The sequence below is a fragment of the Gilvibacter sediminis genome, from assembly GCF_028561565.1.
GTDB classification, from domain to species: Bacteria; Bacteroidota; Bacteroidia; order Flavobacteriales; family Flavobacteriaceae; genus Gilvibacter; species Gilvibacter sediminis.
The window spans coordinates 1-230,686 of the sequence record NZ_JAQQTE010000023.1 but is presented as its reverse complement, the minus strand read 5'-3'; the positions used below and the strand labels follow the sequence as shown (position 1 = coordinate 230,686).

The 230,686-nt window shown below is 43.4% G+C and carries 235 protein-coding genes, 4 tRNA genes and 1 rRNA gene (1 of these 240 cut by a window edge); 143 read left to right on the top strand and 97 right to left on the bottom strand.

What is annotated here, in order from left to right:
- The 3 genes from proS to rpsT all read left to right on the top strand — a co-directional run.
- Positions 1–408, top strand: partial view of a proline--tRNA ligase gene (gene proS / locus POW22_RS15390; protein WP_272833657.1) — the final stretch only. Its footprint begins 1,068 nt before the window's first position; the window shows 408 of its 1,476 coding nt (coding positions 1,069–1,476); its start codon lies beyond the left edge, outside the window; the stop codon is at positions 406–408.
- Between the two features lie 96 nt (positions 409–504).
- Positions 505–576, top strand: a tRNA-Glu gene (locus tag POW22_RS15385).
- A 17-nt stretch (positions 577–593) separates the two neighbouring features.
- Positions 594–845: a 30S ribosomal protein S20 gene (gene rpsT, locus POW22_RS15380; RefSeq protein ID WP_272833656.1), complete on the top strand. Its 252-nt coding sequence runs from the start codon at positions 594–596 to the stop codon at positions 843–845.
- Positions 846–864: 19 nt separating this feature from the next.
- Here the strand turns inward: rpsT and POW22_RS15375 are convergent, their stop codons facing one another.
- From POW22_RS15375 to rho, 4 genes are all read right to left on the bottom strand, one after another.
- Complete coding sequence (locus POW22_RS15375) at positions 865–1,062, bottom strand: hypothetical protein (RefSeq protein WP_272833655.1); 198 nt, start codon at positions 1,060–1,062, stop codon at positions 865–867.
- Between the two features lie 199 nt (positions 1,063–1,261).
- Positions 1,262–2,719, bottom strand: a complete 1,458-nt coding sequence (locus POW22_RS15370; RefSeq protein WP_272833654.1) for a MopE-related protein — start codon at positions 2,717–2,719, stop codon at positions 1,262–1,264.
- Positions 2,720–2,801: 82 nt separating this feature from the next.
- Positions 2,802–3,515, bottom strand: a complete 714-nt coding sequence (locus POW22_RS15365; RefSeq protein ID WP_272833653.1) for a T9SS type A sorting domain-containing protein — start codon at positions 3,513–3,515, stop codon at positions 2,802–2,804.
- 452 nt (positions 3,516–3,967) lie between these two features.
- Complete coding sequence (rho, locus tag POW22_RS15360) at positions 3,968–5,608, bottom strand: transcription termination factor Rho (protein ID WP_272833652.1); 1,641 nt, start codon at positions 5,606–5,608, stop codon at positions 3,968–3,970.
- A 198-nt stretch (positions 5,609–5,806) separates the two neighbouring features.
- On the opposite strand from rho, the gene POW22_RS15355 reads away from it, so the two are divergent.
- Positions 5,807–6,217: a DUF4293 domain-containing protein gene (locus POW22_RS15355; protein ID WP_272833651.1), complete on the top strand. Its 411-nt coding sequence runs from the start codon at positions 5,807–5,809 to the stop codon at positions 6,215–6,217.
- 404 nt (positions 6,218–6,621) lie between these two features.
- Here POW22_RS15355 and POW22_RS15350 read toward each other — a convergent pair whose 3' ends face one another.
- Both POW22_RS15350 and POW22_RS15345 read right to left on the bottom strand, forming a co-directional pair.
- Entirely contained in the window at positions 6,622–7,308 is a 687-nt protein-coding gene (locus tag POW22_RS15350) for a hypothetical protein (protein WP_272833650.1), read from the bottom strand.
- 383 nt (positions 7,309–7,691) lie between these two features.
- Complete coding sequence (locus tag POW22_RS15345) at positions 7,692–8,183, bottom strand: metallophosphoesterase family protein (protein WP_272833649.1); 492 nt, start codon at positions 8,181–8,183, stop codon at positions 7,692–7,694.
- Between the two features lie 38 nt (positions 8,184–8,221).
- Here POW22_RS15345 and truA point away from each other — a divergent pair, with 38 nt between their 5' ends.
- Both truA and POW22_RS15335 read left to right on the top strand, forming a co-directional pair.
- A complete protein-coding gene (truA, locus tag POW22_RS15340) occupies positions 8,222–8,968 on the top strand; it encodes a tRNA pseudouridine(38-40) synthase TruA (RefSeq protein ID WP_272833648.1) in 747 nt (248 codons plus the stop codon).
- Positions 8,965–10,731 (top strand): ABC transporter ATP-binding protein, encoded by a 1,767-nt coding sequence (locus tag POW22_RS15335; RefSeq protein WP_272833647.1) that lies wholly within the window; start codon positions 8,965–8,967, stop codon positions 10,729–10,731. Before truA ends, POW22_RS15335 begins: the two co-directional genes overlap by 4 nt.
- On the opposite strand, the gene POW22_RS15330 is transcribed toward POW22_RS15335, so the two are convergent.
- From POW22_RS15330 to folP, 3 genes are read right to left on the bottom strand one after another with little or no spacing between them, the layout of a single operon-like run.
- Positions 10,728–11,534 (bottom strand): DUF3667 domain-containing protein, encoded by an 807-nt coding sequence (locus POW22_RS15330; RefSeq protein WP_272833646.1) that lies wholly within the window; start codon positions 11,532–11,534, stop codon positions 10,728–10,730. The two genes, POW22_RS15335 and POW22_RS15330, sit on opposite strands and share 4 nt — an antisense overlap.
- Before the next feature lie 4 nt (positions 11,535–11,538).
- A complete protein-coding gene (locus tag POW22_RS15325) occupies positions 11,539–12,312 on the bottom strand; it encodes a diadenylate cyclase (protein ID WP_272833645.1) in 774 nt (257 codons plus the stop codon).
- Between the two features lie 56 nt (positions 12,313–12,368).
- Positions 12,369–13,217 carry a dihydropteroate synthase gene (folP, locus tag POW22_RS15320; protein WP_272833644.1) on the bottom strand — a complete coding sequence of 283 codons (849 nt, stop codon included), beginning with the start codon at positions 13,215–13,217 and terminating at the stop codon, positions 12,369–12,371.
- 132 nt (positions 13,218–13,349) lie between these two features.
- Here folP and POW22_RS15315 point away from each other — a divergent pair, with 132 nt between their 5' ends.
- The 7 genes from POW22_RS15315 (at position 13,350) to POW22_RS15285 (ending at position 19,563) form a co-directional block, all read left to right on the top strand.
- Positions 13,350–13,907, top strand: coding sequence for a DUF1599 domain-containing protein (locus tag POW22_RS15315; protein WP_272833643.1), 558 nt, complete (start codon positions 13,350–13,352; stop codon positions 13,905–13,907).
- A gap of 18 nt (positions 13,908–13,925) precedes the next feature.
- Entirely contained in the window at positions 13,926–15,647 is a 1,722-nt protein-coding gene (locus tag POW22_RS15310; protein WP_272833642.1) for a BT_3928 family protein, read from the top strand.
- Positions 15,648–15,661: 14 nt separating this feature from the next.
- Entirely contained in the window at positions 15,662–16,720 is a 1,059-nt protein-coding gene (locus POW22_RS15305; RefSeq protein ID WP_419181008.1) for an ABC transporter permease, read from the top strand.
- Entirely contained in the window at positions 16,717–17,472 is a 756-nt protein-coding gene (gene tpiA / locus POW22_RS15300; RefSeq protein ID WP_272833640.1) for a triose-phosphate isomerase, read from the top strand. Before POW22_RS15305 ends, tpiA begins: the two co-directional genes overlap by 4 nt.
- A complete protein-coding gene (prmA, locus tag POW22_RS15295; protein WP_272833639.1) occupies positions 17,472–18,302 on the top strand; it encodes a 50S ribosomal protein L11 methyltransferase in 831 nt (276 codons plus the stop codon). Before tpiA ends, prmA begins: the two co-directional genes overlap by 1 nt.
- Positions 18,303–18,311: 9 nt before the next feature.
- The gene (locus POW22_RS15290; RefSeq protein ID WP_272833638.1) at positions 18,312–18,587 is read left to right on the top strand and encodes an ATP-dependent Clp protease adaptor ClpS; all 276 of its coding nucleotides are present in this window, start codon (positions 18,312–18,314) and stop codon (positions 18,585–18,587) included.
- A gap of 121 nt (positions 18,588–18,708) precedes the next feature.
- Positions 18,709–19,563, top strand: a complete 855-nt coding sequence (locus POW22_RS15285) for a M57 family metalloprotease (protein ID WP_272833637.1) — start codon at positions 18,709–18,711, stop codon at positions 19,561–19,563.
- Positions 19,564–19,646: 83 nt separating this feature from the next.
- On the opposite strand, the gene POW22_RS15280 is transcribed toward POW22_RS15285, so the two are convergent.
- The 11 genes from POW22_RS15280 to POW22_RS15230 form a co-directional block, all read right to left on the bottom strand.
- A complete protein-coding gene (locus POW22_RS15280) occupies positions 19,647–20,072 on the bottom strand; it encodes a (4Fe-4S)-binding protein (protein WP_272833636.1) in 426 nt (141 codons plus the stop codon).
- Positions 20,073–20,186: 114 nt separating this feature from the next.
- Entirely contained in the window at positions 20,187–21,026 is an 840-nt protein-coding gene (locus POW22_RS15275) for an NmrA family NAD(P)-binding protein (protein ID WP_272833635.1), read from the bottom strand.
- A 33-nt stretch (positions 21,027–21,059) separates the two neighbouring features.
- Positions 21,060–21,557, bottom strand: coding sequence for an anthrone oxygenase family protein (locus POW22_RS15270; RefSeq protein ID WP_272833634.1), 498 nt, complete (start codon positions 21,555–21,557; stop codon positions 21,060–21,062).
- Between the two features lie 4 nt (positions 21,558–21,561).
- Positions 21,562–21,963, bottom strand: a complete 402-nt coding sequence (locus tag POW22_RS15265) for a DUF5367 family protein (protein WP_272833633.1) — start codon at positions 21,961–21,963, stop codon at positions 21,562–21,564.
- Between the two features lie 89 nt (positions 21,964–22,052).
- Positions 22,053–22,907: a helix-turn-helix domain-containing protein gene (locus POW22_RS15260; protein ID WP_272833632.1), complete on the bottom strand. Its 855-nt coding sequence runs from the start codon at positions 22,905–22,907 to the stop codon at positions 22,053–22,055.
- 103 nt (positions 22,908–23,010) lie between these two features.
- The gene (locus tag POW22_RS15255) at positions 23,011–23,478 is read right to left on the bottom strand and encodes a hypothetical protein (protein ID WP_272833631.1); all 468 of its coding nucleotides are present in this window, start codon (positions 23,476–23,478) and stop codon (positions 23,011–23,013) included.
- Positions 23,479–23,568: 90 nt separating this feature from the next.
- Complete coding sequence (locus POW22_RS15250; protein WP_272833630.1) at positions 23,569–24,468, bottom strand: mechanosensitive ion channel family protein; 900 nt, start codon at positions 24,466–24,468, stop codon at positions 23,569–23,571.
- A 4-nt stretch (positions 24,469–24,472) separates the two neighbouring features.
- Complete coding sequence (locus POW22_RS15245; protein ID WP_272833629.1) at positions 24,473–24,979, bottom strand: Dps family protein; 507 nt, start codon at positions 24,977–24,979, stop codon at positions 24,473–24,475.
- 242 nt (positions 24,980–25,221) lie between these two features.
- Positions 25,222–26,280 carry a magnesium/cobalt transporter CorA gene (gene corA / locus POW22_RS15240; protein WP_272833628.1) on the bottom strand — a complete coding sequence of 353 codons (1,059 nt, stop codon included), beginning with the start codon at positions 26,278–26,280 and terminating at the stop codon, positions 25,222–25,224.
- Between the two features lie 45 nt (positions 26,281–26,325).
- Entirely contained in the window at positions 26,326–26,583 is a 258-nt protein-coding gene (locus POW22_RS15235; protein ID WP_272833627.1) for a glutaredoxin family protein, read from the bottom strand.
- A 38-nt stretch (positions 26,584–26,621) separates the two neighbouring features.
- Positions 26,622–26,903, bottom strand: a complete 282-nt coding sequence (locus POW22_RS15230) for a GNAT family N-acetyltransferase (protein WP_272833626.1) — start codon at positions 26,901–26,903, stop codon at positions 26,622–26,624.
- Positions 26,904–27,046: 143 nt separating this feature from the next.
- Here POW22_RS15230 and POW22_RS15225 point away from each other — a divergent pair, with 143 nt between their 5' ends.
- From POW22_RS15225 to POW22_RS15160, 14 genes are all read left to right on the top strand, one after another.
- Entirely contained in the window at positions 27,047–27,619 is a 573-nt protein-coding gene (locus tag POW22_RS15225) for a hypothetical protein (RefSeq protein ID WP_272833625.1), read from the top strand.
- Between the two features lie 114 nt (positions 27,620–27,733).
- Positions 27,734–28,843, top strand: a complete 1,110-nt coding sequence (locus tag POW22_RS15220; RefSeq protein ID WP_272833624.1) for an AI-2E family transporter — start codon at positions 27,734–27,736, stop codon at positions 28,841–28,843.
- Between the two features lie 56 nt (positions 28,844–28,899).
- Positions 28,900–29,454: a helix-turn-helix domain-containing protein gene (locus POW22_RS15215; protein WP_272833623.1), complete on the top strand. Its 555-nt coding sequence runs from the start codon at positions 28,900–28,902 to the stop codon at positions 29,452–29,454.
- 9 nt (positions 29,455–29,463) lie between these two features.
- Positions 29,464–29,910 carry a response regulator gene (locus POW22_RS15210; RefSeq protein WP_272833622.1) on the top strand — a complete coding sequence of 149 codons (447 nt, stop codon included), beginning with the start codon at positions 29,464–29,466 and terminating at the stop codon, positions 29,908–29,910.
- 2 nt (positions 29,911–29,912) lie between these two features.
- Entirely contained in the window at positions 29,913–31,694 is a 1,782-nt protein-coding gene (locus POW22_RS15205) for a sensor histidine kinase (protein ID WP_272833621.1), read from the top strand.
- A 156-nt stretch (positions 31,695–31,850) separates the two neighbouring features.
- Positions 31,851–32,381, top strand: coding sequence for a hypothetical protein (locus POW22_RS15200; RefSeq protein ID WP_272833620.1), 531 nt, complete (start codon positions 31,851–31,853; stop codon positions 32,379–32,381).
- Between the two features lie 26 nt (positions 32,382–32,407).
- A complete protein-coding gene (locus POW22_RS15195) occupies positions 32,408–32,560 on the top strand; it encodes a lmo0937 family membrane protein (protein WP_272833619.1) in 153 nt (50 codons plus the stop codon).
- Between the two features lie 48 nt (positions 32,561–32,608).
- Complete coding sequence (locus POW22_RS15190; protein ID WP_272833618.1) at positions 32,609–32,872, top strand: YtxH domain-containing protein; 264 nt, start codon at positions 32,609–32,611, stop codon at positions 32,870–32,872.
- 16 nt (positions 32,873–32,888) lie between these two features.
- A complete protein-coding gene (locus tag POW22_RS15185; protein ID WP_272833617.1) occupies positions 32,889–33,287 on the top strand; it encodes a hypothetical protein in 399 nt (132 codons plus the stop codon).
- Positions 33,274–33,612 (top strand): hypothetical protein, encoded by a 339-nt coding sequence (locus POW22_RS15180; protein ID WP_272833616.1) that lies wholly within the window; start codon positions 33,274–33,276, stop codon positions 33,610–33,612. The genes POW22_RS15185 and POW22_RS15180 overlap by 14 nt, the downstream gene beginning before the upstream one ends.
- Before the next feature lie 38 nt (positions 33,613–33,650).
- Positions 33,651–33,890, top strand: coding sequence for a hypothetical protein (locus POW22_RS15175; RefSeq protein WP_272833615.1), 240 nt, complete (start codon positions 33,651–33,653; stop codon positions 33,888–33,890).
- 189 nt (positions 33,891–34,079) lie between these two features.
- Positions 34,080–34,229 carry a hypothetical protein gene (locus POW22_RS15170; RefSeq protein WP_272833614.1) on the top strand — a complete coding sequence of 50 codons (150 nt, stop codon included), beginning with the start codon at positions 34,080–34,082 and terminating at the stop codon, positions 34,227–34,229.
- A 43-nt stretch (positions 34,230–34,272) separates the two neighbouring features.
- Positions 34,273–34,743, top strand: coding sequence for a hypothetical protein (locus tag POW22_RS15165; RefSeq protein ID WP_272833613.1), 471 nt, complete (start codon positions 34,273–34,275; stop codon positions 34,741–34,743).
- 26 nt (positions 34,744–34,769) lie between these two features.
- Positions 34,770–35,243: a hypothetical protein gene (locus POW22_RS15160; RefSeq protein ID WP_272833612.1), complete on the top strand. Its 474-nt coding sequence runs from the start codon at positions 34,770–34,772 to the stop codon at positions 35,241–35,243.
- A gap of 174 nt (positions 35,244–35,417) precedes the next feature.
- Here the strand turns inward: POW22_RS15160 and POW22_RS15155 are convergent, their stop codons facing one another.
- On the bottom strand, positions 35,418–36,182 hold the full coding sequence (locus POW22_RS15155) for a DUF6090 family protein (protein ID WP_272833611.1): 765 nt from the start codon (positions 36,180–36,182) through the stop codon (positions 35,418–35,420).
- Between the two features lie 99 nt (positions 36,183–36,281).
- Here POW22_RS15155 and POW22_RS15150 point away from each other — a divergent pair, with 99 nt between their 5' ends.
- Both POW22_RS15150 and POW22_RS15145 read left to right on the top strand, forming a co-directional pair.
- Complete coding sequence (locus POW22_RS15150) at positions 36,282–37,244, top strand: sugar phosphate isomerase family (protein WP_272833610.1); 963 nt, start codon at positions 36,282–36,284, stop codon at positions 37,242–37,244.
- Positions 37,245–37,359: 115 nt separating this feature from the next.
- Entirely contained in the window at positions 37,360–38,559 is a 1,200-nt protein-coding gene (locus tag POW22_RS15145) for a sensor histidine kinase (protein WP_272833609.1), read from the top strand.
- A gap of 830 nt (positions 38,560–39,389) precedes the next feature.
- On the opposite strand, the gene POW22_RS15140 is transcribed toward POW22_RS15145, so the two are convergent.
- Positions 39,390–39,463 (bottom strand) — tRNA-Arg (locus POW22_RS15140).
- A gap of 63 nt (positions 39,464–39,526) precedes the next feature.
- On the opposite strand from POW22_RS15140, the gene POW22_RS15135 reads away from it, so the two are divergent.
- The gene (locus tag POW22_RS15135) at positions 39,527–40,039 is read left to right on the top strand and encodes an adenine phosphoribosyltransferase (protein ID WP_272833608.1); all 513 of its coding nucleotides are present in this window, start codon (positions 39,527–39,529) and stop codon (positions 40,037–40,039) included.
- On the opposite strand, the gene POW22_RS15130 is transcribed toward POW22_RS15135, so the two are convergent.
- The 3 genes from POW22_RS15130 to POW22_RS15120 are packed head-to-tail and all read right to left on the bottom strand — an operon-like array spanning position 40,036 to position 43,046.
- A complete protein-coding gene (locus tag POW22_RS15130) occupies positions 40,036–40,185 on the bottom strand; it encodes an SsrA-binding protein (protein ID WP_272833607.1) in 150 nt (49 codons plus the stop codon). The genes POW22_RS15135 and POW22_RS15130 overlap by 4 nt on opposite strands.
- A gap of 60 nt (positions 40,186–40,245) precedes the next feature.
- Positions 40,246–42,684 (bottom strand): M56 family metallopeptidase, encoded by a 2,439-nt coding sequence (locus POW22_RS15125; RefSeq protein WP_272833606.1) that lies wholly within the window; start codon positions 42,682–42,684, stop codon positions 40,246–40,248.
- Positions 42,684–43,046, bottom strand: a complete 363-nt coding sequence (locus POW22_RS15120; RefSeq protein ID WP_272833605.1) for a BlaI/MecI/CopY family transcriptional regulator — start codon at positions 43,044–43,046, stop codon at positions 42,684–42,686. Before POW22_RS15120 ends, POW22_RS15125 begins: the two co-directional genes overlap by 1 nt.
- A gap of 159 nt (positions 43,047–43,205) precedes the next feature.
- Here POW22_RS15120 and POW22_RS15115 point away from each other — a divergent pair, with 159 nt between their 5' ends.
- A complete protein-coding gene (locus tag POW22_RS15115) occupies positions 43,206–44,153 on the top strand; it encodes a calcium/sodium antiporter (protein ID WP_272833604.1) in 948 nt (315 codons plus the stop codon).
- A 54-nt stretch (positions 44,154–44,207) separates the two neighbouring features.
- On the opposite strand, the gene POW22_RS15110 is transcribed toward POW22_RS15115, so the two are convergent.
- A complete protein-coding gene (locus POW22_RS15110) occupies positions 44,208–45,218 on the bottom strand; it encodes a glutamine synthetase beta-grasp domain-containing protein (protein WP_272833603.1) in 1,011 nt (336 codons plus the stop codon).
- A gap of 189 nt (positions 45,219–45,407) precedes the next feature.
- On the opposite strand from POW22_RS15110, the gene POW22_RS15105 reads away from it, so the two are divergent.
- The 12 genes from POW22_RS15105 (at position 45,408) to POW22_RS15050 (ending at position 59,266) form a co-directional block, all read left to right on the top strand.
- Positions 45,408–47,591, top strand: coding sequence for a glutamine synthetase III family protein (locus POW22_RS15105; protein ID WP_272833602.1), 2,184 nt, complete (start codon positions 45,408–45,410; stop codon positions 47,589–47,591).
- Positions 47,592–48,091: 500 nt separating this feature from the next.
- On the top strand, positions 48,092–49,216 hold the full coding sequence (locus POW22_RS15100; RefSeq protein ID WP_272833601.1) for a hypothetical protein: 1,125 nt from the start codon (positions 48,092–48,094) through the stop codon (positions 49,214–49,216).
- A 115-nt stretch (positions 49,217–49,331) separates the two neighbouring features.
- Entirely contained in the window at positions 49,332–50,588 is a 1,257-nt protein-coding gene (locus tag POW22_RS15095) for a hypothetical protein (RefSeq protein WP_272833600.1), read from the top strand.
- A gap of 112 nt (positions 50,589–50,700) precedes the next feature.
- On the top strand, positions 50,701–51,195 hold the full coding sequence (locus POW22_RS15090) for a hypothetical protein (protein WP_272833599.1): 495 nt from the start codon (positions 50,701–50,703) through the stop codon (positions 51,193–51,195).
- Positions 51,196–51,198: 3 nt separating this feature from the next.
- Positions 51,199–51,978 (top strand): CsgE family curli-type amyloid fiber assembly protein, encoded by a 780-nt coding sequence (locus POW22_RS15085; protein ID WP_272833598.1) that lies wholly within the window; start codon positions 51,199–51,201, stop codon positions 51,976–51,978.
- A gap of 9 nt (positions 51,979–51,987) precedes the next feature.
- Positions 51,988–52,380 carry a curli production assembly/transport component CsgF gene (locus tag POW22_RS15080; protein ID WP_272833597.1) on the top strand — a complete coding sequence of 131 codons (393 nt, stop codon included), beginning with the start codon at positions 51,988–51,990 and terminating at the stop codon, positions 52,378–52,380.
- Positions 52,381–52,391: 11 nt separating this feature from the next.
- Complete coding sequence (locus POW22_RS15075) at positions 52,392–53,810, top strand: CsgG/HfaB family protein (protein WP_272833596.1); 1,419 nt, start codon at positions 52,392–52,394, stop codon at positions 53,808–53,810.
- Positions 53,811–53,819: 9 nt separating this feature from the next.
- On the top strand, positions 53,820–55,328 hold the full coding sequence (locus tag POW22_RS15070; RefSeq protein WP_272833595.1) for a carboxypeptidase regulatory-like domain-containing protein: 1,509 nt from the start codon (positions 53,820–53,822) through the stop codon (positions 55,326–55,328).
- Between the two features lie 65 nt (positions 55,329–55,393).
- The gene (locus POW22_RS15065; protein ID WP_272833594.1) at positions 55,394–56,575 is read left to right on the top strand and encodes an AIR synthase related protein; all 1,182 of its coding nucleotides are present in this window, start codon (positions 55,394–55,396) and stop codon (positions 56,573–56,575) included.
- Between the two features lie 32 nt (positions 56,576–56,607).
- Positions 56,608–57,684, top strand: a complete 1,077-nt coding sequence (prfA, locus tag POW22_RS15060; protein ID WP_272833593.1) for a peptide chain release factor 1 — start codon at positions 56,608–56,610, stop codon at positions 57,682–57,684.
- Positions 57,685–58,503 (top strand): orotidine-5'-phosphate decarboxylase, encoded by an 819-nt coding sequence (gene pyrF, locus POW22_RS15055; RefSeq protein ID WP_272833592.1) that lies wholly within the window; start codon positions 57,685–57,687, stop codon positions 58,501–58,503. It begins immediately after the preceding gene.
- On the top strand, positions 58,493–59,266 hold the full coding sequence (locus POW22_RS15050) for an ABC transporter substrate-binding protein (RefSeq protein WP_272833591.1): 774 nt from the start codon (positions 58,493–58,495) through the stop codon (positions 59,264–59,266). Before pyrF ends, POW22_RS15050 begins: the two co-directional genes overlap by 11 nt.
- A gap of 299 nt (positions 59,267–59,565) precedes the next feature.
- On the opposite strand, the gene POW22_RS15045 is transcribed toward POW22_RS15050, so the two are convergent.
- Positions 59,566–60,270, bottom strand: a complete 705-nt coding sequence (locus POW22_RS15045; RefSeq protein WP_272833590.1) for a DUF4197 domain-containing protein — start codon at positions 60,268–60,270, stop codon at positions 59,566–59,568.
- Positions 60,271–60,397: 127 nt separating this feature from the next.
- Here POW22_RS15045 and POW22_RS15040 point away from each other — a divergent pair, with 127 nt between their 5' ends.
- On the top strand, positions 60,398–63,847 hold the full coding sequence (locus tag POW22_RS15040; protein ID WP_272833589.1) for a methylmalonyl-CoA mutase family protein: 3,450 nt from the start codon (positions 60,398–60,400) through the stop codon (positions 63,845–63,847).
- Positions 63,848–63,854: 7 nt separating this feature from the next.
- On the opposite strand, the gene POW22_RS15035 is transcribed toward POW22_RS15040, so the two are convergent.
- A complete protein-coding gene (locus tag POW22_RS15035) occupies positions 63,855–64,238 on the bottom strand; it encodes a hypothetical protein (protein WP_272833588.1) in 384 nt (127 codons plus the stop codon).
- 130 nt (positions 64,239–64,368) lie between these two features.
- Between POW22_RS15035 and POW22_RS15030 the strand changes: the two genes are divergently transcribed.
- Positions 64,369–64,812, top strand: coding sequence for an Lrp/AsnC family transcriptional regulator (locus tag POW22_RS15030; RefSeq protein WP_272833587.1), 444 nt, complete (start codon positions 64,369–64,371; stop codon positions 64,810–64,812).
- Here POW22_RS15030 and POW22_RS15025 read toward each other — a convergent pair.
- The 4 genes from POW22_RS15025 to POW22_RS15010 form a co-directional block, all read right to left on the bottom strand.
- Positions 64,809–65,555: a DJ-1/PfpI family protein gene (locus POW22_RS15025; RefSeq protein ID WP_272833586.1), complete on the bottom strand. Its 747-nt coding sequence runs from the start codon at positions 65,553–65,555 to the stop codon at positions 64,809–64,811. The genes POW22_RS15030 and POW22_RS15025 overlap by 4 nt on opposite strands.
- Positions 65,552–66,787, bottom strand: a complete 1,236-nt coding sequence (locus POW22_RS15020; protein ID WP_272833585.1) for an MDR family MFS transporter — start codon at positions 66,785–66,787, stop codon at positions 65,552–65,554. Before POW22_RS15020 ends, POW22_RS15025 begins: the two co-directional genes overlap by 4 nt.
- Before the next feature lie 191 nt (positions 66,788–66,978).
- Positions 66,979–67,359 (bottom strand): fluoride efflux transporter CrcB, encoded by a 381-nt coding sequence (crcB, locus tag POW22_RS15015; protein ID WP_272833584.1) that lies wholly within the window; start codon positions 67,357–67,359, stop codon positions 66,979–66,981.
- Complete coding sequence (locus POW22_RS15010) at positions 67,359–68,420, bottom strand: SRPBCC family protein (RefSeq protein WP_272833583.1); 1,062 nt, start codon at positions 68,418–68,420, stop codon at positions 67,359–67,361. The genes crcB and POW22_RS15010 overlap by 1 nt, the downstream gene beginning before the upstream one ends.
- A gap of 86 nt (positions 68,421–68,506) precedes the next feature.
- Between POW22_RS15010 and POW22_RS15005 the strand changes: the two genes are divergently transcribed.
- The gene (locus POW22_RS15005; RefSeq protein ID WP_272833582.1) at positions 68,507–70,534 is read left to right on the top strand and encodes a dipeptidyl-peptidase 3 family protein; all 2,028 of its coding nucleotides are present in this window, start codon (positions 68,507–68,509) and stop codon (positions 70,532–70,534) included.
- Positions 70,535–70,595: 61 nt separating this feature from the next.
- Here the strand turns inward: POW22_RS15005 and POW22_RS15000 are convergent, their stop codons facing one another.
- From POW22_RS15000 to POW22_RS14960, 9 genes are all read right to left on the bottom strand, one after another.
- On the bottom strand, positions 70,596–71,678 hold the full coding sequence (locus POW22_RS15000; RefSeq protein ID WP_272833581.1) for a vWA domain-containing protein: 1,083 nt from the start codon (positions 71,676–71,678) through the stop codon (positions 70,596–70,598).
- A gap of 92 nt (positions 71,679–71,770) precedes the next feature.
- A complete protein-coding gene (locus tag POW22_RS14995; protein WP_272833580.1) occupies positions 71,771–72,193 on the bottom strand; it encodes a hypothetical protein in 423 nt (140 codons plus the stop codon).
- A gap of 92 nt (positions 72,194–72,285) precedes the next feature.
- Positions 72,286–72,918 (bottom strand): response regulator transcription factor, encoded by a 633-nt coding sequence (locus tag POW22_RS14990; protein ID WP_272833579.1) that lies wholly within the window; start codon positions 72,916–72,918, stop codon positions 72,286–72,288.
- Positions 72,915–74,285: a sensor histidine kinase gene (locus POW22_RS14985; RefSeq protein WP_272833578.1), complete on the bottom strand. Its 1,371-nt coding sequence runs from the start codon at positions 74,283–74,285 to the stop codon at positions 72,915–72,917. The genes POW22_RS14990 and POW22_RS14985 overlap by 4 nt, the downstream gene beginning before the upstream one ends.
- The gene (locus POW22_RS14980) at positions 74,285–76,051 is read right to left on the bottom strand and encodes a tetratricopeptide repeat-containing sensor histidine kinase (RefSeq protein WP_272833577.1); all 1,767 of its coding nucleotides are present in this window, start codon (positions 76,049–76,051) and stop codon (positions 74,285–74,287) included. The genes POW22_RS14985 and POW22_RS14980 overlap by 1 nt, the downstream gene beginning before the upstream one ends.
- Before the next feature lie 5 nt (positions 76,052–76,056).
- Positions 76,057–76,497, bottom strand: a complete 441-nt coding sequence (locus POW22_RS14975; protein ID WP_272833576.1) for a hypothetical protein — start codon at positions 76,495–76,497, stop codon at positions 76,057–76,059.
- 10 nt (positions 76,498–76,507) lie between these two features.
- On the bottom strand, positions 76,508–77,641 hold the full coding sequence (locus tag POW22_RS14970) for a trypsin-like peptidase domain-containing protein (protein WP_272833575.1): 1,134 nt from the start codon (positions 77,639–77,641) through the stop codon (positions 76,508–76,510).
- 8 nt (positions 77,642–77,649) lie between these two features.
- Positions 77,650–78,048: a hypothetical protein gene (locus tag POW22_RS14965; RefSeq protein ID WP_272833574.1), complete on the bottom strand. Its 399-nt coding sequence runs from the start codon at positions 78,046–78,048 to the stop codon at positions 77,650–77,652.
- 131 nt (positions 78,049–78,179) lie between these two features.
- Entirely contained in the window at positions 78,180–78,368 is a 189-nt protein-coding gene (locus POW22_RS14960) for a hypothetical protein (RefSeq protein ID WP_272833573.1), read from the bottom strand.
- A gap of 46 nt (positions 78,369–78,414) precedes the next feature.
- On the opposite strand from POW22_RS14960, the gene POW22_RS14955 reads away from it, so the two are divergent.
- Complete coding sequence (locus POW22_RS14955; protein WP_272833572.1) at positions 78,415–78,801, top strand: nucleoside triphosphate pyrophosphohydrolase family protein; 387 nt, start codon at positions 78,415–78,417, stop codon at positions 78,799–78,801.
- Here the strand turns inward: POW22_RS14955 and POW22_RS14950 are convergent.
- The gene (locus POW22_RS14950) at positions 78,798–79,868 is read right to left on the bottom strand and encodes a branched-chain amino acid aminotransferase (RefSeq protein WP_272833571.1); all 1,071 of its coding nucleotides are present in this window, start codon (positions 79,866–79,868) and stop codon (positions 78,798–78,800) included. The genes POW22_RS14955 and POW22_RS14950 overlap by 4 nt on opposite strands.
- A 107-nt stretch (positions 79,869–79,975) precedes the next feature.
- On the opposite strand from POW22_RS14950, the gene POW22_RS14945 reads away from it, so the two are divergent.
- The 12 genes from POW22_RS14945 to POW22_RS14890 all read left to right on the top strand — a co-directional run bounded on the left by POW22_RS14945 (position 79,976) and on the right by POW22_RS14890 (position 91,642).
- Complete coding sequence (locus POW22_RS14945) at positions 79,976–80,515, top strand: DUF4920 domain-containing protein (RefSeq protein ID WP_272833570.1); 540 nt, start codon at positions 79,976–79,978, stop codon at positions 80,513–80,515.
- Positions 80,516–80,518: 3 nt separating this feature from the next.
- Positions 80,519–81,187 carry a tRNA (5-methylaminomethyl-2-thiouridine)(34)-methyltransferase MnmC2 gene (gene mnmC2 / locus POW22_RS14940; RefSeq protein ID WP_272833569.1) on the top strand — a complete coding sequence of 223 codons (669 nt, stop codon included), beginning with the start codon at positions 80,519–80,521 and terminating at the stop codon, positions 81,185–81,187.
- Between the two features lie 55 nt (positions 81,188–81,242).
- Positions 81,243–82,145, top strand: a complete 903-nt coding sequence (locus POW22_RS14935) for a TIGR01777 family oxidoreductase (protein WP_272833568.1) — start codon at positions 81,243–81,245, stop codon at positions 82,143–82,145.
- Positions 82,146–82,238: 93 nt separating this feature from the next.
- Positions 82,239–82,793, top strand: coding sequence for a nucleotide exchange factor GrpE (locus POW22_RS14930; RefSeq protein WP_272833567.1), 555 nt, complete (start codon positions 82,239–82,241; stop codon positions 82,791–82,793).
- 9 nt (positions 82,794–82,802) lie between these two features.
- Entirely contained in the window at positions 82,803–83,921 is a 1,119-nt protein-coding gene (dnaJ, locus tag POW22_RS14925) for a molecular chaperone DnaJ (RefSeq protein WP_272833566.1), read from the top strand.
- 234 nt (positions 83,922–84,155) lie between these two features.
- The gene (locus POW22_RS14920) at positions 84,156–85,082 is read left to right on the top strand and encodes an ABC transporter ATP-binding protein (RefSeq protein ID WP_272833565.1); all 927 of its coding nucleotides are present in this window, start codon (positions 84,156–84,158) and stop codon (positions 85,080–85,082) included.
- Position 85,083: 1 nt separating this feature from the next.
- Entirely contained in the window at positions 85,084–86,397 is a 1,314-nt protein-coding gene (locus tag POW22_RS14915) for an ABC transporter permease (RefSeq protein WP_272833564.1), read from the top strand.
- Positions 86,382–87,320, top strand: coding sequence for a mechanosensitive ion channel family protein (locus POW22_RS14910; protein ID WP_272833563.1), 939 nt, complete (start codon positions 86,382–86,384; stop codon positions 87,318–87,320). Before POW22_RS14915 ends, POW22_RS14910 begins: the two co-directional genes overlap by 16 nt.
- Positions 87,313–88,200: a DUF6268 family outer membrane beta-barrel protein gene (locus tag POW22_RS14905; protein ID WP_272833562.1), complete on the top strand. Its 888-nt coding sequence runs from the start codon at positions 87,313–87,315 to the stop codon at positions 88,198–88,200. Before POW22_RS14910 ends, POW22_RS14905 begins: the two co-directional genes overlap by 8 nt.
- A gap of 1 nt (position 88,201) precedes the next feature.
- Positions 88,202–89,365: a sigma-54-dependent transcriptional regulator gene (locus POW22_RS14900; protein ID WP_272833561.1), complete on the top strand. Its 1,164-nt coding sequence runs from the start codon at positions 88,202–88,204 to the stop codon at positions 89,363–89,365.
- 10 nt (positions 89,366–89,375) lie between these two features.
- On the top strand, positions 89,376–90,251 hold the full coding sequence (locus POW22_RS14895; RefSeq protein ID WP_272833560.1) for a PPK2 family polyphosphate kinase: 876 nt from the start codon (positions 89,376–89,378) through the stop codon (positions 90,249–90,251).
- 5 nt (positions 90,252–90,256) lie between these two features.
- Positions 90,257–91,642, top strand: coding sequence for a M20/M25/M40 family metallo-hydrolase (locus tag POW22_RS14890; RefSeq protein ID WP_272833559.1), 1,386 nt, complete (start codon positions 90,257–90,259; stop codon positions 91,640–91,642).
- Positions 91,643–91,644: 2 nt separating this feature from the next.
- Here POW22_RS14890 and POW22_RS14885 read toward each other — a convergent pair whose 3' ends face one another.
- Both POW22_RS14885 and POW22_RS14880 read right to left on the bottom strand, forming a co-directional pair.
- The gene (locus POW22_RS14885; protein WP_272833558.1) at positions 91,645–92,256 is read right to left on the bottom strand and encodes a hypothetical protein; all 612 of its coding nucleotides are present in this window, start codon (positions 92,254–92,256) and stop codon (positions 91,645–91,647) included.
- A gap of 76 nt (positions 92,257–92,332) precedes the next feature.
- A complete protein-coding gene (locus POW22_RS14880) occupies positions 92,333–92,785 on the bottom strand; it encodes a DUF1801 domain-containing protein (RefSeq protein ID WP_272833557.1) in 453 nt (150 codons plus the stop codon).
- 83 nt (positions 92,786–92,868) lie between these two features.
- Between POW22_RS14880 and POW22_RS14875 the strand changes: the two genes are divergently transcribed.
- The 3 genes from POW22_RS14875 to POW22_RS14865 are packed head-to-tail and all read left to right on the top strand — an operon-like array spanning position 92,869 to position 95,096.
- Positions 92,869–94,272, top strand: a complete 1,404-nt coding sequence (locus tag POW22_RS14875; protein ID WP_272833556.1) for an MATE family efflux transporter — start codon at positions 92,869–92,871, stop codon at positions 94,270–94,272.
- 25 nt (positions 94,273–94,297) lie between these two features.
- Positions 94,298–94,531: a hypothetical protein gene (locus POW22_RS14870; RefSeq protein WP_272833555.1), complete on the top strand. Its 234-nt coding sequence runs from the start codon at positions 94,298–94,300 to the stop codon at positions 94,529–94,531.
- Positions 94,524–95,096 carry a phosphatase PAP2 family protein gene (locus POW22_RS14865; RefSeq protein ID WP_272833554.1) on the top strand — a complete coding sequence of 191 codons (573 nt, stop codon included), beginning with the start codon at positions 94,524–94,526 and terminating at the stop codon, positions 95,094–95,096. Before POW22_RS14870 ends, POW22_RS14865 begins: the two co-directional genes overlap by 8 nt.
- Here POW22_RS14865 and POW22_RS14860 read toward each other — a convergent pair.
- From POW22_RS14860 to POW22_RS14850, 3 genes are read right to left on the bottom strand one after another with little or no spacing between them, the layout of a single operon-like run.
- Positions 95,083–96,714 carry an ArnT family glycosyltransferase gene (locus POW22_RS14860; protein ID WP_272833553.1) on the bottom strand — a complete coding sequence of 544 codons (1,632 nt, stop codon included), beginning with the start codon at positions 96,712–96,714 and terminating at the stop codon, positions 95,083–95,085. The two genes, POW22_RS14865 and POW22_RS14860, sit on opposite strands and share 14 nt — an antisense overlap.
- On the bottom strand, positions 96,701–97,330 hold the full coding sequence (locus POW22_RS14855; protein WP_272833552.1) for a lipid-A-disaccharide synthase N-terminal domain-containing protein: 630 nt from the start codon (positions 97,328–97,330) through the stop codon (positions 96,701–96,703). The genes POW22_RS14860 and POW22_RS14855 overlap by 14 nt, the downstream gene beginning before the upstream one ends.
- Positions 97,327–98,040 carry a glycosyltransferase gene (locus tag POW22_RS14850; protein ID WP_272833551.1) on the bottom strand — a complete coding sequence of 238 codons (714 nt, stop codon included), beginning with the start codon at positions 98,038–98,040 and terminating at the stop codon, positions 97,327–97,329. The genes POW22_RS14855 and POW22_RS14850 overlap by 4 nt, the downstream gene beginning before the upstream one ends.
- Before the next feature lie 89 nt (positions 98,041–98,129).
- Here POW22_RS14850 and POW22_RS14845 point away from each other — a divergent pair, with 89 nt between their 5' ends.
- A complete protein-coding gene (locus POW22_RS14845; RefSeq protein WP_272833550.1) occupies positions 98,130–99,074 on the top strand; it encodes an NAD-dependent epimerase/dehydratase family protein in 945 nt (314 codons plus the stop codon).
- On the opposite strand, the gene meaB is transcribed toward POW22_RS14845, so the two are convergent.
- A complete protein-coding gene (gene meaB, locus POW22_RS14840; protein WP_272833549.1) occupies positions 99,071–100,153 on the bottom strand; it encodes a methylmalonyl Co-A mutase-associated GTPase MeaB in 1,083 nt (360 codons plus the stop codon). The genes POW22_RS14845 and meaB overlap by 4 nt on opposite strands.
- Before the next feature lie 5 nt (positions 100,154–100,158).
- Positions 100,159–100,731: a DUF2911 domain-containing protein gene (locus POW22_RS14835; protein ID WP_272833548.1), complete on the bottom strand. Its 573-nt coding sequence runs from the start codon at positions 100,729–100,731 to the stop codon at positions 100,159–100,161.
- Positions 100,732–100,882: 151 nt separating this feature from the next.
- Here POW22_RS14835 and POW22_RS14830 point away from each other — a divergent pair, with 151 nt between their 5' ends.
- From POW22_RS14830 to POW22_RS14820, 3 genes are read left to right on the top strand one after another with little or no spacing between them, the layout of a single operon-like run.
- On the top strand, positions 100,883–101,425 hold the full coding sequence (locus POW22_RS14830) for an RNA polymerase sigma factor (RefSeq protein ID WP_272833547.1): 543 nt from the start codon (positions 100,883–100,885) through the stop codon (positions 101,423–101,425).
- Positions 101,409–101,999: a hypothetical protein gene (locus POW22_RS14825; protein WP_272833546.1), complete on the top strand. Its 591-nt coding sequence runs from the start codon at positions 101,409–101,411 to the stop codon at positions 101,997–101,999. Before POW22_RS14830 ends, POW22_RS14825 begins: the two co-directional genes overlap by 17 nt.
- Positions 101,977–103,482 (top strand): TipAS antibiotic-recognition domain-containing protein, encoded by a 1,506-nt coding sequence (locus POW22_RS14820; RefSeq protein ID WP_272833545.1) that lies wholly within the window; start codon positions 101,977–101,979, stop codon positions 103,480–103,482. The genes POW22_RS14825 and POW22_RS14820 overlap by 23 nt, the downstream gene beginning before the upstream one ends.
- A gap of 31 nt (positions 103,483–103,513) precedes the next feature.
- Here the strand turns inward: POW22_RS14820 and POW22_RS14815 are convergent, their stop codons facing one another.
- On the bottom strand, positions 103,514–104,062 hold the full coding sequence (locus tag POW22_RS14815) for a hypothetical protein (RefSeq protein ID WP_272833544.1): 549 nt from the start codon (positions 104,060–104,062) through the stop codon (positions 103,514–103,516).
- 166 nt (positions 104,063–104,228) lie between these two features.
- Positions 104,229–104,579 carry a DUF6249 domain-containing protein gene (locus POW22_RS14810; protein ID WP_272833543.1) on the bottom strand — a complete coding sequence of 117 codons (351 nt, stop codon included), beginning with the start codon at positions 104,577–104,579 and terminating at the stop codon, positions 104,229–104,231.
- A gap of 161 nt (positions 104,580–104,740) precedes the next feature.
- Between POW22_RS14810 and POW22_RS14805 the strand changes: the two genes are divergently transcribed.
- Entirely contained in the window at positions 104,741–105,325 is a 585-nt protein-coding gene (locus POW22_RS14805) for an RNA polymerase sigma factor (protein ID WP_272833542.1), read from the top strand.
- Complete coding sequence (locus POW22_RS14800; protein WP_272833541.1) at positions 105,312–105,701, top strand: hypothetical protein; 390 nt, start codon at positions 105,312–105,314, stop codon at positions 105,699–105,701. Before POW22_RS14805 ends, POW22_RS14800 begins: the two co-directional genes overlap by 14 nt.
- On the opposite strand, the gene POW22_RS14795 is transcribed toward POW22_RS14800, so the two are convergent.
- The 7 genes from POW22_RS14795 to POW22_RS14765 all read right to left on the bottom strand — a co-directional run bounded on the left by POW22_RS14795 (position 105,698) and on the right by POW22_RS14765 (position 114,435).
- Positions 105,698–106,261: a DUF4377 domain-containing protein gene (locus POW22_RS14795; protein ID WP_272833540.1), complete on the bottom strand. Its 564-nt coding sequence runs from the start codon at positions 106,259–106,261 to the stop codon at positions 105,698–105,700. The two genes, POW22_RS14800 and POW22_RS14795, sit on opposite strands and share 4 nt — an antisense overlap.
- Positions 106,262–106,388: 127 nt before the next feature.
- Positions 106,389–109,745, bottom strand: a complete 3,357-nt coding sequence (gene secA / locus POW22_RS14790; protein WP_272833539.1) for a preprotein translocase subunit SecA — start codon at positions 109,743–109,745, stop codon at positions 106,389–106,391.
- A gap of 170 nt (positions 109,746–109,915) precedes the next feature.
- A complete protein-coding gene (locus POW22_RS14785) occupies positions 109,916–110,137 on the bottom strand; it encodes a DUF2795 domain-containing protein (RefSeq protein ID WP_008272287.1) in 222 nt (73 codons plus the stop codon).
- Positions 110,138–110,316: 179 nt separating this feature from the next.
- The gene (locus POW22_RS14780; protein ID WP_272833538.1) at positions 110,317–110,889 is read right to left on the bottom strand and encodes a cob(I)yrinic acid a,c-diamide adenosyltransferase; all 573 of its coding nucleotides are present in this window, start codon (positions 110,887–110,889) and stop codon (positions 110,317–110,319) included.
- Between the two features lie 158 nt (positions 110,890–111,047).
- The gene (locus POW22_RS14775) at positions 111,048–111,734 is read right to left on the bottom strand and encodes an ABC transporter ATP-binding protein (protein ID WP_272833537.1); all 687 of its coding nucleotides are present in this window, start codon (positions 111,732–111,734) and stop codon (positions 111,048–111,050) included.
- A gap of 72 nt (positions 111,735–111,806) precedes the next feature.
- Positions 111,807–112,574 (bottom strand): O-methyltransferase, encoded by a 768-nt coding sequence (locus POW22_RS14770; protein ID WP_272833536.1) that lies wholly within the window; start codon positions 112,572–112,574, stop codon positions 111,807–111,809.
- A gap of 1 nt (position 112,575) precedes the next feature.
- A complete protein-coding gene (locus tag POW22_RS14765) occupies positions 112,576–114,435 on the bottom strand; it encodes an ABC-F family ATP-binding cassette domain-containing protein (RefSeq protein WP_272833535.1) in 1,860 nt (619 codons plus the stop codon).
- A gap of 166 nt (positions 114,436–114,601) precedes the next feature.
- Between POW22_RS14765 and POW22_RS14760 the strand changes: the two genes are divergently transcribed.
- The 19 genes from POW22_RS14760 to POW22_RS14670 all read left to right on the top strand — a co-directional run bounded on the left by POW22_RS14760 (position 114,602) and on the right by POW22_RS14670 (position 134,132).
- On the top strand, positions 114,602–115,399 hold the full coding sequence (locus POW22_RS14760; protein WP_272833534.1) for a polysaccharide biosynthesis/export family protein: 798 nt from the start codon (positions 114,602–114,604) through the stop codon (positions 115,397–115,399).
- Between the two features lies 1 nt (position 115,400).
- Positions 115,401–117,863 carry an exopolysaccharide transport family protein gene (locus POW22_RS14755; protein WP_272833533.1) on the top strand — a complete coding sequence of 821 codons (2,463 nt, stop codon included), beginning with the start codon at positions 115,401–115,403 and terminating at the stop codon, positions 117,861–117,863.
- A gap of 20 nt (positions 117,864–117,883) precedes the next feature.
- The gene (locus tag POW22_RS14750) at positions 117,884–119,170 is read left to right on the top strand and encodes a nucleotide sugar dehydrogenase (protein WP_272833532.1); all 1,287 of its coding nucleotides are present in this window, start codon (positions 117,884–117,886) and stop codon (positions 119,168–119,170) included.
- A gap of 9 nt (positions 119,171–119,179) precedes the next feature.
- Entirely contained in the window at positions 119,180–120,154 is a 975-nt protein-coding gene (locus POW22_RS14745; RefSeq protein WP_272833531.1) for an SDR family oxidoreductase, read from the top strand.
- 60 nt (positions 120,155–120,214) lie between these two features.
- Positions 120,215–120,982, top strand: coding sequence for a sulfotransferase family 2 domain-containing protein (locus POW22_RS14740; RefSeq protein WP_272833530.1), 768 nt, complete (start codon positions 120,215–120,217; stop codon positions 120,980–120,982).
- Entirely contained in the window at positions 120,982–121,872 is an 891-nt protein-coding gene (locus POW22_RS14735) for a beta-1,6-N-acetylglucosaminyltransferase (RefSeq protein WP_272833529.1), read from the top strand. The genes POW22_RS14740 and POW22_RS14735 overlap by 1 nt, the downstream gene beginning before the upstream one ends.
- Before the next feature lie 71 nt (positions 121,873–121,943).
- Complete coding sequence (locus POW22_RS14730) at positions 121,944–122,792, top strand: ABC transporter permease (protein ID WP_272833528.1); 849 nt, start codon at positions 121,944–121,946, stop codon at positions 122,790–122,792.
- Between the two features lie 2 nt (positions 122,793–122,794).
- Complete coding sequence (locus POW22_RS14725) at positions 122,795–123,997, top strand: ABC transporter ATP-binding protein (protein ID WP_272833527.1); 1,203 nt, start codon at positions 122,795–122,797, stop codon at positions 123,995–123,997.
- Positions 123,984–124,916 carry a hypothetical protein gene (locus POW22_RS14720; RefSeq protein WP_272833526.1) on the top strand — a complete coding sequence of 311 codons (933 nt, stop codon included), beginning with the start codon at positions 123,984–123,986 and terminating at the stop codon, positions 124,914–124,916. The genes POW22_RS14725 and POW22_RS14720 overlap by 14 nt, the downstream gene beginning before the upstream one ends.
- A complete protein-coding gene (locus tag POW22_RS14715) occupies positions 124,909–125,976 on the top strand; it encodes a DegT/DnrJ/EryC1/StrS family aminotransferase (protein WP_272833525.1) in 1,068 nt (355 codons plus the stop codon). The genes POW22_RS14720 and POW22_RS14715 overlap by 8 nt, the downstream gene beginning before the upstream one ends.
- Positions 125,973–126,686 carry a WbqC family protein gene (locus tag POW22_RS14710; RefSeq protein ID WP_272833524.1) on the top strand — a complete coding sequence of 238 codons (714 nt, stop codon included), beginning with the start codon at positions 125,973–125,975 and terminating at the stop codon, positions 126,684–126,686. The genes POW22_RS14715 and POW22_RS14710 overlap by 4 nt, the downstream gene beginning before the upstream one ends.
- A 28-nt stretch (positions 126,687–126,714) precedes the next feature.
- Entirely contained in the window at positions 126,715–127,407 is a 693-nt protein-coding gene (locus tag POW22_RS14705) for a WbqC family protein (protein ID WP_272833523.1), read from the top strand.
- Positions 127,404–128,216, top strand: a complete 813-nt coding sequence (locus POW22_RS14700; RefSeq protein ID WP_272833663.1) for a sulfotransferase domain-containing protein — start codon at positions 127,404–127,406, stop codon at positions 128,214–128,216. Before POW22_RS14705 ends, POW22_RS14700 begins: the two co-directional genes overlap by 4 nt.
- Positions 128,209–129,144, top strand: coding sequence for a glycosyltransferase (locus tag POW22_RS14695; RefSeq protein WP_272833522.1), 936 nt, complete (start codon positions 128,209–128,211; stop codon positions 129,142–129,144). Before POW22_RS14700 ends, POW22_RS14695 begins: the two co-directional genes overlap by 8 nt.
- Positions 129,145–129,182: 38 nt before the next feature.
- Positions 129,183–130,088 (top strand): hypothetical protein, encoded by a 906-nt coding sequence (locus POW22_RS14690; RefSeq protein WP_272833521.1) that lies wholly within the window; start codon positions 129,183–129,185, stop codon positions 130,086–130,088.
- 2 nt (positions 130,089–130,090) lie between these two features.
- Positions 130,091–130,792 (top strand): class I SAM-dependent methyltransferase, encoded by a 702-nt coding sequence (locus POW22_RS14685; RefSeq protein ID WP_272833520.1) that lies wholly within the window; start codon positions 130,091–130,093, stop codon positions 130,790–130,792.
- A 13-nt stretch (positions 130,793–130,805) separates the two neighbouring features.
- Positions 130,806–131,909 carry a glycosyltransferase family 4 protein gene (locus POW22_RS14680; protein WP_272833519.1) on the top strand — a complete coding sequence of 368 codons (1,104 nt, stop codon included), beginning with the start codon at positions 130,806–130,808 and terminating at the stop codon, positions 131,907–131,909.
- Between the two features lie 4 nt (positions 131,910–131,913).
- Positions 131,914–132,933, top strand: a complete 1,020-nt coding sequence (locus POW22_RS14675) for a glycosyltransferase family 2 protein (protein WP_272833518.1) — start codon at positions 131,914–131,916, stop codon at positions 132,931–132,933.
- Complete coding sequence (locus POW22_RS14670; RefSeq protein WP_272833517.1) at positions 132,930–134,132, top strand: glycosyltransferase family 4 protein; 1,203 nt, start codon at positions 132,930–132,932, stop codon at positions 134,130–134,132. The genes POW22_RS14675 and POW22_RS14670 overlap by 4 nt, the downstream gene beginning before the upstream one ends.
- On the opposite strand, the gene POW22_RS14665 is transcribed toward POW22_RS14670, so the two are convergent.
- On the bottom strand, positions 134,120–134,977 hold the full coding sequence (locus POW22_RS14665; protein ID WP_272833516.1) for a sulfotransferase family protein: 858 nt from the start codon (positions 134,975–134,977) through the stop codon (positions 134,120–134,122). The two genes, POW22_RS14670 and POW22_RS14665, sit on opposite strands and share 13 nt — an antisense overlap.
- A 97-nt stretch (positions 134,978–135,074) precedes the next feature.
- Here POW22_RS14665 and POW22_RS14660 point away from each other — a divergent pair, with 97 nt between their 5' ends.
- From POW22_RS14660 to POW22_RS14575, 18 genes are all read left to right on the top strand, one after another.
- Positions 135,075–136,049 (top strand): glycosyltransferase family 2 protein, encoded by a 975-nt coding sequence (locus POW22_RS14660; RefSeq protein ID WP_272833515.1) that lies wholly within the window; start codon positions 135,075–135,077, stop codon positions 136,047–136,049.
- On the top strand, positions 136,046–136,798 hold the full coding sequence (locus tag POW22_RS14655) for a glycosyltransferase family 32 protein (RefSeq protein ID WP_272833514.1): 753 nt from the start codon (positions 136,046–136,048) through the stop codon (positions 136,796–136,798). Before POW22_RS14660 ends, POW22_RS14655 begins: the two co-directional genes overlap by 4 nt.
- A gap of 62 nt (positions 136,799–136,860) precedes the next feature.
- Positions 136,861–138,045 carry a glycosyltransferase gene (locus tag POW22_RS14650; RefSeq protein WP_272833513.1) on the top strand — a complete coding sequence of 395 codons (1,185 nt, stop codon included), beginning with the start codon at positions 136,861–136,863 and terminating at the stop codon, positions 138,043–138,045.
- The gene (locus POW22_RS14645; protein ID WP_272833512.1) at positions 138,042–139,016 is read left to right on the top strand and encodes an NAD-dependent epimerase/dehydratase family protein; all 975 of its coding nucleotides are present in this window, start codon (positions 138,042–138,044) and stop codon (positions 139,014–139,016) included. The genes POW22_RS14650 and POW22_RS14645 overlap by 4 nt, the downstream gene beginning before the upstream one ends.
- Before the next feature lie 7 nt (positions 139,017–139,023).
- Positions 139,024–139,797 carry a glycosyltransferase family 2 protein gene (locus tag POW22_RS14640; RefSeq protein WP_272833511.1) on the top strand — a complete coding sequence of 258 codons (774 nt, stop codon included), beginning with the start codon at positions 139,024–139,026 and terminating at the stop codon, positions 139,795–139,797.
- Positions 139,798–140,670, top strand: a complete 873-nt coding sequence (locus POW22_RS14635) for a glycosyltransferase family 2 protein (protein WP_272833510.1) — start codon at positions 139,798–139,800, stop codon at positions 140,668–140,670.
- Positions 140,670–141,683: a glycosyltransferase gene (locus POW22_RS14630; protein ID WP_272833509.1), complete on the top strand. Its 1,014-nt coding sequence runs from the start codon at positions 140,670–140,672 to the stop codon at positions 141,681–141,683. Before POW22_RS14635 ends, POW22_RS14630 begins: the two co-directional genes overlap by 1 nt.
- A complete protein-coding gene (locus POW22_RS14625; RefSeq protein WP_272833508.1) occupies positions 141,684–142,358 on the top strand; it encodes an acylneuraminate cytidylyltransferase family protein in 675 nt (224 codons plus the stop codon).
- Positions 142,351–143,397, top strand: a complete 1,047-nt coding sequence (locus POW22_RS14620) for an N-acetylneuraminate synthase family protein (protein ID WP_272833507.1) — start codon at positions 142,351–142,353, stop codon at positions 143,395–143,397. The genes POW22_RS14625 and POW22_RS14620 overlap by 8 nt, the downstream gene beginning before the upstream one ends.
- Positions 143,397–144,527, top strand: a complete 1,131-nt coding sequence (neuC, locus tag POW22_RS14615) for a UDP-N-acetylglucosamine 2-epimerase (protein WP_272833506.1) — start codon at positions 143,397–143,399, stop codon at positions 144,525–144,527. Before POW22_RS14620 ends, neuC begins: the two co-directional genes overlap by 1 nt.
- The gene (locus POW22_RS14610) at positions 144,520–145,890 is read left to right on the top strand and encodes a glycosyltransferase family protein (RefSeq protein WP_272833505.1); all 1,371 of its coding nucleotides are present in this window, start codon (positions 144,520–144,522) and stop codon (positions 145,888–145,890) included. The genes neuC and POW22_RS14610 overlap by 8 nt, the downstream gene beginning before the upstream one ends.
- Positions 145,883–147,022 (top strand): glycosyltransferase family 4 protein, encoded by a 1,140-nt coding sequence (locus POW22_RS14605; RefSeq protein ID WP_272833504.1) that lies wholly within the window; start codon positions 145,883–145,885, stop codon positions 147,020–147,022. The genes POW22_RS14610 and POW22_RS14605 overlap by 8 nt, the downstream gene beginning before the upstream one ends.
- A 5-nt stretch (positions 147,023–147,027) precedes the next feature.
- Positions 147,028–147,579, top strand: a complete 552-nt coding sequence (locus POW22_RS14600) for a serine O-acetyltransferase (protein ID WP_272833503.1) — start codon at positions 147,028–147,030, stop codon at positions 147,577–147,579.
- A complete protein-coding gene (locus tag POW22_RS14595; protein ID WP_272833502.1) occupies positions 147,576–148,685 on the top strand; it encodes a glycosyltransferase in 1,110 nt (369 codons plus the stop codon). Before POW22_RS14600 ends, POW22_RS14595 begins: the two co-directional genes overlap by 4 nt.
- Entirely contained in the window at positions 148,682–149,755 is a 1,074-nt protein-coding gene (locus POW22_RS14590; RefSeq protein WP_272833501.1) for a glycosyltransferase, read from the top strand. Before POW22_RS14595 ends, POW22_RS14590 begins: the two co-directional genes overlap by 4 nt.
- Positions 149,739–151,115, top strand: coding sequence for an O-antigen ligase family protein (locus POW22_RS14585; protein WP_272833500.1), 1,377 nt, complete (start codon positions 149,739–149,741; stop codon positions 151,113–151,115). The genes POW22_RS14590 and POW22_RS14585 overlap by 17 nt, the downstream gene beginning before the upstream one ends.
- Positions 151,063–152,079, top strand: coding sequence for a glycosyltransferase family 4 protein (locus tag POW22_RS14580; RefSeq protein WP_272833499.1), 1,017 nt, complete (start codon positions 151,063–151,065; stop codon positions 152,077–152,079). Before POW22_RS14585 ends, POW22_RS14580 begins: the two co-directional genes overlap by 53 nt.
- A 32-nt stretch (positions 152,080–152,111) precedes the next feature.
- Positions 152,112–153,506: a sugar transferase gene (locus tag POW22_RS14575; protein WP_272833498.1), complete on the top strand. Its 1,395-nt coding sequence runs from the start codon at positions 152,112–152,114 to the stop codon at positions 153,504–153,506.
- Here POW22_RS14575 and POW22_RS14570 read toward each other — a convergent pair.
- Together POW22_RS14570 and POW22_RS14565 are read right to left on the bottom strand one after the other, a co-directional pair.
- A complete protein-coding gene (locus tag POW22_RS14570; protein ID WP_272833497.1) occupies positions 153,474–154,676 on the bottom strand; it encodes an Lnb N-terminal periplasmic domain-containing protein in 1,203 nt (400 codons plus the stop codon). The two genes, POW22_RS14575 and POW22_RS14570, sit on opposite strands and share 33 nt — an antisense overlap.
- Before the next feature lie 3 nt (positions 154,677–154,679).
- On the bottom strand, positions 154,680–155,750 hold the full coding sequence (locus tag POW22_RS14565; RefSeq protein ID WP_272833496.1) for a putative type IX sorting system protein PorV2: 1,071 nt from the start codon (positions 155,748–155,750) through the stop codon (positions 154,680–154,682).
- A 129-nt stretch (positions 155,751–155,879) separates the two neighbouring features.
- Between POW22_RS14565 and POW22_RS14560 the strand changes: the two genes are divergently transcribed.
- A complete protein-coding gene (locus POW22_RS14560; protein ID WP_272833495.1) occupies positions 155,880–156,641 on the top strand; it encodes a CDP-alcohol phosphatidyltransferase family protein in 762 nt (253 codons plus the stop codon).
- Between the two features lie 5 nt (positions 156,642–156,646).
- Positions 156,647–157,438, top strand: coding sequence for a TerC family protein (locus POW22_RS14555; protein WP_272833494.1), 792 nt, complete (start codon positions 156,647–156,649; stop codon positions 157,436–157,438).
- On the opposite strand, the gene lptB is transcribed toward POW22_RS14555, so the two are convergent.
- Genes lptB through POW22_RS14535 form a run of 4 tightly spaced genes read right to left on the bottom strand, consistent with a single transcriptional unit; the run spans position 157,435 to position 160,354 of the window.
- Positions 157,435–158,175 (bottom strand): LPS export ABC transporter ATP-binding protein, encoded by a 741-nt coding sequence (lptB, locus tag POW22_RS14550; protein WP_272833493.1) that lies wholly within the window; start codon positions 158,173–158,175, stop codon positions 157,435–157,437. The two genes, POW22_RS14555 and lptB, sit on opposite strands and share 4 nt — an antisense overlap.
- Before the next feature lie 40 nt (positions 158,176–158,215).
- Complete coding sequence (locus tag POW22_RS14545) at positions 158,216–158,566, bottom strand: carboxymuconolactone decarboxylase family protein (protein WP_272833492.1); 351 nt, start codon at positions 158,564–158,566, stop codon at positions 158,216–158,218.
- Positions 158,559–159,392 (bottom strand): twin-arginine translocase subunit TatC, encoded by an 834-nt coding sequence (gene tatC / locus POW22_RS14540; RefSeq protein ID WP_272833491.1) that lies wholly within the window; start codon positions 159,390–159,392, stop codon positions 158,559–158,561. Before tatC ends, POW22_RS14545 begins: the two co-directional genes overlap by 8 nt.
- Positions 159,392–160,354, bottom strand: coding sequence for a KpsF/GutQ family sugar-phosphate isomerase (locus tag POW22_RS14535; protein WP_272833662.1), 963 nt, complete (start codon positions 160,352–160,354; stop codon positions 159,392–159,394). Before POW22_RS14535 ends, tatC begins: the two co-directional genes overlap by 1 nt.
- A 197-nt stretch (positions 160,355–160,551) precedes the next feature.
- On the opposite strand from POW22_RS14535, the gene recQ reads away from it, so the two are divergent.
- Positions 160,552–162,747: a DNA helicase RecQ gene (gene recQ, locus POW22_RS14530; protein WP_272833490.1), complete on the top strand. Its 2,196-nt coding sequence runs from the start codon at positions 160,552–160,554 to the stop codon at positions 162,745–162,747.
- Positions 162,748–162,814: 67 nt separating this feature from the next.
- Positions 162,815–163,747, top strand: coding sequence for a peptidylprolyl isomerase (locus tag POW22_RS14525; RefSeq protein ID WP_272833489.1), 933 nt, complete (start codon positions 162,815–162,817; stop codon positions 163,745–163,747).
- Positions 163,748–163,777: 30 nt separating this feature from the next.
- Here POW22_RS14525 and POW22_RS14520 read toward each other — a convergent pair whose 3' ends face one another.
- Positions 163,778–165,394: a SulP family inorganic anion transporter gene (locus POW22_RS14520; RefSeq protein WP_272833488.1), complete on the bottom strand. Its 1,617-nt coding sequence runs from the start codon at positions 165,392–165,394 to the stop codon at positions 163,778–163,780.
- Positions 165,395–165,449: 55 nt separating this feature from the next.
- A complete protein-coding gene (locus POW22_RS14515) occupies positions 165,450–166,031 on the bottom strand; it encodes a thioredoxin family protein (RefSeq protein ID WP_272833487.1) in 582 nt (193 codons plus the stop codon).
- Positions 166,032–166,138: 107 nt separating this feature from the next.
- Here POW22_RS14515 and POW22_RS14510 point away from each other — a divergent pair, with 107 nt between their 5' ends.
- The gene (locus POW22_RS14510; RefSeq protein WP_272833486.1) at positions 166,139–166,468 is read left to right on the top strand and encodes a tRNA-binding protein; all 330 of its coding nucleotides are present in this window, start codon (positions 166,139–166,141) and stop codon (positions 166,466–166,468) included.
- Here the strand turns inward: POW22_RS14510 and POW22_RS14505 are convergent.
- The 4 genes from POW22_RS14505 to POW22_RS14490 form a co-directional block, all read right to left on the bottom strand.
- Positions 166,465–167,610 (bottom strand): hypothetical protein, encoded by a 1,146-nt coding sequence (locus tag POW22_RS14505; RefSeq protein ID WP_272833485.1) that lies wholly within the window; start codon positions 167,608–167,610, stop codon positions 166,465–166,467. The genes POW22_RS14510 and POW22_RS14505 overlap by 4 nt on opposite strands.
- Entirely contained in the window at positions 167,600–170,113 is a 2,514-nt protein-coding gene (locus tag POW22_RS14500) for a M14 family metallopeptidase (RefSeq protein WP_272833484.1), read from the bottom strand. The genes POW22_RS14505 and POW22_RS14500 overlap by 11 nt, the downstream gene beginning before the upstream one ends.
- Positions 170,114–170,225: 112 nt before the next feature.
- Positions 170,226–170,612 carry a PUR family DNA/RNA-binding protein gene (locus tag POW22_RS14495; RefSeq protein ID WP_272833483.1) on the bottom strand — a complete coding sequence of 129 codons (387 nt, stop codon included), beginning with the start codon at positions 170,610–170,612 and terminating at the stop codon, positions 170,226–170,228.
- 63 nt (positions 170,613–170,675) lie between these two features.
- Entirely contained in the window at positions 170,676–172,430 is a 1,755-nt protein-coding gene (locus tag POW22_RS14490; RefSeq protein WP_272833482.1) for an ABC transporter ATP-binding protein, read from the bottom strand.
- A gap of 117 nt (positions 172,431–172,547) precedes the next feature.
- Between POW22_RS14490 and POW22_RS14485 the strand changes: the two genes are divergently transcribed.
- The 4 genes from POW22_RS14485 to yajC all read left to right on the top strand — a co-directional run bounded on the left by POW22_RS14485 (position 172,548) and on the right by yajC (position 175,513).
- A complete protein-coding gene (locus POW22_RS14485; RefSeq protein ID WP_272833481.1) occupies positions 172,548–173,645 on the top strand; it encodes a Glu/Leu/Phe/Val family dehydrogenase in 1,098 nt (365 codons plus the stop codon).
- A 76-nt stretch (positions 173,646–173,721) separates the two neighbouring features.
- Positions 173,722–174,666, top strand: coding sequence for a transcription antitermination protein NusB (locus POW22_RS14480; RefSeq protein WP_272833480.1), 945 nt, complete (start codon positions 173,722–173,724; stop codon positions 174,664–174,666).
- Between the two features lie 52 nt (positions 174,667–174,718).
- Positions 174,719–175,225: a DUF1573 domain-containing protein gene (locus tag POW22_RS14475; protein ID WP_272833479.1), complete on the top strand. Its 507-nt coding sequence runs from the start codon at positions 174,719–174,721 to the stop codon at positions 175,223–175,225.
- A gap of 3 nt (positions 175,226–175,228) precedes the next feature.
- Positions 175,229–175,513 carry a preprotein translocase subunit YajC gene (yajC, locus tag POW22_RS14470; protein WP_272833478.1) on the top strand — a complete coding sequence of 95 codons (285 nt, stop codon included), beginning with the start codon at positions 175,229–175,231 and terminating at the stop codon, positions 175,511–175,513.
- 80 nt (positions 175,514–175,593) lie between these two features.
- On the opposite strand, the gene POW22_RS14465 is transcribed toward yajC, so the two are convergent.
- Both POW22_RS14465 and pepT read right to left on the bottom strand, forming a co-directional pair.
- Entirely contained in the window at positions 175,594–176,172 is a 579-nt protein-coding gene (locus POW22_RS14465; protein ID WP_272833477.1) for a hypothetical protein, read from the bottom strand.
- Positions 176,173–176,193: 21 nt separating this feature from the next.
- Positions 176,194–177,429, bottom strand: coding sequence for a peptidase T (gene pepT, locus POW22_RS14460; protein ID WP_272833476.1), 1,236 nt, complete (start codon positions 177,427–177,429; stop codon positions 176,194–176,196).
- A gap of 120 nt (positions 177,430–177,549) precedes the next feature.
- Between pepT and POW22_RS14455 the strand changes: the two genes are divergently transcribed.
- Positions 177,550–178,578, top strand: a complete 1,029-nt coding sequence (locus tag POW22_RS14455; RefSeq protein WP_272833475.1) for a quinone-dependent dihydroorotate dehydrogenase — start codon at positions 177,550–177,552, stop codon at positions 178,576–178,578.
- Here the strand turns inward: POW22_RS14455 and POW22_RS14450 are convergent.
- On the bottom strand, positions 178,568–179,479 hold the full coding sequence (locus tag POW22_RS14450) for a T9SS type A sorting domain-containing protein (protein ID WP_272833474.1): 912 nt from the start codon (positions 179,477–179,479) through the stop codon (positions 178,568–178,570). The genes POW22_RS14455 and POW22_RS14450 overlap by 11 nt on opposite strands.
- A gap of 70 nt (positions 179,480–179,549) precedes the next feature.
- On the opposite strand from POW22_RS14450, the gene POW22_RS14445 reads away from it, so the two are divergent.
- From POW22_RS14445 to guaB, 8 genes are all read left to right on the top strand, one after another.
- Positions 179,550–180,167 carry a LysE family translocator gene (locus POW22_RS14445; protein WP_272833473.1) on the top strand — a complete coding sequence of 206 codons (618 nt, stop codon included), beginning with the start codon at positions 179,550–179,552 and terminating at the stop codon, positions 180,165–180,167.
- A gap of 24 nt (positions 180,168–180,191) precedes the next feature.
- Entirely contained in the window at positions 180,192–181,055 is an 864-nt protein-coding gene (locus POW22_RS14440; RefSeq protein WP_272833472.1) for a hydroxymethylglutaryl-CoA lyase, read from the top strand.
- Position 181,056: 1 nt separating this feature from the next.
- The gene (locus POW22_RS14435) at positions 181,057–182,577 is read left to right on the top strand and encodes a bifunctional metallophosphatase/5'-nucleotidase (RefSeq protein WP_272833471.1); all 1,521 of its coding nucleotides are present in this window, start codon (positions 181,057–181,059) and stop codon (positions 182,575–182,577) included.
- 139 nt (positions 182,578–182,716) lie between these two features.
- Positions 182,717–183,949 (top strand): DUF4856 domain-containing protein, encoded by a 1,233-nt coding sequence (locus POW22_RS14430; RefSeq protein WP_272833470.1) that lies wholly within the window; start codon positions 182,717–182,719, stop codon positions 183,947–183,949.
- Positions 183,950–184,029: 80 nt separating this feature from the next.
- Entirely contained in the window at positions 184,030–185,178 is a 1,149-nt protein-coding gene (locus POW22_RS14425) for an imelysin family protein (RefSeq protein WP_272833469.1), read from the top strand.
- The gene (locus POW22_RS14420; RefSeq protein WP_272833468.1) at positions 185,179–186,543 is read left to right on the top strand and encodes an HTTM domain-containing protein; all 1,365 of its coding nucleotides are present in this window, start codon (positions 185,179–185,181) and stop codon (positions 186,541–186,543) included.
- Complete coding sequence (locus POW22_RS14415; RefSeq protein WP_272833467.1) at positions 186,533–188,980, top strand: TonB-dependent receptor domain-containing protein; 2,448 nt, start codon at positions 186,533–186,535, stop codon at positions 188,978–188,980. Before POW22_RS14420 ends, POW22_RS14415 begins: the two co-directional genes overlap by 11 nt.
- A gap of 113 nt (positions 188,981–189,093) precedes the next feature.
- Positions 189,094–190,566 carry an IMP dehydrogenase gene (gene guaB / locus POW22_RS14410; RefSeq protein WP_272833466.1) on the top strand — a complete coding sequence of 491 codons (1,473 nt, stop codon included), beginning with the start codon at positions 189,094–189,096 and terminating at the stop codon, positions 190,564–190,566.
- A 71-nt stretch (positions 190,567–190,637) separates the two neighbouring features.
- On the opposite strand, the gene POW22_RS14405 is transcribed toward guaB, so the two are convergent.
- Genes POW22_RS14405 through POW22_RS14395 form a run of 3 tightly spaced genes read right to left on the bottom strand, consistent with a single transcriptional unit; the run spans position 190,638 to position 191,911 of the window.
- Positions 190,638–191,147, bottom strand: a complete 510-nt coding sequence (locus POW22_RS14405; protein ID WP_272833465.1) for an OmpH/Skp family outer membrane protein — start codon at positions 191,145–191,147, stop codon at positions 190,638–190,640.
- A 57-nt stretch (positions 191,148–191,204) separates the two neighbouring features.
- Entirely contained in the window at positions 191,205–191,450 is a 246-nt protein-coding gene (locus POW22_RS14400) for a hypothetical protein (protein WP_272833464.1), read from the bottom strand.
- Between the two features lie 2 nt (positions 191,451–191,452).
- Positions 191,453–191,911, bottom strand: coding sequence for an SRPBCC family protein (locus POW22_RS14395; protein ID WP_272833463.1), 459 nt, complete (start codon positions 191,909–191,911; stop codon positions 191,453–191,455).
- A gap of 162 nt (positions 191,912–192,073) precedes the next feature.
- On the opposite strand from POW22_RS14395, the gene POW22_RS14390 reads away from it, so the two are divergent.
- Genes POW22_RS14390 through POW22_RS14375 form a run of 4 tightly spaced genes read left to right on the top strand, consistent with a single transcriptional unit; the run spans position 192,074 to position 197,261 of the window.
- Positions 192,074–194,038 carry a peptidylprolyl isomerase gene (locus tag POW22_RS14390; RefSeq protein ID WP_272833462.1) on the top strand — a complete coding sequence of 655 codons (1,965 nt, stop codon included), beginning with the start codon at positions 192,074–192,076 and terminating at the stop codon, positions 194,036–194,038.
- The gene (locus POW22_RS14385) at positions 194,038–194,898 is read left to right on the top strand and encodes a peptidylprolyl isomerase (protein WP_272833461.1); all 861 of its coding nucleotides are present in this window, start codon (positions 194,038–194,040) and stop codon (positions 194,896–194,898) included. Before POW22_RS14390 ends, POW22_RS14385 begins: the two co-directional genes overlap by 1 nt.
- The gene (locus POW22_RS14380) at positions 194,876–196,306 is read left to right on the top strand and encodes a peptidylprolyl isomerase (RefSeq protein WP_272833460.1); all 1,431 of its coding nucleotides are present in this window, start codon (positions 194,876–194,878) and stop codon (positions 196,304–196,306) included. Before POW22_RS14385 ends, POW22_RS14380 begins: the two co-directional genes overlap by 23 nt.
- A 1-nt stretch (position 196,307) precedes the next feature.
- The gene (locus POW22_RS14375; RefSeq protein WP_272833459.1) at positions 196,308–197,261 is read left to right on the top strand and encodes an AAA family ATPase; all 954 of its coding nucleotides are present in this window, start codon (positions 196,308–196,310) and stop codon (positions 197,259–197,261) included.
- Here the strand turns inward: POW22_RS14375 and POW22_RS14370 are convergent.
- Entirely contained in the window at positions 197,258–198,403 is a 1,146-nt protein-coding gene (locus tag POW22_RS14370; RefSeq protein WP_272833458.1) for a hypothetical protein, read from the bottom strand. The two genes, POW22_RS14375 and POW22_RS14370, sit on opposite strands and share 4 nt — an antisense overlap.
- Positions 198,404–198,427: 24 nt before the next feature.
- Between POW22_RS14370 and POW22_RS14365 the strand changes: the two genes are divergently transcribed.
- Both POW22_RS14365 and POW22_RS14360 read left to right on the top strand, forming a co-directional pair.
- Complete coding sequence (locus POW22_RS14365; RefSeq protein ID WP_272833457.1) at positions 198,428–199,564, top strand: acyltransferase family protein; 1,137 nt, start codon at positions 198,428–198,430, stop codon at positions 199,562–199,564.
- A 172-nt stretch (positions 199,565–199,736) separates the two neighbouring features.
- Positions 199,737–202,001 carry an aconitate hydratase gene (locus POW22_RS14360; protein ID WP_272833456.1) on the top strand — a complete coding sequence of 755 codons (2,265 nt, stop codon included), beginning with the start codon at positions 199,737–199,739 and terminating at the stop codon, positions 201,999–202,001.
- Between the two features lie 53 nt (positions 202,002–202,054).
- Here POW22_RS14360 and POW22_RS14355 read toward each other — a convergent pair whose 3' ends face one another.
- From POW22_RS14355 to POW22_RS14345, 3 genes are read right to left on the bottom strand one after another with little or no spacing between them, the layout of a single operon-like run.
- A complete protein-coding gene (locus tag POW22_RS14355) occupies positions 202,055–202,900 on the bottom strand; it encodes a sugar phosphate nucleotidyltransferase (RefSeq protein WP_272833455.1) in 846 nt (281 codons plus the stop codon).
- Positions 202,897–203,967: a mevalonate kinase family protein gene (locus tag POW22_RS14350; protein ID WP_272833454.1), complete on the bottom strand. Its 1,071-nt coding sequence runs from the start codon at positions 203,965–203,967 to the stop codon at positions 202,897–202,899. The genes POW22_RS14355 and POW22_RS14350 overlap by 4 nt, the downstream gene beginning before the upstream one ends.
- A gap of 3 nt (positions 203,968–203,970) precedes the next feature.
- Complete coding sequence (locus tag POW22_RS14345) at positions 203,971–205,329, bottom strand: Gfo/Idh/MocA family protein (protein WP_272833453.1); 1,359 nt, start codon at positions 205,327–205,329, stop codon at positions 203,971–203,973.
- A 134-nt stretch (positions 205,330–205,463) separates the two neighbouring features.
- Between POW22_RS14345 and POW22_RS14340 the strand changes: the two genes are divergently transcribed.
- From POW22_RS14340 to POW22_RS14330, 3 genes are all read left to right on the top strand, one after another.
- On the top strand, positions 205,464–206,129 hold the full coding sequence (locus POW22_RS14340; protein WP_272833452.1) for a Crp/Fnr family transcriptional regulator: 666 nt from the start codon (positions 205,464–205,466) through the stop codon (positions 206,127–206,129).
- Positions 206,130–206,198: 69 nt separating this feature from the next.
- Entirely contained in the window at positions 206,199–207,266 is a 1,068-nt protein-coding gene (locus POW22_RS14335; RefSeq protein WP_272833451.1) for a hypothetical protein, read from the top strand.
- Positions 207,267–207,353: 87 nt separating this feature from the next.
- Positions 207,354–207,926, top strand: coding sequence for a TlpA family protein disulfide reductase (locus tag POW22_RS14330; RefSeq protein ID WP_272833450.1), 573 nt, complete (start codon positions 207,354–207,356; stop codon positions 207,924–207,926).
- On the opposite strand, the gene POW22_RS14325 is transcribed toward POW22_RS14330, so the two are convergent.
- From POW22_RS14325 to POW22_RS14305, 5 genes are read right to left on the bottom strand one after another with little or no spacing between them, the layout of a single operon-like run.
- On the bottom strand, positions 207,893–208,609 hold the full coding sequence (locus tag POW22_RS14325; protein ID WP_272833449.1) for a lycopene cyclase domain-containing protein: 717 nt from the start codon (positions 208,607–208,609) through the stop codon (positions 207,893–207,895). The genes POW22_RS14330 and POW22_RS14325 overlap by 34 nt on opposite strands.
- 2 nt (positions 208,610–208,611) lie before the next feature.
- Complete coding sequence (locus POW22_RS14320) at positions 208,612–209,061, bottom strand: sterol desaturase family protein (protein WP_272833448.1); 450 nt, start codon at positions 209,059–209,061, stop codon at positions 208,612–208,614.
- 2 nt (positions 209,062–209,063) lie between these two features.
- Entirely contained in the window at positions 209,064–209,906 is an 843-nt protein-coding gene (locus tag POW22_RS14315) for a phytoene/squalene synthase family protein (protein ID WP_272833447.1), read from the bottom strand.
- A 14-nt stretch (positions 209,907–209,920) separates the two neighbouring features.
- Complete coding sequence (locus POW22_RS14310) at positions 209,921–211,381, bottom strand: phytoene desaturase family protein (RefSeq protein ID WP_272833446.1); 1,461 nt, start codon at positions 211,379–211,381, stop codon at positions 209,921–209,923.
- A 53-nt stretch (positions 211,382–211,434) separates the two neighbouring features.
- Positions 211,435–212,349, bottom strand: a complete 915-nt coding sequence (locus POW22_RS14305; RefSeq protein ID WP_272833445.1) for a MerR family transcriptional regulator — start codon at positions 212,347–212,349, stop codon at positions 211,435–211,437.
- Between the two features lie 328 nt (positions 212,350–212,677).
- Here POW22_RS14305 and POW22_RS14300 point away from each other — a divergent pair, with 328 nt between their 5' ends.
- Positions 212,678–213,115 (top strand): hypothetical protein, encoded by a 438-nt coding sequence (locus POW22_RS14300; protein ID WP_272833444.1) that lies wholly within the window; start codon positions 212,678–212,680, stop codon positions 213,113–213,115.
- 555 nt (positions 213,116–213,670) lie between these two features.
- Here the strand turns inward: POW22_RS14300 and POW22_RS14295 are convergent.
- Both POW22_RS14295 and POW22_RS14290 read right to left on the bottom strand, forming a co-directional pair.
- Positions 213,671–213,754 (bottom strand) — tRNA-Leu (locus POW22_RS14295).
- A gap of 34 nt (positions 213,755–213,788) precedes the next feature.
- Positions 213,789–213,864: transfer RNA gene (locus POW22_RS14290), tRNA-Lys, on the bottom strand.
- A gap of 127 nt (positions 213,865–213,991) precedes the next feature.
- Here POW22_RS14290 and POW22_RS14285 point away from each other — a divergent pair.
- Positions 213,992–214,510 (top strand): shikimate kinase, encoded by a 519-nt coding sequence (locus POW22_RS14285; RefSeq protein ID WP_272833443.1) that lies wholly within the window; start codon positions 213,992–213,994, stop codon positions 214,508–214,510.
- On the opposite strand, the gene POW22_RS14280 is transcribed toward POW22_RS14285, so the two are convergent.
- Together POW22_RS14280 and POW22_RS14275 are read right to left on the bottom strand one after the other, a co-directional pair.
- Positions 214,502–214,993 (bottom strand): phosphoribosyltransferase family protein, encoded by a 492-nt coding sequence (locus POW22_RS14280; RefSeq protein WP_272833442.1) that lies wholly within the window; start codon positions 214,991–214,993, stop codon positions 214,502–214,504. The two genes, POW22_RS14285 and POW22_RS14280, sit on opposite strands and share 9 nt — an antisense overlap.
- Positions 214,994–215,034: 41 nt before the next feature.
- On the bottom strand, positions 215,035–215,406 hold the full coding sequence (locus tag POW22_RS14275) for an RNA-binding S4 domain-containing protein (RefSeq protein ID WP_272833441.1): 372 nt from the start codon (positions 215,404–215,406) through the stop codon (positions 215,035–215,037).
- Between the two features lie 131 nt (positions 215,407–215,537).
- On the opposite strand from POW22_RS14275, the gene POW22_RS14270 reads away from it, so the two are divergent.
- Entirely contained in the window at positions 215,538–216,437 is a 900-nt protein-coding gene (locus POW22_RS14270; protein WP_272833440.1) for an FKBP-type peptidyl-prolyl cis-trans isomerase, read from the top strand.
- Positions 216,438–216,510: 73 nt separating this feature from the next.
- On the opposite strand, the gene POW22_RS14265 is transcribed toward POW22_RS14270, so the two are convergent.
- On the bottom strand, positions 216,511–217,464 hold the full coding sequence (locus tag POW22_RS14265; protein WP_272833439.1) for a transketolase family protein: 954 nt from the start codon (positions 217,462–217,464) through the stop codon (positions 216,511–216,513).
- A gap of 10 nt (positions 217,465–217,474) precedes the next feature.
- Entirely contained in the window at positions 217,475–218,320 is an 846-nt protein-coding gene (locus tag POW22_RS14260; protein ID WP_272833438.1) for a transketolase, read from the bottom strand.
- A gap of 170 nt (positions 218,321–218,490) precedes the next feature.
- Here POW22_RS14260 and tgt point away from each other — a divergent pair, with 170 nt between their 5' ends.
- From tgt to POW22_RS14225, 7 genes are all read left to right on the top strand, one after another.
- Positions 218,491–219,621, top strand: a complete 1,131-nt coding sequence (gene tgt / locus POW22_RS14255) for a tRNA guanosine(34) transglycosylase Tgt (RefSeq protein ID WP_272833437.1) — start codon at positions 218,491–218,493, stop codon at positions 219,619–219,621.
- A gap of 3 nt (positions 219,622–219,624) precedes the next feature.
- Positions 219,625–220,704: an LptF/LptG family permease gene (locus POW22_RS14250; RefSeq protein WP_272833436.1), complete on the top strand. Its 1,080-nt coding sequence runs from the start codon at positions 219,625–219,627 to the stop codon at positions 220,702–220,704.
- Entirely contained in the window at positions 220,691–221,593 is a 903-nt protein-coding gene (locus POW22_RS14245; RefSeq protein ID WP_272833435.1) for a DMT family transporter, read from the top strand. Before POW22_RS14250 ends, POW22_RS14245 begins: the two co-directional genes overlap by 14 nt.
- A 57-nt stretch (positions 221,594–221,650) precedes the next feature.
- Complete coding sequence (locus tag POW22_RS14240; RefSeq protein ID WP_272833434.1) at positions 221,651–222,604, top strand: acetyl-CoA carboxylase carboxyltransferase subunit alpha; 954 nt, start codon at positions 221,651–221,653, stop codon at positions 222,602–222,604.
- 166 nt (positions 222,605–222,770) lie between these two features.
- Positions 222,771–224,309, top strand: a complete 1,539-nt coding sequence (dnaB, locus tag POW22_RS14235) for a replicative DNA helicase (protein ID WP_272833433.1) — start codon at positions 222,771–222,773, stop codon at positions 224,307–224,309.
- Between the two features lie 143 nt (positions 224,310–224,452).
- The gene (locus tag POW22_RS14230) at positions 224,453–225,637 is read left to right on the top strand and encodes an asparagine synthetase B (protein WP_419181006.1); all 1,185 of its coding nucleotides are present in this window, start codon (positions 224,453–224,455) and stop codon (positions 225,635–225,637) included.
- A 27-nt stretch (positions 225,638–225,664) separates the two neighbouring features.
- Positions 225,665–225,841, top strand: coding sequence for a hypothetical protein (locus POW22_RS14225; RefSeq protein ID WP_272833431.1), 177 nt, complete (start codon positions 225,665–225,667; stop codon positions 225,839–225,841).
- On the opposite strand, the gene POW22_RS14220 is transcribed toward POW22_RS14225, so the two are convergent.
- The 5 genes from POW22_RS14220 to thrS form a co-directional block, all read right to left on the bottom strand.
- Positions 225,842–226,153, bottom strand: coding sequence for a peptidyl-tRNA hydrolase (locus POW22_RS14220; RefSeq protein ID WP_272833430.1), 312 nt, complete (start codon positions 226,151–226,153; stop codon positions 225,842–225,844).
- Between the two features lie 477 nt (positions 226,154–226,630).
- On the bottom strand, positions 226,631–226,975 hold the full coding sequence (gene rplT / locus POW22_RS14215; protein WP_272833429.1) for a 50S ribosomal protein L20: 345 nt from the start codon (positions 226,973–226,975) through the stop codon (positions 226,631–226,633).
- Positions 226,976–227,069: 94 nt separating this feature from the next.
- Positions 227,070–227,267 (bottom strand): 50S ribosomal protein L35, encoded by a 198-nt coding sequence (gene rpmI / locus POW22_RS14210; protein WP_087524876.1) that lies wholly within the window; start codon positions 227,265–227,267, stop codon positions 227,070–227,072.
- Positions 227,268–227,301: 34 nt separating this feature from the next.
- A complete protein-coding gene (infC, locus tag POW22_RS14205) occupies positions 227,302–227,814 on the bottom strand; it encodes a translation initiation factor IF-3 (RefSeq protein ID WP_272833661.1) in 513 nt (170 codons plus the stop codon).
- Positions 227,815–227,889: 75 nt separating this feature from the next.
- Positions 227,890–229,836: a threonine--tRNA ligase gene (thrS, locus tag POW22_RS14200; protein ID WP_272833428.1), complete on the bottom strand. Its 1,947-nt coding sequence runs from the start codon at positions 229,834–229,836 to the stop codon at positions 227,890–227,892.
- Between the two features lie 566 nt (positions 229,837–230,402).
- Between thrS and POW22_RS14195 the strand changes: the two genes are divergently transcribed.
- A 16S ribosomal RNA gene (locus tag POW22_RS14195) occupies positions 230,403–230,686 on the top strand; the annotation flags it as partial.

The window sequence follows — 230,686 nt, the reverse complement described above, 5'->3', positions numbered from 1 at the left end:
GTGCCAGTGCGTATTGCCATTGGTCCAAAAGATATGGAGAACGGTACGGTAGAGATTGCCCGGAGAGATATCTTTAAAAAGGAGATCATTGCGAACGATCAAGTAGTGAGTAAGGTGACAGGGCTGTTGGAGGAGATCCAAAATGGCTTGTACGATCGTGCAGTTGCTTATCGATCGGAGCACACTACAGCAGTAAACAGCTACGAGGAGTTCAAAGAAGTCCTTAACGGTAAAGGTGGATTCATTTCGGCCCACTGGGACGGAACCGCGGAGACTGAAGAGCGTATAAAACAAGAAACCAAGGCAACCATTCGTTGTATTCCGTTGGATGCCAAAGAAGAAGCAGGCAGCTGTATCTACAGCGGAAAACCGTCTGCGAGAAGGGTTTTATTTGCGAAGGCTTACTAGGGAGGAAAAAATTTTCAGTTCCTTCGAAAAAAGTTTTGCATAATATTGCGACAATAAAAAATAGTTGTATTTTTGCATCCGCATTTGAAACCAAATGGCCCGTTCGTCTAGGGGTTAGGACGCCAGGTTTTCATCCTGGTAACAGGGGTTCGAATCCCCTACGGGCTACTAATTAAAAGTAGAAAATGGCAAATCATAAGTCAGCTTTAAAGCGCATCAGAAACAGCGAGACCAAACGTCTACGCAACCGTTACCAGCACAAAACGACTCGTAACGCAATGAAGCGTTTGTTTGAAACTACCACTAAGAAAGACGCAGAGAAAATGTTCCCTGCTGTTGCCTCTATGGTAGACAAATTGGCGAAGCGTAACATTATTCACAAGAATAAAGCCGCTAACCTTAAATCAAACATGGCGAAGCACGTAGCTTCTCTATAAGGTAAACTACTTTTCGGTATTAGAAACCCCCAAGCGAAAGCTTGGGGGTTTTATTTTTTGTTTTTCTTTTTTCTTCTTCACTTTTATTGTCCTTTTTACCATTGCCGTAAAAAGGACCAAAAAGGTCTAGCGACGCTCCCTCACCTTTGAAAACTACGCTGCCCTCAGCCACAGCTGCTTGGAGCACGTTCTCAGCTACGCTTCGATACTCTTCCAAGCATCTATCCGCCAACTGCTGCCAGCTTGTTTTCTAGCAGACTCGTGAGGAGTCGCGGAGAGCCGTGAAAATTGTTAAGTAATTTTTATTGTCGCACCGAACAAACCTCGGTTGCCATGTAAGCGACGGTATTAGGTTCTTAGCCGTCCCTTCTGTGCAGCGTCTTGATTTGGAGCAAAGATATGTTGGATGTCGCCCTCTAGAGTGCCGTGTAATAAAAGTAAATAGCTTTGTTAGGGTCTCCATCAATAATAACTCTTCGCGGATAACCACTTGGGTAGTAGTCATAATCTAACGTTCTGAGCACAGTTCCATTCTTGGAATAAGAAGTGGGGTTATTGGTGTTCTCATGTCTAAACATCAAAGAAGACCGATTCAACTCAAAGAGAAGTTCATTCGGTATCACAAGGAAGCCCATTCTATTATAAGCGGTAGTTAAAGGAGAAATAAATTGGTGATCTAATGTATTTGGAATTGATTGATGATAGTTTGGATTACTATCATAAGTAATGGTGTAGACATCTCCGGAGACTAGGTCAGTCACTTGGGTTAAATTGTTTCCGGTATATTCAAAATTTTGTAGCCAATCATCACCGGCGGGAAAATAAGCCTCAATTGAACTTAATCGGTTGCTTGAATCTCTTATCATTTCTCCTTCATATGTCGGAAAAGGGGGTTCGCTGCTTCCTGAATATTCGTAGATAAAAAACGAATTTGGAGTTACAGTTTCAGCATCATGCCCCATATAAGCTGAAAAATTTTCACTGGAGAAAACGAACTGAGCTCCGAAATCTACAGCTCTCTCCAAGTTTGTAGTTGATGACCAACTGTATTTTAAATAGCGTCTATCAATCAAATCATCACCAAACTCTGCTCTATCAAAATAGGTCAATAAATTTATTTCAAGCGGTCTATCAGAACTATCATAGGAGTAATTTATCTCAAAATTTCCGTTGTTGGTTGGATCTATGAATACCTGTCTGGTCAATTTTCCGCTATCATCATATTCATAATTGAGTAAGTGAAAGATCTCACTTTCAGGGAAATCAATAACGACGTTCGCTAGTTTGACAGGCCCAGAACTTGCAGTAGGAGTAATAATTGTTTCTGGGGAAACTTCAAAATCAAAGAATTCTGTGTAAGCACTGACTTTGATGTCATAACTCATTCCTTCATCAAGATCGGTTATAAGATAATACGGTCTGGATAAATTACTCGCAACTTCAGTTTCGTTCAAATAAACTCGATAAAATAGATCCGCTTCTATTTCCGTAGTCGATTCTGTCCAAGTGATCAAGGCAGAATTGAACCCCACTGATTCTACTGTCATCTCAAAAGCAGAAGGAATGGCATCTGCGGACTCTCCATCACAATTATTGTCAATGCCGTCATTAATGATCTCTTCTTGATTTGGGTTGACCGCGGCATTGTTGTCATCACAATCTGTATTGTTTAAAATAAATCCAACGGGTTGTTCACAGGAGGAGACAGAATTATCTGGGTCACCAAAACCGTCTTGGTCATTATCCTTGTACCAGGTGAATGGAGAGCAGTCCTCGCTGGTCTCTTCGGGTTCCGGGGTGTCGTCCTTGTCACAGGCAAATACAATGAATACAAAGCCCAAAAGGAGCCCCAACATGATGTAGTTTGATTTCATAGCGTTAGTTGATTTGTGGGGAGTTCCTGTGAATTTACTAAAAATATCTGCTTGTGCAGCTTAAAGAATTATTATTACAAGCTCACCGTTTAACCACTTTAGCTCTAAAAATTTCTTTGCTTATTGTGATCTCTAAAAAATAGACGCCACTGGCAAGGTCTGAGATATCAAATTGCCCAGAAGGGTTGTAAGTCAATTTACGCTGCAATCCGCTAACGCTGTAGATCATTATTTCACTGTCCGCTGTTAGGGCTTTGTTGAGCTTGAAATTATCTGAAGTGGGGTTGGGGTATACTTGCAGGGTTGATAAACGCTGTTCAGCTACGTTTAAGGTAGTCGGAGTGAAATACAAGTAAAAGCCGCTACCAAAGCCTAGGGTTAAAAGAGGTTCTCCGTCTGAGCCAGTTGTTATGGAATATTCGTATTCAAGAAGGGGAACTGGAAGGTTGAGTTGCCAGAAATAAGCATCCTCATAATTGTTTTGACTCTCTGAGTCACAGGTGTTGTCTGTAGCTGAAAACTCAGGAATGAAAATACTTTCTAAACCAGTTCCAACACCTACAGAAAAACTGCCTGTAAATGAATTGCAAGCTCCAACACCTTCAAAGCTAAGGTCTGAATTTACTTTTAAGTAAGGTGTTATCGCCGGACTTACATCCGCAGTATAGGCTGTAGGTAGCAGATCTCTATCAATAGCAATTAACCCCCAGGTATTCACCAGCTCAGGGTCGTAATCTTGTGCAGCGGCATTTCCCCAGAGACCAATGACAATTACAATTAGTAAAAGTTTTTTCATAGCGTATTAATTGTGGGGAGTCCCTTAAAACCACAAAAATTAAGGCCAAACCAAAAACGCGACTCCGAGCGAGCAAGTAGTAAAACCAGCCAGCAGCGGTGGGCTTGAGATGCATTGTGCCGATCTGGGCCTTTAGGGCCAGGAGCTTTCAATGCATCTGTGGCTGCGGGTGGCTAGGTTTTCAAATGGGAGCGAGTGTCGCTAGCGCTTTTGGATACTTTTGCCGCAATGGGAAAAGTATCAAAGGGTCAAGGCCCACGCCTTGATAATTAAAGACCGAATTAAAAACAAAAAGATAAAAACCCCGCGCAAGCGATCGCAGCGGCATCCTTTTTAAGAATTAAAAAGATATAGCGTAGAGCGCGCTGCCGCCTGCGGCGGCATGCGCAAAAAAAAAGAGCCTTGCAAAAAACAAGACTCCTTCTTTGAACTATAATTAAGATTTTTACAGCCTACCCATTCATAGAAATGAGGAACTCTTCATTAGAGCGGGTTTGCTTCACGCGGTCTAGAATGAATTCCATGGCTTCTACCGGGTTCATATCTGCCAAGTACTTGCGCATTACCCACATACGTTGGATCACATTGTCGTCTAACAAGATGTCATCACGACGCGTTGAGGAGCTCATCAAGTCAATGGCTGGGAAGATTCTGCGGTTAGAAATACGTCTGTCTAACTGCAGTTCCATATTACCAGTTCCTTTAAATTCTTCAAAGATCACCTCGTCCATTTTAGAACCTGTTTCTGTAAGGGCTGTAGCAATGATACTCAAACTACCGCCGTTCTCAATATTACGGGCTGCACCAAAGAAACGTTTTGGTTTGTGTAGGGCATTGGCATCCACACCACCGGAAAGGATCTTACCAGAAGCAGGCTGTACCGTGTTGTAGGCACGCGCTAAACGCGTGATGGAATCCAAAAGGATCACAACATCGTGTCCGCACTCTACCAAACGCTTGGCCTTTTCAATGACGATGTTTGCTACACGTACGTGTTCTGAAGCTTCCTTGTCAAAGGTAGAGGCAACAACCTCTCCGCTAACGTTACGCTGCATATCGGTAACCTCTTCCGGGCGCTCGTCAATAAGCAGTACAATTTGGTATACCTCTGGGTGGTTCGCTGCAATAGCGTTGGCAATGTCCTTAAGGAGCATTGTTTTACCCGTTTTAGGTTGCGATACGATCATCCCACGCTGGCCTTTCCCAATAGGAGAGAACAGGTCCATAATACGCGTTGAGATAGTCGCTTGCTTGTCTGCGATATTGAATTTCTCTTCTGGGAAGAGTGGTGTCAAGTGTTCAAAAGATACACGGTCACGCACCACATTTGGGCTCAGACCGTTGATCTTACTCACTTTGATCAGCGGGAAGTATTTTTCACCTTCTTTTGGTGGACGTACTTCTCCGAGTACCGTATCTCCAGTTTTTAATCCGAACAAACGGATCTGCGACTGTGACACGTAAATATCATCTGGAGACGACAAATAGTTGTAATCACTGGAACGCAAGAAGCCGTAGCCGTCTTGCATGATATCTAACACCCCTTCGCTTTCAATGATGCCTTCAAATTCAAAGTCAGGCTCGCGGTAGCGGTTGCGATTGTCCTTATTGCCGTTGTTTTGATTCTTTTGGTTCTTCTGGTTACGCCCGTTATTGTTGTTACGGTTGTTGTCCTTCTGACCTTTGTTCTTATGGTCTTGACTCTTGTTCTTGTTGTCTTGACCTTTAGAATTGTTATTGTCCTTCGCGTTTTGGTCCTTGCCTTTGTTGTCGTCGTCTTTCTGCTGATTCTTCTGCTGATTGCGACGGTTGTCTTGGCGCTGGTTCTGCTTTCCGCGATTGTCTTGTTTCTTGTCTTGAGCGTTGTTCTGCTCTTTCTTAGGAGCTGGTTTTTGCTCGCTTTTTGGGGCTTCTTCTGCAGGCGCTTCAGTCTTAATGGCTTTAACGGCCTGAGGATTTGCTGCCTGGTAATCTAAGATTTGGTATACCAGGTCTAATTTCTTTAAGCTTCGGTACTTGGGGACACTAAGCGTTTTTGCTAACTCTTGAAGTTCGGGTAGCTTTTTTGTTTTTAATTCAGAAATATCAAACATCTGAGGATAGAATTAATAGAATGTAATGAATGATGAATTTTCGTCGAAGAGAAAATCGTAAAATGTCTTGGAGAATAAGGAGTCGTGTGGTCTCAACTCCGAATTGATACTGCAATAATACAAATATATTTTGTTTAATTACGCACCCTCCATAAAAAAAGAAACATTATTTTTGCCCTCCAAACACGTATAAAAAGGATGTTACAACGCATACAAACCGTTTATATGTTGTTAGCGAGTTTAGCGCTAATAGGACTCTATGTTTGGTTTCCTGTAGTTGCAGACAACGCTGGCCAAGTATTGGTTTCCAAAGACGAACTTTTGGTAGCAATACCCATGGCGCTCGCAATACTCGTTATTGCGATTTCGATCTTTCAATTCAAAAAGAGACAGTTGCAGTTTGTGCTCAACAGACTGGCAATTCTGTTAAACTTTTTTTTACTAGGAGTTTTCGTGTATCGTGCCCTAAGTGTATCCGGAGAGGCAATTGCTTCAGAGAAGGGTATTGGACTGCTCGTACCTGTCGTTTCTATCGTTTTTCTGGCTTTGGCCAACAAAGCCATCAGACGGGATGAGGAGCTCGTAAAATCTGCGGACCGATTACGTTAAACCTATCATCTTAGTATATTAGTGGAAAGCCTTTGAGTATGCCAACTCAGAGGCTTTTTTTTGTGCATGCCGCAAAGGCGGCACCGGGCTTTTCGCGCTACACGGTAGCTAGCTTCAATCCCTTGCGCGGGGTAATTGTCTTTTCGTTATGAATATTGCTTTAATATTCGCGGAGAAGTCCACGTGTCTTTTATGTTACTTTTTTCATTGCCAAAAAAGTAACCAAAAAGTCTAGCGACGCTCATTCGCCTCTAAAATCTACGCCAACCGCCTCCACAGATGCTCGGAGTTCGCCTTCGGACTATTCCTCGCATCTCATGTCCAACGACTGCTGGCTTGATTTTTACGAGGCTCAATCGGAGTCGCAATATTGGTTTAGCTAAATAAAATGTATATAGGTGTGGTCAATAGAGTTTCATTTTTCTAATTTCTTGTTCTTTGAGAACTTTCCAATTGGAACAGAGAAAGTGGCCGGAAACCACGGTGTCATTATCAAAGTAACCGAAATCTTCGTTTAATCTTATCTCGTAGCGTCCGAATATATCTGAGGCTATTGAATAGTCCATCTTAGAAATTGCAATTTGATATTTGTTTGTCTCGCTCTTTTTGAAGTATTGGCCGTTGTATTCCGGCTCAGTTGACTTAGAAAATAACTCAATGCTTTCTATTAGTTCATCTTTAATTTGAATTGTTAGAAACTTGAATTGACCACTGATTTTCTTCTTTAGGTCGCGTGTCATAAAAGCCGCAATTTTGCCACCTGAATGATCTAAGATTCCAATCGAATCTAATTCACTTTGATTCGGAATTCCCGAGATTATTTGAATCGTTATAGAATTGTCCTTTGTATTTTTCTCACAGAAGCATTGAGCTCCAATTGATCTTTCAACCTCAAAATTTGATACCAATTGAGAAAGTGTTTGTTTGTAAGTTATTTTACTAGTATTGATAATGAAATCACTCTGGAATTCGATTTCAGTATTATCAACTTTTAATTCCTGAGGATCTAATTCATGTTCTCCGTTAGTCTTTATTTTATTCTCACAACTGATGAGAAAGGCGAAGGCAATAATGGAATAGATGGTTTTCATTATCTAAAAAGAGCAATTATTGTGCCTTTATTTGATAACCGCCCCTTCCGGCTGGAGCGTCTGAAGCTTTACAAAGATCGGTTCGAGTCCGTGCAATGGCGGCAGGGCCGCGCACGGCTCAGATTTTGTAAACGGTGTGTCGCGAATGCGTAACATTTATACACGCATGAGCGTCACAACAGAATCGGAAGGGGCTAGCGCTTTTGGATACTTTTGTCGCGATGGGAAAAGTATCGAAAGAAAAAGGAAAAAGACCTTTTGGTGGTGCGTCAAGACAGATGTTCACAGGACATCTGTCTGTCACCAATGCGGCAATGGTAAAAAGGACATATAGAAAAAATTAAATATTGGACTAGTCTTGATTTAGAAGACCGAATTGAAAGCTAGCGCTTCATTTCTATAACCTCAAGATTCGAGATCTTCTCCCCATCAATCTCAAAGCGAAGCATAGTCCTTACTTTATGAAAGCCATGCTTTCCGGCGGCTCCGGGGTTCATGTGCAATAAGCCTAATTTCTTATCGGGCATGACCTTTAGAATGTGCGAATGTCCACAAATGAAAAGTTTGGGCGGGTTGCGGTAGATCTCCTCCCGAACCCGACGGTCATAACGACCTGGATAGCCACCAATATGGGTGATCCAAACGTCTACGCCTTCACACATAAAACGCAGGTTTTCCGGATATTCTTGACGCGCTTTTGCGTCGTCTATATTACCGTAGACCGCGCGCACAGGTTTTGCGGTAGCCAAGGTATCTGTCACGCCTAGTGAACCAATATCGCCTGCATGCCAAACCTCGTCGGCCTGAGAGGCGTATTCTAAGATTCGATCATCGATATAGGAGTGGGTGTCTGAAAGCAGTAGGATTTTGGTCATGGGAAGCCTTATCTTTGCAACTGTAAAAGTACGAGAACTTGCGGTATTTTTTAGAAATAGCATTTGACGGAACCGATTTTCACGGCTGGCAACGCCAACCCAACGCAATCAGTGTGCAAGAAGCTTTAGAAGAAGCCTTGCGCTTGGTGTGCAAGATCGATTCGGGTATCGTTGGGGCAGGTCGTACAGACACGGGAGTACACGCTGTGCAGATCATGGCGCATGTGGATGCAGACTTTGCATTAGATCAGGATCCTTGGTTGGACAAACTCAACAGTTTTTTACCGCCCTCAATCGTCATAAAATCCATCCGCCAAGTTCAAGATGATGCTCATGCGCGTTTTCAAGCCACAGGAAGAACCTATAAATATTATATAAGCCTCGGGAAGAATCCTTTTGCAGTTCAGTTCAGCCACAGCTTGCATCGAACCCCAGATGTAGCGGCCATGAATGAGGGGGCAAAGCTGCTTTTAGGAACTCAAGATTTTCAGTGCTTTTCCCGTTCCAATACTGACGTAAAGACCTATGTCTGTGACCTTAAAGAAGCTTATTGGGTTCAAGAAGGGCAGCAGCTCGTTTTTACCATCAGTGCCGATCGTTTTTTGCGCAATATGGTCCGAGCAGTCGTAGGGACATTACTAGAAGTGGGCTATGGCAAGCGCGCTATTGATTCCATCCCACAACTCATCGCCTCAAAAAATAGAAGTGAGGCAGGCGCCTCAGCTCCCGCAAAAGGTTTATTTTTACATAAGGTTAGCTATCCTGAAGCCCTTTATAAATCATGAGCGAAAAATCCGGAAAGGCATTTGATTTCAAACTCTTTAAAAGACTGCTAGGTTTTACTAAAGCCTACCGCTGGATCTTTTATTTTGTGGCCATATCTGTGATTTTGATGTCGGCTTTGGCTGTGGCACGCCCTTATGTGCTAAAGATCGCCATTGACGAATCCATCATTGGAAAAGATTCAGAAGCCTTATTGACCTATGTGTTGATCATGGGTGGGATCCTGTTCTTGGAGGTTCTCTTTCAATTTGCTTTTATCTTTTACGCGAATTGGTTAGGGCAAAGTGTGATTCGCGACATACGCGTAAAGCTGTTTCAGCATATGTTGCGTTTTAAAATGGCCTATTTTGACAAAAGCGCCGTTGGGCGTTTAACGACTCGCGCGGTAAATGATATTGAGACCATTTCCAGTATTTTTTCTCAAGGCCTGTTTATGATTATTTCAGATCTGCTCAAAATGGGCGTGATCATGGGCGTGATGCTAGTCATGAGTTGGAAATTGGCACTGATCGTGTTTGCCATTCTGCCTGTTCTGGTTTATGCCACTCGAGTGTTCCAACGCGCAATGAAATCAGCTTTTGAAGAGGTGCGTACTCAAATTGCAGATCTCAACAGTTTTGTGCAGGAACGCATTACCGGAATGAAGATCGTGCAGCTCTTTGCGCGTGAAGAAACAGAATACAAGGCCTTTCACGCCATCAACGAAAAACACAAGAAAGCTTGGATCAAGACGGTTTGGTACAATTCCATCTTTTTTCCAATTGCAGAGATCGCTTCTTCAATTGCCATTGGTTTAGTGGCTTGGTATGGGGCTCGTGATATTTTTGAAGGCGGAGCCATTACTGTGGGGATCATCACGGCATTCATTCAGTTCTCGCAAATGCTGTTCCGTCCGTTAAGACAGATTGCCGATAAGTTCAATACCCTTCAAATGGGAATGGTTGCTGCTAATCGTGTGTTTGCGGTCTTGGATACGGAGGCACAAATTGCCAATGAAGGTACGCAGATGTGGCAAGAGGCTAAGGGCGAGATCGCTTTCCAGGATGTGCGCTTTAGTTATGTTAAAGACGAGGAGGTCCTCAAGGGAATTTCCTTTACCGTGCAACCGGGAGAAACGGTTGCCATTGTTGGAGCCACCGGAGCCGGCAAGTCCACAATTATCAATTTGTTGTCGCGTCTCTATGAGCGTGATTCCGGGGTTATTTCAATAGACGGTTTACCTATTGAACAGTACCAATTAGAATCCTTGAGAAAAGGTATTGCCATTGTGCTGCAAGATGTTTTCCTTTTTGCGGATTCCATCCATAACAACATCACCTTAAACGATCCTTCTATTTCTGAAGAAGATGTGATTCAGGCTGCAAAGGCCATTGGCGTCCATGACTTTATTGAAACCCTACCTGGAGGATACAATTACAATGTGAAAGAGCGCGGTAGTATGCTTTCTTCCGGGCAACGACAACTCTTAGCGTTCTTAAGAGCTTATGTGAGTCAGCCGGATATTTTGATCCTGGATGAGGCGACATCATCTATTGACACCTATTCAGAAGAACTCATTCAAAAGGCCACAGAAAAGCTTACAGAAGGCCGTACGTCACTCATTATTGCTCACCGCTTGGCCACAGTCAAAAAGGCCGATACCATTATTGTTATGGATCAAGGGAAGATCGTAGAAAAAGGGTCTCACCAAGAACTCTTGGCCATTGAGGACGGGTACTACAAAAATCTCTACGAGGTGCAGTTTATGGCAGAAGAAGCGGTCTAACCTTGCGCAGCAAAGCCAGCTCCAAAGACCATCATAAAGATCACCACACCGATCACAAGTAGCAAGTAAACTCCGATCCCGATCAGAATAAACAATAGGGAGCGCCAAACGATTCCTAAGAAACTCAGATTAAACATCCGCTTATAGACGTAGGCGCTAAAGAGGAACTGAATTAAAATAACCCAATAACTCATTTTCATGTAATTGGCGCCAAAAGGCAGCAAGATGAGTACGGGCAGGGTCATGGCTAAACTCAACCAAGATTGGGTATAGCCTACAATGACAATATGTTTTAGGTAGGAGTATGCCTTTTGTTTAATGAAGGTAATCTTCGCTAAAAGCGCATAAATTGGGATCATTAAAATGTATAAGATGGCTTGATACTCCATCCACCACATGGTCTCGGTAGGATCTTCTTGTTCCAAATTTTGAAAAAATGGATTGTCTTTTTGAGATTCTCCCATGGCCTCAACCATCCATGTCATGTCTAAGGATTCTGGATACAGATTGCGGATCACAAAAATCATCAATCCACTCGCAGTAATCGCAACGGCGAGCCAATTTGCTAAGTTCATATGGCGTTTGCGAACTCCGTCTATATACCCGTCAATAACTGCCTTTGGTCTGAGCAGCATATCACGGAAGGTCCTAACCAGCAGGTTCCGATCCAAATTCAAGAAGCGTTCCTCAAAATCTTGAGTCACATATTTGAACGTAAAAGGCTCTACAATAACACGCGCACCGCAATGGTTACAGAATTGTGCACCGTGTTCTAGGGTTTCGTCGCAGTTCTTACAATTCATGAGCTTAGCTTAAATCGGTTCTGATGAGTTCACCCAAGGCTTCAAAATTCTCATAGGTGACAAAGGCTCCATCTTTTATGTAACTGATCTGTCCGTTCTCTTCAGAAACAACCAGACAAAGCGCATCGGTCTTCTCTGTGATCCCAATGGCCGCACGGTGCCTTAAACCAAAGCGCAGCGGAATATTTCTGTCATTAGAAACCGGAAGAATCACGCGTGTTGCGGTAATGGTATTGCCTTCAATGACCATAGCGCCGTCGTGCAGCGGACTGTTTTTAAAGAAGATGCTTTCAATGATCGGCTGATTCACTTCCGCATTCATGCGGTCTCCCGTATTCTTTACAAAGTCGAGATTGGTGTTTCGTTCCATTACAATCAAAGCTCCGGCGTATTGGGCTCCCATCTTTTTACAAGCCGCTAAAATGTCTTGAACGTTGGTGCTGACAGCATCCCCGCTGTTGTTGAGTTTAAACTGTTTGAAGAATTTTTTTCGGGCTTTAAAGTTGGTGGATCCAACCATGAGCAGGAACTTTCTGATTTCCTGCTGAAAGACCACGATCAAAGCAAAAACCCCAGCGCCTAAGAATCCTCCGAGGATCTTACTGAACAGCTCCATTTCTAAGAGCTCGGTGAATTTCCAAACGGTATAGAGAATGACAATCCCAATAAAGATGTTGATCGCAACGGTTCCTTTGACCAAACGGTAGAGGTAAAAAAGCAGCGCCGCCACTAAGACGATGTCTACAATATCAATTACACGGATGTCGAGGAGATTCAACGTTTTTGGCCTTTGCTTGTAAATTTAACAAATTAATGTGAAGTCAAAAGCCGGAATCATTCGCGGGATTTAATTAAGGCTTGATGCAGTGTTACACACTCCATGGCGGGGGCAACATCATGTACTCTGAGGATGGCCGCTCCGCGATCTAAAGCCCAGGCATTTAAGGCCGTGGTTCCGTTTAAGGCTTCTAGCGCTGAACTTTCTAAGGTTTTGTAGATCATGGATTTCCTTGAAACTCCGGCCAATATAGGGCAATCTAAGTCGTGTAATAGCTCCAATTTATCGAGTAGCTCATAATTCTGCTCCACGGTTTTGGCGAATCCAAAACCTGGATCAATGATCACGTCATTGATCCCTAGCGCTTTTGCGCTGTGGAGCTGGGTGGCAAAGTAGGATTTGATATCTCGGATCAAATGATCGTAATCGGTTAGTGATTTCATGGTTTGCGGCGTTCCCCGCATATGCATCATGATGTAGGGCACTTGCAGCTCTGCCACTTTTGAGAGCATCTTTGGGTCTAAGTGTCCGCCGCTAATGTCATTGACAAATGCTGCTCCAGCCTCAATGGCTTGTCGAGCAACCTCACTTCTAAACGTATCTATGCTGATCAGTGCCTCTGAAAACTCCTTTAAGATGGCTTCAATAACTGGGATTACGCGCCCAGCTTCCTCTTCAATAGAAATATCGTCAGCTCCTGGGCGGGAAGAGTAGCCGCCAATGTCCAGAAAAGTGGCTCCCTCTTGCAGCATTTGCGCTGCACTGTCTACAGCCTTCTGAACTTCGAAGTTCGCTCCTCCGTCGTAAAAGGAATCTGGAGTGACGTTGATGATTCCCATAACCTTGGGTATCTCAAAATCAATCAATCGGCCTTTACAGTTTATGGATTTCCAGTTTTTTGACATCGGTAAAGCGGCTGTGTTTGTTCAAAATTAGGGCTATTCCAGCAATTTTTTCATCGAATTCTAAAAGATTCAAAAAAGGCGTGAACTTTTCAATAATTTAAGCGAAATTTACGCAACCAATCCGATGTTTTTATGGCCCAAACAGCAATGCAATACGACGCGGTTATCGCCCAGTGCAGAAGCTTGTTCATCAAGAAAATGAAAGACTACGGCAGTGCTTGGCGCATTTTGCGTTTGCCGTCATTGACCGATCAGATCTTTATCAAAGCCCAAAGGATCCGCAGCTTGCAACAAAACGAGCAGCGCAAGGTTGACGAAGGTGAGGCTCCGGAATTCATTGGAATCATCAATTATTGCATCATGGCTTTGGTGCAGTTGGAACTGGGTGTGGTAGAACAACCAGACCTGGATTTGGATCAGGCCATTGCCCAATACGATGATAAGATTGCGGTTACTAAGCAACTCATGTTAGACAAGAATCACGATTACGGAGAAGCTTGGCGCGACATGCGCGTGAGCTCCCTGACCGATCTGATTCTGCAGAAATTATTGCGTGTAAAACAAATTGAAGACAATCAGGGCAGGACCTTGGTGTCTGAAGGTATAGACGCTAATTATCAGGACATGATCAATTATGCAGTTTTTGCGCTCATCCATATGGGCCATGCAGAAACAGCCTCTCAAGTTTAATTCAATTCCCTTTTTAGTTTGAAGTATTTAGTAGGATTTTCGAGAATATTTGTCGGTATACTGTTTTTGATAAGTGGCTTTATCAAGCTCAACGACCCCGTAGGTTTCTCCTTTAAACTCAAGGAGTATTTCGCTGCTGAGGTGCTCAACCTAGAGTTTTTGATTCCCTTCGCGCTGTTGATAGCGGTAGTGGTGGTAATCTATGAAGTATTACTCGGGGTGATGATCATCTTTGGTTATGCCCGAAAATTCACGGTTTGGAGTCTGCTGCTGATGATCGTATTCTTCACCTTTTTGACCTTCTATTCTGCAGTCACTGGAAAGGTAACCGATTGCGGCTGTTTTGGAGACGCCATGAAATTGACCCCTTGGGAGAGTTTCTACAAGGATTTGGTATTGTTAGTGCTTATTTTGATCCTATTCATCGGACAAAAACACATTCAGCCTTTCTTAACCAAAACGCTCAGACGCGCAATAGTACTGATCTCGTTTATAGCATCAATGATCTTTTGCTATTATGTTCTGATGCACTTGCCGGCCATAGATTTTAGACCTTATAAGATTGGAGCCAATATACAAGAGGGCATGAGTGTTCCTGCGGATGCACCTAAGGCGATATATGAATATACTTGGAAGTTTGATATTGACGGCCAAGAAAAAGAGATCAAGACCTTTGGAGACTATCCAGACACAGAAGGGGAGCTAATCGGTTATGAGACTGAATTGGTTCAGGAAGGCTATGAGCCGCCAATTCACGATTTCACCATAGAACGCGATGGGGAAGATCAATCAGCAAGCTTGCTGGAAGAGCCTAACTTGATCGTTGTGGTGGCCTATTCTTTAAGTAATACCGAACTGGAAGGTTATGATAACATCCGAGCGATCACCAATGAGGCCATTAAGAACGGATATAAGGTAATTGGAATGTCTGCGTCCAGTCAAGAGGAAACGGAAGCACTTAAGGAAAAGTATGAACTCAACTTTGATTTCTATTTCTGTGACGAGACTACCCTTAAAACCATAGTGAGATCCAATCCAGGTATCCTTGAATTGCAAAAAGGTACCATCATGCAAAAGCTACACTGGAACGATGCCTTGGAGCTTCAGCTAAACGAATTGGAAGGTGCTATGCCGAATCTGGACTTTACTCTAAAGCGCCGTTTGGACAGTATTGCCATTTTGGACCAACGTTACCGCAAGCTCATCATGGCCAGTTCTGATGAAGAGCGCAAGGCTATTGGAGAAGCCATGGGCCTCTCCCCAGAGGAGTACAACGGTGACCTATGGGGGCGTCAAATGGCCATTGACAAAAGCAACCTGCTCTTTGTAGAGCGCGTGCTTAATTCACAAGGTTATCCCGGCAAAAGTGTGGTTGGGGAATCCACAAGCACAGCGGCTTGGTACGTGATCCAACACAATCCGGAGAAAATTCCAGAGTATCTCAACACCATGAAAATTGCAGCTAAGAATGGCGAACTGCCTTTCCGTTTGGTAGCTATGATGGAAGATCGTTATTTAATGAACACCAATGAAATGCAGATCTACGGAACCCAAGGCATGTCTTATAGCGACGTTCGTGGCGATTTCATTTGGCCTATAGAAGATCCTGAAAATGTAAATCAACGCCGTAAGGAGGCGGGCTTCACTCAAACCATAGAAGAGTACGCCAAGGATCTTTTTGGGGAAGACTTTGAATACAAGGTACTCACCTTAGATGATGTGAAACAAGAAGAGCAGTAGTGGTACGATACGTAATGGCAAAATTGGGTTATGGATTGTTGACGCTTTTTGGCGTAGTGACCGTGATCTTTATGCTCTTTACATTATTGCCAGACCCAGCTCAAATGATGTTGGGACAGAATGAAAGCGCTGAACAACTCGCCATTGTCAAAAAGAAATACGGCTTTGACAAGCCAATTGGGACGCAATACTTGTATTACCTCAATGATTTATCGCCTTTGTCCTTTCACTCCACCTCAGAGGAAAATTACACTTTTTTAAGTCCTGGAAAGTATTCAGCGACAGAATTATTTACCCTTGGAGAAACTCAGGTAGTTGTCAAAGCTCCGTATTTGCGAGAGAGTTTTCAAAAGACTGGGAAGCCGGTCACACAAGTTATAGGCGAGACCTTACCCAATACTATGGTTTTAGCGATCTCTGCCATAAGCCTGGCGATGCTGTTGGGCGGTCTATTAGGAGTTATTTCTGCCTGGTATAAAGACCGCTGGATCGATCGTTTGATTCAGATCATCAGTACTTTTGGAATGAGTCTACCTTCTTTCTTTAGCGCCATTATCTTTGCGTGGTTGTTTGGCTTTGTTTGGCATGAGGTCACCGGTTTAAACATGACTGGAAGCCTTTATGAGGTCGATGATTTTGGAGAAGGGGTGTCCATTCAATGGAAGAATCTGATCTTACCCGCAGTGGTTTTAGGAATCCGTCCTTTGGCGGTAGTTACCCAATTGATGCGAAATAGCCTGTTGGAAGTGCTGCAACAAGAATACATCAGAACAGCCAAAGCAAAGGGATTGAGTACTTTTAGGCTCCTTTGGCGTCACGCACTGAAAAATGCTTTAAACCCTGTCATTACTGCAATTTCAGGTTGGTTTGCTTCTATGCTTGCCGGAGCTGTTTTTGTGGAATTCATTTTTGGATGGAATGGCTTGGGAAAAGAGATCGTAGATGCGCTGAATACCTTAGATTTGCCAATTATCATGGGAGCTGTGTTGGTCATAGCCCTATTATTTATAATCATTAATATCATGGTCGATGTGATCTACGGATGGCTCGACCCCAAAATAAGACTGGAATGAGAAGACCTTTAGTTGCCGGAAACTGGAAAATGAATTGTGACAAGCAAGAGTCTGCAGATCTAATTGCTGCACTAAAAAGTGAAACCCTTAAAGAAGGGGTGGAGGTAATGATTGCTCCAACCTTTGTAAATCTCGCTGCTACAGTAGATCATACGCAAGACGCTGCCATTGGAGTAGCCGCGCAAAACATGCATCAGAGTGCAAGTGGTGCTTATACAGGAGAGATCTCTGGAGCTATGCTCAAGAGTATTGGAGTAGAGACCGTGATTTTGGGACACAGCGAACGCCGTGCCTACTTTGGAGAAGACGAAGCCCTTTTGGCGGATAAAGTAAAAGCTGCCTTAGCTTTTGGGATGCAAGTAATCTTTTGTTTTGGTGAGGTCATTGAGGACCGCCGTGCAGGGAAGCATTTTGATGTAGTGGCCGCACAGCTTAAAGGCGCTTTGTATGACCTGGATGAAGCTGCATATAAGCAGATCGTTTTGGCTTATGAGCCTGTTTGGGCCATTGGTACCGGAGAGACAGCCTCGCCAGAGCAAGCACAAGAAATGCACGCTTTCATCCGTTCCAATATGGCAGAACGCTACAGTGAGCAATTAGCGCAAGACGTAACCATTTTATACGGAGGAAGTGTAAAGCCAAACAACGCTGGTGAGATCTTTGGACAACCTGATGTAGATGGCGGTCTAATTGGAGGTGCTTCCTTAAAAGCAGACAGCTTCGCTGCTATTGTAAACGCGTTCCCGGTCTAATGATCTACATTGAATATATCTTCACTGTAGCTCCGCTGCAGCCTTTTACCGAGATCTTAATTGCGGAATTAGGAGGAGTTGGTTTTGAGAGTTTTGTAGAAACTTCTGATGGTGTAAAAGCCTATATCCAGAAGGAAGAATGGAATCCGCAGCTATTAGAGGATATATTTATTTTAAAGTCTGAAGAGGTGCAGATCAGTTTTAAACAAGCTGAGATCGAGCAGCAGAACTGGAATGCCAAATGGGAGGAGAACTTCAATCCCATAGTGGTAGACGGACGTTGCACGGTAAAGGCACCTTTCCACACCGATACTCCAGATACGGAGTACACCATCATTATTGAACCTAAAATGTCTTTCGGGACTGGACATCACGCCACCACCCATATGATTCTTAGTTTTCTTTTAGAGGATGAGGTAAAGGATCAGTCTGTGCTGGATATGGGCTGCGGTACTTCCGTGCTCGCCATCATGGCAGCCAAGCGCGGAGCTAGTTTTGTGGAGGCTATTGATATTGATCCGTGGTGCTATGAAAACTCCATGGAGAATGTAGAGCGCAATGGCCATGCGGATATAGTGGTAAAGCAAGGCGATGCCTCAATTTTAGGGGACACTAAATACGATACCATCATAGCCAATATCAACCGAAATATTTTACTCAATGACCTTCCGGCTTATCAGGCCGTATTAAATTCTGGTGGGACTATTTACTTGAGCGGTTATTTGGAAGCGGATCGTGAAATATTAGAAGATGCTTGTACCAAACTCGGGGGTAGGCCCGTTAAATATAAAAGCCGTGAGGGTTGGATTGCGGCCAAATTTGTATTTTAGCCCCTGATAATGAGTGGACAAGAAAAATATCAAGAAGATTTAGATGTCGCTGTTTTGGAGCAGCGAGAGAACGAGATTGTACTTTATAACGATGATGTAAATACCTTTGATCACGTTATTTCTTGCTTGATCTCCACTTGTGATCATACCCCAGAACAGGCAGAGCAGTGTTCCTTAATTGTTCATTACAAAGGGAAATGCACCGTGAAAACCGGTCCTTATGAAGACCTTAAACCACGCTGCTCAAAACTACTTCAAGCAGGCCTCAGTGCCGAAATTGTGTAAGCCAATTATGGCTGAACCACAAACTTTTAGCTCCACTCAAAATTACTAACATTAGTTAGCCTCTCTTTTTGTAACTTCAAGGAAATCATTCAATTTTCACTAACCATTAATTGCGATTTCTATGAAAAACGTACTTAAAAAAAGTGCTCTATTACTTATGGGAGCACTGGTATTTTCTGCATGTTCAGAAGATCCCGACACCGAAGCTCAAATCGAAGAAGCAAACCTGACTAAGCCAGTACCACAGAAAGTGGTGGAGCAGGTGCAAGATTTGGGTATGAACCCTAATTTCATTCGTTATGATGAATTCTTCTTCCCAGATGGAACCAGCGAGGAGCGTCTGTTCATTGAAGAAGATGTTGTAATGACTGAAAAGCAACTTGCCGAAATGGCCGCTGAACTTGATTCAGATCCATTGGCTAAGCAGTACCGTACTTCTAACCTGGTACAACAGGGTAGAAACATTACCATCATCGGGTATACCGGTGGCGGTGGTTATGGTCTTTCCAGTAAGGCGCGAACTGCTTTACAATGGGCTGTAAACAACTACAACCGTTTGAGTGGAGTTTCTATTAGCTTTACACTGACCTTTGGAACCAACTTTGGTGACAAAGATATGGTCGTTTACAACAACCCAACCCAATCAGGTTCTGGAGGAAGCGCTGGTTTCCCAAGTTCTGGACTTCCGTACAAGTGGGTACAGATCTATGGTTTGGATGGATTCTCTACCAATGTGAACGAGCACGTGATCACTCACGAGATCGGTCACTCTGTTGGATTCCGGCACACAGACTACTTCAGCCGTCAAAGCTGCGGGCAGAATGTAAACGAAGGTTCAGCAGGAGTTGGAGCCATCTACGTTCCAGGAACAGCTACTGGATATGATGCAACATCGATCATGTTGGCATGTTTCAGTGCTTCTACTAACGGAGAGTTCAACGGGAACGACATTACCGCTTTACGCAGTATGTACTAAGGAAATAACTAACCATCAATTTTCCTTAAACAAAGAAAACCACCCTTTTCAGGGTGGTTTTTGATTTTATAGACTTATTGATCTTATCCGCGGAAATCAGCTTCTACATGTGCTCCGTCACAATACGGCTTGTTCTGTGATTGACCACAACGACAAAAGGCCGTAGTTCTGTTTTTGGTTTCGGTGTTGCCTGCGGCGTCGGTTACATTAAGCGTTCCATAGACCAGCAAAGGCCCATTTTCTAAAACTTCTACTTTGGTCTCCAGACTTTGGGCCTCTGGAGCTGCCTCTCCTTCCATTTTATAACTCAAAGCACCAGAAGGACAAGCGTCAATTTGCTTTTTTAAGGCTTCCGCAGAGGTATTCTCTGGCTGGATCCACGGGCGCTTCTCAGGGTCGTAGACCTCAGGCAGTCTATTGACACACTCTTTGGCGTGTATACACAGTTTGGGTTTCCAGATCACGGTGATCTCTCCGTTGGAATATTCTTTGCGGACGTCGTTACTCATGGTTCTAATTTTCCTTTAAGTTACAAACTTCTTTGATTTTAGAGATCCGCGCCTAGGTAAAACCCAAATGCTAAAACGAATCATCAATTCGACGATCCGTTTTAGCTTGAGCATTTATACCGCAGTTGTGGGCACATCCCAACCCCCTGTGGCAGCCAACTCATCCGCGTACTGCTTAAAGTCTTTAGCAGGCCTTCCAATGATATTCTCAATATCCTTGGTGATTATTGAGTTGTCTGGATTCCCGATCACTTCGGTAAACAAATAGGTAATGAGCCAAACATAGGTCTCAGGGAGCCCCATTTCTTGCATGACCCCTTTGTAGGCCTCCATGCTTACTGGGGTAAATCCAATATCGCGGCCAGTAGCAGTAGCAATTGTAGCCACGGCTTCTTTAAAAGTGTAACCCTTCGGACCGGTGAGCTCATAGGTATGACCGTTGTGTTTCGGATTCAAGAAAACGGCTACAGCAACATCGGCGATATCCTCAGCATCTACAAAAGGAATTTTACTGTCAGACATGGGTAGGGCAACATGACCTTCCAAAACGGGTTCCATTAAGAAACTTTCGCTCCAGTTCTGACTGAACCAATTACACTGAATGATGGTATAGTCAATTCCAGATTTTTTTACGATTCCTTCACAGCGTTGCGCCTCAGTTTCTCCCTTTCCAGACAGTAGCACGATCTTTTTCACACCGGCCTTCTTTGCCTGAGCTACCAGTTCACTCACGGCCTGATAGGCGCCCGGAACGGCCAAGTCTGGTTGATAAGTGATGTAGAGGTGGGTAATGTCTTTTACTACCTCTGCCCAATTGCTGGAGTCTTCCCAACTGAAAGAAGGAGTGGCTCTTCTGGAGCCCAAACGTACGGTCTCTCCGCGTTCTTGTAATCTTTTAGCAATACGGCTTCCGGTTTTTCCGGTACCTCCGAGAATTAAAAATTGATTTTTCATAAGGATTTGTTTTTGTGTATTTGTGATTTGTTTTTAAGCGTTATTTTTTAAAAGCATGCCCAATGCGAGGAGCAAAAAGCTCAAGGTACTTGTGAGGGTTCTGATGTTATGCCAAGTATTCCACGGCTTTTCAAATTGGCGTCTGAGCCAACCGAGTTCTTCTTGTGACGCGCTGGCAATGTCTACCGAATCTAGGAGTTCGTTTAAGGGAACATTCTTGGTGATGGTTACCACTACCAATCCAATTAGATATAGCGCAGCTGCGACTACGAACAGCCAAAAGCTTTTATCTGGAGTGAATCTGTGCAGATAAACATTCACTAAATGCCCTAAGAGCGGTCCAAAGAAGACTAAAAGGAAACTCGGGTTGATGATGGACCGATTCATCTGTTGGAAGGCCATCAAGAAATTTTGATCATCCAGCTTTCCGATGCCCGGCGTTATGGCATTAGTCCAAGTAAAACAGAGTCCAGCGGTCAGGCCTGTTAGCAATAAGGTCAGCAGTAAATTGAAATTGGTTAAAGAGTACATGGGTTTATGATTTTGTGGGTTGTGCGGCGTTTTTAACTCGCAGGTGATAATAAGCGCCACTTAGGGCGACGAAAATCAATCCGATCCCCCAAAAGAGAGGATCGCCATAAAAATCAGCATAGCTACCACCTTCCGGCAAAAAGAGCAGGGGAACAGTTACTAGGGCGTCCATAGTACCGCTGATCAAAAAGAAAAGTGTTCCCAGGATCCAGCCGTTGATGGCGGAGCTCTTTTTGTAGTAAATGCGATTGGCGTTCCAAACTAAAGGGAAGAGAATAGCGATCAATCCCAAATTGGCCTGTAGCTCCTTGTTTTCCATAAAAGGAAGCATATAAGCGAGCACAAAGCTGAGCACACCAAACAGCCAAGTGGCTAATCCGACAATAAGTATTCTAGTTAATCTCATGACGTATGTTTTTAATGACACGTCAAAACTAGGGCGGTCTAGGTGGCTAGATTTATTCTAAAAGAAGTATGATTTGTTCCAAAAGTGCACTACTTGACCTGGCTGGGTCTGTAGCCGAATTTTTTGGTAAAGGCGTTGGAGAAGGAACTCAAACTGTCGTAACCCACTTGCCAGGCTGCTTCCTGAACGGTGGCCTGTTGTTTTTGGATCATTTCATGAGCGGTGGTCAGACGCTGGTTTTGGAGGTATTTAAAAACGGGCACCCCAAAGACGGCTTTAAAGTCTTTTTTGAGTTTGGTGGTGTTTAGCCCGATGCTTTTGGCCAGTTCCGTAAGTGAAGGCGGGTTGTCTAAATTGGCGGCGAGGATCTCTTTGGCCAGTTCTAATTTATCGGTTTCTTGCGGTCTGTTTTGCTGCTGATAGGACAGGGCCAATTGTCCAAAGAAGTGGGAGAGTAGTACCGTGATCTGAGAGCGAAAGAACATCATTTTGGTCTTGCCCGTAAAACTGTTCGCAAAGATGGAGTCCACAATTTGTTGCATTTGCGGACTCATAAAGAACTGAGGACCTTCTACATAATTGTCGCTGGGATTTACCAGTTCGTTGAGCATTTCTGAAAAGATCTCACCTTCTTGATTGGGAAGTTCATTAAGCTTGCGCAGCGCTGTGGCTACCACGATACATTCCAAAGGTTTGTCCGGCGCTACTCGGTGCACACAATTTACAGTCGCATCGGCATAAAAAGAAAGCGCCAATCCTTTGGTGCCCTTGTATTGCTTTTTCTGCTTACCCCATTCCATGCTCAGTTCCACATTGCCAGATCCGTAAAAGGCGACAGCCACCACAGGCTCATCAAAGCTGCAAGCGTCTGTTACCAATTCTTGCGCCTTGTTGATCTCAACCAGAACGGTAAAATCGTTGATGTCTATAGTATCTCTATTCATAGCACTCTATAAATGTAATCATTACCAGGTGCTTAATCAATGGCTTAGGGGTAAAAAAAAAGCCAGCACTAAGGCTGGCTTTTCAACTCTTGTGAAGTCCAAATTATTTGGCTTCACTCAGCATGATATCAAACAAATCGACATACTTCTTTTCAATTTCATAGTCTTTCTTCAATAGATTGTATTCGATCTCTTCTCCAATCAATGTGATTAAGAATCCTTCATTACTCGGCACAATGGAAAAACTATCCTCGGCCTCGCTTTTGTAACTCATGGTGATCATTCTATCGTATTGGCCGTCATTGTCGGCATCAATGCTGATGCGTTTGGTGACTTTGTCCATATTGTCTACACGATCTTGATTCAACTCATAGCGTTCCGATTTTTCCAAGCTTACCACTTCATTGCGCATGCTTTCAATGCGTAAGGTGTAAAAGGAGTCTTGTCCGTTACGTTCAATTTGATATTTCTTGATTGTCGTTTCGTCTACAGTTTGCTCGTTACTCTGCGCGGACACAGATACGGTTAAAGCAATTGCAGCGAGTGTTATAATAGATTTTATATAGTTCATTTTTATAGTTTTTGTAATTATTAGAAAATATTTAGCCTGCGGTCTCTGGGACCGTAATGTTAGATTATAAGTTGTCTTTGTCTAGGACAACTAGTTCTCTGAAAAGGCTTTTTCTGGTTTTTGACTCAGCGGTAAGGCGTTGTCGAATTGCAAGGTTCTGATAGGGAATGGAATATTGATTCCTTCTTTATCGAATGCTTTTTTAAGCTCGATTATGGCCTTGCTTTTGGCTCTAAGTTTGTCTAAGCCGCTTTCTCCTTTGATCCAGAATCGACTGATGAAGTTTATGGAGCTATCTCCAAATTCGGTATAGTAAAACTCCAATTCGCGTTCTAGCTTTTCTTGATCAAAGTGTTGCGCAATAGTTTTTTTGGTCAATCCCTGTACGCGTTCTAAGTCGGATTCATAGCCAACTCCGCAGGAAAGTGTAATGCGCATCTCTGTGGTTTTGGAGAAGTTCTTAAAAGGATTCTCCATGATCTTTCGGTTGGGAAGCACCACAATGTTGTTGTCTGCTTCTCGCATCACAAAATAGTTGAGGTTAATGTCGGTCACCTCTCCTGCATAGCCGTTGGATTCTATCCAATCTCCAATGCTGATGTTTTTTCTAAAGGAAAGAACAATACCTGAGATCAGGTTGGACAGTGTCCCTTGTAGGGCCAAACCAATTACCAGTCCAGATACACCGGCAGCCGATAACATGGTTGTTAAAGCCTTTCCTAAATTCAAGGACACCAAAGCGAGGATCAATCCTCCTAGCACCACGACCGTAGAGGCCACACGTGCTATTAATTGGGTTACACTGGTTTGCTTGACGCGCTTATAAATTAACTTTAAGGTAGCGCGGTATACCAGTTTTGAAACCAAGAAAGAAACTAACAAGACTGCCAATGCGACTCCCAGATTTGGTAGGTTAGCCACAAAAGTGTCCCACCAGCCGGTCAATTTTTCGCTTACTTGATTTGCAGATTCTAAGTCTTGTACGGTCATTTTTCTATGCTTCTTCGATTAAACTTGTGGCTAAGGTCTCTTCATTTCTTTTAGACCAAGCGTTGAGCATCCAACTGTCTTTTTCCATCTCACGGATGTAGGCTCCTAGTAGGTCTGCTGTACCTTCGTCTTTCGCATTGTCTGCGTGTAACATTACGGTACGCATTTGTGCTAGTAGCATTCTATGGTCGTTTAAGATCTCCATCACCATTTCACGGTCGTCCTTAATACTTTCTGATTCTTCCAATTTGGAAATACGCAGATAGTCACTGTATTTACTTACCGGGTGATAACGCAAGGTTAAGATGCGCTCGGCAATCTCGTCAATTCTTACGCGGGCTGTTGTGTAGAGGTCTTCAAACTTGGCGTGCAAGTCAAAGAAATTCTTTCCGAGTACGTTCCAATGATAGTTTCTTAATTTTTGATAGTAGATGTGATATTCTGCCAAGAGTGTATTGAGTTCAATCACTACGGGCAACAATTTCTCATCATTCATGTTTAAATAATTCATGCTGAAATTTTAGAGTTAATAAATAGATTTGCAGTGTGGGTGAGGGGTGCAGAAGGCACCTAAGAAAGCTCACCAGTAAAGAAATTCAAGTACCTGAGCGACACTGCTTTTGTAATGGTACACTCTTAATATAACGGCAGAGGGAAGTTTGTCAAGTCCTTTAACGGCCTTTAACTATTTTTCTAGTTATAAAGTCTTAAAAGTGTTAAATCAGCCCTTGAGCTGTTAAAAGATTTTAACATTTACATCCAATGTTTGCGTCTAAAGAAGATGATAAGGATAATGGTAATCACTAACATAATGCCCAACAAAACAAAGTACCCGTATTGATAGTGAAGCTCAGGAATGTTGGTAAAGTTCATTCCGTAAATTCCTGCCAAGAAGGTCAACGGAATAAAAATGGTAGAAACCAAGGTGAGCAGCTGCATTACCTTATTCATTTTAAAGCTGAGTTCAGAAATATACAGATCTTGTAAGCCATTGAGCAGATCTCTATTGGAATCCAGATTGTCAATCACATGAACGGTATGTTCGTAGAGGTCTCTAACAAAGAGTGGGGTGGTGTCTACAATGAGTTTGTGTTCGGACTTTGAAAATTGTGAGGTGGCCTCGCGCAGCGGAATTACTTTCTTGCGCAATTGCAATAGTTCCTTTTTCAAATGATGGATCTCTCCTTTGATCTGCGGACTCGGATTGTCCGTCAGTTCTTCTTCCAAGTGATTGATCACCTCTTCAAACCCTTCAATGACCACATAGTAATGATCTACCACTACATCCATCAAAGCAAAGGCTAAGTAATCAGCACCTCTTGAACGGATACGGCCGCTACTGCGTTCCAAGCGCTCTCGGACTGGTGCAAAGAGATCGGTCTCTGTTTCTTGGAAGCTGATCACAGCTCCGTCAGTAACATAAATGGCCAAGTGTTCTTTGATCACCTCTCTAGTCTCTGCTTTGAATTGCAGAGCTTTTAAGGTGATGAAAAAGCCTTCTTCATATTCTTCAAATTTGGGTCTTTGATGAATATCCACAGTATTCTCCAAGGTAAGCGGATGCATTCCAAAATTAGCTCCCAGTGCGGCAATGAGCTCTGTATCGTGCATGCCGCGAACGTCAAACCAATCTACCTTCTTATTATCTAAAGGTGCAATTTGATGTTCGTTATGACTGTCGAGTTCTCCTTGTTCCAGTTGCTCGTTGTTATAGGACAACTGGTGAATGATCACCTTATCGACTTTTTTATTACCCGTAAATACAAGGGTACCTGGGGCTAAACCGATCTTTTTACGTGACTTACTCATCATGGGTCGTGAAATTTATTGCTATTAAATGTACTAAAACAATCGGCCTTAGTCTTTCAAATGGTGTTTTTCCAAGAATTCTTCTAAAACGGTAATAGACGGATTCTTTAAGAACTGCCCTCCATAAGTGATGGTTGGGAATTTTAGATTGCCACTAAACAGCCTTCTTAAGTCGGCCGCGGCCTCACCATCTTTCTCAACATCAAGATCTAGAAAGGAAATAGCACCAGCCTGGAGAAACTGCCTTAATTGCGCAGTCTTTAAACACCACTGCGTACCGTAGAGTTTGAGCTTATTCACAGGCATAACTGATATTGAATAGGTGGTCGCAACGATTTAAAGGACTATTTAAGAACATCTGCAAATTCGTTATGGCGCTTAAACATGGCATTGGCAAAGGGACAAAGCGGTAGTATCTTTTGATTTTTATCACGCGCCATAGTTACCAAAGCTTCAAGCATCTTGAGGCCTACCCCTTTTTGTTTGTGCGCTTCTTCAACCTCCGTATGATCAATGATGATGAGTTCTGGGCCTGCAACGGAATAGGTCATCATGCCCAGGCGCTCATCATTTTGTCTGGCAAGGGCAAAACCTTTATTGTCGCGCTCTTTTATTGTTATTTCCATAATTGAACCTCTAAGTTAGCTTTAAAATTTTACATCTGCGTCAATTGGAATTTACCCAGTCCTCCAATATATTTTTAACTTAGAGTCTGGTATACCTTTTTTATTAGAAAATGATTTTTAGAGTGTTCTAGTATCATTCGCTCATGATTGTATTTCTACTCTTTCTAATTTGCTTTGCACTATTCGCCTTGGCCTTTGAATTGGCCAAGCGAGCGGCTACTACTAGTGCTCAAGTCGCAGCTTTGGGAGAACAAATGCTGGAAAAGAAAGAGCTACAATACGCCCAGAGTAAGTTATTTTCTGGATTAAGAAAAGCCATAGATCAAGGCCAGAAAACTCGAGCTTTCTGGGTGATCTTCCCCTTAATGTTGATCAAATCAGCAGCTTTCTACTTCATTGGCTATATACTTATTCTACCTATTTTACTGCTGATCCAAGGGGTGCTTATGGGAAGTTTATTCGTTGCATATCAAAAGCGCTATTGGTCTACAGTTCTGTTTGTAAAGGTGACCTATTGGCAGCTGGCCAGTCACCTGATCCTTGGTGCTTATGGTTTTTTGCTCGGGATGGATTGGCTCTTTGAGGTGGATTGGTTCGCAGGTAGTGAGCCACTTTGGCTGTCTCAGCTGTACGGATACATTGTTTTGTCTATCATTTGGTCGGTAGTTGCTGCATACTTTGAGGTGATGATGCTTGTGAAGGATCGATCAAAATAAAACCTACCGTAGCTGTAAGGCTGCTGCTCAGTGAAATTATATAACACATTCTTTAAATCCTGTAAAAATTCTGCAGCTAAGCCCGATTACCTTTGAAGTATTGTTCAGCCACCTATGAAAACTACTTCTTACCTCAATCAAACCACCTCTAATTTGCTACTCCTAATTGGGCTGGTCTTTGTTTTGTACACCTTAAAATCATTGATTGTTCCGCTGCTACTGGCTATAATCATGTCCGTAGTTATCTTTCCTTTTCAGCAAACTTTAGAGCGCAAACTCAAGTGCAATAGATTAGTTGCTACCTTGATCTCCTTAACTGTGGTCTTTTCAATAACCATTATTCTATTGCTCACTTTGGGGTCTCAATTGCACTTCTTTATAGAGAACAGCAATACCTATGGAGACAAAATTGTGAATGTTTACACGGACACCATCAAAGAGATTGAATCTGTATTACAAGTTAGGTCCAGTAATTCTTTACTTCGAGAGGATGTAAAATTTGGAGCTTTAATAAAAGAGAATTTTGATGTGGTTTCTGCTGTGGCGCTTGGATGGGGCTCCTTACTGAGTGATTTAATATTGATTCCGATCTACATCTTCTTTTTTCTGTACTACAGAAAATTCTTTAGAAATTTTGCCTACCGTCTGTTTAGTGGCGATTCAAAATCCTATATCAACACCATGATAGAGAAAATATACACTGCGCAAAGAAGATATATCTACGGGCTTTTAAAGGTTATGTTGATTGTGGGAACCCTTAACTCCATTGGCCTGTTACTGCTAGGTATTGAGAACGCTTTGTTTTTTGGGTTTTTTGCAGCCTTACTGCTGGTGGTACCTTATGTAGGAGTTATAGTTGGTGCGTTATTGCCTGCTCTTGTTGCCCTTGCGACCAAGGATTCCTACCTCTATGCCGTTGGAGTTTTAGCCTTGTTTAGTTTTATTCAGTTTGTTGAGGGATATTTCATCACGCCAAAAGTGATTGGTGGCGATATTAGTGTAAACGCTTTCGCGGCAATTTTTGCCTTATTGGCCTTCGCGATGCTTTGGGGAATCGCCGGCATGATTTTGGCCTTGCCAATTACTGCAGCATTAAAAATTCTGTTTGATCATTCCACAAAATACGCAGCTCTTGGTTTTCTGATTGGTCAGCCCGAGGATCGGTATCTGAACAATCAAGCCCGACAAAGACTAAAGCGTTTGAAGGCGAGAAAAAATAATTAATACAATCTGTTTTTATATAAAGCAGAATATGCCTTAGCTTTATGTTTTAGAAATCTATGAAAGTATTCCTAAAGTTTGATTATAACGCGGTTTGCATGCGCGTTTTAGAAGAGAAACTCGATGCGCTCGGTCTTGATTATCAATTATCGGGTTTTGGTGAGGTGGATTTCTTAGAAAATCTCTCCAGTGATAAACGCGCCGAATTCGCAGGGTTCTTAGAGCCGTATAATATTGAGATCGTAGAAGAGCACAAGAGTATATTGGTCCAAAAGATCAAAGACACCATTATTGATATGGTGTATAACCAAGATGCGGAGCTTACTGTGAAAAGCTCGGTTTATCTTTCCGAGGCCTTAGGACACAGCTATGGATATCTCGCCAATTTGTTTTCTGAAGTAACCTTTACCTCCATAGAGCACTTTACTATTTTACAGAAGATAGAATACACCAAGCATCTCATTTTAAATGAAGGGATGAGCCTAACAGAGATTGCTTTTAAATTGAATTATTCCAGTGTTGCGCATCTAAGTGGTCAATTCAAAAAGACCACGGGAATCACACCCAGCGCTTTTCAGCGAATCATTGCCAAACGCCGAGAAAATCTTAATTAACCCCCCACTATGGCAAGCAACTATACCCACATTATCCTGGCAGACGACGATGAAGATGACCGCATGTTCTTCACGGATGCCTTTGATGAATTAAAAATAGGAACCAAAGTAGCTACGTTTCCAGATGGGATAGCCCTGATGGACTATTTGAATCAATCAGATGCAGAATTACCCAGTATTTTGTTTTTGGATCTCAATATGCCTCGAAAGAACGGAAAGGAGTGCTTAAAGGAAATTCGTCAGAATTCAAGATTCAACAGTGTAGCTGTCGCCATTTATTCCACATCAGCATCGGAAGAAGATATTGAAGACACTTTTGTGCAAGGTGCGAATGTCTATATAAAAAAGCCTAGTAGTTTTAAGAAGCTCAAAAATGTGCTCTCCAGCGTAGTGGCTACCAACTGGCAATACGAAACCAGTGGATTGAACCGTGATAACTTCTTATTAAGACTGTAGGGATGGCGGCTAAATTTCTCAAATCGGCAGTATTTACAAAGGTGATTTTTGTGGTCAGCTTGTTTTTGATACTCTTTATTGCTGGTTTGGGTTATAAACACATGACCGAGGTGTCAGAATCACAAGAGTCGGTGATGCATACCTATAAGGTTAATGTAGAATTGGAGCAGATCTTGTCCTACCTGAAAGATGCAGAGACTGGTCAACGCGGTTTTATAATTACGCAAGATTCCATCTATCTAGAACCCTTCTTTGAGGGTCGAGGTAAGATAAACAACACCTTTGCAGAGCTTAAACAACTTACCAAAGATGATCGTGAGCAGACCGAAAATCTGCGCCTACTTAACGAACTCATCGAGGAGCGCCTGGAGTATTTTCAGATTGCCAGCACTTATGCCTTAAAGGATCAAACCGATCTGTTGCGTTTTAAGAAGGTCTTCTTTGAAGGTAAAATGACCATGGATGCCATTCGCGTTAAGCTCAATGAGATGATCTTGCTAGAAAATGAGCGGTTACTCAAAAGAAAGCAAGCCTATGAAAGCATTTCAAACATCACTCCTTTATTTCTATTTGGTCTGATTGTCTTCACGCTCTTGTTGTTGTATTTGTCTTATGCCCGAATCAGTGTTAATCTGGACAAGATCACGGCCAGTAATAAAGAGCTCAATGTATTTAAAGAGTTGACCAATCAGTCTGAGATGATCAACAAACACGGAAGCTGGCGGTGGAACGTAAATACGGATGAATTCTCTTTTTCTGACAATTTATTCCGCTTGCTTGGTGAGCAACCCAATTCCTTTGCGCCGACGATAGAGAATTTTATGCGTTTTGTGCACCCTGAGGATGTTGAGACGCTAAAGGATCAAGTCGCACAAATGAAGGTCGATATGGATTTGCCTTTTATCTATTATCGTGTGGTACACAAAAATGGAACGATACGGTATTTAAAGGCCTATGGGAAGAGCATCATGGATACCGAAGGCAATGTGCAACTCTTAGGGACCACCACGGATATCACAGACGAGATTGATAGTTTCAACGCCTTACAAAAAAGAAACAAGGAGTTAGAGCTCAACAATAAGGAATTGGCGGCTTTTAATTACGTGGCCAGTCACGATTTGCAGGAGCCATTGCGCAAAATTCAGACCTTTCTCTCCCGTTTGGAAGATTCAGAAGCCACCTCACTAACGGAAAAAGGGCAGACCTATATGCAGCGAATCAACGTTGCCGCTTCACGGATGCGTTTGTTGATTGACGATCTGCTTCAGTATTCTAGAAGTAGTAAATCCGATGAAGACAAAGTTCCGTCAGATCTCAATGAACTCTTACAATCGGCTTTGATAGAATTGGAAGAACCTATTGAAAACAATCAGGCAGAAATAGTAGCCGACCCCTTGCCTGAACTGCAAGTGGTTCCTTTTCAAATTCAACAATTATTTATCAATCTGATCGGGAACGCGCTTAAATATCGAAAAGAGGAAACTGCACCTGTAGTTCGTATACAGTATTCCTCAGTGGATAAAACGGATCACCCCATCTTGAGTCAAAGTGTAGCAGAACGATTTCACAAGATAGATTTCAAGGACAACGGAATTGGTTTTGAATCTGAATACGGTGAGAAGATCTTCACGCTTTTTACCAGACTTCACAACAAGGATGAATATTCCGGAACCGGTATTGGATTAGCAATTTGTCGCAAGATTACAGACAATCACCGAGGTCATATTACGGCAACTGCAACGCCTGGATCTGGGGCTATATTTACCATTTACTTGCCAGAATAAGATCAGCAAAGCTCAGTTTTCACAAAAACCTAGCGCTTCTTTTGCTTTAATTACAGCTTTTTCACTTACCGTATTGGAATCCTATAACAAGCTGTAAAAATCCTGTAAGACAAAAGCCTCTACTTCGTCGCATCTTTGTACCAACGAAGAAAGATAATGAGGCAATTCCTGAAAATAACAACAATTTTTTTACTGGTCTTCTTGACCTTCGGCTCTTGTGAATCAAGAGTACAACGAAAGTCAAAGAACTTTAAAGAATTGGTTATTAACGATCAGATCGAAGCCGATCTGTTGCTAATGGCCACACAGGAAAACCTCAATACCATTGCTCTTTGTGACGCCATCAAGCAGGCCAATGTGGAGCCGGAAGTGCATTTAGCCGCCCAAACCATTCGCAAAGAACAGGAAATGATCTATCAAGATCTCAAAGCGGTCGCAAAAGAGAATATGATCCTTGTGGCCACTCGTGCCAGACGGCTTCCAGCTTATACGCTGGACGAAGAGATCTACGCAGACAGTACTGCTTTAGAACAACTGCAAAAAAATCTTGATGTGCAGAAAGAAATGATGGATTCTCTTATGAGTGAATCCAACAAACGAGAGATGCTTAAAGTAGCTCAGCAGAGCATCAAACGCATAGAATCGAACATAGAAATAACCGAAGAAACTTTAGAGAGCCTAAAGTAGTCGGACTAACCATAAAAAATCAAACTATGAGAAGTTTATTATACCTAATTGCCATTGTATTAGTTATTGGATGGGCCCTAGGGTTCTTCGTATACAGTGTCGGTGGATTGATCCACGTATTGTTAGTAATCGCTGTAATCGCGGTGCTATTAAGACTAATCAGTGGTAGAAAAGTCTAGCCACAATCACAAAGCACAAATAATTATTAATCTAAAATCAAACATATCATGAGTACACAAAATACAGTATTAGGAATCTTAGGAGGAATCGCCGTTGGTGCAATCGCAGGCGTATTGTTGGCCCCAGAAAAAGGAGCTACAACCCGAGCTAAGATCGCAGACAAGGCTAAAGACCTTAAAGACAATTTGAACAACAACGTGGATACCACGGTAGATCGCGTTTCTGAGAAGTTAGACGTTTTAAAAGAAGCGGGTTCTAACATTATTGAAAGCAGTAAATCAGAGTTGGCCAGAGCACAACAAAACCTGTAATAACCCCCGAGCAATTATGGACACAGCAGCACATGTAGAAATGCTTTATAAAAAAGCAAAGGATTATACAGAGACCCATGTACAATTATACAAACTTCACGCATTAGACAGCACTGCAGAGGTAGTCTCTTCATTAGTGAGCAAAGGGCTGCTGGTCCTTATTGTTGCCAGTTTTTTACTCTTCTTGAATATTGGCTTAAGCCTTTATATCGGGAATCAGTTAGACGCCTATTACGCAGGCTTTCTAATTATGGCTGGAGTTTATCTGTTGATTGGCATCTTAGTTTATATGCTGAGACGACCATTGGTAGAACATCCGGTGAGTGATCTGGTAATAAGCAAGCTCAGAAGAGCAACAGCCACCAATAAACATCAACCCGTACCCTTATTAAACACAGAACATGAGTTACAGTAAAGAGCAACAGAAATTACACAATGAGATTGCCCGTTTGGAACTCAAAAAGAACCAGCAATTGGCAGATATCAAAAAGCAATACCGCCTAACCGCGTCGAGTTTAAGACCTTCTGTGCTGATCAAGAAAACAGCAAATGAACTTTTAGAAGGTTCTAAAGTCTCCTCTACGGTGCTTAAGACCGTAGTGAGTATAGTAACTGGCTTTTTAACCAAAAAATTAGTGGTCGGGAAATCCAACAACCTGTTTAAAGTGGTAATGGGTTATATCGTACAGCTTACCACCACAAAGATGGTGGCCAATAAAATGGATCAAGAAGCTGCTTAAATCCACTTTAAATCAAGTTTAATTCCAAAATAAAAACAATGAAAAAATATATAATAGCATCTGCATTAGCCCTTGTATTGAGTGCAACGGTAACATCGTGTAGAGAACAAACAAAAGAAGAAGCCTTGGTTGAGCAAATGGAAGACGAAGGCGCAGAAATCAAGGTCAAGGATGACGGAGCCAAAATTAAAATGGAAACGGAAGACACCAAAGCCAAAATCAAAACCGATGATGACGGCGAGACCAAAATAAAAATCAAAGAAGATTCTGACTCCTAGAGCGAGAACTTTTAGATCTATTAACACTGAAACATACGCTTGGAAAACGCTTCCAGGCGTATTTTTTTTGATAGAAAGGTCTGGTGAATTTCCAGGAGTAATTCAAATTCTATAAGACTCGGTAAAAATTATGTAACCCAACTACAGTGAGGCTTTCGGATCTTTGTAGTGTAACAAAAAAGATAAAAAATGAAACGATTATTGACCGTATTAGCCTTAGCAATTTTTACTATTTCGATTTCTAGTTGTAGAGAAAAAACATTTGCTGAAAAAGCAGGAGACGCTGTAGAAGAAGGCGTTGAAGAAGTTGGAGATGAAATTGATGACGCTACAAAATAAACAACTGACTTAACACTAATTATTAACTGTAAAAAAACACATTATGATACATACAATTAAAATCGCTCTACTAGGGCTTTTTACCACGGCAACAGTAAGTGCGCAAACCAATATCAACCTCACTGAGATCACCAAAGTACAGATCTACACCAATTCATTTGGTGAAACTTTCAAGGTGAAAACCATTACCAAAGAGCGCCAACCGCATGTCTTGGACATTGACGAGCGCTATGATCTAAATCAGAACAAGGCGTATTCTCCGGTTTACGTAGATCGTACCGTTTGGATTGACAATGACAACGACGATATCTATGAAAAGGAAGTTATTCTGTCCTACACCAAGGACATGAACAATCAGTTAGATTATATCGCAACAGCAAATGGTCTATTCATTGAAACCTCACCAAGCAGCAATCGTCTGGTCACTGAAGAAGGAACCTACATTGTGAAAACCGTGGCGGTAAATGACTTGACGGTGGTGGTAGAAGACGTATCCATCGCTGCAGGACAATAATATTCATTAACTACTACAAAACAATTATGAAAAAATACCTTTTAACAGTCATTGCCTTGGTAGCCATGAGCATGACCGCCCAAGCACAAGATATTGCCAAGAACGCCTTGGGACTTCGAGTAGGAGACAATGACGGCTTTGGGGCTGAGATCTCATACCAGCGCTATTTGAATGACAACAACCGCTTGGAATTCGATTTAGGTTGGCGAGACAACAACAATGTAGAAGCCTTTAAGCTCGTTGGGCTTTACCAATGGGTGATGAATATTGATGGCGGATTCAACTGGTACGTCGGTGCTGGTGGTGGAGTCGGTGCCTTTGATGCCGGTGAGAATGATGGAACCTTTGCGCTGGTTGCCGGAGATATCGGAATCGAATACAATTTTGACATCCCCTTACTCTTATCTCTCGACTTTAGACCCGAACTCGGTTTCAATGACGACTTCAGCGATGACCTCGACTTTGATATCGCCTTAGGAATCCGATATCAGTTCAACTAAAAATATCCAAACGGAGTATTTTCCATAGTTCGTTTGATTGATGATGGCCACAGTTTTTGCTGTGGCTTTTTTCATGCTTAAAACTGCAGTTTTAGAGCGTTTGATCACCAATTATTTTAAGTGGATTCAGTTAAAATGAGTTTGCCTGTAAGTTAGTTCGAATAATTTACGGTCTCAGTCCTCCAGTTCTTCCGTGAGGGTCTTTATGATGTTCTCGATCTCTTCTTTTAAAGGTAAATAGTGTTCCAATTGAGTACCTCTACTGGTTAGGGCAAAGAGCAGCATACGGCTTTCAAAACTGTTGTTGTTGAGTAATTGCTCAAAGGCCGAATCCTTGGGAGAGGGAGCGAGTTTCAATTCCTCTGTACTGATTCCAGTCTCATCCAGGAGTGATCGCATATTGTACTGATCAGACAATAGTATTTCCATAGCCTTCTCGCGTTGTTTGGCAAGTTCCTCTTCCTGACTTTGTACGTCGTCGAGCATGGCGATCCATACCGTAAGGCGCTGTCTGAGGTAGGTGGATGAGATGCTTTTTAGATTTCCCGTGTTGAGTAATTCATCCAAGACCGCATTGTTCGGATTGTAATGGATGTCATAAGAAAAGGTGGTGACCATCAATTGGGCAAATTCACTTTCTTCAACCCGCTCTTGACCAATTAACCCTATTAGTTTAAGGGAATTGTCGTAATTGTTTTGATTGGCATTGATCAAATTGTTGAGCTTGCGCTGATTGATCTCGAAGTCCGTCAATAAAGCCTTCAAATATCCCTGCTCCAGTTCAAGTTGTTTGTTGGTTTCCACCCGATTGTTTATTCCCAAGGCGATCAAAATACCAATGACCACCAACAGAATCTCACCAACGGCGTAGAGACTGTACTGTCTCAGCTTGCCCGTTTTGATTTGTTTCCATCTGAACTTGCGAAAGATCTTTGCCATGGCATCCAATAGTTTTCACTAAAGTAATTCATTTATTTTTTTGGTACCTTTAGTAGAATGCATCAGCATAAAAACAACTAACAACGCAAATCAGAATATATGGCCAAATTAGACTTTGCAAATACCGTGAAAGGATCTTTGCTAGAGGGATTTTACCCTACAGGTTGGGATTACCAAAAAATTGATCAATGTTGTGATCTAGGTTTAGAGGGAGTCACTAAACGCGCTTCCTTTTGGCACGATGAGTTTGCGCCAGAACCTGTAGACAGTCTAGCAAAGATGGAACAGCGTATGGGTGAGGAGATCGCTCAGGTTATCATGGAAACCCGAGCCAACAATCAACAGCTGGCCATCATCCTTCCTGTTGGGCCCATGGGCATGTATAAGTACGTGGTGAATATGTTAACGAGACATCAGGTGTCTGCAGATCATATGACCACCTTTAATATGGACGAATGGTCCGATCGTGAGGGCAATACCATGCCGCCGGACCAAGATGGAGGTTTTGAGAAGGCCATGAATGAGGCTTTGTTTGACCCTTTAGGTGACTTGACGGTCCCTAAGCAGCAGCGCAATTTTGCCACCAAAGCCAATTTGCCCACCTATGCCGACAAGATCAAGGCCATTAAGCAGTCCGGAGGAAAATTGGTCACCGTATACGGTATTGGCCGGGCTTGTCATATTGCCTTTTGGGAACCTCAAATTGGCGATGAATACAGCAATGATTCAGATTGGCGCGCACAAACGCACCGAATAGGGCAGGCGCTGCACCCGCTTACCGTAGAACAAAATTCGTTGCACAGTTTTGCGAGTCGCTTCACCTTGATTCCTTGCTGGGCCAACACCGTGGGGCCTGGTTTGTTCTTAGAAAGTGACTACTGTATTGGTGGTGCAGATGGCATTTATCCGTCAAGAGGTGCCTGCTGGCAGGGCATGAGTCTTTGTGTGACCTTGCAATACGGACCTTCGCGTTGGGTAACCTCCAGCTGGATGCCGACCATTCCAGGGAAACTAATCTTTATGAAAGAGTTGGCTGGCCCGCTTAGGCCAGAAGCGCATTAGGATGATTAATGACAGTTATCACCGATAAAACGATGGGGATTGTCTTTATCATTTGATTAAGAAAGAATGAGGTACAATTTTTATAATTTCGTTCTACTTAGAATTTCGGTAAAGCATGATACCCCCGCAATATCCTGAAAACGAAGTCGAACGTCAATTAGCTGTTGAAAAATATCAACTCCTTGACACGCTTCCGGAAGAAAGTTTTGACAATATCACCGCCCTGATGGCCATGGTCTGTGATGTGCCCATCTCCTTGGTGACCCTTTTAGATAAGGAGCGCAATTTTTTAAAGTCCCATCATGGAATCCCTTTTAATGAGTCGCCACGGGCCATATCCTTTTGCGGTCACGCGATAAACTCAGACGATCAAATCATGATCGTTGAGGATGCCCGCAAGGATGAAAGATTTCACGACAATCCTTTAGTATCAGAGCATCAAGCCATTTTCTATGCTGGCGCTCCCTTGGTGGATCCAGATGGCTTCCGATTGGGAACCCTCTGCGTTTATGACACTAAGCCCCGAACCTTATCGCCTCAACAGCAAGAAGCCCTGCTGGCTATGGCACAACAAGTCATGCGATTGTTTGAAGCGCATTACAAGAATCTCAAATTAGAGAAGCTTCAAAAGAATTTGCAGCAACGCAATGACAATCTTGAGAAGTTTGCTGGGGTCGTTTCACATGATCTCAAATCTCCTCTGGCACAGATTACCGCTTTGACTCAATTGATCGAGGAGGATAATCAAACCAATTTGGATGAAGAAACGCGACAGTATCTGGATTATATAAAAGAGTCCTCAGACACTTTGCGTGATTATATAGACGGTGTGCTGAAATTTTATAAAACCGATGAAGCTTTAAAGCAGGCGCATTCGTGGTACAATACGGAAGCTTATTTCAAGGAGTTATTGGGCTTATTTAGAGCAGATGAATCGGTTCACTTTGAGTTGGATTTGCTTCCAAAGCAGATGTACGTAAACAAAGCAGCGCTCACACAGATCTTCGTGAATTTAATTGCTAACGCCATAAAGCACAACGATAAAGATCAAGCAGAAATCACAATTCGTTTTCGTGAACATGACAAAGTATCCGCATTTGAAGTATCTGATAATGGTCCTGGAATCCCAGAGGAGTCTCAGGAAGCTGTCTTTGAGCTATTTACCGCGCTGCAATCCACAGATAAATTCGGGCGTACCAGTACCGGGATAGGATTGGCGACAGTTAAAAAAGTGATTGACAGTCTAAAGGGAAGCATTCAGCTGGAATCCGCAAACGGGAATGGAACTACTTTTAAGTTCGAGCTGCCGTTGTAGTTTGAATTGGTGAAGAGGGCTGAGTAAATATTTTTTTGGGCGCCTCCTGTAGCTGATCAAGTTAACTACAGGACCGCGCTTTCGCTACTCGCTTTTGCTTTGCAAATAGCTCAGACATACCGCTCAATCGCTTGCGCGAGTTTGGGCTGTTGGTGAAGGGGGAGGGCCTTAATTGTAGGAGTCTTTGCTAGGCAAAGTTCCTTTGCGCTCCGCAGTCTAAATGGAAAGCTCAAAACCTTTGTTGCTTATGTAATGTTGGAAGATGTTTAGAACTGTGTTTAACTTTTTTTCGGGCGTATTGATATTTTTTGTATCTTAGCACGAAGCTTCGTCCGAAAGGGCGGGGCTTTTTTTGTTATATAATAATCTGTGACCTCACAGAGGGTGAAAAAAGAGTTCCTGGATGCTCCAACACCCAGGAACCTATCTAAAAGATTTCGATTAATTTAAAAAACCCAGATAGATGGTTTTTCTTAAAATCAAATCTAAGATTTTAAGATTCAATTTGCTTGTAAAAGTAAACAAAAGAATCTTAAGGCTTAGTTTAAAGTGTTTCATTTAACACATGGTACTTCAAAAACCATTCAGCTTAGAAGTTGGGTGGTTTTTTTAATTTGATTTTTGTTTTAAAATCCTTTACTCTTACCTGTGCTAATGCTACGGTGAACAAAGACGCAAATTTCCTGACAAAGCTCACTTTTGAAAATAAGAAACCAGCCGCAACTAGCGTTGCGTCTTTGGCTTTTCCGTTCACTCACAAACTCAAGCAAGCTTGGTTTGCTCGTAAACGAAAAAACCACACTCGTTTGAGTGTGGTTTCTTGCTTGTTGTGACCTCGGCAGGATTCAAACCTGCAACCTCTTGAGCCGTAATCAAGTGCACTATTCAGTTATGCTACGAGGCCGTTATTGGGGTGCAAATATATTTCTTTTTAAATTTACCACAAAGCCAAATATTTAAAAAATTCATGGATCTCAATCAGTTTATTCGCGTAGTACCAGACTTTCCAAAACCGGGAATCAGTTTTAAAGACATAACTCCTTTATTGTTAGATGCTCAGGCGCGAGAAGCGTGTTTGCAGCAGTTAGTCGCCCCTTTAAAAGAATTAGGGGCTACCAAAGTAGTTGGGGTGGAAGCTCGTGGATTTTTCTTTGGAATGGCCATAGCGCGAGAGTTGGGAATTGGGTTTGTGCCGGTGCGTAAACCAGGCAAATTACCCTTTGAAACTGTTTCTGAATCCTATGAGTTAGAATACGGTACAGATACCTTAGAGATCCACAGTGACGCTATCAGTCCCGGGGATCGTGTGATTCTTCATGATGACGTTTTAGCCACGGGTGGGACAGCAGCGGCCAGTTGTGCCCTTATTCAAAAGCTGGGTGGAGAAGTGGTGGCCTGTAGTTTTTTAATGGAATTAAGTTTCTTAAACGGACGTGAAAGACTTTCCAATAAAACTATTTACAGCCCTTTGTCCTATTAATCCAAAGCTTTTTTGGTAACCCAAGCGCGATAGCCAATTAGCGCCAGTTGCCATTTCTTTGCCTTTGCGAGATCTAAGCCTTTTTTGGTCATGCTGGGCAGAACAGCCTTGTTGAGCTTTGCGAGTATTTTGTAGAAGTTCGCCATGGGGTAAATATAAAAAAAGCCCCGAACTCGGTCGGGGCTTGTTTTTATTGTCCTTGAGACTTAGTACTCTAAATGAATATCGTCAATACCATTATCTTCTCCAGAAACTTGCGTTGAAGAACGACTGCCTTTGTTATTGTCCAAAATGATCTTGATTCCGGTGATCTGTCCTGCAGCATTGCGTCTTACGCGTTTGAAAGTAAAACTAACGCCTTCTGCAGCTAATTCTTTTTTGATCTGTTCCAACTCAGCATCGGTGGTGTTTTTAGTGATATAGACATCAGAAACACCATAACTAGAAACTGTGGCCGTAGTTCTGCTATTGGTTCGTCTGGCATAGCCACTAGCGCGTCTACCGTTTACCGTAGAAGATGTTCTGGCAAGAGCGCGTTGCTCAGCAGCTAAAGCCTTTTCTCTAGCTTTGAGTTCTGCAACCTTAGCTTCCATTTCTGCACGCTGAGCATCGCTCATAGTGGCCAATTCTGCTTCACGAGCTTCACGGAGCGCTTTCATCTCTGCCTTACGAGCTTCCATCTCAGCTTTACGGGCCTCAAGCATATCAGCTCGGGCCAATTTACGGGCTTCCATAGCAGTCTTACGCGCTTCCATAGCTGCTTTGCGAGCTTCCAATCGAGCGTCTGCACGATTACCTCCAGACATGCTGCTCATGCTGCCGTCCTCTCCAAAGATCAAAACAATATCGTCTATGGCTTTGTCATCATTGTTGATGGAGTAGTGGCCCGAGTTTCCAGCACGGCTGTAGCTGATTTCAATTTGAGTGATCATGCCATCGGCATTGTAATCCAATTGCTCCACGACCAATTCAATATCGTAATTCTCGCTGAGGTAGGCGATCTTCTCGTCCAATTCTGCACGCGTCATATTGGCGGTGATCATTACTTTGACTTCGCTCAGTTCAATTCCAGTGGTATTTGGTAAATTTTCATCCACAAAGCTGGCTTTGCCATGGACAACTACAACACCGTCGGCACCAGTTTGACCAAATTTTTCTATGCCTTCTTCAGGCTCAAGAAATTCTAAATAGCCGGGAGTAGTCAATACTTTTCCTTCAGGAAAGTCTTCGCTTATCCAAGGCTTTTCGTTAATAATGAAAAGGTAATCCGGGAAGGTGGCGGCATCATCTACTTTTAGAGTAGTGTTCACTACTTCAGTCCCGGATACCACAGAAGAAGCTTGCACTGCAGAGGAATTCTCCTGTGATTTTTCGTAAAACTCGTCAAATTGAGCTTCAATTTCTGGATCAAAAATGGACAAGCCTTCTTCATTGACCACTATATAATCTTGGCGGTCTGGATCTGGGTGTTCAATAAGGATCTCAGGACCTTCATTAAAGCTAATCAGACGTGGGATAACAGCCTCATCCGTGCGCTCGTCAACGAGCTTTCCACCACCGCTAGTGCTCTGAGGGAAGTTCACTTCCATTTGATACGCGGTCAAAGTGTTGTCTATCCACTTTTCTTTGCTGAATTCAATGGTCACTTCGGGGTGATTGCTGGCAAAATAGGCTTCAACGGCGTCAATATCTGCCTGAGTTGAGAATTTGTCAATCAAGAAAGATGGCGTCACTGCAGTAGCTGCTGCAGCTTCTTCATTTTCTAGATAAGCAACTTCTGTATTCACATTGAAGCTGTACATAAACCCAACCAACAAGGGCAGGATTAATAAAAGGCGCCACTTTTTGATCTTGCGGCTTTGATTTGCATTTAACATAACTATTCGATTTTTGATGAATGATTGATAGAATGAATTGCTTAGTGCAAGGTGTTGGGCGCCTGTAGAGGCTTTGACCAACGCCAATTGATAAGCAGTTTTTGAAGGAACTTCTCGTACCGTTTGTTGGTCCGCGATGTATTCCAAATTTTGAATGATTGATTTTTTATAAAGCCAAGCCACTGGGTTTAACCAATGAACAATGGTCAAAAGATTACTCAAAAGCACATCTACAGAATGCCATCCTTGAGCATGGGCACGTTCGTGCTGAAGGATCATCTCCAATTCTTCCGCGCTGTGTAATTCTGGATTGTACACTAAATATTTAAAGAAGCTGAATGGCGCTATATTCTGATTGGTCTTTACATAGTAAAATTTGTTGTGCTTCTCGTAGTTCCCCTGTTTTAAAACGCGTAACAAGGACCAACTCTGATAGCTAAAACGGATCAGACCGGCGAGGCATCCAATTAGGTAAAGACTTACGGCGAGTAAGACCCAATCAAAGGGTTCGGCTGTGGCTACGGGTGCTTGCTCTGTAACCATTAAAGGTGTCCCCGCAAAAGAAGTTGACGGCATCAAGTCCGGAGCAGGTACGTAGACAGTTTGTGTGAATTCAACCAGGGGAAGCAACAAAGCGGCTAAAATTCCGAAGATCAAATATTGGCGGTTGGCAATAAACCAGGTATGTCTGCGAAGCGCAAACCAATAGACTACATAAAAGAGTCCTAAAATACTGGCTGATTTTATTAGGTAGTAGAACAGTTCCATTAGTCCTCTTTTTTGTTTTCAATGATGTCTAAGATCTCTTTGAGCTCAGCGGCGCTAATCTTCTCTTTTTTGGCAAAGAAGCTCACCATATTCTTAAAGCTGCTGTCAAAGTAACGCTCACTGGCCAGACTCATAAAGGTGTCTGTGTAGGCCTCTTTACTTACCAGTGGAAAATACTGATGCGTTTTCCCAAAGGCTTGGTGTCCTATATATCCCTTCTCTTCCAAGTTGCGAACAATCGTTGATACCGTATTGTAATGATTGTTGTGATCCAACTCTGCAAGAATCTCTTTGACAAAAGCTTTTTTAAGCTTCCAAAGCGCTTGCATGATCGCTTCTTCTTTATTGGTGAGTCTTTCCATAATACCTTGTGCTTGATTGATGAATCAAATCTATAACTATTTTTCTAGTTATACAACTACAATTATAGTTAAATATTGTTTAAAGGATCAAAAATTCCCTGTTTTTGGTCGTTGTTCGTCCTTTATTATTGTAGTATCTTCGTCGCATACATTAAGTGAATGAGTGTACTGTATATCCTCTTAGGGTTTACGCTGTTGGTAGTAGGGGGCGAGTATTTGGTCCGATCTTCCGTAGCCCTTTCCTTTAAATTGAAACTTTCCAAGATGGTCATCGGGCTTACCGTGGTAAGCTTTGCTACCTCCGCGCCTGAGCTTTTGGTGAGTCTTCAAGCCGCTTTGGACGGACATTCAGACATTTCTTTGGGGAACGTGATCGGTTCCAATATTGCTAATATAGGTTTGGTGCTCGGAGTAACCGCCGTGATCATGCCGCTGGCCATAGACAAGGATTTCTACAAATTCAATTGGCCGGTAATGATGCTGCTCAGTGGGGCGCTCTACCTTTTTCTGCTGAATGATAAAGTGATCTCCTCCTTAGAGGGAATTATGCTCATCAGTGCATTAGTGGTCTATTTGTATCTGCTGATCCGCCGTGCGCGTTTACGAGCAAAGAGTGAAGATGAGGGCAGTGTAAACGGCGCTCTAGCCATGACCTCCGGAGTAAAAATTATAATCTGGTTACTTATTGGTGGCGTCGCCTTATGGGGTGGAAGTGAGTTATTAGTAAAAGGCGCTGTAGAAATAGCTACTGATTTAGGAATCAGCGAACGCGTCATTGCGGTGACTATGATCGCCATTGGGACCTCAGTGCCAGAACTGGCGGCTTCCGTGATCGCGGCGCTTAAAAAGGAGAAAGCCATTTCTTTAGGAAACCTAATTGGTTCCAACATTTTCAACATTGCTTCGGTCTTGGGGCTTACCGCAATTATTCAACCCATTGGACTCAATGATCCTAAGGTATTAACAGCAGATATCTTTTGGATGCTGGCCTTTGCCGCGGTCTTAATTCCTCTGGCCTTTATTCCCAAGCGTTTTGTCTTTGCGCGTTATAAAGGGTTGCTTCTAGTGATCGGTTACGCGGTCTTTGTTGCCTTAGCATTTATATAAAAAAAGCGCCTGTAAAAACAGACGCTTAAATTTATTTGAAGATAATCTCAGGGTTTATACATCAGCAGATTTAACTGTCTTGATGATTCTTCCTGCAATCTTGTATGGATCTCCGTTAGATGCTGGACGACGATCTTCCAACCATCCTTTCCATCCTTTTTCCACAGTAATAATAGGAATACGGATAGAAGCTCCACGGTCAGAGATACCGTAGCTAAAGTCTTTGATCGATGCAGTTTCGTGCAATCCAGTCAAACGTTGATCGTTAAATTCACCATACACCTCAATGTGCTCTTTGGTCACCGGGCGGAAGGCTTCACAGATCTTTTCATATACTTCTTGTGAACCACAAGTACGCAATGTGGTGTTTGAGAAGTTCGCGTGCATACCAGAACCGTTCCAGTCACCTTTTACTGGTTTTGGGTGGTATTCAATATAGTAGTCGTATTGTTCGGTAAGACGATCCAATAAGTAGCGAGCTACCCAAATCTCGTCTCCAGCTTTCTTAGCTCCTTTGGCGAACAATTGGAATTCCCACTGTCCAGAAGCAACCTCTTGGTTGATCCCTTCAAAGTTCAATCCAGCATCAATACACAAATTAGCGTGCTCTTCAACAAAGTCACGTCCGTGTGTATTTCTACCTCCAACAGAACAGTAATACATTCCTTGAGGTCCAGGGTATCCACCAATTGGGAATCCTAGAGGAAGTTGTGTGTGCTTGTCCATAATGAAGTACTCCTGCTCAAATCCAAACCAGAAGTCGTTATCGTCATCATCAATAGTAGCGCGTGCGTTAGACTCGTGTGGAGTTCCATCCGCATTTAATACCTCTGTCATAACCAGGTACCCGTCTCTACGTGCAGGATCTGGATAAATTGCTACGGGTTTCAACAAACAGTCAGATGAGTTACCTTCCGCTTGCTTGGTAGAAGAGCCGTCAAAAGACCAAATTGGACAATCTTCTAGATTTCCACTGAAATCGTCTACTACTTTAGTCTTGCTTCGCATGTTTTGGGTGGGATAATAACCGTCCAACCAAATGTACTCTAGTTTAGTTTTACTCATAATATATATACTTCAATATTAAATGAACGATGCAAAAGTAATACTCTTAAGTGAACCGCTAAAGAAATAGGGGGTAAGTTTTCAACAAAATTGATTATTTTGTTGATACCCCCTCAATTTTAGGGGGTCATTTTGTTTTAATCGTAGTTTTGACTGCTTTAAATTGTATTTTTGTCAAAAATCAGAACCATGGCACAGATCAGATTCAATGCTTTGCAAACGGCACTTCAACGCGATACTATTAAGGTAGAAGAGACCGGACGCCGCTCCGAACTCTTTGCCAAACATGTATTCAATGATTCGGCCATGCGTCAGTACTTAACCTCAGACGCTTATCAAACCATTCTGGCAGCTATTGAAAAGGGTGATAAGATCGATAGGCAAACGGCTGGTCATATCGCTGCAGGAATGAAGGAATGGGCCATATCTAAAGGAGCGACACATTATACGCATTGGTTTCAGCCTTTAACCGGTTCCACTGCGGAGAAGCACGATGCCTTTTTTGAAACGCAGGCAGACGGTTCCGTTATAGAAAAACTCGGCGCAAGTCAGTTAGTACAGCAAGAGCCTGATGCGAGCAGCTTCCCACATGGTGGAATCAGAAATACCTTTGAAGCCCGAGGTTATACTGCATGGGACCCAACCTCTCCGGCATTTGTCTATGGAACTACGCTCTGTGTTCCCACCGTATTTGTTTCCTATACGGGTGAAGCCTTGGATTATAAGACTCCTTTATTAAGAGCTTTACAAGCGGTAGATGCCGCTGCAACTTCAGTAGCACGTTATTTTGATAAGAACGTCAGTAAGGTTAATGCTACTTTAGGTTGGGAGCAAGAATATTTTTTGATCGATGCGGCTTTGGCAGCTTCACGACCGGATATTATGTTGGCGGGACGTACCTTATTAGGACACGCATCTGCGAAGGGACAACAGTTGGACGATCACTATTTTGGATCTATTCCATCACGGGCATTGAATTTTATGCGCGACTTAGAGCGTGAGTGTATGCTGTTGGGTGTTCCTGTAAAAACACGTCACAATGAGGTCGCGCCTAACCAATTTGAGTTGGCTCCTATTTTTGAAGAGGCTAATTTGGCTGTAGATCACAACTCCTTATTAATGGATGTGATGGACAAGGTGGCCAAACGACATCACTTTAAGGTGCTTTTCCACGAGAAACCTTTTGCCGGGATCAACGGTTCTGGAAAACACAACAACTGGTCTTTGCAAACCAATACGGGCGTCAATTTGCTCAGCCCCGGGAGCACGCCAATGAAGAACTTACAGTTTCTTACCTTCTTTATTAATACGATTAAAGCTGTGAATACTCATGAAGCGCTTTTACGTGCTTCAATAGCCAGTGCAGGGAATGATCATAGACTAGGTGCTAATGAAGCGCCTCCTGCGATAATCTCCGTCTTTATTGGGTCACAACTCACAGCTGTACTTGATGAACTTGAAAAAGTAACCAGCGGTAAATTGTCACCGCAAGAAAAAACCGAGCTTAAACTCAACGTAGTAGGGAAGATCCCTGAGATCTTATTAGACAACACAGACCGCAATAGAACTTCACCTTTTGCCTTTACGGGGAACAAATTTGAATTTAGAGCTGTGGGCAGTAGTGCTAATTGTGCGAACTCTATGACCGTACTCAATGCTATAGTTGCTAAACAGCTTCAGGACTTCAAGCTTGAAGTCGATGCGCTAATTGATCAGAAGGGCATGAAAAAGGACGATGCCATCTTTAATGTGCTGAGAGAGTATATTAAGGACGCCAAACGCATTCGTTTTGAAGGCGATGGTTATGGGGAAGCTTGGGAGAAGGAAGCTAAGAAACGCAAACTTTCAAACGCCAAGAATACTCCAGAGGCTTTAAAAGCTAAGATTAGTGCGTCGAGTGTTGCTCTTTTTGAATCGCTTGGAATTCTGAGTAAGACCGAAGTTGAAGCGCGCTATGAGATCGAAATGGAGGAGTATGCCTTACGTATTCAGATCGAGGCCAGAGTGCTTGGAGATATTGCCCGAAACCATGTCGTTCCTACAGCCATAAGATATCAGAATGTCTTGCTTGAGAATATTTCTGGTCTAAAAGCCGTGTACGGCAAAACCACAAATGAATATACCGAAGAACCCTTACGCTTATTAGAGCAGATTTCGGGCTACATCAGAGAGATCAATCAGGGAGTTGCTGCTATGATTGAGGCTCGAAAGCAAGCCAATGTGCTCAGTGCAAGTGAAAGAGCAATGGCCTATTGCGAGACTGTACTCCCTCATATTCAGTCAGTTAGAAAGAATTGTGATAAGTTAGAGCTGTTGGTGGATGATCAGCTTTGGCCCCTAACCAAGTACAGGGAGCTACTTTTTACAAATTAGATACGTAGAACTACGTAGTTCTACGTGGTGTACGAAAACGATTTCGCGCTTTTGTAGGAATTAACAAAAAATTAACATTTCAAAATATCGAAAGATATTGGTTTTTCGCCGACAAAATTAGGTCGAAGGTCGGCTAATTTTTAACTTCGAGTAAGGGTTGTCCTACAATTTAAACCTTTGTAAAAATCAACAGGATTTACCCCTTTTTTCCTACGTAGAATCTTCCCTATATTTATTCCGCTTTAAAACGCAAACTCCCCCTGTGGCTCATGTAAAACGAGAAGTTCAGAGCTACTAAACATCAACACATCCCAAATTGAATTCGGGGCTAACTCACAAAAGCTGCGAATTAACATGCTGAAAAACAATTAATTAAAAATCGCAAACAGGCGTGACCGGAAATACATTGCCAAATTTTACCAAACACACACCCTCTCGCGCAGGCGATTCCTTATTATTGAATACTAATTCCTAATCCTTATACTTTAAATCAAACAATTATGAAAAAAGTAATTTTAAGCGCAGCAGCACTATTGGTTGGAACTGTGGGTTTTGCACAGATGAACAATAGTGATGTATTCCAGGACGGTAATGCGAACGCATCTACCGTTACTCAAACTGGTTTCATGAACAACTCTGACGTTGACCAAATTGGTGATGCCAACAACTCTCTTGTAGAGCAAAATGGTACTACCAACGATTCTGACGTTGATCAAATTGGAAACAACAACCAATTCCGTACTACTCAGTCGGGAACTGACAACGACTCTAACACTTACCAAGAAGGTAATGGTAACCAAGGTGGTGGTGCCGGACTTATCTGGGGTACTTACCAAACTGGTGAGCGCAACTTAGCCAACACTACTTCTTTGGGAGATGGAAACAACGCTGGTACTCGTCAAGACGGTGCAGACAACGTTTCTGACATTTTCCAAGACGGTGTAGGAAACATCGCTAACGGTGGTTTCTGGGGTGTTTACCAAACAGGTGATGAAAACAACGCTGATGTTGACCAAGTTGGTAACAACAACGTTATGGACAACCTAAGACAAAACGGACTTCAGAACCAGTTCAAGATCACCCAAACTGGTGATTCTAACACGGCTTCATCTCTACAAGATGGTGAGCGTAACTTAGGTGGTGGTTCTAGCCTTATCTGGGGTATCAACCAGGAGGGAGACATGAACACCGCTACTAACTCTTCTATCGGAAATGACAACAACTCTGGTACTGGACAGTACGGGAACATGAACGTTTCTGCTATCGAGCAAGTTGGTGACATGAACGACGCTAACGGAGGATTCTTCGGAAACTACCAAGTAGGTGACGGAAACAGTGCTTATATTGGACAGTTCGGAGACTTGAACGACGCTCAGAACACATCTATCGGAAACGACAACATCGCTAACGCTACTCAGACTGGAGACGAAAACGTTTCTACTGCTGACCAAGCTGGAGACTTGAACGAGTCTTATGTTACTCAAGATGGATTCAACAACATGTCTGATGTTGACCAAATTGGAAACTCTAACATGAGCACAGTTTCTCAAAACGGAACTCAGCACATGTCAGTTGTTCTTCAAACAGGTAACGGAAACATGAGCTCTGTTACACAAAACGACTAATTATTATTAATTGATCTCAGGTTTGATCTGCTACCTGCACCAGGCAGGTAGTAGTTCAAATCAGATCGTAATTATGGTCTATGCAGGAAACTGCTATTCCCCACATTTTATATTTATGAAAAAAGTAATTTTAAGTGCATTTGCACTGTTGTTCGCAGCAACGTCTTTCGCTCAAATGAACAACAGTACCGTAACTCAAACTGGTAATATGAACGGTTCGACCGTTAACCAAACTGGGTTTATGAACGGTTCTACTGTTGATCAAGTTGGAGATGAAAACACTTCTGCTGTTGACCAAACAGGATCTCTTAACGCAAATGATACGGATCAACTAGGTAACAATAACGAATCTGATGTTGATCAACTTGGAGATGGTAACTCTGCCAATACGTATCAAGGTTTTGGCGCAGGTGCATCAATTAACGACGATAACTATTCTAAGATTTATCAAGAAGGAAACGACAACGAAGCAAACGTAAACCAATTTGGTGATGCTGACGGTGACGGATCTGACGATAACTACGGATGGGTTAGACAAATAGGAAACGACAACACTTCTAACGTCACTCAAGAAGGAGATGACAATACAGGTGAGAATCGTCAAATCGGAAACGATAACGAATCCGATATCCTTCAACAAGGTGATGACAACTACGCTGGAAGCGATCAGCAAGGTGACGATAACGACAACGACCAAGATCAGGTTGGAAACGGAAATCTTGCAGAGAACCAACAGTTTGGTAATGATAACACCAATGACATGAACCAAACAGGTAATGATAACTACGCCGGAGCTGGTCAATATGGAGACAATAACAATAGCGTTACTACACAAACCGGTAACGACAACCTTGGCTTCAATATCCAAGACGGTAACTTCAACGGTAGTTTTCAGAACCAAACTGGTGACGACAACTGGTCTGAAGTTTACCAAACAGGTAATGCTAACGGATCTTTGGTTAACCAAAATGGAAACGACAACTACTCATATGTAGTACAGCTTGGAGACAACAACAGTTCAGGAGTTGCCCAAGTAGGTGACGAAAATGAGTCTGATGTATACCAAGAAGGACTGCTGAACAACAGCAGTGTTCTTCAAAGTGGATTCAGCAATGACAGTTTCGTAACCCAAGTGGGAATCGGAAACTTCAGTGATGTGAAGCAATTTGGAGATGAGAACTTCAGCGATGTTGATCAATTCGGAGATGGAAACATTTCTGGAGTGATCCAAACTGGAGATTTGAACCAAAGCGTAGTTAGCCAAACTGGTGACTTCAATACAAGTACTGTTACTCAAAACGGGTTAGGACACATGAGTGTTGTAACTCAAGTAGGTAACGGAAACTCTTCAGTTGTTACTCAAAACGACTAAGTAGACGTTGAAATCCTTTCTAAGGGTTTCTCCTAATAAATTATACTGGGCGTGTTTTTTAACAGAACACGCCCATTATAACGTTAATTAATTATGTAAATTAACGCTGAATATGAAAAACGAAATTCGAATCCTATTGTTTTTGCTTGTAGTCTCCATTGGAGGCGTTCAAGCGCAAACTTATACTGAAGAGACTAATACTGCGCAACAGCAGGAGGTTTTGTCTCAGACTCAGCAGCAAAGCACAGATGTAGCCATTGCCGAGCAATCAAGCAATACTGTTTTTATTGATCAAATTGGAGAGAACAATAATGTTCGAATTGATAATTCAGCCTTGCAAAGCAATTTTGCGATCACTCAAATTGGACAAGACAATATTGTCAACCTCCAATTGCGAGCTGACTTGATCAATCAACAAGTGGTGCAGCGCGGGACAAATCACCTGGTAAACGACTTTAGTTTAAACAGCCGTGTACACAATCTGACCATTGTACAAGAAGGAGAAAGCCAAAACTTTGTATTTCACGGAGGTAATAGTATTACCGAAGACATGAAAGTTTCTATGCAAGGTCAAAACCAATCCATCATCGTTCGAAGTTTTAATTAAACCATGAACTACTCAGGACAAAGACGATACTGCTTATCGGTCGTCCTGATGTTATTCTCAGGGCTGACACTAGCCCAGATCTACAATAAAGAAATTGAAGCCAAGCTCGACATTTCCTTCAACGACGAGTTTATCAACATCGTAGCCTCAGGCGAGAACAAAACGCCAATTGACAAATCCTTACGTTATGTGATGTCTGGGTTTGTTCAGATGGATGACGGCAGCTCTGTCAAGGAGGACCAAGAAGAGCGCTTTGTATTGTCTGCCGGTGAAAAACGCAATTTAAACAGTATTACCCTGCCCAGAAGGGATGAGCGAAGAAAGATCATCCTGCTTTTAATTTACGATGAGAACGAGAAAATAGTCGGTAAGGACCGAGTGGTTTTTTACGGAGACGATAAAAACGATCCTGATCTGTTCAAATTCGAGATTGAAGAAGTTAAGAATGAACAGGAACTCAATGACGAACCGGACGGAATTGTTCTAACGGGTCTCGTAATTGAGAATACCAAGACCAGACCTGCCCGCGACTTTTATCGCGAATATTACGCAAACTATTTGAGCAAGAATGTAAATTCAGAGTTTATAATTACCATCGAAGAACTGCTTGCTTTAGGAACAAATACTAAGGTAGAGGTCAAGGTTGGAGAGACACTAGTTTGGCAGTTTTTCGTAAACCCTAGAAGCGACTACATCAAAGAAATGGCCGACATTGCACTTAGTCGAACTATTAGGTTCTTACAACAGCAAAAACGTGATCAAAATAACATAAAAAAATATTAGCTTTAACCCATGAGGATTTTACTAACGCTTTTACTTTTTGGAATCGCTCAATCTGTCTCTGGACAAGAGTTGGTTTATCGAGCCGTTAACCCGGCATTCGGTGGTGATACCTTCAACTATAATTGGTTGCTAAATTCTGCCAATGCTCAAAATGGATTTAACGATGTATCGCTCCGGGATGATCAATCCACACTTGATAATTTTGCTGAAAGCATTAATCGACAAGTACTGGGTCAGCTTACACGTAGTCTGTTCACTTCTCAATTAGGGGATGGTCTTGAAGCGGGTACCTACAGCTTTGGTACTTTAGCCTTGGAGATTTTCGATTCTGCAGAAGGACTTGTGGTCAATATTCTCGATACCTCTACGGGTGAACAAACCCAAATAATCATTCCTAACTAGATCATTAAGTAATGAAAACGTTACTGTCGAGGATATTCCTCTTGTCTCTTGTTGTGCTTTTTAATAGCTGCGGGGCATTATTCAATCAGCCCGTTGATGTTCAATCGGCACGCCTTGGAGAGCAATCGACTCAAACCACAACATTAAAGCAACTACCAGTACCCAACGAACCTATCGTTGTAGGTGTCTATAACTTCAAGGATCAAACGGGTCAATATAAAGCCGTGGAGAATGGTAGTACCTTCAGTACTGCGGTTACACAAGGAGCTACGACCATCCTTATAAAGGCCTTGGAAGATTCAAAGTGGTTCAATCCAATTGAACGCGAGAATTTGAGTAACCTACTCAACGAACGTAATATTATACGCTCTACGCGTGACGATTATCGCAAAGCCAATCCAGATGCGAACATTCCTAGATTAAAGCCTTTGCTTTTTGCTGGGATACTTCTAGAGGGAGGCGTTATTTCCTATGACACCAATATTCTTACAGGTGGAGCAGGAGCACGCTATTTTGGAGCTGGGGGTTCTACCCGCTACCGCCAAGACCGAATCACGGTTTATCTCCGCGCTGTATCGACCAGTAATGGAGCTATTCTTAAAACGGTTTATGTGTCCAAGACCATTCTATCCCAAGCAGTGGATGTGAGCCTTTTCCGTTATGTGAATTTTCAACGCCTTTTAGAGGTCGAGACCGGTTTTACTAAGAATGAGCCTACCCAGTTAGCCGTTTCTGAGGCCATTGAAAAAGCTGTTGAAGCCTTAATCATTGAAGGTATTATGGACGGCCTTTGGCAATCTCAAGATGGTCAGGATATTGATCAGGCTCTGATAGATAATTATCTATTAGAAAAAGAATTAGAAGCTTCTACAGGGCTTTATGAACGCGAGCTTGCGGAGCGCAGTGAGAAAAAACATGTATTAAATGTGAATCTCGGTGGGGCTTTGATTAATGGAGATTTTTCTTCTAGTGAGGTCGATGCTAATGCGAGCCTTGGATATCAATACAAACTCTCTGACGCCTTTAGAGTAGGCGTCGAGGGATCAATAATTCGACTTAATTCTTCTAAAGCAATTTCTAATCGTTATTGGTGGTTGACGGGTGATGCCAACTTGCAGTTCCGTTTACTGCCTTACGATAAATTCTCTCCCATCTTTTATGGTGGCGGTGGATATATGAGTTTTGTGGATAGCTCAAAGGCACGCTTTCTCCAAAACTGGGAAGGATTCTTTAAAGTTCAAGGCGGTGCGGGATTTGAGTACACACTTAACCCGAATTTCTCCATTATGGCCAGAGCGGGTTATCACGTGACTTTTACCGATAAGATTGACGATGTTTTCTTTGGGTCTCGCAATGACCATTATTTGACCTTTGGAATTGGACTAAACTATCATTTTGGCGGAGGCAAAGCTCCGGAACCTACAAACTAAACAAGGACCATGAATTTCAAGACTATATTTCGATACCTAACTATTGCAACCCTTGCTATTGTTTGGGGTTGTAGTGAAGATAAAATTGAAGATGGAGCTACGGGTACATTGACTGGATTAGTAGTTTCTAGTGGAGATAACGAGCCCTTGGCCAATGTAAAGATCTCTACCCAGCCTATAACAAGCACGGTGTTCACATCTGAATCAGGACTTTTTGTAATTGAAAGTGTGCCTGTTGGAGATTACGCGGTTCAAGCAGAACTCGACGGATTTGTGGTTGATTTTGAAGCAGCAGTGATTCAAACCAATCGTGAGTCCAATGTGATCTTTGAACTCAATAAAGAAGTTGTTGCGAATTCCTCACCTTTTACGCCGGTGCCCATTGCACCAGCAAATAATGCGACAGACCTACCATTGAGTTTGGACTTTATATGGTCTGGTGGTGATCCAGACGAGGATGACAATGTAACATATACCATCAGCCTGCAGAACGATCAAAATGATGAGGTGCTCGAGTTTCAAACGGTTACCGATACTACCTTAACGGTGAACAGCGGCCTGATTAACTCTGCACAATACTTTTGGCAAATCAGTGCTGATGACGGAGTGAATCCTCCGGTTTTAAGTGCTATCAGTAGTTTCGAGACTTCTGCGATTCCGCAAGCGGATTACCTCTTTGTACGTAAAATAGGTGACAATAACGTGATCTTTGGAGCTGACCTAGAAGGAAATTTGATCCAGCTTACCTCAGAAGCGACCAACAGCTGGCGTCCGCGAAAAAACAGTGCTATTGGTAAGATCGCCTACCTGCAAAGTGTTGGAGGACAAACACATTTATTTCTCATGAATGAAGACGGTTCAGATAAACGCCGACTGACCTTCCCGGTTCCGGTGAGTGGTTTTGACCTCAACGAGGTTGACTTTGCGTGGGAACCCAATGGTGCAAGTATTTTATATCCTACCTTAAGCGGAGTGCGCCGCGTAAGTACTTCTGCAACAACAGGAGTTACTACTCCATTCTTTGAGCCAGCCTCAGGAATGCTGGTGACTGAAATTGCTTGGAGCGCCTTTAATGACGTAATCGCCTTAAAACTCAACGATATTAACGGTTATAATGTGTCTATTATTACTGTAGATACTGACGGAAATCTAACCAATACAATATTTGATGGACAGCCAGGAGCTGCTGGAGGTTTAGATCTAAATATTGATGGATCCAAAGTATTGTATTGGTACGACACCTCAGGTTTGGAATTGCCTTCATACCTGCCGCAGGACGCACGAATTTTCATCTACGATATTCCAACAACTACCGCAACGGAGATAGAAACTTTCGTTACAAGTGGGCGTAATAATTTCGATCCGCGATTCGGACCTAATGAGAACAATATCTACTATACAGATAAAGCAAGATCATCTACGGCTATTCCCAACGTCTTTGTTCATGACCTGGGAGCACCGCCTCCAAATGATGCGAATTTAGTCTCCAACGGTTCCATGGTTGATTTTGAAGAGTAAGACCCTCTAATTGCTTTAGTAATTATAGCAATTGTGGTATTTTTGCCCTTTAAGTCAACGACACTATGAGTAAGGAGGTTTCCAAACGTTACGCTGGTCGCGGAGTTTCTGCTGCGAAGGAGGACGTTCACAATGCCATTAAGAATATTGACAAGGGCTTGTTTCCCAAAGCATTCTGTAAGATCGTTCCCGATTATTTGACCGGGAGTGAGGATCACTGTTTGGTGATGCATGCAGATGGAGCTGGAACCAAGTCATCCTTGGCCTATATGTATTGGAAGGAAACCGGAGATCTTTCGGTTTGGAAAGGTATAGCCCAAGACGCGTTAGTGATGAATCTTGATGATTTATTATGTGTTGGTGCAACCTCAGGGATAACCTTGAGTTCAACCATCGGAAGAAATAAAAATCGGATCCCGGGAGAAGTGATCGCCGCCATCATCAATGGAACAGAAGAATTGGTTAAAGAAATGGCCGATTTTGGCGTGGATATTTATCCAACCGGAGGAGAAACTGCGGACGTAGGAGATCTGGTTAGAACCATTATCGTTGATTCTACAGTAACAGCGCGCATGCGTCGTGATGAAGTGATTGATAACGGCAATATCCAGGCAGGTGATGTTATTGTCGGTTTGGCTTCTTATGGGCAGGCCAACTACGAAACCGAGTACAATGGCGGTATGGGCAGTAACGGACTTACTTCTGCTAGACATGACGTGTTTGGAAAACAACTCAGCAGTAAATATCCAGAGAGTTTTGATCCCGAAGTACCAGAAGATCTAGTGTACAGCGGGTCTAAGCAACTAACAGATGAGGTTGCTGACAGTCCGTTGGACGCCGGAAAGCTAGTATTGTCTCCAACGCGTACCTATGCGCCCATCATCAAAAAGATCTTAGAAGATATAAACCGAGATCAAATTCACGGAATGGTGCATTGCAGTGGCGGTGCCCAAACCAAGATCTTGCACTTTGTGGATCAATTTCACATTGTTAAGGACAATATGTTTAAGGTGCCTCCGCTCTTTAAATTGATCCAGCAAGAAAGCGGAACCGATTGGAAGGAGATGTATCAGGTCTTTAATATGGGACACCGTATGGAACTCTACGTTCCGGAGGCGGTTGCTGAGCAGATCATCGCCATTTCTGAATCCTTTGGCGTAGCGGCCCAGCGTATAGGAAGGGTAGAGGATTCAGCGGAAAAATCACTCACCATTCGCAGTGAATACGGGGAGTTCCGCTATCATTAATTGTCGTAAATTTACGACCAAGTTTTGCAATTATGCTTGATAAACTCAATATAGTTAAACAGCGTTTTGACGAGGTAAGTGACCTTATTATTCAGCCAGATATCATTTCTGATCAGAAACGGTATGTGCAAATCAATAAGGAGTACAAAGAGCTCAATGAGCTCATGAAAAAACGCAAGGAATACATCACCCTTTCTGGTAACATTTCTGAAGCAGAAGAGATCATTGCTGATGGCTCTGACGACGAGATGGTTGAAATGGCCAAAATGGAGCTGGAGGAAGCCAAGCAGCGTCTTCCGGAGTTGGAAGAGGAGATCCGTTATATGTTGATCCCAAAAGATCCAGAAGATGCTAAGAACGTCGTGGTTGAGATCCGTGCAGGAACGGGTGGTGATGAAGCCAGTATCTTTGCTGGAGATCTGTACCGCATGTACACCAAATACTGCGAAGGTAAAGGCTGGAGTGTTTCTACGGTAGATTACAATGAAGGTACTTCTGGAGGTTTTAAAGAGATCATTTTTGAGGTAGCAGGAGAAGACGTTTACGGAACCATGAAGTTTGAAGCGGGTGTTCACCGCGTACAACGCGTTCCTCAAACAGAAACTCAAGGTCGCGTGCACACCAGTGCTGCAACGGTAATGGTTTTGCCAGAGGCAGAAGAATTTGACGTAGAACTCGATATGCAAGATGTCCGCATTGAGCGAACCACGTCTACCGGGCCAGGAGGTCAATCGGTGAATACGACCTATTCAGCGATCAAACTTCACCACGAACCCACAGGGATCATTGTGAGCTGTCAGGATCAGAAGTCACAACATAAGAATCTAGAAAAGGCGCTCAAGGTGCTTCGTTCACGTCTTTATGAAGCCGAACTGGCTAAGAAGCAAGCTGCCGACTCGGAAAAGCGCAAGAGCATGGTTTCATCTGGAGACCGCTCAGCAAAGATCCGAACCTACAATTATCCACAAGGTCGTGTGACCGATCACCGTATCGGACTCACATTATACGATCTGGGCAATATCATCGATGGAGATATCCAAAAGCTTATTGATGAATTGATGTTGGCCGAAAACACTGAAAAGCTTAAAGAAAACAGCGAACTCTTTTAAATGACCAGCGAACAACTTACCGAGCAAATCCGCCTTAAAAAGTCCTTTTTATGTGTAGGGCTTGATGTTGATCTGGAAAAGATCCCTCCGCATCTTTTGAAGGAGGAAGATCCGATATTTGCCTTCAACAAGGCCATTATAGATGCTACTGCTGATTTGTGTGTAGGCTACAAGCCCAATACGGCCTTTTACGAGGCTTACGGCCTGAACGGCTGGAAAGCACTACAAAAGACGATTGATTATCTAAATAAAGAGTACCCGAATCATTTCACCATAGCCGATGCCAAACGCGGAGATATTGGAAATACCTCTACACGCTATGCTAAGGCTTTCTTTGAAGCTATGAATTTTGATTCTGTCACTGTTGCTCCCTATATGGGGCGCGATTCGGTGGAACCTTTTTTACAGTTCCCCGGGAAGTTTGTGATTTTATTAGCGCTAACTTCAAATGCGGGAGCCTTTGAGTTCCAAACACTTCAAGTTGACGATCAAAACCTATACGAACGCGTGATTGAGACTTCCTTAAGTTGGGAACACGCAGACCGATTGATGTATGTTGTTGGAGCTACCAAGGCAGAACATTTGGCGGTAATCCGTAAAAAGTTGCCGGAGCAATTTTTGTTAATTCCTGGTGTGGGTGCTCAAGGAGGAAGCTTACAAGAGGTATGTAAATACGGGATGGCTCCTAACGTAGGGCTTTTGGTGAATTCTTCACGCGGTATTATTTACGCCTCAAAAGGTGATGACTTCGCAGAAGCCGCTGCCGCAAAAGCTTCTGAGCTGCAACAGCAAATGGCCGTCATCCTAGATGCAATCTAAAGATCAATTAGGGAATACGCATCATTTTAAATCTGTTCCACAACGGATCGTTTCACTAGTGCCTTCACAAACCGAACTCTTGGTAGATCTGGGCTTAACCGATAATATTGTTGGGCTCACCAAGTTTTGTGTTCATCCGGAGCATCTCAGAAAGTCCAAAACAGTTATTGGGGGCACTAAGAAAGTTAATAAGGAAAAGATTGAGGCGCTTGCGCCAGACATTATCATTGCCAATAAGGAAGAGAATACGCAAGAGATCGTGGAATCGCTTGGGGAACTTGCTCCGGTATGGGTTAGTGATATTTATACAGTAGAAGACAGCTTGGAGTTTATCGCGGCAATGGGTGCGTTATTTAATAAGAACAGTATTGCTGATCAGCTCATTGCGTCCATTAATGGAGAACGTGAGCAGTTTAGAGCTCACATTAAAGATCAAAAACGATTAAAAGTTGCTTATTTGATCTGGAAGAATCCTTTTATGGCAGCTGGACAAGCTACCTTCATTGGGGATTTGATGCGTGAGAATGGCTTTGAAAACATGATTGAAGATCCAGAGGGGCGTTATCCCGAGGTAAGTCATGAATTATTGACCCAGGCCGATCTGGTCCTGTTGAGTTCAGAGCCTTATCCTTTTAAACAAGAAGATGCGGCACAATTAAGTGCACAACTCCATAAACCGGTAAAACTAGTTGACGGTGAATATTTCAGTTGGTACGGAAGCCGATTAAAAGATGCCTATGCTTATTTTAAGCAGATGCGCTAGTATATTCTGAGTTTAGCAAGCCCTGAATCGCTTGCAATTTGCGGTCCGCAATTTGCAGCGCTCTCTTACTTTCTTCTTTGTCAAAAACGGCGGTTGTGTAAGCATATCGCATCCATCGCTGATAAGAAATCTCTAAACGACGCAGCTTACTTTTTTTAAAGGATAAAATCATAGGGGAGTGAGTTTCCTTAAAGTTAGTTACAAAAGTTTAAATCAGGCTTAATTTTAACTTAAACCTTATTCTTAAAACTGTAAGAAAACCCTCGCTGAGTTGTGGTTTTATCCGTAAAATTTAACCTTTAGTCCTGAAGAGCAAAAACACGGCGTAGTAAATCTGTGGTTCTTGCGCCAATTTTATTTCTGATCTCCTGTTCCTCAACAGCGATCATGGTGTAAACACCTTTAAGTGCTTCAGTAGTAACATAATCCGTTAGATCCGGATTTACATCATTGACTAAGGGAATGCTGTTGTACTTGTTGATGAGTTGCTCCCAAATGGCATCGGCACCCACACGACTGAAGGAATCATTGATCACCGGATTGAACTTATCGTACAAGGCCGTACGGGTTCTGTTCTCCAAATAAGTGGTCGCTGCATTGTCTGCACCTAGCAGTATATTCTTGGCATCAGCAAAACTAATGTCTTTCACCGCTGCGACAAAGATTGGCGTAGCTTGCTTCACGGCATCTTCCGCTGCCCTGTTAAGGGCTTTAAGGCCTTCATCGGCTAAACTACTCAAACCAATATCACGCAAAGTTTGATCAACTTTACGAAGTTCTTCTGGCAATAGGATCTTAACGAGTTCATTTTTATAGAAGCCATCCTTGGCGGTAAGCTTACTCACTTGCTTTTCAATACCCTGATCCAAGGCTTCTCTCAAACCGTTGCCAATTTCTTGTTCGGACAATTGAGGCAAACCATTGGGCAGCGAATTCACAACTTGTTGCAGTTCTCCGCAGCTAAAGGTGATCATGGTCAATAGGAGTAGTGATAGGCGTTTCATGAGTTTTATTTCTGTTTTAAGGGGTGTTTTTCTTAAGGCTATCCTAAAACGATTTCGTTCTGTGGGTGAAAGTACAAAAATCACCCTCAAAATAGTTAACTTTACCCCAAAATTAGGACAAAATACCATGCAGCAAGCCGCTCCATATAAACCCAAAAACAAAGTACGAATCGTAACTGCCGCCTCACTTTTTGACGGCCACGATGCAGCTATAAACATCATGCGTAGAATCATCCAATCCACTGGGGTTGAGGTGATTCATCTCGGACATGACCGCTCTGTAGAAGAAGTGGTCAATACCGCCATTCAAGAGGATGCCAATGCCATTGCCATGACTTCCTATCAAGGTGGGCATAACGAATACTTCAAGTATATGTTTGATCTGCTCAAGGAACGCGGAGCGAGTCATATCAAGATCTTTGGCGGTGGAGGAGGAGTAATTCTTCCGGAGGAGATCAAAGAACTTATGGATTATGGGATCACCAGAATCTATTCTCCTGATGACGGACGTGAAATGGGCTTGCAAGGCATGATCAATGATTTGGTTCAAAAGGCTGATTTCCCGATTGGAGATTCCTTAAATGGAGAGATCAATAGATTGGCCACTAAAGAAACTGGAGCAATAGCTAGGATCATCTCGGCAGCTGAAAACTATCCAGAGGTCGCCAAAGAAACTCTGGATACCATCCACAAAAAAAATGAAAAGACAACAACACCCGTCTTGGGAATCACAGGAACCGGAGGCGCTGGTAAATCGAGTTTGGTTGATGAGTTGGTGCGCAGATTCCTAATTGACTTCCCGGAAAAGACCGTAGGTTTAGTTTCTGTGGATCCGTCTAAAAGAAAGACCGGTGGTGCCCTTTTGGGAGACCGCATCCGCATGAACGCCATCAATTCGCCACGTGTTTATATGCGCTCTTTAGCTACGCGTCAAAGCAATTTGGCTCTTTCTAAGTATGTCAATGAGGCTGTTGAGGTTTTAAAAGCTGCGGAGTTTGATCTGATCATTTTGGAGACTTCCGGAATTGGGCAAAGTGATACCGAGATCCTAGAGCATTCCGATATTTCGCTTTATGTGATGACTCCTGAATTTGGGGCTGCTACACAATTAGAGAAGATCGATATGCTTGATTTTGCTGATTTAGTAGCGATCAATAAATTCGACAAACGCGGTGCTTTGGATGCACTGCGCGATGTGAAAAAACAGTATATGCGTAACCACAATCTGTGGGATACGCCTCAGGAACAGTTGCCCGTTTACGGAACTATCGCTTCTCAATTTAATGATCCAGGAATGAATACCCTGTATCGCAAAGTAATGGACACTTTGGTGGACCGTACCGGTGCCGAGCTTAAGAGCAGCTATGAGGTGACAGACGCCATGAGTGAGAAGATCTATGTGATTCCTCCTGCGCGAACACGTTACCTTTCAGAAATTGCAGAGAACAACCGCGCCTATGATGATCGTGCCAAGGCTCAGATCGCCACAGCTCAACAGCTTTTTGGTATCTACAAGACCATTTGTTCTGTTTTGAATGTGGATTCTGATGTGCGTTTTAGAGACGTATTGACCAAAGGCGGATTGAATGAAGAGTACTTGGCAGAAAATGTCTCAGAAGACAACAAAGTCTTTATGGACTTACTCCAAAAGGAGTTTGATCGGGTAAAAATGAACTTGGATCCTTACAATTGGGAACTGCTTTTACAGTGGCCGGATAAGGTGGCGCGATACAAAGCACCGATCTACAGCTTTAAGGTTAGAGACAAGGAGATCAAAATTGAAACCCATACCAAGTCGCTTTCACATTCAGACATTCCAAAGGTTTCTTTACCTAAATACACCGCTTGGGGTGAGATCCTTGAATACGCCTTGCAAGAGAACGTTCCGGGAGAATTCCCTTATACAGCAGGTCTTTATCCGTTTAAGCGAACCGGAGAGGATCCTACGCGTATGTTTGCCGGAGAAGGTGGGCCAGAACGTACCAACAGACGTTTTCACTACGTTTCTCAAGGCATGCCAGCCAAGCGTTTGTCTACGGCCTTTGATTCGGTGACCTTGTACGGAAATGATCCAGGGCATAGACCCGATATCTACGGAAAGATTGGGAACTCTGGAGTTTCCATCTGCTGTTTGGACGATGCTAAAAAGCTCTATAGCGGCTTTGATCTCAGTGATCCAATGACCTCGGTGAGTATGACTATCAATGGTCCAGCCCCAATGCTTTTGGGCTTCTTTATGAACGCCGCTATTGATCAAAACTGTGAAAAATACATCAAGGCAGAAGGCCTGGAGGCCGAGATCGACAAAAAGATCAATGCCATTTATAAGGCCAAAGGACAGGAGCGTCCCGTGTATCGTGGCGATTTGCCTGAAGGTAATGACGGTTTGGGATTGATGCTTTTAGGAGTTACTGGAGATGAAGTACTGCCTAAGGAAGTATACGAGCGTATCAAAGCGGAGACCTTAACGCAAGTGCGTGGAACGGTTCAAGCCGATATCTTAAAAGAAGACCAAGCACAGAACACCTGTATTTTCTCTACAGAATTTGCCCTGCGTTTGATGGGTGATGTGCAAGAGTACTTCATTGATCAGAAGGTGCGTAACTTCTATTCGGTATCTATTTCTGGTTATCATATTGCAGAGGCAGGTGCCAATCCAATTACGCAGTTGGCCTTGACTTTAGCCAATGGCTTTACCTATGTGGAGTACTATTTGAGCCGTGGGATGGACATCAATAAATTTGGTCCCAACCTGTCGTTCTTCTTTAGTAATGGAATTGATCCCGAATATGCGGTGATTGGGCGGGTCGCACGCAGAATTTGGTCCAAGGCGCTCAAACACAAGTACGGTGCCAACCCAAGAGCACAGATGCTGAAGTATCACATTCAAACCTCTGGAAGAAGCTTACACGCGCAAGAGATCGATTTTAACGACATTAGAACCACCCTACAGGCCTTGTATGCGATCTACGATAACTGTAATTCATTGCATACCAACGCTTATGATGAGGCCATTACAACGCCTACGGAAGAAAGTGTGCGCCGAGCAATGGCGATCCAACTTATCATCAATAAGGAATTGGGATTGGCAAAAAATGAAAATCCAATCCAAGGGGCTTATATCATTCAAGAATTGACCTCCTTGGTTGAGGAGGCTGTTTTAGCAGAGTTTGACCGTATCACCGAACGCGGTGGGGTTCTTGGCGCAATGGAGACCATGTATCAGCGCTCCAAGATTCAAGAAGAGAGTCTGTACTATGAAACCCTTAAGCACAACGGAGAATTCCCCATCATTGGTGTGAATACCTTCTTGAGCAAAAAAGGATCTCCAACGGTATTGCCTGCGGAGGTGATACGAGCAACAGAAGAGGAGAAGCAACAACAGATCCAGACTTTGGAGTCCCTGCATGAGCGTCACCAAGATATTGCTGCCGATCTCATTGCAGATTTGCAACAAGCCGCCGTACAAAACGACAATATTTTCCAGCATCTGATGGAGGTATGTAAACGTTGTTCTTTAGGGCAGATCACCCAAGCTTTGTTTGAAGTAGGCGGACAGTACCGCAGAAATATGTAAGGTCAGTTTATAAAGTAAGCATCCAGTTGCGTTGCAACTTCTTGAATTTGCGCAATTCTTTTCTAAGAACTCCTACAAATTCTGCACCGTTGCTATTGCTGCCTTCTAATCGTTCACAATTTCTGTAAAGACGATTGGTCAATCGGTTTAGGTAATCGGCGTGCTTGTGCTTCTTGTCGCGCTCTAGCTGTTGTTCAGCCTTTAAGATCTCCGGCGCTAAACACACAGATTGCTGAATAATATCTCCTGTGAAATAGATGTGCGGATTCTCCTTACCGTGAGGATTGAGTTCTGACAAATCTTCAATGAGGTAGTCAGATATCCTTCTCGATAAGGTAAAAATCTCTAGTGCCTTTTGATAAATAGGCGATGAGGGAACCTTTGAATACATAGCAATTGTAATGATAGTTCATCAAAACACTCAAAGTTACTTAGATAATAAGGGAGTATTCTATCGAAATTAAAGATTTTAGATATATTTACTTTATAATCGTAATTTTATAGGCGTAAATACTGACAAAATGAAGATGGATACCCTTAATTGGAAGATACTCAAGTGCTTGCAGGCTAACGCGCGACAGTCAAATGCGGAGATCGGGCGGCAAGTTGGCATCACTTCTCCTGCTGTTGCAGAGCGTATTAGAAAGATGGAAGATGCCGGAGTGATCAACGGCTATCACGCCAATCTTTCCTCCTTAGAAATGGGCTATCAACTCAAGGCAATTATCACCTTGAGAGCTTTTATGGGGAAACTCAAGCCTTTCTTAGAAAAGGTAAAAACCTTCAATGAAGTTGTCAACTGTTACCGCATCACTGGGAACGAGAATATTGTAATGGAGGTGGTGCTCAAAAACCAGTTGCATTTGGAGAGTTTTATCGATCAGCTGATCATCTACGGAGAGACCAAAACTCAGATCGTCCTGTCTGATGTGATCAAGAACGCGCCCATTCAGCCCTTAGATTAATCCACAATATTCACGTGAGGCACTTCGTCCAGATCCCAGTCTATCACCAATCCTTGTGCCAGGCGTTTAGCCACTTCTTTACCATAGAGTAATTCTGCAGTAAATAAGGCCGCTTCAAAACTCTTTGCACCCCCTGCAGAAGTTATAAAGCGGTTATGACGCACAAAAAGCACATCTTCACGAACATCCAGCTCAGGGAACATTTCCTTGTATTTGTCAACATCAGAAGGGAAGGTCGTAGAAGCCAAACCGTCTAGCAAGCCGGCTTTGGCCAAAACGAAGGCGCCATCACAATGCGAGGTCACAAACATGGCTTTGTCTGCAACCTGCTTAACCCATTCCAGCATGGCGGTGTCTTCTAAGTCTGTATCTAAATGATGTTCTGCACTAGGGATCACCAAAATATCGATCTTGGGGATCTCATCATTCAAATAGTTGTAATCCGGAATGATGCGCACGCCTTCAAAGGTGGTTATTGGATCGTCAGTGTTGGCCACAGTAAATACGTTCATGGCTTTGATGCTGTCCCGGTAAATGGTGTGTTGAAAAATATCAAATGGCGCGGTAAACTCTGTATTGTAGGTGCCATCCATGATCAAGAATCCTACGTTATACCTAAAAGGATTGATGGGAGGAAAGGTTTTGGTGGTCTCCAATTCAACCGTGCCCAAACTTCCTTCTTGTCCTTGTTTGCAACTGCTTAAACTCAACAGCGCTACAATTATGATTGCCCAAATCTTCATACATCTTTTTTTAATTGAATAAAGGTAACGGATTGCTTCCAAATCTTATGCATTCGGTCGCAAATCAAGGCGATCACTAACAGTCCAATTCCGAAGATATTGAAGGTCATTCCAAAGCCCAGTCGGTCGGCCATATTCATTCCCGTATTGTGTCCAAAAACGTGAGAAAAACTCCAGCTCATGGAATACATACCCATATAGCTACCCTTTCGTCCTTCTGGCGAGAGTTCCAATGCCAAGGCATTAGAGAAGGGTGACTCTATCATTTCTCCTATGGTCATTAAGATCATTCCTATAATTAGTAAGCCAAAGTGATGCCCCAGATTTAGGACCAAGAAACTCGCTGCTAAAAAGAGCGTGCCAATAGCTACCAATCTAGTCTTAGAGAGTTTGCTTCTTTCCAGCCAACCCACCAGCGGCATTTCTGTCAGTACGATCATGGCTCCGTTGAGGAACAAGATCCATCCAATGATGTCTTCACTGAGGTTGTAGATCTGCTCGTAATAGATCGGTACCAGAGAAAAGTACTGTACAAATACCACGGCGATAAGCATCATCAGCAAAAAGAAGATCAAAAAGGGGCGGTTTTTAAGCGGAGGTGCTCCATGCTTCACCATAGCCTTTCGCTCTGCTTTGGTCGGTGCCTTAACTGCTTTTAAGCCAATGATCATCACCCCAGCAGCTAGCATACAACTTATCCCATCTATCCAGAAAATAGCATTATATCCGGCAGTTGCAATGATGATTCCGCCAATAAGCGGCCCTATGGAAAAGCCTAAGTTTATAGCCAGTCGTATCAAGGCAATGGCGCGCGTCACGGACTGTGGAGTACTGTAGGCTTCAGCAGCAACAAATACTGCAGGCCGGTATCCATCCACCAAAAACATCACCCCAAATATAGCCGCACAAACCCCATAGAATCCTGAGGCCCATTGCAAGCTAATAAAGCCCAATCCGCCTAAGAACAAACTCAGAACTATCACATTGTAATACCCAATAATGTCTGTAATGCGTCCGCCTACGTAGGTTCCTAATACAGAGCCCAACCCGTAGCAAGACATGATCCAGCCCACTTGTGCAAAGGTGAAATTCAGTTCTTTCATCAAGTAGAGAGAAAGAAACGGAATCACCATGGCACCTGTTCTGTTGATCAGGGTCACCAAGGACAGCATCCAGATCTCTCTGGAGAGTCCCTTAAAGTTTTCAATGTAGTTTCTGTATAGTGTTTTCACTTTGGGTAAAAAAAAAGCGTCCAGGGTTTAAAACTGGACGCTTGTTATAATTGGTTTAATTTTCGCTCATTAATGCACAGCCTCCATAAGGTCATAAGACCAGTTTTGATTCTTGTATTGGACTGTGGTACAAATCATTTTGATTCAATTGTGGAGTAAAACTACAATTTTTAATTCAATGGCAAGGTTTCTCAGGAATTTATTCCGATGCGGCTGAGCCATATGCCCAGTCCAACTGCTGCAATTCCAACCAAAACACTTCCGGCCATATAGCCTACAAAATTGGCCAACTGACCATCTTTTAAGAACTGTTGTCCTTCTAAGGCATAGGTGGAAAAAGTGGTGAATCCGCCACAGAACCCCACGGACAATAGCCAAAGCAGGGTTTGATCCATCCAAGAAAAACGCATACTCCATCCAAAGAGAAGCCCAATCAGCAAACAACCAATCATATTCACCATAAAGGTTCCCCAGAAAGGAGAATAATTGAGATGTGCTGTCCAAGTATTAACGCCATAGCGCAAAACACTGCCCAATCCGCCTCCTAAAAAGACCAGTAATACAGCTTTCATTAATTGATTGTTTCTGTGGGTGGAATAATGGGAACATAGACCTCTGTCAACCAATTGGCTGGGTTAGGTTCTAACCCTGGGTCTGAAGCGTAAACCTCAAATTGAGGTTTTTCGGGATCTATTATTAAGGCCTTTTGCTCAATATAGGTGTAGGCCGCTTTATAGGCTTCATCCAAGTGATCGTAGTTTCCTTTTAGCGTAGTTTTGATCGCTGTTAAGGGTTCTATATATCCACACAACACACTGCTGTCAGCGGCGGTATTGATGCGTTCTTTTACAGGAATGGCTGCAGAAAAGATTACGGTCCCTGCGGCCGCATCTACCTGATGGAAGATCGTAAAGGGCGCACCGCTTTGTTGAATGTTGTTGGATTGCATATAGGTCATGACCTCACCCAACATGGGGCCCATTTTTGCCGCTCTGCCCGCTGTGGTGGCAGATTCGGTCACGTACATATAATAGCCGCCACCGTATTCTACAATACCGTCAAAATTCACAGAGAACTTGGCCATCTGCTGCAAGATGTGATTTTCCATATTTTCCAAGCCTGTTTCATACATCTCTTTGGTAGCATCTTCAAAGGACCCGGACTGAAACGACATAAAGACCTTTTCCAAAAGACTGAGCTCTCCTTTCATTCCCCAGCTCACACGCGTAGTGTTGTCTGGTCCCGGTTCAAAACTCCAATACACATCAGAAGAGCTGTCCCCCAAAGGCGTATTGAAGGTGATCTTTTGTTCTATGGATTCATTCTCTGTGACCGCGACGGTCTTCATACTGCCTTGTCCTACTTCTGGGTGGTCACTGACCCAAGAATAGCCGGCGCCAACCCCTTGAAGGGTATCGCTGTAGGTAATTTGCACATTAGGATCGGTTTGCATCCAAGGACCCCATTGACTCCAAGTCTGATAATTATCTGCCGTCTTAAAGGCCAAGGATTGCGGTACTTTGAGATCTTTGGTCGCCGTGACGTCAAAACTGCCGTCTTGGGCTCCAAAGTATACGGCTCCAGCCACGAGGATCACGAGGATCAGCAAAAACAAATACTTTAAAAACTTCATGTTTTATAGCTGTTGATGAGGCTCTAAGATATCAAATTCAACGGGAATATTTTGCTACATTTGCGCATATCTAAACTAACTATATTATGAATATCAAATACCTTTTAGCAGGATGCTTTCTTGCGCTGGGCCTTATTTCCTGTCAGGAAACTGCAAATGATTCTGCAGCCGATTCTTCCGATACCCAGGCCGAGCAGGAATTTCAGTACCAGATTGATCAATTTGCAGATCTAAAGATCTTGCGCTATAAAATTGATGGCTGGGACGATTTGACCCTTAAAGAACAAAAGCTGGTTTATTATTTAACCCAAGCTGGATTAGCGGGTCGTGACATTATGTGGGCTCAAAATTACCGACATAATTTGGCTATACGTGCAGCCTTAGAGAATGTATACACCAACTACCAAGGTGATAAGTCTAGTGCTAACTGGGAAGCCTTTGAGGTGTATCTCAAGCGCGTTTGGTTCTCCAACGGAATCCACCATCACTATTCCAATGATAAATTGAAGCCAGGATTCGATGCGGGTTATTTGAAAGAATTGCTAGCAGCCACTAACACTGAATTGACTGGAGAGGCCTTTGACGTGATCTTTAACGATGCAGATTCTAAAAAGGTAAACTTGAGTAAGGATGCTGATATTGTTTTGGAGAGTGCGATCAACTTCTATGGACCCGATGTTACGGAGGCTGATGTAGAAGCTTTCTACAGCGGAATTGAAGTAGATGCTGATGAGCCTATTGAAGTAGGATTGAATACACGATTGGTCAAAGAGAATGGACAATTGGTAGAACAAGTATACAAAAGTGGAGGCATGTACGGAGCCGCTATTGATGAGATCATCAAGTGGTTGGAATTGGCCCAAGGTGTAGCTGAGAATCCAAATCAAGCTAAGGCCCTTGGCTTGTTGATCGAATACTACCAAACCGGAAGCTTAGACACTTGGGACGACTACGCCGTTGCTTGGGTAAATTCCACCGAAGGAAATATTGATTGGATCAACGGCTTCATTGAAGTGTATAACGATCCTAAAGGATACAAGGGGTCTTATGAGACCATTGTAGAGATCAAGGATTTTGATATGTCTAAAAAGATGGCCGTGCTTTCTAAAGAAGCGCAGTGGTTTGAAGACAATTCTCCCTTGATGGAAGAACACAAAAAAGACAGCGTAACGGGAGTTTCTTACAAAACTGTCAACGTGGCTGGTGAGGCTGGAGACGCATCGCCTTCTACGCCGATTGGAGTGAATCTACCAAACAACAACTGGATCCGTCAAAAGCACGGCAGTAAGTCAGTATCGTTAGGAAACATCATTAACTCTTACGCCAATGCTGGCAGCACGGGACGTTTGAAGGAGTTTGCTTATGATTCTTTAGAGATCGAATTAGAAACTAAATACGGGCAATTGGCCGATAAGCTGCACACGGCGCTTCACGAGGTGGTTGGACACGCTTCTGGACAGATCAATCCAGGGGTTGGAACTCCAAAAGAGACCTTGAAGAGTTATAAATCAACCATTGAAGAAGGTCGAGCGGATCTATTCGGATTGTATTATTTAATGGATCCAAAACTGCAAGAGCTCGGTTTGGTTGAAGACTGGGAGAAAACAGGAATGGCTGCTTATGACGGTTATATCCGTAATGGTTTGGTAAGTCAGTTAGTGCGTTTGGAATTGGGTGCTGATGTAGAAGAAGCGCATATGCGTAACCGCCAATGGGTGAGTGCTTGGGCTTATGAGCAAGGATTAGAAGACAATGTGATCGAGAAGATAGTTCAAGACGGAAAGACCTATTACAACATCAACGATTATCAGAAACTTCGCGAGATCTTTGGACGTCTTTTGCGTGAGACTCAGCGTATCACCTCAGAAGGAGATTACGAGGCTGCTAAGGCTTTGGTAGAGGACTACGGAGTGAAAGTGGATCAGAACCTACACAAAGAGGTGTTGGATAGAAACAGTAAGTTCACAGCCGCTCCTTATGGTGGATTTGTGAATCCAGAGATCGTTCCTATTATGAACGATGCGGGAGAGATCACTGGTTTTGAAATTAAGCAACCGGCTACTTTTGAGTCGCAGATGCTCGACTACGCCAAGCGATACAATTTCCTGAAGTAAACAGGGATTTAGAATAATAAAAAACCTCCCGACCTTGTTGGTGCCGGGAGGTTTTTTTGTGCTATTCTATAAGGCAATTGTCTACAAAGCTTGAGGCGTTAAAGCCAGCTATTCCACCAATACTGGCCTTGCCTTTCACGCCGATCTTGACTTCATTGACTCCATCCCTCTTCGGTGAGCAGTAGCGCATCAGATAGTAAGAATTGGCTTCATCCTCTATACGTTGTGCTACGCGCTGAAATTCGGCTTGAAGGTCTGAGATGTTATCAGCAAAGAAAGCTCCGCTTGATCCGATAGTGGTCAAGAAGGTTTCGTCAATTTCAGATCCAAGTCCAATAGTATATACATTGACAGGTCTCGATCCATTGGCAACATTGCTCGCTGCGCTTTGTGCTAAAGACGCACTAACGCGGTTCGCTTGATCCCTTCCGTCTGTAAAAAATAGAATAGATCCTCCCAAAATAAAGCTCGATGGTTGTGAGTTCAAAGTTGAGGTCAAATAGTTCACACTTTGAACAACAGCACCGTTCAAATTGGTTGAACTGTCTTGAGGAAGGTCAGCATTTATGCTTTCAATCTGGTCCAACAGCAGTCCTTGTTCATTGGTAAATTCTTGCAAAATATTGATGTTGTCTAATCCATCAAACCAAATGATAGAAGTGAACAGATTTTCATTGCCGATATCGCCATAAGTACTATTCACAAAATTAGTGGTAGCATCTTTAAGAATATTCAAACCATCTGCAGAGGCAATCACACTCCCACTAAGATCTAATACTATAGTGTTGAAGTATCTGAAATCTGCACGGTTTGGATCGATTCTACGATCCGCTTCGTTAACAGAAATGATGTTGAACTCCGATTGTGAGCTACTTTTCTCAAAAATCTCAAAAAAGGTCTCGCTTCTATTCGGGACCGGATTACCATTGATGTCGTTTAGTTTGAAGTAAACGTCAATCGTATTGGAATTTGCAGGTATTGCAGGTGAGTTTGCAAAGGTCTTTACGTCTTGAATGAGTACGTTAAACTCTTCGGCATTTTCTCCTGTGACCTCTTCAGTATCGGGACAATCGTCAAACAACTCGCAACAAGAGGTTGCCATTAAACTGAGCAGGAGAATTGGAATAAATTTTAGTCTTTTCATGATGATAAATTTTGATATTCAAATCTATCTTCACTTAGGGCACAAAAAAATACCCCTTAGGGGGTATCTTTAAGTTATTGGTTTAAAGGTGATTATTCCTTTCGCAGAATACCTTCAGAACTGTAACCCCAATCGGTGTTTCCGCTTTCACCATCTTCATTACTTACGTGGCGCAGGTGATGCACAGAGATTCGATTGCTGTCTAGCCAAACAAGGGAATACATTTGGGTTTCAGTCCAAACACCGCCTTTGTTCATCCAAACAAAACTGATCTGTTCTCCGTAACCTTTGGACCAGATCACTTCGTTCATTTTGTACTTCGCTCTATCACCATCTTCATCAATATACACAGAGTAGACGTTGTTGTCTTCAATGTAGAGAGTGATTTCATTTTCATCTCCATTGGAGGTGATTAGTGAGCCTGACCAGATTCCGTCAAAATCACGACTTTGCGCTGTTGCGTTTGCTGTGCTTAGAAATAAACTAAGAATTGTGAGGAGTGCTAATTTATACATGATAATTGAATTAATTTCTACAATATTAATGAGTAGGTTGCGGTAGAAAAATACCCAATGATGGGTAGATTGGGGATCTTGCCGAGGTTCATTTAGGATTCAAAATTGTATTTGGTTTCTAAGGCGTAACGGAGTAATTCTCCCTTACCTGAAAGGCCTAATTTACGAATCATATTTTTACGGTGCTTTTCTATGGTAGAAACGGAGTTGAATCTGATCTCCGCAATCTCACTAGAAGACTTCCCTTCACCGATCAATCTAAGGATCTCTCGCTCGCTTTTAGACAATAAACTCTTTTTAGATCCTTGTCCGCCAGGATTGCTCCCCGCTGCTACATCTATGGTCTTGTCAAAAAACGTCCCACCATTATGCACTTCTTTGATGGCGGTAAGCACATCTTCCAAAGGAGAGTTTTTAAGCAAATAACCTTTGGCACCTGCGGCGATCATTTCACTCACAGCTCCTTGATCCTCAAACATAGTAAAGGCAATGACCTTGGTGTGTGGACGCTCTTTCAAAATGTATTTACAGGCTGTTATACCGTCCATTTTCGGCATTTTTATATCTGTGAGTACTACATGTGGTTGCTTGAGGTTAACCAAGTTTACCAAGGCTTCTCCGTCGTTGACCATGCCAACTACACTGATGTCTTCCTCGTATTTGAGTAAGAGATTGATTCCGTCAATTAAGGACTGATGGTCCTCTGCTATAGCTACGCGTATCATAAGGGTATGTCTATTAAAATGCTACTTCCTTTTCCGGGCCGACTGTCTATTTCCATAGTGCCTTCCCAATGTTCCACACGGGTCTCAATGCTGGAGAGTCCCATGCCTTGTTTTAATGTTTTTTGATCGCCTTTAAAGCCCTGGCCATCATCTTCAACCACTATGCTTAAAAAGTTCTCGTGTTTGGTCAATGAGATGCTTACAAAGCTCGCCTTGGCGTGCTTGATCACGTTGGTGATGAGTTCTTGGATGATCCTAAAAATGGAGATCTCCACAGTGGCGTCCAAGCGGTCATTGAGTCCAAACTGCTGCAATTCAATTTCAAGAGCTCCTGCAATGGAGTTCGTTTTTATGAGCTGATGAATGGCGGGTAATAAACCGTCTTGTGCCATCACTCCACTGTTCTTGGCGTGCGAAAAACTACGAACGTCTCGATAGGCCTTGTCCAAAAGCTCTCGTGTTTTGGTGAAGAACTGCTCTTTGTTTTCTAATTGATCTTGATGCTTGTTTAAATATTCAAACTGCATTTTAGCTGCGGATAGGGTAGCACCCACGCTGTCGTGAAGGTCACTGGCCAAGCGTTGACGCTCTTTTTCTTGCCCGGTAAGCATGGCGTCAATGGCTCGCAGTTCTTGATCTTTCATTAGGGTAATGACCTTCTGAGCTTCTAACTTTTCGTTTTCTTCGGAGAGTAATTTGAGCCGTTCGGTTTCCTTATTTCTATACCCGATGATCACAGCAAAAACAATGGCCTCAAGGGTAATGCCTATCACCGTAAAACTCAGCAGTTGAAATCCAAAGCGCTCGCTAAAATCAGCAATAGATATGAAGAAGCTCGTAAAGAAGGTTAGTACGGCTCCTATAAAGTAGAATGTAGATCCCAATAACAAATAGCGCGAGTAGATGGTATTGATTTTGTAAAGCTGATAAAAGATCCGCGCTGCAAAGATGATGTACGCCAAGGCGTATAGATTGAACAGCATGATCTGATAATTCAAACCCTCAGGCCCTAAAAAGTAGACCAGTATTAACGGAGCATTTAGCGCAAAAGCGATCTTAGATGCTCGGTCTAAGATGCGATTCCATTTGGGATTGAGCGTTTTAAAGTCTACGAGCGTATTGACAAAACACAAGTAGAATCCACCACTTAAACACAGTAGTAAGGCTCGGGTAGAAGCTATGGGAATATCATTGGGCATGCCCAGATTCCATTGCAATAAATACAAGGCCAGGCACAGCATATAGAACGAATAATAGAGGTAGTAGGATTTTCTGTTTTGCGCGTAGATGATCAGGTGGTAAACTACCAAAAAAAGTAAGCCTCCTGTAAAAAAGCTATAGACGTTAGATGTGAGATCGTTCCACATTAGAGCGGAATGTCTATGATTACACTTGCGCCTTTGCCCGGTGTGCTGTCCACTTCCATTTGGCCCTCCATATGCTCCACACGCTTTTCAATACTGCCGAGACCCATGCCGTCCTTATCAGTGAATTTGCCCACTTTAAAGCCTTTTCCGTTGTCTTCCACCACTAAGTTGAGAGCGTCTTCATGTTGGGTGAGTGAAATGTTGGCTTCAGAAGCTTCTGCGTGTTTGATGATGTTGGTAACCAACTCTTGGATTATTCTAAACACCGCGATCTCTAAGGAGCCTTCCAGGCGTTGATCTAAGCCGTAGTCTTGAACTTCTACACTTAATTTTCCGGTTGCTGATGCGTTGCGCGCTAGTTTCTTTACCGCAGGCAACAAACCGTGTTTAGCGATTACCCCTGAGTTCTTAGCATGCGCCATGGAACGAACTTCCGTATAGGCTTCTTCCAAGAGCATTTGAGTGCGCTCGTAGAACTCTTCCTCATTGTCCAGTTTTCCACGATGTTTTTTAAGGTGCTCAAATTGCATTTTAGCTGCGGATAGGGTAGCGCCCACGCTGTCGTGCAGATCGCTCGCCAATCGCTGACGTTCTTTTTCCTGCCCTGCGATCATGGCATCAATGGTGCTGAGTTCTTGATCTTTGAGCAGTTTTTCAGTTTTTTGAACCTCAATTTCCTTTTCTTGCTCTGCAATGCGTTGCTTGCGTTTGGTGTTTCGATAAACCAGAAAGCCGATAATAGTGCCCAGAAACAATAGACCTCCAAGGCCATAAGCAATATTTTGGTTGCGGGTGGATTCTTGTTCCTTGATAATCCGTTCTGCTTTTTCTTCCGCCAATAAGGAACGGGTGTCTGCCACACTGATCTTTAAACTTTGGAGTCTGTCATCAGTTTCTTCAGTGAGCTCGTACGACTTGTTTAAATACTCTAGCGCCTTTTCATAATCGTTGATCTTTTGATAAAGCTTCCCGATGTTTTCATAAAAGATCGCTTTGGTTTTACGCCGATTCTCTCTGATGTCCAAACTGTCTGCTTTTAAATAGAGCTTTATGGCTTCAGGGAACCGCCCTAGACTGTCATAGGCGCGCGCTTGATTGTTGTAATTGGCTGCAATACTAGAGATGTCATTGGTTTTGAGTAAATAGGGAAGGGCCACATTTGCTTTTGCCAACGCTTTCACATTTTCTCCTTTGGATTGATACATCGCACCAATGTTCATATTGTCATAAGACATTTGAGCAGAGTCTCCCAATTGCGTAGAGAGGGCTAAACTCTGTTCAAAAACAGCGATAGCTTTATCGTAAAGTTTGGCATCCGAATATCCGCTACCAATGGATAGAAATACACTGAACTGGATCTCAGGATCCGCATCTTTATAGGTGTCTACATACTCCTGAATTTCTTCCAGAATGGGCGAGTTATCAATAACAATATCGTTTTGATGACTTCTGATTGAGAGCAGCATCAGATTGCAATCATTGACATCTTTGGGTGCATTCAGCTTTTTGAACAACTCCTTAGCGTGCAACATGAGCTCATAGGCTCGATCTTGCTTGTCGTCAGAGTTGAAGGCATCGGCTAAATAAAAGGACCATAGCGCCTTTTGCTCTATGGTCGAGCCCACAGTGTCCAAGGATTGATAATGCGCGATAGCCTTTTCAAAAAGGCCATCACGCATATATTCAAGTCCTGTATTGATATCGAGTTGTTGGCCAAGTCCAACAAAACTCATCAAGAAAAAGATGTATGATAACAGTTTGTTCAATCTACTTACTGTTTTTTACCGACAAGTATGTTGCCGTTTACGGTGTCTGGAATTGGTATGTCGGCTGCTTGATTATAGCAATCGCCACAATTCAGGTTATTATGCGTTCCATCGGAAACTTCTGCACCAGAATACTGAATTAGTTGAGTTTGAGTGTCTTTGAAATCGCAAGCATTATTAATGTTAAAGGTTGCTCCGTTTGGTGTACTGGATAAACTGTTTTTCCATTTGAATTGTAGATCGTTACACTTTTTTCCAATATTGATACAAGAGTCATCGATAACACCGTCTACACGTAGAATTTCCATACCTGGGACTCCATTACTAATTATTTCTAAGGCCATGGCTTTGTTGTTTTGCCAACTTGTAAATCTTACTGTGAGGTGTTCTCCATTCTCGTCAAACACTTTGTAATGACCTGTGGTGTCATTATAATAAACATCCATATTATAGTATTTAGGTTAAAAATTTATCAATTATGATTTCAGTGCCATCAATGAGTTTATGTCCACAATTGAATATGTTCTCCATTTTAATTGCGAAAACCCGTTTACTTTTCATGCTCCTGCCAAAAATTAAGCCGATTACTTCCTGTTCGTCGGTGTAGAGCACAGAGCCAGAGTCTCCGCAGTCAGAGTAAGTGTCGGTTAATATTAAGTCACGCATAAATCGTCCATTGCGTAAATTAACAACTGCGTTTTTTGAAAGTACATTTCCCCAAGTGACGCTTGTCGTTCTTCCACTTTTACCCGATACTTGACCTATTTCGGCCGCTCCTATTTCAAAACCTTCTTGGCCAACACCAATAGCAAAAATACCCATGGGCGTTTCTGGTTTTGTAAGTTTAAAAATGGCAACATCAAAAATATTTTTATCCCATTTTGCCATTAGTTCGCCAATTACACGTTTCGGCTTCGAAGTTCTTGAATCCATTAAAGCTGGGTGAGCAATACCCTTGTTAGCTTCAAAATCAGCATAGGGTAGAACGTGGGAATTCGTTATGCCATAAACTTCATTAGAGTTTTGCAAAGAGAATAAACACCCCAAAGTTCCAGCAGTGTGCCTTCGTTCTATATCAGAAATACTTATCCCTCCGCAAATCTTATTGTAAACGTTGTGCCTTTCATTAGGATATTCAGAGCACTGTCCAAGAAACTCAAATCCCCCGCTAAATGTAATTTTACTAGCCTTCTCATCATTATCATCTTTTACACTTGGAAATCCTAGCATGTCAAAAATGTCCTGATTTACTCTGTCAACAAATGGGCTTCCAAGTTTAATGAAATTCCTTTCTGCTCTTCCAAAGTCCGCTATTAAGTTTACATCAGTTCCTTTTCTTCTTTTAATATTTTTATAGTTAGCTATGATTTGCTCAGGAATTCCAACGCGTAAGAGTTCATCTGGAAACTCTTCGGATAGTGTGTCGAATAGAAATGTTTCATCCGGAGTCTTGATTCCAATTTCAATTTGGTAGGCTATTTCACTACCTTTTTTAGGAACTACTGCTGCATAAATTACTCTACCTCGTTCTGAAGTGAATATTTGCTCCTCCTTTTCGCGAAGCAGATTATTTGCTTTTTCTTCTGTCATTGCTAGATCTATCCCCCAATCGGCTGTACCAAATACACCAACACAAAGATGGCTAAGGCTCCGCCTGCTTTAACGTTTAAACTCATAGTAGACTTTGGCTCATAAACTATATTGTCTAGGCTATCATCAGAACCAGCTTCCTTAGCTTTATAGGCTAAAGCCTTATTAGCCTTAGCTTCTCTTGCTTTTAGTGCATTGTTGCCAACTTCTATAAAGCCTGGGAGCGCGATAGATATTGCCGCTGCACCAAAAGCTACAAAAATGCGTAATACGTGCATCTGTTCCTTCGGTGTTGTTGACTCTACATCACCGGCTAGGTGATAACAATAGATGAGTGTTAATATTCCAATAAGGAATAGTAAGAAATGAGGGATCGTCTCCTTTATTGCTGGATCATTAAATTTCATATATCAAAATTGAGAATAGTATAGCCCTAAAAACATACCCCATACTGGGTATTTTTTTGAAAAGTTAGGCTGCAAATGTTAAAATTCCAATTTGCAATCCTCAATATATTTGTTAAGGAAGTGGCTTAGTGCTATAGATTTAGCAGCTCTTTAAGCCCTAGCAGTGCCAGTAGGAAAAGGATGAACCCAAGCAGGATCCATTTGGCGCCCTTGTATTGTTTGAGGTGAAGGTTCTTGTCTTTGCGGTAAGCCCAGATCATGGCTAAGATAAAAGCGAGGACAAAAAAACTTATAAAAACAATACGTCCGGTCGTGAACATCTTTGTAGATTTAACTTTTACAAAATTACAACTTAGAACCCACATTATGCAAGATAAAATTGCTGCCGTTCAGGCTTTTCACGACGCTTTTGGTTTAGATAGTTTAAAAGCTCCTAAGGCCCATTTGGGAGAGGACAAACATTTGTTGCGCTACAAACTTATGCGTGAAGAGAATGAGGAATATTTGGAAGCTGCCAACAACGCAGATTTAGTTGAGGTTGCTGACGCTTTGGGCGATATGCTTTACATCCTTTGCGGGACCATTATTGAACACGGCCTGCAACACAAAATAGAGGAGGTCTTTACAGAGATCCAACGCAGCAATATGAGCAAATTGGGAGCAGACGGAAAACCCATCTACAGAGAAGACGGAAAAGTACTCAAAGGACCCAATTACTTCAAGCCCAATATTGCAGATATTTTAAATGCTTAATTGATCGCGTAGCGCCAGCCGTAAGGATCATCAGCCAGGTTGTGCTGAATGTTCATCAAGGCCGATTTGAACCTTTTGGCGTAGCTGTCATCGGAGCCAGCAATATCGTATTGCTCCCCTTTATAGCTGAAGCCACTCACAGGGCTGATTACCGCTGCAGTTCCTGCACCAAAGATCTCTTTTAGGGTTCCATTCTTGGCAGCTTCCACAACTTCATCCACCAAAACGCGTCTAACATCAACGTTAATTCCAGCGTCCTTGGCAATTTGAATCACACTTTTACGAGTAATCCCGTCCAGAATTCTATCGTTGGTCGGAGCAGTGAGGAGGGTGTCACCTATTCTAAAAAACACATTCATCGTTCCTGCTTCTTCCAAGTACTTGTGCTCATTGGCATCGGTCCAGATCACTTGCTGATAACCCATTTCTTTTGCCAAGTTAGTTGGATAGAATTGTGCACCGTAGTTACCGGCAGCTTTAGCAGCTCCTACACCGCCATCAGCAGCGCGAGAAAAGTGTTCTGCTATAACCACCTTGACATCTCCCGTATAGTATGCCTGAGCCGGAGAGAGGATGATCATAAATTTGTATTGATCCGATGGAGAGGCCGATACTCCGTTTTGCGTCGCGATAACAAATGGACGTATATACAAGGAGTTTCCAAGCCCTGGTTTGATCCAGGCTTTATCCATACTCAACAAGGTCTCCAAACCCTCGAAGAAGAATTCTTTCGGAAATTCTGGGATCGCCATACGCTTTGAAGACTTATTGATGCGCTCAAAATTGTCTTCCGGGCGGAACAAAAAGGCGTTGCCGTCCTCATCCTTGTAAGCTTTCATACCCTCAAATACTGCTTGGCCGTAGTGGAATACTTTGGCGGCAGGTTCGATACTCAAAGGTCCGTAAGGTCTAATTTTAGGAGTTTGCCAGCTACCGTCTACAAAATCGCACTCAAACATATGGTCCGTAAAAACACGCCCGAATACAAGATTCTGGAAATCAACCTGATCTATTCTAGACTCAGCGATTTGCGTAATTTCAAGGGATTTCGAAGTAGATAACTGCATGTAAGGATCGTTTAAAGCGCAAAATTAGCCAAAAAAACCGCTACATAAAATGTAAATAATTCATAAAATTGCACTATCTTAAATGCTTATCATTAAATCAAAAAACAATGAGAAATCTGTTTGTTTTATTAGTTCTGACTACAGCCTTGGTAGGGTGTAAATCAGAAGTTTCTCAAGAGGATGCAACCATTGCTGTAGAAGAAGTTAAAGAGAGTTTCCAAAACTTTGGAGCTCCTGTAGCTGTTTCTGAAGTGATGACTCCAGTCGCTTTGGCAGAATTCACCAAAACTTTAAAAGTAGGGGACACTGTTCCTGTAAAATTCACTTCTAAGGTAAACTCGGTTTGCCAGAAGAAAGGATGTTGGATGAAGGTTGATATTGACGGAGAAGAATCCATGGTTCGTTTCAAGGACTATGCGTTCTTCATGCCTAAAGATATTGCCGGTCAAGACGCCATCATTGAAGGAGTTGCTTTCATTGAGGAAGTAAGCGTAGAGGACTTAAAGCACTACGCAGCAGATGACGGAAAATCTCCAGAGGAGATCGCTGCCATCACGGAACCAAAAAAATCCTTGGCCATCGTTTCTAGCGGGGTTCTTTTGCCTGAGGCCCAAGCCGCAGAAGAAGGATCCATTCCACAAGAATAATTCGTGAAACGAGAACTCATCCAGACCGGAGACGGTTCCTGGACCATTCAATTGCCCGATTGGGATGAACAATATCATTCCAAACACGGTGCCATTGCAGAGGCCAAATACGTATTTATCAAACAAGGACTCCAGCACAAACACGCGCTGGGGTCTTTTTTGTCTTTATCCATCCTGGAATTTGGATTCGGGACAGGGCTCAATGCGCTTTTGAGTTTGGGGTTTGCCAAAGATCACAACTTAAAACTGCATTACACGGGTATGGAAGCATTTCCGGTTTCTGAGCAGGAGTGGCAGGCCATGCGATACCCAGAAGATCTCGAAATGCCCCTGGATGATTTTCAGGCTATGCATAGGGGGAACTGGGAGCAAGAACTGACCATTGACCCTCTTTTTACTTTGACAAAACAACAGCGCACCTTTGATCAGTTAGAGGCTCAGGAGCAATTTGATCTGGTCTATTTTGACGCCTTCGGGCCGCGTGTCCAGCCAGAACTTTGGCATCGTGATATCCTTGAAAAGACCTATAACGCGCTAAAATCAGGTGGTGTTTGGGTTTCTTATTGTGCTAAAGGCGATGTGCGCCGCGATCTACAATCCCTGGGCTTTGAAGTGGAACGCTTGGATGGACCTCCTGGCAAACGACATATGCTCAGAGCAACAAAGCCTTAAGATAAGTTTCACGTATAGTCCGCTGGCTTATGCGTATTTTTGTAAAAAAAATAGCATGACGGTTTTAATCACAGGAGCTACTGGACTCATCGGCACACAATTAACTGCAGACCTGCATCATGCAGGACACACCGTTCATTTTTTAACTACTCGATCCAGTAAACTCATCCAAACCGACAATCATCGTGGTTTTCTTTGGGATCCAAAGAACAATGAGATCGATGATCAATGCTTTAACGGTGTGGGCACTATTGTGCATTTAGTTGGCGCGCCCATTAGCGAGCCTTGGACCAAGGCCTACCGTCAAGAGATCGTAGAATCTCGCGTGGGGACCATGATGCTCTTGGAAGAAAGTCTGAGCAAGATTGACCATCAGGTGACGCATTTTATCAGCGCATCCGGAATCAGTCTCTATCCAAACAGTCTTACGGAGCATTATACAGAAGACAACAATGCTGTTGGAGATAATTTCCTTGCAGAGGTAGTAGTGCAGTGGGAAGCTGCTGCGGATCGTTTTAAGGCCATGGGAATGCAAGTTGCTAAATTGCGTACGGGCGTCGTTTTAGATCCAGATCAGGGCGCTTTGCCAGAGATCATGAAGCCTGTTAAACTTGGGCTCGGTGCGGCTTTAGGTTCTGGGAAGCAATGGTTCTCTTGGATCCATCGCAAAGACATTAGCGGAATTTATTTCCACCTCATACAAAACAAGCTCAGCGGCGTGTTCAACGGCGTAGCACCCAATCCTGTTACTAACAAGGCCCTGACCCAAGGGGTAGCTCAAGCACTCGGTAAGAAGATCATTTTGCCGCCGGTTCCTGGCTTTGTGCTTAAAGTGGCTCTCGGGGAGCGCGCATTACTTGTCTTGGAAGGGCAGAAGGTCAGTGCTGCGAAGATCTTAGATTCCGGTTACCGCTTTGAATTCCCTGATTTAGACACGGCCTTGTCAAATTTGCTCTAAGGGCAGAAATAAATGGTGACATTTTGACATTTTTAAAACAATGGCAGTACTTTTGCACGCTGTAAATCGACCTATAAAAACAGCGTTTTTGCCATGAGCAAGAAAGACAAGAATAAAAATACAAGCAGTGACGAGTTGGATCAAATTCTAGATCAAGACGTCGCAGTAGATCAGCAAGAGGAGGCTTCCAAAGAGACCGACTTAGAAAAAGCCCAACGCGAATTGCAAGAGGAGAAAGACAAGTTTCTGCGTCTTTTTGCAGAGTTTGAGAACTTTAAAAAGCGCACCAGTAGAGAGCGTGTAGAGTTGTTTAAAACTGCCGGAGAAGAGGTGATTCAATCGCTACTTCCTGTTTTAGACGATTTTGATCGCGCACTAAAAGAGATCGATCGCGCTGGAGATGACGGCCTTTTTGAAGGCGTTACCTTGATCCACAACAAACTCAAGGAAACTTTGAAAAGTAAAGGTTTACAGCCTATTGAGATCGCAGCAGGTACAACCTTTGATGCAGATCTGCACGAGGCTGTGACGCAAATTCCTGCGCCTACAGACGATTTGAAAGGAAAGATCATTGACGTGATTGAGAAAGGCTACACCTTAGGCGATAAGATCATCAGATACCCAAAAGTGGTGATCGGACAACAATAAGACAAGACAGTGAAAGAAGATTTTTACGAAATACTCGGCGTTGATAAAGGCGCTTCTGCTGCGGAGATCAAAAAGGCCTACCGCAAAAAGGCCATTGAGTTCCACCCAGATAAGAACCCTGGTGATGAGAAGGCAGAAGAGATGTTCAAGAAGGCCGCAGAGGCCTATGAGATCTTAAGCGATCCTCAAAAACGTCAACAATACGATCAGTTTGGACACCAAGCATTCCAAGGCGGCGGTTTTGGCGGCGGCGGTGGAATGAACATGGATGACATCTTTAGTCAATTCGGAGACATTTTTGGCGGTGCCTTTGGCGGCGGCGGATTTGGCGGATTTGGAGGATTCGGTGGTGGACAACGCAGACGCAAAGGAAGTGACCTGCGAATCCGCGTGAGTTTGACCTTAGAAGAGATCGCTGCTGGAGTAGAGAAAAAGATCAAGGTAAAGCGCAAGAAAATGGCGCAAGGAACTACGTTTACTACCTGTAGCACATGTAACGGACAAGGGCAAGTAACGCGGATCCAAAATACCATTTTAGGCCGTATGCAAACTGCGACTACCTGTTCCACTTGTGGTGGTTCTGGACAGATCGTAGATAAAAAGCCTGCCAACGCAGATGCGCAAGGTATGATCGCTACAGAAGAAACCGTATCGATCAAAATTCCAGCAGGAGTAGAAGACGGCATGCAGTTAAAAGTAAGCGGTAAAGGAAACGATGCCCCAGGCAACGGTATTCCTGGAGATCTTTTGGTTGCCATCACCGAGAAGCCACACGAGCTTTTACAGCGTGAAGGCGACAATCTGCATTACGATCTATACATCAGTTTCTCAGAAGCTGCCTTGGGTACTTCTAAAGAGATTGAAACGGTAAGCGGAAAGGTGAGAATCAAGATCGAATCCGGAGTGCAAAGCGGGAAGATCCTTCGTCTGAGAAGTAAAGGGATTCCCAACTTGAACGGTTATGGGAAAGGTGATTTGTTAGTTCATGTAAACGTATGGACGCCGCGTACACTTTCTAAGGAGCAAAAGGAGTTCTTTGAGCGCATGAGTGCCGATGAACACTTCCAGCCAAAGCCAGAAAAGGAAGACAAATCCTTTTTTGAGAAGGTGAAGGATATGTTCTCCTAAGTAAAGACAGTTATTAAAAATATTTTTTTATATTTGACTATTACTAGATTCCTTTCTAGTGATAATTTTTCTTTTTCATAGCAATTTTTTTCCCATCCTTGATCACAGTCAAGGGTGGGTTTTATTTTTTAGGACAATTTAGATTGTAACAAATACCCGCCGGATTGTACTAACTTTGTGTTCTATGTAGTGATGAGCCTGCATGAACATAACCAAAAAACTTCAACGTATCTTATGAATGATTTGCTAGTTGCAGACAGTGTATCCAAGAAATTTGGTGAATATACTGCCCTCAACCAAGTCTCTATTAGCGTCCCAAAGGGAAGCGTCTTTGGACTGCTTGGGCCTAACGGAGCTGGGAAAACTACTTTTATCCGTATCATCAATCAGATCACTATGCCAGACACCGGTAGCGTCATGCTAGACGGTGAGCCGCTGCGTGCCGAACACATCAAAGACATCGGTTATTTGCCAGAAGAGCGCGGTTTGTACAAGTCTATGAAAGTAGGCGAACAAGCCTTGTATTTGGCCCAATTGAAAGGGCTGGATAAGGCAGAAGCCAAAAAGCGTTTGCGCATGTGGTTTGACCGATTAGAAATTGGCGATTGGTGGAACAAGAAGATCCAAGAGCTCTCCAAAGGGATGGCTCAGAAAATTCAGTTTGTGGTAACTGTACTTCACGAGCCTAAGCTGTTGATCTTTGACGAACCTTTCAGCGGATTTGACCCGATCAATGCCACGCTTATAAAAGACGAGATCCTGCGCTTGCGTGACAATGGAGCCACAATCATCTTTTCAACCCACAGAATGGAGTCTGTAGAAGAAATGTGCGATCATATCGCTTTGATTCATCAGTCTAACAAGATCTTAGACGGTAAACTCATCGACATCAAAAGGCAAAACAAGACCAATACTTTTGAGATCGGTCTTATGACGCCAAACGAAGAGGCTGTATTGAAGGAACTTCAAGGCAAGTTCGAGGTGTCTCCGGCGCAATTCAAAAGCATCAATGATGAGCTCATGTGCAATATCAAATTAGGTGCCAATGGTTCCGCTAACGATCTGATCCAGTACCTAAGCGGGAAAGGACAACTTACACACTTTGTAGAAGTGGTGCCTAGCGCGAACGATATCTTCATTCAAACGGTAAAAAACAGCTAAGATGAATCACCTTCCACTCATTATAAAACGCGAATACCTCAATAAAGTAAAGAACAAATCCTTTATTGTAATGACCTTTGTAAGCCCACTGATCATGGTGGCGCTGATCTTTGTGGTGGCCTATTTGTCACAGCTCAATAACGAAAGCAGTAAGACCATTGCCGTCTTGGATGAGACGGGTATGTTCATTGACAAATTTGAAAGCACAGAGAACACTAAATACGAAATACTAACGGGGGTTAGTTTAGATTCTGCCAAAGTAAATGTAGAACGTGCTGAACAGTACGGACTGCTTTATATTCCAAAGGTGAACTCCATGGATCAGATGGCAGATCAAGTGACTTTCTACTCTGCAGATTCCCCTTCGCTATTGCTCATAAGCAAGATAGAAGATCGCATTGGTAGTTTGGCCACGGATTCACGCTTGGCAGAAGCAGGTATGGACGCCGAAAAGATCCGCGACCTGCGGGTACGGGTGCGAACCAACTTAGAAACCTTTAAAGGCGAGGAGACCTCTAAAATGGGCTCCGTTGTAAAATTGGCCTTTGGAGGAATAGCGGGATACTTGCTTTTCATGTTCATCATTATTTATGGGAATATGATCATGCGCTCGGTGATTGAAGAAAAGACTAGCCGCATTATTGAGGTGATCATCTCGTCCGTAAAACCAATTCAGCTCCTGCTTGGAAAGATCTTCGGAACCTCTTTAGCTGGGATAACCCAGTTTGCCGTTTGGGTAGTGTTGCTCGGAGTATTCCTTTCTGTGGGATCTGCAATGCTAGACATTGATCCAGCCCAGGCGCAATCAGCCCAAACAGAAATGGTGCAACAAATGCAAGACAGCCCAGAAGCACAAAGTGAAATGGTTGGTTTGCTCAATGAGATCAATTCCTTGCCTTTGATGAACTTGGTGATCATGTTTATCTTGTTCTTCTTAGGTGGATATTTGATGTACGCTTCACTCTACGCGGCCATTGGTGCTGCCGTAGATAATGAAACAGATACCCAGCAGTTTATGCTTCCCATTCTCATGCCATTGATTCTGGCAGTTTATGTCGGGGTTTTCACCGTGATTGAAAATCCACACGGTACCGTTTCTCAAGTATTTTCATTCATTCCTTTGACCTCTCCGGTGGTTATGCTGATGCGTATACCGTTTGGAGTCCCAATCTGGCAACAAATACTATCAGTAGTGATTTTATTTGCTACTTTTATAGGCACAGTTTGGGTGGCCGCGAAAATCTACCGAGTCGGTATCTTGATGTACGGTAAAAAGGCCAGTTACAAGGAATTATTTAAATGGTTAAAATACTAGCACTTATACAGGATGAAAGCCTGGCCGAAGAGGCCACGGAAATCGGTAAAAGTTTGTGGGCCTCTATTCGAGAATTTCTCAATAGAGGCTTTCACTTTGGTGAAGGTGATAAGCAGATTCACCTAACCATTGGATTGATCCTCACTTTGGTGATCGCCATTTTTGTTTCGAGTTTCGCGCTCAATTTGATCAGAAAATGGCTCACCCGCCGCATGGAAGAAGAGAATCGCTTGAAGTTTGTAAGTATTTTCAAGTTCCTTAAGTATTTGATCTATATGCTGGTGATCCTGCTCACTATGAATGCAGCAGGAATTAATGTCACCGTCCTATTGACCGCTTCTGCGGCACTTTTTGTAGGACTCGGGCTCGCACTTCAGGAGCTCTTCCAAGACATCATAGGAGGGATTTTCATCATCGTTGACAAATCGCTTTTAGTGGGTGATATCATCGAGATCAATGGCAAAGTCGGGAAGGTTATAGAGATCAGATTGCGCACCACGCGCTGTATTACCAGAGATGATAAGGTCATCATTATTCCCAACCACAAGTTTATCAGTGATACGGTTTTTAACTATACCCAAAATCACAAAATGACACGTGAAGGCGTGACCGTGGGAGTGGCTTATGGCAGTGATACGCGTTTGGTGGAAAAACTTCTATTGGAATGCGTGCAGTCAGAACCAGGAATTCTCAAACGTCCAGAACCGCGAGTATTGTTTCAAGATTTTGGAGATTCTGCCTTGATCTTTAGTGTCTTCTTTTATGTGACCGATAGCTTTAAAGATCCGTTGACCAAGAGCAATGTGCGCTTTAAGATCGATGAGGCCTTTAGAGCCAACGATATCAGTATTCCATTCCCGCAGCGTGATCTGCACATTAAAACCATGGTTTCACCAAACATCACAGGGGAGGGCAATGCGTAAATTCTTGCTCTTGCTTTTGATTATTTCTGGCGGATGTTGTTTGGGGCAATCCACAGATTTGATGCGTGTGGAATGGCTTCGGATACCCCAGGTAGACAGTGACAATTCACTGAGCCGTTTTAGAGGCTTTATCAACTTTCCAATTCCGCTTTCTTGGGAGGGCAGTTATCTGATCCCAGGTTTTGAATACCGACACATCACTTTAGATATAGATGACCCGGTCCCTTTTGACACCAATGACGCGACGACCTTTGAAATGTTCAGAGCTACTATAGCGTATACCTTTAAGTTTAAAAGTGGTTGGCGTTTTGGGGCTCGGGCAGGTTTTGAATTGGCTTCTAATTTTGAGAGTGCTGATTTTTTAGGACGAGATTTTAGGTTCAGCGGTTCTGCATATATGATCCGTGATCGCTCTGAGGATGAGGTTGCAAAGCCCAATCGTTGGGTAATAGGATTGCAGTATTCTACCAACCAAGGACGGCCTTTACCTTTGCCAATCATAAACTACTACAGACAGTTTCATCCCAGTTGGTCCTATTCCCTCGGGACTCCAAAAACAAATATCAAGCATATGTTCAATGCCAAGAATAGCATTCAAGCGTATGTATCGTTAGATGGATTCTTTTCTAACCTGCAGAACAATCGTGTAGTGACTAACCCAGATGGGAGTACCTCCATTGCTGATAATATTTCCATGACCCAAGTGCTTGGGGGGCTGGGGTATGAGTACAACTTTGCCAAGAATTTCTATTTCTACCTTTATGCGGCATACACTTTGTACAACGAATTACGATTGCGTGATGAAAACCGCAACAACGTATTTAATTTGAATGAAAACAATACCGGTTATTTTAGAACCGGTGTAAAATTTAAGATTTGATATGGCTCAGATATTAATCATAGAAGATGAGGCGGCGATCCGTCGGGTATTGTCAAAAATACTCAGTGAGGAAAGTGCAGATTACAAAGTTACCGAAGCCGAAGACGGACTTTCTGGAATTGAAATGATCAAAAAAGAAGATTTTGATCTGGTTTTGTGTGATATAAAAATGCCTAAAATGGACGGTGTTGAGGTTTTGGAAGCCGCTAAAAAGCTCAAGCCAGAGACTCCAATTGTCATGATCTCTGGGCACGGTGATCTAGATACAGCGGTAAATACCATGCGTCTCGGAGCCTTTGATTATATCTCCAAACCACCAGATCTCAATAGACTTTTAAACACCGTACGCATTGCGCTAGACCGTAAAGAATTGGTGGTAGAGAACACTCGCCTTAAAAAGAAGGTGAGTAAGAACTACGAGATGATCGGAGAATCTGCTCCTATCTCCCACATTAAGGAAATGATAGAGAAGGTAGCTCCTACAGAAGCTCGCGTACTCATTACAGGGCCTAACGGAACGGGTAAAGAACTTGTGGCGCATTGGTTGCATCAGAAAAGTGATCGTTCTAAAGGGCCGATGATCGAGGTGAATTGTGCTGCCATTCCAAGTGAACTTATAGAAAGTGAACTCTTTGGACACGTAAAAGGTGCCTTTACTTCTGCCAATAAGGACCGCGCGGGAAAGTTTGAAGCGGCCAACGGCGGAACCATTTTTTTGGACGAGGTGGGCGATATGAGCTTGTCTGCTCAGGCTAAGGTGCTGCGTGCCTTACAGGAGAACAAGATTCAACGCGTGGGTAATGACAAGGACATCAAGGTAGATGTTCGGGTAATTGCAGCGACCAATAAAGACCTTAAAAACGAGATCGCAGAAGGTAACTTTAGAGAGGATCTCTATCACCGATTGGCTGTGATCTTGATCAAAGTTCCTGCGCTCAATGACCGCAGAGAAGATATTCCCTTGCTCTTAGATTACTTCACCAAGAAGATATCAGAAGAACAAGGAACCGCTCAGAAAAAATTTCAGGACAAGGCCGTAAAACTGCTCAAGGAGTACGATTGGACTGGAAACATTCGGGAATTGCGAAATGTAGTAGAACGATTGATTATCTTAGGAGGAGAAACCATCAGCGAAGAAGACGTGCGCTTGTTCGCCAGTAAATAATACCATCAGCATGAAGATTGACAGCAGTAAATACCGCGTAGACGGACAAACCGATCTCCAACAGCATCCCACTTATGAAGACTTTGGTTTGGATAAAGAAACCTTAGAAGATGTTTTAGAGCGCGTGCGTTCCCGATTGGGCAAATTGCAAGACACCATGTATGCGCATGACAAATACGCTGTGTTGATCTGCCTTCAAGGGATGGATACTGCTGGGAAAGATAGTTTGATTAGAGAGGTTTTTAAAGACTTCAATTCTCGTGGAGTAGAGGTACACAGCTTTAAAGTACCGACAGACTTGGAACTGGATCACGACTACCTCTGGAGACACTACATAGCCCTGCCTCGTCGCGGGATCTTTGGAATCCACAACCGTACTCATTATGAGAATGTGTTGGTGACGCGTGTACATCCAGAGTATATTCTCAACGAGCGTTTGCCAAAACTCAAGAGCGTGGATCAGATAGATGACGCCTTTTGGGATAAGCGTTTTGAGCAGATCAACAATTTTGAGAAGCATTTGGCAGAGAATGGTACGCTCATCTTTAAGTTCTATTTGAACCTCTCTAAGGACGAGCAAAAACACCGCTTACTGCGCAGATTGAATAAAAAAGAAAAGAACTGGAAGTTTTCGTCTGGCGATCTCAAGGAACGCAAGCTTTGGGATCAGTACATGGAGTGCTACCAAGATGCCATAAACAGAACCTCAAAAGAGCATGCGCCTTGGTATGTGATTCCTGCGGATAATAAAAGAGCCGCTCGCGTGGTCGTCGCTAGCATTTTGTTAGAAGCTATGGAAGCCTATACAAACATTCAGGAGCCCGAACTGGACCCGGATACCCAAGCCAAGCTAAAACAATACATCCAAGAACTCAACAACGAATAACCATTATGAAATTCCAAGCGCGTTTATTGAGCATTTGCTTAGTGTTCACTGTGGTGAGCTTTGGGCAAACGCAAACTTCAGATTCTTTAATGCTGCGTAACATATATGATCTGGCTTTACTCAACGGTCAGAGCTACTCGTGGTTGGAGCATCTTTCTAATGAAATAGGTGGACGTTTGTCGGGTTCTCCAGAAGCAGAGCAGGCCGTAAAATACACCGAACAAGAGCTCAAAAATCTGGGCTTGGATTCGGTTTGGCTGCAACCAGTAATGGTGCCTAAATGGGTTAGAGGGGAAAAGGAAACCGCCTATTTTGAAACGGCAGGTTCTAAAACAGACCTGCAGATCTGTGCTTTGGGCGGATCTGTAGCTACTGCGGCTTCGGGACTCAAAGCTGAGGTTATTGAAGTACAATCCCTTGACGCTCTTAAAGAACTGGGCAGTGAGGTGATTGCAGGTAAGATTGTATTCTACAACAGACCCATGCAGGCAGAGCTCATCAATACTTTTGCGGCCTATGGAGGTTGTGTAGACCAACGCTATGCCGGTGCTATGGAAGCTGCAAAGTACGGGGCAGTAGGGGTTATTGTGCGTTCCATGAACTTGCGCCTGGATGACTTTCCACACACAGGTTCGATGTCTTATGGCGATTTAAAAGCAGATCAACGTATCCCTGCTGCAGCAGTAAGTACTTTAGGTGCGGAAGCCCTGAGTGCGGCCCTACAAAAGGATTCCGGTTTAAGCCTTACCATAAAACAAAGCTGTGAGACCTTCCCAGATGTGCAGTCGTATAATGTTATTGGGCAGATCACGGGTTCAGAAAAGCCCAATGAATATTTTGTAGTTGGCGGTCACTTAGACTCCTGGGATACCGGTGACGGTTCTCATGACGATGGTGCTGGATGTGTACAGTCCATGGAGGTGCTGCGTTTACTGCAAAAAGCCAATTACAAGCCTAAACACAGTCTACGGGTGGTTCTCTTTATGAATGAAGAGAACGGTTTGCGAGGCGGAAGAGCTTATGCAGAAGCCGCTGCGAAGAACAATGAAACCCACGTTTTTGCCCTTGAGAGTGATGCCGGTGGATTTTCCCCACGCGGTTTCTCCTTTGATACAGATCGAGCAAATTATGAGCAAGTCTTGTCTTGGAACAGCTTGTTTGAGCCGTATTTGGTTCACTCCTTCACCCAAGGCGGAAGTGGTGCTGATATTGGTCCATTAAAAGCAGATAGTATTGTACTCTGTGGCCTTAGACCAGACTCCCAGCGTTACTTTGATTATCACCACGCACCCAATGACACCTTTGATGCCATTAACAAAAGGGAATTGGAACTCGGAGCAGCCGCTATGGCTTCTCTAGTTTATCTGTTTGATAAGTACGGAATTAAATAAGCTTATTCGCGCCACTTGATCCAAAGGATGATCGATGGATTACTAACATCTCCATCACCATCATTTCTGGCTCGCATGGTTAGGGTGTCACCCGCGGAGAAATCTACGTTCAAGGTATCGTCATAGAGTTCGTTGTCAGATAGACTCAAATCTGTGACACTTACATCAGAACCGTCATTACGCACGCGCAGTTCAAACCTCTTTGTTGCACTACCTCCGGAAGAAGTAGCAGAAACTCCGATTATTGTTCCATTTTTGAGCATGGGCGCTCCTGAACCTTGGTTGGTAATACGACCACCAAAATAAAGGTTGTTGTTATCTACATTTCCATTTCTCGCAAAGGTGATCGGGATTGTAGTTACACTAAACCAATGATTCCTAGTTGGTTCAAAGAAGTAAAGCTCGTTGTTGATTACGGCGATCTGTCCGCCGCTTAGATTTGATGTAGGTGCCGTTGTCGTACTAGACAACTCTAGGGGAGCAAGACCGCTTGTCCCTGTGTCAATGGTCAATTGGGCAGTAGGCGTAGTGGTGCCAATACCCACTTGGGCTTTTGCTAGTTGTACTCCAAATAGAAGTACCGCTGCGCAAGCCAGAATTTGCGGTTTTTTCATGATTATACTGGGGGGTATAAGTAGTTTTAAAAATCTGGATTGCTAATATGTTAGCGCGAATATAAGGAATTTCTTACTACTTCACTACTGATTCATAGATGTCTATCCATTTTTGGGGGTCCATCTGCCTACATAGCTGAGCAATCAAGTCATAAGGAATAGTTTCTGGTTTCTTGAATCGAATACAGCTTTTACCCATATCTAGCTTGGTTTTTACGTGCTTCGGGTATTCTTCTTGAAACCATTGCAAAAGCTCGGGATTGGCGTAAATCCCCATATGGTATAAGGCGATAAAATTCTTTTGGGAAGCGATGCTCATAAAGGGCAGGGGCAGTTTAGGATCACAATGATAACCGGCCGGATATAAACTATGCGGAACTACATAACCCACCATTCCATAACTCATACCAACTTGAAATCCTTCTGGCAGGTTATCTACAATGGTCTGATGCAATTTTTTCATATGCGGCTGACGCTCTTCAGGAATGGCTTGGAAATACTCCTCTACGGTATTGGCATTTACTTTCATGCTGCTTGACTTTGTTTAAAGATATTAAATTTTAATTTTGATGGACCGTTGCGTGTTATAGACTCAACGGCCTGACCATCCCTATGAATCTAGCGCAATACACCAAAGAATTTAAGTACAATTGGACCTTGGCGGCCCCAGTGATCTTGGGAATGCTTGGGCATACTTTTGTGAGTTTTGTGGATAATATCATGGTGGGGCAATTGGGAACTGCAGAACTCGCCGCGGTATCTCTGGGAAACAGTTTTATGTTTATTGCCATGTCATTGGGAATAGGATTCTCCACGGCGATAACTCCTTTGGTAGCTGCGGCTGATGCAGAAGGCAATTTTCCTGCGGGAAAGGCGGCCTTTAAGCACGGCTTGTTCCTTTGCACAGTTTTAGGAATCACCCTTTTTTTAGGCGTTTATCTGTCCAAACCACTGCTTTATTATATGGATCAACCCCAGGAGGTTGTCGTCTTAGCAGAGCCCTACTTAGATCTGGTTGCATTTTCACTGATCCCGCTGATCATTTTTCAAGCCTTCAAACAGTGTAGTGACGGATTGTCCATGACCCGTGCTCCTATGTACGCCACGCTTTTGGCCAATGTGGTCAACATTATCTTAAACTATCTTTTGATCTTTGGGAAGTTTGGTTTTCCGCAGATGGGCATCGTGGGCGCAGCCATTGGGACCTTGGTATCACGACTCATAATGGTTGGGTATTTGTGGCTTTTGATGAAGCGCAATCTAAAATCGAGAGATTATGTATTGAAGATCAAACTCTTCGTTTTAGAAAGTGCGATGATCAAACGCATTTTAAATTTAGGCTTCCCTTCTGCCTTACAGATGTTCTTTGAGGTGGCTATTTTCACGGCGGCCATTTGGCTGTCCGGGATCTTAGGAAAGAACCCTCAAGCAGCCAATCAAATAGCATTGAACCTATCTTCCATGACCTTTATGGTCGCTATGGGACTAAGCGTTGCGGCTATGATCCGAGTTGGGAACCAACAGGGTTTGCAGCGCTACCGGGAATTGCGTAGAATTGCACATTCCATATTTTTACTGGCCATTATTTTGGCCTGCGGCTTTGCGATACTCTTCTTTAGTTTGCATCAAGTATTGCCTAAACTTTATGTTGATTTTGACGATGCGCAAAACTTTGCCGATAACTTTGAAGTGGTCCAAATAGCAGCGAGATTGCTGTTGGTTGCAGCGGTTTTTCAGATCTCTGACGGAGTGCAAGTTGTGGTGCTTGGCGCTTTAAGAGGGATGCAAGATGTCAAGATTCCAACCTTCATCACCTTTATTGCCTACTGGGTGGTGGGGTTCCCAATTTCCTATTATTTAGGTTTACACACCGCCTATAAGAGTGCTGGGATTTGGATCGGTTTATTGGCAGGACTTACTGTAAGTGGCGTCCTTTTATACATACGATTCAATCAGCTCAGCAAGCGTCTTATTGTTCAAAAAGAGTTGGAGACCCCCGACTCTGAAGATAATTAGTATTTTTGCCCATAATTCAACCGTCATGGAACTTCCAAAATTCTTACTAGGAGACAATACCGATCATCCGGATAATATTTTTGTGATTCACACAGAATTCCCACGTTTTGTGATCGATCTAAGCAAAGACGAGATCGAATGGCTGGAAGAATTTGATCAGCACGACCAAAAAGAAGTAGAGACAGAGACTCAAAATATGATCGCTGCAGCTACGGAATTTTACGATCGTGAGATCGCCCGATACGAGCAGAATGATTGATCAATTACTTCAATATGACAGTGAGCTGTTCATTTACCTGAACAGTTTGGGATCTACTACCTGGGACAATTTGTGGCTGGTGATCACCAATAAGTTCGCCTCCATTCCTATCTATGCCATTCTGTTGTATTTGGTGTATAAGAACTTCGGATGGAAGTTTACCGCTGTAGTAGTTGTTACCACGGCTTTGATGATCACCTTTACCGATCAGCTCACCAACCTGGCCAAAGACTTTTTTGAGCGCCCAAGGCCATGCCAAGAAGCGAGTTTAGAAGGTATCATCCGTTATGTGGCACCGCGTTGTGGGAAGTTTAGTTTCTTTTCTGGACATGCTACCAGTACTATGGCAGGAGCTGTATTTATTAGTCTGATTTTGCGCAGTCGCTACAAGTACTTGCCCTTTTTAATGCTGTTTTGGGCCTTTTTGGTCAGTTACAGCCGCGTTTACGTAGGCGTGCATTATCCGTTGGATATCTTTACTGGGATGATCGTAGGAGCGCTTGCAGGATTGAGTTTCTATAAGCTAGAGCGCTATTTACAAAGGCGCTTTGCTACTTCCGTTTAGAGACTTTAAAGAGCATTCGTGCCAATCTTGTTTTGTAACCGCCTTCTCCTTTTGCCTGCGGATTCATATCGTAAAAGCCTACAGGAGCGTAGTTGAAGTCTTTAAAATCTTCTAGAAATTCTTCCAAGTGATCTTCAGCTACTAAAACTCCAAAAGCGTCTTGCTCAGGCCAATTGAATTCCCCTTGATTTTTGATCACGGGGATGATCCCCTGGTAGTTCCAGATCAGCTCCGGAGTAAAAAAGTCGTATTCAAAGACAGGTAAGCCTTCGTTTTCTTGCCACTGATGCAGACCAGACAGCTCCTTATACTTTGGATTCACACTTAAGGTCTCCGCCAAAGGCAATCCAAAGCAGATGATAGCCATGACTAAGGCTACAGAAAGCACTAAGGTCTTTTGGATCTGTTTTTTGATCAGCTGGCGCCATATCAAAAACCCAATCACCATTAAACTCAGACTCAGCAGTACAAACCAAACCCAGTAACCATTTAAGTGATCTTGGAGCAGGTAGTATCCGCCTAAAGGAAACAAAAGACCAACCGTACCTAAAATCCCAAAGTGTAGATAAGGCCCTATTTTTTCTTTCCAATCGGTGAGTTCCTTGAATTTTTCAATGAGGTATTCCAAGTAGAAGGAGGTATTCCATGCCATGGGAATCAGTACAGGAAGCAAATAGCGTGACTTCTTTTCTGGAACGATGGAGAGTAATACTACGCTCAAAAGTGTCCAAAGTAAACTGAATAAATACCCTTTAGGATCACTGACGCGCTTTTTCAAATACGGATACAACAAGGCAATGAATGCGGGCAGGGTCCACAAGCCGCTTTGGGTAAAGAAGCTCCAATAATAATAAAACGGACGAACGTTATAACTGGTCCAATTGTTGGCTTCTCTTTCCGTGATCGCCTGCAGGGTCTCGCCATCATAGGTGTAGGTATACCAAAACCACCAACCAGAACCAATCACCGCTACAATAAGCATGAGCGACAGAGGCAGAATAAGCCTTTTGTTCCAGCGGTATTTATAAACGATCCCGTAGGCGATCAAGAATGGCAATAGCAAGGCGTAGAGCGATACGGGTCCTTTACTCATCCAAGAGGCCGCTAAGGCCAGCCCGGTAAGTAGGCCGTAAAACAATAATTTCTTCGTTTGACTGAATAATTTATGAATGGCATAGATGGCTACCATCATAAAGGCGTGGGTAAAAATGTCCCATTGTCCGTTGCGCCCGGCAAAAATGATATAGAACGAGGTGACCAGAACCAGGGCTCCCCAAAAATTCTGTCTGCGATTGTTGAGTAGTTCACCGTGAAGTCTGTAGCCAAAGACCATCAAGAGCACAGCGCTCAGTGCGGCTGGTAAACGAAGCGCCCAAACCTTTAGGCCAAAAGCAGCTCCAGAAAAAGCGGTGAGCCAAGTGGGTAGTGGCGGTTTTTGATAGCGCGGTTCTCCATTAATCGTTGTTAGTAGCCAATTGTCATCGACCAGCATTTCACGTGCGGTGATGAAATTTCGCGCTTCCATGATGTTCACGGCCAACTCTCCAAGATGTATCAGAAATAAAGGGATACAACTCAGTAGGAGTAGGGTTAAGGGTCGGTCTTTAAGCCACTGCATCTTGTTTTCTTAAAATGATGATGTTGCGTAAATAAACTAATAAACCAGCACCGTGTCCAAACAATAGAACGGGGTCTTTCCTAAACACAGCGTAGAGTAAGATCAATGATGCTCCAGTCACACTAAGCACCCAAAAACCCATGGGCAATTGTGATTCTTTTTTCTTTTCCGAATACAACCATTGGTACACAAAACGCAGGGTAAAAAGCACTTGAGATACAATACCTAACCACAGCAACCATTGCGGAATGGCTTCATTGTTTAACAAGAGGTCAATGTCGTATTTTCCGTTGTTGTAGGCATAGGCAACAATTCCTATGGGAAAAGCGATCAAAAATGTCCTAAAGGCCCAATGCGCCTTTTGCCAGTGGCCCTGAAGATGTAGGTTTCTGATGTAAATAAAGTAGGTCAAAGACTGTCCCAACATAATGGCAAAGTCTTCCCTAAGGTAGCCGTAGACAAATAAGAGAAAGCTCGCTAAAAGGCTAATTTTCCAGAACAACGCTGGAGTCATGACCTTTTTGTTCTTCTCAGAGAGGAACCACTGCAATAACAGTCGGGCTGAAAATAAGATCTGGGCAACAAAGCCTATGGTATAGATCAACCAAGCACTCATCCCTTAGAGGCAATGCGGTAGTTGATGTACTTTTTCTTCATCCAGAGGTAAGCAAAACAATCCATTAAAGGACCTAAAAGACGATTCCACAAACCGTATTTGGCCGTCCCTGCAATTCTCGGAAAATGCTGTACCGGGATCTGTTTGATGCGCCCTTCTTGTAATAAGATCATAGCGGGTAAAAAGCGGTGCAAGCCTTTGAACATCGGGATGCGTTTGGCGTAGTCGGTCTTGATGATCTTTAAAGGACAACCAGTGTCGTCCATACCGTCTTTGGTAAAAGCTCTACGAATACCATTGGCGATCTTTGAAGACATGCGCTTTACAAACTTATCCTTTCTGTTGGCTCTTACACCAGTGACTAGTTCATGGTCATCGATATGATCAAACAAAAGATTAAAGTCTTCTGGGGCTGTTTGCAGATCAGAATCGATATAACCTACCAAGGGCGTCTCGGTATGATCAAATCCTGCCTTTATCGCAGCGCTGAGGCCTCTGTTCTCTGCAAAATTGATATAACTGAATGCCTCGTTTCTCGAGCAGATGTCCTCGATCATTTGTTGTGAACTGTCCTTGGAACCGTCGTTTACAAATAAAGCGCGAGTGGGCCTTTTGGCTACCTTAAAGAAAGCAGACATTTCTGCCTCGACGCGAGCCAAATTGTCTTCTTCATTATACACTGGGATTACGACTGTAAGAGCGTAAGACATCGTTGTTAGTTTGCTACAAAAGTATTCTTTTTTAAAGAATTGAAACTGGTTTGACAGCGGTCTGTTTATTCTTGTTATTTTTGGGCCGAATGAAAGTATTAGTAACCGGTGCTGCCGGATTTATAGGATCCCATACTGCGGAGCGTCTCCAGGCCTTAGGCCATGAGGTGGTAGCCGTTGACAATTTCTCACCCTATTACGATGTGAGCCTTAAAGAGCGAAATGCTAAGGAGCTTGCTGAAAAGGGAATTACGGTACAATCCGTGGATCTACGGGACGGCCATCTGGAATCTAAGTTGCCTACCGATATTGAGTACATCTTTCACTTTGCAGCGCAACCGGGGATTTCTCAAAAAAGTACTTTTGACGACTATCTGACAAACAATATCATTGCTACTCAGCGGGTATTACAATACACTCAGCATTGTCCCAATTTTAAATTCTTTGTCAATATTGCAACCTCTTCCATTTATGGTTTGGTAGCTACTTATCCGGAAGCAGAGGCTCCTAAGCCGGCTTCTTATTACGGAGTGACCAAATTGGCTGCGGAGCAATTGGTATTGGCTTATGAGCGTGACGGGCTGTTACAAGGCTGTTCCTTAAGGCTTTATTCGGTGTATGGGCCTAGAGAGCGACCAGATAAGCTTTACACCAAATTGATCCTCTGTGGATTGGAAGGCCGCGCATTTCCTTTATTTGAAGGCAGTCAGCAGCATTTACGCAGTTTTACTTATGTGGATGATATTGTAGATGGTATCGTTGCAGTCATTGGTCGAGAAACCTCTTGTAGTGGAGAGGTGATCAATCTGGGAACAGAGACTGAAAGCACTACAGCACAAGGTATCGCTACGGTAGAGGAACTCTTGGGCATGCGCATTGCTATGGATTTAAAGCCTGCACGTCCAGGCGATCAATCCAGAACTAAGGCCAATATCGATAAGGCAAAACTATTGCTGAATTACAATCCACAGACTACCTTAAAAGAAGGGTTAGCTGTTCAGGTGGAATGGGTCAAAAAGATTCAAAAGTCTTAACGCACCATCTTCAAAACTGCAAAGGCTGCTTCAAAGGGTGTGGTCTTTTGTTCATCTAAAAGCGCTTTTTGTACTTTGATCTCGTTAATGATTTCTGGTTTGTTGTAGAAATCATCAAGAACGGCATTGCTTATGGTCTCTTTAAACCAATAGTGTTCCTGTTGATGTCTTTTCTGTGCAAAGGATCCGCTTTCTTGTGTTTGCTCGGTGAACTTCTGTATGAGCTGGTAAATGGCGTCAATACCTTTATTTTCAATAGCGCTGCAGGTAAGCGTTTTGGGTGTCCAGCCGTTCTCTTTTTCTGGGTAGAGGTGTAAAGCCCGATTGAATTCTGCTTTGGCTAAACGAGCGGCCTTTTCATTTTCCCCATCAGCCTTATTGATCACAATGGCATCTGCCATTTCAATGATCCCGCGTTTGATGCCTTGAAGTTCGTCTCCCGCTCCGGCCAGCTTCAGCAGTAAAAAGAAATCGGTCATGGAATGCACAGCGGTCTCACTTTGCCCAACACCCACAGTCTCAATCAGGATGATATCATAACCAGCTGCTTCACAAAGCACAATAGCTTCGCGAGTTTTGCGGGCCACTCCGCCTAAAGAATCTCCAGAAGCAGAAGGTCTAATAAAGGCCTTATCTGCTTTGACTAAGGATTCCATTCGGGTTTTATCTCCCAAAATACTCCCATGACTAATGCTGCTGGAAGGGTCCACAGCAAGTACGGCTACCTTGTGTCCTTGAGCCAATAGCAATTGCCCAAACTGTTCAATAAAGGTGCTTTTTCCCACGCCGGGAACTCCTGTGATGCCAATTCGAATACTGTTTACTGTATGTGGTAAGCAAGCCATGATCAACTTTTGCGCCTGCTCTTGATGCTTTTTTGCCTTGGATTCAATGAGGGTGATCCCTTTAGACAGGGCAGCAGTTTGCCCTTGGAGGATGCCGTTGAGCAGTTGGTCGTAGGACTGCTTTTTGAGGCGATGCTTTTTTATGGAACGCGCCGAGGCTTGGCTAAGACTCTCTGGGCGCTCTATTCCCGGGGTCTCACTCAGAGCCGAATCGAGTTTCTTCTTGGCGCTCATAAATTTTAATGACTCATTTTAACCGGAACCACTACATCATCCCAAGCCAGGATCATGACCATAGAATTTGGCCCATTTTCTGTAAAATTTATAGTGAATTGTTCCATAGCCGTAATGCTTTTGGAAATAGGGACCTCAGTCACCAAGACATCGTAATTGGGATTTCGCGAAGCCTTCGCATTTAAAAATTTCACACCCCAGCCATACATCTTGGAATTGAAGATAATGGTCCATTTGTCCTCATTGGGAATGGTCCAAAGGCTGTATTTGCCTGCGGGAAGGGTTTGTCCGTTGATCCGGATGTCTTCATCAGCCTCAAAGGTAGTGGCTTCATTAGCTCCAGTACGCCAGACTTCTCCGTAAGGTACTAGGCCGCCAAAGATGTCACGCCCTTTTTTTGCAGGGCTACAGTAAAAAACATCCACATGCAGGTTGCCTTGGTTGAAGGTGATGGTCTGTTCCGGACTGTATTTCTTAGTTTGTGACCGCATGATCGGTCCAATAACAAAATAAAACAGTGCGATCAGAAGCAGTACGCCGCCCAAGATCCGCATTAAAATTCCTTTGGATTTACCCATAAATTCTCGTCTTTCTGCTCAAAAGAATAAAGGTAGTAAATTTACAGGGAAGCAATTTTATGTGCCGCGATCAAACTTTTTTTAAATTTTTTGAAACGCTGCCGAAATTGTCTCGTCTTTAGACCGAATAGCAATCCAAAAAAACCATCAAGTGTCCGATCTGCTACTTATAGAGCGATGCAAACAAAACGATAGAAAAGCCCAAATGGCGGTATATAATAAATACTGTGAGGGTATGTTGATCATCGCAAAAAGGTATATGAAAGACACGGCTTTAGCCGAGGATGCCATGCAGGAAGGTTTTATCAAGGCCTTTCAAAAATTGGCGCAATTCAAGGGGGACGTCACCTTTGGAGCCTGGCTCAAGCGTATCGTGATCAATACTTGTTTAGACGCCATCAAAGCACAGAAGGCGGTATGGACAGGTATCAATGAAGAAGTGATGAGCGTGGTAGATGACCAAGACCATACGGTTCCAGATCACGCCACAGTGCAGGAGGTAAAACAAGCAATTGCACAGCTTCCTGAAAAGTATCGCTTAGTAACACAGCTCTTTTATTTAGAAGGGTATGATCACGGTGAGATCGCATCGATCATGAATATTAGTGAGGCGGCTTCCAGAACGAGTTTGTTCCGCGGAAAAAGTCAAATTAAAAAACAACTAAAGCATTTAGACCATGGCACAGGATATTAGAGATTTACTGCAGCGAGATGCCAATAATGAAAAAGCGCAACTCTCGGCCAACCACCAAGATAAGTTTGCCAGCTTATTGGAGGAGCGACTTCCCGAAAAGAAGAAGCCGATGTTCTTGTGGCTCAAAGTAGCCGCCATAGGGATCTTGCTTTTAGGGATAGGATATGTTTTAATGACCAACACCACTGCAGAACCACAGGAGCAAATGGCTGTTGAAGAAACCGTTCCTGCAGATAACCAAGACAATCAAGAAACGACCAAAGGCTTAAGTGATTTCTCTCCGGAGTTTAAAAAACTGGAGGACTATTACACCAGAAGCATCACCATGGGAATTGCCTCACTAGAGGTCAACCCAGAGAATCAAGAATTGATCGACGGCTATATGAGACGCCTGTCGACCTTAGATAAAGAATACAAGAGACTGAATGCGGAATTGGTCAATGTAGGTCCTAATGACCTGACCGTTAACGCTCTGATCGATAATTTGAAATTGCGTTTGGAATTGCTACTCAAACTGAAAAACAAATTACGAGAACTTAAATCAGCAAATAATGAGAACAACAATCAAGTCTAATTGGATATTTGGGCTGCTCTTTTTGAGCACAGCCGCACTCTTTGGACAGGTTAAAGAGCAAAAGACCTTTGACACTGAAAAGGATGTCAATATTCAGGTAAACAGTTCCTATGTGGACTTCGTTTTTGAAACCTGGAATAGAGGAAAGGTAGAAGTTACTGCGGAGTTGATCGGAGACGATCTTACTGCAGAAGAAAAGCAAGAGTTACTAGACGCTTGGGACTTTAGTGTAAGCGGAGATGCAGACAATATTGTCATCACTAGTGGGACGAATTTCTCCATTGACTGGAACGGAGACGCCTTAGAATCTTTGGAAGCTTTAGAATCTTTAGAAGCACTAAAAGAGTTAGAAAATTTAGAGATTAATTTAGAAGGATTGGGAGAAGGCTTAGAAAAACTAGGACCAATGTTGCAGGATGTTTTAGGACCTATGATGGCCAATATGTCAACCAATCCATTACCACCAGATTTCTTAGAAGGACTGGAAGGCCTAGAGTTTGATTACGATGCCTATGAAGCCGACAAAGAGGGTTATATGAAGAAGTGGGAAGCCGAACTGGAAGAGCGCTTTGGAGATGATTTTGAGATCAAAATGGAAGCTTGGGGTGAAGAGTACGCTGAAAAGTGGGAAGCCTGGGGCGAAGAGTTTGGAGAGAAATGGGCCAAAGAATTTGAAGACTGGGGTGAAGAGTTCGGTGAGAAATTCGCTAAGGACATGGAAAAATGGGCCGAAGGTTTTGGAGAAGACATGGAGAAGTGGGGAGAAGCCTTTGGAAAGGATATGGAAAAGTGGGCTGAAGAGTTTGAAGCCGAAATGGAAGAGCTTGAAAAGCAGAATGGTGGAAAGGTATATATCCTCAATGGTGACGGTGTTGACCTTAAAGGAGCACGCCGTGTGATCAAGATCAAGATGCCTAAAGATGCCAAACTGGACCTAAATGTACGTCACGGAGAAGTGAAGTTGGGTGCGGTCAGCAACATCAAAGCCAATCTGAACTACAGCACTTTTGTAGCCAATACTGTTGATGGAGGGGAAACCTCCATCAACGTATCTTATGCGCCAATCTATGTGAAGCATTGGAAGAACGGTGCTTTGGGTGCTGACTATGTGGATACTTGTGTGATCAACCAGGCAGACAACATAACTATGGAAGCCAATTCCAGTAATGTGACCTTTGGAGTTTTGAGTAAAGACGCCATGCTCAACGGGTCTTACGGGGCCTTGGTGATCAATAACTTCGGATCTGAGTTTGAATCCGTGGCCTTGAATCTAGACAATACCGATGCCAATATCTTTTTGCCAGAAGTAGCTTTAGATCTGTTCTTTAACGGAAGAAAGTCGAGCATTGATCTGCCTTCTGGAATGCAAGCTACCTCTAACGAGATGAACGGGAACTCTATGTTAAAGGGGTATCACATCAATTCAAACTCTAACAGACTCATCAATATCACAGCTGCCTATAGCAATATAAAAGTACACTAAGCCTGAATTCATTTTTATGAGCTAAGGCTTTTTACAGTTTTCTAACTACAATTGCGGTGCTTAGGTATTGCGTGTAGTTTGCACATTCTTCAGGGGAGGCACGTACCGTGAAGCTCCCGCTATCCGTCACCCTTAAGGTGATGTTGTTTTGGCCCGTAATGGGCTTTTCGTGATTATACCAGGTAATGTTAGTGGTGTAGGGAAGCAGTAAACTCAGATCTACATATCCACTGTCTTTGATGATAATACTGGATCCCTCGGTGGTAAAATCGCCAGAGGTTTCTACGACCAGATTAGCAAATACCAATTCATCCACTTGTACTTCTGCTGTCCATACTTGCTGCTCATCGAGCTTAAAATGTACGGAATAATAGTTGCCGCGGGCTAGATCCAAGGGAATGATCAACTGCGCTTCATCGGCTCCAGGTATGGGAAGCCTTTCCTTGTCTCCATAAACACGCTGATACCATTGGTAGTCTTCTGCTTCTGTTTCTGAGCAGGTGAGTGCTACGGGACCGCCGTCTGGACAGTAGAGCGTTCTGCCCTCTATGGAGGCTTTGTTTTTTTCTTCTTCTGACATAGTTCATTGTTTTAGTAGGTAAAAGCTACAAAATCAGGTCTTTGGCGTCAATGGGTGAATCTACCTGAATTTAAAACACAAAAAAACCGACAGCCACTGGAGCAGCTATCGGTTTTTGATCCGTTGCTAACCTTCGGATCAACCAACTAAAAACAAGGAATATGAATTAGTCCTTGGTCACTAACCTTTTGGTCATAAAGAACCCGCTTAAGAGTCCTGCACCGGCCATAAAGAAAATCGAACCTGGAAAGGCAATTTCTTCGCTCATGCCTAAAACTTCGTGGAACAGCCCTCCAAAGAAGATCCCGGCACCAATACCCATAGAAAGCAGGGCTAAATTCAAGATTAGAATTTTAGATGTTCCGTGACTACCTCTTTTGTTGCTGAAGAAGATGGAGGCGTCCGCGCCTTTTTCAATTAATGCGAGGCGCTCTTTGTTTCTGGCGCTGATGAATAGATAATAAAGGCCAAATAAGACTCCGAAAATGATTGGAATTATAATTACTTCTGATCCCATAGTAGTATAGATTTTGTTCGTTTTTTGTTTTGATTCAATTTAGATGATCTGATCATTTGCTATTAGGACGACACCTTTTTTAGATCGGTTACAAAAACTTTCAATTATTTTTTTTCGGACCTTTTGTAACCGATTCACAATTTGAGGCGTCTTACCTTAAAATGATCAAGACCACTGACCAACACCATATCGAGCAAACCCTTGCAGGAAATCCTCAGGCTTTTGGGGAACTGGTAAGGCGCTACCAAGACTATGTCTATACGGTGGTTAATCGAATGGTGCAGCACAGGGAGGAGGCACAAGAGATCACGCAAGATACCTTTGTTAAGGCCTACAGTTCTTTAACGAGTTTTAGAGGCGATTCCAAGTTTTCTTCTTGGCTCTACACCATAGCCTACAGAAAGACCTTAGATCGGCTAAAGAAGAACAAGCGATATGTGGCCTATGAAGGTTTGGAGCAGATCTCAGATGCCGATCAGGATGTGGAAACGCATGGTCTCAAACGCATGATGGCTCAGGAGCGATCGGAAGCGATCAAACAAGCCATAGCGGCTTTAGATCCGGTAAGTTCTGCCTTGATCACTTTTTATTATTACGAAGAAATGTCGGTCAAAGAGATTGAAGCCATCACCGATTTGACCGCAGACAATATTAAAGTTAAATTGCATCGTGGACGTAAACGTCTGCTGAGTTTACTGCAGCAGAGTAACTTCCCAGAAATACAACAAAGTTATGGAACCCTTTAAAGATCCAAAAGACGCATTGACCAGAAAGTATATGAACGAAGCCGGTGTAGACCCAGCTCCGGAGGATACCTATATGGCAATTATGGATCAGATCACTGCGCTGAACACGTATTCTTTGGTCTATAAGCCTTTGATCAGCCGTAGGGGATGGGCACTGATCCTCGGTGGTTTTGTACTCTTTCTCATCGGTATCTTTTGGTTGCCGATAGAGCGCTTCTACTTAAATAATCTGCCTGAATTGACCTCGTTTAACCTGAGTGAGTATTTAAGTGGAATCCAGATGTCATCAACCACACTTTATGCCATTGGTTTCTTAGGGCTGTTCCTAGTACAGTTGCCCTTTCTCAAACGTCTTTTGGATTCTAAAAAAGCTTAGAAGAGTTGTTCCAATACATAAACGCCATCGTCACCGTGGCGGAATACACCGCGAACTTCCTCCGCAGCATCGCCTACAGCATCTAATGGGCCGCAGAGACCAGAACAATCAATTGGAATTTGTCCGTCTATTGTAAAGCCAAGTGTAGTATTTCCACGGATCCAATTGTAATAGAAGGAAGACGGGTAAATACGCGTTAGTGGTACGGTGAAACTGGTTTCTAAAGGCACTTCGGTCTTGCTGTCTACACTGATCAGTTCATAGCGCGTATTGATGAACTCTGTTCCAGGATTGCGCACTGCAATGCGATTAACAGTGAGCTCATAAGTGAATCCGGGTTCGAAATCGAAGCCTTCAATAAAGGCAGCTTCAATGTATTGATCGGTTCCGATACGGTCTTCTTCTTGAATCAACAATACCAGATTCAATGAAGTGAGTGAGGTGGTCTTAAAGTGGTTGACAAAAAGGTTGATGGTGTCTTCGGCTTGACTGCCGTCGTCAGAGGAACAGCCAAAAGCTACAGCTGCAAGCATCATCAATCCAAAAAGCTTTGATTTCATAACGAAGAGTTTAAGTTTTACTCTTAAGACTGTCACACCCCTTTAGGGTTGCGTCCCACTATAAAAATAAGCATAAAAAAAACCGCCTTGATTATAAAGGCGGTTTTCATTTTTACTGCGGATGGGATTAATCCTCGGTAAGTACCCATTCTCCTTTGTCTAATAAAGGAATGGCTTGTTTGTACTTCACGGTTTTGGATTCACCACTCATCACGTGTTTGATGGTCACCTTTTCGTTACGCCCGATCTTTGGACGTTCTCTGGTGATGGTTTCTGTTACTTGCTGTTGCTGTCCTTGGGTGTTTCCAGCAGCACGAGCTTGAGCAGCGCGTTCATCCATGTTAGGGATCTCGTCTTTTTGGGTAGTGAGTTTGTCGTTAGACTTCACTTGACGTGCCTCTTGAATGTTCTGATTCTCCTGAGGCAATTCTCCTTTGTACAAGAATGAAAGTACTTCCTTGTTCACCTTATCGATCATCTCTTTAAAGAGTTCAAAGGCTTCAAACTTATAGATCAAAAGCGGATCTTTTTGCTCGTGTACAGCCAACTGTACCGATTGCTTCAACTCGTCCATTTTTCGCAGGTGGGTCTTCCAGCTGTCGTCAATAATGGCCAAGGTGATGTTCTTCTCAAAATCTTGAACCAATCGCTTACCTTCAGTCTCATAGGCCTGCTGCAGGTCTGTAGCTACGTTCAAGGTTTTAACACCGTCGGTAAAAGGTACCAAGATGCGCTTGTATTTATCGCCTTGGTTCTCGTAAACATTTTTGATCACTGGGAAGGCTTGAGCCGCAGCGCGTTCCATCTTATCTTGATAGTGTGCGTAGGCCGCTGTGTAAACGGTTCCAATGATATCGTTCTCATTGCCCGCGTCAAATTCCTGCTCACTTACAGGTGAGCTCATGGAGAAGTAGCGGATCAATTCAAATTCAAAATTCTTAAAGTCTTTGACCGGTTTGTTGGCTCCAACAATACTCTCCACGGTATCGTAGATCATATTGGCAATGTCCACACGCAAACGCTCACCAAACAAAGCGTGGTAACGACGTTTGTAAACCACCTCACGTTGGGCGTTCATCACATCATCGTATTCCAAAAGACGCTTACGAACTCCAAAGTTGTTCTCTTCTACCTTTTTCTGCGCACGCTCAATAGACTTAGAGATCATGGAGTGTTGGATCACTTCTCCTTCCTTAAGTCCTAAACGGTCCATCATTTTAGCAATTCGCTCGCTACCAAACAGACGCATCAAATTGTCCTCCAAAGACACGTAGAATTGTGAACTTCCTGGATCTCCTTGACGTCCGGCACGTCCGCGTAGCTGGCGGTCCACACGTCTGGAATCATGACGTTCTGTACCAATGATCGCTAAACCACCGGCTTCTTTGATCTGCTCGGTAAGCTTAATATCCGTACCACGACCGGCCATGTTGGTTGCAATGGTCACCTGTCCAGGCTTTCCTGCTTCTGCAACAATGTCGGCTTCTTTTTTGTGGAGTTTTGCGTTCAATACATTGTGCTCCACATTGCGGATGCCCAACATACGGCTCAAAAGTTCTGAGATCTCTACAGAAGTCGTACCGATAAGTACCGGTCTTCCAGCGGCAGAGAGTTCGGTAACTTCATCGATCACCGCGTTGTATTTCTCTCGCTTGGTCTTATAAATCTTGTCTTCACGATCGTCACGGGCAATTGGGCGGTTGGTTGGAATTTCCATCACGTCCAATTCGTAGATCTCCCAAAGTTCTCCTGCTTCAGTGATCGCCGTACCAGTCATCCCCGATAGCTTGCGATACATTCTAAAGTAGTTCTGTAGGGTAATGGTAGCAAAGGTTTGGGTAGCCGCTTCGATCTTTACGTTCTCCTTGGCTTCTATCGCTTGGTGTAGTCCGTCGCTGTATCGACGTCCATCCATAATACGACCCGTTTGCTCATCTACAATCATCACTTTATTGTCCATCACCACGTATTGGGTGTCCTTTTCAAAAAGTGTGTATGCTTTTAAAAGCTGATTCAAAGTGTGGATGCGTTCACTCTTTACAGAGAAGTCTCTAAAGAGGTCTTCTTTGAGTTCAGCTTCTTCTTCTTTGGACAGCTCTTGGGCTTCGATCTTAGCGATCTCGGTTCCCATTTCTGGCATCACAAAGAAGTTTGGATCGTCTTTACCCGAAAGGAATTCAACTCCTTTGTCGGTAAGTTCGATCTGATTGTTCTTTTCTTCAATCACAAAATAGAGTTCGGCATCTACCTTAGGCATTTCGCGATTGTTGTCTTGCATATAGAAGTTCTCGGTCTTCTGCAAGAGTTGTTTGATCCCTTCTTCAGAAAGGTATTTGATCAAGGCTTTGTTCTTTGGAAGTCCTCGGTAAACGCGTAGGAGTTGCAATCCACCTTCTTTGGTGTCACCAGCGGCGATCAACTTTTTGGCTTCTGCTAAAACTCCCGTAAGCAGCTTGCGCTGTACGTTTACAATGTCTTGGATCTTGGGTTTGAGTTCGTTGAATTCGTGACGATCTCCCTGCGGAACAGGTCCAGAGATGATCAGCGGCGTACGCGCATCATCGATCAAAACCGAATCCACCTCATCCACAATCGCATAGTGATGCGGACGTTGTACTAGATCTCCAGGTGCATGAGACATATTATCACGCAGATAGTCAAAACCAAATTCGTTGTTGGTTCCGTAGGTGATGTCTGCGTTATAGGCCGCACGACGCTCAGCAGAGTTCGGGCGGTGGTAATCAATACAATCCACACTCAATCCGTGGAATTCAAAAATAGGAGCCATCCACGCGCTATCACGCTTGGCCAGGTAATCGTTTACGGTTACTAAGTGCACTCCGTTCCCGGCAAGTGCGTTGAGGTAAACCGGTAGGGTAGCCACAAGGGTTTTACCTTCACCCGTCTGCATCTCAGCAACCTTACCTTGGTGCAGGGCAATACCTCCCACCAACTGTACGTCATAGTGTACCATGTCCCAAGTCACCTCTTTGCCAGCGGCATCCCAAGAGTTGGCCCAAATCGCCTTGTCACCGTCTAAGGTTACATAGGCTTTGGTTCCAGAAAGCTCGCGGTCAAAAGCGGTAGCAGTTACTTCCAAGCTGCTGTTCTCTGCAAAGCGCTTGGCTGTTTCTTTGATCACAGCAAAAGCTTCAGGCAGGATCTCATCCAATACCTGTGTTTCAATTTCGTAAAGACTGTCCTTAAGCTGATCGATCTCTGCGTAAATATCTTCCTTGCGTTGGATGTCACTAACTTCTTCAGCTTCTTTGGAGAGTGCATCTAATTGTGCTTTGGTCTCTGCTTGGGCATCGCGCAATTGTGCTCTAAAGTCATCAGACTTGCCGCGAAGTTGATCCAAACTGAGTTGAGCCATATCGGCTTCTTTCGCTTTGATCTGGTTTACGAGCGGTTGGATTTCGCCCAGATCTTTCTTGGCTTTGTCGCCAACAAATACTTTTAATACGTTATCTAAAAGACCCATGTCTTGTGTGTTTCTTTTTTAGCGGTATAACTCAGGCTTCTTTTTATTCAGACTGAAAAATGCAAACAACTGTAAATCAAGGGAATTCATCCGTTTGGTTTTTCCCCGAACAGCAGTTCAATAGTACACAAAAAAAAAGCCTCCTGCGAGACTTTTTTATTTATAGTGGATTAATATTCATCCTCGTTCCAAAGGTAATCTTCGTCCGTGGGATAATCCGGCCAGATCTCTTCGATTGAATCGTAAGAGTCACCTTCATCCTCAATGGCTTGAAGATTCTCAACAACTTCAAGAGGGGCTCCCGTACGAATTGCGTAATCGATCAATTCATCTTTGGTAGCAGGCCAGGGTGCGTCGCTCAAATATGACGCTAGCTCTAAAGTCCAGTACATAGCACTTGTTGCATTTAATTTTTGCAAAAATAATTTTTTAGATCAAAAAGTCAAGTAAAATCTAAATTATTTGTCCGTGAATAAAAAGAACGTAAGAATATCAATATAATACACTGATATTCAGTTGGTTAAAAATGATTAATATTTTTCCTTTGCTGAGGATGGATTTTAGAGTCGATTTAATACTTCTCTGGAATCCACTTGATTTCCTCGGCTTGCAATTCTTTGGTCAACATCCGTGCCAACACAAAAAGGTAGTCAGAAAGTCGGTTCAGGTATTGCAATACGGCTGGATCTACAGCCTCATAATCGTTCAGTTGTGCTGCTAAACGCTCACTACGACGGCAAACACAGCGCGCTATGTGACAGAATGACACCGTTTGATGTCCCCCGGGCAAAACAAAGTGCGTCATGGGTGGCAACAGTTCATTCATACGGTCCATTTCATGCTCTAAAGCCTCAATGTCCTCGGTATTGATCTTTGGGATGTTCAAGCGTTCTTTACCACTTTTTAAAATTGCCTTTTCGGGATCTGTTGCCAGAATAGCTCCAACGGTAAAAAGCTTATTCTGCAGCACCTCCAAAAACTTTTTGTGGTGCGTCTCTATAGCTTGATCGCGTATAAGCCCAATGTGTGAATTGAGTTCGTCTACGGTGCCGTAACTTTCTATTCTGATGTGGTGTTTGGGAACGCGTGTTCCTCCAAATAGGGCAGTGGTGCCTTTATCTCCGGTCTTGGTGTATATCTTCATGGTCCTTTCTTTTTTCATAGTACCGATTGCGGAACGATCGGTTCTTGCGATTCCGTGTCACTTGTGCATTGCGCTGATTCCAGAAAAGAATGAGCACCAACAGCAGTAAAAGACCGCCAACTACAAAATAAGGATTTTCAAGATAGGCCTCCACGGAATTATTTGGTTCGGGTGTCTGATTCGATCATACCATCTTTAAGACGAATCACCCGATGCGCGTGGGCCGCAATATCTTCTTCGTGAGTTACCAGAATCACCGTGTTACCGCTGGCGTGTATCTCATCAAAGAGATTCATGATTTCCAAAGAAGTTTTAGAATCCAAGTTACCGGTTGGCTCATCTGCGAGAATGATAGAAGGCTTGTTGACCAGCGCGCGTCCAACTGCTACCCTTTGGCGCTGCCCTCCGGAAAGTTGGTTTGGCTTGTGGTCCATACGATCGGCCAGGCCTACGTCAGTCAAAACTTCCTCTGCACGTTTGGAACGCGCTCCTTTGGAAGCCCCGGCATAGATCATGGGCAAGGCCACATTCTCTAAAGCGGTGGTACGCGGCAACAGGTTAAAGGTTTGAAATACAAACCCGATCTCCTTGTTGCGGATGTCGGCCAGTTCGTCATCGGTTAGGTTACTAACGTCTTGTCCATTGAGTATGTAAGAGCCGTCGGTAGGGGTGTCCAGACAGCCTAAAAGGTTCATCAAAGTAGATTTTCCAGAACCCGATGGTCCCATCAAAGCCACGTACTCGCCCTGGTTGATATCCAGATCGATTCCTTTTAAAACCTTTACGACTTCTTGTCCTAGCGGGAAATCCCTTTTAATACCGCGGATCTTAATTACTGTACTCATAAAAACACCGATGGTTTATAGTATGCAAGATACTTCATTCTACGCACATAAGACGTAGACAGGCGGGCATTGTTACAATCTTAACACAAAATGTTGTTTGGGTTGTTCTTTGCGAAAAAATACCCACCCCCAATCAAAGGAATCTATGGTCACAGTGACCTCAGGATGGGCTTTTATTTGCTCCCAAGCTTCCGTCATTTCTTTAGACCAATAAATGTCATCCAGAATGAGTAGACTATCGTTGTGGAGCTTGGGTAACAATTGCTCAAAGGTGAATAAGGTAAAATCTTTAGTGTGGCCGCCGTCTAAATAGACCAGATCCCAGGCTTGATTATCCTCATTGAGGAAATCCGTGAATAAGGCGTTCACTGCGCTAATATTTTTTAAACCGAACTGCTCAAATCCTTTAACAGCTTCAGCGAGGGTATTGGGGCAGCGTTCTACGGTGGTGAGTTTTCCTTCTGGATGCCCAATATGCATGGCTACGGTTCCTTTACCCAGAGAGGTTCCGAGTTCCAACATGTTTTGCGGTTTGAAGTAGGCTGTGACGCTGGCCATGAGCTCTTGGATCTTCTGATTCATTCCAGCAACCTTGGCAATCTGATCAATGCCCCGCTCTTCATTTTTAAAAACACGTGAACCTGCTCCAAAATCTTCTACCTTGATTTTGAGCTTTTGCCCAATTAGGTATTTATAGTGTTTGGGCAATAATTGTCTCAGCTCAAGTGGAATTCGAGTTTTTACGCCTTCGGTGATCAGCTTAAATACAAAAGGGGAGTGGACGGCATGCTCATTCTTAGAACGCCATAAAAATTGCAGGTATTTGAAAAACTCGTACATGCTATTCTTCCAACTTCATGGAGAGTTCAAACCAACGCTCGGTTTTCTGTTCCAAAGAATTGATGAGTTCTTGAAGTTTTAAGGACTCTTCGTTGATCTTATCGGTGTCCCAATCCGCTGTGGCAAAGGCGGCTTCTAAAGCATCTTTTTCTCGTTCTAATTTGGCAATATCGCGTTCTAAGGCCTTGTATTCTTTTTGTTCGTTATAGCTGAGTTTGGCCTTGGCTTTAGGGTCTTTCCAGTCTGTTTTTTCTTTCTTCGGACTTTTTGCAACCGGATCACTGCTGTCCTCATAAGCCCTAAAGTCACTGTAATTCCCAGGGAAATCTTCAATAAGCCCATCGCCTCTAAACACCAAAAGGTGATCCACTACCTTATCCATAAAATAGCGGTCGTGAGAAACTACGATCAAACAACCTGGGTAGTCCAAAAGAAAACTCTCCAAGACATTCAAAGTGACTATGTCTAGATCATTGGTCGGCTCATCCAGGATTAGAAAGTTCGGATTGCCAATCAGCACCGTACACAGATAGAGACGCTTACGTTCGCCACCGCTGAGCTTTTCAACATAGTCGTATTGTTTTTTGCGGTCGAATAAAAAGCGTTCCAACAGTTGCCCAGCAGAGAGTTGACGTCCTTTTTTAAGCGGAATATAATCTCCAAACTCGCGGATCACATCGATGACCTTTTGTCCCGGCTTGACTTCAATCCCGGCCTGCGAATAGTACCCGAACTTTACCGTCTCGCCAATAACGATCTTTCCGGCATCGGGTTGAGAAACTCCCGTGAGCATATTTAAGAAACTTGACTTTCCGCTACCATTGTTACCAATAATCCCAACCCGCTCACCACGCTGAAAACGGTATTCGAAATTTTGAGTGATCACTTTGTCTCCAAAGGCTTTGCTGACCTTGTGAAACTCAGCAATTTTGGTGCCCAAGCGCTCCATATTGAGCTCCAATTGTAGTTCATGCTGCTTGCGCCTTTGATGAGCTCTCGCCTTGATCTCGTGAAAGTCATCAATGCGCGATTTACTTTTGGTGGTCCGCGCTTTGGGCTGTCTGCGCATCCAATCCAATTCCTTTTTGTAGAGTTGAACGGCCTTGTCGGTTTCTACTTCAAACTGCTCCATTCGCGCTTGACGCTTATCCAGATAGTAGGCATAGTTGCCTTTATAAGAAAACCATTGTCCATTGTCTAATTCAACGATCTCATTGCAAACTCGATCTAAAAAATAACGGTCGTGCGTCACCATGAACAGACTCACTTTTTCTCGCGTAAAAAAGGCTTCCAACCATTCTATCATCTGCAGGTCTAGATGGTTGGTGGGTTCGTCCAAAATCAACAGATCCGGAATGTTGATCAAGGCATGGGCTAAGGCCAAACGCTTCTTTTGCCCACCCGAGAGATTGGCCACCTTTTGATCTAATTTGGTCAATTGAAATTTAGACAGCACTGTTTCAATTCGGTTTTCAAAATCCCAAGCTTGAGCTGCCTCCATCGCATCAAAGGCGCGTTGAAGCCCTTCAGTATCGTCTGGGTTCTTGAGAGCTACATGGTAATTGTCAATAATTTGCAGTGTGGGTGAATCGGTGTGATAGATGGTTTCTTTTACCGTGAGATCATTTCTCAAGCTGGGCTCCTGAGGCAGGTAAGCCACATTGAGCTCTTTTCTAAAGACAACCTGACCGCTGTCTGGGGCCTCTGTCTTGGCCAAGATATTCAGGATGGCCGTCTTGCCCGTACCGTTCTTGGCCACAAAACCGATCTTCTGCCCTTGGTTGATCCCAAAGGAAATGTCCTCGAACAAAACGCGTTCGCCGTATGCCTTGGCAATATGTTCTACTGATACGTAATTCAAGTGCTAAACTTTAGCCCAAAAATAATCAGAAAATACAGCATCACTGGGATTTCTTTTTATTATTAGGTTGGTTAAGTTATATTTGCTGAAGAGGCGCTAATTTTTACATTTTCGCGTTTATTAGAAAATGAAATTGCCCTCGCTAACTAAACCAGTTAAACGCTTAATGAAGTACGCCGTTTTATATGCCCTAGTGGCTGTCCTTCTTTCCTTTTCGTCGTGTATTCCCACCAAAAGACTTTCCTATCTGCAGGAAGACCTTGAAGCGCAGAACGATTCTCTGATCGCCTTGAGAAAGGTCATGCCTCCATACCGGGTTCAGGTTAACGATATGTTGAGTATCAGAATTAAAGCCTTAGACCAAGAATTGGTGGCTATGTTTAATCCCATTGGGGAGAGCAACTTGAACGCTACAGGAGAACAACGTTTGTACTATGATGGTTTTACGGTGGATCAGCATGGAAATATTCGCGTACCGACCTTAGGTGAGGTAAACGTTTTAGGATATACGGTGGAGGAGATCCGAGAAATGATTGAAAAACGTCTGCTGTCCGATTACTTCAAAGAAGATGCAAACATCTTTGTGACTGTGAAACTCGCTGGGATCCGTTATGTGATCAATGGGGAGATAAGCAGACCAGGCTCCAACGTGATCTACAGAGAGCAAGTGAGCATTATGGAAGCCATTGCCACCAATGGAGACATTCGAATTACTGGTGATCGCACCGATGTGATCATTGTGCGCCAATATCCTCAGGGACAAAAAGTACACCATATTGATCTCACCACCATTGATGCGGTGAATTCACCATACTATTATATACAGCCTAACGATCTTATTTTAGTCAATCCGTTGCCTCAGAAATCTATTGGATCTGGAACTACAGGATTGTCTTCCTTTACCACCATACTCACAGTGATCACGGGACTCACCTCTATAATTCTTCTGGCAACCCGATTGTAGTATGAGTAAGGAATTTGAAATAGAAGACGTAGAATACAATTTTGACTTCAAGGGCTTACTCTTGTCATTGTTGAAGCACTGGCCTTTATTCTTGATTGCTTGGGGTATTGGATTTGCTATTGCTTATTGGGTCAATGTTCGGAAATTACCGGTCTATACCATGAGCAATATGATCTCCATCAAGGACGATCAAAACCCGTTTTTTACCACCAACACCAGCTTAACTTTCAATTGGGGTGGAACTACAGACAAGGTGAATACAGCGTTGATCATTTTACGCTCCAGAACGCATAACGAGGCTGTGGTAGACAGTTTGCAGTTCTACACGAATTATCTGCGCGATGGTAAATACCAACGTACGGATGCGTATAAGTTGGTGCCTTTTGAATTTAAGGCAGATACCTCACGCTATCAGGTATTGAACGTACCCGTTACGGTGACGGTCAAAGACACTGCGCGGTTTACCGTGGAGGCTCAGTTTGATCCTAGAGATTACCGCCTGTCTCATTACGGTCGTAAGAATACCCGCGGGTGGACTCCCAAGCAAACAAGCTATAAAGAAGACTTCTTTTTTGGGGATACCATTACGTTACCTTTCTTAAACGGGGTCTTCGAATACAAAAAATACAGGGGGAAACTAAACACTCCTTACTACATCAGTTTTTCGCGTTACTATCAGGTGATCAACCGTTACCGAAAGATCAATGTGTTTAGTGAGTCTGACGGGTCATCTGTATTAGTAATGCGCCTCAACGGAAACAACAAGGCGCGTCTGGTGGATTATCTGAATACCTCAGCAGAAATACTGCAGAAAAACCTCTTAGCGCGTAAAAACCTTTTTGCCACCAAGACCATTGACTTTATCAATGAGAGTTTGGATCAGCAATCCGACTCCTTGAATTTTGTGGAGAGTGAGCTGAATACCTTTAAGGAATCTAAAGGGATTTACAACCTAAACGAGGAAGGTACTGAGCTTTCTAGAAAGCTCCGGGCCTATGATCTAGAAATTGAAAATTTAGATCGTCAACTCAAATACTTCAAAAGATTAGAAGATTATCTACTCACACGCACCAATTATTCCGATGTACCAGCACCATCTGTAGCTGGGATCGAGGAAGGTGCAATTGCAAGCGGGGTAGCTCGAATTGTGACCTTGTCGGAAAGACGCAGTCGCTACCAATATTCCATGCAAGAAGGCGCTCCAGCTTTTCAAGAATTGGATCGAGATATTGATGCTGTCAAAACAGTATTATTGGAGAATATCGAAAGCAGTACGGAGCTGGTCAGTCAAGATATTCAAGACCTGAGAAGTAAGATCGCTGAGAACGAATCCGCAATCCGTAAACTGCCTAAAGAGCAGCAGGAATTACTTAAAATAGAGCGTAAATACAATTTGACTTTAGGGACTTATAATCTCTTTTTAGCCAAACGCAGTGAAGCCAATTTGGTCAAGGCGGCAAACATCAGTGACGTCTTGATGATCGATGCGGCCAAAGACACCGGTGGTGGGCAAATAGGGCCTAATACCAGCTTGAATTATGTGCTGGCGGGTATCTTAGGGTTCTTTATTCCGTTCGTATTGGTTTTTATTCGATTCCTTTTGAACAATAGAATTCAGCACGGTCAAGATATCAAGCGTTTGTCCAATATTCCTGTTTTGGGGGTTATTGGCAAAAGCTCTGTTTCTGGTAATCTGGCTGTTTTGGAAAGGCCAAAATCCGCCATTGCAGAAAGTTTTAGAGCGGTGCGATCCAGCTTGCAGTTTATGTACAAAAAGCAGGGTGTAAGTGGAGCCAAAACCGTTTTGATCACCAGTTCCATCAGTGGGGAGGGGAAAACGTTCTGCTCCATTAATATTGCCTCGGTATTTGCCTTGAGTAATAAAAAGACCATTCTTTTGGGCTTGGATTTGCGCAAACCAAAGATCTTTGGTGATTTTGACATCCAAAATGATATCGGGGTGGTCAATTATTTGATCAAGGATGCGACCTTGGAAGAGATCGTTCAAAATACTTCCATTCCAAACTTACAGGTAATCACTTCTGGGCCGGTTCCGCCAAATCCATCAGAATTGCTGATGAACGAGCAGATGGATGAACTCATGGAACGCCTCAAGGAAGAATACGATTATATCATTCTAGACTCGCCGCCATTAGGCCTTGTGACCGATGCCATTCAGCTGGTAAAGTATTCTGATGCGAACATTTATGTGGTGCGTCAAAACTATACGCAAAAAGGCATGCTGTCCTTCATTAATGAGAAGTATAAGAATGGAGAGGTGTCCAACATCAGCTTTGTATTGAACTACTTCAAACAACGTCAAGGATACGGCTATGGTTATGGCTACGGCTATGGTTACGGCTATGGCTACGGCTATGGTGCCTATGGCAATGGTTATCATGAAGGTCCAGAACGCAAATCATTCTGGAAACGAATTACCCGAATATTCAATAGAAAAAAATAAGCCTCAAAGGTCTTCTTGGTATGCAGAAACCCGAGAAAATAGGAATTGTTGGATTAGGTTATGTGGGCTTGCCTTTGGCGGTCGCATTTGCTTCTCAGTACAAGGTGGTTGGATTTGATATAAATGCTGACCGTATTGCCCGTTTAAATGCCGGACATGACAGCACCTTAGAGGTTAGTGATCAGGATCTAAAAGTCGCTTTAGCGGGTCAAGGCAATGGAAGTTTGACCTTGACGGATACTGCCACAGACCTAGCGGAGGTAGATTTTTATATTGTGACCGTTCCCACTCCGATTGACGAATTCAATCAGCCTGAACTAACTCCTTTGATCAAAGCCAGCGAGACCTTAGGGCCACTTTTAAAAAAGGGAGATATAGTTGTATATGAATCAACTGTGTATCCTGGAGTGACAGAAGAGGTCTGCGTGCCAATTTTGGAAAAGCACTCTGGGCTGAAATTCAATGAAGATTTTTACGCAGGCTACTCTCCAGAACGAATCAACCCAGGAGATAAAAAACATACGGTTACCAAGATTCTAAAGGTGACCTCAGGCTCAACGCCAGAAGCGGCCGACTTGATCGATTCGGTTTACGCTTCTGTGATCACGGCAGGGACTCATTTAGCGCCAAGCATCAAGGTAGCAGAGGCTGCCAAGGTCATTGAAAACTCCCAAAGAGATATCAATATTGCTTTTGTCAACGAACTCTCCAAGATCTTTAGGGTATTGGATATTGATACCCAAGCGGTATTGGAAGCGGCGGGAACTAAATGGAACTTCTTAAAGTTCACTCCTGGTTTAGTGGGTGGACACTGTATTGGAGTAGATCCTTATTATCTCGCCCAGAAAGCGATTGATTCTGGTTACAATCCAGAAATCATTTTAGCGGGAAGGCGCATGAATGACAGTATGGGAGAGTACGTAGCGCAAGAAGTCATCAAGTTGATGATCGCCAAAAATGCGACCATTAAAGGCGGAAAGGCATTGGTGCTGGGAATTACTTTTAAAGAGAATTGCCCAGATACCAGAAACACCCGAGTGGTTGATCTCATTGAAGCCTTGAGTGGTTATCATTTACAGGTTGATATTTTTGACCCCTGGGCCAAGCAGCAGCAAGTATCTGCAGAATACGGACTCTCTGTGATCAATAAGGCCGATGAACTCGATGCTGATTATAACTGTATTGTGCTGGCCGTTGCTCATGACGCTTTTCAAGGTGTTGATCTGGACGCTTTGAAGGCCAACAACTCTGTAGTGTTTGACGTAAAAGCATTTTTACCTGAATCTCAAATTGACGGTAGACTATAGCCCTTTTCTATGATTTATCACAACCAAGCTTTATCGGACTTAAAATTTTTGATCACTGGCGGTGCTGGCTTTATTGGCAGTAATCTGGTGCAATACCTGTTGGATCATGGTGCTGGACATGTCCGTGTGCTGGATAACCTTTCCAACGGTTACAAAGAAAACATTACCCCCTTTTTATCGGCTCCAAATTTTGAGTTTATAGAAGGAGATATTCGAGACTTACAGACTTGTAAAGATGCAATGGAGGGCATGGATTATGTTTCTCATCAGGCGGCTTTGGGTTCTGTACCTCGTTCTATCAATGACCCCATTACCAGTAATTCGGTAAATGTCTCCGGCTTTCTGAATATGTTGGTGGCTCAGAATGAATCAGATACCGTAAAGCGCATGGTTTATGCCGCAAGCAGTTCTACTTATGGGGATAGCAAGGCGCTGCCCAAAGTAGAGGAGCGCATTGGGAAACCTTTGTCGCCCTATGCGGTCACTAAATTCGTCAATGAGCTTTATGCCGATGTATTTTATAAAACCTATGGAACACCAACCATTGGATTGCGTTATTTCAACGTCTTTGGACCCAAGCAAAGCCCTAATGGAGCTTATGCTGCGGTTATTCCATTATTTATGAATGCTGTGAAAAACAATGAACCGCCGACCATTCACGGAGACGGCAGTCAAACACGTGACTTTACCTTTGTCCAAAATGCAGTAGAAGCCAATATTCGAGGCATGTTTGCCAGTGAAGAGGCGGTTAATGAAGTCTACAACATTGCATTTGGAGAGCGCATTAGTATCCTTGAGCTGTGGGAACATTTGGCGGACTTATCTGGAACTGATATTCAACCGAATTTTGGAGAGACGCGTAGAGGAGATGTTAAAGACTCTTTGGCCGACATCGGAAAAGCGAAAAGACTACTCGGTTACGATCCGCAGTATTCCGTAAAACAAGGGTTGGGCGTAACTTGGGAATATTTTAAAAAGCATTAAAGCCTCTCGCTTGGGCAGATCTTAGTGTCATTAAGCGAAATATAAAAGACCTTAATAAAGATGGTATCCCACCAGCATCAGTGTATTTTCATTCACATTTCTAAGTGTGCAGGTACCACTGTAGAAGAAGCTTTTGGTGTGGACACCACAGGTGATGCTAAGATGGGCTATGGGTGGAATGAGGCCTTGAGGATTCATTTGCAGCACGCTACACCTAGTGAACTTTTGGCCTCTGGCTTGGTTACTCGTCAGCAATGGGACAGCTATTATAAGTTCATTGTGGTGCGCAATCCGTATGCGCGTTCGTATTCTGATTATGCCTGGGTCATGCTAAACGGTGACGTATGGGGAACATTTCAAGACTTTATTCATGCCAAAGCTGCCTTCACGGACCGAATGACCAAACGCACGGTAGATTATATGGGTGAGCATTTACGGCCGCAATCGGATTATTTCCTTTTGGAAGGGGAGCCGGTTGTTTATGATCAGGTGATTCGATTGGAGTCTGCCAAATCAGGTTTCCAAACCCTTTGTGAGGCCTTGAATTTGCCTCAAGATTTTTTTAAGGCCTCGGCCAATGTAAACAAGAAGAAGTTGCCGCATTATTCTTGGTTCTATACTAAAAATCGGAAGAAACTCGTCGACCTAAAATACAAGCAAGACCTCCTTGATCTAGAATACCATTTTGAAGACAAAAGACCAACTTCATTAAATCTTGTGAATGATCTGTTGCTGATCTTTGGTAAGAATGGTAAACTTAATTTTAGATTGAAATATCCCTATTTAGCGCATCGATGGGGCAATGTTAAACGCAGAATTACGGACTGATGCGACACGGAATTCTCATAACCGCCTTTAAGGACCTCCAGCAATTGGAGGTCATCTCGTCTTGCTTTGATGAGCGGTTTTCGCTTTATGTTCATATTGATAAAAAGACCCAGGTCAGTGATGGCGTAATCAAAAAACTAGAGGCTCTTGAAAATCTAGTCTTCATTAGTCAAGAGTATATGGTCAATTGGGGAGGTTTGAATCATTTGAAGGCCATTTTACATTTGTGTGAACGAGCCATTGAGGATGAATCACTCACTTACTTCCATTTGATCACCGGGCAGGATCTGCCTATAAAAACGGCCGATGAATTTATTGCGCATTTTTCAAGTCTAGGCGGTAAAAGCTATTTAGAAAACTTCACCATGCCTGCTGCTTGTTGGAACAACGGAGGCTGGGATCGGATCTTGTTGTATAACCTCTACGATTCTTTAAATGCCAAAAAGCATATGCATTGGATTCAGAAGCTCTTGTCCATTCAAAAGCGGTTGGGATTCAAGCGGAACTATTCCAAAGATCTACCGCCGCTGTACGGAGGTTCTACGTATTGGAGTTTACATCGATCCGCAGTAAAACAAGTGGTGGACTATACCCGTGAAACACCAGCCTTGCTAAAACGGATGAAATACAGTTTTTGCAGTGAAGAGTTTTATTTTCAGACTATTTTGATGAATTCCGATTTGAAAGATAGTTTTGATACAGACAATAAACGCTACATACTCTGGGAAGAAAAACACGGCAGTAAACCGGGAATTTTAGACCTAGAAGATTGGACTCAAATTAAGCAAAGTGATGCCTTGTTTGCTCGAAAAATGGACTGGAATCATTCCGCCGGTTTGATAGAAAGAATTATGGAAAAGCATCAAAATGAAGACAAGGCGCAAGAATAATAAGGAATCCCGCCAAAAAAGAAGTATTTTGAGCCTGTAAAAGCTAACAACCCAAAAATTACCTACTCAGCATGAGCGAACAACGGGTGACCGTTTATACCAACCAAGGAAACACCAGCTTTCTCAAAGTACTCAGAGCCAGTATTTCTGATATTTTCAATTCTGGATTTTTGGCCAGACAGATCGCCATCCGCGATATCAAAGCGCAGTACCGACAGTCTTATCTGGGAATTCTTTGGGCTTTCATCACTCCGTTGACCACGGCATTGGTTTGGGTGTTTTTACAGTCCACAGGGACGGTACAACTCACGGACACCGGCATTCCTTATCCTGTTTATGCCTTTAGTGGAACCTTGATCTGGTCCATAATTACAGGAGCCATCAATGCACCTCAAATGAGCACTAGTAGTGCTAAGAGCATCATCTCAAAGATCAATTTCCCTAAGGAGGCCTTGTTGCTTTCGGGTATCTATAAATTGCTTTTTAATGCAATTCCCAAGATCTTATTATTGATCATTCTATTGGTGATCTTTGGTGTGGACTACCAGCATTCTGCTTGGCTGTTCCCTTTGGTCATGTTGGGTGCAGTATTCTTCGGGTTCACGCTTGGTTTGATCCTGACTCCCATAGGGCTTTTATACAACGATATTTCCAAATTGGTGATGACCGGGCTGCGGTTTATGATGTATCTCACCCCTGTAGTATATATGATTCCTGCTGATGGGATCATGAAAACCATCATGGAGTGGAACCCTTTTAGTCCCATGATCCTATTAGCGCGCTCTGTTTTAGTAGGAACGCCGAGCGATCATTTGGGATATTATTTTTTGGTCCTGCTTTGTTGCGTGCCCATTTTACTTCTAGGTTTGGTCTTTTACCGAATCTCAATTCCAATCATTGTTGAACGCAGTAGCTCATAAGTATGGAAGAGAAGGAAGTATTGGTTAAAGTTGAGGGCGTTAGTAAAAAGTTCAGCAAGGACTTAAAAACTGGGCTGAAGTACGGTTTGACAGATCTATTTACCAATGTGTTAGGGGGCGGAAAGCCTGATAAGCTTAGACCCAAAGAGTTTTGGGCAGTTCAAGACATCAGCTTTGAACTAAGACGCGGCGAGTGTCTTGGTCTCATAGGACATAATGGTGCGGGTAAATCAACTTTGCTAAAAATGTTGAACGGACTCATCCGGCCAGACGTAGGTAAAATAACCATGAAAGGCCGAATAGGGGCTTTGATAGAGCTCGGCGCCGGATTCAACAACATTCTAACGGGTCGTGAAAACATTTATAATAACGGTGCAGTACTTGGCTTGACCAAAGAAGAAATAGATTCTAAACTGGAAGAGATCATCAGTTTTGCGGAACTGCATGAGTTTATTGATATGCCGGTTCAGCACTACAGTTCAGGGATGAAAGTTAGATTAGGCTTTGCCGTTGCTGCACAAATGAATCCCGATGTACTCATTATTGATGAAGTCTTGGCCGTTGGGGACCTTGGGTTTGTTTTAAAGTGCTTTAAAACTATTGATTCCATCTTACCCAACACAGCCATAGTTTTTGTTTCTCATTCCATGCCGATGGTGTCCAGGATATGTAACCATGTGATCCTGATGGATGGTGGAAAATCAATTTTTCAAGGGACAGCTGTTTCTAAGGCCATTGATCTTTATTACGGAAAGTTTGCCAACTCAGAAAGAACTGTGGTCATGGATAGCGATTTAGTCAGCTTGGAAAAAGTTGAGATTTTAAATAATCGGGGTGATGAACTTATGCCTATCCTTAATTGGAAGGACAAACTAGAGATAGCACTCACTTTCAATATTACTGGCCTAAAGACTTATCCACAGATCAAGATTTTCATCTTTGACAAGGAGCAACGCAGTGCCGGATTACTGTACTATCAATACGAAGAAAAACAAGCACGAGACGGCGATTGGCGCGTGGTAATATCTCATGAAAATTTACAATTCTCTAAAGGAGTATATAACTTTAGTGTAGTGTTGTTTGAATCCTATGATTCTCAGCCTTTATACCGAATCAATTCCGCGCAAAATTTTCAAGTGGTACACGATGTAGATTCTTGGACTCCTCTTTTACTCGAGGCTCAAATTGACTATGAGAATAATTAGACGCAAAAAACCATTAGTTGCTATTGTCATCGCGCTAAATGATCTAGAAACCTTTCACGGGGGTTCTCGCAACGGGATCAAAGGTGAAATTGGTTATTTCGATCAGTTTTTAATACTCTATCAAAGCGTCAAAGACAATTGGAGGGGTAAATACTTTGATCATCAGTTCTACTTATTACACTCCATACCATTCAGTGAAGAAAAGATGGCAATACTCAGGAAAACTGATGTAAAGGTCATGCAGGTGGAGTACCCAGATCACCCAACCAAAATAAGACCCATGTGTTATAGGGTTGATATTGCGTGTGATTATAGACTGGTACTTGATGTAGACATGTACGCTTTAAAAGAGCCGAAATTTAATTTCAAATACGATGCCCAAGCCGCTTATGGCGGGAACAAATACAACAAAGAGCAATGGTCAGATATCTGTGACTACTTAAACGCGAAATTGCCTGAAGAAGCCTGTATAAAGAAGGAGCCTGGAAGCTATACCAGCTGGTCTTATGAAGAACATAACTTATATCAACTGGGAAAGTTCAAAAAACGACAATTTCCCTATTTCAATAATGGAGCAATCCTTGTGAGTAATGATCTGTCCAAAAACCTTGTCGATACTTGGGAAGCCTACAGGAGAGATTACACCCTTTACGTCAAAGATCGGTTTGATCATGACATAGACCAAGAAGGACAAGATGTAATGGGCTTGGCAATCGCCAATGTCACATCTAATTGGAATCACTTCCCTCGAGGATTTAATTTTGTTTTACAAGAGCGTTTTGTCATCGCGAAAAAACTAGTACATATTTTTAAGGGTGAACTAACTTTGCTACATTACATACAGATTACAGAAAAGAACAAATTTTACGGCCTTATCAAGGACATGCACACATTTATCCGCCAACAGTATTATGATTAATGTTACTAAGACTTTTTTACCGCCACAAAGTGTTTACGGCGCCATTTTGGAAAGGGCTTGGAAAACAGGTTGGATTACCAATAGAGGTGAGCTGGTAAGGGAATTAGAGACCCGTTTAAAAGACTATCTAGGCCTCGACCATATAATTGCAATGACCAACGGTACGCTGCCATTGCAAATTGCCATTAAGGGAATGGGGTTACAGGGGGAGATTATAACCACTCCATTTAGTTATGTTGCAACCACTTCTAGCATAGTCTGGGAAGGTTGTACTCCTGTTTTTGTAGACATTGATAAAACGTATTTGACCATTGATGAAAGTTTGATTGAAGCTGCTATTACACCAAAAACGACAGCTATTTTGGCTACCCATGTTTTTGGGAATCCCTGTAATGTAGAGGTCATTGCAACTTTAGCTAAAAAACACAACCTAAAGGTGATCTATGATGCTGCACATTGTTTTGGGGTACGCTATAAAGGGCAATCTATCTTAAAATTTGGAGATGCGTCAACTCTTAGTTTCCATGCCACCAAGCTATTCCACACTGGAGAAGGAGGGGCATTGATTTCAAATGAGAAAGATCTCCATGAAACCTTGTATTATCATCACAACTTTGGCCACAAGGGTAAAGAAGACTTTCAAGGCTTGGGAATCAATGCCAAAATGAGTGAATTACAAGCAGCTATGGGCTTGGCCGTATTGGATTATATCCCGGAAAATATTGAAAAGCGAAGTAAGATCATTCAGCTTTATAAAGAAAAACTAGAAGCCGTTAGCTTTATTGAGATACGACCGGGAACCGAATGGAATAATGCTTACTTTCCTGTAATTTTTGAATCTGAGGCTTTATTGCTGAAGGTTTTGGAAGCACTCAAAGCGGCTGAGATTTTCCCGAGAAGATATTTTAACCCGAGTCTAGAGGATTTGCCTTACATAGATTCAAATAACTGCCCTATTTCTAGAGACATTGCAAGCAGAATTGCTTGTTTGCCTATTTATGAAAGCTTGTCAATTGCTGAGGTAGAAGACATTTGCAACCGAATAAATGCGGCTCTATGAATCTGGTTGTAATGCAGCCTTACTTATTTCCTTATATAGGGTATTTCCATCTTGTGACCGCGGCAGATACCTTTGTTATCTACGACGATGTTAGCTTCATAAAAGGCGGTTGGATACACCGTAATCGAATTCTAGTATCGGGTACAGAGCATTTATTTTCGGTGCCTTTAAAAAAAGCCAGCTCTTTCGTGCCGATCAATGAAACCATGATCAATATAGAGCACTTTGAAACTTGGAGGCAAAAATTTTTAAAGACAGTAGAACAGGCCTATGCCAAGGCACCTTATTTTGACCCCGTGTTTCAATTGATAACTAATGTCCTCGCTTCTGAAAATTTGAATGACATCGGAACAATGGCCACTGCGAGTTTAAAGGAAGTAGCTTCTTATTTAAATCTCGATATCAATTGGAAGCAAAGTAGTATTGACTTTACCCACAATAAGGATGCTGAGCGCACCGAGCGATTGATCTCTATTGCGAATGTATTGGGAGCCAAAACATATATCAATTCACCTGGTGGACGTTCACTTTATAAGCAAGCTGATTTTGCGCAACATGATGTTTCACTCAAGTTTATTGATTCAAGTACAGTTTCTTACAAGCAGTTTGATAATGACTTTACGCCTAATCTCTCGATTATTGATGTGCTAATGTTCAATAGCAAGGAAGAAACTCGAGCGCATTTAAATAAATACAAACTAGTGGATTAGTGGAGTCAGTAACAAAACATAGTGTTCTATGATTATTTCTGTAATGCAACCTTATCTGTTTCCTTATCTGGGGTATTACCAGATGATTGCCGCAAGCGATGTTTTTGTGAGCTACACGACTGTAGACTATATACAGCGAGGGTGGATAAATCGCAACAGAATTCTCAAAAACGGAAAACCGGTTTATTTCACAGCGCCAGTTGTAAAAACTCCCTTAGGCACCCTTATTAATGAAGTTGAGTTGGTTGATTATGCGCGCTTCCGAACCTCTTTTTTAGATTCTATCAAGCAAGCATATAAAAAAGCTCCTCATGGCAAATGGTTAATCCAAGAATTGGAAGATTTTTTAGCCTCCGTCGATCCAAAATATATTTATGAATTGGCAACGGCCAGTTTAGTCTGGAGCTGCAAACTGTTGGGAATAAATACAGAAATTGTACTTGCTCATAATTTAAAGGGTATGCAAGGAGATTCTAAAGAAGAAAAACTTGCCTATGTAATTGAGGCAACAGCGGCCAAAACTTTACTCTTGCCACCTTCTAGTATAAAATTATACAGAGATTGGGAATCTGCTGCGAACAAGCGTTTTTTGGCTTTGCCCGATTTCATATATCCTCAATTGGCGGATGAATATCATCCTTACTTGTCCATTTTAGATACCTTAGCCTCCGTCGGACCAGAGCAAACGATTAAGGCAATTAATTCTCCAAGTTGGCAATGAAAAATGTAATAGGAATACAAGGAGTACCAAGATCTGGGACTTCGTGGTTGGCGCAGATATTTAACTCGTCTCCTGCGGTTGCTTTACGATTTCAGCCTTTGTTCTCCTATGCCTTTAAAGACAAGTTAGACCTCAACTCAACAGAAGAAGAGATTGCAAATTTTTTCAGTGATATTACGAATACCGAAGATGCATTCGTCAATATGCGGGATCCCGATATCCATAAAGGATACCCAAAATTTGAAAAGAATGCACAGCCCAGTCATTTAGTTTTCAAACATGTGCGATACAATCATTTGTTGCATCATTTAATGAAAACTAATTCAGATCTTAAACTGATTCTCATTGTAAGAAATCCTAAAGCAGTTCTAGCTTCTTGGTATAAAGCACCACGTGAATTCAATCCAGCGTGGAATTTAAAGGAGCAATGGCAGCACGCAAAACTCAAAAACCAGGGCCGTCCGGAAGAGTTTTTTGGCTATGATAAATGGAAAGAAGCTACCCGAATATTCCTTGAGCTGAAGCAATTATTTCCCGCGAGAATAGCTTTGATTCGTTATAAAGATCTTTTGTTAGATCCCCTGCAGATGGCGGTAGATCTTTTTGAATTTGCTGAGTTACCTTTAGAAGAACAGACCATTGAGTTTATTGCGGAAAGTACCAGCACCACGATTAAAGGCGTTAATTCGGTTTACCGGGTAAAAGCGCCAGAAGATAATAATTGGATGCAGGTATTGCCCACGGAGATGATTGAAGCCATAGATAAGGATAGTCAGCTGCAGACCGCTTTAAAATCATTCTATGAATAGGCCAATGGTTAGTGTAATTGTGGTTACTTACAATCACGAGAGTTATATAGGCCAGTGTTTGGAAGGTATTCTGTCCCAGAAGACGAATTTTCCAATAGAGATTATACTCGGTGAAGATCAGAGTACGGATGGTACACGTAAGGTCTGTCAAAAATATGCGGAAGAATATCCAGATATAATTCGTTTGTTTTTAAGGGATCGAAAAGATGTTATCTACATCAACGGCAACCCAACAGGACGTTTTAATTTTATTGAAAATCTTAAAGAAAGTAAAGGCAAGTACATTGCCTTATGCGACGGGGATGATTATTGGACGGATCCGCTCAAACTCCAAAAACAAGTCGATTTTCTAGAATCAAATACAGATTACGCAATTTGTTTCCACGAGGCTAAGATTCAATGGGAACAGCGAAAGAACTATACGGAGTTCTTATATAACAGTGACTTTCCATGGAATGCAATGTCTCCAGAAAAAGACGTTTACGGTATTTCTGATGTTATCAAAGGTTCCTTTATGGCGACCAATACTGTTGTTTTTAGAAAGGAACTTATGCCCGAACTTCCCAAGTGGTATGAACAAATACAAAGCGGTGATATGGCCTTGTATGCCTTGATTACAGGAAATAACAAGATCAAGTTTCTCAATGAAGTTATGGCCACCTACAGAAGGCATGAAGGTGGCGTGTCTCGGACTCACAGAACTAATGCTATACTTATCAATAGGTTGATGTTGCTTAAATATATTGATAGCTATTATAAGGGCGCGTATCGCGAAATTGTTATTGGGACAGCTGCAAGCTATATAAACCAACTCCAGCATTTGAGCGCAAAGGAACTTTTGACGCTTTGGAAGTTGAAGTTGTCCAGTAAAATTTTGAAATTGGGACCAATGATCAAACTCACTCAAAAGAAAATTAAGTCCCTGTAGTTATAAGGTCTAGAAAAATTATTTCCTTAGCAAAAGTTATGAATTCGTACTGTTCTATAATCACCTCTAACTATTTTTTCTACATCAAAGCGCTTTATGATTCCTTGGCGCAATTTGGTACGGACGCGAGTTTTCATGTTTTGGTAGTCGACGAGGTGGAAACCTCTTTGTCTTATGGTAACATTGAGGTTCATACCCTCGATGAAATCAAGCAGTGCTACCCAAAAGATTACGAGCTCATTGAGAAATATGAAGTAGATAGAGCGAGTAATCTGCGCTGGGCGTTAAAGCCATTATTGCTCAAGTACCTCTTTGAACAAAAGGGAAAGAACAAAGCACTTTTTTTAGATCCGGATCTCTATTTCTATCACGATCCTCGATTCCTGTTTGAACTCTTAGATCAAAAGAATGTCATCCTAACACCTCATTGGCGTTCCAGTGACCCTGTTGCGGACCCAGTAAATTTTGATTGGCTTTTTATGGGAGGTATTTACAATGCAGGTTTCTTCGGATGTAATTCAGAATCCACACACGTTTTAGACTGGTGGTTAAGGGCGTGTGCTTATAAAATGAGCAAGGAAGATGGATTTTACGTAGATCAAGTCTATCTGAACCTGATGCCGATTTATTTTCAGGACGATGTCATGCAGATCAATCACAAAGGCTGTAATGTCTCCAATTGGAACACTGTAGAATGTGAACGGAGTTTGAATGATGGGACTGTTGTGATCAACAATACCTACCCGGTTGTCTTTATACACTTTACCAACGGAACTATAAAGAGAATTGCCACTGGAGATGACACGCTGTTAAAACCTTTATTGGCGACTTATAGAGCGAGCTTAACCAAGCACAATCCGGACTTTAAGTTCAAGTATGAAACTGCAGTATTATCGCCTGCAGCAAAACCCAAAAGTTCCATGATTAAACGTTGGTTTAAATAGCAATGGAGAATCAGTTTGTCAACATATCACTGAATAAAAACACCTTAGATCGTTATTGGGTGCGCAGCAGTATTTTCAAAGCGATCAAATCTGCCGCTCCCAGATTTAAGGGAGAATTGCTAGATGCCGGTTGTGGGCAGATGCCTTATCGGGAATTCCTAAATAACAATTCACAGATCACTAAGTATGTCGGTTTGGATATAGAAGCAGCGATCAATTATAACGATGCTGTAAAACCAGACCTGACCTGGGACGGTGTAAAAATGCCCATAGCAGACCGCAGTTATGATACGGTTATTGCTACAGAAGTATTGGAACACTGCCCCGATCCCATGGGGTATTTGGCTGAGGTTTATCGGGTTTTAAAGCCTGGGGGGGTCTTCTTTTTTACGGTGCCCTTCCTCTGGCCTTTGCACGAGGTTCCTCATGATGCCTACAGGTATACGCCATTTACCTTAGAACGTATGTTTAAACAAACTGGTTTTTCAGAGATTGAGATCAAGTCTTTGGGTGGATACAATGCGGCTTTGGCTTCTATGATCGGGCTTTGGCTCAAGCGTCACTTAAGAGATTCTTGGAAAAAACGCATTTTGACGCGTATTGGTCTGTTTTGCATGAGATGGTTACTCAAGCGCGATGTAGCGCCCACCCAATGGAAAGAGAGTACCATGAGCACTGGTTTTTATGGTATTTTAGTCAAATAGATCGCAGCAGTTTATGAACATCGCTATATTTAGTCCCAATCAGAATCCGTATTCAGAGACCTTTATACAGGCCCACAAGAATAATTTAGCGGGTAAGATTTTCTATTATTATGGCAATGGCTGGGGCAATATCACTTTAGAACAAGGCAATAAAAAATTCAATCAACTCAGCACTGCCCAAAAGATCGCTGTAAAACTCACAGGATCTTCGGTGACCCATTTTCAAAAGCAGAATTTGGTGAACTCGCTCAAGCAGCATAAAATAGACGCAGCTTTGATTGAGTACGGGCAACATGCTCATTGGTTACGAGAAGTACTCGCACAGGCAGAAATACCTTACGCGGTGCACTTTCACGGTCATGACGCTACGGAGCATCGCATTTTAAAGAACACAGGCAATTATTCTGAGGTCTTTAAGCGAGCGGATAAGATCATTGCTGTTTCTCAGTTTATGAAACAACACCTTTTGGATTTAGGCTGCCCACAGCAGAAATTGCTTTACAATGTTTACGGTCCTAGGCCAGAATTCGCTGAAATTAAACCTACGCTCACTTCTCAAAAGTTTATTAGTGTGGGGCGTTTCACTAACAAGAAGGCACCTTATTACACCCTTTTGGCCTTTTCTAAGATCGCAGCCGAATTTCCAAAGTCAGAATTGGTTTTTGCCGGAGATGGTCAGCTTTTTGAAACCTGCGTGAACCTCACTAAACAGTTGAACTTAGAAAAACAAGTACGCTTTATGGGAGTGGCCAATGCCGATCAACTCAAAGAAGAACTAAGCAGTGCACTTGCCTACGTACAGCACTCTATAACAGCTGAAAATGGTGATATGGAAGGCACACCGCTTTCCATCTTAGAAGCGAGTTCTGCCGGCTTGCCTGTTGTGAGTACTTTTCACGCGGGTATTCCAGACGTGATTCTAGACCAGAAAACGGGGCTTTTGTGCCAGGAACACGATGTGGAAGCTATGGCGGCTAACATGAAACGTCTCCTGTCCGAGCCTGGTTTGGCTCAGGAGCTCGGCGCAAACGCAAGAAAGCACATTGCAGAAAATTACACTTTAAAAAGGCATATTTCGACCCTAGATTCGGTTTTAGCCGATATCGCTAAATCTTAATACCGTGGTCTCTCAAGTAAGCATAGTAATACCTATTTACAACAATTCAGCTACTCTGGGAGAAACTCTTGATAGCCTTTTAGCCCAAACTAATAAAGCTTGGACGTGCATTCTAGTTGATGACGGCAGTACGGACTCAAGTATTGAAGTTGCGACTAACTACTGCCAAAAAGATGATCGATTTAAACTACTCAAACGCGAGGAGGTTGATCCAAAGCTCCCTAAAGGGGCGAATAGTTGTCGAAATATAGGTTTGGAGCGGGCCAGTACGCCTTTTGTTATCTTTTTAGATGCCGATGATCTTTTGCTAGCAGATTCCTTAAGAGATCGTTTGAATGCTTTTGAGAAGCACCCAGAGTATGACGCTTTGGTTTTCTCATTCCGCACGCTATCAGAAGTAGGAGTTGCTGAATCCATCAGTAATTATGACCCAGACCACGAGAGTGAATTGGAGTATTTAAAAGCATTTTTGAGCTATCGAATTCCATGGCAAACCAGCTGCCCCATTTGGAAGCGTGAGTTTATTTTATCTCAGGGAGGATTTGATCTCAATTTTAGACGCTTTCAGGATGTAGAATTTCACAGTCGAATGCTTCTAAACGGAGCGAAAGTGAAACGAGTGCATCAAGATGATCTGCGGTATCGCATCAATACAAAGGAGTCTAAGTATCAGAGATCCGATTTTTTAAAAGTGATCACTGAGGCCATAAATGCATACCTGCTCAAGTTTGGCAAAGCTCAAGTGGATGGGATCATGAGTAGAACAGAGCGTTTACCTTATTTGAGAAAAATGTCTCTTAGACTTATAGATACCTTCCTTTTGCCGCAGGGAGAATGGGAGCTAATTCAGCAGACCGTGCAAACATCAAAAAGATCGGGAATTTTCAGTGCTTCACAGGCAAGAGCAACCAAGATCTATTGCTGGATGCAACGCACTAAAAAATACAAACAGAAAGGCTTTGGCATGTACCGACTCTACAGTTGGAGCAGAAGCGTTTCTGGTTTAAAAACGGAGGTGTCATGAGTTTAAAGGTCCTCTTTTTTCTCAAGGAATTTCCGAAGTTCTCGGAGACCTTCATACGCGATCAAATCGCAGCCTTGATCCGGGAAGGCCATGAGGTTCATATATACACCTTAAAGCGCAATGGGGGACAATTGGACGCCCTAAAGGGTTTGGAAGATCTCCAGCTTTTTGAAAAGACACAAAGCCCGGGGACCTTATTGCCTGCGTCAAAGAAAAAGCGGTTTAAAGCCATCCGCAATAAACTAAAACGCGCTGCAAATAAAAGTCATAAAAAGGCCTTGAGACGCAGTCTTAACGTGTTTAATTTTGGAAGATCTGCTGTTAACGGCAGGCTCTTCTTTTTGTTGGATTACCTCCATGAGAACCAGATCAACGTAATCCATGCGCACTACGGAACCATGGGAGAACAGGCAGCCCAACTAAAGGCCTGTGGGTTTCAAGGAAAGTTCTTCTGTACCTTTCACGGCTTTGATCTCCGAGGTGGCTTGGCAGGTAAATCAAGTTTTAAGTTTCCGCTCTTAAAATTATATGCCGACGGTATCTTCGCGATCTCTCATTACAGTGAAAAGCAGCTTTTGAGTATGGGCTTTTCAAAGTCTCAGTTGTATTATTTACCCAACGGGATCGCTCTGAATCCATCCGCGGAAATTAAAATCCCTCAAAACACTGTAAAGTTTCTCAGTGTAGGACGTTTAGTTCCAGAAAAGGACTATCCAACGGCCTTTAAAGCACTCGCTGCCTTTCAAAAAAGAAATCCAGAGCTGGAATGGAAATACACTGTAGTTGGGCAGGGAGAATTGGCTCAAGAATTAAAGCAGTTGGTACAAGATCTCGAATTGAGCAGTCGTGTAGAATTTACCGGTGCGCTACCTTCTGAGAAGGTTAAAATGGCTTATTTGCAAGCTGATCTCTTTTTGCTTTCCAGTAAAGTCGAGGTACTTCCAACAGTTCTTTTAGAAGCTCTAAATGCAGGTCTTTGTTGTCTGTCCACGCGCGTTGGCGCGGTGGAAGAGATTTTGGGTGCCGATGGCTACATTTGTCCGGCGCAACAACCGGAGTCCTTTTGTGCCGAAATAGAAAAGGCACTAGCTGAAAGGGAGCAATGGCCTCAAAAGCTTCAAAAACAGCAACAGCATCTGGTCAATACGTATGATAAGGCTAAAGTTGTGAAACAGTTGATCGCCTATTATTCAGGGTAATTCCAAGGCAATTCTCGTCCCAATAATTCTTTTAATCTTTGGTTTGGTGCTTTAAAGTGCGCCTCGAGTTCCGCGCGAAGGCTAGCGTTCAGTTTGGGATAACCGCTTTGCTGTCCTTCAAAATTGAGTTTTTGAATCATTTTGTCAAGTTTCCAACTGCGCGTGAGTCCCAACTTGTTGGAATAGTACAAGAGGTTCGGATATTTGGGTAAAACGGTCTTGTTTCGGTACTCCTGATTAAAACTGAATCCCTCGGCATCCGTTCCTAAAAAGGCAAAGAGTTCATGGAGTATATGCTGCTGGTCAAAAGGACGGATCAGCTCGTCTAAAAACAAAACAAATTGCTGCTTCATGGGGAAGTACTCCAAGTAATTTTCCAATTGAACGGCGTAGTTAGAATGGGCCAAATAACCATAACGAATGTCTTTGGAGGCCCGTTTTTGCTCTGCTTTTAAAGCCTGCTTAAAACTCAAATTTTCCCAGCCCATCTTGAGTTCGTGTAGGTAGTTTGAATAAGCGCGATCTACAGGATCTCTCAGCACCCAAATGATTTTCATCTTCGGAAAGTGTGCCGCTATTTTAGCAGGAACAAAGTCTTCTTGACCGTAGGCGGGAGACTTTTCACCAAAGATTTTCGCCTCAGGATTTTTACCTTTCTGTACGGCCTGAGCATACCAATCAAACCCCTTATTGAAATTTTGAGCGTTGTTGAAGAAATTCAACTCTTGAGCCGGCAAGTGGATCTTAGGGTGGTTGTTCAGATGAAATCTGAGGCTGGTAGAGCCCGCCTTCATGGCGCCAACAATTAAAAACTCCGGAATAGTCGTATCGCTTTTCAAGATCACTGCTAAATTGTTGGCAAGTTAATTATAATTTGTCCGCCTTCCATGGCTGTTGATTTTGAGAAGTGATATCTTAGCGTAACCACAAAAAAAGGAGTGCATGTCTACCAGCGGTCTGGTTTCCATTATTATTCCTGTATACAATCGGGCAGAACTCATTATCCCGACCTTGACGAGTATTGCCAAGCAAAGCTATTCGCAATGGGAATGCTGTATAGTGGATGACGGCAGCACTGATGATACCTATGCGGCCATTGAGCATCTTACCGAAGATGAACCTCGATTTAAATTGTTTGCACGCCCTAAGGATTTACCCAAAGGAGCCAACAGCTGCAGAAATTATGGTTTTGAGCAATCCCAAGGTGAGTTTGTGATCTTTTTTGACAGTGATGATTTAATGTTAGAAGAGGATCTAGCCATGCGCTTGGATTGTATGGAGGATAAGGATATCGTTGTTGCCAGAGCTCAAGTTGTGGATGAAGCCCTGAATTTGCTGCGCGAATTTAGAGTTGAAGCCTATCAAGACCTCTACAGGACTTATGCCTATACCAAAACAGAAATGGTTACCGATTCCGTGCTTTTTAGAAAGGATTTCTTGGTGGGCAAAACGCTATTTGACCCAACTGTAGTGCGTGGGCAGGAAGCGGAATTTTTCATGAGGATCTTTAGGGAAGTGCCTCTAAAAAATGTGGTTTTGATGGAAACTCCCAGTTTTCTTTACCGACAACATTCAGGCACTAAAACGGCGGCCGCGAAAAACTACAGACAGGACTACAAGCAATCGCAACTCAAAATATACGCAGACAATCTAAAGTATGGTGTAGCGCAAAAGGATCCGCAGCTGGTTAAGTATATGTACAAGCAGTTGGTGCCCATTTTGTGCAGTGCTGCTGCCAATCGCGATAAGCAAACCATGAAGGCTACACTCAAGCTCCTAAACGATACTTTGGGTCAGGCCAATCCAACACTAAAAGCAACCTTAAAGCGCGTAACCGGCATTTTGTTTTTCTTTGGTAAACCGAGTTATCGTTTGGAGAGTAAACTCAGAAATGCGGCCTTGAATTTTGAACTATGAGCATTCCTAAGATCATACATTGCTGTTGGTTTGGAGGTGCTCCGTTAAGCTCCTTAGCAGAACAATGCCAAGATTCTTGGCGCGCACATGCTCCAGATTTTACCATCAAGACCTGGAATGAAGCTAATTCAGAAAAGTATCAGAACCAATTCTACAAGGACGCCATTAGAGAAGGTCAGTACGCCTTTGCGTCCGATGCGATTCGCGTTGCTGTTTTAGAAGCCGAAGGTGGAATCTATTTAGATATGGATATGCTTTTGGTCAAACCCTTGGAGTCCTTGTTAAGCAATAAATTTTTTACGGGTTATGAAGTTGAAGGCAGACCTGCTTATGGAATCTTTGGTGGAGTTGCAGGCCATCGTTTTTTTAAGGCGATGAATCATTACTACAATACGCAGCGTTTTAATCGGTATTCACCGCCAGTGATCACTCATACCTTTAAGGAGCTGATCAAACCAAATGTTTTAGCCTCAGGTGAGATCATTTACGATATTGATTATTTCTATGCCTTATCTTATGAAGATCGAGACAAGGCCTATGAGTCCTTTTTGACGGATCGATCTATCGCAGTCCATTTGTGGGATCACTCTTGGAAGCAGGCGCCTGCTCAAAGCGTCGCCTGGCTATTAGAACAATTATGGGCTGTGCACATGGACCGTTGGATGCGCGGCTATCCCAAGGCTTATTTTAAGCGTTACCGAAAGGAGTTTGCTAGAAAATTGTTTCACAAAATCAACGGGAAAGCATAGCACTAAAAGTCTTACATATCAATACGTCTTCCAGAGGTGGTGCAGGGCTTGCAGCCTTGAGAATGCAAGGAGCTTTACAGGCTCAAGGCATTCAAGCAGCCTTTCTGTCTAAAACCTTAAGTATTGACTTTTCTGGAGAGGAAGTCGACGATACTTTTTTTAGTTACAAACCGCCCGGCCTTCTCAAACGTATAACACACAAACTCAAACCCACAAGCTCAAAAGAGCAAGGCTTTCAACGACTGGTTGCTGCTCTTCAGCCACCTCTAAAGGCAGAGATCGTCACCAGTCCCGAGTCCGACCATGATCTTTTGCAACACCCTTTGGTGCAGCAGGCAGATATTATCCACTTGCATTGGGTAAATGGTATTTTGGATTATACGAGCTTTTTTGCGGCCATAAACAAGCCTGTATTTTGGACCCTTCATGATATGAATCCCTTTTTGGGTATTTTTCACTACGCTGGAGACGAGACCAGAAACAGCGGGAAAAGTGCGCATGAGCTTAATCAGTCATTTAAAGTGCTTAAGAAGGAAGCTTACTCGCAAGCTAGGGATTTGCATCTTTTATTTCCATCGTCTTGGTTGATGGATGCCGCTAAAGCAAGCGGAATCTTCCCAGCACACACCACTTACCACTTACTGGCCAACGGTATTGATCATAGACCTTATGAACGCTATACTGCTTACAGAGAAATAGGGCAAACAACTCCTTTAAAGCTGATCTATGTTTCAGATCGATTGGACAATCACAGAAAGGGTGCAGATCTTTTGCAAGCTGCTCTTTCAAAATTGTCCTTTCCTGTGGAATTGATCACCATGGGCGCCGGAACATTAGCGATTGATAACCCTAAAATTGAGCTTAGTTCACTAGGTTACATTAACAATGAATCCGACAAGATCAAAGCCATTGCCTCTGCAGATGCCCTATTGATTCCCAGCCGGGAAGACAATTTACCCAACACCATGTTAGAAGCATTAGCCGCTGGAACTCCAGTCATTGGTTTTGAGATGGGTGGTTTGGCAGAACATATTAAAAGCGGTGTGAATGGCCAGCTATCCAAAGAGATCAGCGCTGCAGGTTTGGTACGGGCCATTAAGACCTTTGAGCAACAAAAACAGCACTTTAAGCGTTCCCTAGTCAAAGCATATGCTCAGGAACATTTTGATGTAAATAATCAGGCGAAAAAGCTGGTAAATCGGTATCTTGAGCCTCAGAATAACCCCCAAAAATTACAATCACCATGAAAAAGACACTCGTACTTGGAGCCGGAGGTTTCATAGGCGGTCATTTGGTCAAACACCTAAAATCTAAAGGACACTATGTGCGTGGTGTGGATCTGGTTCCGCATGCCTACAGCGATCTGCCTGCCGATGATTTTGTGATCGGTGATCTTCGCGATCCGCAGGTCGTAGCGACCGTGGTTGATCAAGGGGTAGATGAGATCTATCAACTGGCTGCAGATATGGGTGGAGCAGGTTATATTTTTACGGGAGATAACGATGCCGACGTGATGCACAACAGCGCCTTGATCAACTTGAACGTGGCTCATGAGGCGGTTAAAAAACAGGCAGGAAAAGTATTCTATTCCTCTTCAGCCTGTATGTATCCCGAGTACAATCAGCTGGATCCCGACAATCCGAAATGCTCTGAAGAATCTGCCTACCCGGCAAATCCAGACAGTGAATACGGTTGGGAGAAATTGTTCTCAGAGCGCCTGTATCTGTCCTTCATGAGAAATTATAATTTGAATGTGCGAATCGCGCGCTTTCACAACATCTTTGGGCCAGAAGGCTCTTGGAACAACGGCAAGGAAAAGGCGCCGGCAGCCTTGTGTAGAAAGGTAGCGGAGACTGCAAGCGGTGGCGCTATTGACGTTTGGGGCGACGGTAAACAAACCCGTTCCTTTTTGTATATAGACGAGTGTATCGAGGCCGTAATGCGACTTATGGAGTCTGATTTTATTGGCCCGGTCAATATCGGATCTGAAGAAATGGTATCCATCAATCAGTTTGCGGAAATGATCATCGGTCTCTCTGGAAAAGACATCAGCATTGAAAATATTCCGGGCCCAGAAGGCGTCCGTGGGAGAAACTCAGACAATGCTTTGATCTTTGAAAAACTCGGATGGAAACCTACCCAACCACTACAAGTTGGCTTGGAAAAGACCTACAATTGGATATCGGCCAAAGTAGCGGCCAAAGAGACGGACCAATAATCCGCAGATGCAGCCCTTAGTTTCCATAATCACCATCAACTACAACAATGCCGCAGGGCTTAAGGCTACTGTGGATTCTGTGATTGCTCAAGAGTTTCGCGATTTTGAATTCGTGATCATTGATGGCGGTTCTACTGATGGAAGCCTAGCTATTATTGAAGAAAATAAGGTCCATTTTGAGCATTGGGTCAGTGAACCCGACGGCGGGATTTTTGAAGCTCAAAACAAAGGGATCGCAGCTGCTAAAGGCGAATATCTACTTTTTTTAAACAGTGGAGATTGCCTTAACGGAACTCAAGCTCTAGGAGATTTTGTAAAAGCTCCTCAGTTTAAAGGAGACATAATCTACGGAGATTATAAATATGAAACCGGTGGGAAATCCTATCCAGATGAGCTTACGCCTTTGTTCTTTTTTAAATCCTCTTTACCGCATCAAAGCACACTTTTTAGAAGTCGTGTTTTTGAGCAAATGGGAAACTATGACACCAGTTTGCGCATTGCGGCAGACCGCGCTTTTTATATCAAGTGTTTTCTTTCCAATCAGTTTAGCTTTTCACACGTACCGCAAGCATTGAGCTTTTTTGACCTCAGTGGCGTGAGCAACGATCCTAGTTTTGCAGCCAAGAAGGAGGCAGAAGATACTCAGGTTTTGAAGCAGTATTTTGGTATCTATTATGAAGATTATCAGACCTTAATGGCCTTAAATGCTGCCTTATCAGCGGCCAAACGCAATACGCCTCAGGGTATTTTAAAGCGAATCAAACGCAGACTCTTTAAATAAATGGATTCTAAGCGTCCGCTGGTCACAGCGATCATCACCACCTACAACCGTACAGATTATCTGGCAGAAGCGATTGCCAGTGTCTGTAAGCAATCCTATGATCGTTTGGAGATCTTAGTGGTGGATGACGGTTCTACAGATCAATCCGCAAAGCAAATCTGTTCACAATTTCCAGAGGTGCAATACCATTATAAAACCAATGGAGGACTTTCCAGTGCTCGGAATTATGGAGTTTCATTGGCTCAAGGCGAATTTGTTTGTTTTTTAGACGATGATGACCTGTGGAAGCCCGAGAAAGTTGAGGTTCAGCTTCAAGCCTTTAAAGCATTTCCTGAGGTGCGGTTGGTGCACAGCAGCGCAGCAGTCATCGATGCTCAAGGAAATCTGACAGGAGCTCAAATAGGCGCTTCTCCAGAAAAGGCTCACAAACGCAGCGGTCAAGTATTTTGGAACGCCTTAGGGGTTTGGGTACCCAAATCTCCAACGGTTATGATCCGCAAATCAGCATTCGCAGACGACTTGCTGTTTGATGAGAGCATCAAGGTGGGGGAGGATATTGACTTTTACCAGCGTTTCTGTTACCGCTATCCAGTTCGATACATTACGGAACCTTTGGCTTTGTACCGCGAATACGAACAAACCGATCGCTTGTCCACGCAACGCGCCAAGTATCTGGGGATCGGATTGAAAATGTTGCGCAACTTCAGTGCTATGGGTGTTGGGGGATTTACACGATGGAAAATCGCTCAGAGACTTTTGACCATGGAGCTGCGGCATTACGCTCAGGCCTATCCAGATCGTCCTTTAAAGATTCCAGCCTGGAGACGTAAAGCGTTTCCGATTGGTTGTTTAAAACAGTATTTTAGTCACTGATGAGGTTCGGATTCAATCCAAATAAAGATCAATTACAACAAGAAGCAGCGTATTCACATCAGCTGCTTATTCCTGTTTATATACCCAATCATGAGGGTTATTTTAAAGATAGCCTTGAGATCTTGAAGTGTTGTTTAACGTCCTTGGAGAAGACCGTTCACCCAAGAACATTCATCACCGTGGTAAATAACGGCAGTAGTGAAACGGTTCGGGATTATTTAGATCAGCAGTTAGCTGCAGGCAGCATACATGAGCTCATTCACAGTACCAATATTGGTAAGATCAACGCAATCCTAAAAGGGCTTGCTGGCCATGATTTTGAACTGGTCACCATTGCAGATGCAGATGTTCTGTTTTGCAGCGGATGGCAAGAAGCTACTTACGAGATCTTTAAGGCCTTCCCAAAGGTAGGAGCTGTGGCACCGCTTTCATTTCCGACCTTTTTAAAATATTATACTGCTCCAGTTTGGGCAGATCACTGGTCCAGCTCCGCTTTAAAATTTCAAGAAGTTCAAGACCCAGAGAGTCTAAAAGCTTTTGCTCACAGCATTGGTAACGAAGAGTTTTACAAGCCAGCGCATTTGGAAAAGCAATTGGTTTTGACCCGCAATGGCGTTGCTGCTGGAGTAGGTAGTGGGCATTTTGTCAATACCTACCGGGGCTCACTATTTGATCCGCTGGTAGGGAAACACAGCCCATATCAACTGGGGGGAGACAGTGAAACCCGTTTTGTAGATCAGCCTGCTATGGATGCAGACGCCTACCGTTTGTCCACCTTAAAAGGTTATGCTTTCCACATGGGAAACACCCTAGAGCCTTGGATGCATGAAAAGCTTGAAGGTTTGGAAAAGAGCACTATAGAAACTGTTGATATCCCGTGGAATAAACTTCGCGCCAAACCCCTAAGAAATTGGTGGGTAAAGTTTATTTTTAAGCTATTAACCAGAGGCCCAATTTGGAACCGCTTGCTGCGTTCCAAAGGGTTGTCTGCCAATCAACTGAGAAACTATTAAATGATCGATCCGGCAAAAACAGCTTTTGTGATTCCGGCGCGGGGTGGCTCTAAGCGTATTCCGGGTAAAAATCTGATCCCTTTTGGCGGCAAAGCTCTGATTGATCACAGCATTGCTTATGCTCAATCTCATAAACAATTAGCTCGCCATTTACTGGTTACTACGGACAGTCCTGAGATTAAAGCACATTGTGAAAACCAAAACGTGACGGTTATTGATCGTCCGGCTGATCTAGCCTCTGATACGGCGACCACGGTTTCAGCCTTGCAACATTTGGTGCAGACGGCTCCAATGGATTTAGATTGGATCATTCTGCTGCAAGCTACCAATCCATTGCGACCAGAGGGGTTGATGAAAGACGCCATAGAAACAATTAATTCCCAACAGGGAGATAGCTTGATGTGTGTCTCCACCTTTGATAAAAAATTAGGGAAGCTAACCGATGGCAAATTTGAGCCTTATAACTACCATTTGGGGCAGCGCTCCCAAGATATGGAGCCCTTGTATCGAGAGAACGGTTTGCTTTATGTCAGTCACACGGATCTGCTCAAAAAAGGAATGCTGTTAGGTCCTAAACAAACGGTTTTGATCTGTGACCATCCATTCGCCGATGCGGATATAGATACCCCAGAAGACCTCAATTTTGCCGAATTCTTACTAAAAACTTATGCCTAAAGCACCAGAAATAACCATAGCCGGCAGAAAGATCGGTCCTGAACATCCACCTTTAGTGATCGCAGAGATCGGGATCAATCATGAAGGTTCCCTTGAGGTGGCCAAAGCCATGGTAGATGCTGCTGCAGCTGCAGGAGCAGAGGTTGTAAAACACCAGACTCACATTGTGGCCGATGAAATGAGCGGCGCTGCCAAAAAAGTAATTCCGGGCAATGCAGACGTTTCCATCTATGAGATCATGGATCGTTGTTCTTTGGATGAGGAGGATGAACTCACGCTAAAAAATTATGTGGAATCCAAGGGGATGATCTTTATCTCAACGCCTTTCTCAAGAGCTGCCGCGGACAGACTCATCAAATTTGATGTTCCCGGTTTTAAGATTGGAAGTGGCGAATGCAACAACTATCCGCTACTGGAACATATTGCTTCTTTTGGCAAGCCAGTGATCTTAAGCACGGGCATGAATACCATTGAAAATGTAGCCAAAGCCGTGGCTATTTTTGATAAGTACGGGGTGGAAGTTGCACTATTACACACCACCAATCTGTATCCTACACCAACGCATTTGGTGCGCTTGGGCGCCATGACCCAATTGCACGAGGCTTTTCCAGACAAGGTTTTTGGCCTGTCTGACCACACCCTGAACAATAATGCTTGTTTAGCGGCGGTGGCTTTGGGAGGCTCCATTTTAGAAAGACATTTTACCGATCATATGGATCGCCCCGGCCCAGACATAGTTTGCAGTATGGATCAGCAGGCTTGTAAGGAGCTTATTGAAGGGAGTCATGAAATTTGGCAAATGCGCGGAGGTGAGAAAAAGCCTGCTGCAGAAGAGCAAGTGACCATTGATTTTGCCTTCGCCACAGTATGTACCATTGCTCCTGTAGCAAAGGGAGAAGCCTTTACCAAAGACAACGTATGGGTAAAACGCCCAGGGACTGGAGAGATCTTAGCAGAACAGTTCGATGAGGTTTTGACGCGCAGGGCAGCAACAGATCTGCCTGCAGACGTTCAACTTAAAAAATCTGATTTGGCCTAATGGAAAAGCGACGCATAGTTTTTCTTACCGGGACGCGTGCCGATTTTGGAAAGATCAAATCTTTGATCGCCCGAATTGAGGCACATGAGGATTTTGAGGCCTATTTGTTTGTCACCGGAATGCATTTGATGCACACCTATGGCTATACTATGATTGAGGTGGAGCGCTGTAATTTTAAACACGTTCACGCCTTTGAGAATCATACCAGTGAGACCACCATGGAGTTGACTTTAGCCAAGACCATCACCGGTTTTTCAAGCTATATTCAGGACATTCAACCGGATTTGATCGTGGTACACGGAGATCGAGTAGAAGCTTTGGCGGGAGCTATAGTAGGTTCACTCAACAACATTCTTGTGGCGCATATAGAAGGAGGTGAGATCTCTGGAACTATAGACGAATTGATCCGTCATGCGACCAGTAAGATGAGTCATATTCACTATGTCTCTCATCGAAAAGCACAACAACGTTTGCAACAAATGGGAGAGGTCGCGGAATCTATTTTTGTGATCGGTTCCCCAGATGTTGATATTATGTTTTCTGAGAGTCTGCCTGGAATGGAAGCCGTTCGATCGCATTATGAGATCGATTATGAAGACTACGGAATTGTTTTGTTCCATCCGGTGACTACAGAGTCAGAAGCCATGCACACCTATGCCAAAGCCTTTGTAGAAGGACTATTGGCCGCCGATAAAAACTTCGTGGTGATCTACCCCAATAACGATTTGGGAAGCACTGCTATTTTAAAAGCCTATGAAGCTTTTGAAGGCCGATCTAATTTTAGAGTCTTTCCATCGATTCGTTTTGAATACTTTTTGACCCTGCTGAAGCATGCCGATTTTATTATCGGGAATTCTAGTGCGGGGATACGCGAGGCGCCTTATTACGGCGTTCCAACCTTAAATGTAGGGACAAGACAGCTCAACCGCGCAGAACACGATCATATCATTGATCTGCCTTATGAGATCGAGGCTATTGCTAAAGCTTTGGCCGGACCGCTACCGCAGATTCAAGAAAGCAAACCCGTTTTTGGAAACGGGCAATCCCACGATCTTTTTATAAAAAGCTTGGAAACCGTTGCTCTTTGGGACATTGACCATCAAAAACAGTTTAAAGATACTCATGAGTAAACCTGAGGATATTGTACTCTTTGTGCCTGACGGGGTTGGGATCAGGAATTATTTGTATGCTGATGTGTTTAAGAACCGGAAGGCGAATTTGCACCTCTATCACAATTTTGATCCAGATACTTTAGACCGACTTAAATCCGAACTCAGCTTCACTTCAGATCACGAGATTCCCGCCTACAGCGAATCTATCAAAGAAAAATATTACCGAGAGCTGATCCATTATTGCCGTTTGAAGCTCAACACCGAGCGCACTGAGAATTCCACCATCATGCATTTGTGGAACAAACCCAGAAAAGGATTCAAGCAAAAGCTGTTTTATGGCTTTGTGACCTTTATGGGGAATTTTTACAGCAACTACAAGGCGGTGTTGAAATTGGAGAAGCGTTACCAGAGTGAAATCCGAAGTAATCCAATTTATCAAGAGGTGAGTGCGCAATTGGCTGCGCTAAATGCACAAACGCTGTTTTGTACCCACCAACGTGCCTTAAAAGCGCCACCGATCTTTGCCGCCGCTCAAGATTTAGGCCTAAAGACCGCTACAGTGATCTACTCTTGGGACAATATTCCGAAGGCGCGTTTGGCCTTACAGGCAGATATTTATTTGGTTTGGTCTGCCTATATGAAAGAACAGCTATTGGCTTTTTATCCAGAGCTTGACCCAGAGCAGATTAAAACCACTGGAACGCCGCAGTTTGAAGCCTATAAAGACCCGAAGAACATCATCCCAAAAGAGGTTTTCTATGAGCAGTATCGATTGGATCCAGCTAAAAAGATCATCTGCTTTAGTGGCGATGACGAGTACACCTCGCCTTATGACCCAACTTATTTGCATGATTTTGCTGCCCAACTTCAGGAATCTGGATTGGAATCAAAGTATCAGATCTTGTTCCGCCGCTGTCCGGTCGATGTCTCTGGACGCTATGATGATGTCGTAGCCAAGTTTGAAGGATTGATCATAGAAGCACCGCCGCTTTGGAACTTCAACAGCAATGTTTGGTCTGCGGTTTATCCAACTCAGGACGATGTGAAACTATTGGTCAGTGTTGCCCATTATTCAGATATGGTGGTCAATCTGGGCTCTACCATGGCCTTTGATTTTGGTATGTTTGGCAAGCCTTGTATTTATATCAATTACGATCCTCCAAAGGCTACAGGCTGGTCGGTGAATATGATCTATAATTTTGAGCATTTTAAAAGTATGCCAGATCCTGCTGCTGTTTTTTGGTGGGAATCTCCAGAAAGCCTGCCGGAGTTGTTGCAGTCCATCCCGAGAAGAAAATCCAAGATTGGGGATTGGATGGATATTGTGATTGAAGACACAGCGGCTTCCGATAGAATTTACGAAGCCTTAATCAATGGCTGATGCTCCTTTACATATCGTATTTCTCTCTGCCGAATATCCCCTTTGGGCTTCTGGTGGTGTGGGTACTTTTATCCAAACTCTAGGACGTTCTTTAGTGGCTGCGGGACACAAGGTAAGTGTAGTAGGGCCTGGTGTTAAAAGTCATGAAGAACAGATCGAGGACCAAGGCGTAAAACTGTATCGACTTAAAAAGAATCCGTTGCCCGGTCCAAATTTCATGTACAACGCATGGGCCATGAATCAAAAGTTGAGAAAGCTCAACAAACAGCAACGTATAGACATTATTGAATCTGCAGAATTGGGACTGGCTTTGATCAGCAATTCGCATAAGGCTAAAAAGGTCATTCGTTTGCACGGCGGCCATCACTTCTTTGCGGAGGCAGAACGTCGTGGGATCAATTGGCGCAAAGGTTTGTTGGAGAAACGTTCCTTTGCCAAGGCAGATGCTTTTATCGCTGGCACCAACTACGTTCGCGCTCATACTGGGAAATACTTGAGTTATCACAATGCAGCGATGGCGTTGATACCCTATCCATTGCAAACAGATGTCGCCTTAACAGAGACTTCAATTGATCCAAACCTGATTTTATTTGCCGGAACCGTTTGTGAGAAAAAAGGCGTTCGAGAGCTTATTCAGGCGTTTTCTATTATTGCTCCAGAGTTTCCATCATTGCGCTTGGAGCTTTACGGCAGAGATTGGTTTTATCCGGACGGACGTTCTTATATAGAAACCATTCAAAAAGAACTTGCAGAGGCTCCTTTTGAACGCATTCATTTCAAGGGTGCGGTTTCTAGAGATATTTTGGATGCACACTATTCCCAGGCAGCAGTTTGCGTATTTCCCTCACATATGGAAACCCAAGGTTTGGTATCTTTAGAGGCCATGTTATTGGAGAAGCCGGTGATCTTTTCTCAATACGGTCCAGGCCCTGAGACTATAAAACATCAAGAAGACGGTTTGTTGGTGGATGTATACCAACCAGAAGACATTGCCGATAAGATCCGATGGGTTTTGAATCATCCTGAGCAGGCAGAAACTCTAGGCAAGCGCGCACGGCAAGCGGTAAAAGAGCGCTTCGATCTACAAAAGGTCACTGCACAAAATGTTGCATTTTATCGTTCTATACAATAGTGTTTATGGGTAGATTCGCATCAGATATTAAAAAATACAAACGCTATTCCAATAGGAATGGCTTGATCCTACTACTCACCCAACAAGGGCTTTGGGCGCTTTTGGTCTACCGGATCAACAATAAGATCTACCGCTCTAAACTACCCGGATTCATGAAACGTATTTTCTTGTTCTTTGGGCTGTTTTGGCAAAAGTATATTGAGATCATTGCTGGAATTTCACTGCCCTACAGTGCGTCCATTGGCCGTAGCTGTTATATTGGACATTTTGGTGGAATCATCATCAATGCCAATGCCGTGATCGGTGAAGATTGCAACATTTCACAAGGTGTTACCGTTGGAGTTAGTGGTCGTGGAACGGATAGAGGCGTACCAACCATAGGCGATCGCGTCTATATTGGTGCCAATGCCGTAGTAGCGGGGAATATCGCCATAGGAAACGATGCGGTGATCGCAGCTTGTTCCCTGGTGACTCAGGCAGTTGCAGCAGGAACTACCGTGGCCGGAGTACCAGCTAAGAAGATCAGTGATAATAATTCTAGCGCTTATATTCAATGAAACTGCTCGTTGTCAGTGCCGCACCCATACTCAAAAAGAAGGACGTTCTAGTGGCCTACGCGCCCATGGTGGCTGAGTTGGACCTGTGGTTTGAAAAGGCCGATGAGGTAACCATACTAGCACCGACAAAATACCCAAAGCAGTTATTGACTAAGGCCTTTGCGCGGCAAGATATCAAGATAGTCTCTGTACCTGCTTTGTACTTCGGATCCTTTTCGGGGCTCTTAAACGCAGTTTGGGGTATTCCTGTGACTAAGATCAAACTTTTGATTGCTATGGCTAAGGCAGATCATATTCACCTAAGACCGCCTGGTACCATTAGTCTTTTTGGTTGCTGGATGCAAATACTGTTTCCCTGGAAAAAGAAAACGGCCAAATATGCCGGAAATTGGTCTCCTAAGGCCGCCCAACCGTTTAGTTATCGAGTTCAAAAGCGGTTGTTGAGCAATACCTTCTTGACTCGAAATATGCAAGTTTTGGTTTATGGCGACTGGCCTGATCAAACTAAAAATATTAAGCCCTTCTTTACTGCGACCTATTGGGAATCAGAGAAGCAAGAGGTTGCGCCTCGTGATTATAGCGGAGCCGTGAAGATGGTTTATTTGGGAACCTTAAGCCCGAATAAGCGCGTGGATTACGCCGTTAAACTGATAAGGGAACTCAAAGACCTAGGAGTAGATGCGAATTTAGATGTCTACGGAGAAGGGGCAGAGCGCCCAAAGCTGGAACGACAGATCTCAGCTTTAGAGCTTGGTGATCGCGTTATATTGAAAGGCAATCAACCCGCTGAAGTAGTTCGTGAAGCATTAAAAAAGGCGCATTTTTCTATTCTAGCGTCCCAGTCCGAAGGCTGGCCCAAGGCAGTAGCCGAGGCCATGTTTTGGGGAGCAATTCCTTTGGCAAGCCCGGTCTCTTGCGTTCCTTGGATGTTAGATCAAGGCAAGCGTGGCTTACTTCTAGACTTTGAAACCGACGCCGAGACCATTGCGGCAATGCTCACCAGGCCCAGAAGATTGTCCAATATGGCATCAGCAGCCGTAAAATGGTCGCAACAATATACCATGGATCGTTTTAGAAGCGAAATTCACAAATTATTGGAATCATGAGAGTACTTCAACTCATAGATTCCTTGAACCCCGGTGGGGCGGAACGCGTGGCGGTTAGCTATGCGAATGCTTTACTTGGAGCGGTGGAGGCCTCTTTTTTATGCTCAACTCGGGCTGAGGGCAAGCTCAAAGCGCAACTTGACTCAGAAGTGGGCTATCTGTTTTTAAAGAAGCGCAGCGCAGCAGACCTCCTTGCGCTAATGCGATTGATCCGGTTTTGTAAGCGGAATAAGATTGACGTGATCCACGCCCACGCGACCTCTTTTTTTACAGCCCGCTTGGCGGTGCTTTTTTTAGGTCGATGCCAATTGATCTGGCACGATCACTACGGTAATAGTGAGACTCTAGAGCAACGCCCGCTTAAGGTTTTAGCTTGGTGTTCAAACAGATTTAATACCGTTCTTGCAGTAAATCAGAAATTGGCTGATTGGGCTAAGGAATTTTTAAAAGCGGAGCAGGTTCTCTATTTGGAAAATGCAGTGCCTATGCTTGATGCCGATCGTATTGAAGCTGTTGAACTCCCTGGAACCACTGGCTATCGTATTTTACAGATGGCTAATTTCCGTCCGCAGAAAGATCACTCCAATGCATTAAGGGCATTGGCTGAGGTCCGTAAAACACTGCCTGAGGTCAGCTTACATTTATTGGGAATGAATTGGCAGGATCCTTATTATCAAGAAGTTCTTGCTTTAATTGAATCCCTGGAAATTTCAACGGCCGTTCATCTTCACGGCTCTCAACAAGATGTCAATGGTTATATGAAGGCTTGTGATGTCGGCTTACTTTCGTCTCAATCAGAAGGCCTTCCTATGGCTGTTTTAGAGTATGCTGCTATGGACCTGCCTGTGGTTTGTACAAGAGTTGGTCAATGCGAGGAGCTTGTCGGCTCTGCTGGCTATACCGTCCCTGCTTCTGACCCTGCGGCTTTGGCAAACGCTTTAGTCAAAGCACTTAAGCAAAAAGAGGAAAGCAAGAAAAAAGCCCAAGACTTTAAAAAGCAGATAGCTAAGCGCTATTCCATACAGACTATTATTCCTAAATTGCTCGCAGTCTATGGCAAAACCTACTAAGCCTATACGGAAGTTTACCTATATACAGCTGCTTTTGCTGCATATCGGTATGGCCTTTGCGGTTTATTTCTTTAGGCCGAGTTCCACTATTTTCTTACTTGGGAGTTTCGCTATTTTCACTTTTTATGTCCTCGCTAAAGGCAATAAGAACAATGAGGTACTCTTTGCGGCGGCCTATTTTACAGGGGCTGAGGTGTTCTTTAGGATGACTGGAGGAGCACTTTTCTATGAGACTGGTAAGTATGCCGTGATCTTTTTTCTACTGCTGGGTATGTTTTACAGGGGGACTTCACTGAAGTCCTTACCGTTTTGGACCTATCTGTTTATTTTGGTCCCGGGAATTGTTTTCTCTGCCATCAACTTGAACTATGAGACCAACTTTAGAACGGCAGTGATCTTTAATTTGAGCGGTCCTTTCTGTTTGGGCGTGGCCGCTATCTATATGTATTTCAGGAAAGTCCAACGAGAACAATTGCAACAGATCCTAATGGTCATGTTGTTGCCCATTGTAACTACCATGGTATTTCTCTATGTTTTTACCCCGAGTATACGAGATGCTTTGTCTGGAACACAATCCAATTTTGAAACCTCTGGTGGGTTTGGTCCGAATCAAGTAGCGACAATTCTAGGTCTGGGCATGTTCATTTTGATCACCCGCTTATTCACCATTAAAGATCGAATTGTAAATATTGTCGATTTGGTTTTACTTTTCTTTATGAGTTATAGGGCGATTGTGACCTTTTCTAGGGGAGGAGTGATCACCGCTGGAATTTGTGCAGTCTTCTTTATTTTGTTTCTATATATTACCTCCAACACCAAGACTAAGGCTAATATGTTGCCCAAGTTGGGTATCGTTGTGGTCGGACTGATTTTTACCTGGCTTTTTACCTCCATTCAGACCACAGGACTTATAGACTACAGATACACCAACCGAGATGCCGCTGGACGCCTAAAACAAGACATTACCACAGGACGATCGGAACTCATAAGCAGTGAGCTTGAAGCCTTTTTTGAAGAACCTTTGACTGGGATTGGAGTAGGCAAGATCAAGGAATACCGTTTTGAGCAATCGGGTACCTTGGCCGCGACGCATAATGAGGTGAGTCGTTTGCTTTCTGAACACGGAGTTCTAGGACTTGGAGCGCTAATGTTACTGTTTTTGACCCCGCTGTTCTATTGGTTTAGGCAACGGCACAATCCATATTTGATAGCACTGTTCATCTTTTGGTTTTTGACCATTAATCACTCCTCAATGCGATTGGCGGCACCGGCATTTATCTATGGGTTGTCGTTATTATTTGTTTTAAATGAAAAGAAAAAACCTCGTCTACATAGGCAACCACCTGCGCAGCTCCGCTAAGAATCCGACCTATTCCATGCGATTGATCTCGCGTTTGGAGGCCGATGGATTTTCTGTGGTAGCGAGTTCATCGCACAACAATAAGTTGTTGCGATTGCTCGATATGTGGATGACGGTCTTCAGGCATCGAAAGTCTTGTGATTATCTGCTGATCGATACCTACAGCACTTTGAATTTTTATTATGCGATCATCATCGGGTGGTGGGCACGCAGGTTTAAAATTGCTTACATACCTGTACTGCATGGAGGAAATCTGCCCGATCGTATCAAAAGTTCGCCTAAAAAGCTAAAGAAATATTGTCAGGGAGCGCATCTTGTGGTGAGTCCCTCTGCCTATTTGGCCGATCAATTTGAGCAAGCAGGGTTAGGTAGCGTGGAGGTCATTGCCAATGCGATAGATCTGGAGCGCTACAGGCCAGCGGCGGATAAAGCCTTTGCTCCGACCTTGGTTTGGCTTCGTGCTTTTTTGCCGCTTTACAATCCGCAGTTAGCCCTACAAGCCTTTCAGCGCATACAGTTGAAATTTCCCACGGCAACACTCACTATGGCCGGTCCGGGTGACCCACAAATACTAGAAGAATGTCAAATTCTTGCAGCGCAACACAAATTGAATGTCTCGTTTCTGGGCAAAATAGATCAAACACAGTGGATTGCTTTGGGGCAAAAAGCCGCAGTATTTCTTAACACGAGTACAGCAGACAATCAGCCCCTTTCTGTGATTGAAGCACAAGCTATGGGCCTTCCAGTGGTATCGACTAAGGTTGGAGGCATGCCTTTTTTGATCTCAGAAGGAGTCAATGGGTATCTCGTTTCGAAAAACGACCCCGAGGCAATGGCAGCGGCTGTTATGAGAATATTAAATTCCGAGTCCACCTATAAATCAATGAGTGAAAAGGCTTTAGCAAGAGCTCAAGAGCACGCTTGGCCTTTAATCCTGGAAAAGTGGAAGTCTATATTAAATTAGATTATTATTTTTAACACCTACCAACCCCTACCATGAGCCAAAAATCCAATATTCACTTTGATATCTCAGAACGCAAGGTCCTGCTGCGCATTTTAGATATCTTCTGCGTATTGGCCTTATTATACGGGGTCGGTTTGGTATTTGATTTTGATTATTTCAAGATCAATTCATCACATTGGTTCTGGTCTATAGTATTGGGGCTTTACCTCACGGTCTTTGCCACTATTTTTGAGCTGTATGATCTGCAGAAGGCCAGTAATTTCGAGGTGGTGGTCAAGAACATCATTTTGACCTCTTCAGTCACGGTACTGTTCTATTTACTCACGCCATTCTTCAGTCCGGAATTGCCGGAGAATCGTATACAGATCGTCTATTTCTATTTAGCGATCAATGTGGCACTCTTTCTTTGGCGTTATGCCTATATCTCACTTATTGCCACACCGCGCTTCTTTAAACGCGTACTCTTGGTGAGTGATGCTTCAGAGGTTGAGCTGGTCGCCTCGGTTTTGCACAAGGTAGATCCCAACTATAAAGTCATCGGCTTTATAAATACAGAAAACAAGGCTTATAAACCATTGGAAATTGGAGGTTTAGAAGAATTTGAAGGTAAGAACATAAAGGAAGCTGTAGCGGATCATTTCATTTCAGAAATCGTGGTTTGCACACCAGAAGCACAAGGAATCAATCGACGTATTTACAACGAACTATTGGAATTGTTGGAGAGCGGATTCCCCATCCGAGAGTATACTCAGGTTTATGAAGAACTCTCTAAGCGTGTTCCTGTACAGCACGTAGATAAAGACTTCTATCGTTATTTCCCGTTTAGCCGAAGCAATCAAAACAAGCTCTATCTATTCTTCCACCGTTTGTTGGATTTGCTATTCTCTCTAATAGGATTGATTTTTGGTTTGCTGATCTCACCCGTCATCATTATTGGAAATCTTATCGGGAATCGAGGCCCTGTTTTTTACACCCAAGAACGCGTTGGACGTAACGGCAAGGTCTTTAAGATCATAAAGCTAAGAACCATGGTAGTGGACGCTGAAAAAGATGGTGCGCAGTATGCCACAGCGAAAGACGTCCGCATTACCCGCTTTGGTAACTTTTTACGCAAAACCCGTTTTGACGAGATCCCTCAGTTTTTAAATGTGATTAAAGGAGAAATGAGCGTGATCGGGCCAAGACCAGAACGTCCTGTTTTTGTGAAGGAGCTTTCAGAGATCATCCCTTTTTATGAGATCAGACATATTGTAAAACCTGGAGTAACAGGTTGGGCGCAGGTGAATGCCAAATACGGTGTTTCACATGCAGATGCCTTAGAGAAACTGCAATACGATCTGTATTACATCAAACGCAGAAGCTTGTTTTTGGATATCAGTATTGTGATAAAGACCTTAAGCACCATTATTTTCTACCGCGGGCAATAGATCTTTGTCTACCGCTTTTAGTAAGTATAAATAGCGAATTGCCAAGGCGATCACGAAAGGAATAAGCGCTTTAGGGAATACTTGCACACCTACAATCCAGTGCATACACATCAACACCAACATCAGCAATAAAAACTTCAAATAGGCCTTTGACCAGCGCTTGGGGTGTTTTTTGCCTAATTGAAAGGCCAACAACAGGTTTAATGGGAAAGCCCATAACAGATTGTAGTTATAAGCGGTGGTATAATGATCTGTAGCGAACCATAGCAATAACAAGATCACGCCTACTAAACCTAAAAACACCTGCAAAACAGCGTCTACGACTCTGGTTCGGCTTTGCTTCTTGCTATCTCGATAGGTGACCAATAATAAGCCCAAGCCAAGCAGTAGCATAACCAAAAGTGGACTGGTCAAAAAGTTACTTTCGCGCTCTTCAGGCTCGTTCTCAAAAAGGTCTTTAGTTGTAGCCACTAGAGCTGTTGCATCTTCTCCAGAACCACGACTGGCCGTTTCTAAAGCTTTAAAAACATATTCTGGTAAGAACATATGATCCTTTACAGGGGCTGTTCTATCGACTACAGAACCAATACCGAGATCCATTCCAAAGCTACCCCAGGTGTTCCAATGTACATTCTGCTGGATCAGTGTTCTAAAGGTCTGCGGCTCTTCTACAAAGCTGGAATCGATATGCATCTCTGGCACGATCTCTTGAAGGATCAGCGGGATCTTTGTGGCACAGTTGTCGTAGAAAAAATCGTAGTTGTACGCTCTGTTCTCTGGCTTTAAATTGTTTTCAAGATAGCTGAACACCGCTTGTTTCTCTTGTGGGCTCAGGGCTAAGACCTGCTCTTTGATCCAACGGTTATCTTCTATATAATTCCGTAGAAAACCTTCGGTACGGCGGCGGTCCAACACATAACGCATTTGACCCTTAGCAAACTTTGCGTAGAAGTTCGGATCACTAAAATCATAGACTCCATAATTGTAGATCACATCAATGCCTCGGGCTTTATCTTCCAATCGAATTGCGGTGTGTCCAAAAGAATCATAAAGGGCCTTTCCGGGGCCCATCGTCAGTATAGAAACCTCCGCACCGCTGGAGAGCTGCAGCTCTTGTGCCTGGATTTGTAAAGTGAAAAAAGTGAGGAGAAGAAGTAAAAGTTTCCGCATAGGCTATCTAAATAAGCTCCAATCAATTGTTAGAGAGAACACGTTAGAATACAAGGCGGCACTTTGGTCACCGATATCGGTCAAGGCGTAATCCAGTTGAATTCCTTTGTATTTAAAACCGACTCCAATGTTGGGTTGAAACCCTACATTGTCACTGCCGTCCAATTGTTGAATGTTCTGAAAATTCCCCGCTCCAGCGCGAACAAAGATCAGATCAATATACCCAAACTCCAGACCCACGGCTGGTGTGATACTGGCAAAAGAACTGGAGATGATATCGTTGGTCTCTGCAAAGCGCATATTGAGATCTACTGCCGCTAAGAGCGAATAATCATAGTGGAATACAAACTTTTTAGCGATCCCAATATTGAGCTTAGGCAAGGTTAATTCTGTAGTCTCTGGCAATTCCTGATTTTGACCTTCTACGGCATTGCTAATGGTTGCGAATTGATCTTCGTCTATGGTCCACGCGTTGAAGGTGGTCGTGATGTCTCGCGCCATGATTCCGAACCTCCAATTGGATTTAGATTGAAACTGAATTCCAGCGTCCAATCCAAAACCCCAAGAATTGGCAAAATCTCCAATCACACGACGGATCACTTTTGCATTGACCCCAATATTCAGGCCGTCTAAAGGTAAGGCGCGTGCATAAGAAAAGGTCACTCCGTAGTCTGCAGTAGAGAATAGGGAGATCCTGTTGTAGTCAATATTTCCTTGCTCGTCAATTAATTGGGTAGTGTTCAAAATATCATCCACGCCAAAACGAATAACAGACAAGGCCACCGCAGATCGTTTGTCCAAAGGCATGGCAAAGGCTGCGTAATCATAATTGGCAATATTGGCAAAATAGGAAGCGTGCATCAGGGCCAATTGGTTGTCTTCCAATTGCACCAAGCCCGCAGGGTTCCAATAACCCGAATTCACGTTGGCTGTGGACGCAGTCACAGCATTGGCCATACCAAATGCCGCGGCATCGACGCCAATGTTCATAAATTCGTTGGAATACTTTCTGGTGGTCTGAGCCTGAAGTCCCAGGCAAACTACCAGCAGTACGAGTAATAACTTCTTCTTCAAGCGTAATTTTTTACAGTCTAAAGCGGACGCTGTTTTGCCTATTAAAACTGCAAAAAGCCGTTGTTATTGTGCAGTTCCGCCTGCAGACAAAAATACTTTATTATTTTTACAATCAATTGTCAAAAACTCATGCGCAAATACATTCCTCACCTTTTTACTTCTTTGAATTTATGTTGCGGATGTATCGCTGCGATTTTCATAATCATAGGGCAACCTTTAGGAGCAGTTTTCTTTATGTTTCTGGGGATATTTTTTGACTTTTTTGACGGTCTTGCCGCACGCGCTTTAAAGGTGACCACAGAGGTTGGTGTTCAATTGGATTCATTAGCCGATGTCATCACCAGCGGTTTGGTGCCAAGTCTAATGATGATTCACCTAATGATCAATGCCGAATGGGACGGTACTATAGGTACTTATTTAGACGCCTTAATGGTGGAGAAGAACCCTTTGATTCCAGAAGAACTAGTTCCAAGTTGGTTACCAGTTATTGGCTTGCTGATTGTCATTTCTGCAGCCTATAGATTGGCCAAGTTCAATGTGGATGAAAGGCAGACCTCTGGTTTTATTGGCTTACCTACGCCGGCCAATGCTATTTTTATCGCCAGTCTGATTTTGATCACGGAAGATTTTAGCCCAGCTTGGGCCTATGAATTGTTGACTAACTCTTGGGTCTTAGTTGGAGTTACGATTGTATTCAGTCTGCTTATGCATGCAGAGATACCTTTGTTTTCACTTAAGTTTAAGTCTTTCGGTCTTAAAGAAAATGGCTTTGTTTATGGGTTCGTAATAGCTACTATTGCAGCTTTGTTGCTTTTCAAGATCATAGCTATTCCGTTCATCATTATAGGCTATATAGTCCTATCCATTGTAAAAAATACACTTACTAAATAATTACCATGGCAGAAAACATCATCACCTTGTTTATGTTGTTGATGCTGCAAATTGTGCTCGGTTTTGACAATTTGCTGTACATCTCTTTAGAATCAAAGAACGCTCCCAAAGAAAAGCAAGCCTATGTGCGTAAGGTGGGAATCCTAATGGCTATCGTATTGCGTATTGCCTTGTTGTTCTTTTTGATCTCAGTGATCGATTACTTCCAAAAGCCGTGGTTTGAATTGCCTTTTGAAGGCGTCGCCACAGGTGAGTTCAACCTGCACAGTTTGATTGTTCTCGCCGGAGGGATCTTTATCATTTATACCGCCATGAAAGAGATCTGGCACATGGTAGGGGTGACCCATGTGGATGATCAGGTGGAAGATGCCAAGAAGAAATCCGTAGGGAAAGTGATTGCCGCGATCATTGTAATGAACTTAGTATTCTCTTTTGACTCAATTCTGAGTGCTATGGCCTTAACCGATGTCTTCTGGGTAATGGCCACTGCTATTGTTTTAGGAGGATTGCTGATGATCTGGTTGGCCGATAGGGTAGCGCAATTCTTAGAGCGCAACCGTATGTATGAGGTTTTGGGACTTTTTATCCTTTTTATTGTTGGAATCATGTTGCTGACAGAAGGCGGTCATATTGCTCACCTCAAGTTATTTGACAACCCGATCACGCCCATGTCTAAAACCACATTCTATTTTGTGATCGTCGTTTTGGTTGTGGTAGATATCGTGCAGGGTCGCTATCAGAAAAAACTGCTTGCGATCAAAGAATCAGAAGCTAAAAAAGAGGAAAAGGAAAGCTAGAAATTCAGCTTCTTTTTACGCAGTTCAAAGTTTTGTCCTAGGTACACCTTGCGCACCATCTCATCCGCAGCGAGTTCTTCTGGAATCCCGTGCTTGAGAATACTTCCTTCAAACATCAAATAGGTGCGGTCTGTAATGGCCAAGGTCTCTTGTACGTTGTGGTCTGTAATAAGGATTCCGATATTCTTGTCCTTCAAACGCGCTACAATGCGCTGAATATCCTCTACTGCCACAGGGTCTACTCCTGCGAAAGGCTCATCGAGTAGAATAAAGTGAGGGTCTGTAGCCAAGGCGCGCGCAATCTCTGTTCTACGGCGTTCCCCACCAGAAAGCAGGTCTCCGCGGTTCTTGCGAATATGTCCTAAACCAAACTCTTCAATAAGCGATTCCATCTTATCGCGCTGTTGCTTTTTAGACAATTTGGTGAGTTGTAATACGCTCAAAATATTGTCTTCAATACTCAGCTTCCTAAAAACAGATTCTTCCTGAGCCAAATAGCCAATTCCATTCTGAGCGCGCTTGTACATTGGGAACTTGGTGATCTCCGTTCCTTCTAAGTAGATGTTTCCGCTGTTGGGTTTGACCAAACCTACGATCATGTAGAACGAGGTAGTCTTTCCAGCTCCGTTAGGTCCAAGCAGACCAACGATCTCTCCTTGATTTACTTCTACGGTGATCCCTTTAACGACCTGGCGGCCTTTATAGGATTTCATCAGATTTTCTGCGCGGAGCTTCATAGGGACAAATATGGCGATTATCTACGGAGTCGCAAAGACATTAACTATTCTTAACTTCTAATGCTTCCCAGTATTCGTAGGCGCGGCGCAGGTGCGGGATCACAATAGTTCCACCAATAAGCAGGGAAACACTCATGGCCTCAACCACTTCTTCCTTGGTGAATCCCATCTCATAACAAGACTCTAAATGATAACGCACACAGTCATCACAGCGCAATACCAGAGAGTTTCCAAGACCCAGCAGTTCTTTGGTCTTTTTGGGCAGCGCACCTTCTTGAAAGGCGTTGGTGTCCAGATTAAAAATACGTTTTACAATCTTGTTGTTATCGGCCAAAATCTTATCGTTCATTTTGGCGCGGTAGTCGTTAAAGGAGTCGACGATATTATCCATGGGCAGCTTTGGCCTTTTTGGCCTGTTTTTTAACTACGGCTTTAGAGATGTATATACTGATTTCATAAAGTACCAGAATCGGCACAGCCACTACAATTTGACTGGCAATATCTGGAGGGGTAATGATTGCTGATAGGATCAATACCAATACCAGCGAATATTTTCTGTATTTCCTTAAGAACTGCGGGGTTACCAAACCGATCTTGGTCAGGAAGTAAATGATTATAGGTAGCTCAAAGATGAGTCCACAAGCCACGGTTGCAGAGCGCACCAAGCCAATATAACTATCAAGAGTGAACTGGTTGAATACCTCTTCACTCACTTTGTAGGACCCTAAGAAATTGATAGAAAGCGGTGTTACTACGTAGTATCCGAAAAGCACTCCTAAGAAAAACAGGAAGGAAGCAATCAGAATAAATCCACGAGAGGTTCTGCGTTCATTGTCCTTGAGCCCTGGGCTAATAAAGCGCCAGAATTCATAGAGCACATAAGGGAAGGCTACAATGAATCCGGCCGTTATGGAAGTCCAAATGTGAGCAGAGAATTGCCCAGCAACCTTCATACTTTGGATCTTGAAAGGCAATTCATCAAAGCAAAAGCTATCTTGAAAGCCTAGAAAGGTCGCAACCTTGCAAAGCAGTTGGTAGGTTGGGAAATCGGCGTTCTTAGGGCCGAGCAATAAGGTGTCAAAGACAAAGGACTTAGCCAAAAAAGCAATCATACCCATGGCCACAATGGCTAGTGTACAACGAATAAGGTGCCAACGGAGTTCCTCCAAATGGCCTAAAAATGACATTTCTTTGCCTTGATTGGTAGCTGTACTCATTAAATTATCCCTTCTTTGGTTAGGTTGTGGATGTGAACTACGCCGCTGTATTTTCCGTCTTCTTCCACCAATAATTGTGTAATTCCATGCGAATCCAATTTTTGATAGGCTGCAACCGCCATAGCATCTTGCTCTATGGTCTTGGGATTGGCACTCATGATGTCTTGAGCCACCAAGCCGGAAATATTATCTACTTTGGTGAGCATTCTACGCAGGTCACCATCGGTGATGATTCCAACAATGGTATCGTTCTCAACTACTGCAGTGGCTCCCAACATATTTTTGGAGATCTCAATGATCACCTCTTTTATTGGGGTTTGTGGACTTACCTGTGGTTTGCTATTTAGCGCCGTCAAGTCACGTACGCGCAAATAAAGTTGCTTTCCTAAAGATCCTCCGGGGTGAAAACGAGCAAAATCCGCAGCTTTAAAACCGCGCATCTCCAAAAGACAAACGGCCAAAGCATCACCCATGACCAGTTGTGCTGTTGTGCTAGTAGTAGGCGCTAAGTTATTTGGGCAGGCTTCTTTTTCCACATAAGCGTGAAGGATATAATCTGCCTGTTGTCCTAAAAAAGAATCCTTATTGGAGGTGATTCCTACAAGCTTGTTTCCCAATGCCTTGATCAAAGGAACTAAAACTTTGATCTCTGGCGTGTTTCCGCTTTTGGATATACAGATCACTGTATCCTCTTGTTGAATAGTCCCCAGATCTCCGTGAATGGCATCTGCGGCGTGCATAAAAATGGCAGGGGTACCTGTGGAGTTCAAGGTAGCTACGATCTTCGTAGCAATGTTGGCACTCTTACCAATACCGGTAACCACAACGCGTCCGTTAGAGGCGTAGATATATTCTACGGCTGCCGCAAAGGTCTCATCAACCAAACTAGATAGATGCGCAATGGCTTTACTCTCCGTATCTATTGTTTGTTTGGCAATGGAAATGATCTGCTCTTGATTCATTAAAACTCGGGAATTATTCTTCTTGCTGAGGTCTAAAGAAATTAGTATATTGTAAATACAAAAGTACATAATTTTTCATGCCTTAGGGGAGATAAGTCATGGAGAGTTTAAAGGTATTTTACTTCTTATCGGAGCCGTTATTTTTAACAGACTTGCGGATCCGTTGATTAAGCAGATTTTATAAAACGTTTAGTAGAGTGAACGATTCCGAATTATACGCTGCACTCAAGAAATATTTTGGTTTTGACCAATTTAAGGGGCTACAGGAACAGGTGATCAAAAGCGTGGTCACCGACCACAACACTTTTGTCATCATGCCTACGGGCGGAGGCAAGTCTCTGTGTTATCAGCTCCCTGCCTTGATGAAAGATGGCACCGCCATAGTGGTTTCTCCCTTGATCGCCTTGATGAAAAATCAGGTGGATGCTTTAAGAGCCATCTCTGAGAACAAGGGGATTGCCCACGTACTTAATTCTTCCCTGAATAAATCAGAAGTAAAACAAGTTAAACAAGACATAGTAGACGGAGTGACCAAACTTCTCTATGTGGCGCCGGAATCTCTCGCCAAGGAAGATAATATTGAGTTCCTCAAATCAGTTACTGTGAGTTTTGTGGCAATAGATGAAGCGCACTGTATTAGCGAGTGGGGCCATGACTTTAGACCGGAATACCGCAATTTGCGCACGCTCATCAATCGTTTGGGAGACGCCATTCCAATAATTGGGCTCACGGCTACGGCTACGCCAAAGGTACAGGAAGACATCCTAAAAAACCTTGGAATTCAACAGGCCAATACCTTTAAAGCCTCATTTAACCGACCGAATCTCTTTTATGAAGTGCGTCCCAAGACCAAAAATGTGGATGCAGACATTACCCGCTTTGTAAAACAAAATCAAGGGAAGAGCGGTATTATTTACTGTTTGAGCAGAAAACGCGTGGAAGAGCTGGCGCAAACCCTTCAAGTGAATGGCATTGCAGCAGTTCCTTATCACGCTGGTTTAGATCCTAAAACTCGGGTGAAGCATCAGGATATGTTCTTGATGGAAGATGCTGATGTAGTGGTTGCCACAATAGCATTCGGAATGGGGATTGACAAACCCGACGTGCGTTTTGTGATCCACAACGATATTCCTAAAAGTATAGAAAGCTATTATCAAGAGACCGGACGTGCCGGTCGTGATGGAGGAGAAGGGCATTGTTTGGCCTTTTACTCCTATAAGGATATTGAAAAGTTGGAGAAGTTCATGAGCGGAAAGCCTGTTGCAGAACAGGAGATCGGTCATGCGCTGCTTCAAGAGATGGTTGCCTTTGCGGAGACCAGCATGTCTCGTAGAAAGTTTTTGTTGCATTACTTCGGAGAGGAATTTGACGTAAAGACTGGCGCCGGCGGCGATATGGATGATAACGTCCGCAACCCAAAAAAGAAACACGAGGCGCAAGAGCAATTGCATTTACTGCTGAGCGTATTGGGCAAGACCAATCAGCAATACAAAGCGAAAGAATTGGTACGAGTTATGGTGGGAGATGTCAATGCTTTGATCAAATCCCACAGAACTGACCAACAGGATTTCTTTGGCTCCGGGAAGCATCAAGACAAATCCTATTGGATGGCGCTGATCCGTCAATCGTTGGTGGCTGGCTACATCAGAAAGGATATTGAGACCTATGGTGTGCTTAAACTCACTCAGAAGGGATTGGATTATATTGACAATCCTGTGTCCTTTATGATGACTGAAGATCACAAATTCGATCATGAGGAAGACACTTCCATCACCGTAGCTAAGAAATCCAACGGAGAAGGAACGGATAAAAACTTATTTAAACTGCTCAAAGAAGAGCGCAAAAAGGTGGCTAATAAACTCGATTTACCGCCTTTTGTTATTTTCCAAGATCCTTCTTTAGAAGATATGGCGCTTAAATACCCCATTACCATCAGTGAACTCTCCAACGTTCACGGAGTGGGTGAAGGGAAGGCCAAAAAATACGGCGAGCCTTTTGTTAGCCTTATTGCCCGTTATGTGGAAGAGAACAATATTGAGCGCCCCGATGATTTTGTGGTCAAATCAACCGGAACCAACTCGGCCTTAAAACTATACATCATTCAAAATATTGATCGCAAATTACCCTTGGATGATATCGCCTCGGCTAAAGGCCTTGAAATGCCAGAGTTCATTAAGGAAATGGAAGCTATTGTCTTTAGCGGGACCAAACTCAATATTGATTATTATTTGGAGGATATTTTGGACGAGGATCAACAAGAAGAGATCCACGATTACTTCCTAGAAGCCGAAACAGATAAGATCGATGTGGCCATGGAAGAGTTTGATGGCGACTACGACGATGAAGAACTTCGTTTGTATCGCATTAAATTCATCAGCGAGGTAGCCAATTAGATTGTTGCTCATCTAGATTTACCAAGCCCATTTAAAACCGTATCTTTGCAGCCTTAAACACTAAGATATGCAAGACGGAATCTATGCTAAATTCACCACTTCTAAAGGTGACATTTTGGTTCAACTCACTTATGATAAAACACCTGGAACTGTAGGGAACTTTGTTGCTTTGGCAGAAGGTAACCTAGAGAACGGTGCCAAACCTCAAGGACAACCGTATTATGACGGTTTGACCTTCCACCGTGTGATCAATGATTTTATGATCCAAGGGGGAGACCCTAACGGTACAGGTTCGGGAGGACCGGGCTACAACTTTGATGACGAATTCCACCCAGAGCTTAAGCACGACGGGCCTGGAGTACTTTCTATGGCCAATGCAGGGCCTGGAACCAACGGGAGCCAGTTTTTCATCACACACGTGGAGACTCCTTGGTTAGACAACAAGCACACTGTATTTGGAAAAGTTGCTGAAGGGCAGGATATCGTGGATACCATTGCACAAGGCGATGTGATGGAAAAGGTAGAGATCGTTCGCGTAGGTGACGATGCCAAGAACTGGAACGCTGTAGAGGCTTTTAGAATGTTCAACGGAGCCAAAGCAGAGCGAGAAGCTGCTGCTAAAGCTGCTGCAGAACAAGCCATGAAAGACCTAACGGCTGGTTTTGATAAAACCGATAGTGGTTTGTACTACAAACTAATCCAAGAGGGTGACGGTGTTAAGGCAGAAGCTGGAAAGACTGTTGCTGTGCACTATAAAGGAATGTTGGCAGACGGTATGGTATTCGATTCTTCATACAACCGCGGAAACCCTATTGAGTTTCCATTAGGAATGGGGCAGGTGATCCCAGGTTGGGATGAAGGGATCCAACTTTTAAAGGTTGGCGATAAGGCGCGCTTGGTAATTCCTTCGGAATTGGGCTACGGAAGCCGTGGAGCAGGAGGCGTTATTCCGCCAAATGCAACCCTAGTGTTCGATGTAGAACTCATGGAAGTAAAGTAAATGAAAAAGCGGCCTCAAGGGCCGCTTTTTTTATATCTCTTGGTCAACCATATCGGTGACTACATAGTAACGCGGATCGTCAATGGATCGTTCAATGATGGTCTCAAAACGCGGATTGGCTTTGAGTAGTAAGGCGATGCAGTCTGGGCTCAGGTGAGTCAATTTGACTTGCTTGCCTTGTTGGATGTATCGGTTGGCAATTCCTCTTAAGGCTTCAATACCGGAGTGATCACTTACTTTGGATTCCATAAAGTCGATCTCTACTTGAGTAGGATCGTTCTTTACGTCAAACTTCCCATTGAAATTCTGAACCGATCCGAAGAACAAAGGTCCCCAGATCTCATAAACCTTAGTGCCGTCTTCTTTGATCTGCTTACGCGCACGAATCATAGTAGCGTTCTTCCAGGCAAATACTAAGGCAGAGATCACAACTCCAGACAATACGGCAATGGCCAAGTCTTGCCATACGGTGATGGCAGACACGGCAATTAAAACTACAGTGTCCGCCAGTGGGATTTTATGAAGGATTCTGAAGCTACTCCAGGCAAAGGTTCCAATCACTACCATAAACATTACCCCAACTAGTGCGGCAATTGGTATCTGTTCAATAAGACCTGCTCCGAAGAGAATAAAGCACAAGAGGGCCACAGCAGCAATAATTCCGGAAAGTCTACCACGACCACCGGAGTTGATGTTGATGATGGATTGACCGATCATAGCACAACCACCCATACCACCAAAAAGTCCATTGATGAAATTAGCACCACCTTGGGCCACACACTCTCGGTTTCCACTTCCGCGGGTTTCTGTAAGTTCGTCGATGAGGTTAAGGGTCATCAGGGATTCAATAAGCCCGATCGCTGCCAAAATAAAAGCTGTTGGAACAATGGTGCTGAGCCAGTGTCCGTCTAAGGTGGAGAACATATCAAAGATCTGCCATTGGAACATCGGTAGGCCTCCTTCAAGACCCGATCCTCCTCCTTCTCGAATAAAGGATCCTACAGTGCTTACATCCAATCCACCAAAGATGGCGATCGCTGCCACAACAATAATTGCCAATAAGGCTGCTGGTACTTTTTTAGTGAGTTTGGGTAAGCCCCACATGATTCCCATAGTCAAGGCTACTAGGCCAAGCATTAGGTATAATGGACCGCCGCTCAACCATTCAAATTCTCCGTTTACCTTGGTTTTAAACAGTCCCAATTGAGACAAGAAGATCACAATTGCCAAACCGTTTACAAATCCCAACATTACTGGATGCGGTATAAGACGCACAAACTTTCCTAAACGAAGGAATCCAGCGCTGATCTGTATGATCCCAACTAGGAGTAGGGTGATGAACAACCATTGGAGTCCCAATTGCTCCACAGGTTGCTCTAGTGTGAGTCCAACTTCATTGCCCTTGCTCACCAAGTGGACCATCACTACGGCCATGGCTCCTGTCGCTCCGGAGATCATTCCTGGACGACCTCCAAAGAGGGCTGTGATGAGTCCCATCATAAAAGCGCCATAGAGCCCGACCAAAGGATCTACCCCTGCCACAAAGGCAAAAGCAACTGCTTCTGGAACCAGGGCTAAAGCCACGGTAAGTCCAGAAAGAATATCGTTTTTTGGGTTTTGGGTAAAGTTGCGTAATAGGGTCTTCATGGCTTCTTCGCTAAAAAGCCGCAAATATACACTATTCAATCAACTCCGAATGTTGCTAGAATTGCAAGCCGTCTTCTGAATTTGGTTTCCATTTGATATTACAACCAATACTCGGTTTTTGATCTTTGCGCTGCGGATGGTTATTTAGGATATTATCTAAGGCCTCACGTAGATCCCGACCATTCACTGGAATACCATTAGAAGGGCGCGAGTCATCCAATTGACCGCGATAGACCAATTTTAGATCGGCATCAAAGACAAAGAAATCTGGAGTGCAAGTAGCGCCATAAGCCAAAGCAACCTCCTGCGTTTTGTCATAGAGGTATGGGAAAGGATATTTGTGCTTGCGTCCGGTATCATACATTTCTTCCGGGCCGTCTTGTGGATAGGTCTCAACATCATTGCTGCTAATGGCGGCAAAACCAAAGCCAGGAACGGTGTAGTCATTGGCAATGCGAACCAATTCTTCATTGACATGCTTTACAAAAGGGCAGTGGTTACAAATGAACATGATCACCGTGCCTTTATCTCCTTTTACCTGTTCTAAATTCTTAAATCCGGTGCTCATTACGTCGTCCAAGAAAAAGTCAGGGGCTGGGGTGCCCAATGGGATCATTTTTGATTCAGTTCTAGCCATGCAATTGTAATGTTTTGGTGTGCCTTATCTGTCGGAAATCCAACGCCATCGTTACAACAAAGATACGGCAAGATTGCCTATTTTTAAGACCGTTAAATTTATACACTATGGAACTGAGTTGGAACGATTTTACCAAAGTAGACATGCGGGTGGGAACCGTTGTAGAAGTAGCCGATTTCCCAGAGGCCAGAAACCCGGCCTATAAACTTTGGATCGATTTTGGCGAACTGGGAATACTAAAGAGTTCTGCTCAGATCACCGTGAAGTATTCCAAAGAAGAACTATTGGGAACTCAAGTAGTCGCTGTGGTGAACTTCCCTGAAAAACAAATTGGCCCATTTATGAGCCAATGTTTAGTACTGGGAGCCGTAGACGGCAAGGCAGTTACGATCTTGTCGCCTTCCAAAGAAACTCCAAACGGATTGCGAATCGCTTAATCGTCAGATTCTTCTGCTTCCTCAATATCAAAGGAAAGTCCTTCTAGAACCTCTCTGAATTTGGGAGCATTGATGTCATAGGTTTCTGGCGTGGCTGTAAAGTTGATCAATAGATATCCCGTAGGTGTTTCATAGGTTACGTATTGCATCTCATACATAGCTCTGCCAGCCATTTGCTGAATCTTATAAGAAACTCCTGTTGAATTCTCTGGGGGTTCCAATTCATTTTTGATCATGACTGTGGTGCGCCCGATATTATCTCCCATTTTTAAACCGACCAGTTTTTCCTTATTAAATGCCTTGAAGGATTTAAAATCCTCCTTGTCATAGAAGGAGATGGACATGGCGTTTTTGATGTTGTAATTATCGGGAAATGAGGCAAAGAAGACATCTTCATATTCTGAACGCGTAATGTTGAGCCACTCGGGTACCGTTAAAGCATAGTTCGCTCTTACGTCGACAAACTCCATGGCTTCTTCGGGTTCATTAAAGGATAAGCGATAGCTCAAAGCGTCCAAATCCACATAATAGCCAAAAACATCTATGGTTTCCGTGATTCCTTTAATCCGAGCAAGCGCTTCTTCTAGCGGTTCCTCTTCATAAGAGATCGTGTATACCCCGTAAAGGTGATCATTGGCCACAAAGTCTAAGTGATAATGGTAACGAGTAGCCGTTTCAAAATTAGAAAGGGTGTCTAAAATCGCTTTGGGCGTTGGATAATACCACAACTGAAACTTTTTACCATCACTGTTTTTAAAGATCTCAGAAGTGACCTCTAAGGTGGTATTCATGGTTTCGGCTTCCATGTATTTTATTTCATCGTCTTTAAAGAAATTCAACAATTCAATTTCCTTAATGGTGTCTGAAGCATTGGTATACATTTCGCTTTCATAAGGACGTGGCAATAATTGATAATAGTCCTTGTCAACTGTAAATCCGAGCACCTCTGTTTCTGGCTCAATCTCTGCTCCCGGTACCGTAATGGTCACAAAAGCTCGCGGTGAGTTATCTACCCAAGTATAGGTGTTCTCCCCCTGTAATACGTGATAGGGCTGGTCCTGTTGATCGTCCTCTTGTCCCAGCATATTGAAGCTGAAAAGTAGTACACAAAGTCCCGAAAGTAAATACTTTCTACATTTCATCACCAAAGAAAATTGCGTTCATCAAGAGTTTGTTGGTTCCGTACCAGAAAGCTCTAAAATTGGTGTTGTCTGTAAAGTAAATGATCTGTCCGCGGCCTTTGCCTTGGATCTTAACCATAGAAGTCCCACCGAGCAGCTCCAAGTTCTCTTCAGAGATATAGCCGCTGAGCAGCGGATTCTCGGTATACTGCACCGGATTATTGTAACTCTGCGCATCCGCCTCCATAAACAGGGTACTGTTTCTAAAGGTGGGCATATTGTCTTTGGTGTATCCAAAGGCGATCGGGTGAGAAAGGTCTAATTTGGTGTTGAAAATAGCTCCACCGATAACCTGAGCCCCAAAATAGTTGCTGCGTTGTTCAAAACTGATGTTAGTCGCCGTGTCTTGTTCAGACTTGAATTCGATCTTCATGAGTTCATTGCGATCCAACCAACGTCCCATATTCTTGTAGGCGATCAAGGTCCCGCCATCGCGGATCCAATCTTCAAGTTTCTCAGCGTCGGATTTATCCAAAGCACTGCCCCAAGAATTAGGAACAATGATGTCCGTGTATCGGCTCAGATCAGCGCGACCAAAATCATCCGTATCAATTTTAGTGATCTTCATGCCATAACGCGTATCAAACAAATGCCAGATCTCACCAGCATCATAAGGATTCATTCCGTTACCAATGATCAAAGCTACCTCTTGCTTTTCAATGGCTCTGAATTGGTTACTTCCCAAATCAATTCCCTGAGTATAACCTGTACCTACACCCGTAATCTCAATATGGCTCTCGCGAGCAACATCATTGAGGAACTTGGCCAGATCTCGGGGGCCGAGCTTTTGATTCTGCGCTGGGATCATGATGGTTCCGTAATCGTATTGTTTCCCACCAAGGGTGAAGGGTTTCATGCCCACTTTAGCCCGAATGCCCTCTTCCAGGATCATATTGAGCGCCTTAGGTGAATAGTATTCGTGCCATTCCATCAAATAGGCATAACCTCCTGTGTTTGTTAGGATTGTTTCCTTAGGTTTTAGGTCCGTCACCTCAGCTCCTGCTGCACTCAAAGAAGCTTTGTCGCTGTAGTTGAGGTTGAACGCCATAGGGAAGGTCCAGGCAGAAATGTCATAGAACAAACTGTCTTTAAAAGTGGTGCGCACATCAAACATGGCATTGAGTAGACGGTGGTTCTTTTGATTCTTTGGAATGATATAGCTAAAGCCTTGTTTATAGGATTTTCCGCCAACGTTCACGTCATTTTTAAGTTCGTGAAATTTGATCTTATGACGATCCAAGATCTCAGCAAAATGATAAACACGGGCAGCATCCTTAGGGTCACCAACAATATAAGCACCGCCTTTTGACGCCTCGTTGCGCGCGTCGCTAAAGAACTGCTTTTGGTAGTCCAAAAGGGTGGTGCGCATGTTTGCGCTGGCCTCTAAAGTACTTAAGGCTGCAGTCAATTGATTTCTGATGGTGAACGGGAAGGTCAAAATTCCATTATCGCTTTCTTGAGCGTGACCTCGAGATGAGGCTTGCTCAAATAAGATTCCAATTCCACCATTGATGTCTGGGAAGGTAGAACCCTTTCCGTAGTAAAAATCATCAAAGCTCTCTTCCGTATAATACAAACTACCAATCTGATCCAAGGCCTTTACGTGGAACTCAGCGATCTCTCCGGTAAGGTCCTGATTGCGCTGTGGCGTTAAAGGGTGCGTTCTCGATGGAATTCCCGGTTGGAAAAAGAAGGTCGCATTGGTGCCCATTTCGTGATGGTCTGTCAATACATTCGGATACCATTTGTGAAAGCTTTCAATACGCGCTCTGGATTCTGGTAATTGTACCGGTAACCAGTCGCGGTTCATATCAAACCAATAGTGGTTGGTGCGTCCGCCCGGCCATACCTCGCTGTATTCGCGATCGTTTGGATCTGGATTGATGTTGATACTTTTGTGTACGTTGGCCCAATAGGCAAAACGCTGCAATCCATCCGGATTGAACGAAGGATCCAACAGTACAACCGTATTTTTTAGTTTCTCCTCAATCACGGGGCCTTGGGCCGCTGCCAAATAGTAGGCGTAGAGCAGAGCCGCATTAGATCCGCTGGGTTCGTTTCCGTGGATGGAAAAGCCTTGATATACAATTACGGGCATTTGAGTAGTGTCTCCGCTGCCGTTATCGGTGAGTGCCATATGTGCCGCTTGTATCTGATCAATTCGGCTGTGATTCTCTGGGCTGGTCACGGTGAGTAACAATATAGGTCGCCCTTCAAAGGTAGTTCCTCTAGACTCAATGGTTATGCGGTCACTCGCAGCAGCCAAGGCTTGCATATACATGGCAAGTTTGTCGTGGGTGATGTGCCAGTCTCCAACTTGATGTCCGATCACACTTTCTGGTGTGGGGATGTTGGGGTCATAGGTGACGTCTGATGGGAGGTAATAATTGAGATCTACTTGATAGTCTTGTGCCGCTGCTGTTAGAGAGAAAAATACAGCCAGGCTAAAGGCGATTCTTAACATGGTTGGTTTGTGTGTTGTGGTTGGATTAATGCTGTAATCTATAATTCTTAAAGATAAAAAAAACCGCTGGCAAAGGGGCCAAGCGGTTTTTCATTTAGGGAAACTTTAAGATTTAAATATCGTCAAAGTCAATATCAGTAAAGGATTGGGTGGTCGGCTCTGAACTCACCTCAGCCGTTTGTGGCTGCCCGTTTTGGTATTCCTTTTTGTAGTCTTTCTGATGGCGCTCACTGATCACTTCCTCTCCTTTCTCTGCAATGATGAAGTCGATCATCTCATTTACGTGGTCTCTAAAACTAGAGAAATCCTCTTTGTAGAGGTATATTTTGTGTTTCTTGTAGTGAAAAGAACCATCTTCATTAGTGAACTTTTTACTCTCTGTGATGGTCAAATAATAGTCTCCTGCCTTGGTTGATCGAACATCGAAGAAGTACGTCCGACGCCCAGCTCTCAGGACTTTGGAGTAGATTTCTTCTTTCTCCAGCATGTGATCACTCATGTTTAGTTTAGTTTTTGCGTTAGCCAAAAATCTAAAAAAAAACGATAGCAAACAATAGGCAAACTATATTTCTTTTTCTGCCAATTGCTTTTGGTAAAGGTCCTTGTAATAGCCTTCTTGAGTGAGCAATTCTTGGTGAGTACCGCGTTGTAAAATCTGCCCTTCTTCAAGTACAATGATCTGATCTGCAGTCTTTGCAGAAGAGACCCGGTGACTTACGATCAAGGTGGTGCAATCTTGAGTTGCGACTTCTAAATTGCTCAAAATGGCCTCTTCAGTTTCCGTATCCACCGCAGAGAGGCAATCGTCCAATAGGAGTAGTTTAGGCGATTTGATCAAGGCTCTAGCAATAGAAACACGTTGCTTCTGTCCTCCAGAAAGGGTGATGCCGCGTTCTCCTAAAATGGTGTCATAGCCTTTACTAAAATCAACAATATTGTCGTGAACCACGGCCATCTTGGCGGCTTGCTGAATTTCAGCCTCGCTAGCCTCTTCTTTACCAAACTTAATGTTGTTGGCAATGGTATCACTGAACAAGAAAGCGTCTTGGGGCACATAGCCCATTTGCTGCCTAAAGGCTTCTAAGTTGAGTTCGCGAAGATCTTTCCCATCAATAGTAATGCTACCCTCTTTAACGTCATAAAGCCTGCCTAACAATTCCAGTATGGTTGATTTACCCGAACCTGTGTTCCCCAGTATGGCGAGTTTTTCTCCGGGCTTTAGATTAAAACTTACACCTTTCAAAGCAGTGATTCCAGTGTCTGGATAGGTGAAATAGACATCATTGAATGCAATGGTTCCTTGCAGTGTCAAAGGTTCTAAAGTAGGATTCTCAATTTCTGGTTGCTGACTTAAGAATTCGTTGATGCGTTTTTGAGAGGCCTCTGCCTGCTGGACCATAGAGGTTACCCATCCCACAATGGCCACAGGCCAGGTCAGCATATTCACATAGACCAAGAATTCTACAATGGTCCCTAGATCTATTTGGCCGTTGATGTACTGTTGTCCTCCAATATATACCACTAAGGTATTGCTGATTCCGATCAGTAAGATCATTAAGGGAAAGAAAAGGGCCTGTACTTTAACCAATTCAATATTCTTATCCTTGCTACCTTCTGCCAAGTCTATAAAGCTCGCATTGGTTGGAGGTTCAATCCCGTATGCCTTGATCACTGAAATACCGCTAAAGGATTCTTGGGTGAAGGTGGTGAGTTTGGCCAAGTACTCCTGCACCACAGTACTTCTTTTATGTATGGCCCGACTCAGCTTATAAATGGCTACTGACAGTATGGGAAGTGGTGTTACGGCGTAAAGCGTAAGCATTGGAGCTGTATAGATCATATAGCTGATGGTCACTACAAAGGTCGTCACCGTGGTGGCGCTATACATTACTGCTGGACCAACATACATACGGACCTTTGAGACATCTTCACTGATCCGGCTCATCAGATCTCCGGTTCGGTTTTGTTTGTAAAAGGCCAAGGAGAGCCGCTCGTATTGCAAAAAGACCTCGTTTTTCAAATCGAACTCGATATAACGAGAGATCACGATCAAAGTCTGACGCATCAAGAAGGTAAAAAAGGCAGAAAGTAAGGCCGCTCCAATGATGATTAAAATGTTGGTATTGAGTTCAGAATTCAAGGCGGCCATTTGATCTTTGGTGGCGTTGTAAAATGCGCTCACCGTATCAATAATATTTCCTAGAAAGATTGGAATGAACAAAGCAAAGATTCGCGCCACAACCGTGATGAGTAGCCCCAGGACAAGCCGTCCGCGATACTTGATAAAAAATTTGTTGAGATACCTCAGTTCCTTCATTCCCTCAGTAGATGGTTAATAAATTATTCTTATTTATACCCCTATTTAGTTGTTAATAATTCAATTAACCGTTACTTTTGCCCGTCCTTTTTAAAGGATTCTTAACCTATTACATTTATGATGGCAGAAACCATACCTTTTGAAGACCTGAAAAAAATGGATCCCGTTTTTGGTCAACTTTCTTTCGATAACCACGAGCAAGTGGTCTTTTGTAATGACAAAGATACAGGTTTAAAAGCAATAATTGGTATCCACAATACCGTGATGGGACCCGCTTTGGGAGGTACCCGAATGTGGTCATATAAGACCGAATGGGAAGCCTTGAACGACGTGCTTCGTTTGTCTCGAGGAATGACTTATAAGTCGGCTATTACTGGTTTGAATCTCGGTGGAGGAAAGGCGGTCATCATAGGTGATGCTAAGACGCAGAAAACTCCAGAACTTATGTTGCGTTTTGGAGAGTTTGTACACTCGTTGGGTGGAAAGTATATCACTGCAGAAGATGTGGGTATGGCTACTTCTGATATGGACTTGGTGCGCACCGTTACTCCTTATGTAACGGGAATCTCCGAAGCTAAAGGAGGGGCCGGAAATCCATCTCCAATTACAGCTTATGGTGTTTTTATGGGAATGAAAGCAGCTGCTAAATACCGTTTTGGTTCTGAAATGTTAGAAGACAAACGCGTCTTTGTACAAGGGATCGGAAATGTTGGTGAAGCATTGGTTGAGCATTTGACCAATGAAGGAGCAAAAGTTGTTTTGAGTGACATCAGCGAAGAGCGTTTGCAAGAGGTGAGTTCAAAGTACGGAGCAGAGATCTATCGCGGCGATAATCTTTATGCAGAGCCTATGGACATTTACGCACCATGTGCTTTAGGTGCTACGGTTAATGATCAGACCATTGAGTTGCTACAAGCTCCTGTTATTGCAGGTGCTGCCAACAATCAATTGGCGGATGAGAACATCCACGGAAAGCGCTTGCGTGAGCGAGGAATCGTATACGCTCCCGATTTCTTGATCAACGCTGGTGGGATCATCAACGTCTATGCAGAATTGGAGAACTACGGCAAGGCAGACATCATGCGCAAGACGGAGAACATCTACAATACTACCCTGGAGATCCTAGAGAAAGCAGAGCAGCAAAACATCACGACGCATCAAGCGGCTTTTGATATTGCTCAGGCGAGAATTGATGCGCGTAAAAAGGATAGCTAATCCACAGTAAACACAAGGCGTTTTTTAATTACATTTGCAGGGTACAACAAAGTATTCCTGTGTTAAGTTCTTATTCATGTTGACCCGAAGACATATACGTATAAAAGTATTACAGACCATCTATGCTTTTGACAAAGCAGAAATTGATGAACTCAAAAAGAGTGAAAAGTTCCTGGTTTACAGCATGGAGCAGATGCGCGATCTGCATTTGGTGATGTTAGGCCTGTTGGTAAACTTACGTGCTTATGCTGAGGTGCAACTGGAAAAGCGCAAAAAGAAACACCTAGTAACTCAGGAAGATCTCAATCCCAATACTCGATTCATAGACAACAAAGTGCTCGTTCTTTTAAAGGACAATGCAGCATTAAATAATTTAATTGCCGAGCGAAAGCTAGACTTTTGGCAATTGGATGATGAATACATCAGTTTGTTGCACAAAGAGGTGCTCGCTTCGGAGATCTTTGAGCAATACATGAATGGTGCTGAGCCAGATTTTAAGGCCGATAAGGATTTTGTGATCCAACTTTACAAACAGATCATTGCACCCAATGATAAGCTTTACGATTATTTTGAAGACAAGCGATTGACCTGGTTGGATGACTATCCGGTTGTCAATACGGGGATCGTCAAGTTGCTGAATCAAATGGGGCCAAACCCATCAGATGGAAAACTCATGCCGCCCGCTTTTAAGAATAAGGAAGATCTAGATTTTGGCGTGGATCTCTTTAGAAAAGTGGTGCTTCATGACGAAAAATACACTAAGGACATCATTGGTAAGACTCCAAACTGGGATAAAGACCGGATCGCAGATCTCGATATGATCATGATCAAGATGGGAATCGCAGAATTTTTACACTTCCCAAGCATTCCCGTAAAGGTTACAATTAACGAATATTTAGAAATTGCCAAGGAGTATTCTACCCCTAAAAGCAGTATTTTTATCAATGGTATTTTGGACAAATTAGTCCAGCAATACCGCGACAATGACAGCCTCAACAAAATAGGGCGAGGACTTAGATAGAATAGAAATTTTGGTTATTTTAGCCACTCTTAAAAAAATTAAACCTAAAAAGATGAGAAAATCAGCATTAATATTGGCAGCCTTTGTTGCTTTTGCCTTTACTTCTTGTAAGGAAAACGCTGCTGAAAAAGTAGACGGAACGACTGATGTATCTGCTAACGCAGGTGCAGCTACGAGCACTAGCGGAGATGAAGCGAAGTTCCCAATTATGACTTTTGAAGCTACTGAGCACGACTTCGGAACTATCGATCAAGGAACTAATGTAGAGCACTTGTTCAAATTCACTAATACTGGAAACGCTCCATTGGTTGTTGTAGATGCAAAATCAAGCTGTGGATGTACAGTTCCAACTTGGTCACGTGAGTCTATCCCTCCTGGTGGAGAAGGAGAGATGCTTGTGAAGTTTAACGGATCTGGACAAAACCAAGTAAGCAAAACAGTGACTATCACTGCTAACACGCGCAACGGTAAAGAAATGATCAAGATCAAAGCATTTGTAACTCCTAAGGCCGGAGCTGCAGGTGGATCTCCAATCCAAGCTAATCCTTCAGGAAGATAATCCATGGAAGGTATTCAACAATTTGTTCCCTTATTACTGCTTTTTGCCGTTTTCTATCTTTTTTTGATAGCGCCACAACGTAAAAAGCAAAAACAAGAACGCAAGTTCATTGAAGAATTAAAAAAGGGAGATCGCGTGGTTACCATTAGCGGTATGCACGGCAAGGTATTGGATCTAAACGATGACGGTACTTGCATCATTGAGACTGGAGCTGGCAAGATCAAATTTGATCGTGCAGCTATTTCAATGGAAAAAAGCAAACGCTTAAACGAACCTGCGAAAAAATAAGTTGCTTTCGGGCAATTAAAAAAGCCGCTCTTTTGGAGCGGCTTTTTTATTGGTGCAAGTTTGTTGCAGCCTAAAATCATTTAGAATCGGTATCCAACTAAAAGTCCGCCTCTAAAGAATCCTTCCGGTCCAAAGTCAGGACTCAATAGGTAACGTCCGCCACCAATACTGAGTTCAAATACAAAACCGTTATTGCTTACCCATTTCTGTCCAACAGCGATCCCGATTCCCGTATTGAACCAAGATTCATCCGTGGTTATAAAGCCGGGAACTTCTCTATCTGGGATACCTGCAAATTCCTCTGTAAACTCTTCTTTACCAAAGGCAAACTGCAGCATACCTTCCACAAAGAACCCGCGCGCTCCATACTCTTTTTTATTAAAGAAGTATTGTCTGTAAAAAGGAGTGAGTGCAAAGGCTTGGTATTCATTGAAGCTGTCTTCTAAACCAATGTTGATCGCTGCTCCAACTCCAGAATAGCGGCTCAGCACGTATTCGTAATTGATCTCAATGTTCGGAATGGCTAATGCTTCTATGGCATCCAATCGCAGTTCGTGTTTTCTTTCGTCAATGGGTTTTGGTGATTCTGATTGATCATCCTGTGCCCATAGGGCAGCAGTAAACAGGCCCAAAAGGGCTGTTAGCATTTTCTTTTTCATAGCGTAATGTGTTGTTATTAATTACTTGGTGGCCAGCCTGCGAGCAATGTTGACGATGACCTCAATGGCTTTTTCCATGCTTTCCACAGGAACGTATTCATAGCGTCCGTGGAAATTGTGGCCCCCTGCAAATATATTTGGACAAGGCAGCCCCATAAAGCTCAATTGAGATCCGTCTGTACCACCGCGGATCGGCTTGATGATCGGAGTAATTCCAGCCTCTTGCATTGCAGCTTCAGCAAGTTCCACTATATGCATTACGGGCTCAATCTTTTCTCGCATATTGAAATACTGATCATTAAGCACCACCGAAACAGTATCTGCTCCATGCTTTTCATTCAATAGACGTGCAATCTCTAAAACGGTTGCTTTGCGAGCCTCAAATTTTTCGCGATCGTGATCTCTAATGATATATTGCAGTTGTGTTTGATCTACGCCACCTTGTTGATCGTAAAGGTGATAGAATCCTTCACGGCCTTCTGTAGTTTCTGGAGTTTCATCTGCAGGAAGCGCATTGATGAATTCTGTGGCAATGTACATAGAATTGATCATCTTGCCTTTGGCGTAGCCCGGATGCACGATCTTTCCTTTAATGGTAACCACCGCGCCGGCTGCGTTGAAATTCTCGTATTCCAATTCTCCAATTTGAGAGCCGTCCATGGTGTAGGCCCAATCGGCACCAAATTTTTCCACATCAAAATGATGGGCACCACGACCGATCTCTTCATCTGGAGTAAAACATACGCGAATGCGTCCGTGCGGAATCTCTGGGTGATTGATCAAGTATTCCATGGCCGATACGATCTCCGTGATCCCGGCTTTATCATCAGCCCCTAAAAGGGTAGTACCGTCCGTGGTGATTAAGGTCTGGCCTTTATAGAGTAGAAGGTCTTCAAAATAACTCGGGGATAGCACGATGTCTCGCTCAGCGTTCAAGACAATATCTCCGCCGTCGTAATTCTCGTGAATTTGCGGCTTTACATTAGCTCCCGTGAAATCTGGAGAAGTATCAAAATGACTCACAAAACCAATGGTCGGTAAATCGTGATCCACATTAGACGCTAAAGTAGCCATCACATAGGCTTTATCGTCTATGGTCACCTCACTCATGCCAATGGCCTTGAGTTCTTCAAAAAGCTTGTTGGCTAGATCCCACTGCTTTTCAGTACTGGGCGTGGTTGGGCTGGAAGCGTCAGATTCAGTATCTGTGGTCACATAGCTTACAAAGCGGTCAATGAGGTGTTTTCTGTCTATCATGGAAGGTGTTTTTCTCCCTCAAAAATAACCATATACAAGCAGGTGAACAAGTGGAAATTTGTTCACAATTCCTCTGTGGCAAAAGGAGAAGAAAATGTATTTTTGTGCAAACATTCTCTCGTGTATAAATTCCTGCTAAGACCACTGCTTTTTTGTTTCGATCCAGAACAGGTACATCACTTTACCTTTGGACTCATTCGTTTGATGCATAAAATTGGCTTAGGCCCGCTCTTTAGATCCATTTATGCTAAAAAGGATCCCAAACTTAAAAGAGAGGTCTTTGGACTCACCTTTGACAATCCTGTAGGATTGGCCGCAGGTTTTGATAAAGACGCCAAGCTGTATAATGAGCTGAGTAACTTCGGATTCGGTTTTGTAGAAATCGGCACCATAACTCCAAAGCCGCAAGACGGTAATCCCAAGAAGCGCTTGTTCCGTCTAAAGCAAGACAAGGCCATAATCAACAGAATGGGTTTCAACAATCAAGGGGTGGACGCAGCCATTGGTCGTTTAAAGAACCGCAAGACGCAGATTATCATAGGAGGGAATATTGGTAAGAACAAAGTCACGCCTAATGAGGAGGCGACCTCAGATTACATCAAATGCTTTGAGGCGCTGTTTGATCATGTCGATTATTTTGTGGTCAACGTGAGTTCGCCCAATACGCCAAACCTAAGAGCCTTGCAAGAGAAGGAGCCACTCACGGAACTTTTAAAAACCTTGCAGGTCAAAAATCAGGCTAAAGCAAACCCTAAGCCGATCTTGCTCAAAATTGCTCCAGATCTCAATGAAGATCAGCTCTTAGATATTATTGATATTGTTCGTGATTCCAATACTGATGGTATCATCGCTACCAACACCACCATTGCACGCGAGCCTTTGACTACATCGGCAGAGAAAGTAAAAGCTATCGGAAACGGAGGCTTAAGTGGTAAACCCTTGACCAGTCGAAGTACAGAAGTGATTCGCTTCTTGCACCAAAAAAGTGAGGGTTCTATTCCAATTATTGGAGTGGGAGGGATTCACTCCGCAGAAGACGCTTTAGAAAAGTTAGAAGCCGGAGCAAGTTTGGTACAACTTTACACCGGCTTCATCTATGAGGGTCCGGCCCTGGTAAAGGCCATCCATAAATCCTTACTTAACGCTTAACAAGCTTTCTAACCACGGTTTGTCCATCAGCGGTGAGCATATTGACCAGATAAACGCCGCTTTTAAAATTACTCAAGTCCATAGTTAAGTTCGTGCGGCCATTCATGTTTTGTTGATATACCAACTGACCTAGAGCAGAATAAACCGATACGATTTCTACATCGGCATTAGGTACTTGTAAGTTGAGGTGATCCGTAGCAGGATTTGGACTCATGCTGATGCTTTGCAGGCTGTTGTCATCTACAGATAAAATTCCTTCCAAAGATATGGTCAAGGTTCCTAAAGGTTCCGAAGAAAAAGGAACAACACCTTGAATATTGCTGATGGGCTCTTGCGGATCCGTATCCATATTGGGAGCGGTATAATCCAATCCACTGTCTGTTCCTGCATCATAAGGGTAAAGCACCACGGTGATCTCTTCAATCCAAGCACCTTCAGAATCTAAAAGCGACAAGCTATTCACACCGATGATCCAATCAGGAGAGGGTGCTACCATAGATACCAAGGTCAATAGCGGATAATCTGAAGTCGTTTCAATTAGGTCAATGGATACGCTTCCAGCTGCTGTAGCCAAGGCCGGTCCGTTGATTTCTTGATTGGCGTAGTTGTCTGCAATAGCATCGGCGACCTCTGTAAAGAACACCGTGTTATTGCCAGACTCAGCCACATCTTCAATGCCTGCAGTGGCCAATCCACCTACCTCAAAAAAGGTGACATTATCATTGTGAGTGGCTCCCACCAAACGCGACCAGTGCGCAGTAGCGGGCAGGCTGCCGCTAGAATGCGGATGCGTGGCTTGAGACCAAGTGCTTTCAAAGGTCACACTGTATTGCGCCGTGGATTGAGCCAGGCCCAAAAGTGGAGCTATTAGTAGTAAAAGTAAGAGTGTAATTTTTTGCATAGCTGATGTTTTTCCTCGGTAGTCGGAATTATTCCCTCAGCATTACACAAATTGAATTATTTTTATTGCCGTGTTAGAGAACCTCTACTTATTCGCTATTGCCACAGCAGGATTGGCATTCTCACCCGGGCCTGATAATATCTATGTGCTCTCTCAAGCCATGGCGCACGGGAGCCGCTACGGCATTGCTACTACGGCCGGGTTGATTTCAGGCTGTATTGTGCACACCACCTTATTGGCCTTTGGAGTATCAGCGCTCATTACGGCTTCTCCAACTGTATTTTGGGGTATCAAGATCTTCGGAGCTGCCTATTTGCTCTTTCTCGCCTACAAGGTCTACGGCGCAAAAGGTGATATAGTCACCGATTCTGGTGTTCCTAAAAAGAGTTTGACCGCGCTCTACTGGCAAGGTGTGGTCATGAATCTGCTCAACCCTAAGGTCATACTTTTCTTTTTGGCTTTCTTTCCGAGCTTTCTCTGGAATCCTGATGGAGACTTGGTAAAGCAATTCTACATTTTAGGCGGAACCTTTATGCTGCTCTCTTTTATCATCTTTAGCAGTATTGCCTTATTTGCCGGGCAACTGAACCGCTATGCTATGAGCAAGCCCAATAGTGGACTCTTCTTCAAGTGGTTGCAAATAATCGTATTTGTGGGAATAGCCGTGTATATTTTACTCCCCGAATAAGGCTGGGAGTTGTATATTTGAGTGATGCAAAAAGTAAAGCTTATTGAGTGCCCTAGAGATGCCATGCAAGGCATCAAAGACTGGATTCCAACTCCAGCTAAGGTGCAGTACATTCAGGCTTTATTGCGCTGCGGATTTGATACCATAGATGTAGGTAGTTTTGTCTCGCCTAAGGCCATTCCGCAGATGAAGGACACTGCAGAGGTGCTTAATGCCATTGATTTGAGCACTACGGAATCCAAGCTGTTGGCTATCGTTGCCAATGTTCGCGGGGCTCAGGATGCCGTGCAGTTTGAGCAGATCAATTACTTAGGTTTCCCTTTTTCAATCTCGGAGAACTTCCAAATGCGTAATACCCACAAGACCATTGCGCAATCGGTAGAGACCTTACAAGAGATCCTCAACATTGCAGATTCCAAGAATAAAGAAGTTGTCGCTTATCTCTCCATGGGGTTTGGGAATCCTTACGGAGACCCGTGGAATGTTGCTATAGTAGGCGAGTGGACGGAACGTTTAGCGGCTATGGGAGTACAAATTCTATCGCTTTCAGATACTATTGGTTCCTCAACTCCAGAGGTGATCGATTACCTTTTTGCCAATTTGATCCCGCGTTATCCGCAGATCGAATTTGGAGCTCATTTGCATACCACTCCCACAAGCTGGCATGAAAAAGTAGACGCTGCTTATAAAGCTGGGTGTCGCAGATTTGACGGGGCCATTCAAGGGTTTGGCGGTTGTCCTATGGCCAAAGATGAATTGACCGGCAATATGCCAACAGAACGCTTGGTGTCTTATTTTACCACAGTCAAAGCCGATACCAATATCAGTACCATGAGTTTTGAAAGTGCTTTTAACGAGGCATCTAAAATCTTCCACAAATACCATTAAGATGCGTTTTATTAGTGTAGTTCTTTTAGTGATTCTGACTTGGGGCTGTAGCAGTACTCAAAAAACGCAGACTCCCAAAGACGACGGTCAAATTGAGTTTGTGATCATTCAGATGAATGACGTTTATGAAATTGCTCCTCTAGGTGGAGGCAAGTACGGCGGTTTGGCTCGAGTGGCTCATTTAAAGGACTCCTTGTCTGCCATCAATCCGAATACCTTTCTGGTCATGGCTGGAGATTTTTTAAACCCTTCTTTAATCGGGACTTTAAAGCTTGATGGGCAGCGTATCTACGGAAAGCAAATGGTAGAAACGCTTAACGCCATGGGGTTGGATCTGGCTACTTTTGGTAATCACGAGTTTGATATAGGTCGAGAAGCGCTGCAGGCGCGCATCAATGAATCTGAATTTGCTTGGACCTCGGGCAATGTAATGGAGGTCAATGAAGACCGAAAGACCTATTTCAACAAGAACAGGAATATTGGCAATGTCGCCTTAAAACCTTACTACATCTGGTCAATGAAAGATGCAGATGGAACCACGCTCAATGTAGGGTTTGCGAGCTCCTGTATCGATTCAAACCCAAAGGATTTTGTGTCTTACGAGCCTGTATTTTCAACCTTAGAGAGTGATCTGACGGAATTGATTCCACAGTCAGACATTCAGCTGGGATTAACGCATTTAACCGTGGAGCAGGATACAGAGGTTGCTAATAGATTTCCGGCCTTGCGCTTGATCATGGGCGGGCATGAACACAACAATATGTCTGTGCCTACCAATAATGCTACTGTTGTTAAAGCAGATGCGAATGCAAAAACGGTCTATGTACACCGTTTTCTATACAACAAAGCTACCGATGCCTTGATCATTGATTCTGAATTGGTCCCTATAGATGATACTATGCCGAATCAGGCAGCGACCCAAGCTGTGGTAGACAAGTGGGATGCTATTTTGCAATCCAAACTCAAAGAAGTGGTCGCGGATCCTAACGAGATCATTTATACAGCGACAACTCCTTTAGATGGTACCGATAGTGCCAGTCGTGGAATTCAAACCAACTTAGGTGGGATCATCACGGAAGCCATGGCGGTGGCTTTTGACAAACCTGCGCAAGCTGCTATGGTCAATGGAGGTAGTATTCGAATAGATGATCAGCTTTCGGGCAATGTAAGTAGTCTGGATATCTTTCGAGTGCTTCCTTTTGGCGGTCATATCGTAAAGGTAGATATGACAGGTGCTTTACTGATCAAAACCTTGAATTACGGTTTGGAAAAAAGAGGCAAGGGAGCTTATCTACAACGCTTCAATATAGATCGTAATGCCAGAGGGGAGTGGATGCTCGGTCCTTCTGAGATTGACCCAGAAGGCGTTTACAGCATAGCTTTGAGCGACTTTTTGCTGAAAGGTTACGATATTCCCTTCTTAACGGCAGAGCATCCTGAAGTGCTTGGGGTTTATACGCCAAGTGCAGATGAAAAGGCGGGTGACATTCGCCGTGCTGTGATTGAATTTCTAAAAGGATAGTTCAGGAAAATACTGATAATCAGTTCCTGAATTTCTTAACCTAAATTTTATTTAAAATTATTCTAAATAAACTTGTTTCGAATGAGTTTGGGGATTACTTTTGTGGTGTTATTTAAAACGAGTCTAAATAAAAACAACTATGAAATATCTCCCAAATTTATTCCTTGCAGCCACTCTATTATTTGTGAGTTGTTCAGACGATGACAACACCGATCCAATCCCAGATAATGGGGGTGTGGACATAGAAGCTCCTTTGACGTATAACTTTGAACGCAACGGAGAAACTACGGTTTCTTTTGACGGACAAACCACCCGAATCCGCATGGGTGAAGAAGTGGTCGGAGCGCTTCTAGATTTTGATAACAGTACTTCAGAAAGCTTATTGGCTAAATTCAATCATCAAGAGGGTGAATCAAACTTTGAAAACGAAACACTGAATGCATCCAATAAGAACTTGAGCAGCAAAACGGCTGCATCTCGTGATTACTTTGTGACTAACACCGCAGAGACTGCGGTGATTCGTGCAGACTTTGAAACGTATATGGAAAAGCAAATTTCTGATGTGTTTCCAGGCGAGTTTCAAGCGGCAGAACCAGGAGTTGCTGGTCAATTAGCTGATGGAAGTGCAACGCGTTGGGTCGCTCCAGATGGATTGGAGTACAACCAACTTTGGATCAAAGGAATGATTGGGGCTTTGATGGCAGATCAAATGCTCAACAACTATCTCTCTCCAGCAGTCTTGGATGAGGCAGACAATATTGAAAATAACGACAATGAAGTTCTAGCAGAAGGTAAGAACTACACCACCATGGAGCACAAGTGGGATGAGGCTTACGGATATCTGTTTGGAAATTCCCCGAGCGCTACAAACCCACTGGCTACGCTAGGTGATGATGATAGCTTTTTGAATAAGTATTTGGGGCGTGTGGAGAACGATCCAGATTTTGCTGGAATCGCACAAGAGATCTTTGACGCATTCAAATTGGGACGTGCGGCCATTGTTGGGAAGAACTATCAATTGCGTGAAGTGCAAGCGGCGATCATCCAAGAGCGCGTTTCTGAGATCATCGCGATCCGTGCAGTCTACTATTTAGAGCAAGGGCGTATGGCGCTAGAGCAAGAGAATTTTGGGACTTCTTTCCACGATCTTTCAGAAGGTTATGGTTTTATCTACAGCCTGCGTTTTACTAGAAATACGGTGACTGGAGAACCTTATTTCAACCGTACAGAAGTGGATGCTATGTTGTCCCAGCTCATGGAACAAGGGCCGAATGGTCTTTGGGATTTGACTCCAGGAGTATTGAGCGATCTGGCAGAGACCATCGCTGCTAAATTCAGCTTTACAGTAGCTCAGGCTGCTGATTCAAACTAAGTGAATAACTCATCAAAACCGAGTGACTTTTCAGCGGGTCTACTCGGTTTTGAGTTGTAATTTTGCAAAAAAAATTGAGCATGTTAAAAAAGATATTTTTCATTCTATTTACAGGACTATTATTGGCCTGTTCTTCTGATGATCCTGCGCCAGATCCAGACAACGGAAACGGTGGCAACGGCAACAATGGCGGTGAAGGTACTACGGGCTTTGATCGCGCGGCGCTTCTAGCCAACTGGGCAGATAATATTATTGTACCGGCTTACCAAGATTTCTATCCTACCACAGAAGCTCTTGAAGTTAGTGTAACTGCTTTTAGAGAAAACCCAACAGCGGTGAACCTTGAGCAAGTGCGCACCGATTGGTTGAACGCTTACAGAGCCTTTCAGTGGGTGTCTATGTTTGAGACCGGTCCCGCAGAGGATTTGCGTTTTAGAGCGCGTTTGAATACCTATCCTGCAGACACGGCGACTATAGATGAATTCATCGCTACAGGAACTTATGACCTTGAGTTGCCGTCGACCATTGATGCGCAAGGATTCCCAGCCTTAGATTATTTGCTCTTTGGAATCGCGGATACAGAAGAGGAGATCATCGATTTCTATGAGAATGATCCTACCGCTGTAAATACCTTGGTCTATATGCAAGCCTTGGCCGTGAATATCAAAACTTTGACTTCTTTGGTGCGCGATTTATGGCAATCGAGTTTTGCAGCCAGCTTTAAGGCAAATACAGATGCTTCTGCAACTGGTTCTATTGATAAATTGACCAACGACTTTATTTTCTATTATGAAAAAGCACTGCGCGCCGGAAAGATCGGGATTCCTGCAGGGGTATTCTCTACAGATCCGCTTCCGCAGAACGTAGAGGCATTTTACAACCAAGAGGTCTCTAAAGAACTAGCGCTTGAAGCTTTGCTTGCCGTACAAAACTTCTTTAATGGTACTGGAGCCAATGGCGGAAACGGCCGAGGTTTTAAATCTTATCTCGATTTCTTGAATACCATTAAGAACGGAGAAGACCTAAGTACCTTGATCAACGAGCAGTTTGATCTGGCTCGTTTGGCTATCAATGATTTGGATGACAATTTTGCCACCCAAGTACAAACCGATAATATCGCCATGCTTGAGGCTTATGACGAATTACAGCGCAATGTGATTCTCATAAAAGTAGATATGCTGCAAGCCTTGAGTATTGATGTAGATTTTGTTGATACAGACGGCGACTAAATGTTCTCATTAGTAAATCACGCTTATTTTAATCGCACGATTAAGACCGCTCCTTTGGCGGTCTTTCGTGTTTTATTTGGTGTGATGATGCTATTGAGTCTGATTCGGTTTTGGGCCAATGGATGGATCAGTAAATTATACCTAGAGCCCGAGTTCCATTTCAGCTATTACGGCTTTGAGTGGGTGAAGCCTCTGGGCAATTGGACCTATCTCATTTTTTTAATCTGCGGACTGTCCGCTCTTGCTGTGGCCTTGGGTTATAAATACCGACTGGCCATAGTGTTGTTCTTTTTGAGCTTTACCTATATCGAGCTCATGGATAAGACCACTTATCTGAACCACTACTACTTTGTAAGTGTGTTGAGTTTTCTGATGATCTTTCTACCTGCCAATCGTTGGTTTTCCTTAGATGCACTTCAGCCAGGGTTTGCACTTAGAGAGGTTCCGCGTTGGACGGTAGACTCTATTAAGCTTATGCTGGGAATCGTTTATTTCTATGCGGGCTTGGCCAAACTCAACAGTGATTGGCTTATAGAGGCCATGCCTTTAAAGATCTGGCTTCCGTCTAAATACGATTTGCCTTTATTGGGAGATCTTATGCAGCAAGAGTGGGTGCATTACGCCTTCAGTTATGGAGGCGCACTCTACGATCTGTTCATTCCGTTTTTATTGCTTTTTGCCCGTACCCGTTGGTTTGCCTTCGGCTTGGTGGTGATTTTCCACGTCTTAACACGGGTGCTGTTTCCTATAGGGATGTTTCCTTATATCATGATCGTTTCTTCGCTTATCTTTTTTTCGCCGGAATTTCATGAGAGCATCTTGTTGCGTTTGCGTAGGGGGCTCATTAAGTTGAATCTTTATCGGGCTGTAGTATCAGCTTCTGAGTGGTCTTGGAAACCCAAAACTTTTGTGGTTCCAATTTTGGCGGTCTTTTTTGCCATCCAATTATTATTTCCTTGGCGGTATGTATTGTATCCCGGAGAGCTTTTTTGGACCGAGGAAGGCTATCGTTTTTCTTGGCGCGTCATGCTGATGGAAAAAGCGGGTTATGCGCAATTCAAAGTGGTTGACGGAGTGAGCAAGAAATCATTTTTGATAGACAACTCCGACTTTTTAACACCGCTACAGGAAAAGCAAATGAGCTTTCAGCCTGACTTCATTGTGGAATATGCCCATTATTTAGCCGATCATTACGAGCAACAGGGCTATGAGCAAGTAGAGGTGTACGTAGAAAGCTATGTGGCCTTAAACGGTCGATTGAGCCAAGCCTATATCGACCCTAAAATCAACCTGGTCACTCAAAACGATTCCTTTAAACATAAAACCTGGATACTTCCTTTTAACGATACTATAGATGGACTCTAAAACTTTAAAAACCTATTTATTGATCCTTTTAGGGCTTTGCAGTTTGAGTTCGGCTTGGAGTCAAGTCAATTTGGAATTGCAGATCAACAATTCAGAAGGGCAGCCAATAGAGGGAGCTGAGGTTTATTTGAATCCAGCCGTGGAGTCCACGCAAACCAACGCACAAGGTGTTGCCACATTTCAGGATTTACAACCAGACACCTACCAGGTCTATGTTTTTGCCTTAGATTTTGAGATCTTAGAGACTACCATCGATCTTACCCAGGATGCCAGCCTCAGTTATTCACTAGAGCCTTTGGGAGAAGCACTATCAGAAGTGATCATAACTGCCCAACGAGAGCGTGTGTTGGCACTAAGGCAACTCAGACCTGTAGAAGGCACCGCCATTTATTCCGGGAAGAAAAGTGAAGTCATCCTTTTGGATAATGTTACAGCCAATTTGGCCACTGCCAATGCCAGACAGATCTACTCTAGAATTGTAGGTCTGAATATTTATGAGAACAATGATGCAGGATTACAACTCAACATTGGTGGGCGCGGTTTGAATCCCAACCGAACGTCTAATTTTAATACGCGCCAAAACGGTTATGATATCTCTGCAGATGTGTTGGGGTACCCCGAGAGTTATTATTCGCCACCGCCAGAGGCTGTGCAAGAGATTCAGATTGTTCGCGGTGCGGCGTCTCTGCAATACGGAACACAGTTTGGCGGACTCGTGAATTTCAAAATGCGAGAACCCGTCAAAGACAAACCCATTGCCCTAGTGAGTAGGCAAACTTTAGGGGCTTATAATTTGTTTACCAGTTTTAACAGCGTGAGTGGAACGGTTGGTAAGTTTAGTTATTACTCCTATTTCAATTACAAATCTGGAGAAGATTTTAGACCAAATTCTGACTTCGAATCCTATAACGCTTTTGGGTTGTTGCGCTACAAACCCTCAGAAAGAACGACCATCACTGCTGAGTTCAGTTATTTGAATTATTTGGCGCAACAGGCCGGAGGCCTTACAGACAGTCAGTTTCAAGAAGATCCTACTTTTAGTAACCGTACGCGAAACTATTTTAAAGTCGATTGGAAGCTCTACAGCCTAAAGTGGGAGCAAGCTATTGCGCAACGCAGTCAGTTCAGCTTGAATCTTTTTGCTTTAGATGCTTCCCGTAAATCTGTTGGGTTTAGAGAGAACCGGGTCTCACAGGTAGACGATTTGGAATCGCCTCGAGAACTCATTGTTGGAAATTTTAGAAATTGGGGTGCGGAGGCGCGCTTTTTAAGCCGATACGATGCCTTTGGGCAAGAGCAGACCTTTTTAATAGGCGGGAAGTACTATCAGTCCAACAATGCAGAACGTCAAGGACCAGGCACTAATGGATTGGATGCAGACTTCAATTTTGCCGATGATCAGTTCCCGAACTATGCCCGTCAAAGTGATTTTGATCTCCCGAACTTGAATGTGGCACTATTCGCAGAACATATTTTAAAACTCAACGAACGCTTGAGTATCACTCCAGGAGCTCGTTTTGAATACATTAAAACAGAGATTGACGGAAGCTTTGAGCGCATCAACTTTGATTTAGCAGGCAATCCCATCTTGCAAGAAACAGTTCCGGATATGCGCAGTGTGGATCGCAGCTTTGTATTATTAGGTTTAGGAGCGAGTTATAAAAGCAGTCCAGCTTTAGAGTTCTATGGCAACATCAGTCAGAATTACCGCTCGGTGACCTTTAGTGACATCAGAATAACCAATCCTTCTTTGACCATTGATCCAGACATTAGTGATGAATCTGGTTTTACAGCTGATATCGGTGTTCGCGGTCACATCAAGAATAATTTTAGCTTTGACGCAGGTTTCTTCTTTTTGAGTTATCAAGACCGATTGGGCTTGGTCCTGCGCGCCGTGAGTGATATTCAGCAGGAGCAGTTTCGCGGAAACATAGGAGATGCCATTACTTACGGGTTTGAGGGATTTGGAGAGTATAACTTAGTTCCAGCCTTAGGGCTGTCTCCAGACTATCGATTGAGCGTTTTTGCCAATGTCGCTCTCACACAATCAGAATACACGCGTAGCGAACTCAACAATGTGGTGGGGAATCAGGTGGAATTTGTTCCTGATGTAAACCTTAAAACAGGATTGAGTTTAGGCTATAAGAACTTTTTGGCCAGCTTGCAGTACACCTATTTGAGCGAGCAGTTCACAGATGCGACCAATTCCCGAGCGGATTTAGACAGTCAAAGCGGAATTGTTGGAGAGATTCCTTCTTATGATATTTTGGACTTTTCTGCCCGCTACCGATTCAAATCTTGGTTACAACTGGAAGCCGGGATCAACAACGTATTAGACAACAGTTACTTTGTTCGCAGAGCTACCGGATATCCTGGCCCTGGGATCATTCCGAGTCAACCCAGAACTTGGTATGCCGGTTTGGAGTTCCGCTTTTAAGGGCTGCTGATTTATTAAGGAATTCTTTACATTCGCTCTCGCCGATTTTTGGTATATTTGCATGCAATTAAATAAAAATAAACGTTCGGTTACGGGCATCAGATTTAATTGCAATGACAGCACATCAAAACAAAATAGTAGGAGAAGGTCTTACTTACGACGACGTTCTACTTGTTCCAGCCTATTCACAGGTACTTCCCAGAGACGTTTCTATCAAATCAAAGTTTACGCGTAATATCACGCTAAACGTACCTATTGTGTCCGCAGCTATGGATACTGTAACAGAGGCGCGTATGGCTATTGCTATGGCTAGAGAAGGGGGAATTGGTGTTTTGCACAAGAACATGACCATTGAACAGCAAGCCACTAAGGTGCGTCGTGTCAAGCGTGCAGAAAGCGGTATGATCATCGATCCGGTTACCTTGCCACTAGATGCCAAAGTAATTGATGCCAAGAACAGCATGCGCGAGCACAGTATTGGAGGTATCCCAATCGTAGACGGTGAGGGCAAGCTTAAAGGTATTGTTACCAATCGTGACCTGCGTTTTGAAAAGAACAACGAGCGTCCTATCGTTGAGGTGATGACCAGTGAGAACTTGGTAACTACGCATGAGGGAACCTCCCTTATGGATGCCGAAGAGATCTTACAAGATAACAAGATTGAGAAGCTACCTGTAGTGACTAAAGAGAACACCTTAATTGGACTGATCACCTTTAGAGACATTACCAAGCTGTCCTTAAAGCCAATTGCCAACAAAGATACTTACGGACGTTTGCGCGTTGCCGCTGCCGTTGGTGTTACTGGCGATGCTGTTGAACGCGCTGCCGCTTTGGTCAAAGCAGATGTGGATGCGATTGTAATTGACACGGCGCACGGACACACTCAAGGCGTTGTTACTGTGCTTAAAGACATTAAAAAACGCTTCCCAGAATTAGAGGTGGTTGTAGGTAATATTGCAACCGCAGAAGCCGCTAAATATTTGGTAGATGCGGGAGCCGACGCTGTAAAAGTTGGAATTGGACCAGGGTCTATCTGTACCACACGTGTTGTTGCTGGAGTTGGTTTCCCTCAATTCTCTGCAGTATTGGAAGTTGCCGCCGCTATTAAGGGTAGTGGTGTACCTGTTATTGCTGATGGAGGAATCCGTTACACGGGTGATATTCCTAAGGCCTTGGCCGCAGGAGCAGACTGTGTGATGCTCGGATCGCTCTTAGCGGGAACCAAAGAATCTCCGGGAGAGACCATCATCTATGAAGGACGTAAGTTCAAGTCTTACCGCGGAATGGGTTCTGTAGAGGCTATGTCTAAAGGTTCTAAAGACCGTTATTTCCAAGATGTAGAAGACGATTTGAAAAAACTTGTACCAGAAGGTATCGTTGGGCGTGTGCCTTACAAAGGCGAGTTGTATGAAAGTGTACACCAATTTGTCGGAGGTTTGCGCGCTGGAATGGGATACTGTGGTGCCAAGGACGTTCCTACATTGCAGGAGACGGGTAAATTCGTAAAGATCACTTCTTCTGGAATCCACGAAAGTCACCCACACAATGTGACCATCACCAAAGAAGCACCAAATTACAGCCGATAGGTACTTTGGTCATAAGCATAAAAAAAGCACTGTTTTTGGACAGTGCTTTTTTTATGAGTTGTATTTGCTACCTATTCTTCCGTAGGCAAACCGAGCTTTTGCATTACCGCAACGGTAACGTCTAATTTAGGATCTAAATAAGCCACTGTAGCATTACTTGTCAATACTTGTGTATATCCTTGCTCTTGCGCCACAGCTTCTAGTGCAACTCCTACTTTTTTGTAAAGCGGCTGCATCAATTCATTTTGCTTAAGTTGCAATAGGGTTACCGAGTTTTGACGGAACTGTTGCATTTCACCTTCTAGTTCAATGATCTCGTCTTGCTTGGTCTTTTTGATTGCATCGCCATATGTAGTCTCGTTCTTCTGGTAATTAGCGATCAATGAATCGTACTTAGCGATCTTCTGACCCAATTCCGTATCTAATTCTTTTCCGTATGCCTCTACACCAGCCTTCACTGTTTCTAGATCTGGCATTTTACTCAAAATATAGTCCACATCAATGGTACCTACTTTTGAAGTTTGGGCGAACATTTGAAAAGAGGTCGCCACTGCAATGATTCCTATAAGATAAAAACGCATAATTCTAATTTTTTGCAAATATAGAATTTTAGGTTACAATTACGGTGCCAATTAACACTAACTGCCTTCGGCAATGCGCTGACCGCGATGGGGTTTGAGAATTTCTCGGAGTGCTTGCGCATCTGTAAGGTCCACAATGGCATAAGCCGATTGCCACATTGGAGATTGTTTAAGCACGCCAGTTTCATAGCAAGTGAAGGATTCACGCTCAAAGAATTCGTTTAAGTGAATCACGTGATGCGCTGCTGTTTGGGCAGCTGCGGGGCCTCTAAAGTCCCAAAGTAATCTCGCTTTATCTGTCATAATTAGGCTTGGTCTGCTACAGAGGTACCGTCTTCTACAAAGGCTTTAAAATCAGTCATGTATTTTAAGGACTGTTTTTTAAAGGCGCCAGGCATAAGCCATCCCATAAATTTCATCCCTAATCCTTGAAATTGGAACTCGCAATCAGAGACCCACTTCGTCTTTCCATCAGGAGTACTGTCAAAGTGAAGTTTTTGAATATTGTGAACACCCTTGGTGTCGTAATTCGCCTCGAATTCATGCGGAAAATTGCGTTTCACAATGGTCTCCGTTAGACTCATTTGGCGTTTGCCCATCTGATAGTTCAAGCGCATTTGAGCTCCTTCCTGTCCAGGTTCTCCGCTGATTTGCTCGTAGTCAATAAGACCGCGTTGCCAATGCTTCATATTTTCGGCACTGTCCAATTTGTCAATGACCTCCTGCAGTGGGCGGTCAATAATAATTTCGCAAGTATACTTCATAAGGCCAGATGTTTAGTTGTTGATAAGAGGAATAAAGGTAGCAAAAATCCAAGAGCGTTATTTTTTTCTTAAAATTATTCCACCCTTTACAGTCCAGGCGTTAAATTCTTGCTTGCCCCCGGCTTTTTGCTATTTTTGCGGGTACTATAAAAAAAGTGATCCATGCTCAAGAGAAGTCTACTTAGTTTATCGTTCGTTGCATTGACCATCTTTGGTGGGTTTGCCCAACAACTGGAAGACAAAACCGTGCTCACTATTGGAGACAATGCTATCACGGCAGGGGAGTTCATGCGTGTTTACAACAAGAATCTCAACTTGGTAGCCGACGCGGAACAACGCAAGGTGGACAACTATCTGGACTTGTATATTGATTACAAGCTCAAGGTTGCTGAGGCCTATGACATGGGATTGGATCAGACGGAGGCGCACAAAACCGAATACCGCAAGTACAAGCACAAACTGGCCACTACCTATATGAACGTCGGTGAGGTGACTGACGGATTGATGAAAGAAGCCTTTAAAAGACAACAGGAAGAGATCCGTGCGCGCCATATTGTTATCAGTGTGACTGCGGACGACCTGCCGCAAGATACCTTAGCAGCCTATAACAAAGCGGTGAAACTACGTCAAGAGATTATAGACGGTAAGCGTGATTTTGAAAATGCTGCGCGTCAATTCTCAGGTGATCCGAGTGCTGCCGATACCGGAGGGGATCTCGGATGGTTCTCTGTTTTTAAAATGGTATATCCTTTTGAAACCGTTGCTTACAATACTCCTGTTGGAGAGATCTCAGAGATTGTTAGAACTCAGTTTGGATACCATTTCATTGAAGTGCTAGACAGACGCCTAGTAGCGAAACAAGTAACGGTGGCGCACATTATGATCAGCCCAAAACAAGATGATCCAAATTTTGATGCGGAAGCCAGAATCAACGAGCTTTATGGGAACATTCAGCAAGGCGCTTCATTTGAAGACCTTGCGAGACAGTATTCAGACGATAAGAACACAGCACAAGACGGCGGAAAACTCAGCCGTTTTGGACCGGGAATGTTGAATGCAGAAAATTTTGAGCGCGCTGCATTTTCTCTAGAGAACCCTGGCGATATGTCCAAACCCTTACAAACCGATTTTGGATGGCACATCATAAAACTCTTGGAGCGTCACGAATACCCGACCTTTGAAGAGGTAGAACCGCGTTTAAAGCAAAAAGTACAACAAGCGCAACGCTTGGACTTCATCAAGGCTATGTCCATTCAGGAACTCAAGGCTCGGTATAATGTAACCACGCCAGATCATGTAGTTCCTTTCTTTGCAGATTTCTTGACCGACAGTATCAAAACCAAGACCTGGAAGTATACTGATAGTCTGAATCCGGCAATGAAAACGGAGATCTTCAATTTGAATGGGACTAGTTTTACCTATGACGATTTTGCGCGTTTTATAGAAGAGCGTCAACGCAAGTCCGCCAGAAAGGGGACAACCTACGGTGCTGCAAAGACTTTTTACAGTGAGTTTGAGCTGGCGACCATTCGTGATTTCTTCAAAGACAATTTAGATAAAGAAGACCAAGGCTTTGCCAATATCGTACAGGAATACAAGGAAGGCTTGTTGATCTTTGATCTTATGGAAAGTGAGATCTGGGGCAAAGTAAGAAAGGACAGCACTGGATTGGAAGCTTTCTACAATGACCAGATAGAAAACTATCAGTACAAACCTAGAGTAGTTGGTCTGGTTGCCTCCACACCCAACGAATCCGTAGCTAAAAAAGTTAGAAAGGCACTAAAGAAAGGGGCCACTCTTGCTGAGCTACAAGCGCAGTTCAATACCGAAAATGAAACCCAAGTAATTTTTAGTCAAGGAACCTATGCAGCGGGCCACCGTTTGCTACCCGAAGCTTACAAATTAGCGACTGGAGTTTCTAAAGTGTACAATAAGGCCGGGCAATTTACGGTTATACGAACAGACGAACTCTTAGCACCGACGGCAATCCCCTTAGAAACCATTCGAGGCCGTGTAATGGGTGATTATCAGGCTGCCCTGGAATCGACCTTCATGGAACGACTCAAGAAAAAATTCAAGGTGAAAATAGACCAAGCGGTGCTCAAGGAAATTAAAGCACAACTCTAATGCTTGGAAGAAATTACTGGTTCTTTGCTTTGCTTGCCGCTATGGCAATGACTTCTTGTGATTTCTTAACTCGGGAATTGCCTTCTGAACCTGTTGCTCGTGTAAATGACAGTTATCTTTTCAAGGAGGATCTTACCAACCTGATCCAGCCCAATACTTCTGCAGAAGACAGTATTTTGATCGTGACCAATTATATCAATCGTTGGGCCACTCAGCAGTTGCTTATTGATCAGGCCCGATTGAACCTTTCGGAGTCTCAATTGGCTACTTATGATCAGTTGGTGGACGATTACAAAGCCGACCTTTATACCAAAGGTTATAAGAATGCTGTGGTGTCTAATCAGTTAGACAGTTCCATAACAGCGCAAACCTATCAGCAGTATTATGAAAAGAACAAGGAGAGCTTTGTCTTGAAGGAGCGTTTACTCAAGCTGCGATATATTTACGTAGGGACGGAATTTAATGACACAGATAAGGTCTCTGAGGATCTAAAAGAATTTGATGCTGAAGCTAAGGAAGCCCTAGAGGAGATCGCTTTTCAGTTCAAGCGTTACTACCTCAATGACAGTACTTGGGTGCGCCAAGACGCCCTGCTTTCGGAAATACCGTTAATTGCGGTTAAAACCAACGCAGAAAAGTTAAAAAAATCTAATTTCGTAAGGCTGCAAGACTCTATAGGAGTATATTTGATCCAAGTTCAGGATGCCTTAGAAAAAGGGGATGATGCTCCGCTGGAATACGTCAGACCCACCATTCAACAAATTATACTAAACAAAAGGAAATTGGACCTCATTAAAAAATTGGAGGCCGATATTACAAAAGATGCGATCAAGAATAATGATTTCGAAGTTTATCAATAGCCGTTTATGTTTTGCCGCCCTGGCTTTAGTTGGGTTGCAATTGCAGGCGCAGGAAGTAGTAGAGGTAGATAGCACGGGAGTTGCGGCGAGTCAACAGGTCATTGATACTGTGAAGACCTTTGAGAAATTCAAAGTGGACGGGGTAAGTGCCCAAGTGGGTAAATACATCGTTTTGGACAGTGATATCGATCGTAAATACATTCAAATAGAACAGCAAGGTTTTTCAACTGCAGACATTACACGTTGTGAGCTTTTGGGAACTTTGATGGAAGAAAAACTATACGCGCATCACGCCATTCAGGACAGTGTGATCATTCCAGATGCACAGGTGAATGCGACTACTGATCAGCAGATACAGTACATGCTGGCGCAGTTCAACTCAGAAGAGCAGGTTTTGAAATTCTATAAGAAAAAGACCATGCCTGAACTGAGAGCAGAGCTTTTCCAGATCAACAAAGACAATATGTTGGCCTCTGAAATGCAGAACAAGATCATTGAAGGGGTAGAGATCACTCCAGAAGAGGTGAGAACCTTCTTTAATTCAATTCCTGTAGATGAGCGTCCGCTATTCAGCGCGGAGGTTGAGATCGCGCAGATCGTTATTGAGCCTGAGATCCCTCAGGAGGAGATCCAAAAAGTAATTGACCGTTTAAACGAATTTAGACGCGGTATTGTTGAGAACGGAGAATCATTCGCTACCAAAGCAGTACTGTATTCTCAAGATCCGGGATCGAGTACTAAGGGAGGTAAGATCAGCCTGAAGCGTTCCGACAATTTTGTAAAGGAATTTAAAGACATGGCTTTCTCCTTGCAAGAGGGAGAAGTGAGTGAGCCTTTTGAGTCAGAATTCGGTTATCACATTTTAATGGTGGATAAGATCCGCGGGCAAACCGTAGACGTGCGCCATATTCTTTTGATCCCTGATGTAACCGATGAGACTGTTGCAGTAGCGAAAGCCAAGATCGAGAACATTCGTCAACGTATTGTTGATGGTGAGCTGACCTTTGCTGAAGCAGCTAAGAGCGAATCCGACGAAAAAGAAACCAAGAATGACGGTGGGCAATTGGTAAATCCAGTAAGTGGTGATACCCGTTTTGACCTGACCAAAATGGATCCCGTATTGTCTCAACAGATCTACAACCTAAAAGACAAGGAGGTTTCTCAAGTATTGACCGATGCAGACCGCACCGGGCGTAAGAAATTCAAGATCATCATGGTGACCGATCGTTATGACGAACACCAGGCTGACTACTCTAAAGATTACGAAAAGATCAAGGACCTCGCCTTGAATGACAAGCGTCGTAGAGCTATTGAGGAGTGGCAAGATGAGAAGATCTTAGAAACCTTTGTAAGTGTGAATCGGGATTATTACGACTGTGATTTTGCCAGCAATTGGATAAAGAATTAATATGAGTGACGTAGCAGCGATCGGCCAATTGGTCGAGAAGTATAAAGCCTTAAAGACAGAGATTGCCAAAGTTATTGTAGGACAAGAAGAGGTCATTGACCAAGTGCTACTGGCTATATTCTCTGGAGGACACGCGCTGCTCATTGGAGTTCCGGGATTGGCGAAAACCCTTTTGGTTAATACCGTTGCTCAAACCCTTGGACTGGACTTTAAACGCATCCAGTTCACTCCAGACCTTATGCCTAGTGATATCTTAGGGGCAGAGATCTTGGATCAGAATAGAAATTTCACCTTTGTAAAGGGGCCTATTTTTGCCAACGTTATCTTGGCGGATGAGATCAACCGTACACCACCTAAAACTCAGGCAGCTTTGCTAGAGGCCATGCAAGAGCGCGCGGTGACTGTGGCTGGAAAGCACTATCCCTTAGACTTGCCGTATTTCGTTTTGGCAACGCAAAACCCAATTGAACAAGAAGGAACCTATCCACTGCCAGAAGCGCAGTTGGACCGTTTTATGTTTGCGATCAACTTGAAGTATCCAACATTTGAGGAAGAAGTTTCGGTAGTGAAAAACACCACTACAGACAATCAAGCCAGCGTCAATACACTATTCAATGCTCAAGAGATCATTGGGTTTCAGCAGTTGATCAGACGTATCCCTGTTGCCGATAATGTTATTGAATACGCGGTGACCATGGTAGGTAAGACCCGTCCAAAAGAAACTACCGCTACTGAGATGGTAAAGACCTATGTGGATTGGGGAGCAGGGCCAAGAGCCTCGCAGAACCTAATTTTAGCCGCTAAGGCTAATGCTGCCATCCGCGGAAAATACTCTCCAGATATTGAAGACGTTCAGCAAGTAGCTTATGGGGTGTTGCGTCATAGAATGATCAAGAACTACAAGGCAGAAGCAGAAGGGGTGACCATTGAGGCCATCATTAAAGACTTGTTCTAATTCTCAAACCGAGCTTTAAGACGCGCGTCCAGATCAGCGTCGTAAATACCAAAGAACATACTGGCCATCATGTCCTGGCGCTCACCAGAGGTGTTATCAGTCTCCAAAACCAATTCATACTGTTGATTTGTATATAGGGTAAAGCCTGTAGCGTCACTGTATTCCACAATTTTTTCCAAGCCCACCCGATCCTTATGATTCACAGCCTTAGCATGAAACAAAACTTGCTGTGTTGTTGCGTTGATGAGTTTTAAGCCTGTAGCAAAAGGATGTAAATGCGTGGCAATGTGATGTACTTGCAAGCTGTCTTTGATCTCCAATTGTGCCGTGATGTCGTTGCGATAGATTTGCTTGCCTGGGAATACCACCCAATGTCCGCTGCGGCGCACACCCTCGGCATCTTCATAATTGTGGTTTTTGGTCTCCACAGGGATACAAACGCTAGGGTCGTCCTTTGCAGCCTCGTTATCAAAAGGAAACAAAGGATCATAGGGCAACATCATAAAGACGGTCAAGGGTCTTAATGGTTTGAGCTCGGGACCATCAGCCTCATGAAATATACTCACCTTATGTCTCAGTCCAAATAAGAGACCTTTTAAGTTGTGGTTTAAGACTTGCGTGGATAAATAGAGGAATTCATCAGCCCGAATCGGGAACCCAAACCCCTCAGGATAACGATAGGATTCCATCCCATTGGTCAAAGTAGCCAAACGCGGATAATTACTACCAATTCTATTGGGAATCTGCCATTTGGAGTAATAGCTTTGATCATAATAGTCCATATTGGTGTGGCACATAAAATCCTTGGAGAGTTCGGTGATTCCATCCGCAGCCATAACGGAAGTCTCAAATCCATTGACCCAAACCAGACTGCTGTCTGTGGGATTGATCTGAAAACCGCGCATGGCCTTTGGTCCTTCCATGGAGGTGTAAATATTGTCTACATAGAATAGCGGGCTGTAAAAGTCTGTTTGCCGCGCGCCATAGCTCACTTGCCAATCTCCACTCAAGCCTAATTTAGCGAGCAAGGTGGTTTTTACAATGGCCTTGTGCCGGTTGGAAAGCTGCAAATAGTATAGACCTCCACCAAGCACAGCGGCTAATGAAAGCCAGACAATTATTTTAAGTACTTTTATGCGCATAGCTACTTACAAATATATTCCTTTATGCAAATAGATTACTCCAAGCGTATTTTTGGTTTAGACCTGATGCGAGCGGTTGCCATTCTATTTGTGGTGTTTTCTCATGCGCTGTGGATCGTTCCTGAATTGCCAGGCTTGCCTGGAGAACTTTTGCGACTTATGGGCGTCTTGGGCGTAGAGATCTTCTTTGTTTTAAGCGGATTTTTAATTGGAAGGATTCTTTTAAGACAGTTTAGTGGGGGATACAACAAGCAAGGTGTGGGCTACTTTTGGGTACGTCGCTGGTTTAGAACGCTGCCCAATTATTATTTGATCCTCTTGGTCAATATTGGGATTGTTCTTTTTATGGGACGCGATTTGCCAGAGAGTCTTTGGAAGTACTTTTTCTTTATTCAGAATGCCTTTAGCTCCATGGACATTTTCTTTACAGAATCCTGGAGTTTACCCATAGAAGAATTCACCTATTTGCTCGCGCCGATTTTGGCTTGGGCGCTTTGGAAGTTTCTCAAATTAAAAGCTCATAAAGCCTTTCTGTACACCGCTATTGGAATGATCTTGTTTGGCTTGATGTCTAAAGTCTTCTATCAATTGCAGGTGGCTGAGTCTGATATGATCTTTTGGAATACGGAGCTCAAGGCCGTGATGATCTATCGTTTGGACGCGATCTTTTACGGTATGCTTGGAGCCTATGCAGCTCAATATTTTGCTGATTTTTGGCAGCGCAACCGCTGGATACTTTTCCTTGTTGGAGTTTTGGGGATGCTGCTGATCAGTTTTGGGGTTCCCATGTTGGGCTGGTTCATAGACAGTCATCCTTGGGTTTGGAATGTGGGTTATTTGCCTTTCTGTTCTTTAGTAATCGCTTTGTTTTTACCCGTGCTCAGTGCTTGGAAAACAGCGCCGCGAATTATACGCGGTTCGGTAACCCGCATTAGTTTGATCTCCTACAGCATGTATTTATTGCATTATTCTGTCGTGCTACAACTGCTCAAGTATTTCTTGCCTACTGAGCGTCTATCCTTGATTGATAAAGGGGTCTATGTCTTGGTTTATTTGGCATTGACCTTTGTGGCTTCCTATGTTTTGTATCGAATTTACGAGCGCCCGATGATGAATTTAAGGGACCGCCAAATGGTAAAACGCTATTTTCAAGCCCCTTAGATTGCTAAGTCAGCAATAAAGACTCCCAGAATTTTAGAGGTTGTTCAATTTTTAATTCGGAATTTATCATTCCCGTAAATCGTAACTATACGGCTAAGTTCAGGGCATATTGGACATAAAAATCAAACGATTTTTTTGTATTTTCGCAACACTTCCAAAAAAATAGATACATATGGCATTTGACATTGACATGATAAAAAATACCTATGCGCAGATGGCGCAGAAGGTAGATGCTGCAAAAGCACTAACAGGTAAGCCTTTAACGCTGGCCGAGAAAATTCTTTATGCTCACCTTTGGGATGAGATGCCTTCCCAGCCTTTTGTTCGTGGAAAGGATTATGTTGATTTTGCTCCAGACCGCATCGCATGTCAAGATGCTACGGCGCAAATGGCTTTGTTGCAGTTCATGCAAGCCGGAAAACAAAAAGTTGCTGTGCCAACTACAGTACACTGTGATCACTTGATCCAGGCCAAACAAGGAGCTGCAGCAGATCTAAAGCGTGCTAATGAGACCAGTAGTGAGGTATTTGATTTCCTGGAGTCTGTATCTAACAAATACGGAATCGGTTTCTGGAAACCAGGAGCAGGGATCATTCACCAAGTGGTTCTAGAGAACTACGCCTTCCCAGGAGGTATGATGATCGGGACGGATTCTCACACCGTGAACGCGGGTGGTTTAGGAATGGTTGCCGTTGGAGTTGGTGGAGCTGATGCCGTAGACGTTATGGCTGGTATGCCATGGGAGCTTAAATTTCCAAAACTCATCGGTGTGAAATTAACCGGAGAGCTCAACGGATGGACGGCTTCTAAAGATGTGATCTTGAAAGTAGCAGGTATCCTAACTGTAAAGGGAGGAACAGGAGCCATTGTAGAGTACTTCGGGCCTGGAGCAACCAACCTTTCTTGTACAGGAAAAGGAACCATTTGTAATATGGGAGCAGAGATCGGTGCTACGACTTCTACTTTTGGATATGACGATGCTATGGAGCGTTTCTTACGCGCTACTGATCGTGAAGAAATTGCCGATGAAGCCAATAAGATCCGTGAATACCTAACAGGAGACCCTGAGGTATACGCGAATCCAGAACAATATTTTGACCAAGTGATTGAGATCAACCTTTCTGAGTTGCGTCCACACTTGAACGGACCTTTTACTCCAGACTTAGCGACTCCAGTGGGAGAGTTAGGACCTAAGGCAAAAGAGAACGATTGGCCACTAAACGTAATGTGGGGATTGATCGGTTCTTGTACCAACTCTTCTTATGAGGATTTGACCAGAGCTGCGAGTATCGCCCAGCAGGCCATCGACAAAAAACTAAAGCCAAAGAGTGATTTTGGAATCAATCCAGGATCGGAACAGATTCGCTTTACTGCAGAGCGCGATGGTTTACTAAGTGTGTTTGAAAACTTAGGAGCGACCATCTTTACCAACGCTTGTGGTCCATGTATTGGACAGTGGGACCGTTCTGATCTCCTCGGAGAAGAAAAGAACACCATTGTGCACTCCTTTAACAGAAACTTCTCTAAGCGTGCAGACGGTAACCCGAACACACACGCTTTTGTAGGTTCTCCAGAAATGGTTGCTGCCATTGCAATCTCTGGACGTTTGGATTTTGATCCTGTAAACGATACCCTGATCAATGAAGACGGTGTTGAGGTGAAGCTAGACGAGCCAAAAGGACTGGAATTGCCTCCACAAGGATTTGATGTAGAAGATGCTGGTTATCTAGAGCCTGTTGAGGACGGAAGCGGAATCAACGTAGTAGTGAGCCCAACTTCTGAGCGCTTGCAACTGCTTACACCTTTTGAGCCTATTCAAGACAGCGAGCTGCAAGGGGTAAAACTCTTGATCAAAGCTTTCGGGAAGTGTACTACGGACCACATTTCTATGGCAGGTCCATGGTTGCGTTACCGCGGTCACTTAGACAATATTGCAAACAACACCTTGATCGGTGCGGTGAATGCATATAACAAAAAGACCAACTTCGTTAAGAACCAACTAGACGGTGAATACGGAGGAGTACCAGATACCCAACGCGCTTACAAAGCTAAAGGGATTCGCACCATCGTGGTTGGAGATCACAACTACGGAGAAGGATCTTCGAGAGAGCATGCGGCTATGCAGCCACGTCACTTAGGAGTAGCTGCGGTATTGGTGAAGTCTTTTGCACGTATTCACGAGACTAACTTGAAAAAGCAGGGTATGCTCGGATTGACCTTTGCCAATGAGGCAGATTATGATCTGATCCAAGAAGACGATACCTTCAACTTTGTGGACATCGCGGACTTTGCTCCAGGTAAGCCATTAACTATAGAAGTTGTTCACGCAGATGGATCTAAAGACACCATCATGGCGAACCATACTTACAACGCTGCTCAAATTGAGTGGTACCGTGAAGGGTCTGCTTTGAACCTGATTAAAAAACAGAACGCTTAAATTAAAGCGCCTTAATATTAAAAACCCGAAGTTGACGCTTCGGGTTTTTTTGTTTATTTCAATTGTGATCTAAAAATCGCGATGTCCTCCTTAGTGGTTAAGTCGGGGACGTGTTCTTTTAAAGGAATACCCAGCATAGTGGCATTACGCATGTTTCGAATCATTAACCAAATGGCGGTGGGAAGTTCTTTTTCTTTGCGTTCAGGGTTTTCTGGACAATCTACGAGCCACCAGTAAAGATCGGCGCCATTAAACTTGAAGATATTCATGCTTACCCTCAGAGTATCCGTCTTATCGCGATAGTTTTCCAGTTCTTCAAGTTTTGGTTTTTCGATGATGTCGATTAATTCATTCTCTTTATTCAATCGACATAAAGCAAATCTTGCAATCTTCTCTTCAGGAAAATCTAAACCACTTCTGTCGTAAGCAATAAAGGCATTTTTGGCATCAGTGGTTTGTAATTGATTAAGCGCATCGGCTGAATAAAGATTATCACTGTTACAAACAACGAATTCCTTTTCCTTAAGCTCAGGGTATTGATCCATGGCTTGTTGAAGGGCATCAGCTGTTCCATAAGGTTTTTCGCGGCCTTCGGGAATGTATTGAATAGCAAATTTAATAGTAACACCAAGTCGCTCTTTATTCCAAGTATTATCGCCATACCACGATTTGAAGCTATCGTTTTGAGGTGACGTGATTAAAATAATTTCGGAATAATATGCAGCCTGCGCGTTTTTTATGATGTAATCAAGCACCGGACGCTCATCGCCCTGCAAAACAATCAAACACTTAGCACTCGCATTTGCCGCAGCTACTTCTGCAGCACTTAAACCTGCACTGGCTTGTGATTTCTTCATGCGGCTGGATGCGCCGCCGGCTAAAATGATCAGTGTTTTCATAGCCTAAGGTCTTTTGCACCCGCAGATACGCGCGCCTCAAATACTTCAACAGCTCCCGCGGCCTTAAGTGAGCTGATAAGTTCTTGCTCTTTCCCTTCCGCAGGAATACAAGCAATACAACCCCCACCTCCGGAACCGACAATTTTAGCGCCCAAGGCGCCCGCTTCATGGGCAGCGGAGATCAAACGATCTATCTCTGGCGTAGTGATCTTCAAAAGGCTCTGTAAAATACTGTGATGACGGTTCATCAAGCTTCCTAAAAATCGAACTTCTTCTGGCCTGTCTTGAAGGCAGGCCATTGCAAAACGCGTGTTTTGATAATTGCCATAGGCTGCAATGAAAATCTCTTTTAGATCGTCTTCTACATAATTCACATAATTCGCAGCGGAATGATGGGCATATTGATCAAAGTCGGGTACGTGACTTTTTACCTGAGCAATAGCCTTATGGGCTTTCTCATTGAGGTTTCTCAAACCAGCTAAGGTAGTTTTTGGGACTCCGGAACTGGCAATGATCAGCTTTTGGAAAGGTAATTTAACCGGTTCAAAACTCATGTCTTTACGAGTATTGATATAGATCGCTCCACCAATAGCTGAAGTGTATTGGTCCATTTTACCTCCAGCTTGTCCGTGCTCTTCCACTTCAGCCAAATAAGCCATATGGCCGATTTCTGCGGAGCTGAATCGATCCAAATGGTCGGTTAATTTAAGCACCAAAGTAAGCCAACCCACCACAAAAGCAGAAGAGCTGCTCAGTCCGGCATTGATTGGAATGTTTCCGCTAACCTGAATGTCATGACCAGTATGGATTTTTACGCCCTTTGCCGCTAATACTTTTAAACCCGATTTAATATAATCTTGCGGTTCAAAGGAATTGAGGTCTTCATTCAATGAAAGTGTTCTGGTTTTTTTAAGATCGACGAACTCAAAGTTCAAAGCTTCGGTCTCATTGGGCTCAGCTTTAAAAGTGATGTACCTATCTATGGCACAAGCAATGACCGGCAATCCTAAATAATCTTGGTGGTCGCCAAAGAGGCAAACACGCGCGGGGGCTTTAATAGTGGTCATCCTTTAAAATTGATCGCTGTTCCAGTTCCATGGTTTGCGCTTTACCCAATTACCGCGCGTAAAGTCTGGGAATTCTTGGGCTTCTCCATTTGCGGCAATAGAAGCTTCAGAAAGCGGCGTCACTGCGCTCCATGCCGCAGCGTCATATACGTCCAAAGGAGGCGCTGCATTGCGTTTAGCCGATTCTACAAAGGCGTGCAGCACAAAGAAGTCCATTCCGCCGTGTCCGGAGCCTGTGGCGCGATCTGCATATTTTTTCCAAAGCGGATGATCGTATTTGTCCAGCCAAGGTTGAGCCTCCTCCCAGCGATGCGGATCGGACTTACCTTCTATATAAATACGGCTGCCGTCCACTTCCCAAAGTCCTTCACTCCCTTGTACTCTAAAGCCAAGCGAATAGGGACGGGGTGAGTTACAATCGTGGGTTACAATGATAGTTTCTCCATTGGAAGTGCTAATCATAGAAGTGATCACATCGCCTTGTTTCCATTTGAGTTTTGCGTTGGGGTGATCAGCTCCGCCAACATCCACAATGTATTTATTGAGTCCAACAGCTTTGCTGGCCATAGAAGAGATAGACACCATTCGATTGCCTCGGTTGATATCACACATGGTTGCTACAGGTCCCAGACCGTGAGTAGGATATACATCGGCATTGCGCAGTAAGCTGTGCTGTGTTCTCCACGCAGATTCCGAAATTCCTTTTTCTCCAAATTCCGCGCCTTTGCCGTAGGCAGTCTTGCCGTCATTAAACTTTACAAAACGCAGGTCGTGTTGGTATCCGCAGCGGAAATGCAACAGCTCACCAAAGACATTTTGCTTCACCATATTCAAGGCAGCCATAACGTCTCTGCGGTAGCATACATTCTCTAAGATCATTAAATGAGACCCGGTCTCTTCATGAATGTTTACCAGATCCCAGCACTCTTCCATGGTGTTGGCTGCGGAGACTTCCAAACCAACATATTTGCCCGCTTTCATAGCGTCTTTAGCCATGCGAGTGTGCCAAAGCCAAGGCGTGGAAATGATCACCGCGTCAATATCTTGCATCGCGAGTAGATTCTTGTAGTCGTATTCATCTGCAGTGAATTGTTTTACTGCCGGGTGATTGTGCTTTTGCAAAAGTTCCTCTACCACCGGCATTCTGCGGGTATCGGTATCGCAAACGGCTACGATGGTCACATCATCTCTATACAAGAGGTTCTGCAGGTGATTGGTGCCTCGCAGTCCAACGCCAATAAGACCTACGCGAAGTTTATCTTTTAACGGATTCAGGTCTTGTGCAAAGGTAAAACTAGGAGCTAGAGCCAGGCCTGTTCCAATCAGGGCACTCTTTTTTACAAATTCTCTACGACTACTCATTTGGTGTGGTTTTAAACAAAGTTAACCATATTTCATTGTGACTTGTAAGTAAGCAGAAAAAGCTGCGTCTAAAACAGATAACTAACCGTGGTCAATACCTTGGTGTTGACTCAGACACTACAAAAATAATTGCTATGAAGACGCTTTGGTTCTTTGAAGAGGTTAACCTGTTTTCCATGCTTTGCCCCCACAAATTCAAAGCATTCAAGAAAGATCACAGTTTCAATACCTACAAAAAACAAGACTACATTTACTTTGAAGAAGATAGTGCCAGTAAGGTCTATTTGATTGAAGAAGGCCGTGTAAAACTCGGTTATTACACAGAAGACGGCGAAGAAATGGTCAAGGCCATTTTAACTAAAGGCGAACTCTTTGGCGAGAAAGCCATTTTAGGTGAAGAGAAGCGCGATGAGTTTGCGCAAGCTTTGGGCAGTACCAGTATTTGCCCTGTAGATGTTGGAACCATGCACGAACTCATGCGAGACAATCGCAGTTTTAGTTTTAGGATCTATAAGCTTATAGGATTCCGATTGAAGCGTTTGGAGCGCCGCTTGGATCTAATTCTTTATAAGGACGCAGAAACACGCGTCAAAGAATTCCTGAAAGAGCTGGCAGATGATTACGGCTATTGCTGTCCTTATAATGGAGATACGGTGATTAAGCATCCGTACACGCAAAAGGACATCGCCAAATTGCTGGGAACCTCAAGACCCACGCTGAATTCCATTATGAATAAATTCAAGGCTGAAGAGCTTATAGACTTTAGCAGAAACGAGATTCGTTTAAAATTTTCTGCTTAGTGTAAGCTAGCTGACATTTCTTTTTATGAGGCCGAACTAAGTTTGTATCGGTAATTAAAAACTATAATCATGAAAAGAAAAATTTTTAGCCTGTTGTTCGCTTCTTTGCTTTTTGCCGCCTGTAGCAATGATGATGACAACAATACTCCAGCTCCAGACGCTGGAACTCTTCAAGGTGGTCCATTTACCTTTTTGGTAGACGGAAACCCTGACTTTGTAAGCGGTATTACTACAGACCCTGATGCGGTTGGAACCAACAGAACTTTTGTAGTCACTGACGACGCCGGAAATATCTTGGGATTGCCACCAACGATAGAAGCGCTAGAAGGTGTTGACTTTGACGGTGCTGGTGTAGGTGTTTGTCTGATTTGGTACCTGCGTTTTGAAGATGATCTTCAAGGAGCAGAGGTAGGAGCAAACGCCAACGACCTTACTGGTACTTTTGATTTATCAAACTCGATCACTGTAAACAGAAACGCAGCTCCTAATGCTGGTGTTCTGATGGGTGGTCCATTTGAATTCTGTGTTGACGGAAGTCCTGATTTTGTTAGTGGAATTAGCACGGATCCGGCCGCTACAGGTACAAACAGAAGTTTTGTAGTCACTGATGACGCCGGAAATATCTTAGGATTGCCACCAACTCTTGAAGCCTTAGAAGGTGTTGATTTTGACGGCGCCGGAGGTGGTGTTTGCTTGATCTGGTACCTGCGCTTTGAAGACGGTCTAGTCGGAGCAGAAGTTGGTCTTAACGCCAACGATCTAGAAGGAGACTTTAGCTTATCTAACCCAATTGAGGTTGTGCGTAACGCGCCAAACGGAGGGATGATCAGCGGTGGACCATTTACCTTCACTGTAGATGGAACTCCAGACATGGTTAGCGGAATCACTTTAGACGGTACGCAAACCGGAACGAATTCAACTTGGGTAATCACTGATGATGCTGGTAACATCTTAGGATTGCCACCGACAATGGCAGCTCTTGAAGCAGTAGATTTTGACGCTGCAGGTGTAGGAGTATGTCTAATCTGGTACTTGCGCTTTGAGGACGGCCTAGAAGGCGCAATGCCTGGCAACAATGCCAGCGATTTGGTAGGCTGTTTTAGCCTTTCCAATTCGATCACAGTTACTCGAAATTAAGGAGTAATACATTTTTGTAGTGAAGTCCCGCTGAAAGGCGGGACTTTTTTTATGCAAGGAATCGGCTTATTTTTGGACTACCTATTCATGAAATTAGACCAGAACTTTTTTAAGAAACAATGGAGCAACATCCTTATGGTGTTGCTGATTGTTCTGTTGATCGTACCTCAGACAGGAACTCCTATTAAAGCCGGGATTCAACGCCTGTTTGCCTTTGCTCCAGACAGCTTACCTGAGGAGGAGCAACTCAGCTTAGATACTTATAACTGGCCCTTGCAAACTTTAGGAGGTGCCTCGGAGAATTTTGAGCAGTCAAAAGGTAAAGTAGTTTTGGTGAACTTTTGGGCGACTTGGTGCCCTCCATGCATAGCAGAGATGCCCGCCATGCAGGAATTGTATGATAAATTCGCAGATCGCGTGGATTTCTATTTCGTCTCCGGAGAAACTCCAGAGAAACTCCAAGCCTTTATGGATAAGAAAGGGTATGAGCTGCCGGTCTTTATCCAAAGTTATCAGGCGCCAGAAGTCATCAGAAGTAATTCGTTGCCTACTACTGCCGTAATTGATAAAACGGGGAAGGTGCTGCTTTTAGAAACAGGTGCGAAAGCCTGGAATGATCCAGATTTCTATGCCTTTTTAGAAGAACTGCTCACGCGTTGAGTTGCGGGTCCCGAAACGTAAACAGTAATAGCCAGGACCGTTAAAAGCATTCCAATATTGTAAATAGTGTCTTCCACGGGAATGGTTCCCATACGCAAACCGAGGTTTTCATCATTGTTGTACCAAACCACTTGTTCGTCAATTCCTGTTCCGGTCAAAACACCATTGACCACAAAGAAGGGAATCAAGATCACTAAATAGGTCAAAAAGAATCGGTTGAAGAGCTCAGGCCTCCAATTGTAGACTATTCCAAGTACAATTAAGGCGTAGCTAAAATTTAAGGCGGTGTACCAAAGGTGATTGGTATACCAAAGTGCAACCACTAGAACGGCAGCGAGGATCGTATAAATAACCGAAGTGGCCCTTTTAGAGAGCTTCACATTAGGCATAAGCTCAATGAGCGCGTAATGCGTAAAGATACAGGCGTAGGGGATACAGATAAAGAACAACCATTCCTCTATGGGTAGGTTGAATAGGTAGATTCCGCTTAGATAATCGGGATTGAATCCCCAGAAACCATTGACCGTAAAGGCAATGTCCCATGGAATGAATACCGCCATCATTACCAAGACTCCTAAAAAGAATCCTTTCCAGCGCTTGTAGAACTTTAAACGCGGGTGGAAGCTAAACAGGAAGGGAACAATAAATGAACCTAAGTTTAACCATAGGTACAGATACTGCATCGTTATTTTTTAAAGTATTTGAGCGGAGGAAGTAACATCCCAAAACACTGACCGTCTTCTTTGCCTAAATGTTTGTGGTGGATCTTGTGCGCTCTGCGAATACCGCGTGCATACCAATTGTTGGCGTTGCGGAACATCTTAAATCTTTGGTGGATGAAAATATCGTGCACCATAAAATAAGTGAATCCGTAAGCGAAGATCCCCAGTCCAATAGGCAGTCCCGCCCAGAAGCCATAATACTGCCAGGCTATAAAGCATCCAATACTCACAGCGGCGTAAAAGATAAAAAAGGCGTCATTGCGTTCCCACCAGCTGCCGTGATCCTTGTGGTGATGGTCTTTGTGCAAGACCCAAAGAAAACCGTGCATAATATATTTGTGGGTAAACCAGGCCATGAATTCCATAATGCAAAAGGTGGTCAAAAAGACCAATATCCAAAGCAGTATATCCATTACTATCGAACTAATTTTAATTGATATTTCACATAACTACGGGTCAATAACCCGAACTTCTCGTAATTGGGAACTCTGATCCGCTTGTTTTTAATTTCCATAGCGGGAGTTCTGTAAAGCTTTTTAAGCAGGCGTCTGTAATAGCGGTACGCCATAAATACGCCGAACTTCGCTTCTGTTGGCAAAAGTAATATTCCCTGATAGCCTTTTGCAAAGTCTTCTTCGATTTCTGCAATAATTCTTTTCTTGGCGTCTTCATCTAAGGCGCTGAGGTTGGTGTTCGGGAAGTAGGTTCTGCTCAAACCTTCAAAATCGGCTTTTAAGTCACGCAGAAAGTTTACTTTTTGGAAAGCAGATCCTAAGTGCATTGCAGACTCCTTTAGAGCGTCATATCGCTCCAGATCTCCTTTTACAAAGACCATGAGGCACATTAGGCCAACCACATCCGCAGAGCCGTAGATGTATTCCTTGTATTCTGCATCTGTGAGGTATTCGGTCTTGGTCAAATCCAAACGCATACTCTTCATAAAGGCATCAATGGATGACTTTTGAATGTTGTATTTGTGAACCGTGTGTTGGAACGCATTGAGGATTGGATTCAAATGGATTTTGTCGTGCAAGGCGTCTTCCAAGCTTTGTGAAAAGCGGTCAAAGAGTACGGCTTTGTCATAGTCGTGGAAGGAATCCACAATCTCATCCGCAAAGCGAACAAAACCATAAATATTATAAATGTCTTGTCGGATACTCGGCGCGAGCATCTTAGTGGCTAAGGAGAACGAGGTGCTGTATGCATTGGTCACCTTTTGGCTACAGAGGTTAGAAACGATGTCAAATGTTGCTTTCATGCTGCAATAGAGTACTAATGATCATTTTCTATCAAACCGGCTACCAACTTTCCTGAAATAAGGGACGGAGGAACTCCAGGCCCTGGAACGGTGAGTTGACCGGTAAAGTATAGGTCTTTTACTTTCTTACTACGCAGCTTTGGTCTCAAAAAGGCCGTTTGGAGCAAGGTATTTGCCATACCATACGCATTTCCCTTGTAAGAATTGTAGTCCTCAATGAAGTCATTTACACAGTAGGACTCTTTAAAGATAACGTATTTTTTGACTTCTTGCTGTGTCAATTTCTCTAAGCGAGTAAGAATAATGTCGAAATATTTTTCACGCATCTCTGGAGTGTCTTCCAAACCAGGAGCAAGTGGAATCAAGAAAATTCCTGCTTCTTTCCCTGCCGGAGCTGCATTGTCATCGGTCTTAGAAGGGAAACTGGCATAGAACAGAGGTTCATCAGGCCAAGTAGGTTCATCATAAATATCGTGGGCGTGGGTTTCAAAATCCACGTCAAAGAATAAGGTGTGGTGCTCTACGTTTTCAATAGGCTTTTCAAAGCCAACATAAAATAAAAGAGCAGAGGGAGCGAAGGTCTTCTTCTTCCAATAATTCTCAGAATACTGGCGGTGCTCTGCTGGCAATAGGGTTTCTGAGTGGTGGTAATCTGCGCCGCTAAGTACAATGTCTGCCTTGTGTATTTCACCGTTAGAGACCAATCCCGTTGCATGACCGTCATTAACGGTTATGGAATCTACATTGTGCTCTGTGCGGATCTCAACACCCAGCGATTCTGCTAAGGACTTCATACCTTCAATAACGGAGTACATCCCATCTTTTGGGTGAAAAGTTCCAATCCCAAAATCTGCATAGTTCATAAAACTATAAAAGGCAGGCGTATTGCTCGGTTTTGCTCCTAAGAACAAAACAGGAAATTCCAAGATGGAGACCAAACGCGGATTTTTAAATTCGGCGCGAACGTCTTTTGCAATAGTGCTAAAGAACTGCCCAATTTTACGCATAGTCACGGGTGTAACTAATTCTAAAGGAGACACCCCAGGGCGATATACCAGATCTTTAATGGCAATGTCGTAGTTGGATTTGGCCTTAGCCATAAACTTCTGAAGTTTGGCTGCGCTGCCGGGTTCTTCTTTTTCAAAGGTCTTACAGATCTTTTCCAAACTGTCTTCAATGGTAATGAAATCCATTTCACCAAAACATACACTGTATGCCGGATTGAGTTTGATCAGTTCGTAAAAGTCTTCGGGTTTTTTGTCAAAGTCAGCGAAGAATCGCTCAAAGACATCAGGCATCCAATACCAAGTTGGGCCTATGTCAAAGGTAAAACCGTCGCGTTTGAGTTGTCGTGCACGACCGCCTACGGTCTTGTTCTTTTCAAAGATGGTCACCTGGTGTCCGGCTTTTGCCAGATAAGATGCCGCGGCCAAAGAGGCGAAGCCGCTACCTACGATTGCAATGCTTTTCTTCATTTGTTTAACAAATTAAATCAAATTCTAAACAAAATGAAAGCTGCTGATCGTATTTAAGATTTTTTTAATGAATTGAGTTTTTCGAGTAGCCCTTCAATGGTCCCTATAACTGTGACATGATCTGGAACCTTATCTGCCTCAACCTCACGGGTCTTAGCCCCCATAAGCCACAATTGACTTGCTTGTTCTTTACTGATAATCTTATCAAATTCCTTTAAGTACTCATAAATGGAAACCTTGTCTGGTTTCACGGTAAAGAAGGAAACAAAGACAACATTATCGTGGTGCTTGAGCACATTGCGCAAGCTCGGTAATGGAATATTACTGCCCAAATAAATGGTTTGATGACCTGATTGTAGGATCTCGTAATGGGCGTACAGCAGTCCAATTTCATGAATCTCTTCATACGGTAGATACAAAGAGAAAAGAATGTCTTGGCGTTCTGGTTTTTGTACACTCTGTAGATTAGAGATGTTTACAATGATCTTTTGTTTGATCAGTTCAGAGATGAACCGCTCGTGGGCCGGGTCTATCGTTCCGGTTTGCCATAATGTACCGATCTCTTGTAATAAAGGAATGAAGACCTCCATAAAGATCTCTCTAAAACTGATGCGCTCGCTGAGTTCGTTGAAGGTGGTGGCAAAGAGGGTGTAATCAAAGTCGAACATGGCCGTTTTAAAGGCCTTCATCGCGTAGTCCTCTTGCTTTTGACTGGCGCGTTCTTCAATGATCTGCTGGATCTCCGTATCGCTCAACTTTGCGATTTTAGAAATCTTAATGCCTTCATTATAAAGGAAAGTTACATTGAGCAACTTCTTAAGGTTCTCCAGATCGTATTTACGGATGTTTGTATCCGTACGATTCGGCTCCAGTAGGCCATAGCGCTTTTCCCAAATGCGAATGGTATGCGCTTTTACTCCACTTAAGTTCTCTAAATCCTTTATGTTAAACTGAGTTTTAACAAGCATACATCAACGGGGCTTCATGAATTAAATCACAATATAGCGATTCACAAAAATAAGCTTTTGTTTAATAAAAATGAAAAAATAATAAACAATTAACAGAAAAAAATTTGCATGTTTTGAGTAAATTTTGTTTAACGTTTACGGCGCCCCGTGAAGTAAACTATGTTAACTCCACGGCCGCGCTTTCCGCTATATCTTTTCACTTCGTAAAAAGGATGCCGCTGCAATCGCTGGCGCGAGGTTCCGGTCACTAAATGGAAAGCACAGTTCCCTCAATTTAGATTCAAAACGATTAAACAAACCAATACATTTGTGCAAGAGTGAGAATATTATGAAAGGTCTTTTAGTCGCAATATTTATCATTGTTAGTGCCTGTGGAACTACTAGTGATCAAATTCCGAAGTCTTATTTTGAAATTGATCAATATGGTTTCGTTTCTGTAGATCAAGAATTTAAAATTAAACTCTTAAACTTTTATCCTAGTAATACACTTTGCCATACAGAAGGAGGGATTCCATATTCGTTAATAATCGGTGAAACCATCGATTCGGACTTACCTCCCAAATTAAGCGTACTGATAAAGTGTAGTTCAGAATCCTACCAAAAGGGCAAAGAGTATTCAATTCTTCCTATTGTTGATCCTATCGCAAAGACAAATAGATCCTACATTTTCCTCTTAAAAGATTCAATTATTGGCGGAGAGAATAAGCTCTGGCTTTTGGGTTCTGAGTTTCCCGCAATCTGGGGTCAAGTTGAAGATATGGAATGACTGGAGGGTGTCAAAATTTTAGCAAGGTTAAAATCAAAACGCAAATCGCTGTGCGATTTAAATCTGCTCCATAAAAAAAACGCTCAAGCTAGCTTGGCGGTGAGAGTGCCTCGCTTCGCTCGGCCGTCCCATGCCGCGACGAGGTCAAAATTATAAAGCGATAACGCGCCTAGCGCGTTAAATCTCACAATAAAAAAACCACGTCGAAGCTTGCTTCACGTGGTTTCTTCATTGCGATCTTTATTGTCGCTTTACAATTCTCTAGTGCCCGAGGTGAGACTGCCTCACTGCGTTCGGCGGACTCAAAACGCTAGCATGGTGAGAATCGAAAAACAGCAATTGCTGCGCAATTGAATCTCGCCCATAAAAAAACCGCATCAAAGCAAGTGTCGCGGTGAGACTAACTCGGCTTTGCCTCGTTGGGCTCAAAACGCTAGCATAGTCAAAATCAAAACGCAAATCGCTGTGCGATTTAAATCTGCTCCATAAAAAAAACGCTCAAGCTAGCTTGGCGTTTTTTGTTCGTCGCATCTTTGGTGCGTTTTGATTCATTTGTACCCGGAATGAGACTCGAACTCACACGCCCTAATGGACACATGGCCCTCAACCATGCCTGTCTACCAATTCCAGCATCCGGGTAAAAAAAAGTTAAGCTGTTGGGCTTAACTTTTAGTGGTGACCTGACTGGGGCTCGAACCCAGGACCCTCTCCTTAAAAGGGAGATGCTCTACCAACTGAGCTATCAGGTCTTTGTTGAATGCGGGTGCAAATATAAAACCATTCTATTTATTTATCAAAGCTATTTTGATTTAAATTTGAGTTTTCGAAGAAAGCCAATTGCTTCCTTGAAGCAGACAGAATTTAAAAGCATTAGTTATGATCGTTTTATTGGGTTATATGGGCAGCGGTAAGTCGCTGATCGGTAAAAAATTAGCCGAAGTGCTCCAATGGCCTTATTGCGATTTAGATGTTTTGATCGAGCAGGAAGCAGGGCAGTCGATCCCTGAATTTTTTAAGGAAAAAGGAGAGATAAAGTTTCGAATTTTAGAATCTCAGGTCTTACAGCAGCAGCTAGCTGACCCAAAAAATCAAGTCCTGGCTCTCGGAGGAGGAACGCCTTGTTATGCAGGAAACATGGATAAGCTCCTTGCAGCCAAAGGTGTTCAGACCATTTATTTAAAAACTCAATTGGATACCTTGTTGCAAAGACTCTGGCCAGAAAGAGCACAGCGTCCGCTTATAGCACACTTGGAGAATAAAGATGATCTCAAGGATTTTGTACGTAAACATTTGTTTGATCGTTCTCCCTATTACATGCAGGCAGAGCATCGTATAGATACCTCAGAGCAATCCGCAGAAGAAGTAGTAAAAGCTATAGTTGCCCAATTATTCTAGGCAAACTCGGTCTTGATCCTTCTCAAAGACTACAGCCACATTCTCGTTTAAAGAAGTAGAAAGTGAAATTCCTTTAAAGTCAGCTTTGACCGGGTATTTTTTGTGGTTTCTATTCACCAACACGGCTGTTTTGAATCTCGATAGTGGAACATTTAAAAAGTGACGCACACCGTAGATCAGCGTGGTGCCGGAGTTGAGCACATCGTCAATCAATACAACAGCCTTGTTTTCATAATCTGCAGCAGGCATACTGGTAGTGATAGGCGCTCTGGGATCTGCTTTGTCAATCTCCACCTTGCACAATGAAAAATGCATGGGCGCAATATCTTGCAGCATTTCTGCCAAGCGCTGTGCGAGCGTATATCCTCCACCGGCTATCCCAGCTAAAACGATCTCCTTTTCCGTCGCGTTTGCTTCATAGATCTGATAAGCAATTCGGCGAATTTTGTGTTGAACCTCTTGGTGATTCAAGATTGTATCCATAGCGCTGTCTTGTTGTTAAAACAAAGATACCAAAACTTTGTTCACTCTTGTTCGTCTGTGAAGTCCTCCAGATCACGACGATCCTTTTTCGTAGGGCGACCTGTTCCGCGTTTGCGGTAGTAGTCTTTGGAATATTTGAGCATTTCTAGGGTCTCTACGGCTGCCTTAGGGGTAATGTCCTGACGGTACATATCAACCAATTTGGCGCCCACACGACTGGGTGGTGTATCTAAGACCTTGAGCACGTAATCCACCTGGTTTTTTCGCACCTTGAGTTCATCACCCGGATATACTTCTCGGGCGGGCTTTACCACATCGTTATTTACTCTTACGGCTCCTTTTTTACAAGCAATTGTCGCCTGATTACGTGTTTTGAAATAACGCGTGGCCCAAAGATATTTGTCAACCCTCATACAAAGCTTCTAAAATCAACGTTAATGTTTACAGCAAAAGTATAAAAAATGGTATCTTGCGCCCGTCTTTTTAAGACATAAAATGGTGTAAATACGGCAGTTTAGCGCTGTCTGAACCTAAATTGATTTCATTGAAAAAGAAACTAGTAAACGGCCTTTTGTGTGCCTTGATAGTGGGAGGAGTATTCTCCTGCGGAAATGATGATAATGGCTTTGAGACCATTCCTCCACGGGATCGTGGTGAGGAAGCAGTCAATGCAGAAGCAGAATTGGTTGAATATCTGCAAACACACTTTTACAATTACGAAGAGTTTGAAACACCTCCGACAGGATTTGATTTTGAGGTGGTGATCGATACGATCGCTGGAGACAATGCAGATAAGATCCCGCTGATCAATCAAGTGGAAACTAAAACGGTAACCGACAGAGAAGAAGAGGATGTAACCTACAACCTTTATATACTGAAAGCATTACAAGGCGAAGGTTCAAGCCCAACCTTTGTAGACTCAACCTTGGTAACTTACCGAGGAACCTTACTGAACGGAACTCAGTTTGACGGATCTCCAAATCCAGTTTGGTTTGATCTCACCGGAGTTATTGACGGATTCCAAGAAGGTTTAGTTGAATTCCAAGGAGCTACCTCTCAATCCACAAACCCAGACGGTACTGTGAGCTTTGAAGGCTTTGGTTCTGGAGCGCTTTTTATCCCTTCGGGAATTGCTTATTTCAATCAGCCACCGAGTCCACAGATTCCTTTGTACTCCCAGTTGATCTTCACTTTTAGCGTCTTGGATGCAGTTGTTGCAGATCATGACCAAGACGGAATCATTTCGCTTAATGAAGATCTGAACGGAAACGGAAACGAACTCGATGATGATACCGATGAGGATGGTGTTCCAGACTTCGCAGACTTTGATGACGATAACGACGGCGTTCCAACACGAGATGAGATTGAGATCCTCGATGACGGAACTGTGATCCTCACTGATACAGATGGAGACGGTATTCCAGACTACCGCGATGCAGACTAATATCCCTGCAAATAAAACATATAAAAAATCCCGCCTAGAGCGGGATTTTTTGTGTCGTTAAGGATTAGGAATTTTATTTGCGTCCCATAACTTTTTTAGCCTTCGCAGCAATTGCGGCGGCGTTCAATCCGTATTTGTCCATCAGTTGTGCGGGCGTACCAGATTCACCAAAAGTGTCATTGGTAGCAACGAACTCTTGTGGAGTCGGATGGTGGAGCGCCAATTCTCTGGCTACAGATTCCCCGAGTCCTCCTAAGAAGTTATGTTCTTCTGCTGTTACAATGCAGCCCGTCTTTTTCACAGACTTTACAATGGCGTCCGTGTCTAAAGGTTTAATGGTGTGAATGTTGATAACCTCTACGCTAATACTTTCTTCATTTAAAGCTTTAGCAGCTTCTAAGGCTTCCCAAACTAAGTGTCCTGTAGCTACAATAGTAACGTCAGCACCTTCTTGAAGGTGAACCGCTTTTCCAATCTCAAAGGTCTGATCCTCTGGAGTGAAGTTCGCTACCTTCGGGCGTCCAAAACGCAAATAAACCGGTCCATGGTGTTCTGCAATGGCCATGGTGGCTGCTTTGGTCTGATTGAAATCACAAGTGTTGATCACCGTCATTCCGGGCAGCATTTTCATAAGCCCAATGTCCTCTAGGATCTGGTGCGTTGCTCCATCTTCTCCTAAGGTCAACCCGGCGTGAGAAGCACAGATCTTTACGTTCTTGTGCGAGTAAGCAATGCTTTGTCTTATTTGATCGTAAACACGTCCCGTAGAGAAGTTGGCAAAAGTTCCAGTAAAAGGAATTTTACCACCGATGGTCATACCTGCAGCAAGTCCCATCATATTGGCCTCTGCAATTCCTACTTGGAAGAAGCGTTCTGGGTGATTCGCTTTAAATTCGTCCATTTTTAATGAACCCGTCAAGTCCGCACAAAGCGCTACTACATCGGGATTCGTTTGACCTAAAGCAGTCAAACCTGCTCCAAATCCGGAGCGTGTATCTTTTTTTCCTGTATCTGTATAGGTTTTCATTGCTTGTCTTTTAGTAATCCCCTAAAGTTTCTGGATTCTGAGCCAAGCCAATGGCCAGTTGCTCGTCATTAGGCGCCTTTCCGTGCCAGGCGTGGGTGTGCATCATAAAGTCAACACCGTTACCCATCACCGTTTGCAAGAGTACGCAAACTGGTTTTCCTGCTCCGCTCATGTTTTTGGCATGATTCAGCCCGTCAATAACGGCTTGCATATCATTGCCGTTGGCAACTTCATGTACCAACCATCCAAAGGCTTCGAATTTTCCACGAACGTTTCCTAGATCAAGGACGTCGTCTGTAGAACCGTCAATCTGTTGTCCGTTGAGATCCACAGTAACAATAAGGTTGTCTACCTTGTTAGCGGCACAATACATAATGGCCTCCCAGTTTTGACCTTCTTGCAATTCTCCGTCTCCACAAAGGGCGTAGACCAAATGCGGATCGTTGTTGAGTTTCTTTGTTTCTGCGGCACCAGCGGCTACAGAAATACCTTGACCCAAAGACCCAGAGGCTACACGAATTCCGGGAAGTCCTTCATGTGTAGTCGGGTGTCCTTGCAAGCGAGAATCGATCAATCTAAAAGTGTTCAATTCTTCTACAGGGAAATATCCACTGCGGGCAAGTACACTGTAAAATACCGGGGAGATGTGTCCGTTAGACAAAAAGAATATGTCTTCATCCTTTCCGTCCATGTGGAATCCGTCTTTGCGGTCCATAATGACTTGAAACAAGGCCACAAAAAATTCGGCACAACCCAAAGAACCTCCTGGGTGACCCGAATTTACCTTGTGAACTTGCCTTAAAATGTCGCGTCTGACCTGCGTTACCAAGTCTTCTAAAGCTGCGATATCTGGCATAAAAAATGGTTTGAATTTAGGCGTAAAATTAAGCTATTCGCCCCCTTGAGCAAAGTAGGGAGCGGGTGAGTTATCAACGATTCCCAAGGATTAGTTAACATTGCGCAGGATTCCCCTTTAAAAACAGCATAAGATGCTATCTTTGCCATTAGAGGAAGCGACCATAGATTATGCAATTCAGCTTAACAGCAAACGACCCACAAAGCAAGGCGAGAGCCGGAAAAATCACCACCGACCACGGTACTATTGAAACCCCAATTTTCATGCCTGTAGGTACTGCAGGTACTGTAAAAGGCGTGCATCAACGAGAACTTAAAGACGACATCAACCCAGATATCATATTGGGTAATACTTATCATTTGTATTTGCGCCCGCAAACAGAGATCCTGCAAAAGGCTGGAGGTTTGCACAAATTCATGAATTGGGACCGCAATATTTTGACCGATAGTGGGGGATACCAAGTATACTCGCTTTCTGGTAATAGAAAGATCAAAGAAGAGGGAGTGAAATTCCAATCGCATATAGACGGGTCGTATCATATGTTCACGCCAGAACGGGTCATGCAGATCCAAAGGGTGATCGGGGCAGATATCATTATGGCCTTTGACGAGTGTACTCCTTATCCTTGTGATTACAATTACGCCAAGCGTTCCATGCACATGACCCACCGTTGGTTGGATCGCTGTATTGCGGAGCTGGACAAGCTACCGTTCACTTATGATTACGCTCAAGCCTTTTTTCCGATCGTACAAGGAAGCACCTATAAAGATCTGAGAAAACAATCTGCAGAATACATTGCCAACGCCGGAGCTGTTGGAAATGCAATTGGCGGATTATCCGTAGGAGAGCCTGCCGAGGAAATGTATGCCATGACAGAAGTGGTTACGGAGGTTTTGCCTTGGGAAAAGCCACGCTATTTGATGGGCGTTGGTACGCCGATTAATATTTTGGAGAATATAGCATTGGGCGTAGATATGTTTGACTGTGTGATGCCAACGCGTAACGCTCGTAACGGAATGCTCTTTACCTCAGAGGGCACCATCAACATTAAAAACAGAAAATGGGCCGATGATTTTTCTGTGATTGATCCTATGGGGCATACTTATGTGGATACCCAATACACCAAAGCTTATTTAAAACACTTGTTTAGTGTTAACGAACTTTTAGGGAAACAAATCGCCACGATTCATAATTTAGGCTTTTATTTGTGGTTGGTCCGTGAAGCCAGAAGGCAAATTATTGCTGGAACTTTCAAAGCGTGGAAGGATAAAATGGTGCGTCAAATGGACAAACGTTTGTAGTCAATGCTTTCAATTCTAGATCGTTACATACTTAAAAAGTACCTGGGCACCTTCTTGATGCTCTTGTTGCTTTTTATTCCGATTGGGATCACGGTGAACTTGGCCGAAAAGATCGATAAGATCCTGGCCAATGAAGTGCCGTTTTCTGAAGTTGCGCTCTATTACCTACACTTTACCATCTACTTTGCCAATCTGCTGTTCCCGCTATTTTTGTTCTTGTCAGTAATCTGGTTTACCTCTAAAATGGCGAATAAGACAGAGGTCATCGCTTTCTTGAGTAGTGGTGTTTCTTTCTATCGATTTTTGAGACCTTATATGATCGGTGCAACCATAGTGTGTATTGGCGCCTTATTTTTAGGGATGTATCTCGCCCCAATGGCTAGTAAAGGCTTCAATGAGTTTACCTATCAGTACCTCAAGCGCGGAAAGAAAGATCGAGACCAGACCAATGTGTATCGTCAGATCAACGAGACCGATTATATCTACGTGAGCTACTTCAACCCAAAGAATCAAATGGGACGCAATTTTACCCTAGAGCATGTGGTTGACAACAAAATGGTATATAAACTCAGCGCGAATCGCATAAAATACAATCAAGAGGACAGTACCTATACCTTGAGTAATTATACCAAGCGCATTGTTGGGGAGCGAGAAGATCAACTCATTATAAAAAATAAGTTGGATACGGTGTTTTCCTTTGATTTAGAAGACTTGACTCCGCTAGAATACATTGCTGAGACGCTTAATTATAACGAGCTAAACCGATTCATCTCCAAAGAGAAAGAGCGTGGTTCAACCTATATTAGTCGTTATGAGATTGTGAGAAACAAACGCTGGAGCTTGCCGATATCGGCCTATATACTGACCATTATTGCAGTGGCCGTATCGTCCATTAAACGCCGCGGTGGAATGGGAGTGAACCTCGCTTTTGGTATTGGCTTGGGAATGGTGTTTGTCTTCTTTGATAAAATCTTCGGAACCTTAGCAGAACAAAGTGATTTCTCTCCTTTGGTAGCGACTTGGTTCCCGAACGTTGTATTCGCTGGTTTGGCTGTTTACCTCCTTTACAATGCCAAGCGTTAAAAAGCTGCAATACCTGCATCTACACCTTATTGTATTTATTTGGGGATTCACTGCTGTGCTGGGTGCCCTTATAACTTTAGATGCCATTCCCTTGGTTGCCTACCGAATGAGCTTGGCAGCAGTATTTTTATTGATTTTTGCCTTAGTGACCAAGAAACGTCTGCGCTTTCCGAGGAGAACTCAGGCCAAGTTTGCAATTGCCGGGGGACTCATTGCGCTGCATTGGCTGGCGTTCTTTGGCGCTGTAAAAGCCTCCAATGTTTCTGTGACCCTGGCTGTAATGTCTACGGGCGCTTTTTTCGCTGCTTTTTTAGAGCCGCTATTTTTAAGGCGAAAGCTCATCATCTATGAGGTGATCTTCGGACTCTTGGCCATGTGTGGCTTGGCTTTGATCTTTAATGTAGATTCCAGCTATACCACAGGAATACTATTGGCTTTGGCTTCTTCATTTCTCGGTGCTTGTTTTACCATTTACAATGCCCAACTGGTCAAAGAGCATCAGGCGGGAGCTATTGGTTTGTATGAGATGAGTTACGGCGCAGTTTTTATACTGATCTATCTCGGATTCAGCGGTGGAATCACTGCGGATCTTTTTGTGATTTCACTTCGCGATTGGGGCTATTTGTTATTGTTGGCCTCCGTCTGTACCGCCTATGCTTTTGTCGCTTCGGTACACGTAATGCGCTGGCTCAGTGCATATACGGTAATGCTCACAGTTAATTTGGAACCTGTCTACGGCATTCTTTTGGGGCTGTGGATCCTCGGTGATGCAGAGTATATGCAAACTGAATTTTACCTAGGCGCCGGCCTTATCTTATTGACCGTCATTGGCAATGGAATCCTCAAATTATCTCGGGCTAGAAAAACCAAGATCGAAACTACGGGATAAACCCAAAGTTATTATATTTGTGAGCTAACCACCACACTAAAAACAGAAGCTAAAATCATGGAATATCTTGATTTTGAATTACCGATTAAGGAACTGCAGGAGCAGTATGAGAAAGCCTGTCAAATAGGCGAGGAGAGCGATGTTGATGTGACCAACACCTGCAAGCAGATCGAGAAGAAACTCAAGGAGACCAAGAAGGATATTTATAAGAACCTGACCCCTTGGCAACGCGTCCAATTGTCTAGACACCCTAATCGCCCGTATACGCTGGATTATATCAAAGCTATTTGTGGCGATTCTTTTTTGGAACTACACGGTGACAGAAATGTAAAGGATGACAAGGCGATGATTGGTGGTTTGGGAAAAATAGGTGATCAGTCCTATATGTTTATCGGACAACAAAAAGGATACAACACCAAAACCCGTCAGTACAGAAACTTCGGTATGGCGAACCCAGAGGGATATCGCAAAGCTTTGCGCCTGATGAAGATGGCCGAGAAATTTGGTGTGCCCGTAGTAACCTTAATTGACACTCCTGGAGCATATCCAGGTTTGGAAGCTGAGGAGCGCGGTCAAGGAGAAGCCATTGCGAGAAACATTCTGGAAATGACACGCCTTAAGGTGCCGATCATCGTGGTGATCATCGGTGAAGGAGCTAGTGGTGGAGCCTTAGGAATTGGTGTGGGTGATACCGTACTGATGTTAGAGAATACTTGGTATTCTGTGATCTCTCCGGAGAGTTGTTCCTCGATTCTATGGCGAAGCTGGGAATACAAGGAACAAGCGGCAGAAGCACTTAAACTTACCGCCACAGATATGAAGAAGCTCAAATTGATCGATACTATAGTAAAAGAACCTTTAGGAGGAGCGCATAGCGATCGTGAAGGGATCTATACAACAGTGGCTAAAGAAATCGAGAAGTCTTTCGATGAGCTTAAGAACTTATCCCCAACCGAATTGGTTGAAAAACGCATGGATAAGTATTCAGAAATGGGAGTCTTTAAAGGATAAGTGTCCTAAAATAAGGACTTAACGAACGACCCCGTTTTATCCCTTTTACTTTTCAAGGGTTATTAACAATAATCTGCAGTTCTTAACAGTTAAAATGTTAATAGCTGGTGGACATCGGCTGCGCCAATATTCATGCTGCCGATAACAATTTATTTACATTCGCCTCATGGATAATTTACAACCTCGCGCTAACTACGGACAACGGAAATCTCAGGTAATTTCTTTGGAGAAAGGAAAATTGCCGCCACAAGCTACTGATTTAGAGGAGGTTGTATTGGGTGCAATGATGATCGACAAAAAAGGTGTCGATGAGGTCATTGATATTCTCCATGCGGATGCATTTTATAAAGAGGCGCATCAACACATTTTTGAGGCGATCCATAAATTATTTGAAAACAGTCAACCTGTTGACTTATTAACCGTTTCCGCTCAGCTCAAGAAAGACGGGCAACTCGACTTGGTAGGTGGTGAATTTTACCTCATTCAACTCACTCAAAAAGTATCTTCTTCCGCGCACATTGAGTTCCACGCGCGCATTATTTTGCAGAAGTTCATTCAACGCAGTTTGATCAAGGTTTCTAACGAAATCATTGAGGAATCTTATGACGAATCCACAGATGTTTTTGACCTTTTGGACACAGCGGAATCCAAGCTCTATGAAATAACACAAGGAAATATTAAACGCTCCTCAGAAACAGCGCAGAATTTGGTGATACAAGCTAAGAAACGCATTGAGGAGATTGCTAATAAGGAGGGACTTTCGGGTATACCTTCTGGATTTACCGCATTGGATAAGCTGACTTCAGGTTGGCAGCCTTCCGATTTAATTATCGTCGCAGCACGTCCGGGTATGGGTAAAACCGCCTTGACCTTATCTATGGCACGAAACATGGCCGTAGAACATCAAATTCCGGTAGCGTTCTTTTCTCTGGAAATGTCGTCTGTGCAGTTGATCACCCGTTTGATCTCTTCAGAAACTGGTTTGAGCTCGGAGAAGTTGCGTACCGGTAATTTGGAGCAGCACGAATGGGAACAACTCAACGTAAAGGTTAAAGATTTGGAGCGCGCACCATTATTCATTGATGATACGCCCTCGCTTTCTATTTTTGACCTCCGTGCAAAAGCGAGACGTCTTAAGTCTCAGCATGACATTCAGATGGTGGTTATTGACTACTTGCAGTTGATGACTGCAGGAGGAAGTCAAAAAGGTGGGAATCGTGAACAAGAGATCTCTACCATTTCTCGAAACCTTAAAGCACTGGCAAAGGAATTGAATGTGCCGGTGATCGCACTGTCTCAGTTATCACGAGCCGTGGAGACCCGTGGCGGTAGTAAAAGACCTTTGCTTTCTGACCTTCGTGAATCTGGAGCGATTGAGCAGGATGCGGATATCGTTTCCTTTATTTATCGTCCGGAATACTACAAAATTGATGAATGGGATGATGAAGAGCGCAGCCCTACTGCAGGTCAAGCTGAGTTCATTGTAGCTAAGCACCGTAATGGTGGATTGGATGAGATCCGCTTGAAGTTTATTGGACACCTCGGTCGTTTTGAGAATTTGGAGGCCTTTGATTCGCCTTTTGAATTCCACTCGCGTATGAATGCTGCAGCCAATGACGATACCTTTAAACCAGACAGCTTCCCATCCGCAGAAGACGCCTTTGACGGCCCAGCAACACCACCGGATGACGATATTCCATTCTAGGATTTTTTCCCAGCTGCTAAATCTATATTAAAGGATAAGCTTGGAACGCTTTTTGTCGTTATCTTAGCCTTATGCGATTATGGATCTTTATCATATTATTTCTTGGAGCCTTTAGTGCTCAAGCTTCTTACATCCTGATTCCAATGGATGCGGACGGGCAAACCGAGCATTTAAAGGCCTACGGTATTACCTATTGGACCTTAGAAAAGGACCTTAAAGTAAAGTGGTTGTTGAACTACCGTGGAGGCGCTTTTTTATTGCCAGATTCTGAGGTGATTCGTAGAGAATGTCAAATTAGAGGGGTGCAATTTGAAGTGCTATCGGACTCTAAAACCGAAGAGATCCTTACCCTGATCGCAAGTCCTTCTCAGAATATGGAAGCTGTTGTTTTGGAGAAAGCACCGCGCATTGCCGTTTATTCCCCTAAAGGCAATCAGCCTTGGGATGATGCGGTGACCATGGTTTTGACCTATGCAGAGATCCCTTATACCGTGATCTATGATGAGGAAGTCTTGAGTGATCAGCTGATACTTTATGATTGGCTGCATTTGCACCATGAAGACTTTACCGGGCAATACGGTAAGTTTTATCGCAGTTTTAGATCTGCGCCTTGGTATATAGAAGAAAAGCGATTGGCAGAAGAACGCGCTGCTAAGTTGGGTTACAGCAAAGTATCTGAATCCAAACGTGATGTAGCCTTAAAAATAAGAGATTACGTTGTGGGCGGTGGTTTTATGTTTGCCATGTGTAGCGCTACAGATAGCTATGACATTGCCTTGTCTGCTGCGGGTGTGGATATTTGTGAATCTATGTTCGATGGTGATCCGTCTGAGGGGGGTTACCAAAGCAAACTGGATTATTCTCGAACCTTTGCCTTTAAGGATTTCATACTGGAACGCAGCCCGAACGTTTATGAATTCTCCGATATAGACATGACTCGCAAGCGTGCCATTCCCAAGGAGACCGATTACTTTTCCTTAATGGATTATTCGGCTAAATGGGATCCGATCCCAACCATGTTAGTACAAAACCACACGGCCTTGGTAAAAGGTTTTATGGGGCAGACCACATCTTATGATCGCAACCTGATCAAAGCCAACGTTTTGATCATGGGTGAAAACAAAACCAATGGAGAAGCGCGCTATATTCACGGAATCAAAGGAAAAGGATTCTTTACTTTTTACGGTGGACATGATCCAGAAGATTATACCCATAGAGTAGGAGACGCGCCTACGGAGCTGGCATTGCACCCAACCTCCCCAGGCTATAGACTTATTCTCAACAACGTTCTGTTTCCAGCTGCCAAGAAGAAGCGTCAAAAAACATAAAGACTATCTTTGATCAAATGCACGATCATGGATAAAAAACAACGTACTCTCTTTTACATAGCCTCTTTAGCTATTCTATTTGGAGTCGTCTCTTTTGTATTGGTGGGCTTTATCGTTGCCGGTGCTATGGCCGGTGATTGGTATATCCATCTGGCTTTTGGCGTAGTCTCTTTGGCCCTTGGCGCCTTGATTTTGAAAGAATAACTACTTATACAGCCTGAAGAACTTAAAGTACTTCGGATATTCTTCTCGAGGCTTAAAAGCGATCACCGTTTCTTGATAGTCTAGTGTAGATTCTGTCATTACCACCCGATCTGATTCTGATTTGGCCTTTTCAAACTCCTTTTCATTGACTGAGCAAACCGTTTTGTAAAACGGGCCTGCCAACCACTCTTTTACGATGGCATCATCAGCATACTTGAGATAGCAAGCCAAGCTGGCGTGTGCTACGCCTACGACGGCTTTGCCCGCAGGGATGCTGTCTTTGACTAAGATGTACATTTTAAGGTGTGACATGATGATCTTTGTTTACTGGTACGTAGTCTTGGTTAAAGCTATAAAGAATTTGAATAAAAAAGACGGATTGATAAATCTGTATTTGCCTCTTATTAAGGACTCTCTTAAAATGTGTAATTTAAAACTGGGGCGGGCATGGAATGCCCCGTTTCATCTCCATTCCTTAACTCTTATGCCGTCAGCAAGAAACGATAGAATCTTATCTATTCAATTCAAAGAAAAACCACTTAGGACTGTATTCGTATGGCATTGCTGTGCCGGCAACAGCATCAATATTACCTAAACTGATTGATGAATATGTAGCGCTTGGACTTTAATATTGCCACAACACGACCTAAATTAAAACTGGGGAGGGCATGGAATGCCCCGGCCTTATTGATGATGAAACTCTACCGGTCTACATCCAAACAAAAAGCCCCACTCGTAAGAGTGAGGCTTTTTAGCGAAATAATATGTTATTGATTAGGCCTAAAGCCCTTACTTGATCTTATCGACAATCGCTTTGAAAGCTTCTGGGTGATTCATGGCCAAATCGGCAAGAACTTTTCTGTTCAAGTCGATGTTATTGGCTTTTAAATGTCCCATAAACTTAGAATACGACATACCGTGCTCGCGGGCACCTGCATTAATACGGGTGATCCACAGAGCTCTAAACGTTCTTTTCTTAGCTCGACGGTCTCTGTAGCTATATTGCATAGCTTTTTCAACCGCGTTTTTCGCTACTGTCCAAACGTTTTTACGACGTCCAAAGTAACCTTTGGCGTGCTTCATCACCTTTTTTCTACGGGCTCTTGAAGCAACTGCATTTACTGATCTTGGCATAATTTACTTGTTTTTTGTAGCAGGCGATTCCGTTAAGAATACTTTTAATGGGCCTGACTCCAGGGTTATTACTCGTTTAAACCGGTGAAAGTTATTACTTCATTCGAAGCATTTGTTTCACATTGTCCTCGTCCGCTTTGTGTACGACAGTGTCGTGCGTCAAGGCTAGCTTACGTTTCTTAGACTTCTTTGTTAAGATGTGACTCTTAAACGCGTGCTTTCTTTTGATTTTACCAGTTCCTGTCAGCTTAAAACGCTTCTTGGCGCTGGATTTTGTTTTTTGTTTAGGCATTGTTCCTAAGGTTTATAATTATCTCGCTTTCTCTTTATTTCTTTTTAGGAGCGATGAACATGATCATACGCTTCCCTTCCAGCTTAGGCATTTGTTCTACCTTGCCGTATTCTTCTAATTCTTGTGCCAAACGCAGTAGCAAAATCTGCCCTTGGTCTTTGTAGATGATCGATCGACCTTTAAAGAATACATACGCTTTCAACTTAGCACCATCTTGCAAGAATTTAATGGCATGTTTCTTTTTAAACTCGTAATCGTGATCGTCTGTGTTTGGACCAAAACGGATCTCTTTGATCGTTACCTTGGTCGCTTTGGCTTTAAGGGCCTTCTCGCGTTTCTTTTGTTCGTAAACGAACTTTTTGTAATCGATGGCCTTACATACCGGCGGACTCGCATTCGGCGAGATCTCTACCAGGTCCAGTTCCAAATCTGCTGCGATCTGTTTCGCTTTGGCTAAGGGGTAAACACCAACTTCTACATTGTCTCCAACAAGGCGTACCTCGGGAGCTTTGATCTTGTCATTAATTCTGTGTTGATCTTCTTTAATGATCCTTGCCGGACCTCTTCTTCCTCTTTTTCTTCGTATTGCTATGACTTAAAATATTAGTCCCTAAACGGGCTGTTAAACATTAAATTCTTTTATGGTACTCTTAATATCGTTCTCAATAATAGCGATAAATTCTTCAACTTTCATCGTTCCCATATCGCCCTCGCTGTGTTTCCTTACAGCAATTGTGCCATCTTTCTCTTCTTGTTCCCCAACAATGATCATGTAAGGGATCTTGTTCATTTCGGCTTCTCGGATCTTTCTTCCGATGGTCTCGTTTCGGTTATCGACGAGCGCGCGAATTTCGCTATTTTCTAACAAATTTAAAACTTTTTGCGCGTAATTCTCGTATTTCTCGCTCAAAGAGAGGATGCTAACCTGCTCAGGCATAAGCCATAAAGGGAAATTACCTCCAGTGTGCTCCAACAAAATAGCCACAAAACGTTCCATAGAGCCAAAAGGAGCGCGGTGAATCATTACCGGTCGGTGCAGCTCATTGTCTGCGCCTTTATAGTTCAAATCGAATCGAATTGGCAATTGATAATCCACTTGAATGGTACCTAGCTGCCAGCTGCGTCCCAGAGCATCTTTTACCATAAAGTCAAGCTTAGGACCGTAGAAAGCGGCTTCGCCTTCTTCTACAACATAATCCAAACCTTTTTGTTCAGCGGCGTTGATAATGGCTTGCTCTGCGGCATCCCATACTTCAGTGTCACCTATATATTTCTCTGGTTTCTGCGGATCGCGTACCGATACTTGCGTTTTAAAATCTTCGAACCCTAAAGAGCCGAATACATAAAGTACCAGGTCGATCACCTTTAAAAACTCTTCATTCAATTGATCTGGAGTACAAAAGATATGCGCATCATCTTGAGTAAATCCGCGTACACGGGTCAATCCGTGTAATTCCCCACTTTGTTCGTAGCGATAAACCGTACCGAATTCTGCATAACGCTTCGGCAAGTCTCTGTAAGACCAAGGCTTGGTCTTATACATTTCACAGTGGTGTGGGCAGTTCATCGGCTTAAGCATGAACTCTTCTCCTTCATTTGGAGTTTTAATGGTTTGGAAACTATCCTCACCGTATTTGGCAAAGTGACCCGAGGTCACATACAATTCCTTTTGCGCAATATGCGGACTGATCACCATTTCATAACCAGCCTTCTTTTGTGCCGCTTTAAGGAAATTCTCCAAGCGCTCTCGCAAAGCAGTTCCTTTGGGTAACCAAAGTGGTAGTCCTTGCCCGACTTTTTGTGAGAAGGTAAAGAACTCCAATTCTTTTCCAAGCTTACGGTGATCACGCTTTTTAGCTTCTTCTAAAAGTTCCAGATAAGCGGTCAACTCTTTTTGCTTCGGAAAGGTGATCCCGTAAACACGAGTCAACTGCTTTTCATTTTCATCGCCTTTAAAATAGGCTCCCGCAACATTGAGGATCTTAACTGCCTTTACGATACCTGTATTAGGAATATGACCACCTCGACAGAGATCAGTAAAGCTGCTGTGATCGCAGAAGGTAATATCTCCGTCTTCCAACCCTTCAATAAGGTCAACTTTATATTCGTTCTTTCCTTGATAAAAGGCTAGAGCATCGGCTTTAGACACCTCGCGCATTTTAAAATCGTGTTTTCCGCGCGCGATCTCAAGCATCTTATTTTCTATTGCCTTGAAATCTTTCTCAGAAATGACTTGGTCCTCTGGCAGATCAACGTCGTAGTAGAATCCGCGTTCAATCGCAGGACCTACCCACAGTTTTACTCCAGGATAAAGTTCCTCCAAAGCCTGCGCTAAGATATGCGCAGAGGAATGCCAAAAGGCTTTCTTACCAGCGTCGTCGTTCCAAGTGTGTAGAGTTAGACTTCCGTCTGTGGTCAATGGGGTGGTTACCTCTACGGTGGTGTCATTATAAGTTGCTGAAATAACATTGCGCGCCAAGCCTTCACTAATGCTCTTGGCGACATCCATAGGCGTAGTACCTGCTTCTACAGATTTCACGCTACCATCGGGTAAGGTAATCCCTATCATAATTTTAATTTTAAAGGGGCAAAGATAGGTAGCTTTTATAGGGTAAACAATACGTTTGGGTTAATTCTGAAGGACGCTTGCTACGGATTTTACAAGGAATGTCATTTTGGAGTATATATATAAAGGTATAAAAGGGTGTTTTTGCCCAATTCTCAGCTTTTCAGTGGCTTGTGTTATCGAGGTCAAATTTTATTAAAAAAATTATCAATTATGTCTTGTGGAATATAAAAAGCGATATATATTTGCAACCGCTTTTGGAAAGGATAACAGCCCAAAAGAAGTTCATAAAAATACTGGCGCAAATTTTTTCAAATTATTTTTTGAAAGTATTGCAGGAATTAAAAACTGTTGTATATTTGCACCCGCTAAACGGATGAGTGACTACAAAACACGAGTTGCGTTGAGTGAAAAAAGAAAGAACAAAAGTTCATTGATATATTGAATTGACAGTGTACAATACTAAAGGAAACTTTGGTGTTGAAACGAATAAACCGAGTAAAAATACCCTGAGAGATTTTTTTGGTCAAACTTAGATATAGTAGTTGTTTAAAATTATTTAAGATTAAACGATGAAGAGTTTGATCCTGGCTCAGGATGAACGCTAGCGGCAGGCCTAACACATGCAAGTCGAGGGGTAACAGGAAGGAGCTTGCTTCTTTGCTGACGACCGGCGCACGGGTGCGTAACGCGTATACAATCTGCCTTGTACTGGGGGATAGCCTTTAGAAATGAAGATTAATACCCCATAGTATATGACTGTGGCATCACAGAGATATTAAAGGTTACGGTACAAGATGAGTATGCGTCCTATTAGCTAGATGGTGTGGTAACGGCACACCATGGCGACGAT

Coding starts and splice junctions, on each gene's coding strand:
- POW22_RS14325 (WP_272833449.1), bottom strand. CDS start 208,609: ATGCAGTATCTGTACCTATGGTTAAACTTAGGTTCATTTATTGTTCCC.
- POW22_RS15105 (WP_272833602.1), top strand. CDS start 45,408: ATGGCACAGATCAGATTCAATGCTTTGCAAACGGCACTTCAACGCGAT.
- POW22_RS14735 (WP_272833529.1), top strand. CDS start 120,982: ATGCGACACGGAATTCTCATAACCGCCTTTAAGGACCTCCAGCAATTG.
- POW22_RS14525 (WP_272833489.1), top strand. CDS start 162,815: ATGCAAGACGGAATCTATGCTAAATTCACCACTTCTAAAGGTGACATT.
- POW22_RS14320 (WP_272833448.1), bottom strand. CDS start 209,061: ATGGATATACTGCTTTGGATATTGGTCTTTTTGACCACCTTTTGCATT.
- corA (WP_272833628.1), bottom strand. CDS start 26,280: ATGATGAGTAAGTCACGTAAAAAGATCGGTTTAGCCCCAGGTACCCTT.
- POW22_RS14435 (WP_272833471.1), top strand. CDS start 181,057: ATGCGTTTTATTAGTGTAGTTCTTTTAGTGATTCTGACTTGGGGCTGT.
- POW22_RS15125 (WP_272833606.1), bottom strand. CDS start 42,684: ATGGAACTGTTCTACTACCTAATAAAATCAGCCAGTATTTTAGGACTC.
- POW22_RS15215 (WP_272833623.1), top strand. CDS start 28,900: ATGAAAGTATTCCTAAAGTTTGATTATAACGCGGTTTGCATGCGCGTT.
- POW22_RS14805 (WP_272833542.1), top strand. CDS start 104,741: ATGATCAAGACCACTGACCAACACCATATCGAGCAAACCCTTGCAGGA.
- POW22_RS14340 (WP_272833452.1), top strand. CDS start 205,464: ATGAAGACGCTTTGGTTCTTTGAAGAGGTTAACCTGTTTTCCATGCTT.
- POW22_RS14870 (WP_272833555.1), top strand. CDS start 94,298: ATGGAACTTCCAAAATTCTTACTAGGAGACAATACCGATCATCCGGAT.
- POW22_RS14885 (WP_272833558.1), bottom strand. CDS start 92,256: ATGAAAAAACCGCAAATTCTGGCTTGCGCAGCGGTACTTCTATTTGGA.
- POW22_RS15150 (WP_272833610.1), top strand. CDS start 36,282: ATGGCCAAATTAGACTTTGCAAATACCGTGAAAGGATCTTTGCTAGAG.
- POW22_RS15275 (WP_272833635.1), bottom strand. CDS start 21,026: ATGAAAAATCAATTTTTAATTCTCGGAGGTACCGGAAAAACCGGAAGC.
- POW22_RS14975 (WP_272833576.1), bottom strand. CDS start 76,497: ATGGATGTTTATTATAATGACACCACAGGTCATTACAAAGTGTTTGAC.
- POW22_RS15000 (WP_272833581.1), bottom strand. CDS start 71,678: ATGAAAAGACTAAAATTTATTCCAATTCTCCTGCTCAGTTTAATGGCA.
- POW22_RS15085 (WP_272833598.1), top strand. CDS start 51,199: ATGAACTACTCAGGACAAAGACGATACTGCTTATCGGTCGTCCTGATG.
- POW22_RS14640 (WP_272833511.1), top strand. CDS start 139,024: ATGCAGCCCTTAGTTTCCATAATCACCATCAACTACAACAATGCCGCA.
- POW22_RS14605 (WP_272833504.1), top strand. CDS start 145,883: ATGGCTGATGCTCCTTTACATATCGTATTTCTCTCTGCCGAATATCCC.
- POW22_RS14415 (WP_272833467.1), top strand. CDS start 186,533: ATGGACTCTAAAACTTTAAAAACCTATTTATTGATCCTTTTAGGGCTT.
- POW22_RS14305 (WP_272833445.1), bottom strand. CDS start 212,349: ATGCTTGTTAAAACTCAGTTTAACATAAAGGATTTAGAGAACTTAAGT.
- POW22_RS14510 (WP_272833486.1), top strand. CDS start 166,139: ATGGAACTGAGTTGGAACGATTTTACCAAAGTAGACATGCGGGTGGGA.
- POW22_RS15290 (WP_272833638.1), top strand. CDS start 18,312: ATGAGTGGACAAGAAAAATATCAAGAAGATTTAGATGTCGCTGTTTTG.
- POW22_RS15145 (WP_272833609.1), top strand. CDS start 37,360: ATGATACCCCCGCAATATCCTGAAAACGAAGTCGAACGTCAATTAGCT.
- POW22_RS15260 (WP_272833632.1), bottom strand. CDS start 22,907: ATGAATAGAGATACTATAGACATCAACGATTTTACCGTTCTGGTTGAG.
- POW22_RS14985 (WP_272833578.1), bottom strand. CDS start 74,285: ATGTGGAACGATCTCACATCTAACGTCTATAGCTTTTTTACAGGAGGC.
- POW22_RS14595 (WP_272833502.1), top strand. CDS start 147,576: ATGAAACTGCTCGTTGTCAGTGCCGCACCCATACTCAAAAAGAAGGAC.
- POW22_RS14500 (WP_272833484.1), bottom strand. CDS start 170,113: ATGTTAAGAATCGCCTTTAGCCTGGCTGTATTTTTCTCTCTAACAGCA.
- POW22_RS14350 (WP_272833454.1), bottom strand. CDS start 203,967: ATGACCACTATTAAAGCCCCCGCGCGTGTTTGCCTCTTTGGCGACCAC.
- POW22_RS15350 (WP_272833650.1), bottom strand. CDS start 7,308: ATGAAAACCATCTATTCCATTATTGCCTTCGCCTTTCTCATCAGTTGT.
- POW22_RS14545 (WP_272833492.1), bottom strand. CDS start 158,566: ATGGATAATATCGTCGACTCCTTTAACGACTACCGCGCCAAAATGAAC.
- POW22_RS14315 (WP_272833447.1), bottom strand. CDS start 209,906: ATGAAAGCAACATTTGACATCGTTTCTAACCTCTGTAGCCAAAAGGTG.
- POW22_RS14570 (WP_272833497.1), bottom strand. CDS start 154,676: ATGCGGAAACTTTTACTTCTTCTCCTCACTTTTTTCACTTTACAAATC.
- POW22_RS14835 (WP_272833548.1), bottom strand. CDS start 100,731: ATGGGTAAATCCAAAGGAATTTTAATGCGGATCTTGGGCGGCGTACTG.
- POW22_RS15025 (WP_272833586.1), bottom strand. CDS start 65,555: ATGAAGATTTGGGCAATCATAATTGTAGCGCTGTTGAGTTTAAGCAGT.
- POW22_RS15185 (WP_272833617.1), top strand. CDS start 32,889: ATGGACACAGCAGCACATGTAGAAATGCTTTATAAAAAAGCAAAGGAT.
- POW22_RS14335 (WP_272833451.1), top strand. CDS start 206,199: ATGAAAAGAAAAATTTTTAGCCTGTTGTTCGCTTCTTTGCTTTTTGCC.
- POW22_RS15165 (WP_272833613.1), top strand. CDS start 34,273: ATGATACATACAATTAAAATCGCTCTACTAGGGCTTTTTACCACGGCA.
- POW22_RS15205 (WP_272833621.1), top strand. CDS start 29,913: ATGGCGGCTAAATTTCTCAAATCGGCAGTATTTACAAAGGTGATTTTT.
- secA (WP_272833539.1), bottom strand. CDS start 109,745: ATGGGTCTTTTAGATAACGTATTAAAAGTATTTGTTGGCGACAAAGCC.
- POW22_RS14625 (WP_272833508.1), top strand. CDS start 141,684: ATGATCGATCCGGCAAAAACAGCTTTTGTGATTCCGGCGCGGGGTGGC.
- POW22_RS15315 (WP_272833643.1), top strand. CDS start 13,350: ATGGCCCAAACAGCAATGCAATACGACGCGGTTATCGCCCAGTGCAGA.
- POW22_RS15090 (WP_272833599.1), top strand. CDS start 50,701: ATGAAAAACGAAATTCGAATCCTATTGTTTTTGCTTGTAGTCTCCATT.
- POW22_RS14555 (WP_272833494.1), top strand. CDS start 156,647: ATGGCAGAAAACATCATCACCTTGTTTATGTTGTTGATGCTGCAAATT.
- POW22_RS14380 (WP_272833460.1), top strand. CDS start 194,876: ATGATTTCGAAGTTTATCAATAGCCGTTTATGTTTTGCCGCCCTGGCT.
- yajC (WP_272833478.1), top strand. CDS start 175,229: ATGGAAGGTATTCAACAATTTGTTCCCTTATTACTGCTTTTTGCCGTT.
- POW22_RS14710 (WP_272833524.1), top strand. CDS start 125,973: ATGAATCTGGTTGTAATGCAGCCTTACTTATTTCCTTATATAGGGTAT.
- POW22_RS14705 (WP_272833523.1), top strand. CDS start 126,715: ATGATTATTTCTGTAATGCAACCTTATCTGTTTCCTTATCTGGGGTAT.
- POW22_RS14390 (WP_272833462.1), top strand. CDS start 192,074: ATGCTCAAGAGAAGTCTACTTAGTTTATCGTTCGTTGCATTGACCATC.
- POW22_RS15115 (WP_272833604.1), top strand. CDS start 43,206: ATGAGTGTACTGTATATCCTCTTAGGGTTTACGCTGTTGGTAGTAGGG.
- POW22_RS14850 (WP_272833551.1), bottom strand. CDS start 98,040: ATGTCTTACGCTCTTACAGTCGTAATCCCAGTGTATAATGAAGAAGAC.
- POW22_RS14795 (WP_272833540.1), bottom strand. CDS start 106,261: ATGAAATCAAAGCTTTTTGGATTGATGATGCTTGCAGCTGTAGCTTTT.
- POW22_RS15245 (WP_272833629.1), bottom strand. CDS start 24,979: ATGAATTATTTAAACATGAATGATGAGAAATTGTTGCCCGTAGTGATT.
- POW22_RS15135 (WP_272833608.1), top strand. CDS start 39,527: ATGGATCTCAATCAGTTTATTCGCGTAGTACCAGACTTTCCAAAACCG.
- POW22_RS14780 (WP_272833538.1), bottom strand. CDS start 110,889: ATGAAGATATACACCAAGACCGGAGATAAAGGCACCACTGCCCTATTT.
- POW22_RS15225 (WP_272833625.1), top strand. CDS start 27,047: ATGATTGTATTTCTACTCTTTCTAATTTGCTTTGCACTATTCGCCTTG.
- POW22_RS14680 (WP_272833519.1), top strand. CDS start 130,806: ATGAACATCGCTATATTTAGTCCCAATCAGAATCCGTATTCAGAGACC.
- POW22_RS14630 (WP_272833509.1), top strand. CDS start 140,670: ATGAGGTTCGGATTCAATCCAAATAAAGATCAATTACAACAAGAAGCA.
- rpsT (WP_272833656.1), top strand. CDS start 594: ATGGCAAATCATAAGTCAGCTTTAAAGCGCATCAGAAACAGCGAGACC.
- POW22_RS14585 (WP_272833500.1), top strand. CDS start 149,739: ATGGCAAAACCTACTAAGCCTATACGGAAGTTTACCTATATACAGCTG.
- POW22_RS14845 (WP_272833550.1), top strand. CDS start 98,130: ATGAAAGTATTAGTAACCGGTGCTGCCGGATTTATAGGATCCCATACT.
- POW22_RS14655 (WP_272833514.1), top strand. CDS start 136,046: ATGAGCATTCCTAAGATCATACATTGCTGTTGGTTTGGAGGTGCTCCG.
- tatC (WP_272833491.1), bottom strand. CDS start 159,392: ATGAGTACAGCTACCAATCAAGGCAAAGAAATGTCATTTTTAGGCCAT.
- POW22_RS14920 (WP_272833565.1), top strand. CDS start 84,156: ATGAATGATTTGCTAGTTGCAGACAGTGTATCCAAGAAATTTGGTGAA.
- POW22_RS14965 (WP_272833574.1), bottom strand. CDS start 78,048: ATGAAATTTAATGATCCAGCAATAAAGGAGACGATCCCTCATTTCTTA.
- POW22_RS14280 (WP_272833442.1), bottom strand. CDS start 214,993: ATGGATACAATCTTGAATCACCAAGAGGTTCAACACAAAATTCGCCGA.
- POW22_RS14220 (WP_272833430.1), bottom strand. CDS start 226,153: ATGTCACACCTTAAAATGTACATCTTAGTCAAAGACAGCATCCCTGCG.
- POW22_RS14660 (WP_272833515.1), top strand. CDS start 135,075: ATGTCTACCAGCGGTCTGGTTTCCATTATTATTCCTGTATACAATCGG.
- POW22_RS14580 (WP_272833499.1), top strand. CDS start 151,063: ATGAAAAGAAAAAACCTCGTCTACATAGGCAACCACCTGCGCAGCTCC.
- POW22_RS15345 (WP_272833649.1), bottom strand. CDS start 8,183: ATGACCAAAATCCTACTGCTTTCAGACACCCACTCCTATATCGATGAT.
- POW22_RS14440 (WP_272833472.1), top strand. CDS start 180,192: ATGCAAAAAGTAAAGCTTATTGAGTGCCCTAGAGATGCCATGCAAGGC.
- POW22_RS15130 (WP_272833607.1), bottom strand. CDS start 40,185: ATGGCGAACTTCTACAAAATACTCGCAAAGCTCAACAAGGCTGTTCTG.
- POW22_RS14310 (WP_272833446.1), bottom strand. CDS start 211,381: ATGAAGAAAAGCATTGCAATCGTAGGTAGCGGCTTCGCCTCTTTGGCC.
- POW22_RS15335 (WP_272833647.1), top strand. CDS start 8,965: ATGAGCGAAAAATCCGGAAAGGCATTTGATTTCAAACTCTTTAAAAGA.
- POW22_RS14650 (WP_272833513.1), top strand. CDS start 136,861: ATGCAAGGAGCTTTACAGGCTCAAGGCATTCAAGCAGCCTTTCTGTCT.
- POW22_RS14495 (WP_272833483.1), bottom strand. CDS start 170,612: ATGAGTGATCACATGCTGGAGAAAGAAGAAATCTACTCCAAAGTCCTG.
- POW22_RS14560 (WP_272833495.1), top strand. CDS start 155,880: ATGCGCAAATACATTCCTCACCTTTTTACTTCTTTGAATTTATGTTGC.
- tpiA (WP_272833640.1), top strand. CDS start 16,717: ATGAGAAGACCTTTAGTTGCCGGAAACTGGAAAATGAATTGTGACAAG.
- POW22_RS14400 (WP_272833464.1), bottom strand. CDS start 191,450: ATGACAGATAAAGCGAGATTACTTTGGGACTTTAGAGGCCCCGCAGCT.
- POW22_RS14490 (WP_272833482.1), bottom strand. CDS start 172,430: ATGAAGGAACTGAGGTATCTCAACAAATTTTTTATCAAGTATCGCGGA.
- POW22_RS15365 (WP_272833653.1), bottom strand. CDS start 3,515: ATGAAAAAACTTTTACTAATTGTAATTGTCATTGGTCTCTGGGGAAAT.
- POW22_RS15040 (WP_272833589.1), top strand. CDS start 60,398: ATGCAGCAAGCCGCTCCATATAAACCCAAAAACAAAGTACGAATCGTA.
- POW22_RS15195 (WP_272833619.1), top strand. CDS start 32,408: ATGAGAAGTTTATTATACCTAATTGCCATTGTATTAGTTATTGGATGG.
- POW22_RS14960 (WP_272833573.1), bottom strand. CDS start 78,368: ATGTTCACGACCGGACGTATTGTTTTTATAAGTTTTTTTGTCCTCGCT.
- thrS (WP_272833428.1), bottom strand. CDS start 229,836: ATGATAGGGATTACCTTACCCGATGGTAGCGTGAAATCTGTAGAAGCA.
- POW22_RS14950 (WP_272833571.1), bottom strand. CDS start 79,868: ATGCAGTTATCTACTTCGAAATCCCTTGAAATTACGCAAATCGCTGAG.
- POW22_RS14730 (WP_272833528.1), top strand. CDS start 121,944: ATGAGCGAACAACGGGTGACCGTTTATACCAACCAAGGAAACACCAGC.
- POW22_RS15030 (WP_272833587.1), top strand. CDS start 64,369: ATGAAGATGGATACCCTTAATTGGAAGATACTCAAGTGCTTGCAGGCT.
- POW22_RS14360 (WP_272833456.1), top strand. CDS start 199,737: ATGGCATTTGACATTGACATGATAAAAAATACCTATGCGCAGATGGCG.
- POW22_RS14610 (WP_272833505.1), top strand. CDS start 144,520: ATGAGTAAACCTGAGGATATTGTACTCTTTGTGCCTGACGGGGTTGGG.
- POW22_RS14895 (WP_272833560.1), top strand. CDS start 89,376: ATGAAGATTGACAGCAGTAAATACCGCGTAGACGGACAAACCGATCTC.
- POW22_RS14240 (WP_272833434.1), top strand. CDS start 221,651: ATGGAATATCTTGATTTTGAATTACCGATTAAGGAACTGCAGGAGCAG.
- POW22_RS14900 (WP_272833561.1), top strand. CDS start 88,202: ATGGCTCAGATATTAATCATAGAAGATGAGGCGGCGATCCGTCGGGTA.
- POW22_RS15270 (WP_272833634.1), bottom strand. CDS start 21,557: ATGTACTCTTTAACCAATTTCAATTTACTGCTGACCTTATTGCTAACA.
- POW22_RS14785 (WP_008272287.1), bottom strand. CDS start 110,137: ATGTACTGGACTTTAGAGCTAGCGTCATATTTGAGCGACGCACCCTGG.
- POW22_RS14930 (WP_272833567.1), top strand. CDS start 82,239: ATGAGCAAGAAAGACAAGAATAAAAATACAAGCAGTGACGAGTTGGAT.
- POW22_RS14745 (WP_272833531.1), top strand. CDS start 119,180: ATGATTTATCACAACCAAGCTTTATCGGACTTAAAATTTTTGATCACT.
- POW22_RS14425 (WP_272833469.1), top strand. CDS start 184,030: ATGTTAAAAAAGATATTTTTCATTCTATTTACAGGACTATTATTGGCC.
- POW22_RS14465 (WP_272833477.1), bottom strand. CDS start 176,172: ATGAAAAAGAAAATGCTAACAGCCCTTTTGGGCCTGTTTACTGCTGCC.
- POW22_RS14755 (WP_272833533.1), top strand. CDS start 115,401: ATGAGTAAGGAATTTGAAATAGAAGACGTAGAATACAATTTTGACTTC.
- POW22_RS14995 (WP_272833580.1), bottom strand. CDS start 72,193: ATGTATAAATTAGCACTCCTCACAATTCTTAGTTTATTTCTAAGCACA.
- POW22_RS14285 (WP_272833443.1), top strand. CDS start 213,992: ATGATCGTTTTATTGGGTTATATGGGCAGCGGTAAGTCGCTGATCGGT.
- pyrF (WP_272833592.1), top strand. CDS start 57,685: ATGACCAGCGAACAACTTACCGAGCAAATCCGCCTTAAAAAGTCCTTT.
- POW22_RS15330 (WP_272833646.1), bottom strand. CDS start 11,534: ATGAATTGTAAGAACTGCGACGAAACCCTAGAACACGGTGCACAATTC.
- POW22_RS14230 (WP_419181006.1), top strand. CDS start 224,453: ATGGATGCGGACGGGCAAACCGAGCATTTAAAGGCCTACGGTATTACC.
- POW22_RS14695 (WP_272833522.1), top strand. CDS start 128,209: ATGAATAGGCCAATGGTTAGTGTAATTGTGGTTACTTACAATCACGAG.
- POW22_RS15035 (WP_272833588.1), bottom strand. CDS start 64,238: ATGTATTCAAAGGTTCCCTCATCGCCTATTTATCAAAAGGCACTAGAG.
- POW22_RS15005 (WP_272833582.1), top strand. CDS start 68,507: ATGAATATCAAATACCTTTTAGCAGGATGCTTTCTTGCGCTGGGCCTT.
- POW22_RS15200 (WP_272833620.1), top strand. CDS start 31,851: ATGAGGCAATTCCTGAAAATAACAACAATTTTTTTACTGGTCTTCTTG.
- POW22_RS15095 (WP_272833600.1), top strand. CDS start 49,332: ATGAAAAAAGTAATTTTAAGTGCATTTGCACTGTTGTTCGCAGCAACG.
- crcB (WP_272833584.1), bottom strand. CDS start 67,359: ATGAAAGCTGTATTACTGGTCTTTTTAGGAGGCGGATTGGGCAGTGTT.
- prmA (WP_272833639.1), top strand. CDS start 17,472: ATGATCTACATTGAATATATCTTCACTGTAGCTCCGCTGCAGCCTTTT.
- POW22_RS15010 (WP_272833583.1), bottom strand. CDS start 68,420: ATGAAGTTTTTAAAGTATTTGTTTTTGCTGATCCTCGTGATCCTCGTG.
- neuC (WP_272833506.1), top strand. CDS start 143,397: ATGGAAAAGCGACGCATAGTTTTTCTTACCGGGACGCGTGCCGATTTT.
- dnaB (WP_272833433.1), top strand. CDS start 222,771: ATGGATAATTTACAACCTCGCGCTAACTACGGACAACGGAAATCTCAG.
- POW22_RS15045 (WP_272833590.1), bottom strand. CDS start 60,270: ATGAAACGCCTATCACTACTCCTATTGACCATGATCACCTTTAGCTGC.
- folP (WP_272833644.1), bottom strand. CDS start 13,217: ATGTCAAAAAACTGGAAATCCATAAACTGTAAAGGCCGATTGATTGAT.
- guaB (WP_272833466.1), top strand. CDS start 189,094: ATGACAGCACATCAAAACAAAATAGTAGGAGAAGGTCTTACTTACGAC.
- POW22_RS14480 (WP_272833480.1), top strand. CDS start 173,722: ATGTTGACCCGAAGACATATACGTATAAAAGTATTACAGACCATCTAT.
- POW22_RS14265 (WP_272833439.1), bottom strand. CDS start 217,464: ATGAAAACCTATACAGATACAGGAAAAAAAGATACACGCTCCGGATTT.
- POW22_RS15120 (WP_272833605.1), bottom strand. CDS start 43,046: ATGGAAAGACTCACCAATAAAGAAGAAGCGATCATGCAAGCGCTTTGG.
- POW22_RS14810 (WP_272833543.1), bottom strand. CDS start 104,579: ATGGGATCAGAAGTAATTATAATTCCAATCATTTTCGGAGTCTTATTT.
- POW22_RS15075 (WP_272833596.1), top strand. CDS start 52,392: ATGAAAACGTTACTGTCGAGGATATTCCTCTTGTCTCTTGTTGTGCTT.
- POW22_RS14590 (WP_272833501.1), top strand. CDS start 148,682: ATGAGAGTACTTCAACTCATAGATTCCTTGAACCCCGGTGGGGCGGAA.
- meaB (WP_272833549.1), bottom strand. CDS start 100,153: ATGAGCGCCAAGAAGAAACTCGATTCGGCTCTGAGTGAGACCCCGGGA.
- POW22_RS14800 (WP_272833541.1), top strand. CDS start 105,312: ATGGAACCCTTTAAAGATCCAAAAGACGCATTGACCAGAAAGTATATG.
- POW22_RS14775 (WP_272833537.1), bottom strand. CDS start 111,734: ATGAGTACAGTAATTAAGATCCGCGGTATTAAAAGGGATTTCCCGCTA.
- POW22_RS14405 (WP_272833465.1), bottom strand. CDS start 191,147: ATGCGTTTTTATCTTATAGGAATCATTGCAGTGGCGACCTCTTTTCAA.
- POW22_RS14395 (WP_272833463.1), bottom strand. CDS start 191,911: ATGAAGTATACTTGCGAAATTATTATTGACCGCCCACTGCAGGAGGTC.
- POW22_RS15230 (WP_272833626.1), bottom strand. CDS start 26,903: ATGGAAATAACAATAAAAGAGCGCGACAATAAAGGTTTTGCCCTTGCC.
- POW22_RS15305 (WP_419181008.1), top strand. CDS start 15,662: ATGGCAAAATTGGGTTATGGATTGTTGACGCTTTTTGGCGTAGTGACC.
- POW22_RS15285 (WP_272833637.1), top strand. CDS start 18,709: ATGAAAAACGTACTTAAAAAAAGTGCTCTATTACTTATGGGAGCACTG.
- POW22_RS14575 (WP_272833498.1), top strand. CDS start 152,112: ATGAGCCAAAAATCCAATATTCACTTTGATATCTCAGAACGCAAGGTC.
- POW22_RS14935 (WP_272833568.1), top strand. CDS start 81,243: ATGACGGTTTTAATCACAGGAGCTACTGGACTCATCGGCACACAATTA.
- POW22_RS14225 (WP_272833431.1), top strand. CDS start 225,665: ATGGATAAAAAACAACGTACTCTCTTTTACATAGCCTCTTTAGCTATT.
- rho (WP_272833652.1), bottom strand. CDS start 5,608: ATGTTTGATATTTCTGAATTAAAAACAAAAAAGCTACCCGAACTTCAA.
- POW22_RS14670 (WP_272833517.1), top strand. CDS start 132,930: ATGAGTTTAAAGGTCCTCTTTTTTCTCAAGGAATTTCCGAAGTTCTCG.
- rpmI (WP_087524876.1), bottom strand. CDS start 227,267: ATGCCTAAACAAAAAACAAAATCCAGCGCCAAGAAGCGTTTTAAGCTG.
- POW22_RS14330 (WP_272833450.1), top strand. CDS start 207,354: ATGAAATTAGACCAGAACTTTTTTAAGAAACAATGGAGCAACATCCTT.
- POW22_RS14485 (WP_272833481.1), top strand. CDS start 172,548: ATGATGGCAGAAACCATACCTTTTGAAGACCTGAAAAAAATGGATCCC.
- POW22_RS14970 (WP_272833575.1), bottom strand. CDS start 77,641: ATGACAGAAGAAAAAGCAAATAATCTGCTTCGCGAAAAGGAGGAGCAA.
- POW22_RS15190 (WP_272833618.1), top strand. CDS start 32,609: ATGAGTACACAAAATACAGTATTAGGAATCTTAGGAGGAATCGCCGTT.
- POW22_RS14450 (WP_272833474.1), bottom strand. CDS start 179,479: ATGCAAAAAATTACACTCTTACTTTTACTACTAATAGCTCCACTTTTG.
- POW22_RS15155 (WP_272833611.1), bottom strand. CDS start 36,182: ATGGCAAAGATCTTTCGCAAGTTCAGATGGAAACAAATCAAAACGGGC.
- POW22_RS14245 (WP_272833435.1), top strand. CDS start 220,691: ATGCCAAGCGTTAAAAAGCTGCAATACCTGCATCTACACCTTATTGTA.
- POW22_RS14645 (WP_272833512.1), top strand. CDS start 138,042: ATGAAAAAGACACTCGTACTTGGAGCCGGAGGTTTCATAGGCGGTCAT.
- POW22_RS14715 (WP_272833525.1), top strand. CDS start 124,909: ATGATTAATGTTACTAAGACTTTTTTACCGCCACAAAGTGTTTACGGC.
- POW22_RS14740 (WP_272833530.1), top strand. CDS start 120,215: ATGGTATCCCACCAGCATCAGTGTATTTTCATTCACATTTCTAAGTGT.
- POW22_RS14430 (WP_272833470.1), top strand. CDS start 182,717: ATGAAATATCTCCCAAATTTATTCCTTGCAGCCACTCTATTATTTGTG.
- POW22_RS14370 (WP_272833458.1), bottom strand. CDS start 198,403: ATGCGCATAAAAGTACTTAAAATAATTGTCTGGCTTTCATTAGCCGCT.
- POW22_RS15265 (WP_272833633.1), bottom strand. CDS start 21,963: ATGAGATTAACTAGAATACTTATTGTCGGATTAGCCACTTGGCTGTTT.
- POW22_RS14875 (WP_272833556.1), top strand. CDS start 92,869: ATGAATCTAGCGCAATACACCAAAGAATTTAAGTACAATTGGACCTTG.
- POW22_RS14385 (WP_272833461.1), top strand. CDS start 194,038: ATGCTTGGAAGAAATTACTGGTTCTTTGCTTTGCTTGCCGCTATGGCA.
- tgt (WP_272833437.1), top strand. CDS start 218,491: ATGCAATTCAGCTTAACAGCAAACGACCCACAAAGCAAGGCGAGAGCC.
- POW22_RS14620 (WP_272833507.1), top strand. CDS start 142,351: ATGCCTAAAGCACCAGAAATAACCATAGCCGGCAGAAAGATCGGTCCT.
- POW22_RS14770 (WP_272833536.1), bottom strand. CDS start 112,574: ATGTACGAGTTTTTCAAATACCTGCAATTTTTATGGCGTTCTAAGAAT.
- POW22_RS15355 (WP_272833651.1), top strand. CDS start 5,807: ATGTTACAACGCATACAAACCGTTTATATGTTGTTAGCGAGTTTAGCG.
- POW22_RS15110 (WP_272833603.1), bottom strand. CDS start 45,218: ATGAGTAAAACTAAACTAGAGTACATTTGGTTGGACGGTTATTATCCC.
- POW22_RS15250 (WP_272833630.1), bottom strand. CDS start 24,468: ATGACCGTACAAGACTTAGAATCTGCAAATCAAGTAAGCGAAAAATTG.
- POW22_RS15370 (WP_272833654.1), bottom strand. CDS start 2,719: ATGAAATCAAACTACATCATGTTGGGGCTCCTTTTGGGCTTTGTATTC.
- POW22_RS15180 (WP_272833616.1), top strand. CDS start 33,274: ATGAGTTACAGTAAAGAGCAACAGAAATTACACAATGAGATTGCCCGT.
- POW22_RS14365 (WP_272833457.1), top strand. CDS start 198,428: ATGCAAATAGATTACTCCAAGCGTATTTTTGGTTTAGACCTGATGCGA.
- POW22_RS15170 (WP_272833614.1), top strand. CDS start 34,080: ATGAAACGATTATTGACCGTATTAGCCTTAGCAATTTTTACTATTTCG.
- POW22_RS15065 (WP_272833594.1), top strand. CDS start 55,394: ATGAGTAAGGAGGTTTCCAAACGTTACGCTGGTCGCGGAGTTTCTGCT.
- POW22_RS15210 (WP_272833622.1), top strand. CDS start 29,464: ATGGCAAGCAACTATACCCACATTATCCTGGCAGACGACGATGAAGAT.
- POW22_RS14355 (WP_272833455.1), bottom strand. CDS start 202,900: ATGAAAACACTGATCATTTTAGCCGGCGGCGCATCCAGCCGCATGAAG.
- POW22_RS15235 (WP_272833627.1), bottom strand. CDS start 26,583: ATGCCTGTGAATAAGCTCAAACTCTACGGTACGCAGTGGTGTTTAAAG.
- POW22_RS14420 (WP_272833468.1), top strand. CDS start 185,179: ATGTTCTCATTAGTAAATCACGCTTATTTTAATCGCACGATTAAGACC.
- POW22_RS14945 (WP_272833570.1), top strand. CDS start 79,976: ATGAGAAATCTGTTTGTTTTATTAGTTCTGACTACAGCCTTGGTAGGG.
- POW22_RS14825 (WP_272833546.1), top strand. CDS start 101,409: ATGGCACAGGATATTAGAGATTTACTGCAGCGAGATGCCAATAATGAA.
- POW22_RS14635 (WP_272833510.1), top strand. CDS start 139,798: ATGGATTCTAAGCGTCCGCTGGTCACAGCGATCATCACCACCTACAAC.
- POW22_RS14915 (WP_272833564.1), top strand. CDS start 85,084: ATGAATCACCTTCCACTCATTATAAAACGCGAATACCTCAATAAAGTA.
- pepT (WP_272833476.1), bottom strand. CDS start 177,429: ATGATAGACAGAAAACACCTCATTGACCGCTTTGTAAGCTATGTGACC.
- POW22_RS14250 (WP_272833436.1), top strand. CDS start 219,625: ATGCTTTCAATTCTAGATCGTTACATACTTAAAAAGTACCTGGGCACC.
- POW22_RS14535 (WP_272833662.1), bottom strand. CDS start 160,354: ATGAATCAAGAGCAGATCATTTCCATTGCCAAACAAACAATAGATACG.
- POW22_RS14600 (WP_272833503.1), top strand. CDS start 147,028: ATGGGTAGATTCGCATCAGATATTAAAAAATACAAACGCTATTCCAAT.
- POW22_RS14260 (WP_272833438.1), bottom strand. CDS start 218,320: ATGCCAGATATCGCAGCTTTAGAAGACTTGGTAACGCAGGTCAGACGC.
- POW22_RS14955 (WP_272833572.1), top strand. CDS start 78,415: ATGCAAGATAAAATTGCTGCCGTTCAGGCTTTTCACGACGCTTTTGGT.
- POW22_RS14300 (WP_272833444.1), top strand. CDS start 212,678: ATGAAAGGTCTTTTAGTCGCAATATTTATCATTGTTAGTGCCTGTGGA.
- rplT (WP_272833429.1), bottom strand. CDS start 226,975: ATGCCAAGATCAGTAAATGCAGTTGCTTCAAGAGCCCGTAGAAAAAAG.
- POW22_RS14750 (WP_272833532.1), top strand. CDS start 117,884: ATGCAGAAACCCGAGAAAATAGGAATTGTTGGATTAGGTTATGTGGGC.
- POW22_RS14375 (WP_272833459.1), top strand. CDS start 196,308: ATGAGTGACGTAGCAGCGATCGGCCAATTGGTCGAGAAGTATAAAGCC.
- POW22_RS15280 (WP_272833636.1), bottom strand. CDS start 20,072: ATGAGTAACGACGTCCGCAAAGAATATTCCAACGGAGAGATCACCGTG.
- POW22_RS15070 (WP_272833595.1), top strand. CDS start 53,820: ATGAATTTCAAGACTATATTTCGATACCTAACTATTGCAACCCTTGCT.
- POW22_RS14720 (WP_272833526.1), top strand. CDS start 123,984: ATGAGAATAATTAGACGCAAAAAACCATTAGTTGCTATTGTCATCGCG.
- POW22_RS15050 (WP_272833591.1), top strand. CDS start 58,493: ATGCAATCTAAAGATCAATTAGGGAATACGCATCATTTTAAATCTGTT.
- POW22_RS14910 (WP_272833563.1), top strand. CDS start 86,382: ATGGTTAAAATACTAGCACTTATACAGGATGAAAGCCTGGCCGAAGAG.
- POW22_RS15255 (WP_272833631.1), bottom strand. CDS start 23,478: ATGAACTATATAAAATCTATTATAACACTCGCTGCAATTGCTTTAACC.
- POW22_RS14760 (WP_272833534.1), top strand. CDS start 114,602: ATGAAGTACGCCGTTTTATATGCCCTAGTGGCTGTCCTTCTTTCCTTT.
- POW22_RS14990 (WP_272833579.1), bottom strand. CDS start 72,918: ATGATACGCGTAGCTATAGCAGAGGACCATCAGTCCTTAATTGACGGA.
- POW22_RS15175 (WP_272833615.1), top strand. CDS start 33,651: ATGAAAAAATATATAATAGCATCTGCATTAGCCCTTGTATTGAGTGCA.
- POW22_RS14700 (WP_272833663.1), top strand. CDS start 127,404: ATGAAAAATGTAATAGGAATACAAGGAGTACCAAGATCTGGGACTTCG.
- POW22_RS14520 (WP_272833488.1), bottom strand. CDS start 165,394: ATGAAGACCCTATTACGCAACTTTACCCAAAACCCAAAAAACGATATT.
- prfA (WP_272833593.1), top strand. CDS start 56,608: ATGCTTGATAAACTCAATATAGTTAAACAGCGTTTTGACGAGGTAAGT.
- POW22_RS14685 (WP_272833520.1), top strand. CDS start 130,091: ATGGAGAATCAGTTTGTCAACATATCACTGAATAAAAACACCTTAGAT.
- POW22_RS15100 (WP_272833601.1), top strand. CDS start 48,092: ATGAAAAAAGTAATTTTAAGCGCAGCAGCACTATTGGTTGGAACTGTG.
- lptB (WP_272833493.1), bottom strand. CDS start 158,175: ATGAAGCTCCGCGCAGAAAATCTGATGAAATCCTATAAAGGCCGCCAG.
- POW22_RS14855 (WP_272833552.1), bottom strand. CDS start 97,330: ATGAGTGCTTGGTTGATCTATACCATAGGCTTTGTTGCCCAGATCTTA.
- POW22_RS14815 (WP_272833544.1), bottom strand. CDS start 104,062: ATGTCAGAAGAAGAAAAAAACAAAGCCTCCATAGAGGGCAGAACGCTC.
- POW22_RS15220 (WP_272833624.1), top strand. CDS start 27,734: ATGAAAACTACTTCTTACCTCAATCAAACCACCTCTAATTTGCTACTC.
- POW22_RS14475 (WP_272833479.1), top strand. CDS start 174,719: ATGAGAAAATCAGCATTAATATTGGCAGCCTTTGTTGCTTTTGCCTTT.
- POW22_RS14890 (WP_272833559.1), top strand. CDS start 90,257: ATGAAATTCCAAGCGCGTTTATTGAGCATTTGCTTAGTGTTCACTGTG.
- POW22_RS14515 (WP_272833487.1), bottom strand. CDS start 166,031: ATGGCTAGAACTGAATCAAAAATGATCCCATTGGGCACCCCAGCCCCT.
- POW22_RS14905 (WP_272833562.1), top strand. CDS start 87,313: ATGCGTAAATTCTTGCTCTTGCTTTTGATTATTTCTGGCGGATGTTGT.
- POW22_RS15080 (WP_272833597.1), top strand. CDS start 51,988: ATGAGGATTTTACTAACGCTTTTACTTTTTGGAATCGCTCAATCTGTC.
- POW22_RS14865 (WP_272833554.1), top strand. CDS start 94,524: ATGATTGATCAATTACTTCAATATGACAGTGAGCTGTTCATTTACCTG.
- POW22_RS14275 (WP_272833441.1), bottom strand. CDS start 215,406: ATGAGGGTTGACAAATATCTTTGGGCCACGCGTTATTTCAAAACACGT.
- POW22_RS14505 (WP_272833485.1), bottom strand. CDS start 167,610: ATGAAATGTAGAAAGTATTTACTTTCGGGACTTTGTGTACTACTTTTC.
- POW22_RS14880 (WP_272833557.1), bottom strand. CDS start 92,785: ATGAAAGTAAATGCCAATACCGTAGAGGAGTATTTCCAAGCCATTCCT.
- POW22_RS14345 (WP_272833453.1), bottom strand. CDS start 205,329: ATGAGTAGTCGTAGAGAATTTGTAAAAAAGAGTGCCCTGATTGGAACA.
- POW22_RS14860 (WP_272833553.1), bottom strand. CDS start 96,714: ATGCAGTGGCTTAAAGACCGACCCTTAACCCTACTCCTACTGAGTTGT.
- POW22_RS14820 (WP_272833545.1), top strand. CDS start 101,977: ATGAGAACAACAATCAAGTCTAATTGGATATTTGGGCTGCTCTTTTTG.
- POW22_RS14725 (WP_272833527.1), top strand. CDS start 122,795: ATGGAAGAGAAGGAAGTATTGGTTAAAGTTGAGGGCGTTAGTAAAAAG.
- POW22_RS14690 (WP_272833521.1), top strand. CDS start 129,183: ATGAATTCGTACTGTTCTATAATCACCTCTAACTATTTTTTCTACATC.
- POW22_RS15160 (WP_272833612.1), top strand. CDS start 34,770: ATGAAAAAATACCTTTTAACAGTCATTGCCTTGGTAGCCATGAGCATG.